General features: G+C 60.0%; 205 protein-coding genes, 15 tRNA genes and 1 pseudogene (1 of these 221 cut by a window edge). 87 read left to right on the top strand and 134 right to left on the bottom strand.

Annotation, left to right across the window (positions count from 1 at the left end):
- A protein-coding gene (locus tag E1573_RS04790) for an MATE family efflux transporter (RefSeq protein WP_133211130.1) crosses the window boundary here: on the top strand, positions 1 to 243 show its end. It extends 1,158 nt beyond the left edge of the window; 243 of the gene's 1,401 nt are visible here — the last part of the coding sequence; the start codon falls outside the window, past its left edge; the stop codon is at positions 241 to 243.
- On the opposite strand, the gene tusA is transcribed toward E1573_RS04790, so the two are convergent.
- Positions 240 to 482, bottom strand: a complete 243-nt coding sequence (tusA, locus tag E1573_RS04785; RefSeq protein ID WP_133211128.1) for a sulfurtransferase TusA — start codon at positions 480 to 482, stop codon at positions 240 to 242. The two genes, E1573_RS04790 and tusA, sit on opposite strands and share 4 nt — an antisense overlap.
- A 110-nt stretch (positions 483 to 592) precedes the next feature.
- The gene (gene rlmM, locus E1573_RS04780; RefSeq protein ID WP_133211126.1) at positions 593 to 1,657 is read right to left on the bottom strand and encodes a 23S rRNA (cytidine(2498)-2'-O)-methyltransferase RlmM; all 1,065 of its coding nucleotides are present in this window, start codon (positions 1,655 to 1,657) and stop codon (positions 593 to 595) included.
- Positions 1,658 to 1,909: 252 nt separating this feature from the next.
- On the opposite strand from rlmM, the gene acnA reads away from it, so the two are divergent.
- Positions 1,910 to 4,651 carry an aconitate hydratase AcnA gene (acnA, locus tag E1573_RS04775; RefSeq protein WP_133211124.1) on the top strand — a complete coding sequence of 914 codons (2,742 nt, stop codon included), beginning with the start codon at positions 1,910 to 1,912 and terminating at the stop codon, positions 4,649 to 4,651.
- Positions 4,652 to 4,902: 251 nt separating this feature from the next.
- Positions 4,903 to 6,468, top strand: a complete 1,566-nt coding sequence (locus E1573_RS04770) for a PAS domain-containing methyl-accepting chemotaxis protein (RefSeq protein ID WP_133211122.1) — start codon at positions 4,903 to 4,905, stop codon at positions 6,466 to 6,468.
- Between the two features lie 86 nt (positions 6,469 to 6,554).
- Here the strand turns inward: E1573_RS04770 and E1573_RS04765 are convergent, their stop codons facing one another.
- The 4 genes from E1573_RS04765 to E1573_RS04750 all read right to left on the bottom strand — a co-directional run bounded on the left by E1573_RS04765 (position 6,555) and on the right by E1573_RS04750 (position 8,653).
- On the bottom strand, positions 6,555 to 7,442 hold the full coding sequence (locus E1573_RS04765) for a pseudouridine synthase (RefSeq protein WP_133211120.1): 888 nt from the start codon (positions 7,440 to 7,442) through the stop codon (positions 6,555 to 6,557).
- A 50-nt stretch (positions 7,443 to 7,492) separates the two neighbouring features.
- A complete protein-coding gene (locus tag E1573_RS04760) occupies positions 7,493 to 7,804 on the bottom strand; it encodes a transcriptional regulator (protein WP_133211118.1) in 312 nt (103 codons plus the stop codon).
- Positions 7,805 to 7,892: 88 nt separating this feature from the next.
- Complete coding sequence (locus E1573_RS04755) at positions 7,893 to 8,324, bottom strand: D-Ala-D-Ala carboxypeptidase family metallohydrolase (RefSeq protein ID WP_133211116.1); 432 nt, start codon at positions 8,322 to 8,324, stop codon at positions 7,893 to 7,895.
- A gap of 92 nt (positions 8,325 to 8,416) precedes the next feature.
- Entirely contained in the window at positions 8,417 to 8,653 is a 237-nt protein-coding gene (locus tag E1573_RS04750; protein ID WP_133211114.1) for a glutaredoxin family protein, read from the bottom strand.
- A gap of 176 nt (positions 8,654 to 8,829) precedes the next feature.
- Here E1573_RS04750 and E1573_RS04745 point away from each other — a divergent pair, with 176 nt between their 5' ends.
- A complete protein-coding gene (locus tag E1573_RS04745; protein ID WP_133211112.1) occupies positions 8,830 to 10,788 on the top strand; it encodes a monovalent cation:proton antiporter family protein in 1,959 nt (652 codons plus the stop codon).
- On the opposite strand, the gene E1573_RS04740 is transcribed toward E1573_RS04745, so the two are convergent.
- The gene (locus tag E1573_RS04740; RefSeq protein ID WP_133211110.1) at positions 10,789 to 11,997 is read right to left on the bottom strand and encodes an ammonium transporter; all 1,209 of its coding nucleotides are present in this window, start codon (positions 11,995 to 11,997) and stop codon (positions 10,789 to 10,791) included. It abuts the gene before it with no gap.
- Positions 11,998 to 12,299: 302 nt separating this feature from the next.
- Here E1573_RS04740 and E1573_RS04735 point away from each other — a divergent pair, with 302 nt between their 5' ends.
- From E1573_RS04735 to E1573_RS04710, 6 genes are all read left to right on the top strand, one after another.
- Complete coding sequence (locus E1573_RS04735; RefSeq protein WP_133211108.1) at positions 12,300 to 12,614, top strand: YqjD family protein; 315 nt, start codon at positions 12,300 to 12,302, stop codon at positions 12,612 to 12,614.
- Between the two features lie 8 nt (positions 12,615 to 12,622).
- Entirely contained in the window at positions 12,623 to 13,000 is a 378-nt protein-coding gene (locus tag E1573_RS04730; RefSeq protein ID WP_133211106.1) for a phage holin family protein, read from the top strand.
- Positions 12,997 to 13,329, top strand: coding sequence for a hypothetical protein (locus E1573_RS04725; RefSeq protein ID WP_133211104.1), 333 nt, complete (start codon positions 12,997 to 12,999; stop codon positions 13,327 to 13,329). The genes E1573_RS04730 and E1573_RS04725 overlap by 4 nt, the downstream gene beginning before the upstream one ends.
- A gap of 156 nt (positions 13,330 to 13,485) precedes the next feature.
- Entirely contained in the window at positions 13,486 to 14,817 is a 1,332-nt protein-coding gene (locus tag E1573_RS04720; RefSeq protein WP_133211102.1) for a deoxyguanosinetriphosphate triphosphohydrolase, read from the top strand.
- A gap of 298 nt (positions 14,818 to 15,115) precedes the next feature.
- A complete protein-coding gene (locus E1573_RS04715; RefSeq protein WP_133211100.1) occupies positions 15,116 to 15,742 on the top strand; it encodes a response regulator transcription factor in 627 nt (208 codons plus the stop codon).
- Positions 15,743 to 15,750: 8 nt separating this feature from the next.
- Positions 15,751 to 19,410, top strand: a complete 3,660-nt coding sequence (locus tag E1573_RS04710; RefSeq protein ID WP_133211098.1) for a transporter substrate-binding domain-containing protein — start codon at positions 15,751 to 15,753, stop codon at positions 19,408 to 19,410.
- A gap of 39 nt (positions 19,411 to 19,449) precedes the next feature.
- On the opposite strand, the gene E1573_RS04705 is transcribed toward E1573_RS04710, so the two are convergent.
- Entirely contained in the window at positions 19,450 to 19,794 is a 345-nt protein-coding gene (locus E1573_RS04705) for a YggL family protein (RefSeq protein ID WP_133211096.1), read from the bottom strand.
- Positions 19,795 to 20,105: 311 nt separating this feature from the next.
- Here E1573_RS04705 and dacB point away from each other — a divergent pair, with 311 nt between their 5' ends.
- Entirely contained in the window at positions 20,106 to 21,569 is a 1,464-nt protein-coding gene (dacB, locus tag E1573_RS04700) for a D-alanyl-D-alanine carboxypeptidase/D-alanyl-D-alanine-endopeptidase (protein ID WP_133211094.1), read from the top strand.
- Between the two features lie 4 nt (positions 21,570 to 21,573).
- Here dacB and E1573_RS04695 read toward each other — a convergent pair whose 3' ends face one another.
- Positions 21,574 to 23,970: a diguanylate cyclase gene (locus E1573_RS04695; protein WP_133211092.1), complete on the bottom strand. Its 2,397-nt coding sequence runs from the start codon at positions 23,968 to 23,970 to the stop codon at positions 21,574 to 21,576.
- 106 nt (positions 23,971 to 24,076) lie between these two features.
- On the bottom strand, positions 24,077 to 26,278 hold the full coding sequence (gene rlmKL / locus E1573_RS04690) for a bifunctional 23S rRNA (guanine(2069)-N(7))-methyltransferase RlmK/23S rRNA (guanine(2445)-N(2))-methyltransferase RlmL (protein ID WP_133211090.1): 2,202 nt from the start codon (positions 26,276 to 26,278) through the stop codon (positions 24,077 to 24,079).
- A 542-nt stretch (positions 26,279 to 26,820) separates the two neighbouring features.
- Between rlmKL and rmf the strand changes: the two genes are divergently transcribed.
- Positions 26,821 to 27,036 (top strand): ribosome modulation factor, encoded by a 216-nt coding sequence (rmf, locus tag E1573_RS04685; RefSeq protein WP_128326123.1) that lies wholly within the window; start codon positions 26,821 to 26,823, stop codon positions 27,034 to 27,036.
- Positions 27,037 to 27,130: 94 nt separating this feature from the next.
- On the opposite strand, the gene E1573_RS04680 is transcribed toward rmf, so the two are convergent.
- Positions 27,131 to 28,153 carry a quinone-dependent dihydroorotate dehydrogenase gene (locus E1573_RS04680; RefSeq protein ID WP_133211088.1) on the bottom strand — a complete coding sequence of 341 codons (1,023 nt, stop codon included), beginning with the start codon at positions 28,151 to 28,153 and terminating at the stop codon, positions 27,131 to 27,133.
- A gap of 150 nt (positions 28,154 to 28,303) precedes the next feature.
- Between E1573_RS04680 and E1573_RS04675 the strand changes: the two genes are divergently transcribed.
- The 5 genes from E1573_RS04675 to cobA all read left to right on the top strand — a co-directional run bounded on the left by E1573_RS04675 (position 28,304) and on the right by cobA (position 34,049).
- Positions 28,304 to 29,518, top strand: coding sequence for a CmpA/NrtA family ABC transporter substrate-binding protein (locus E1573_RS04675; RefSeq protein ID WP_256659476.1), 1,215 nt, complete (start codon positions 28,304 to 28,306; stop codon positions 29,516 to 29,518).
- Between the two features lie 15 nt (positions 29,519 to 29,533).
- Entirely contained in the window at positions 29,534 to 30,109 is a 576-nt protein-coding gene (locus E1573_RS04670) for an ANTAR domain-containing response regulator (RefSeq protein WP_133211086.1), read from the top strand.
- Positions 30,110 to 30,361: 252 nt separating this feature from the next.
- Entirely contained in the window at positions 30,362 to 31,573 is a 1,212-nt protein-coding gene (locus E1573_RS04665; protein ID WP_133211084.1) for a NarK/NasA family nitrate transporter, read from the top strand.
- Positions 31,574 to 31,582: 9 nt separating this feature from the next.
- Positions 31,583 to 33,253, top strand: coding sequence for a bifunctional protein-serine/threonine kinase/phosphatase (locus E1573_RS04660; protein ID WP_133211082.1), 1,671 nt, complete (start codon positions 31,583 to 31,585; stop codon positions 33,251 to 33,253).
- Between the two features lie 28 nt (positions 33,254 to 33,281).
- Positions 33,282 to 34,049 (top strand): uroporphyrinogen-III C-methyltransferase, encoded by a 768-nt coding sequence (gene cobA, locus E1573_RS04655; protein WP_133211080.1) that lies wholly within the window; start codon positions 33,282 to 33,284, stop codon positions 34,047 to 34,049.
- A 903-nt stretch (positions 34,050 to 34,952) separates the two neighbouring features.
- On the opposite strand, the gene E1573_RS04645 is transcribed toward cobA, so the two are convergent.
- From E1573_RS04645 to ppsA, 8 genes are all read right to left on the bottom strand, one after another.
- Positions 34,953 to 35,990: an OmpA family protein gene (locus E1573_RS04645; RefSeq protein WP_133211076.1), complete on the bottom strand. Its 1,038-nt coding sequence runs from the start codon at positions 35,988 to 35,990 to the stop codon at positions 34,953 to 34,955.
- A gap of 110 nt (positions 35,991 to 36,100) precedes the next feature.
- Positions 36,101 to 36,667: an RNA polymerase sigma factor SigX gene (sigX, locus tag E1573_RS04640; RefSeq protein WP_133211138.1), complete on the bottom strand. Its 567-nt coding sequence runs from the start codon at positions 36,665 to 36,667 to the stop codon at positions 36,101 to 36,103.
- A gap of 113 nt (positions 36,668 to 36,780) precedes the next feature.
- Positions 36,781 to 37,605 (bottom strand): mechanosensitive ion channel domain-containing protein, encoded by an 825-nt coding sequence (locus tag E1573_RS04635; RefSeq protein WP_045186893.1) that lies wholly within the window; start codon positions 37,603 to 37,605, stop codon positions 36,781 to 36,783.
- Between the two features lie 2 nt (positions 37,606 to 37,607).
- Positions 37,608 to 37,862, bottom strand: coding sequence for a CrfX protein (locus tag E1573_RS04630; protein ID WP_371128640.1), 255 nt, complete (start codon positions 37,860 to 37,862; stop codon positions 37,608 to 37,610).
- Between the two features lie 95 nt (positions 37,863 to 37,957).
- Positions 37,958 to 38,953, bottom strand: a complete 996-nt coding sequence (locus tag E1573_RS04625) for a zinc transporter ZntB (RefSeq protein WP_133211074.1) — start codon at positions 38,951 to 38,953, stop codon at positions 37,958 to 37,960.
- Positions 38,954 to 38,980: 27 nt separating this feature from the next.
- The gene (gene rraA, locus E1573_RS04620) at positions 38,981 to 39,469 is read right to left on the bottom strand and encodes a ribonuclease E activity regulator RraA (protein ID WP_133211072.1); all 489 of its coding nucleotides are present in this window, start codon (positions 39,467 to 39,469) and stop codon (positions 38,981 to 38,983) included.
- A gap of 89 nt (positions 39,470 to 39,558) precedes the next feature.
- Positions 39,559 to 40,557 (bottom strand): alpha/beta fold hydrolase, encoded by a 999-nt coding sequence (locus E1573_RS04615; RefSeq protein WP_133211070.1) that lies wholly within the window; start codon positions 40,555 to 40,557, stop codon positions 39,559 to 39,561.
- Between the two features lie 106 nt (positions 40,558 to 40,663).
- Entirely contained in the window at positions 40,664 to 43,039 is a 2,376-nt protein-coding gene (gene ppsA, locus E1573_RS04610; protein ID WP_133211068.1) for a phosphoenolpyruvate synthase, read from the bottom strand.
- A 176-nt stretch (positions 43,040 to 43,215) separates the two neighbouring features.
- Here ppsA and E1573_RS04605 point away from each other — a divergent pair, with 176 nt between their 5' ends.
- Entirely contained in the window at positions 43,216 to 44,034 is an 819-nt protein-coding gene (locus tag E1573_RS04605; protein WP_133211066.1) for a pyruvate, water dikinase regulatory protein, read from the top strand.
- Positions 44,035 to 44,167: 133 nt separating this feature from the next.
- Here the strand turns inward: E1573_RS04605 and E1573_RS04600 are convergent, their stop codons facing one another.
- Positions 44,168 to 49,033 carry an NAD-glutamate dehydrogenase gene (locus tag E1573_RS04600; RefSeq protein WP_133211064.1) on the bottom strand — a complete coding sequence of 1,622 codons (4,866 nt, stop codon included), beginning with the start codon at positions 49,031 to 49,033 and terminating at the stop codon, positions 44,168 to 44,170.
- A gap of 903 nt (positions 49,034 to 49,936) precedes the next feature.
- On the opposite strand from E1573_RS04600, the gene E1573_RS04595 reads away from it, so the two are divergent.
- The 19 genes from E1573_RS04595 to E1573_RS04505 all read left to right on the top strand — a co-directional run bounded on the left by E1573_RS04595 (position 49,937) and on the right by E1573_RS04505 (position 72,267).
- Positions 49,937 to 50,290 (top strand): hypothetical protein, encoded by a 354-nt coding sequence (locus E1573_RS04595; RefSeq protein ID WP_133211062.1) that lies wholly within the window; start codon positions 49,937 to 49,939, stop codon positions 50,288 to 50,290.
- A gap of 74 nt (positions 50,291 to 50,364) precedes the next feature.
- Entirely contained in the window at positions 50,365 to 51,075 is a 711-nt protein-coding gene (locus E1573_RS04590) for a FadR/GntR family transcriptional regulator (protein WP_133211060.1), read from the top strand.
- A gap of 117 nt (positions 51,076 to 51,192) precedes the next feature.
- Positions 51,193 to 52,386, top strand: a complete 1,194-nt coding sequence (gene lhgO / locus E1573_RS04585) for an L-2-hydroxyglutarate oxidase (protein ID WP_133211058.1) — start codon at positions 51,193 to 51,195, stop codon at positions 52,384 to 52,386.
- Positions 52,387 to 52,431: 45 nt separating this feature from the next.
- Positions 52,432 to 53,760 carry an MFS transporter gene (locus tag E1573_RS04580; RefSeq protein ID WP_133211056.1) on the top strand — a complete coding sequence of 443 codons (1,329 nt, stop codon included), beginning with the start codon at positions 52,432 to 52,434 and terminating at the stop codon, positions 53,758 to 53,760.
- 198 nt (positions 53,761 to 53,958) lie between these two features.
- Positions 53,959 to 54,582 carry a CDP-alcohol phosphatidyltransferase family protein gene (locus E1573_RS04575; protein WP_133211054.1) on the top strand — a complete coding sequence of 208 codons (624 nt, stop codon included), beginning with the start codon at positions 53,959 to 53,961 and terminating at the stop codon, positions 54,580 to 54,582.
- 10 nt (positions 54,583 to 54,592) lie between these two features.
- Complete coding sequence (locus E1573_RS04570; protein ID WP_133211052.1) at positions 54,593 to 56,350, top strand: bifunctional alpha/beta hydrolase/class I SAM-dependent methyltransferase; 1,758 nt, start codon at positions 54,593 to 54,595, stop codon at positions 56,348 to 56,350.
- Positions 56,350 to 57,696, top strand: coding sequence for a phosphatase PAP2/dual specificity phosphatase family protein (locus E1573_RS04565; RefSeq protein WP_371925126.1), 1,347 nt, complete (start codon positions 56,350 to 56,352; stop codon positions 57,694 to 57,696). Before E1573_RS04570 ends, E1573_RS04565 begins: the two co-directional genes overlap by 1 nt.
- Positions 57,693 to 58,142 (top strand): hypothetical protein, encoded by a 450-nt coding sequence (locus tag E1573_RS04560; RefSeq protein WP_133211048.1) that lies wholly within the window; start codon positions 57,693 to 57,695, stop codon positions 58,140 to 58,142. Before E1573_RS04565 ends, E1573_RS04560 begins: the two co-directional genes overlap by 4 nt.
- A gap of 15 nt (positions 58,143 to 58,157) precedes the next feature.
- Positions 58,158 to 58,778, top strand: coding sequence for a 1-acyl-sn-glycerol-3-phosphate acyltransferase (locus E1573_RS04555; protein ID WP_133211046.1), 621 nt, complete (start codon positions 58,158 to 58,160; stop codon positions 58,776 to 58,778).
- Positions 58,779 to 58,780: 2 nt separating this feature from the next.
- The gene (locus tag E1573_RS04550; RefSeq protein ID WP_133211044.1) at positions 58,781 to 59,713 is read left to right on the top strand and encodes a phosphatidate cytidylyltransferase; all 933 of its coding nucleotides are present in this window, start codon (positions 58,781 to 58,783) and stop codon (positions 59,711 to 59,713) included.
- Between the two features lie 218 nt (positions 59,714 to 59,931).
- A complete protein-coding gene (locus tag E1573_RS04545) occupies positions 59,932 to 60,891 on the top strand; it encodes a MoxR family ATPase (protein ID WP_133211042.1) in 960 nt (319 codons plus the stop codon).
- 4 nt (positions 60,892 to 60,895) lie between these two features.
- A complete protein-coding gene (locus tag E1573_RS04540; RefSeq protein ID WP_133211041.1) occupies positions 60,896 to 61,840 on the top strand; it encodes a DUF58 domain-containing protein in 945 nt (314 codons plus the stop codon).
- A complete protein-coding gene (locus tag E1573_RS04535; protein WP_133211039.1) occupies positions 61,837 to 62,331 on the top strand; it encodes a DUF4381 domain-containing protein in 495 nt (164 codons plus the stop codon). The genes E1573_RS04540 and E1573_RS04535 overlap by 4 nt, the downstream gene beginning before the upstream one ends.
- Positions 62,324 to 63,400 (top strand): VWA domain-containing protein, encoded by a 1,077-nt coding sequence (locus E1573_RS04530; RefSeq protein WP_133211037.1) that lies wholly within the window; start codon positions 62,324 to 62,326, stop codon positions 63,398 to 63,400. Before E1573_RS04535 ends, E1573_RS04530 begins: the two co-directional genes overlap by 8 nt.
- Positions 63,397 to 65,112 (top strand): tetratricopeptide repeat protein, encoded by a 1,716-nt coding sequence (locus E1573_RS04525; protein WP_133211035.1) that lies wholly within the window; start codon positions 63,397 to 63,399, stop codon positions 65,110 to 65,112. Before E1573_RS04530 ends, E1573_RS04525 begins: the two co-directional genes overlap by 4 nt.
- Positions 65,112 to 66,740: a BatD family protein gene (locus E1573_RS04520; protein ID WP_133211033.1), complete on the top strand. Its 1,629-nt coding sequence runs from the start codon at positions 65,112 to 65,114 to the stop codon at positions 66,738 to 66,740. The genes E1573_RS04525 and E1573_RS04520 overlap by 1 nt, the downstream gene beginning before the upstream one ends.
- A 51-nt stretch (positions 66,741 to 66,791) precedes the next feature.
- Positions 66,792 to 68,033, top strand: a complete 1,242-nt coding sequence (locus E1573_RS04515; RefSeq protein ID WP_133211031.1) for an exonuclease SbcCD subunit D C-terminal domain-containing protein — start codon at positions 66,792 to 66,794, stop codon at positions 68,031 to 68,033.
- Positions 68,030 to 71,677 carry an AAA family ATPase gene (locus E1573_RS04510; RefSeq protein WP_133211029.1) on the top strand — a complete coding sequence of 1,216 codons (3,648 nt, stop codon included), beginning with the start codon at positions 68,030 to 68,032 and terminating at the stop codon, positions 71,675 to 71,677. The genes E1573_RS04515 and E1573_RS04510 overlap by 4 nt, the downstream gene beginning before the upstream one ends.
- Positions 71,674 to 72,267: a glutathione S-transferase gene (locus tag E1573_RS04505; protein ID WP_133211027.1), complete on the top strand. Its 594-nt coding sequence runs from the start codon at positions 71,674 to 71,676 to the stop codon at positions 72,265 to 72,267. Before E1573_RS04510 ends, E1573_RS04505 begins: the two co-directional genes overlap by 4 nt.
- A gap of 232 nt (positions 72,268 to 72,499) precedes the next feature.
- Here the strand turns inward: E1573_RS04505 and E1573_RS04500 are convergent, their stop codons facing one another.
- The 10 genes from E1573_RS04500 to E1573_RS04455 form a co-directional block, all read right to left on the bottom strand.
- Entirely contained in the window at positions 72,500 to 73,651 is a 1,152-nt protein-coding gene (locus E1573_RS04500) for a lactonase family protein (protein WP_371925125.1), read from the bottom strand.
- A complete protein-coding gene (locus E1573_RS04495) occupies positions 73,605 to 73,895 on the bottom strand; it encodes a DUF5629 family protein (protein ID WP_133211025.1) in 291 nt (96 codons plus the stop codon). The genes E1573_RS04500 and E1573_RS04495 overlap by 47 nt, the downstream gene beginning before the upstream one ends.
- A gap of 109 nt (positions 73,896 to 74,004) precedes the next feature.
- Positions 74,005 to 76,383, bottom strand: a complete 2,379-nt coding sequence (locus E1573_RS04490; protein ID WP_371925128.1) for an RND family transporter — start codon at positions 76,381 to 76,383, stop codon at positions 74,005 to 74,007.
- Between the two features lie 20 nt (positions 76,384 to 76,403).
- Positions 76,404 to 77,450 carry a YCF48-related protein gene (locus E1573_RS04485; RefSeq protein ID WP_133211021.1) on the bottom strand — a complete coding sequence of 349 codons (1,047 nt, stop codon included), beginning with the start codon at positions 77,448 to 77,450 and terminating at the stop codon, positions 76,404 to 76,406.
- A 214-nt stretch (positions 77,451 to 77,664) separates the two neighbouring features.
- Positions 77,665 to 80,322 (bottom strand): aminopeptidase N, encoded by a 2,658-nt coding sequence (pepN, locus tag E1573_RS04480; protein ID WP_133211019.1) that lies wholly within the window; start codon positions 80,320 to 80,322, stop codon positions 77,665 to 77,667.
- A 12-nt stretch (positions 80,323 to 80,334) separates the two neighbouring features.
- Positions 80,335 to 81,165 (bottom strand): DUF2797 domain-containing protein, encoded by an 831-nt coding sequence (locus E1573_RS04475; RefSeq protein ID WP_133211017.1) that lies wholly within the window; start codon positions 81,163 to 81,165, stop codon positions 80,335 to 80,337.
- Positions 81,162 to 81,422, bottom strand: coding sequence for a YeaC family protein (locus E1573_RS04470; protein ID WP_133211015.1), 261 nt, complete (start codon positions 81,420 to 81,422; stop codon positions 81,162 to 81,164). The genes E1573_RS04475 and E1573_RS04470 overlap by 4 nt, the downstream gene beginning before the upstream one ends.
- A gap of 13 nt (positions 81,423 to 81,435) precedes the next feature.
- Entirely contained in the window at positions 81,436 to 82,308 is an 873-nt protein-coding gene (locus tag E1573_RS04465; protein WP_133211013.1) for a rhomboid family intramembrane serine protease, read from the bottom strand.
- Positions 82,305 to 83,276 carry a metallophosphoesterase gene (locus E1573_RS04460; protein ID WP_133211011.1) on the bottom strand — a complete coding sequence of 324 codons (972 nt, stop codon included), beginning with the start codon at positions 83,274 to 83,276 and terminating at the stop codon, positions 82,305 to 82,307. The genes E1573_RS04465 and E1573_RS04460 overlap by 4 nt, the downstream gene beginning before the upstream one ends.
- On the bottom strand, positions 83,276 to 84,166 hold the full coding sequence (locus E1573_RS04455; protein ID WP_107022970.1) for an NAD(+) kinase: 891 nt from the start codon (positions 84,164 to 84,166) through the stop codon (positions 83,276 to 83,278). Before E1573_RS04455 ends, E1573_RS04460 begins: the two co-directional genes overlap by 1 nt.
- Positions 84,167 to 84,301: 135 nt before the next feature.
- Between E1573_RS04455 and E1573_RS04450 the strand changes: the two genes are divergently transcribed.
- Positions 84,302 to 85,246: a DUF1853 family protein gene (locus E1573_RS04450; protein ID WP_133211009.1), complete on the top strand. Its 945-nt coding sequence runs from the start codon at positions 84,302 to 84,304 to the stop codon at positions 85,244 to 85,246.
- A 115-nt stretch (positions 85,247 to 85,361) separates the two neighbouring features.
- Here E1573_RS04450 and E1573_RS04445 read toward each other — a convergent pair whose 3' ends face one another.
- On the bottom strand, positions 85,362 to 86,642 hold the full coding sequence (locus E1573_RS04445; RefSeq protein WP_133211007.1) for an arsenic transporter: 1,281 nt from the start codon (positions 86,640 to 86,642) through the stop codon (positions 85,362 to 85,364).
- A gap of 169 nt (positions 86,643 to 86,811) precedes the next feature.
- On the opposite strand from E1573_RS04445, the gene E1573_RS04440 reads away from it, so the two are divergent.
- Positions 86,812 to 87,360, top strand: a complete 549-nt coding sequence (locus tag E1573_RS04440) for a cytochrome b (RefSeq protein ID WP_133211005.1) — start codon at positions 86,812 to 86,814, stop codon at positions 87,358 to 87,360.
- Here E1573_RS04440 and E1573_RS04435 read toward each other — a convergent pair.
- Positions 87,357 to 88,253, bottom strand: a complete 897-nt coding sequence (locus E1573_RS04435; RefSeq protein ID WP_133211003.1) for a 1-aminocyclopropane-1-carboxylate deaminase/D-cysteine desulfhydrase — start codon at positions 88,251 to 88,253, stop codon at positions 87,357 to 87,359. The two genes, E1573_RS04440 and E1573_RS04435, sit on opposite strands and share 4 nt — an antisense overlap.
- A gap of 73 nt (positions 88,254 to 88,326) precedes the next feature.
- A complete protein-coding gene (locus E1573_RS04430; RefSeq protein ID WP_133211001.1) occupies positions 88,327 to 90,363 on the bottom strand; it encodes an NADPH-dependent 2,4-dienoyl-CoA reductase in 2,037 nt (678 codons plus the stop codon).
- 193 nt (positions 90,364 to 90,556) lie between these two features.
- On the opposite strand from E1573_RS04430, the gene E1573_RS04425 reads away from it, so the two are divergent.
- Both E1573_RS04425 and E1573_RS04420 read left to right on the top strand, forming a co-directional pair.
- Positions 90,557 to 91,678, top strand: a complete 1,122-nt coding sequence (locus E1573_RS04425) for a nitrilase-related carbon-nitrogen hydrolase (RefSeq protein WP_133210999.1) — start codon at positions 90,557 to 90,559, stop codon at positions 91,676 to 91,678.
- Between the two features lie 8 nt (positions 91,679 to 91,686).
- Entirely contained in the window at positions 91,687 to 92,727 is a 1,041-nt protein-coding gene (locus E1573_RS04420; RefSeq protein ID WP_133210997.1) for an AraC family transcriptional regulator, read from the top strand.
- 215 nt (positions 92,728 to 92,942) lie between these two features.
- Here the strand turns inward: E1573_RS04420 and E1573_RS04415 are convergent, their stop codons facing one another.
- The 20 genes from E1573_RS04415 to leuC all read right to left on the bottom strand — a co-directional run bounded on the left by E1573_RS04415 (position 92,943) and on the right by leuC (position 112,295).
- Complete coding sequence (locus tag E1573_RS04415; RefSeq protein WP_133210995.1) at positions 92,943 to 93,827, bottom strand: DUF2242 domain-containing protein; 885 nt, start codon at positions 93,825 to 93,827, stop codon at positions 92,943 to 92,945.
- A 210-nt stretch (positions 93,828 to 94,037) separates the two neighbouring features.
- A tRNA-Asp gene (locus E1573_RS04410) sits at positions 94,038 to 94,114 on the bottom strand.
- Positions 94,115 to 94,226: 112 nt separating this feature from the next.
- A tRNA-Asp gene (locus E1573_RS04405) sits at positions 94,227 to 94,303 on the bottom strand.
- Between the two features lie 98 nt (positions 94,304 to 94,401).
- Positions 94,402 to 94,478 (bottom strand) — tRNA-Asp (locus E1573_RS04400).
- Positions 94,479 to 94,555: 77 nt separating this feature from the next.
- Positions 94,556 to 94,631: transfer RNA gene (locus E1573_RS04395), tRNA-Val, on the bottom strand.
- Between the two features lie 180 nt (positions 94,632 to 94,811).
- A complete protein-coding gene (locus E1573_RS04390; RefSeq protein ID WP_371925127.1) occupies positions 94,812 to 95,570 on the bottom strand; it encodes an SDR family oxidoreductase in 759 nt (252 codons plus the stop codon).
- A gap of 11 nt (positions 95,571 to 95,581) precedes the next feature.
- Complete coding sequence (locus E1573_RS04385) at positions 95,582 to 96,793, bottom strand: O-succinylhomoserine sulfhydrylase (protein ID WP_133210991.1); 1,212 nt, start codon at positions 96,791 to 96,793, stop codon at positions 95,582 to 95,584.
- A gap of 15 nt (positions 96,794 to 96,808) precedes the next feature.
- On the bottom strand, positions 96,809 to 98,314 hold the full coding sequence (gene purF, locus E1573_RS04380) for an amidophosphoribosyltransferase (protein ID WP_133210989.1): 1,506 nt from the start codon (positions 98,312 to 98,314) through the stop codon (positions 96,809 to 96,811).
- Between the two features lie 41 nt (positions 98,315 to 98,355).
- Positions 98,356 to 98,910 carry a CvpA family protein gene (locus E1573_RS04375; protein WP_133210987.1) on the bottom strand — a complete coding sequence of 185 codons (555 nt, stop codon included), beginning with the start codon at positions 98,908 to 98,910 and terminating at the stop codon, positions 98,356 to 98,358.
- A gap of 99 nt (positions 98,911 to 99,009) precedes the next feature.
- Positions 99,010 to 99,699 carry an SPOR domain-containing protein gene (locus E1573_RS04370; protein WP_133210985.1) on the bottom strand — a complete coding sequence of 230 codons (690 nt, stop codon included), beginning with the start codon at positions 99,697 to 99,699 and terminating at the stop codon, positions 99,010 to 99,012.
- Positions 99,683 to 100,990, bottom strand: a complete 1,308-nt coding sequence (gene folC / locus E1573_RS04365) for a bifunctional tetrahydrofolate synthase/dihydrofolate synthase (protein WP_133210983.1) — start codon at positions 100,988 to 100,990, stop codon at positions 99,683 to 99,685. Before folC ends, E1573_RS04370 begins: the two co-directional genes overlap by 17 nt.
- Positions 100,987 to 101,907: an acetyl-CoA carboxylase, carboxyltransferase subunit beta gene (gene accD, locus E1573_RS04360; protein ID WP_133210981.1), complete on the bottom strand. Its 921-nt coding sequence runs from the start codon at positions 101,905 to 101,907 to the stop codon at positions 100,987 to 100,989. Before accD ends, folC begins: the two co-directional genes overlap by 4 nt.
- A gap of 281 nt (positions 101,908 to 102,188) precedes the next feature.
- A complete protein-coding gene (locus E1573_RS04355) occupies positions 102,189 to 102,809 on the bottom strand; it encodes a phosphoribosylanthranilate isomerase (RefSeq protein ID WP_133210979.1) in 621 nt (206 codons plus the stop codon).
- A 38-nt stretch (positions 102,810 to 102,847) separates the two neighbouring features.
- On the bottom strand, positions 102,848 to 103,723 hold the full coding sequence (gene truA, locus E1573_RS04350) for a tRNA pseudouridine(38-40) synthase TruA (RefSeq protein ID WP_133210977.1): 876 nt from the start codon (positions 103,721 to 103,723) through the stop codon (positions 102,848 to 102,850).
- Positions 103,724 to 103,813: 90 nt separating this feature from the next.
- Positions 103,814 to 106,537 (bottom strand): FimV/HubP family polar landmark protein, encoded by a 2,724-nt coding sequence (locus E1573_RS04345; RefSeq protein WP_133210975.1) that lies wholly within the window; start codon positions 106,535 to 106,537, stop codon positions 103,814 to 103,816.
- A gap of 72 nt (positions 106,538 to 106,609) precedes the next feature.
- Positions 106,610 to 107,620, bottom strand: coding sequence for an aspartate-semialdehyde dehydrogenase (locus E1573_RS04340; protein ID WP_133210973.1), 1,011 nt, complete (start codon positions 107,618 to 107,620; stop codon positions 106,610 to 106,612).
- 223 nt (positions 107,621 to 107,843) lie between these two features.
- A complete protein-coding gene (gene asd / locus E1573_RS04335; protein WP_133210971.1) occupies positions 107,844 to 108,956 on the bottom strand; it encodes an aspartate-semialdehyde dehydrogenase in 1,113 nt (370 codons plus the stop codon).
- A gap of 68 nt (positions 108,957 to 109,024) precedes the next feature.
- Positions 109,025 to 110,107, bottom strand: coding sequence for a 3-isopropylmalate dehydrogenase (gene leuB, locus E1573_RS04330; protein WP_133210969.1), 1,083 nt, complete (start codon positions 110,105 to 110,107; stop codon positions 109,025 to 109,027).
- Positions 110,108 to 110,220: 113 nt separating this feature from the next.
- Positions 110,221 to 110,865 carry a 3-isopropylmalate dehydratase small subunit gene (gene leuD / locus E1573_RS04325; RefSeq protein WP_133210967.1) on the bottom strand — a complete coding sequence of 215 codons (645 nt, stop codon included), beginning with the start codon at positions 110,863 to 110,865 and terminating at the stop codon, positions 110,221 to 110,223.
- Positions 110,862 to 112,295, bottom strand: coding sequence for a 3-isopropylmalate dehydratase large subunit (gene leuC / locus E1573_RS04320; RefSeq protein WP_133210965.1), 1,434 nt, complete (start codon positions 112,293 to 112,295; stop codon positions 110,862 to 110,864). Before leuC ends, leuD begins: the two co-directional genes overlap by 4 nt.
- A 131-nt stretch (positions 112,296 to 112,426) precedes the next feature.
- On the opposite strand from leuC, the gene E1573_RS04315 reads away from it, so the two are divergent.
- Both E1573_RS04315 and E1573_RS04310 read left to right on the top strand, forming a co-directional pair.
- A complete protein-coding gene (locus E1573_RS04315; RefSeq protein ID WP_133210963.1) occupies positions 112,427 to 113,317 on the top strand; it encodes a LysR family transcriptional regulator in 891 nt (296 codons plus the stop codon).
- 54 nt (positions 113,318 to 113,371) lie between these two features.
- The gene (locus E1573_RS04310; protein ID WP_133210961.1) at positions 113,372 to 116,665 is read left to right on the top strand and encodes a PAS domain S-box protein; all 3,294 of its coding nucleotides are present in this window, start codon (positions 113,372 to 113,374) and stop codon (positions 116,663 to 116,665) included.
- Between the two features lie 942 nt (positions 116,666 to 117,607).
- On the opposite strand, the gene E1573_RS04300 is transcribed toward E1573_RS04310, so the two are convergent.
- The 10 genes from E1573_RS04300 to gltX form a co-directional block, all read right to left on the bottom strand.
- Positions 117,608 to 118,054 carry an Hsp20 family protein gene (locus E1573_RS04300; protein ID WP_133210957.1) on the bottom strand — a complete coding sequence of 149 codons (447 nt, stop codon included), beginning with the start codon at positions 118,052 to 118,054 and terminating at the stop codon, positions 117,608 to 117,610.
- A 120-nt stretch (positions 118,055 to 118,174) separates the two neighbouring features.
- Complete coding sequence (locus tag E1573_RS04295; RefSeq protein ID WP_133210955.1) at positions 118,175 to 119,134, bottom strand: tRNA-dihydrouridine synthase; 960 nt, start codon at positions 119,132 to 119,134, stop codon at positions 118,175 to 118,177.
- A gap of 49 nt (positions 119,135 to 119,183) precedes the next feature.
- Entirely contained in the window at positions 119,184 to 119,624 is a 441-nt protein-coding gene (locus E1573_RS04290) for a thioesterase family protein (RefSeq protein WP_133210953.1), read from the bottom strand.
- Positions 119,625 to 119,668: 44 nt separating this feature from the next.
- Positions 119,669 to 120,502, bottom strand: a complete 834-nt coding sequence (locus E1573_RS04285) for an alpha/beta fold hydrolase (RefSeq protein WP_133210951.1) — start codon at positions 120,500 to 120,502, stop codon at positions 119,669 to 119,671.
- Between the two features lie 26 nt (positions 120,503 to 120,528).
- Complete coding sequence (locus tag E1573_RS04280) at positions 120,529 to 121,068, bottom strand: TetR/AcrR family transcriptional regulator (RefSeq protein WP_133210949.1); 540 nt, start codon at positions 121,066 to 121,068, stop codon at positions 120,529 to 120,531.
- A 182-nt stretch (positions 121,069 to 121,250) separates the two neighbouring features.
- Positions 121,251 to 121,326 (bottom strand) — tRNA-Glu (locus E1573_RS04275).
- Between the two features lie 44 nt (positions 121,327 to 121,370).
- Positions 121,371 to 121,446 (bottom strand) — tRNA-Ala (locus tag E1573_RS04270).
- A gap of 53 nt (positions 121,447 to 121,499) precedes the next feature.
- Positions 121,500 to 121,575 (bottom strand) — tRNA-Glu (locus E1573_RS04265).
- A 79-nt stretch (positions 121,576 to 121,654) separates the two neighbouring features.
- Positions 121,655 to 121,730: transfer RNA gene (locus tag E1573_RS04260), tRNA-Ala, on the bottom strand.
- A 263-nt stretch (positions 121,731 to 121,993) separates the two neighbouring features.
- Complete coding sequence (gene gltX, locus E1573_RS04255; protein WP_133210947.1) at positions 121,994 to 123,475, bottom strand: glutamate--tRNA ligase; 1,482 nt, start codon at positions 123,473 to 123,475, stop codon at positions 121,994 to 121,996.
- A gap of 144 nt (positions 123,476 to 123,619) precedes the next feature.
- On the opposite strand from gltX, the gene E1573_RS04250 reads away from it, so the two are divergent.
- Entirely contained in the window at positions 123,620 to 124,669 is a 1,050-nt protein-coding gene (locus E1573_RS04250; RefSeq protein WP_133210945.1) for an HlyD family secretion protein, read from the top strand.
- The gene (locus tag E1573_RS04245; protein WP_133210943.1) at positions 124,659 to 126,209 is read left to right on the top strand and encodes a DHA2 family efflux MFS transporter permease subunit; all 1,551 of its coding nucleotides are present in this window, start codon (positions 124,659 to 124,661) and stop codon (positions 126,207 to 126,209) included. Before E1573_RS04250 ends, E1573_RS04245 begins: the two co-directional genes overlap by 11 nt.
- An 84-nt stretch (positions 126,210 to 126,293) precedes the next feature.
- Here E1573_RS04245 and uvrB read toward each other — a convergent pair whose 3' ends face one another.
- Positions 126,294 to 128,309, bottom strand: a complete 2,016-nt coding sequence (uvrB, locus tag E1573_RS04240; protein ID WP_133210941.1) for an excinuclease ABC subunit UvrB — start codon at positions 128,307 to 128,309, stop codon at positions 126,294 to 126,296.
- 308 nt (positions 128,310 to 128,617) lie between these two features.
- Here uvrB and E1573_RS04235 point away from each other — a divergent pair, with 308 nt between their 5' ends.
- Together E1573_RS04235 and E1573_RS04230 are read left to right on the top strand one after the other, a co-directional pair.
- Positions 128,618 to 129,814 (top strand): amino acid aminotransferase, encoded by a 1,197-nt coding sequence (locus tag E1573_RS04235; RefSeq protein ID WP_133210939.1) that lies wholly within the window; start codon positions 128,618 to 128,620, stop codon positions 129,812 to 129,814.
- A gap of 62 nt (positions 129,815 to 129,876) precedes the next feature.
- A tRNA-Asn gene (locus tag E1573_RS04230) sits at positions 129,877 to 129,952 on the top strand.
- Positions 129,953 to 130,061: 109 nt separating this feature from the next.
- Here the strand turns inward: E1573_RS04230 and E1573_RS04225 are convergent.
- The 4 genes from E1573_RS04225 to E1573_RS04210 form a co-directional block, all read right to left on the bottom strand.
- Positions 130,062 to 130,622 (bottom strand): DUF1285 domain-containing protein, encoded by a 561-nt coding sequence (locus E1573_RS04225; RefSeq protein WP_133210937.1) that lies wholly within the window; start codon positions 130,620 to 130,622, stop codon positions 130,062 to 130,064.
- A 10-nt stretch (positions 130,623 to 130,632) separates the two neighbouring features.
- Positions 130,633 to 131,238 carry a DUF4823 domain-containing protein gene (locus E1573_RS04220; RefSeq protein ID WP_133210935.1) on the bottom strand — a complete coding sequence of 202 codons (606 nt, stop codon included), beginning with the start codon at positions 131,236 to 131,238 and terminating at the stop codon, positions 130,633 to 130,635.
- A 66-nt stretch (positions 131,239 to 131,304) separates the two neighbouring features.
- Entirely contained in the window at positions 131,305 to 132,273 is a 969-nt protein-coding gene (locus E1573_RS04215; protein WP_133210933.1) for a GTP 3',8-cyclase MoaA, read from the bottom strand.
- A gap of 126 nt (positions 132,274 to 132,399) precedes the next feature.
- The gene (locus tag E1573_RS04210; RefSeq protein WP_133210931.1) at positions 132,400 to 133,038 is read right to left on the bottom strand and encodes a TetR/AcrR family transcriptional regulator; all 639 of its coding nucleotides are present in this window, start codon (positions 133,036 to 133,038) and stop codon (positions 132,400 to 132,402) included.
- 72 nt (positions 133,039 to 133,110) lie between these two features.
- Here E1573_RS04210 and E1573_RS04205 point away from each other — a divergent pair, with 72 nt between their 5' ends.
- Entirely contained in the window at positions 133,111 to 134,244 is a 1,134-nt protein-coding gene (locus E1573_RS04205; RefSeq protein ID WP_133210929.1) for an aminotransferase class V-fold PLP-dependent enzyme, read from the top strand.
- Between the two features lie 302 nt (positions 134,245 to 134,546).
- On the opposite strand, the gene E1573_RS04200 is transcribed toward E1573_RS04205, so the two are convergent.
- From E1573_RS04200 to E1573_RS04145, 12 genes are all read right to left on the bottom strand, one after another.
- Positions 134,547 to 135,326 (bottom strand): TatD family hydrolase, encoded by a 780-nt coding sequence (locus E1573_RS04200; RefSeq protein WP_133210927.1) that lies wholly within the window; start codon positions 135,324 to 135,326, stop codon positions 134,547 to 134,549.
- 43 nt (positions 135,327 to 135,369) lie between these two features.
- Positions 135,370 to 136,356 (bottom strand): DNA polymerase III subunit delta', encoded by a 987-nt coding sequence (locus E1573_RS04195; RefSeq protein ID WP_133210925.1) that lies wholly within the window; start codon positions 136,354 to 136,356, stop codon positions 135,370 to 135,372.
- Positions 136,349 to 136,981, bottom strand: a complete 633-nt coding sequence (gene tmk, locus E1573_RS04190) for a dTMP kinase (protein WP_133210923.1) — start codon at positions 136,979 to 136,981, stop codon at positions 136,349 to 136,351. Before tmk ends, E1573_RS04195 begins: the two co-directional genes overlap by 8 nt.
- 19 nt (positions 136,982 to 137,000) lie before the next feature.
- A complete protein-coding gene (gene mltG / locus E1573_RS04185; protein ID WP_133210921.1) occupies positions 137,001 to 138,149 on the bottom strand; it encodes an endolytic transglycosylase MltG in 1,149 nt (382 codons plus the stop codon).
- Between the two features lie 3 nt (positions 138,150 to 138,152).
- Positions 138,153 to 138,968 carry an aminodeoxychorismate lyase gene (gene pabC / locus E1573_RS04180; RefSeq protein ID WP_133210919.1) on the bottom strand — a complete coding sequence of 272 codons (816 nt, stop codon included), beginning with the start codon at positions 138,966 to 138,968 and terminating at the stop codon, positions 138,153 to 138,155.
- Positions 138,968 to 140,212 carry a beta-ketoacyl-ACP synthase II gene (gene fabF / locus E1573_RS04175; protein ID WP_133210917.1) on the bottom strand — a complete coding sequence of 415 codons (1,245 nt, stop codon included), beginning with the start codon at positions 140,210 to 140,212 and terminating at the stop codon, positions 138,968 to 138,970. Before fabF ends, pabC begins: the two co-directional genes overlap by 1 nt.
- 105 nt (positions 140,213 to 140,317) lie before the next feature.
- Positions 140,318 to 140,554, bottom strand: coding sequence for an acyl carrier protein (gene acpP / locus E1573_RS04170; RefSeq protein WP_133210915.1), 237 nt, complete (start codon positions 140,552 to 140,554; stop codon positions 140,318 to 140,320).
- Between the two features lie 195 nt (positions 140,555 to 140,749).
- Positions 140,750 to 141,490 (bottom strand): 3-oxoacyl-ACP reductase FabG, encoded by a 741-nt coding sequence (gene fabG, locus E1573_RS04165; RefSeq protein ID WP_133210913.1) that lies wholly within the window; start codon positions 141,488 to 141,490, stop codon positions 140,750 to 140,752.
- A gap of 16 nt (positions 141,491 to 141,506) precedes the next feature.
- The gene (gene fabD, locus E1573_RS04160) at positions 141,507 to 142,445 is read right to left on the bottom strand and encodes an ACP S-malonyltransferase (protein ID WP_133210911.1); all 939 of its coding nucleotides are present in this window, start codon (positions 142,443 to 142,445) and stop codon (positions 141,507 to 141,509) included.
- A gap of 130 nt (positions 142,446 to 142,575) precedes the next feature.
- On the bottom strand, positions 142,576 to 143,586 hold the full coding sequence (plsX, locus tag E1573_RS04155; protein WP_133210909.1) for a phosphate acyltransferase PlsX: 1,011 nt from the start codon (positions 143,584 to 143,586) through the stop codon (positions 142,576 to 142,578).
- 3 nt (positions 143,587 to 143,589) lie between these two features.
- Complete coding sequence (rpmF, locus tag E1573_RS04150) at positions 143,590 to 143,772, bottom strand: 50S ribosomal protein L32 (protein WP_010223221.1); 183 nt, start codon at positions 143,770 to 143,772, stop codon at positions 143,590 to 143,592.
- Between the two features lie 13 nt (positions 143,773 to 143,785).
- Positions 143,786 to 144,313 carry a YceD family protein gene (locus E1573_RS04145; protein ID WP_045187160.1) on the bottom strand — a complete coding sequence of 176 codons (528 nt, stop codon included), beginning with the start codon at positions 144,311 to 144,313 and terminating at the stop codon, positions 143,786 to 143,788.
- Between the two features lie 95 nt (positions 144,314 to 144,408).
- Here E1573_RS04145 and E1573_RS04140 point away from each other — a divergent pair, with 95 nt between their 5' ends.
- Complete coding sequence (locus E1573_RS04140; protein ID WP_133210907.1) at positions 144,409 to 144,987, top strand: nucleoside triphosphate pyrophosphatase; 579 nt, start codon at positions 144,409 to 144,411, stop codon at positions 144,985 to 144,987.
- Positions 144,988 to 145,117: 130 nt separating this feature from the next.
- On the opposite strand, the gene E1573_RS04135 is transcribed toward E1573_RS04140, so the two are convergent.
- Genes E1573_RS04135 through rluC form a run of 3 tightly spaced genes read right to left on the bottom strand, consistent with a single transcriptional unit; the run spans position 145,118 to position 147,731 of the window.
- Positions 145,118 to 146,101 carry a S49 family peptidase gene (locus E1573_RS04135; protein ID WP_133210905.1) on the bottom strand — a complete coding sequence of 328 codons (984 nt, stop codon included), beginning with the start codon at positions 146,099 to 146,101 and terminating at the stop codon, positions 145,118 to 145,120.
- A gap of 6 nt (positions 146,102 to 146,107) precedes the next feature.
- The gene (locus tag E1573_RS04130; RefSeq protein WP_133210903.1) at positions 146,108 to 146,785 is read right to left on the bottom strand and encodes an HAD family hydrolase; all 678 of its coding nucleotides are present in this window, start codon (positions 146,783 to 146,785) and stop codon (positions 146,108 to 146,110) included.
- Positions 146,775 to 147,731, bottom strand: coding sequence for a 23S rRNA pseudouridine(955/2504/2580) synthase RluC (gene rluC / locus E1573_RS04125; protein ID WP_133210901.1), 957 nt, complete (start codon positions 147,729 to 147,731; stop codon positions 146,775 to 146,777). The genes E1573_RS04130 and rluC overlap by 11 nt, the downstream gene beginning before the upstream one ends.
- A gap of 748 nt (positions 147,732 to 148,479) precedes the next feature.
- Here rluC and rne point away from each other — a divergent pair.
- A complete protein-coding gene (gene rne, locus E1573_RS04115) occupies positions 148,480 to 151,596 on the top strand; it encodes a ribonuclease E (protein WP_133210899.1) in 3,117 nt (1,038 codons plus the stop codon).
- Between the two features lie 135 nt (positions 151,597 to 151,731).
- Here the strand turns inward: rne and murB are convergent, their stop codons facing one another.
- From murB to E1573_RS04075, 8 genes are all read right to left on the bottom strand, one after another.
- The gene (gene murB, locus E1573_RS04110) at positions 151,732 to 152,751 is read right to left on the bottom strand and encodes a UDP-N-acetylmuramate dehydrogenase (protein ID WP_133210897.1); all 1,020 of its coding nucleotides are present in this window, start codon (positions 152,749 to 152,751) and stop codon (positions 151,732 to 151,734) included.
- The gene (locus E1573_RS04105) at positions 152,748 to 153,212 is read right to left on the bottom strand and encodes a low molecular weight protein-tyrosine-phosphatase (RefSeq protein WP_133210895.1); all 465 of its coding nucleotides are present in this window, start codon (positions 153,210 to 153,212) and stop codon (positions 152,748 to 152,750) included. Before E1573_RS04105 ends, murB begins: the two co-directional genes overlap by 4 nt.
- Entirely contained in the window at positions 153,212 to 153,976 is a 765-nt protein-coding gene (gene kdsB / locus E1573_RS04100; protein WP_133210893.1) for a 3-deoxy-manno-octulosonate cytidylyltransferase, read from the bottom strand. Before kdsB ends, E1573_RS04105 begins: the two co-directional genes overlap by 1 nt.
- Positions 153,973 to 154,158 carry a Trm112 family protein gene (locus tag E1573_RS04095; protein ID WP_133210891.1) on the bottom strand — a complete coding sequence of 62 codons (186 nt, stop codon included), beginning with the start codon at positions 154,156 to 154,158 and terminating at the stop codon, positions 153,973 to 153,975. Before E1573_RS04095 ends, kdsB begins: the two co-directional genes overlap by 4 nt.
- 38 nt (positions 154,159 to 154,196) lie before the next feature.
- Positions 154,197 to 155,207 (bottom strand): tetraacyldisaccharide 4'-kinase, encoded by a 1,011-nt coding sequence (lpxK, locus tag E1573_RS04090; RefSeq protein WP_133210889.1) that lies wholly within the window; start codon positions 155,205 to 155,207, stop codon positions 154,197 to 154,199.
- On the bottom strand, positions 155,207 to 155,638 hold the full coding sequence (locus E1573_RS04085; protein ID WP_133210887.1) for a biopolymer transporter ExbD: 432 nt from the start codon (positions 155,636 to 155,638) through the stop codon (positions 155,207 to 155,209). The genes lpxK and E1573_RS04085 overlap by 1 nt, the downstream gene beginning before the upstream one ends.
- Positions 155,635 to 156,270, bottom strand: coding sequence for a MotA/TolQ/ExbB proton channel family protein (locus E1573_RS04080; protein WP_165957292.1), 636 nt, complete (start codon positions 156,268 to 156,270; stop codon positions 155,635 to 155,637). The genes E1573_RS04085 and E1573_RS04080 overlap by 4 nt, the downstream gene beginning before the upstream one ends.
- 70 nt (positions 156,271 to 156,340) lie before the next feature.
- Positions 156,341 to 158,563 (bottom strand): DNA internalization-related competence protein ComEC/Rec2, encoded by a 2,223-nt coding sequence (locus E1573_RS04075; protein WP_133210885.1) that lies wholly within the window; start codon positions 158,561 to 158,563, stop codon positions 156,341 to 156,343.
- A gap of 143 nt (positions 158,564 to 158,706) precedes the next feature.
- On the opposite strand from E1573_RS04075, the gene E1573_RS04070 reads away from it, so the two are divergent.
- On the top strand, positions 158,707 to 159,249 hold the full coding sequence (locus tag E1573_RS04070; protein ID WP_133210883.1) for a DUF2062 domain-containing protein: 543 nt from the start codon (positions 158,707 to 158,709) through the stop codon (positions 159,247 to 159,249).
- Here E1573_RS04070 and E1573_RS04065 read toward each other — a convergent pair.
- The 3 genes from E1573_RS04065 to E1573_RS04055 all read right to left on the bottom strand — a co-directional run bounded on the left by E1573_RS04065 (position 159,217) and on the right by E1573_RS04055 (position 161,699).
- Positions 159,217 to 159,996, bottom strand: a complete 780-nt coding sequence (locus E1573_RS04065) for an ABC transporter permease (RefSeq protein ID WP_133210881.1) — start codon at positions 159,994 to 159,996, stop codon at positions 159,217 to 159,219. The two genes, E1573_RS04070 and E1573_RS04065, sit on opposite strands and share 33 nt — an antisense overlap.
- Positions 159,993 to 160,937: an ABC transporter ATP-binding protein gene (locus E1573_RS04060; RefSeq protein WP_133210879.1), complete on the bottom strand. Its 945-nt coding sequence runs from the start codon at positions 160,935 to 160,937 to the stop codon at positions 159,993 to 159,995. The genes E1573_RS04065 and E1573_RS04060 overlap by 4 nt, the downstream gene beginning before the upstream one ends.
- A 138-nt stretch (positions 160,938 to 161,075) precedes the next feature.
- Positions 161,076 to 161,699 carry a glutathione S-transferase family protein gene (locus E1573_RS04055; RefSeq protein WP_133210877.1) on the bottom strand — a complete coding sequence of 208 codons (624 nt, stop codon included), beginning with the start codon at positions 161,697 to 161,699 and terminating at the stop codon, positions 161,076 to 161,078.
- 183 nt (positions 161,700 to 161,882) lie between these two features.
- Between E1573_RS04055 and E1573_RS04050 the strand changes: the two genes are divergently transcribed.
- Together E1573_RS04050 and E1573_RS04045 are read left to right on the top strand one after the other, a co-directional pair.
- Positions 161,883 to 164,330: an acyl-CoA dehydrogenase gene (locus tag E1573_RS04050; RefSeq protein WP_133210875.1), complete on the top strand. Its 2,448-nt coding sequence runs from the start codon at positions 161,883 to 161,885 to the stop codon at positions 164,328 to 164,330.
- A gap of 67 nt (positions 164,331 to 164,397) precedes the next feature.
- Positions 164,398 to 164,808, top strand: coding sequence for a PA2817 family protein (locus E1573_RS04045; RefSeq protein WP_133210873.1), 411 nt, complete (start codon positions 164,398 to 164,400; stop codon positions 164,806 to 164,808).
- 103 nt (positions 164,809 to 164,911) lie between these two features.
- Here E1573_RS04045 and E1573_RS04040 read toward each other — a convergent pair.
- The 5 genes from E1573_RS04040 to E1573_RS04020 form a co-directional block, all read right to left on the bottom strand.
- Positions 164,912 to 164,987, bottom strand: a tRNA-Gly gene (locus E1573_RS04040).
- An 83-nt stretch (positions 164,988 to 165,070) separates the two neighbouring features.
- Positions 165,071 to 165,146: transfer RNA gene (locus tag E1573_RS04035), tRNA-Gly, on the bottom strand.
- Positions 165,147 to 165,148: 2 nt separating this feature from the next.
- Positions 165,149 to 165,224: transfer RNA gene (locus E1573_RS04030), tRNA-Glu, on the bottom strand.
- A gap of 472 nt (positions 165,225 to 165,696) precedes the next feature.
- Positions 165,697 to 165,772, bottom strand: a tRNA-Gly gene (locus E1573_RS04025).
- 2 nt (positions 165,773 to 165,774) lie between these two features.
- Positions 165,775 to 165,850, bottom strand: a tRNA-Glu gene (locus E1573_RS04020).
- Positions 165,851 to 166,184: 334 nt separating this feature from the next.
- Here E1573_RS04020 and E1573_RS04015 point away from each other — a divergent pair.
- Positions 166,185 to 166,952, top strand: a complete 768-nt coding sequence (locus E1573_RS04015; protein ID WP_133210871.1) for a hypothetical protein — start codon at positions 166,185 to 166,187, stop codon at positions 166,950 to 166,952.
- 84 nt (positions 166,953 to 167,036) lie between these two features.
- Here E1573_RS04015 and E1573_RS04010 read toward each other — a convergent pair whose 3' ends face one another.
- Both E1573_RS04010 and E1573_RS04005 read right to left on the bottom strand, forming a co-directional pair.
- Positions 167,037 to 167,519: a GAF domain-containing protein gene (locus tag E1573_RS04010; protein WP_133210869.1), complete on the bottom strand. Its 483-nt coding sequence runs from the start codon at positions 167,517 to 167,519 to the stop codon at positions 167,037 to 167,039.
- On the bottom strand, positions 167,516 to 168,406 hold the full coding sequence (locus E1573_RS04005) for an ATP-binding protein (protein ID WP_133210867.1): 891 nt from the start codon (positions 168,404 to 168,406) through the stop codon (positions 167,516 to 167,518). Before E1573_RS04005 ends, E1573_RS04010 begins: the two co-directional genes overlap by 4 nt.
- Before the next feature lie 82 nt (positions 168,407 to 168,488).
- Here E1573_RS04005 and E1573_RS04000 point away from each other — a divergent pair, with 82 nt between their 5' ends.
- Positions 168,489 to 170,849 carry a response regulator gene (locus tag E1573_RS04000; RefSeq protein ID WP_133210865.1) on the top strand — a complete coding sequence of 787 codons (2,361 nt, stop codon included), beginning with the start codon at positions 168,489 to 168,491 and terminating at the stop codon, positions 170,847 to 170,849.
- Here E1573_RS04000 and E1573_RS03995 read toward each other — a convergent pair.
- Together E1573_RS03995 and msrB are read right to left on the bottom strand one after the other, a co-directional pair.
- Positions 170,842 to 171,327: a glutathione peroxidase gene (locus E1573_RS03995; RefSeq protein WP_133210863.1), complete on the bottom strand. Its 486-nt coding sequence runs from the start codon at positions 171,325 to 171,327 to the stop codon at positions 170,842 to 170,844. The two genes, E1573_RS04000 and E1573_RS03995, sit on opposite strands and share 8 nt — an antisense overlap.
- Before the next feature lie 16 nt (positions 171,328 to 171,343).
- Complete coding sequence (msrB, locus tag E1573_RS03990) at positions 171,344 to 171,736, bottom strand: peptide-methionine (R)-S-oxide reductase MsrB (protein WP_133210861.1); 393 nt, start codon at positions 171,734 to 171,736, stop codon at positions 171,344 to 171,346.
- Between the two features lie 167 nt (positions 171,737 to 171,903).
- Between msrB and E1573_RS03985 the strand changes: the two genes are divergently transcribed.
- Positions 171,904 to 173,115 carry a pyridoxal phosphate-dependent aminotransferase gene (locus tag E1573_RS03985; RefSeq protein ID WP_133210859.1) on the top strand — a complete coding sequence of 404 codons (1,212 nt, stop codon included), beginning with the start codon at positions 171,904 to 171,906 and terminating at the stop codon, positions 173,113 to 173,115.
- A gap of 224 nt (positions 173,116 to 173,339) precedes the next feature.
- Complete coding sequence (htpX, locus tag E1573_RS03980; RefSeq protein WP_130265684.1) at positions 173,340 to 174,227, top strand: protease HtpX; 888 nt, start codon at positions 173,340 to 173,342, stop codon at positions 174,225 to 174,227.
- 94 nt (positions 174,228 to 174,321) lie between these two features.
- On the opposite strand, the gene E1573_RS03975 is transcribed toward htpX, so the two are convergent.
- Positions 174,322 to 175,020 (bottom strand): thiopurine S-methyltransferase, encoded by a 699-nt coding sequence (locus tag E1573_RS03975; RefSeq protein WP_133210857.1) that lies wholly within the window; start codon positions 175,018 to 175,020, stop codon positions 174,322 to 174,324.
- Positions 175,021 to 175,123: 103 nt separating this feature from the next.
- Between E1573_RS03975 and E1573_RS03970 the strand changes: the two genes are divergently transcribed.
- Positions 175,124 to 175,891, top strand: a complete 768-nt coding sequence (locus E1573_RS03970; RefSeq protein WP_133210855.1) for a class III extradiol ring-cleavage dioxygenase — start codon at positions 175,124 to 175,126, stop codon at positions 175,889 to 175,891.
- Between the two features lie 356 nt (positions 175,892 to 176,247).
- On the opposite strand, the pseudogene E1573_RS03965 reads toward E1573_RS03970, so the two are convergent.
- Positions 176,248 to 177,946 (bottom strand): annotated as a pseudogene (locus E1573_RS03965) (DEAD/DEAH box helicase).
- 321 nt (positions 177,947 to 178,267) lie between these two features.
- The gene (locus E1573_RS03960; RefSeq protein WP_133210851.1) at positions 178,268 to 179,023 is read right to left on the bottom strand and encodes a spermidine synthase; all 756 of its coding nucleotides are present in this window, start codon (positions 179,021 to 179,023) and stop codon (positions 178,268 to 178,270) included.
- Positions 179,024 to 179,152: 129 nt separating this feature from the next.
- On the opposite strand from E1573_RS03960, the gene E1573_RS03955 reads away from it, so the two are divergent.
- Positions 179,153 to 180,499: a class II 3-deoxy-7-phosphoheptulonate synthase gene (locus E1573_RS03955; protein WP_133210849.1), complete on the top strand. Its 1,347-nt coding sequence runs from the start codon at positions 179,153 to 179,155 to the stop codon at positions 180,497 to 180,499.
- Here E1573_RS03955 and E1573_RS03950 read toward each other — a convergent pair.
- Both E1573_RS03950 and E1573_RS03945 read right to left on the bottom strand, forming a co-directional pair.
- On the bottom strand, positions 180,480 to 181,721 hold the full coding sequence (locus tag E1573_RS03950) for a winged helix-turn-helix domain-containing protein (protein WP_133210847.1): 1,242 nt from the start codon (positions 181,719 to 181,721) through the stop codon (positions 180,480 to 180,482). The genes E1573_RS03955 and E1573_RS03950 overlap by 20 nt on opposite strands.
- A 58-nt stretch (positions 181,722 to 181,779) precedes the next feature.
- On the bottom strand, positions 181,780 to 182,010 hold the full coding sequence (locus tag E1573_RS03945; RefSeq protein ID WP_371925124.1) for a DUF1127 domain-containing protein: 231 nt from the start codon (positions 182,008 to 182,010) through the stop codon (positions 181,780 to 181,782).
- A gap of 97 nt (positions 182,011 to 182,107) precedes the next feature.
- On the opposite strand from E1573_RS03945, the gene E1573_RS03940 reads away from it, so the two are divergent.
- Positions 182,108 to 182,962 carry a LysR family transcriptional regulator gene (locus tag E1573_RS03940; RefSeq protein WP_133210843.1) on the top strand — a complete coding sequence of 285 codons (855 nt, stop codon included), beginning with the start codon at positions 182,108 to 182,110 and terminating at the stop codon, positions 182,960 to 182,962.
- On the opposite strand, the gene E1573_RS03935 is transcribed toward E1573_RS03940, so the two are convergent.
- Complete coding sequence (locus tag E1573_RS03935; RefSeq protein WP_133210841.1) at positions 182,952 to 183,701, bottom strand: sulfite exporter TauE/SafE family protein; 750 nt, start codon at positions 183,699 to 183,701, stop codon at positions 182,952 to 182,954. The two genes, E1573_RS03940 and E1573_RS03935, sit on opposite strands and share 11 nt — an antisense overlap.
- Positions 183,702 to 183,813: 112 nt before the next feature.
- Between E1573_RS03935 and E1573_RS03930 the strand changes: the two genes are divergently transcribed.
- The 3 genes from E1573_RS03930 to E1573_RS03920 all read left to right on the top strand — a co-directional run bounded on the left by E1573_RS03930 (position 183,814) and on the right by E1573_RS03920 (position 185,824).
- Positions 183,814 to 184,779, top strand: coding sequence for a LysR family transcriptional regulator (locus tag E1573_RS03930; protein WP_133210839.1), 966 nt, complete (start codon positions 183,814 to 183,816; stop codon positions 184,777 to 184,779).
- A gap of 32 nt (positions 184,780 to 184,811) precedes the next feature.
- The gene (locus E1573_RS03925) at positions 184,812 to 185,270 is read left to right on the top strand and encodes a MarR family winged helix-turn-helix transcriptional regulator (protein WP_133210837.1); all 459 of its coding nucleotides are present in this window, start codon (positions 184,812 to 184,814) and stop codon (positions 185,268 to 185,270) included.
- 125 nt (positions 185,271 to 185,395) lie between these two features.
- Positions 185,396 to 185,824, top strand: coding sequence for an organic hydroperoxide resistance protein (locus E1573_RS03920; protein WP_133210835.1), 429 nt, complete (start codon positions 185,396 to 185,398; stop codon positions 185,822 to 185,824).
- A gap of 60 nt (positions 185,825 to 185,884) precedes the next feature.
- On the opposite strand, the gene efp is transcribed toward E1573_RS03920, so the two are convergent.
- Both efp and earP read right to left on the bottom strand, forming a co-directional pair.
- Positions 185,885 to 186,454, bottom strand: coding sequence for an elongation factor P (efp, locus tag E1573_RS03915; protein ID WP_133210833.1), 570 nt, complete (start codon positions 186,452 to 186,454; stop codon positions 185,885 to 185,887).
- A gap of 48 nt (positions 186,455 to 186,502) precedes the next feature.
- Complete coding sequence (gene earP / locus E1573_RS03910) at positions 186,503 to 187,636, bottom strand: elongation factor P maturation arginine rhamnosyltransferase EarP (RefSeq protein ID WP_133210831.1); 1,134 nt, start codon at positions 187,634 to 187,636, stop codon at positions 186,503 to 186,505.
- A gap of 122 nt (positions 187,637 to 187,758) precedes the next feature.
- On the opposite strand from earP, the gene E1573_RS03905 reads away from it, so the two are divergent.
- Both E1573_RS03905 and E1573_RS03900 read left to right on the top strand, forming a co-directional pair.
- Positions 187,759 to 188,139: a hypothetical protein gene (locus E1573_RS03905; RefSeq protein ID WP_133210829.1), complete on the top strand. Its 381-nt coding sequence runs from the start codon at positions 187,759 to 187,761 to the stop codon at positions 188,137 to 188,139.
- A gap of 4 nt (positions 188,140 to 188,143) precedes the next feature.
- Positions 188,144 to 188,626: a transcription elongation factor GreAB gene (locus E1573_RS03900; RefSeq protein WP_133210827.1), complete on the top strand. Its 483-nt coding sequence runs from the start codon at positions 188,144 to 188,146 to the stop codon at positions 188,624 to 188,626.
- A gap of 81 nt (positions 188,627 to 188,707) precedes the next feature.
- Here the strand turns inward: E1573_RS03900 and E1573_RS03895 are convergent, their stop codons facing one another.
- Positions 188,708 to 189,643: a LysR family transcriptional regulator gene (locus E1573_RS03895; RefSeq protein ID WP_133210825.1), complete on the bottom strand. Its 936-nt coding sequence runs from the start codon at positions 189,641 to 189,643 to the stop codon at positions 188,708 to 188,710.
- 117 nt (positions 189,644 to 189,760) lie between these two features.
- Between E1573_RS03895 and E1573_RS03890 the strand changes: the two genes are divergently transcribed.
- From E1573_RS03890 to E1573_RS03875, 4 genes are all read left to right on the top strand, one after another.
- Positions 189,761 to 190,510 carry a 3-oxoacyl-ACP reductase family protein gene (locus E1573_RS03890; RefSeq protein ID WP_133210823.1) on the top strand — a complete coding sequence of 250 codons (750 nt, stop codon included), beginning with the start codon at positions 189,761 to 189,763 and terminating at the stop codon, positions 190,508 to 190,510.
- A 144-nt stretch (positions 190,511 to 190,654) separates the two neighbouring features.
- Positions 190,655 to 191,848, top strand: a complete 1,194-nt coding sequence (locus tag E1573_RS03885; RefSeq protein ID WP_133210821.1) for an MFS transporter — start codon at positions 190,655 to 190,657, stop codon at positions 191,846 to 191,848.
- 100 nt (positions 191,849 to 191,948) lie between these two features.
- Entirely contained in the window at positions 191,949 to 192,329 is a 381-nt protein-coding gene (locus E1573_RS03880) for a hypothetical protein (RefSeq protein WP_133210819.1), read from the top strand.
- Between the two features lie 205 nt (positions 192,330 to 192,534).
- Positions 192,535 to 194,664 carry a TonB-dependent siderophore receptor gene (locus E1573_RS03875; RefSeq protein WP_133210817.1) on the top strand — a complete coding sequence of 710 codons (2,130 nt, stop codon included), beginning with the start codon at positions 192,535 to 192,537 and terminating at the stop codon, positions 194,662 to 194,664.
- Positions 194,665 to 194,733: 69 nt separating this feature from the next.
- Here the strand turns inward: E1573_RS03875 and E1573_RS03870 are convergent, their stop codons facing one another.
- Both E1573_RS03870 and E1573_RS03865 read right to left on the bottom strand, forming a co-directional pair.
- Entirely contained in the window at positions 194,734 to 195,717 is a 984-nt protein-coding gene (locus E1573_RS03870; protein WP_133210815.1) for a hypothetical protein, read from the bottom strand.
- A gap of 64 nt (positions 195,718 to 195,781) precedes the next feature.
- Positions 195,782 to 195,871, bottom strand: a tRNA-Ser gene (locus E1573_RS03865).
- A gap of 291 nt (positions 195,872 to 196,162) precedes the next feature.
- Here E1573_RS03865 and E1573_RS03860 point away from each other — a divergent pair.
- The 3 genes from E1573_RS03860 to E1573_RS03850 all read left to right on the top strand — a co-directional run bounded on the left by E1573_RS03860 (position 196,163) and on the right by E1573_RS03850 (position 198,733).
- Positions 196,163 to 196,852 carry a crotonase/enoyl-CoA hydratase family protein gene (locus tag E1573_RS03860; protein WP_133210813.1) on the top strand — a complete coding sequence of 230 codons (690 nt, stop codon included), beginning with the start codon at positions 196,163 to 196,165 and terminating at the stop codon, positions 196,850 to 196,852.
- Between the two features lie 121 nt (positions 196,853 to 196,973).
- The gene (locus E1573_RS03855; RefSeq protein ID WP_133210811.1) at positions 196,974 to 197,696 is read left to right on the top strand and encodes a 1-acyl-sn-glycerol-3-phosphate acyltransferase; all 723 of its coding nucleotides are present in this window, start codon (positions 196,974 to 196,976) and stop codon (positions 197,694 to 197,696) included.
- A gap of 65 nt (positions 197,697 to 197,761) precedes the next feature.
- Complete coding sequence (locus E1573_RS03850) at positions 197,762 to 198,733, top strand: magnesium and cobalt transport protein CorA (RefSeq protein ID WP_133210809.1); 972 nt, start codon at positions 197,762 to 197,764, stop codon at positions 198,731 to 198,733.
- Here the strand turns inward: E1573_RS03850 and E1573_RS03845 are convergent.
- A complete protein-coding gene (locus tag E1573_RS03845) occupies positions 198,711 to 199,448 on the bottom strand; it encodes an amidotransferase (RefSeq protein WP_133210807.1) in 738 nt (245 codons plus the stop codon). The genes E1573_RS03850 and E1573_RS03845 overlap by 23 nt on opposite strands.
- A 524-nt stretch (positions 199,449 to 199,972) precedes the next feature.
- On the opposite strand from E1573_RS03845, the gene E1573_RS03840 reads away from it, so the two are divergent.
- A complete protein-coding gene (locus tag E1573_RS03840; protein ID WP_133210805.1) occupies positions 199,973 to 200,776 on the top strand; it encodes a cytochrome c in 804 nt (267 codons plus the stop codon).
- Between the two features lie 19 nt (positions 200,777 to 200,795).
- Here E1573_RS03840 and E1573_RS03835 read toward each other — a convergent pair whose 3' ends face one another.
- The 6 genes from E1573_RS03835 to E1573_RS03810 all read right to left on the bottom strand — a co-directional run bounded on the left by E1573_RS03835 (position 200,796) and on the right by E1573_RS03810 (position 207,110).
- Complete coding sequence (locus E1573_RS03835; protein ID WP_133210803.1) at positions 200,796 to 201,593, bottom strand: transglutaminase family protein; 798 nt, start codon at positions 201,591 to 201,593, stop codon at positions 200,796 to 200,798.
- Entirely contained in the window at positions 201,590 to 202,540 is a 951-nt protein-coding gene (locus E1573_RS03830) for an alpha-E domain-containing protein (RefSeq protein WP_133210801.1), read from the bottom strand. Before E1573_RS03830 ends, E1573_RS03835 begins: the two co-directional genes overlap by 4 nt.
- Positions 202,541 to 202,543: 3 nt before the next feature.
- Positions 202,544 to 203,953, bottom strand: coding sequence for a circularly permuted type 2 ATP-grasp protein (locus E1573_RS03825; protein ID WP_133210799.1), 1,410 nt, complete (start codon positions 203,951 to 203,953; stop codon positions 202,544 to 202,546).
- 165 nt (positions 203,954 to 204,118) lie between these two features.
- Entirely contained in the window at positions 204,119 to 204,451 is a 333-nt protein-coding gene (locus tag E1573_RS03820) for a ribonuclease E inhibitor RraB (protein WP_133210797.1), read from the bottom strand.
- A gap of 188 nt (positions 204,452 to 204,639) precedes the next feature.
- Positions 204,640 to 204,876 carry a hypothetical protein gene (locus E1573_RS03815; protein ID WP_133210795.1) on the bottom strand — a complete coding sequence of 79 codons (237 nt, stop codon included), beginning with the start codon at positions 204,874 to 204,876 and terminating at the stop codon, positions 204,640 to 204,642.
- Between the two features lie 149 nt (positions 204,877 to 205,025).
- Entirely contained in the window at positions 205,026 to 207,110 is a 2,085-nt protein-coding gene (locus E1573_RS03810) for an LTA synthase family protein (RefSeq protein WP_133210793.1), read from the bottom strand.
- A 210-nt stretch (positions 207,111 to 207,320) separates the two neighbouring features.
- Here E1573_RS03810 and E1573_RS03805 point away from each other — a divergent pair, with 210 nt between their 5' ends.
- Entirely contained in the window at positions 207,321 to 207,794 is a 474-nt protein-coding gene (locus E1573_RS03805; protein ID WP_133210791.1) for a methylated-DNA--[protein]-cysteine S-methyltransferase, read from the top strand.
- A 110-nt stretch (positions 207,795 to 207,904) separates the two neighbouring features.
- On the opposite strand, the gene E1573_RS03800 is transcribed toward E1573_RS03805, so the two are convergent.
- Entirely contained in the window at positions 207,905 to 208,099 is a 195-nt protein-coding gene (locus E1573_RS03800) for a PLDc N-terminal domain-containing protein (protein ID WP_133210790.1), read from the bottom strand.
- Positions 208,100 to 208,228: 129 nt separating this feature from the next.
- Between E1573_RS03800 and E1573_RS03795 the strand changes: the two genes are divergently transcribed.
- Complete coding sequence (locus tag E1573_RS03795; protein ID WP_133210788.1) at positions 208,229 to 209,170, top strand: ZIP family metal transporter; 942 nt, start codon at positions 208,229 to 208,231, stop codon at positions 209,168 to 209,170.
- Here the strand turns inward: E1573_RS03795 and E1573_RS03790 are convergent.
- Positions 209,167 to 209,697: a hypothetical protein gene (locus E1573_RS03790; RefSeq protein ID WP_133210786.1), complete on the bottom strand. Its 531-nt coding sequence runs from the start codon at positions 209,695 to 209,697 to the stop codon at positions 209,167 to 209,169. The two genes, E1573_RS03795 and E1573_RS03790, sit on opposite strands and share 4 nt — an antisense overlap.
- Positions 209,698 to 209,757: 60 nt before the next feature.
- Positions 209,758 to 210,282, bottom strand: coding sequence for an ankyrin repeat domain-containing protein (locus tag E1573_RS03785; RefSeq protein ID WP_256659472.1), 525 nt, complete (start codon positions 210,280 to 210,282; stop codon positions 209,758 to 209,760).
- Between the two features lie 273 nt (positions 210,283 to 210,555).
- Between E1573_RS03785 and E1573_RS03780 the strand changes: the two genes are divergently transcribed.
- Positions 210,556 to 210,828, top strand: a complete 273-nt coding sequence (locus E1573_RS03780) for a DUF3509 domain-containing protein (protein ID WP_133210784.1) — start codon at positions 210,556 to 210,558, stop codon at positions 210,826 to 210,828.
- 60 nt (positions 210,829 to 210,888) lie between these two features.
- Here E1573_RS03780 and E1573_RS03775 read toward each other — a convergent pair whose 3' ends face one another.
- From E1573_RS03775 to aroC, 3 genes are read right to left on the bottom strand one after another with little or no spacing between them, the layout of a single operon-like run.
- On the bottom strand, positions 210,889 to 211,407 hold the full coding sequence (locus E1573_RS03775; RefSeq protein WP_133210782.1) for an acireductone dioxygenase: 519 nt from the start codon (positions 211,405 to 211,407) through the stop codon (positions 210,889 to 210,891).
- Between the two features lie 12 nt (positions 211,408 to 211,419).
- Complete coding sequence (locus E1573_RS03770; protein WP_133210780.1) at positions 211,420 to 212,565, bottom strand: MFS transporter; 1,146 nt, start codon at positions 212,563 to 212,565, stop codon at positions 211,420 to 211,422.
- A gap of 38 nt (positions 212,566 to 212,603) precedes the next feature.
- Positions 212,604 to 213,695, bottom strand: a complete 1,092-nt coding sequence (gene aroC / locus E1573_RS03765) for a chorismate synthase (RefSeq protein WP_133210778.1) — start codon at positions 213,693 to 213,695, stop codon at positions 212,604 to 212,606.
- Positions 213,696 to 213,828: 133 nt separating this feature from the next.
- Here aroC and E1573_RS03760 point away from each other — a divergent pair, with 133 nt between their 5' ends.
- Both E1573_RS03760 and E1573_RS03755 read left to right on the top strand, forming a co-directional pair.
- Positions 213,829 to 214,791: an alpha/beta hydrolase gene (locus E1573_RS03760; RefSeq protein ID WP_133210776.1), complete on the top strand. Its 963-nt coding sequence runs from the start codon at positions 213,829 to 213,831 to the stop codon at positions 214,789 to 214,791.
- Positions 214,792 to 214,897: 106 nt separating this feature from the next.
- Entirely contained in the window at positions 214,898 to 215,686 is a 789-nt protein-coding gene (locus tag E1573_RS03755; RefSeq protein ID WP_133210774.1) for a hypothetical protein, read from the top strand.
- A gap of 57 nt (positions 215,687 to 215,743) precedes the next feature.
- Here the strand turns inward: E1573_RS03755 and prmB are convergent, their stop codons facing one another.
- On the bottom strand, positions 215,744 to 216,652 hold the full coding sequence (gene prmB / locus E1573_RS03750; RefSeq protein WP_133210772.1) for a 50S ribosomal protein L3 N(5)-glutamine methyltransferase: 909 nt from the start codon (positions 216,650 to 216,652) through the stop codon (positions 215,744 to 215,746).
- Positions 216,653 to 216,841: 189 nt separating this feature from the next.
- On the opposite strand from prmB, the gene E1573_RS03745 reads away from it, so the two are divergent.
- The 5 genes from E1573_RS03745 (at position 216,842) to E1573_RS03725 (ending at position 219,484) form a co-directional block, all read left to right on the top strand.
- A complete protein-coding gene (locus E1573_RS03745; RefSeq protein WP_133210770.1) occupies positions 216,842 to 217,432 on the top strand; it encodes a cysteine hydrolase family protein in 591 nt (196 codons plus the stop codon).
- A gap of 76 nt (positions 217,433 to 217,508) precedes the next feature.
- A complete protein-coding gene (locus tag E1573_RS03740; protein ID WP_133210768.1) occupies positions 217,509 to 217,829 on the top strand; it encodes a hypothetical protein in 321 nt (106 codons plus the stop codon).
- 52 nt (positions 217,830 to 217,881) lie between these two features.
- Positions 217,882 to 218,439: a Smr/MutS family protein gene (locus tag E1573_RS03735; protein WP_133210766.1), complete on the top strand. Its 558-nt coding sequence runs from the start codon at positions 217,882 to 217,884 to the stop codon at positions 218,437 to 218,439.
- A gap of 69 nt (positions 218,440 to 218,508) precedes the next feature.
- The gene (gene folE / locus E1573_RS03730) at positions 218,509 to 219,054 is read left to right on the top strand and encodes a GTP cyclohydrolase I FolE (RefSeq protein ID WP_128325933.1); all 546 of its coding nucleotides are present in this window, start codon (positions 218,509 to 218,511) and stop codon (positions 219,052 to 219,054) included.
- A 58-nt stretch (positions 219,055 to 219,112) separates the two neighbouring features.
- Complete coding sequence (locus tag E1573_RS03725; protein WP_133210764.1) at positions 219,113 to 219,484, top strand: glutathione S-transferase N-terminal domain-containing protein; 372 nt, start codon at positions 219,113 to 219,115, stop codon at positions 219,482 to 219,484.
- 85 nt (positions 219,485 to 219,569) lie between these two features.
- Here the strand turns inward: E1573_RS03725 and E1573_RS03720 are convergent, their stop codons facing one another.
- Positions 219,570 to 220,172 carry a glutathione S-transferase family protein gene (locus E1573_RS03720; protein WP_133210762.1) on the bottom strand — a complete coding sequence of 201 codons (603 nt, stop codon included), beginning with the start codon at positions 220,170 to 220,172 and terminating at the stop codon, positions 219,570 to 219,572.
- Positions 220,173 to 220,317: 145 nt separating this feature from the next.
- Between E1573_RS03720 and E1573_RS03715 the strand changes: the two genes are divergently transcribed.
- Positions 220,318 to 221,511, top strand: coding sequence for a benzoate/H(+) symporter BenE family transporter (locus tag E1573_RS03715; protein ID WP_133210760.1), 1,194 nt, complete (start codon positions 220,318 to 220,320; stop codon positions 221,509 to 221,511).
- A 76-nt stretch (positions 221,512 to 221,587) separates the two neighbouring features.
- On the opposite strand, the gene E1573_RS03710 is transcribed toward E1573_RS03715, so the two are convergent.
- A complete protein-coding gene (locus E1573_RS03710; RefSeq protein ID WP_133210758.1) occupies positions 221,588 to 222,970 on the bottom strand; it encodes a PLP-dependent aminotransferase family protein in 1,383 nt (460 codons plus the stop codon).
- Between the two features lie 113 nt (positions 222,971 to 223,083).
- Here E1573_RS03710 and E1573_RS03705 point away from each other — a divergent pair, with 113 nt between their 5' ends.
- Entirely contained in the window at positions 223,084 to 224,253 is a 1,170-nt protein-coding gene (locus E1573_RS03705; protein ID WP_133210756.1) for an MFS transporter, read from the top strand.
- On the opposite strand, the gene E1573_RS03700 is transcribed toward E1573_RS03705, so the two are convergent.
- The gene (locus tag E1573_RS03700) at positions 224,246 to 225,007 is read right to left on the bottom strand and encodes an SDR family oxidoreductase (RefSeq protein ID WP_133210754.1); all 762 of its coding nucleotides are present in this window, start codon (positions 225,005 to 225,007) and stop codon (positions 224,246 to 224,248) included. The two genes, E1573_RS03705 and E1573_RS03700, sit on opposite strands and share 8 nt — an antisense overlap.
- Before the next feature lie 229 nt (positions 225,008 to 225,236).
- Between E1573_RS03700 and E1573_RS03695 the strand changes: the two genes are divergently transcribed.
- The gene (locus E1573_RS03695) at positions 225,237 to 226,241 is read left to right on the top strand and encodes an NADP-dependent oxidoreductase (RefSeq protein WP_133210752.1); all 1,005 of its coding nucleotides are present in this window, start codon (positions 225,237 to 225,239) and stop codon (positions 226,239 to 226,241) included.
- A gap of 92 nt (positions 226,242 to 226,333) precedes the next feature.
- On the opposite strand, the gene pyrF is transcribed toward E1573_RS03695, so the two are convergent.
- Complete coding sequence (pyrF, locus tag E1573_RS03690) at positions 226,334 to 227,035, bottom strand: orotidine-5'-phosphate decarboxylase (RefSeq protein WP_133210750.1); 702 nt, start codon at positions 227,033 to 227,035, stop codon at positions 226,334 to 226,336.
- Between the two features lie 178 nt (positions 227,036 to 227,213).
- On the opposite strand from pyrF, the gene E1573_RS03685 reads away from it, so the two are divergent.
- Positions 227,214 to 227,381, top strand: coding sequence for a DUF2897 family protein (locus E1573_RS03685; protein ID WP_133210748.1), 168 nt, complete (start codon positions 227,214 to 227,216; stop codon positions 227,379 to 227,381).
- Positions 227,382 to 227,409: 28 nt separating this feature from the next.
- On the opposite strand, the gene E1573_RS03680 is transcribed toward E1573_RS03685, so the two are convergent.
- The gene (locus E1573_RS03680; protein ID WP_133210746.1) at positions 227,410 to 228,204 is read right to left on the bottom strand and encodes an SDR family oxidoreductase; all 795 of its coding nucleotides are present in this window, start codon (positions 228,202 to 228,204) and stop codon (positions 227,410 to 227,412) included.
- A 143-nt stretch (positions 228,205 to 228,347) separates the two neighbouring features.
- Positions 228,348 to 228,638, bottom strand: coding sequence for a helix-hairpin-helix domain-containing protein (locus tag E1573_RS03675; RefSeq protein ID WP_256659471.1), 291 nt, complete (start codon positions 228,636 to 228,638; stop codon positions 228,348 to 228,350).
- Between the last annotated feature and the right edge of the window lie 2 nt (positions 228,639 to 228,640).

The raw sequence follows: 228,640 nt of genomic DNA, 5'->3' as shown, positions 1-228,640 counted from the left end.
GCAGGCGCGCTGCGCGGCTACCAGGACACCCGGATGACCATGATCCTGACCCTGTTCGCCTACTGGGGCATCGGCCTGCCGGTGGGCTATGTGCTTGGCCTGACGGATTACTTCGGCCCGGCCAGCGGCCCCAACGGTTTGTGGGAAGGCCTGATCGCCGGCTTGACCTGCGCGGCGTTGATGCTGGCGATTCGCCTGGCCCGTACCAGCGCCAAGCAGATTCGCCGCGCACAGCGCGCTTAGTCGAGTTTCTTGCGGATCCAGTACAGGTAGGTGCCCGCATCTTCCTGTTGCTGGACCAGTTCATGGCCCAGAAACACGCAGAACTTAGGGATATCGCGACGCGTCGAAGGGTCGGTGGCAATCACCTTGAGCAAACCACCGGCGGCCAGATCGCGCACATGCTGGTGCAGCATCATCACAGGTTCTGGGCAGTTGAGGCCGGTGGCATCGAGGACGGCGTCTGGGGTGAAGTCAGTCATGTAAAACTCCGGAAACAATCAGCTATTGTCGCTCAAATCGCTCTGTAGGAGCGGGCTTGCCCCGCGATGGCGGACGATCAGTCACACCGCATCGCGGGGCAAGCCCGCTGCTACCGTGGCTTTAGATCCAGGCGGCGCAGGTGGCAGGTCACTTCTTCACGGTCGTGATACAGCTGTTTGCAACCAATCGAGACCTTGACCTTGCGCGCCTTGAAGCCTTCTTCGATGCGGTCCAGCAAACGCCGCACTTCGGCGTAACGCTGCTTCATCGGCAACTTGAGATTGACCACCGCTTCCCGGCACAACCCCTCGCCCAACCAGGTTTCCAGCAAAGCGGCGCTACGCGCCGGCTTCTCGACAATGTCGCAAACCATCCAGTCCACGGTCTGCTTGGGTTTGTAGGTAAAACCGTCGGCCATCAGGTGCTGAACCAAACCGGTATCCATCAGGCTCTCGGCCATCGGGCCGTTATCGATGGCGGTCACCAGCATGCCGCGCCGCACCAGTTGATAGGTCCAGCCGCCAGGCGCCGCACCCAGATCAACACCGGTCATGTCATCAGACAGCCGTGCATCCCACTGGTCTTTGGGAATGAAATGATGCCAGGCTTCTTCCAGCTTCAGGGTCGAGCGGCTTGGGGCCTCACGCGGAAACTTCAGGCGTGGGATGCCCATCGGCCACATGGCTGAATTGTCGGCAGCAGCGAGCCCTACAAAAACCCGACGGCCGCTGATGAAGGTCAACAGCAAGCGCGGCTTGCTCGGGTCGTCCAGTAAGCGCCCGGCCTTGCTCAAGGCCTTGCGTAGCGGCACCTCGAACTTGCGGCAAAAGGTCGAAAGCTCTTTGCCATCATTGGTGTCCATTACCTCCAGCCACAGGCTGCCACACACCGGATACCCCGCCATCGCCTCAAGCAGCACACCGATACGGTCGGTTTCCGGCAAATCGACGAAACAGCCACGCGCCCACTGCCGGGGGAAAATCAACTGAGAAAAGCGCAGCTCACGCATCAGGCGCTCGGCACCTTCATCATCGCTACAGATGAATTCAGCACAGGCCGTTTGCGGCTTGGCTTTAGCGTAACCAGCAACGCCCAGCCGTGCGGCGTGCTCGGCGATTTCGGCACAGACTTCGCTCTCGAAGCCAGGCCGGCAATGCAAAAACAGGGTATTCATGTTCACTCCAGGACGGTTGGCAGCCGATCGCTGCAACCATGACCGGGCGCAATGCACAGCGCCGGCAAATGCGCGAATGATAAAGGAAGATCGGAACCTGTGACATGCCCCGCCGGTCCAGTACATGGTCAGGTTCGCCAAACGGGACTAACCTGACCGTTCAGCCAGGTCCGTGCCGTGCGGACCCCACAGAGGCGGTGTATCGGCGACAGCAAGGAAGATTGCCGAGCACCTGCGCAGAAGGAGTTGGTAATGCCCTCGCTCGATAGCCTGAAAACCCTCAAGACCCTCAGGGTCGCCGACCGTCCCTATCACTACTTCAGCCTGACCGAGGCAGCAAAAAGCCTTGGCGACTTGCAGCGCTTGCCGATGTCGCTGAAAGTGCTGCTAGAGAACCTGCTGCGCTGGGAAGACAACAAAACCGTCACTCGCGCCGACCTCACCGCTCTGGCCGAATGGCTCACGGCGCGCCGCTCCGACCGCGAGATCCAGTACCGCCCGGCACGGGTGCTGATGCAGGATTTCACCGGCGTTCCGGCAGTGGTCGACCTGGCCGCCATGCGCGCCGCCATGGCCAAAGCCGGTGGTGACCCGCAACGGATCAACCCGCTGTCACCGGTAGACCTGGTGATTGACCACTCGGTGATGGTCGACCGTTACGCCAGTCAACAAGCATTTGCCGAGAACGTTGACATCGAAATGCAGCGTAACGGTGAACGCTATGCGTTCCTGCGTTGGGGCCAGAACGCCTTCGATAACTTCAGCGTGGTACCTCCGGGCACCGGCATTTGCCACCAGGTGAACCTGGAGTACCTGGGACGCACGGTCTGGACCCGCGAAGAAGATGGCCACACTTACGCGTTTCCCGACACCCTGGTCGGCACCGACTCGCACACCACCATGATCAACGGCCTGGGCGTGTTGGGCTGGGGTGTCGGCGGTATCGAAGCCGAAGCGGCCATGCTCGGCCAACCGGTGTCGATGCTGATTCCGGAAGTTATCGGCTTCAAGCTGACCGGCAAGTTGCGTGAAGGCATCACCGCCACCGACCTGGTGCTGACCGTCACGCAAATGCTGCGTAAAAAAGGTGTGGTGGGTAAATTCGTCGAATTCTACGGCGACGGCCTCGCGGACCTGCCGCTGGCCGACCGTGCCACCATCGCCAACATGGCCCCCGAGTACGGCGCCACCTGCGGCTTTTTCCCGGTCGACCAGGTGACTCTGGACTACCTGCGCCTGTCAGGGCGCCCTGAAGCAACGGTGCAACTGGTTGAGGCGTACTGCAAGGAACAGGGCCTGTGGCGCTTGCCCGGCCAGGAACCCTTGTTCACTGACACACTGGCCCTGGACATGCACGATGTGGAAGCCAGCCTGGCCGGCCCCAAACGCCCGCAAGACCGCGTGGCGCTGTCGCAGGTGAACCAGGCCTTTGACAGTTTTCTCGGCCTGCAACTGCGCGCCTCGGCTAAAGATGTGGGGCGCCTGGAAAGCGAAGGCGGCGGCGGTGTGGCGGTGGGTAATGCCGATCAGGCAGGCGAAGTCAGCTTTGAGCATCAGGGCCAGAGCCACGTGCTGCGCGATGGCGCCGTGGTGATCGCCGCCATCACCTCTTGCACCAACACCTCCAACCCCAGCGTGATGATGGCGGCGGGCCTGGTAGCGAAAAAAGCAGTGGAAAAAGGCCTGAAGCGCAAGCCATGGGTCAAGAGTTCGCTGGCACCCGGTTCGAAAGTCGTCACCGACTACTACAAAGCTGCGGGCCTGACGCCCTATCTGGATGAACTGGGCTTCGACTTGGTCGGCTACGGCTGCACCACCTGTATCGGCAACTCAGGGCCGCTGGACGAAGCGATCGAGAAAGCCATTACCACGGCCGACCTCACCGTTGCCTCTGTGCTGTCGGGCAATCGTAACTTCGAAGGCCGGGTTCACCCGCTGGTGAAAACCAACTGGCTAGCGTCTCCGCCTCTGGTAGTGGCCTACGCCCTGGCGGGCAGTGTGCGCTTGGATTTGAGCAGCGAAGCCCTGGGCATCGGCAAAGATGGCCAGCCGGTGTACCTGCGTGACATCTGGCCAAGCCAGCAGGAAATCGCTGCTGCGGTATCCCGTGTCGATACCGCTATGTTCCACAAGGAATACGCTGAGGTGTTCGCCGGCGACGCCCAATGGCAAGCCATCGAAGTTCCGCAGGCAGCCACCTATGTGTGGCAAGACGACTCCACGTACATCCAGCACCCACCGTTTTTCGATGACATCACGGGCCCCTTGCCAGTCATTGAGGACATACACGGCGCGCGCGTCCTGGCCCTGCTGGGGGATTCAGTGACCACCGACCACATCTCCCCTGCTGGCAACATCAAGGCCGACAGCCCGGCCGGACGCTACCTGCGCGACAAAGGCGTGGAGCCGCGCGACTTCAACTCCTACGGCTCACGCCGTGGCAACCATGAAGTGATGATGCGCGGCACCTTCGCCAATATCCGTATCCGCAACGAGATGCTTGGCGGCGAAGAAGGTGGCAACACCTTGTATGTGCCGACGGGCGAGAAAATGGCGATCTACGATGCGGCCATGCGCTACCAAGCCGAGCGCACGCCACTGGTGGTGATTGCAGGCCAGGAATACGGCACTGGCTCGAGCCGTGACTGGGCTGCCAAAGGCACCAACCTGCTGGGCATCAAAGCCGTGCTGGCGGAAAGCTTCGAACGCATCCACCGCTCCAACCTGGTGGGCATGGGTGTGCTGCCGCTGCAGTTCAACGCTGGCCAGACCCGCAAGACCCTGGCCCTCGACGGCAGTGAACGCATCGACATCCTCGGTTTGAGCCATGCCCGGATTCAACCCCACATGACCCTCACGCTGAACATCACTTACAACGATGGGCGCCAGCAACAGATCGAGGTGCTGTGCCGCATCGATACCCTCAATGAAGTGGAATACTTCAAAGCCGGTGGCATCTTGCACTATGTGCTGCGGCAATTGATCGCAGGCTGAAGCCGAGGCCCGGCCGCCACGGCCGGGCCCTTTAGCTTTGCGCTCTGAAAGTGTCACAGAACCCAACAGTCACCAGCTGACTTTTGTGTCAAACGTATGAAAGAATGCCGCGAAATTGCTGAACTTTGCGGGCATTGCATAGCGTAAGCCCCGCTCTGAATCCTTGAGCCAGATCAAGGATTGAAAATAATCATTCAACAAAACCTTCACACTGCCGATACACCACGAAAGCCTTGCGGATTGAACAGCTTATGCGTAACAACCAGCCAATAACCCAGCGCGAACGGACTTTCCCAGCTCAACAACGCTTGATCTCGACCACCGATACCAAGGGTGTCATCACCTATTGCAACGATGCCTTCGTCGAGATCAGCGGGTTTTCCCGCGAGGAACTGCTGCGCGCGCCGCACAACCTGGTGCGTCATCCAGATGTCCCGTCTGCGGTGTTTGCGCACATGTGGAGTACGCTCAAGCAAGGCTTGCCATGGATGGGCATCGTCAAGAACCGCTGCAAAAGCGGCGACCACTACTGGGTCAACGCTTACGTCACTCCAGTGTTCGAAAACAACCAGGTGGTTGGCTACGAATCGGTTCGGGTCAAGCCCACCAGCGAGCAGGTTCGCCGCGCCGAAGCCCTGTACCAGCGCATCAATCAAGGCCGCTCGGCAATCCCGCGCCGCGACAAATGGCTGCCCGTAGCGCAAGACTGGCTGCCATTTATTCTGATCAGCCAGATTGGCTTCCTGATTGGTAACTGGCTTGGCCATTCCTGGGGCTTCGCCCTGGCAGCGGCGCTCTCCGTACCATTGGGCCTGCTGGGCCTGAGCTGGCAGCAACGCGGCCTCAAGCGTCTGTTGCGCCTGGCCGAGCAGTCCACTTCTGACCCGCTGATCGCCCAAATGTACACCGACAGCCGCGGCGTCCAGGCCCGCCTGGAAATGGCCATGCTCAGCCAGGACGCACGGATGAAAACCTGTCTGACGCGCCTGCAGGACACGGCAGAGCACTTGAACGAGCAAGCCCGCCAGTCCGACACCCTGGCCCACAACAGCTCTTCGGGCCTGGAGCGTCAACGAGTCGAAACCGAACAGGTTGCCGCCGCCGTCAACCAGATGGCTGCGACCACCCAGGAAGTGGCCAATCACGTTCAGCGCACCGCTGACGCTACCCAGGAAGCCAACCGCCTGACTGGCCGTGGCCGCGATATCGCTGGCGAAACCCGCGACGCCATCCAGCGCCTGTCGGAAGCGGTTGGCGAAACCGGCCTGACCGTGACCCAACTGGCGCGAGACAGCGATGAGATCGGTGGTGTCGTCGATGTGATCAAGGGCATTGCCGACCAGACCAACCTGCTGGCACTCAACGCCGCCATCGAAGCTGCGCGTGCCGGGGAAATGGGCCGCGGCTTTGCCGTGGTGGCTGACGAAGTTCGCCAACTGGCACAACGCACCAGCGAATCGACCGGGCAGATCCACGGCCTGATCGCCAAGTTGCAGCAAACCGCAACGAATGCGGTGCAAACCATGGAAGCGGGGCATCGCCAGGCTGAGGAAGGTGTAGCACGGGTCATGGAGGCCGATCAGGCATTGGTCGGTATCAGCGAGGCGGTCGCCAATATCACCGACATGACCACACAGATCGCCGCTGCCACCGAAGAACAGACCGCTGTGGCTGATGAAATCAGCCGTAACATCAGCACCATTGCCGACCTGGCCGACCAGACCTCCGAGCAGGCTCAGCACTCGGCACTGCTTAGCGAAGAACTGACCCGCACTGCAACTACGCAATACTCACTGGTCGAGCGCTTCAACCGCTGAATCAGCACCCTTGGTAGGAGCGGGCTTGCCCCGCGATAGCGGTTTATCAGGTACATCGCTATCGCGGGGCAAGCCCGCTCCTACTGTTACCAGTCGAGTGTCAGGCGGCTTTCGAAATAGCGCTCTTCGCCACTCAGCGGATCCTTGAAACGCAGGCTGTGCGCCAACAATTTCAGTGGTTTGCTGTAGTCATCCTGATCCTGTACCACCTGCGGGTAAAAAGGATCGTTGCAGATGCTCGCACCCAAGGCGTTCATGTGCACACGTAGCTGGTGTGTTTTTCCAGTGATCGGCGACAACCCGTAGCGCCACAATTCACCGTTCTTTTCCAGCACCTGGGCCAGGGTTTCGCTGTTGCTCGGCCCTTCGACTTCCTGCATACGGAAAAACGGCTCGCCGCTGACCATCCGACTCTTGTGCGTCAACGGAAACTCAAGGTTCGGCAAAGCACGGGCAATGGCCTGGTAGTGCTTGTCGATCTGCCGATTAGGAAACAGCGCCTGATAAGCAGAGCGGCTCTGAGGATTAGCAGAAAACAACACCAGCCCTGCTGTATGACGGTCGATCCGATGCAGCGGGACCAAATTCGGGTTATCCAGGCGACGAATCAGCCGCCGCAACAAGGTGTGTTCGACATATTCGCCTGTGGGCGTCACTGGCAGAAAATGCGGCTTGTCGGCCACCACCAGATGCTCGTCTACATGCAGGATCTGCTCGTGAAACGGGATGGGTTTCTCGTTAGGAACTTCACGGAAATAGTGGATGCGCAGGCCCTGCTTGTAGGCCAGTGCAGCGCTGATCGGCTGCCCTTGGGCATCAAGCACGCGCCCGCGTGCAATGCGGTCAAGCCACTGCTCGCGGCCAATGGCCTTGAAATGCTCGCTCAGGCAGTCAAGCACGGTTGCCCAATTGCCAGGCGGCAGGCAAACAGTACTGGCTTGGTGCTTAGCCGGGTCGAAAGGGACAGTGGCCATGGGAATGCTCGTGAAAAATAGACCGCACATTATCCCGCATGCCCGACGCCTCAGCCAGCCTGGGTTGCCGCAGCCTCGGTGAACTCCTTGAGCCAGCGCAGTACGTCAACAGCGTCCCAGCGCCCAGGGTCGTAGAGTGCATACAACAACCCCTGGTAGCCGACTACATCCAGCGGCCGATGATAGCCGGCGCGCTGGAACAGGGCTTCGATCTCAGCGAAACAGGTGTTGAAGTGCAATTTGTTGAATGGCGTCTTGCCCTCCAGCACCAGGCCATCGAGGCGCAACTCGAGCACCGCCTCGCTGACCATGGTGACCGGCATGCGATTGACGGTGTATTTCAGTTGTTCGACATTAACCATGCTGTGCATCCTTGAGGCAAGCGCCACCCCAATACTGTATTTATATACAGCATATGCGGAGTATTCCGACGCGTCAATCAGGCTGTCGCTACACCAACCCGGGAAGGTAGCTGGTGCCCTTGCGAATCGTCAGCACTTGGCGCCGCTCCGACGCAGTGGACAGGCCTATATGCACCCAGCTGTCGTACTCGAGAATCAACTGGTCAAACATCAACGCGCTGTCGGCTATACGCCGCGCCAACGCTGCGGGCAGCAATCCCGGTACATTGATGTCGGCAGCCAGCCCTTGCATGTGTGCGCTATGCGGTGAGCCGCCGATGACGCGGTTCAGCTCCACTGAACGATAACCACTGCTGACCAGCACTGGCCTGCCGACCAACAGGCGAATCTGCTCAAGAAAGGTACACAGTCGACGGAGGTTTTCGAGGCTATTAGCGTCCGGCGTATTGCTGATATCTCTACGCGCGGCGCTCTCCGAGACCGTCATTTCGGCCAGGGTAAAGTGTTCACTGAGGTTCATATCCGATCCTTGGTAGGCGTGTAAACGTCCAAGGATTGTCCACAACTCCCTCCCGCCGCGCACGACAGGAAACGCTCCCCCTGATGCCGGCTTCAACGCAAAAAGGCTACCACCTGCTCGGCATCGAATGGCCAGTTCAACTGCGCGCCATTGTCACAACGGCGCAGTACCGGTATCAGCAGGCCATAGCGCTCCACCATGGACTCGTCCTCGGCAATGTCCACCAGTTCAACCAGCAGACCATGCTCGACAAATGGCATCAGCAGCGCCTCAGCCACTTCACACAGGTGGCAACCCAGGGTACCGAACAGTTGGCATTCAGGAAGCATTTGTGGGTACCGCCAAGAATAAGAAAGGACCATTATTCTAGGTCTGCCGTCGGAGGCCGTCGAGCGTGAGAGATCCGCGCTCAAATGCTGACTAAAGTGTGATTGAGATCAGCGCCTGATCATCAGCCATGGTTCATGCTGGGTAGTTTTTGCTGTCTTCTTACTTGGGGTCTGTTGTGTTCGCCAACCTATTGATCATCCTGGCTTCATCACTGGTCGTCATCGCCTTCTTCCGGCGCCTGAAACTACCACCGGTGCTGGGCTACTTATGCGTCGGCCTGTTTGTCGGGCCCACGGCCCTTAACTGGGTCAATGAAAGTGAAGAACTGCCAGACCTTGCCGAAATGGGCGTGGTCTTTCTGCTGTTCTCGCTGGGCCTGGAATTTTCCCTGTCGAAAATGCTCGCCCTGCGTAAAGTAGTGTTTGGCCTAGGCAGCCTGCAGGTGGTGTGCTCGGCAATACTGCTGGCCGGGCTATTGGCGCTACTGGGCATGCCCACCAACGCTGCCCTGTTACTGGGCGCCGGGCTAGCTCTTTCGTCTACCGCGATCGTCAGCAAAGAGCTGACCAGCCTGGGTGAGATTTTCAGCAGCCATGGCCAGAACGCGATTGGCGTGTTGCTGTTCCAGGACGTGGTTGCAGTTCTGCTGCTGACGCTGGTCCCGGTGTTTGCCGGCGAAGGCGGCCAGGCCTGGTATTGGGCACTGCCGCTGACCTTGGGCAAAACCGTGATCCTCTTTGTTGGCCTGCTGCTGGCCAGTCGCTGGCTGCTGCCACGTCTGTTTCACGAAGTGGCTAGCTCGCATTCGGCCGAACTGTTCGTTTTGCTGGCCTTGGTGATCGTTCTGCTCACCGCTTGGCTGACCCACTTGCTCGGTTTGTCACCGGCACTGGGCGCGTTCCTGGCCGGCATGCTGCTGGGCGAGAGCAATTACCGTCATCAGATCGAAGCCGATATCCGCCCGTTCCGCGACATTCTGCTGGGCTTGTTTTTCGTCAGTATCGGCATGCTCATCGACCTGCAACTGTTCGCCAGCCACGGCCTGGAAATCCTCGCCCTGACCCTGGGCTTGTTGCTGGTCAAAGGGTGTGTGGTCGCCGCCCTGGTTCGTGTTCAAGGCAGTGACACTGAAACAGCCTGGCGCAGTGGCCTGGCCCTGGCCCAGGGCGGTGAATTCTGTTTCGCCCTGATGGCCCAAATGCAACAGACCCAGCTGCTGCCTGAAGCTATCGGTAATCTGCTGCTGGCCGCCACCTTCTGCTCAATGCTGGTCACCCCGCTGATGTTGCGCGCGGCGCCCGGCATCGCTGCGCGTTTGCACCGCAAATGCAACGAAGAGGTACAGCTGGAAGCCATCGAAGCGCAAAGTGCAAACATGACCGGTCACGTGCTGATTTGCGGCTATGGCCGGGTCGGGCAATCAATCGGGCGCTTTCTGCGCCGGGAAAATATCCCCTACATTGCCTTGGATGATGACCCGGTACGGGTTCAGGAAGCCGCTGCCGGCGAGAGCAGCGTGCACTACGGCGACTCGCGCCGCGGTGACCTGCTCAGCGCCATCGGCCTTGAGCGCGCGCGGTTGCTAGTGATCGCCGTAGACAAGACCGATATCGCCATGAGCATTCTCAAAGAGGCACGTGCACGTCACGCCGACGTACAGATTCTGGTCCGCACCCGCGACGACAGCCTGCGCGAAGAGCTGCGCAGCGCCGGCGCCACCGCTGTGGTCCCGGAGCTGCTGGAGTCGAGCCTGATGCTCGCCTCCCACGCTCTGGTCATGCTTGGCCTGCCAATGGAGCACGTGCAAGCGCGCATCGATGAAGTACGTCAGACCCGCTACCGCATGCTGCAAGCGTTTTATCAAGGCGCCGAAACCAGCCCGGTCGACAGCGAAGGCCTGCCCAAGACCATGATGCATGCCGTTAACCTTCAACCCGAGGCCTACGCCTGTGGTCGTCCATTGTCCGGCCTGGACCTCGAGCAACTGGGTGTCGAAGTCCAGGCCGTGCAGCGCAATGGCGAAGAACTGGCTGTGGATGCCGATACCCGCCTGCGCGCCGGTGATGCGGTGCTACTCAGCGGCCCGGTGTCCGCCCTGACGGCCTGTGAGGCCCGATTGGTCGCCGGACGCTGATCAATCCTGGCTGGTGGCGCCGATCTTGTGAATCGACAGATCGGCGCCGTAGTACTCCTGCTCCTGACTCAAGCGCAAGCCCAACAGCAGCTTGATCGCACCGTACACGGCAAAGCCGCCGAGCAATGCCACCAGCACTCCGGCAAAGCTGCCAATCAACTGGCTGATCAGGCTGACGCCACCCAAGCCACCCAGCGCGGTCTGGCCGAAAATTCCGCAGGCAATGCCACCCCACACACCGCATAAGCCATGCAGCGGCCAGACACCCAGCACGTCGTCGATCTTCCAGGTGTTCTGTGCTGCGGTAAAACACCAGACAAACAAGGCGCCGGCAATTGCACCGGTGGCCAGCGCCCCAACCGGGTGCATCAAATCCGAGCCCGCACAGACCGCCACCAACCCGGCCAATGGCCCGTTGTGCAGGAAGCCTGGGTCATTGCGCCCGACCAGCAACGCCGCCACCGTTCCTCCGACCATGGCCATCAGCGAATTGACCGCGACCAACCCGCTGACCCCCTGCAAGGTCTGAGCGCTCATGACATTGAAGCCAAACCAGCCGACGATCAGGATCCACGAGCCCAGGGCCAGAAAAGGAATGTTCGAAGGCGCGAACGCTACCAGCTTGCCGTCGCGATAGCGGCCATTACGCGGGCCGAGCAGCAACACGGCCGCCAACGCCAACCAACCGCCCATGGCATGCACCACCACAGAACCGGCAAAGTCATGGAAACTGGCGCCAAAGCGCGCCTGCAACCAGGCCTGCAGGCCCAGATTGCCATTCCAGACAATGCCTTCGAAGAAGGGGTAAACAAACGCCACAATCAGCACGGTGGCGCACAATTGCGGGGCGAAACGGGCACGCTCGGCAATCCCGCCGGAAATGATGGCTGGAATAGCAGCGGCGAAGGTCAGCAGGAAAAAGAACTTCACCAGGCTGTAACCATGCTCGTGGCTCAGCACCGCCGCAGGTTGCAAGAAGCTGACGCCGTAGGAAATCCAGTAGCCGACAAAAAAATACGCCAGGGTCGATACGGCAAAATCGCTGAGGATCTTGGACAGTGCATTGACCTGGTTCTTGTGCCGCACAGTGCCTACTTCGAGGAAGGCGAAACCGGCGTGCATGGCCAGGACCATAACAGCACCGAGCAGAATGAACAGGGTGTTGGAGCCGTGGACCAGACTGTCCACCGCACTTTGCAGGTTTTCCATGGATTGGGCAGGCCTTCAGAAAAAGCACCAAGACAGCGCGGGGTGACTCCTTTTTGCACCAGACTGGGCCGCCTGATTACCACTTCATTGACCTGCCCTACTGATGTTCGGAGTTTTTCCTTGGGTTTGTCGTGGATTGGGTTAAGGTTTACAGGCCCGGCAGCCATTCGCTGCGCGGATTTGGCGCAAGCACCGGACCTGAGTGCACCCTGGAACAGCAAAACCTGTACCAGTACTTTTTTCACTGAACCTTCGCGCGCGCGCGCAACTCAAAATAGCCACACACCCTTAGGGAGAGCCCCATGACCAGCAAATCGGCAAAGACTGCTCAAGATGTACTGATGGCTGACTTCCAGGCCCTGGTTCGTGACACCGAAAAACTGCTGGAACACACCGCCACGCTAGCCGGCGATCAGGCTGACGAGCTGCGCAGCCAGATCCATGACAGCTTGCTGCGCGCGCGGGAAACCCTGCAGCACACCCAGGACTCTGTGCGTGAACGCGGCGAGGCAGCCCTGAGCGCGACTGAAGACTACGTACAAAGCAACCCATGGCAATCGATCGGCATCGCTGCCGGGGTCGGCTTCCTGATTGGTCTGCTCGCCAATCGGCGCTGAGGATGGTTATGGAAAGCGAATCGAACGGCACCAGTGCTGCCTCGAGCAAACGCCTTGGCGCTGCGGTATTAGGCCTGCTGCACGGCCATGTCGAGCTGTTCGGCATCGAGCTGCAGGAGCAGAAGGCCCGCACCCTGAGCCTGCTGCTGTTTGCCGGGTTGGCGCTGGTATTCACCCTGTTATTGCTGGTCGCACTGTCAGCGCTGGTGCTGGTGTTGCTGTGGGACACTTACCGTCTCGCCGGAGTCATCGGCCTGTGCGTGTTCTACGGCCTGGCAGCAGTGTTCTGTGGCTTGCGCCTCAAAGCTGCGGTGTACGATGAGTCGTCGCCCTTCAGCGCAACGCTTGAAGAGCTCGCCAAAGATCGGGAGCGTCTGTTGCCATGAGCCTGCCTGAGTTGCCCAAAACCACCAACCGGCGTGAGCTGCGCAAGGCCTTGGTGCGTTTGCGTCTGGAAATGCACCGTCAGGAAATCCGCCATGAATCCGCCCAGATGCTTGCCCCCCTCAGCCGTTTACGTGCCGTGGGCGACAGTCTGCACAGCGGGCTGGGCATCAAGCACGCCCCCTTGTGGGGAATCGGTGCGGTGGTAGTACTGGGATTCCTGACTGGCAAAGGCACCCGAAGCGGTAGCCTGAGCCGGATGATACGCGTCGGCACCAGCTTGCTACCGCTGCTCAAACTGGTAATGCAGGGCGCTGCACACAAACGCTGAAAAACCGCCGGTAGGAGCGGGCTTGCCTCGCGATGGTGGTGTGTCCGTGAAATCGTTTCGCGGGGCAAGCCCGCTCCTACCAGCGTGTTCAGGCACTTGCAGCTGCTGCGCCGAAACGGGAAGCTAGACGCCTGCCCCTGTATCGGAGAATTGGCCTTGGACTGGCACACCCTGCTTACCCGTGAGCGTCTCGGCAAGACCCTGCACAGCCCTGAAGAACTTGGCCGCAGCCCTTTTCACAAAGACCACGATCGGATCATCTTCTCCGGCGCTTTTCGCCGCCTGGGACGCAAGACCCAGGTCCACCCGGTGTCGAGCAACGATCATATCCACACACGCCTGACTCACTCGCTGGAAGTCAGTTGCGTGGGCCGCTCGCTGGGCATGCGGGTCGGTGAAACCCTGCGCGACCGGTTGCCGCAATGGTGTGAGCCCAGCGATCTTGGCATGGTCGTACAGTCGGCGTGCCTGGCCCACGACATCGGCAACCCGCCCTTTGGCCACTCCGGTGAAGACGCCATCCGCCACTGGTTCCAGCAGGCTGCCGGACGCGGCTGGCTCGACGCGATGAGCGAAGCAGAACGTGCCGACTTCCTCAACTTCGAAGGCAACGCCCAGGGTTTTCGTGTACTGACCCAACTGGAGTATCACCAGTTCGACGGTGGCACCCGCCTGACCTACGCCACCCTGGGCACTTACCTCAAATACCCCTGGACCGCCCGCCATGCCGACGCGTTGGGCTACAAGAAGCACAAATTCGGCTGCTACCAGAGCGAACTGCCGCTGCTGGAACAGATTGCCCGCAAGCTGGGCTTGCCTCAACTTGAGGAGCAGCGTTGGGCACGCCACCCGCTGGTGTACTTGATGGAAGCGGCCGACGATATTTGCTATGCCCTGATCGACCTGGAAGACGGCCTGGAAATGGAGCTGCTCGACTACCCGGAAGTGGAGTCGGTGCTGCTGAGCCTGGTGGGTGACGACCTGCCCGAAACCTATCGGCAACTGGGGCCGGGCGACTCGCGTCGGCGCAAGCTGGCCATCCTGCGCGGCAAAGCCATCGAGCACCTGACCAATGCTGCCGCGCGGGCGTTTGTCGAGCAACAGGATGCCTTGCTCTCAGGGCAGCTTCAGGGTGACCTGGTCGAACACATGCACGGGCCGGCCAAACGCTGCGTGCTGCAGGCCAAAGACATGGCGCGCAAAAAAATCTTTCAGGACAAGCGCAAGACACTGCATGAAATTGGCGCCTATACCACCCTTGAAATCCTGCTAAACGCCTTCTGCGGTGCGGCACTGGAACAACACGGCGGGCGTACACCCTCGTTCAAAAGCCGGCGTATCCTCGACCTGCTGGGCAACAGTGCCCCCAACCCGAACGCACCGTTGCATACCTCATTCCTGCGGATGATCGACTTCATTGCCGGTATGACAGACAGCTATGCCAGTGAAATGGCGCGGGAAATGACCGGACGATCAAGCCCGACCTGAGTGGTTCGTACACCTGGCGGGTGCATGAGCGAGTGACAGTAATCCTGCTCATGCATCTGCCTGAAGGACAAGTACTACAAATCAGTTATAAATTAAACAAACCTCTCAACAAGAAACACAAAGTTACTATCAGCGACACCAACAGCAATAATATGAAATAACACTTGTAGTCCTTTCCTGCATTTAGAGTCAGACATTTCCGATATAGCATCAACCTCCCTTTGAGTTCATGTGCGATCAGTTCCAACTGCGTTAAGGTGCCCACCTACTCTTTGGCACTTCATCTGGAATTTTCAACATGCACTCTGTATTTATCATCGACGACCATCCAGTCATCCGCCTGGCGGTACGCATGCTCCTGGAGAATGAGGGCTATAACGTCGTTGGCGAGTCGGACAACGGCGTGGATGCCATGCAAATGGTCCGCGAATGCGTGCCAGACCTGATCATTCTCGATATCAGTATTCCCCGGCTCGACGGCCTGGAAGTGCTGTCGCGCTTTCACAGCATGTCAATTCCTCTGAAAATCCTCGTGCTGACCGCTCAATCACCGGCGCTGTTTGCAGTTCGTTGCATGCATTCCGGTGCCGCTGGCTACGTGTGCAAACAGGAAGACTTGAGCGAGCTACTCAGCGCAATCAAAGCCGTTATGTCCGGCTACAACTACTTCCCCAGCCAGGCCATCAATAGCCAACGCTACAACGCCGACGAACAATCTGAACTGGAGTTGTTCAAGCAAGTCAACGACCGGGAATTAATGGTGCTGCAGCTATTTGCCCAAGGCAGAAGCAATAAAGAAATCGCCCAAGGCATGTTTCTCAGCAACAAGACTGTCAGCACTTACAAAAAGCGTTTGATGCAAAAGCTCAAAGCCAATTCGCTGGTCGATCTGATTGAAATGGCAAAACGTAATGCCCTGGTCTAAGTCAGCTCATGCCTAGCCGCATTCTCCACTGTGTCCTGATTGGCGTTCTGGCCTGTCTATGCCTGATCGTGCCTGCTCATGCCGAAGATGTTCCAGCCAGTAGCTACCAGTTGCTCAGTCGTTCGCAACCGCAGCACATCAACCTTTCACTGAACTCGGTGCAACGACGCTGGCTACAAAAAAAAGGGCAATTGCTGCTGGGCACCTCGGCACCGGACTACCCGCCCTTCGACATGACCGCCAGCGGGCGCGACTATGAAGGGCTGACCGCCGACGTTGCGGGCATTGTGGAAGCGGCCCTGGGCATCCCCGTCAAGGTACGGCGCTTTGCTAGCCGCCAGGACGCCGTAAAAGCCCTGACCCTGGGGCAGATCGATCTGCTCGGCAGTGCCAATGGTTACGAAGCCGCTACCGCCGGAGTGGTACTTTCCAGGCCTTACGCGGTAGATCAGCCAGTGCTGGTCACCCGCGAGGACGAAAGCCGACCCCTTGATACTGGCCTTGCGGGCTTGCGCCTGAGCATGGTGTATCACTACCTGCCCCTTGCCGAAGTCCGCGCCAACTACCCTGGAGCCACGATCAAGGCCTACCCGTCCTACCAGAATGCCCTCAATGCCGTTGCCTTCGATCAGGCCGACGTGTTTCTCGGCGACACCATTTCCACCCATTACCTGATCAACCAGGGCCACTTGAAAAACATCAAGATGGCCAACTTCGGCAAGCATGAGCCGGTTGGCTTCAGTTTTGCGGTACAGAAAAACAACCACATCCTGCTGCAACTGATCAATGCCACTCTCGACAACCTCCCCCGCACCACGCGAGACACCCTCTTCAAGCGTTGGAGCGCTGGCAGCGATGTGCTGCTGACCGATCGCAAACTGCAGCTCTCCCAGCGCGAAGAACGCTGGCTGAGCCAGCACCCGGTAGTACGCGTCGTGGTGAATGAAACCGACGCCCCCCTGACGTTCTTCGATAATGCTGGCAGTTTTCGCGGCATTGCCGCCGACCTGCTTGAATTGATTCGCCTGCGCACCGGGCTGCGCTTCGACATTCAACGCGCCAGCGGTATCAGCGACATGATTGATCGGGTGAACCATGGCCAGGCCGACGTGATTGCAGCCATCTCCCCCAGCAAACGACGGGAAATCACCCTGAGCATCAGCCGTCCTTACCTGGAAAATTCCTTTGTCTTGATGACACGCAAAGGACCAGAACAACCTGCTTCGCTGGAACAATTACGGGGTCGGCGTTTGGCCCTGATGCGTGATAGCCCGCTGGTTGAGAGCCTGAGTAAACGTGAGCCAGGCATTCAGTTGGTACCGACCGAGAGCAGTGAGCAGTCCACAGATTTGCTCGCCAGCGGTCACGTTGATGGCGCAATCACAGCGCTGGTCCACGCTAACTTCAGCCTTGCCACCCAACATGGGCTGGTCATTCGTGCCTCGGTTGGCGCCGACCCTGCAACCTTTTCGATGGCCACAGCCCGACAGGCTCAGGAGCTTGCCTCAATACTGGACAAAGCATTGCTGAGCATTGCCCCTGAAGAGCTGGGTGTGATCAACAGCCGCTGGCGCGGGTACAGCACCGACAATGACGCGTACTGGAGCACCTACCAACAGCTGATCCTGCAAATTGTACTGGGCATCAGCCTGCTACTGCTGTTGTCACTGGCGTGGAACGCCTGGATGCGTCGCCAGATCAAGCAACGCGAGGCCGCCGAACGTGCGCTTGGCGATCAACTCGAGTTCATGCGCACACTCCTCAATGGCACACCTCACCCCATCTATGTACGTGATCGCCAAGGTATCCTGCAAAGTTGCAACGACAGCTACCTGCAAGCACTGCAGTTGCAGCACGATGAAGTGCTGGGCAAGCGCCTGGAAGACGGTGCATTGGGCGACACCTGCTATGCCAGCCAAATGCAGGCCGACTACCGGCAAGTGATGCATGAGGGTAAACCGCTGATCGTCGACCGCCCGCTGTTGCTCAATGACCGAGCCGTGACGATTTACCACTGGATCCTGCCCTACCGAGACTCGCTGGGTGAAGTCCAAGGCATCATCGGTGGCTGGATCGACATCAGTGAACGTCGCCAGCTGATTCAGGACCTGAGCCTGGCCAAACAGCAGGCCGATGATGCCAACCGCGCCAAGAGCACTTTTCTGGCCACCATCAGCCATGAAATCCGCACGCCGATGAACGCCATTCTGGGCATGCTTGAGTTGACCCTGGAGAAAGCCAACCAGGGCCAGCTGGATCGTCCGGCCGTCGAAGTCGCCTACAACTCGGCCAAAGACCTGCTGGCGCTGATTGGCGACATCCTCGACATTGCCCGCATCGAATCCGGGCATCTGACCCTGGCGCCGGAGCGCGTATGCCTGGCAGAACTGGTGGAGTCTGTTGGTCGGGTGTTCGATGGCCTGGCCCGGCAAAAAAGCCTGCAATTGACGATGGCTATCGACCCTAGCGCCCGCGTCTATGCCCTGCTCGACCCGCTGCGAGTCAAACAAATCCTCTCGAACCTGGTCAGCAACGCAATCAAATTCACCGAACAGGGGCGGATTGCCATTGAACTGACGCTCAGGACCGGCGAAGAGCCCGGCCATGCTGCACTGGACATGACTGTGCAAGACAGCGGCATCGGCATTCGCGAAGAGGACCAGCAACGTCTGTTCGTGCCCTTCGTTCAGGCCAACCCCGACAGCCTGCTGGCACGCAACGGTACAGGCCTGGGCCTGGCCATCTGCCGTGATCTGTGCAACCTCATGGGCGGTACGCTGACCTTGCACAGTGAGTTCGGCCTGGGCACCCGCGCGCATGTCTGCCTGCCGGTGACGCTGATCTCCAGCCACTCCACAGAACCCGCCGCCAACCCCGAGCCGTGCATTAGCGTTGCTGCATTGAATGTGCTGGTGGTCGATGACCATCCCGCCAACCTGTTGCTACTGACGCAGCAGCTCAACTACCTGGGATTGACACATTGCAGCGTCGACAATGGCCAGGAAGGGCTGGAGCTGTGGCGGCGCGGAACGTTCGATGTACTGATCCTCGATTGCAACATGCCGGGCATCAGCGGTTATCAATTTGCCCAGACCGTACGCGCCGAAGAAGGCGAACGCCGATGGCCGCGCTGCACCATCTTGGGATACACCGCCAACGCTCAACCGGAAGTACGCAATCAGTGCCAGCAAGCCGGCATGGACGACTGCCTGCTCAAGCCGATCAGCCTCAGGGCACTGGGACACCGCCTGGCCAACATACAGCCACTGCCCTACCGTGCACCCACCACCCCGCCTGCGCTGTTCGACCTTCAGGGCCTGCAGCCGGTAGTCGGCAGCAGCGCAACCGATCTGCACGCGCTGCTCAAGCAACTTCAACACAGCTTCAGCAAAGACCGTCTCACCTTGGCCGAACTTGACCCGAGTCTTCAGTCAGAACAATTGAAAAACGAAGCACATCGTGTGCTTGGTGCGGCACGTATCATTCAAGCCAGCACGTTGATTGATGCCTGCGAACGCTTGGAGTCGGATTGCCGGGCAAACGCGCCAACCGCCACGCTTGAGTTTCACCAGCAACAGATAACAGCGGCCATTGCAGCCGTGGAACAGGCACTTCGCCTGCACTTGCAGCACACCGATATTGACGGCACAGCCACACAGGCAAGCTAAAAAAAACGGCGGCCTCAAGGGCCGCCGCTTCAACAGGCATCAGGCAACCGGATTGATCGGGTTTTCCGGATACCAGGCGTCCAGCAGCGGGCTGACTTCAATCTTGGTCAGTTCGCTGCGCGCTTTGAGCCAGGCTTCAACGGTAGCACGCTGCTCTTCGGTAACCGAGCCGCGCTTGGCCGAGCAAACCAGGCCGAAGTCATCGCCGCCAACATAGTCCAGGCCGTTGGCATCCATAGCGTCGTCGAGGAACGCGTCGAGGAAGGCATCGATGGCTTCGTCGGACAGATCTTCCTTGAACTCCAGGTTCAGCTCAAAACCCAGCTCCTGGAATTCACCCACGCAGAGCTTTTTGCGCAAACGGCGGGAACGGTTAGTGGCCATGAAACAATCCTCTTAAGTAATAACGCCGCGCACTTTACCAGTTTCGCCACGAAGCTGCCGGAATAAAAGGTTCCCCCGGTAGGAGCGGGCTTGCCCCGCGATCGCGATTTACCTGATACACCGCGATCGCGGGGCAAGCCCGCTCCTACCGGATGAGGCAGAAGAACCGAACAAAAGCCGATAAGGCGCCCTTTCTCACTCCCCCACCGCCACGCTCCTTGGGGCATAATGCGCACTATATTTTCATTCCGGGGCCTTCACCTTTTTTCGCTCCGTTTTTTTCACCCCTCGTTGGTAGGGTTTTATTGCACATGATCAAATCTCTTCGCCCGCTTCTGCTTGCCGGCCTACTGTTACCCATTGCGCTGCCTTCCCAGGCTGCGGCCGTCAACACCACGTTGCCCGCCAAAGTTCAGCAAGCGCTGAAAACCAATAAGCTGCAAGACTCCGCGCTGTCGCTGGTCATGCTGCCGCTCAACGGCCCGGGCACGCCCACCGTGTTCAACGCTGACGTCTCGGTGAACCCAGCCTCTACCATGAAGCTGGTGACAACTTATGCCGCCCTGGAATTGCTCGGCCCCACGCACCAATGGAAAACCGAGTTCTACAGCGATGGCCCGTTGCGTAACGGCACCCTGCAGGGCAACCTCTACCTCAAGGGTGGCGGTGACCCGAAACTGAACATGGAAAAGCTCTGGCTGTTGATGCGTGACTTGCGCGCCAACGGCGTGCAAACCATCACCGGCGACCTGGTGCTCGACCGCAGCCATTTCGTCCAGCCGGTATTGCCGCAGTTCAACGATGATGGCGGCGACGAAAACAAGCCATTCCTGGTCAAACCCGACTCGCTGCTGATCAACCTCAAGGCCCTGCGTTTTGTCGCCCGCAATGACGGTGGCAAGGTACTGGTCTCGGTCGAACCACCCATTGCCAGCATCCGTATCGATAATCAAGTCAAAGCCGTCAACAGCAAGCAATGCACCGGCGACGTCCGCTACAACCCGATCACTCAGGCCGATGGCGTGACCGTCGTGGTCAGCGGTCAACTGGGCGATGGCTGCAACTCACAGACTTACCTGTCGCTGCTCGACCACCCGACCTATGCCGCAGGCGCAGTCAGGGCCATCTGGAACGAGCTGGGCGGCACGATCCAGGGTCAGAACCGGGTCGACAACGTACCCAAAGGCGCTCGCCTGCTGGCGCGTGCGTTCTCGCCTGATCTGGTCGAGATCATCCGCGACATCAACAAATACAGTAACAACACCATGGCGCAGCAGCTGTTCCTGAGCCTCGGCGCACAGTTCCGCACCGACGCCGATGGAGACGACGCCCGCGCCGCACAACGTGTGGTTCGCCAGTGGCTGGCGAAAAAGGGCATCACCGCCCCACACCTGATCATGGAAAACGGTTCTGGCTTGTCCCGTGCCGAGCGGGTCAGCACCCGGGAAATGGCGGCCCTGCTGCAAGCGGCGTGGAAAAGCCCGTATGCCGCCGAGTTCATCAGTTCGATGCCGCTGGTCGGTATGGATGGCACCATGCGTAAGCGTCTGAAACGCACGGCCATGACCGGCGAAGCCCACATCAAGACCGGCACCCTGAACACCGTGCGGGCTATTGCAGGCTACAGCCGAGACAGCAACGGCAACACTTGGGCAGTCGCCGCGATCCTCAACGATCCGAAACCTTGGGGCGCCTCAGCGGTACTCGACCAAGTGCTGCTGGACCTGTATCGCCAGCCAAAACTGGTCAACAGCACCGCTGCGATTCAGCCCTGATCGCTCACGAAAGCTCTGCCACCACTCTATCGCGGCCAGCCTGTTTGGCCGCGTAAACCCCGGAGTCGGCACGCAGCAGCAAGGCATCGGCGCCCTCTCCGGGGCGCCACCCCGCCACGCCAAAGCTGGCGGTGACCTGGCCCACACCCTCCACCTCCACACTGCGCACGCCCTGCCACAGCTCCAGCGCCAGTGAATGGGCCTGTTCGGCATTACTGCCCGGGCACAGCACCATGAACTCCTCACCACCCAATCGACAGAACACATCGGTACGCCGCAAGCGGTGACTGATGCGCTGGCACAGGTTGCGCAACACATGGTCGCCCACGGCATGCCCGAACTGGTCATTGATCCGCTTGAAGTGATCGATATCCAGCATGATCACTGCCAGATCCAACTGGTCGCGCTGAGCGCGCTCCAGCTCACTCTTCAAACGCTCCTGGAAGTAACGCCGGTTGTGGATGCCCGTCAGCGAATCGGTCACCGACAGCGCGCGCAGCTCTTCTTCAACACGCTTCAGGTCTGAGATGTCGGTCAGGTAACCGTGCCATAGCGTACTGCCATCTTCCTCGGGCTCTGGTGTGGCCTCCCCTCGCACCCAACGCTGGCCGGCCTCCGGTAGCAATACCCGGTACTCTTCACGCCAGGGTGTCATGTGATCGGCTGAATAGCGGATTGAAGTGCGCACTTGCAGCAGATCATCCGGATGAATGCGCTCAAACACTGCAGTAGCATCCTGGCGCAACTGTTCAGGCTCCAGCCCGTAGATATCGCGCAAGCCTTCACTGGCGTAGGTGAAACAAGAACTGCCGTCGGTGCGCAGGCGAAACTGGTAGATACCGCCCGGCACCTCGGCACTGAGCTTGTCCAGCAAGCGGTCACGGGCCGCCAGTGCATCATGTACTCGCTTGCGCTCGGTGACATCGATGCAGATCGCCAGATGGCCGACCCACAGGCCGTGCTCATCCAGCACTGCGGTCACTAACATGTTGGCCAGCAGTTGGCCGCCATCTTTGCGTTGCAGTGTCCATTCACCGGCTTCATTGCCGCCCTCCTGGACGGTTTGCGCGAAAATGGCTTGGGCCGGGGTAATTTCACGACCGTAGCGGTGGCTCAAGTCCCGCGCCCGATGCTGCAGCTCCTGAGGTGAAATCAAGGCTTCGAGGGTGAGGTTACCCACCGCTTCAGCACTGCTGTAGCCCAACATGCGCTCAGCACCGGCGTTGAACGTGCTGACCACACCGCGCAAGTTGGTAGCGACGATCGCCACTTGGGTCGCCGCGTCCAACACACTGCGCAACTGGTTGTGGGTGTTGCGCAAGGACTGCTCACTGATGCGCAGTTCACCCGTGCGCTGCTCAACCAAGGTCAGCGCACGCTGACGCTGACTGAACAGGCTGAACAGCAAGGCACTGAGCATCACACTGAGCAGGCCGCCAAGTAGCACCACGACGGTGACAGCCGATGACCGGTTGGCCTGCATGAAGGCCAGGCTTGGGCGGATGTCGAGCTGATAGTTGTGATCAGCCAGGTGCAACAGGTGCGAGGCGGCCAGCGGCGAAGACGTGCCCTTGTTGCCCGACTGGAACAACACTTCATGCTGGCTGTCCGGCCCGGACAGGTCGCGAATCCGTACCACCAGATTATCCTGAGCCGCATTCGGCAGGCCCTCGGCCATCAGCTGGCGAACGCTGATGACCGCCATGACATAACCCTGTGGTTCAGGGGCTGGATTACGCGGCGCGAACACCGGCGCCACCATCAACACGCCCCGGGCATAGGCGGGTTCGACGTCGGCGAGGTTCAGCGGCGCCGACACGGCCATACTGCCGGGCCTGGAGGCGCGCTGCAGGGTGTCCTCGCGTAACGGCTGCGACAGTAAATCCAGGCCGAACGGCTGGCGCAGCGGCCCTAGCGATTGGGTGAACAGCACCGGGTAATACAACGGACGGGAGGGAGATACGAGCAAACGACCGTCATCGGTCAGTTGCCGGATGGAGTAGGAAATCCCCAGGACCTGGCTCGCGTGCCGCTCGAACTCCTCACGCGTCGCGTCCGGTACTCGTGGCGCCCAGGAATAAGCCTGGGTGCGGTGCAGCAACGGACGCGCATAGCCATTGAACTCGTCGAGGGTAATTTCGTTGGCAAAGACGAAGAAGCGGCGCAAGCCATCCAGGCGCTGCACCTGATCCTCGAAGCGCTCTTCGATACGACTGTAACGCTCACTGGCCAGCAACTCGAAGCGTTGACGCAATTGTTGTCGGTACAACTCGTAAGTTGCCAACGCCAGAAACGCGGTCAACAGTCCGCCGACGGCCAATGCCACAAGGGCGACCAGCCAGGCGGACACTTCTTCGCTGACGAAGCCGAGCATTTTTGGACGAACGCCAAGCATCGACATAGTAGATAGCACTCATAACGCCAGCATTGAGCGTTTCCCAAATCCTCCCTCAGTTATAGCTATTCGCCACTAATCAAGCAATCTGTAGCCTTGTTCAGGCGCGCACTCAACGCGCCTGAATACGCCATGCCCGGTGAATCTTGCTGTTACGGGCAAAGTCCGGGTCCAGGGTCTGGGCACTGATTTCTTCTACCGCGTAACGTTCAGCCAAACGCTCGTCGAGCTGGAATTTGCGGAAGTTGTTGGAGAAATACAGCACTCCACCCGGCGCCAGGCGAGCGATTGCCAGGTCAAGCAGTTCGACGTGGTCACGCTGAACGTCGAACACCCCTTCCATACGCTTGGAGTTGGAGAAGGTCGGCGGGTCGATGAAGATCAGGTCGTACTCTTCGCGGCACGCTTGCAGCCAAGCCATCACATCGCCCTGCTCCAGACGGTTCTTGTCAGAGAACCCATTGAGCGACAGGTTACGCCGGGCCCAATCCAGGTAGGTGCGCGACAGGTCGACACTGGTGGTGCTGCGCGCGCCGCCCTTGGCAGCATGGACACTGGCCGTTGCGGTGTAGCAGAACAGGTTGAGGAAACGCTTGCCCGCTGCTTCACGCTGGATGCGCATGCGCATCGGTCGGTGGTCGAGGAACAGACCGGTGTCGAGGTAATCGGTCAGGTTGACCAGCAGTTTGACACCGCCTTCGCTGACTTCCAGGAATTGCCCCTGCGTGCTCTGACGCTCGTACTGGCGAGTGCCGCTCTGACGCTCGCGGCGCTTGACCACTACCCGGCTCTGATCAATGCCCAATGCTTGGGGAATGGCGGCCAGGGCATCGAACAAACGAGCCTGGGCCTTCTCCGGGTCCACCGAACGAGGTGCCGCATACTCTTGAACGTGGACCCAGTCCTGATACAGGTCGATCGCCAGGGCGTACTCAGGCATGTCGGCGTCATACAGCCGGTAGCAACTGACATGCTCGCGCTTGGCCCATTTGCTCAGTTGCTTGAGGTTCTTCTGCAGGCGATTGGCAAACATCTGCCCGCCTTCGCTCAGGCGCGCCGGTTCGCTGGCCACTGCTGCAGCCGTGCGCTGTGTGTCATTGCCCTGAGCATCACGCTCAGGCTGACGCCGCTCACCGGTAACGAACTGGTCAGGCTGGACCTTGATCAACAGCAATTTACACGGCAGCGCACCGTTCCAGAACGCGTACTGCTTGTGGCTGCGAATGCCCATGCGCTTGCCCAGATCCGGGGCACCGGTGAATACCGCCGCCTCCCAGTTCAAGCACGACTGACGCAGGCGCTCACCGAGGTTCTGGTAGAGGTACAGCAAGCTGGCTTCATCACCCAGACGCTCACCGTAAGGTGGGTTGCAGATCACCAGCCCCTTCTGATTCTGGTCCGGGCGTGGCTCGAAACTGCCCACTTCACCCTGATAAATCTTGACCCAGTCGCTGAGGCCGGCACGCTCGACGTTGTTACGACCTGGCTGGATCAACCGTGGATCGGCCTCGTAGCCACGAATCCACAAGGGTGGGCGGGCAAGGCCGGCTTGCGCCCGCGCCTGTGCTTCGTCGTGCAGCTTGCGCCACAGCGCAGGTACGTGGCCCAGCCAGGCACTGAAGCCCCAGCGCTCACGCTTGAGGTTCGGGGCGATGTCGGCGGCGATCATTGCCGCTTCCACCAGGAAGGTACCGACACCACACATCGGGTCAGCCAGGGCGCCGCCTTCAGCGGCAATACGCGGCCAGCCCGCACGGATCAGCACGGCGGCAGCAAGGTTTTCCTTGAGCGGCGCAGCACCTTGCTGCAGGCGGTAACCGCGCTGATGCAAGCTATGACCAGATAAGTCCAGGGACAGAATGGCTTCACCGCGATCCAGGCGCAGGTGCACACGCAAGTCCGGGTTGAGCTTGTCGACGGTCGGGCGTTCACCTTCGCGGGTGCGCAACTTGTCGACGATGGCGTCCTTGACTTTCAAGGCGCCGAAATGAGTGTTGTCGATCCCCGAGCCGTGGCCGCTGAATTCGACAGCCAGCGAACCACTGGCTTCCAGGTGGTCTTGCCACTCCACCTCGTGAACACCGTCGTACAGGTCGTCAGCGTTCTTCATGGTGAAGCGCTTGAGCACCAACAACACGCGGTTGCCCAAGCGTGACCAGAGGCACAGCCGGTAGGCGGTTTCCATGTCGGCCGAGCCGCGAATGGCCGAGGTGTGTTCACGCACCTCTTCAAGGCCCAGGCCGCGAGCTTCTTCGGCGAGCAGGCTTTCAAGGCCTTTGGGGCAGGTTAGGTAGAGTTCGAAACGGTCCGACATGAGGTATCCAGTGCCTTTAGCAATAAGTGGAAGGCAAGCGCATTGCCTCCCCGTGTTTAATCGAGCGCCTTTCCAGCGAGCACTCGAATGGCACTGCAATGAGTGCCGGGCCACCCGGGCAACCAGACCTTTTGCCAGGGGCAGAAATGTCTTTGATTGCCGGGCAGAATGAAAATTTCATGACGCGCCGGGTGAAAAATGACCCTTCGTCGTATTGACAGCTTTGTTACAAATTACCACCGAGCACTGGCCAAGTGATTTCAACTGCGATCAAACCCTGATCATAGCGGGGTTTTCATCTGTTCCTGAGTTGAAGCATTTATTTACTTATCCTTTGGCCCTAAGAAACGTTACGTCCTTATGACAAAACGATCATTCACACTGTGTCGTGCATTGGTTAGAACTCATCTCAGGTTGTCACCGCAACGGGACAACACTTCTGCTCGCCACGCCGGCAGCGAGCGCACACCGGCAGAAAGACTCTGCCCGGCCTCAGACGAGGCCGACGGGACATTACAGTCAACAAGTGAGGGCAACACCCTATGAGAAGACTTAAGCGTGATCCGTTGGAAAAAGCATTTACACGAGGCTACCACTATGGGGTTGCCGGCAAATCCCGCGAGCTTTGCCCTTTTACTCTACCGTCAGTACGCCAAGCCTGGATTAACGGCTGGCGCGAAGGACGTGGCGACAACTGGGACGGTATGACCGGCACTGCGGGTATACACAGACTCAACGAACTTCACGCCGTTGGCTGAACGAGGATCTGAATTCATTCACCATGCGCGCCCCATCCGGGCGGCGGGCTAAGGCCCAGGGGCCCCTTCAAGGGGCCCTTTTTTATGCCTGCATTCAGCGCTTCATGGCCGCGATAGCGTCCACCGCCTCGCGAATCAGCGCAGGCCCCTTATAGATGAAGCCCGAGTAGATCTGCACCAGGCTTGCGCCCGCTGCGATTTTCTCGGCCGCATGCTTGCCCTCGGTAATGCCACCGGCAGCGATGATTGGCAATTTGCCGCCCAATTCTTGCGCCAGCACCTTGACGATATGGGTGCTCTTTTCCAGCACCGGCGCACCGGATAAACCACCGGCTTCATCGCCATGCGGCAGACCTTCGACGCCCTCGCGGCCCAGCGTGGTGTTGGTGGCAATCACCGCATCCATGCCTGACTCGACCAGCGCGGCCGCCACCAGGGCAGTTTCTTCGTCGCTCATGTCGGGGGCAATCTTGATGGCCAGCGGGACGTGCTTGCCCTGTTGTGCAGCCAGTTGCCCGCGCCGCTCGGCCAAGGCGTCCAGCAATTGCTTGAGCGAATCACCGAACTGCAGGCTGCGCAGGCCTGGGGTGTTGGGCGAGCTGACGTTGACGGTGATGTAGCTGGCGTGGTTGTAGACCTTGTCCAGGCAGATCAGGTAGTCGTCCACGGCGCGCTCGACCGGAGTGTCGAAGTTCTTGCCGATGTTGATCCCCAACACGCCACGGTATTTGGCCGCCTGAACCCGGTTGATCAGGTTATCCACACCCAGGTTGTTGAAGCCCATGCGGTTGATGATCGCCTCTGCCTCAGGCAGACGGAACAGGCGCGGCTTTGGATTGCCAGGCTGCGGACGGGGGGTGACCGTGCCGATTTCGACAAAACCAAAACCCAGCTGGGCAAAACCGTCGATGGCCGCTCCGTTTTTGTCCAGACCAGCAGCCAGCCCGACCGGGTTAGCGAACTCCAGGCCCATAACAGTGACCGGCAACGAAGCCGGAGCCTTGGTCAGCAGCCCGTTCAAACCCAGACGGCCACCGGCGCCGATCAGGTCTAGGGACAGGTCATGGGAGGTCTCCGGAGAGAGCTTGAACAGCAGCTGGCGGGCCAGGGTATACATGGGCGGGCTTAGCTCGACGTGAGTGAGGGGGCGATTATATAGGCGGCGCCGTCCGGGGGACAGCGTCGCCTTGGCATATGGGTTGCTTTGTTGACGTGAAACACCGGCCCGCCAGCGGCCCGGCCTGACTTCCGATACAGGCGCGACACTGTGAACAACGATACCCTCACTCCCCCATTGGCCTGGGTCAACGGCAGCGATGCGCCGGAAAAGCACAGCCTGAACATCGGTTTCATGGCATTAAGCGACTGCGCCTCAGTGGTAGTTGCGGCCACTCAGGGGTTTGCCCAACCCTACGGCCTGAGCCTGAACCTCAAGCGTCAGAGCTCCTGGGCCGGTCTGCGCGACAAACTGGTCAGCGGCGAGCTGGATGCCGCCCACTGCCTGTATGGCCTGGTGTATGCCGTGCATCTGGGCATTGGCGGTACCAGTGCGACCGCCATGTCGGTATTGATGGGCCTGAACCAGAACGCCCAGGGCATCAATCTCTCGTCGGCGCTACAACGCCAAGGCGTGACCCGCCCCGAGGCACTGGAGCGCTTTGTGCACCAAAGCGGCACAAAACTTACCTTTGCCCAGACATTTCCAACCGGCACCCATGCGATGTGGCTGTATTACTGGCTCGCCAGCCAGGGCATCCACCCGCTTGACGACGTCAACAGTGTGGTAGTGCCACCTGCGCAAATGTTGGCTCACCTGCAGGCTGGCCGCATCGATGGTTTTTGCGTGGGCGAGCCCTGGTCGGCCGATGCAATTGAACAGGGCCAGGGGTTCACCCTGGCCACCAGCCAGTCGATCTGGCCCGATCACCCGGAAAAGGTCCTGGCCGGCACGCGTGCCTTTGTCGAACAGTACCCCAACACCGCCAGAGCATTGATCCAATCCGTGCTGGCGGCCAGCCGGTTCATCGAGCAAAGCCTGGAAAATCGCCGCAGCACTGCGCAGTTGCTCAGCGGCAAGGCTTACCTGGACAGCCCGCTGAACAGTATCGAACCGCGCCTGCTCGGCCATTACCACGATGGCTTGGGTAATCACTGGCACGACCCCCACGCCTTGCGCCTGCACGCTCATGGCCGGGCCAATTTTCCCTTTCTGTCCGACGGCATGTGGTTCATGACCCAGTTTCGCCGCTGGGGCCTGCTGCGCGAAGACCCCGACTATCTGGACGTGGCGAGCCAGGTACAACAATTGGCGCTGTACCGCGACGCGGCCACTGACCTTGGCGTGCCCTGCCCTGAACAGAACATGCGTCGCAGCCAACTGATCGATGGCACCTACTGGGACGGTAGCGACCCCGCCGGCTATGCCCGCAGCTTCGCCTTTCACGCACTGGCCGAAACGCCCGCTGCCCCTGCCTGTCGCTGAGAGGGAAACGCCCAAATGCTGCGAATCCTGTTGATAGATGACACTGAGAAAAAGGTTGGGCGCCTGAAGGCAGCACTGGTTGAAGCCGGCTTTGAAGTAATCGAAGCGTCAGGTTTGACCATCGACCTGCCGGCTCGCGTTGAGTTGGTGCATCCGGATGTCGTGCTGATCGATACCGAGTCACCTGGCCGGGACGTGATGGAGCAAGTGATCCTGGTCAGCCGCGACCAACCGCGGCCGATTGTGATGTTTACCGACGAGCATGACCCCGGCGTGATGCGCCAGGCAATCAAGGCCGGGGTCAGCGCCTACATCGTTGAAGGCATTCAGGCGACAAGGCTGCAGCCAATCCTTGATGTGGCAATGGCGCGTTTCGAGAGTGACCAGGCACTCAAGGCTCAGCTACAGGCCCGTGATCAGCAATTGGCCGAGCGCAAACGCATCGAACTGGCCAAAGGCTTGCTGATGAACATGAAAGACTGCACAGAAGAGCAGGCTTACACCTTGATGCGGCGCCAGGCCATGAGCAAGCAGCAGAAACTGATCCAGGTGGCTGAGCAGATCATCGCCATGAGTGATCTGCTCGGCTAACACCACAGTAGGAGCGGGCTTGCCCCGCGATTCGATGTGATTGATACACCGCTATCGCGGGGCAAGCCCGCTCCCACAGTTGCCCCCCGCAGTGATAACTGGCCCGGCTTTTGCTGAGTAGTTTGTACTGGTAGCCAACGGCGGTTGCCCCCTTCACGACAAAGACGTCGCATTCCCCTCGCTTCAGCGGGCCGGAAGGCGGCGTCTTTTTCGTTTCTGCCCTTTGGGGTGTAGCGCTTAACGAGGTGTTCGATGAATACGAGTTTCTGGAAGTCCGGGCATATCCCTACGCTGTTCGCCGCCTTTCTGTATTTCGACCTCAGCTTCATGGTCTGGTACCTGCTTGGCCCCCTGGCGGTGCAAATCGCTACCGACTTGCAACTGACCACCCAGCAACGCGGCCTGATGGTTGCCACACCGATTCTGGCGGGCGCGATCCTGCGCTTTGTCATGGGCATACTGGTGGACCGCCTGTCGCCGAAAACCGCCGGCCTGATTGGCCAGGTGATCGTCATCATCGCCCTGTTCTGTGCCTGGCACCTGGGGATTCACAGCTATGAGCAGGCCTTGCTGCTCGGGGTGTTCCTCGGCGTTGCCGGTGCATCCTTTGCCGTCTCGCTGCCACTGGCCTCGCAGTGGTACCCCGCCCAACACCAAGGCAAGGCCATGGGCATCGCTGGCGCTGGCAACTCTGGCACCGTATTCGCCGCTCTGCTGGCGCCGGTGCTGGCCGCCAGCTTTGGCTGGAACAACGTGTTCGGCTTTGCCGTCATCCCGCTGCTGTTGACCCTGGTGCTGTTCGCCCTGCTCGCACGCAATGCCCCGCAGCGTCCGAAACCCAAAGCCACGGCCGATTACCTCAAAGCCCTGGGCGACCGCGACAGTTGGTGGTTCATGTTTTTCTACAGTGTCACCTTTGGTGGTTTCATCGGCCTGGCCAGTGCCCTGCCCGGCTACTTCAACGATCAGTACGGTTTGAGTCCGGTCACCGCTGGCTACTACACAGCCGCGTGCGTCTTCGCCGGCAGCCTGATGCGGCCATTGGGCGGCGCCCTGGCAGACCGCTTCGGAGGCATCCGCACCTTGCTGGCGATGTACACCGTAGCCGCGCTGTGCATCGCTGCAGTCGGCTTCAACCTGCCCAGCTCGATCGCAGCACTGGCCTTGTTCGTAAGCGCCATGCTCGGCCTTGGTGCAGGCAATGGCGCGGTGTTCCAACTGGTGCCACAACGCTTCCGCCAGGAAATCGGAGTAATGACCGGCCTGATCGGCATGGCTGGCGGTATCGGTGGCTTCCTGCTCGCCGCCGGTCTTGGCGCCATCAAACAACACAGCGGCGACTACCAACTGGGGCTGTGGCTGTTCGCAAGCCTGGGGGTACTGGCATGGTTCGGGCTGTATGGCGTCAAACAACGCTGGCGCACCACCTGGGGCTCGGCCGCAGTGACGGCTGCGCGGGTCTGAGGCACGACCATGAGCTTGCAACTGAGCTTTGCCCAAGCCAGCGCCACCGGCCCGCGGGAAGAGAACCAGGATGCCCTGCGCCTGGTAACGCCGAACCCGGAACTGGCCGCCAGCAAAGGCTACCTGTTTGCCCTTGCTGACGGTGTCAGCCAATGTGCCGACGGTGGCCTGGCTGCACGGGCAAGCCTGCAATCGCTGGCATTGGACTACTATGCCACCCCTCCGACCTGGGGCGTGGCCCAGGCCCTTGACCGCCTGCTGTTGGCGCAGAACCGCTGGCTGCGCGCCAATGGCGGCGGCCAGCCGCTACTGACCACCCTCAGCGCTCTGGTGGTACGCGGACGACGCTTCACCCTGGCGCATGTCGGCGACTGTCGTATCTATCGTTGGTGTGCCGGGCAGTTGCAGCGCATCAGTGAAGATCACGTCTGGGACCAACCGGGTATGCAGCATGTGCTCAAACGCGCCCTGGGCCTTGATCAACACCTGCAGGTGGATTACCTGGAAGGCGATCTGCACGCTGGTGAGTGTTTCGTGCTGCTTAGCGACGGCGTCTGGGCCAGCCTCAGCGAGTCGCAGATACGCGCGGTGTTACGCGAACAGATCGACCTGCAGGACGCCGCGCAAACGCTGGTCAGCTCAGCTCACCACAGCGGCAGCCAGGACAACGCCAGCGCCTTGCTGGTACGCATCGACCAACTGGGCGAGAGCAACCTCGGCGACTCCCTGGCACAACTGCAACAGTGGCCGTTACCACCGACCTTGCGCGACGGCCAGTCGATTGACGGCTGGACGGTTGAGCAACTGCTCGGCCATAGCCGGCAATCACTGCTTTACCGTGTTCATGATCGTGAGCAAAACGCCTGGCTGTTGAAAACACTGCCGACACAACGCGAGGGTGAACCGGGGGCCGTGCAAAGCCTGCTACTCGAGGAATGGTTCTTGCGCCGGGTTGCCGGGCGCTACTTCCCCGAAGTACACCCTGCCAGCCAGCGCCAGCACCTGTACTACCTGATGCGCGAGTACCCGGGCCAGACATTGGCACAACTGTTCGAGCGCAACGGCCCATTGCCGCTAGCGCAATGGCAATCGCTCGCTCAGCAGTTGTTACAGGCCGTGGGCTTGCTGCATCGGCGCAACATCCTGCATTGCGACATCAAACCCGAGAATCTGCACCTTGGCGAGGACGGCCAGTTGCGCGTGCTGGATTTTGGCCTGGCCTTCTGCCCCGGACTCTCCGAGGAGCGCAACCATGAGCTGCCAGGTACCCCCTCGTTCATTGCCCCGGAAGCATTTGACGGCGCACTACCCAGCGCCCAACAGGATCTGTATAGCGTTGGCGTAACCCTGTTCTACCTGCTGACCGGCCATTACCCCTATGGCGAAATTGAAGCGTTTCAACGCCCACGCTTCACTCAGCCGGCCAGTGCTGCGCGCTACCGCCCAGACCTGCCCGAGTGGCTGGAGCACAACCTGATGCAGGCCCTGCATGCCGACCCGCAACAACGCTTTGAAACCGCAGAACAGTGGCTTTTATTGCTTGAGCAAGGTGAACGCCAGCACCTGAGTGTCCGCCCGCGCCCGCTGCTTGAACGCGAACCACTGAAAGTCTGGCGCAGCCTGGGAATGCTGTCCTTGTTACTTAACCTGATCTTGCTGATCTGCCTGCTAAAAGGCTGACAGCGCCCTTTGCCGATGAGGAAAACCGATGAATGCGAAAGTCTGGTTGATAGGTGCGGGCCCCGGCGACCCGGAGCTGCTGACCCTTAAAGCCGTACGCGCCTTGAGCGAAGCCGAGGTGGTGTTGATCGATGATCTGGTCAACCCACTGATTCTCACGCACTGCCCCCAGGCGCGAGTGGTTGCCGTCGGTAAGCGCGGCGGCTGCCGCTCCACGCCGCAGGCCTTCATTCAACGCCTGATGCTGCGCTATGCCCGCCAGGGCCGCTGCGTCGCCCGCCTCAAAGGTGGCGACCCCTGCATTTTCGGACGCGGCGGTGAAGAGGCTGCCTGGTTGCAAGCGCGCGGGATTGAAACCGAGCTAGTCAATGGCATTACCGCAGGCTTGGCTGGAGCCACTCAATGCGGCATTTCCTTGACCTTGCGTGGAGTAAGCCGCGGCGTGACCCTGGTCACAGCGCACACCCAGGATGACAGCCCGTTGAACTGGCAGGCGCTGGCACAGGGCAAGACTACCCTGGTGGTGTACATGGGGGTCAGCAAGCTCGACGAAGTACAGCAAGGTCTGCTTGCAGGTGGCTTGGCAGCCGATACTCCGGTTGCGATGATCGAAAACGCTTCCCTACCCCAGCAACGCGAGCAACACAGTACGCTGTTGCGCCTGTGTGAGGACGCCACGCGCTTTCAGCTGCGCAGCCCGGCGATCCTGGTCATCGGAGACGTGGTTGCCGAGCAGACACCTGCCAGCACACTGCTGCAGGCTTTTCCCAGTAGGCGCGGGCTTGCCCCGCGATAACGAGCATTCAGCTACATCGCATCGCGGGGCAAGCCCGCTCCTACCAAAAGGCACCCGAGGCCAAAGACAAACCAAAAAAAAGGTTCTTCACGGATTATCGGGGAGTATTGGATTTGGATTTGAGCGCTGTGAGCTTATCCGTTTGGCGTGGTGGCACCACTGACCCCTTCCGCCTTTACGGCGGCCTACTTTGCTCTTGGGCAAAGTAGGCAAAACCGCTCGCTCCTGCATCCGGCCCTACGCTGCGCTCCGGGTTCCCTCCTTCCGGTATTGCTCCCGTGAGGACCGCGCTAACGGGCCATCCATGGCCCGAAGCGCTTGACGGGCTCCTGCCCGTCACCTCACTACGCAATACCTCCACTCGGCCTCCTGAAGTCGCAGACCGCAGCGTCTGAACCATCGTGTACACAAGAGCTAAAAGCTAAAAGCTAAAAGCTAAAAGCTAAAAGCTAAGAGCTAAGAGCTAAGAGCTAAGAGCTAAGAGCTAAAAACTTGCAGCTATCGAAGATAACGCCAGCGCAGGCGCTGCCCGTAACTTTGCGACTTCAGGAGGCTGAGTGGAGGTGCCTGGAGGGCCAGGTGCGTAAGCACCCTTCGGCTGTGCCGAAGGCGCGAGATGTAGGCTTGCGTAGCAAGTCGTAGGCCGCGCGGGCCTGGAGGGCGCCGGAGCGAAGGAACCCGAAGCGCAGCGTAGGGCCGGATGCAGGAGCCAGCGGTTTTGCTGACTTTTTCCAAGAAAAAAGTCAGCCGCCGTAAAGGCGGAAGGGGCCTGAGGAGCCACCACACCGAACGGATAAACCCGCAGCGCTCAAAGCCAAAGCCAAAGCCAATTACTCCCCGACAATTCGTGAACCAAAAAAAAAGCCCGGCCTAAGCCGGGCTTTTTTGTAGGGCGCTTACCAATTACTTGGCTTGAGCTTCTACTTGTGCTTCTACGCGACGGTTAACAGCACGACCAGCGTCGGTAGCGTTGTCAGCAACCGGACGGGTTTCACCGTAGCCAACCGACTCAACACGGCTCGATTCTACGCCGTATTCGTTGGTCAGAACCTGCTTAACGGCGTTTGCACGACGCTCAGACAGCTTCTGGTTGTAAGCGTCAGGACCGACGGAGTCAGTGTGACCTTCAACAGTGGTGGTGGTTTGTGGGTACTGCTTCATGAAGTCAGCCAGGTTTTTGATATCACCGTAGCTGTTCTGCTTGACGACCGACTTGTCGAAGTCGAACTTGACGTCCAGCTCAACACGTACGACTTCGGCAACAGCCGGGCAGCCGTCAGCGTCAACGGTAACGTTGGCTGGGGTGTCTGGGCACTTGTCGACGTTGTCGCAAACGCCGTCGTTGTCGCTGTCGGAGCAGACTTCAGCAACTGGAGCTGGAGCAGGAGCAACTTTGCCACCGCTACCACCGAAGTTCAGACCCAGACCAACGGTCGGACCCCACTCGGTGTTGCCGTTGTCGATGTTGTACATGGCTTCAACGCCAGCACGGGCGAAGAACATGTCAGTGATGTACCACTTGGCGCCAGCGCCCAGGTTGGCGAAGGTGGAGTGGTCACGACCGTTGTTGGTCGCCTGGCCCAGGCTCTCGTGCGCGAAACCAGCGGAAACGTAAGGACGCACTGCGTCGCCTACGGTACCCAGGTGGTAGGTAGCGTCGAGCTTGGCTTTGGAACCTTTGATGTCTTTGTTGAAGACTTCGCCACGGGCGTTATGGGTTTCGTTGTAACCCAGGTCCAGCGACAGGTCGTCGGTCAGGAAGTAACCGAGGCGAACACCAGGGTTGGTGCCGTCGTTCTTGAAATTGCGCTCGCTATCGTAGTACTGCTTGGTAACGTTACCTTCGATCTCAACCGCGCCTTGGCCTTGTGCCAGAGCGCCGAGCGAAGTGACGGCTACCAGAGAACCAATGGCCAAGCCCAAGGTGTTTTTCAATTTCATCCGTTAAATCCCCATCTGGTGATAGTTAAGCAGTCCCACCAACATCCGGGGGACAACTCGACGGCAAGTTTAGCAGAACTTGCCGGTACGTTAGAGATATTTGCGCGCGACTAAGTTTCAGCCAGGCCCGCAAATTTCTCACGTAGCTTGTCTAGCGCACGTTTGTACCGCATTTTCGTTGCGCTAAGGCCCATATGCATGATATCGGCGATTTCCTGGAATTCCAGTTCTGCGACAAAACGTAGCACCAGAATTTCACGGTCAATCGGATTAACATGCACTAGCCACTTATCCAGCCCACCCTTCTCTTCAGGTTTCGGCGCCTTCTCTTCCGAGGCTTCCTCAAGTGGATCAAGACTCAAGGCATCCATCAGTCGTCGCTTGCGCCGCTCCTTGCGATACTGGGTGATGCATTCGTTATAGGTGATGCTGTAGAGCCAGGTCTTGAACTTTGATTTACCCTCAAAGTTCTTCAAACCATAGAGCACCTTGAGCATCACCTCCTGACAGACATCATCAGCGTCCCGATCGTTCCCTAGATAACGCGAACACACGTTAAAAAGCGTCCGCTGATAGCGCCGCATGAGCTCCTCATACGCGCGAGTAACATGAAACAGCTCCTCATGCGAACGCGCCACCAACTCCTCATCAGTGAGCTCGCGGGGGTCGTAACGCATGGGCAGCGAGTGAACTTTATTCAAAACGAATCTGGCCGACAGTCAGGTCAATGTCGCCGCTTACCCCTGCCTGGGGTAATTTTGCGGCGGCATACATTAGCAGGATTACCCGGTTAACGGCTATTGACTCGCTGCTCGAGTAGGATCCGATTGGACAAAGAGACCAATTCGCCATCATCGGTCAGCAGCGTCGTTTTGACTGTGCCGATTTCCTCGATTTGCCCTTCGACCTCTCCAACCTGCACGTATTGGCCCACCTGATAAAGCTCACGTACGTAGATTCCAGCCAGAATCTGCCCGGCAATTTCGCGGCTGCCAAGGCCCATCGCCAGGGCAACAGCCAGACCAACGGTAATCAAACCGATGACGATGACATGGTTGAGCAGGTCGGTTTTGACCTCAAGCTGGCTGATTGCCACTGAAATACTGATGATAATGACCAGGCCCTGAGCAATACGCCCAACACCGGCGGCATACTCCAGGCCGATACCTTCGGCAGCACCACGCACCAGACCATTGACCAACTGCGCCAGCAATACACCGGCCAGCAACACCAGGGCCGCACCGAACACCTTCGGCAAGTACAGTGCAAGCATGTCGAGAGTAGCCGACACGCGCTCAAGGCCCAGCGATTCCGCGGCCGAGACGAGGAAGATCAACAACACGAACCAGTAGACGATCTTGCCGATCAGGGTCGAGATCGGTACCTGAATGCCAACGCGGTCGAGCATTTTGGTCAGGCCGGTACCGCCCATCAGGCGGTCCAGGCCAAGCTTGGCCAGCAACTTCGAGAGCAAGGTGTCGAGCAGCTTGGCAACGACAAAGCCCAGCAGCACCACAACCAGGGCGCCGAACAGATTAGGGATGAAGTTCGCCACTTTGGTCCACAACGCGGTCATCGCGGTGAGCAAGCTCTGGGTCCAGAGATTAAGTTCCATAGTCAATCGGCCTTATCAGCTTTACGAGCGGTAGCGTTACGGCGGACCGGCGCAACATGCGCCGAACCATTGTTCACGGCGATCATCAGCGCCTGGCTCCAGCGGCCAAGCAAGCTGAACAGATCGCCCGCACCGACCTGACGGTTGGCGGTTTTCAGGACACGCCCAAGGCAGGCGTCATCGTCACGGTCCTGGCCGGACGGGGATGCCTTGAGCAGGTCTCGCAGGGATTCTTCAAACGGATCGTGCATGGGCACCTCGCGCAATATCTGTCAAAGACGAGGTGGTCTCGGCGCAGGTCACATGAACTCGGCGGACAGTTAGTGACTGTACGTTCACACGATACACGGCACTACACCCAACGCAGACGGCGGAACAACCACCACTGCCCCAGCGCCAGGGCCAGCACCAACAGGCTGGCAAACAGGAAGCCATAGGGGCTTTCTGCACCGGGAATACCGCCGACGTTGATGCCCAACAAGCCGGTGACAAAACTCATGGGCAGGAAAATGCAGGTGATGATACCGAAGCGGTACATCGTCCGATTCATCCGCTCTGCACGCCGCCGGTCTTCACTCTCCAGCACCAGGGCCGCCCGTTCGCGAGTCAGCTCCAGCTCTTCGAGGTAGCGGATCAGGCTGTTGTTCAGCTCGTTCCAGTAGTCGGCATCGTCGGTGGCGAACCAGCTCCATTTACCGCGCGCCATCTGTGCATACAGTTCGCGTTGCGGGGCGAGGAAGCGGCGCAGGCCGGCGGCGCGACGGCGGATCTGCTGCAAGGAGCCCTGTTCCGGGGCATAGCGTGGATCGGCTTCAAGCTTTTCCTCTTCCAGATCGACCACTTCGGAAAGGTCGCTTACCAGCGCCTGAACCTTTTCGGTCAACAATTGCGCCATGCTCAACAACAGCTCGGAGGCGGTCTTCGGGCCACGGCCTTCGGCCAGTTGCTGGAGCAACTCGTCACTGGCGCGCAAGGGCCGCAGGCGCAGCGAGATTACCCGTTGCGCCTGGGCGAAGATGCGCACCGAAACCATGTCTTCAGGCTCGGCCCCCGGATTGAGGTTGACCCCACGCAGAAACAGCAGCATTTGCTCGTCTGGCAAGGTCAGCAAGCGTGGGCGGGTATTTTCTTCGAGGAGCAGGTCGCAGGCGAACTCGCTCAGGCCACTGTCGTGGCGCAGCCAGGTCCGGGTCTGGGGATGACTGCGGTCCCAGTGCAGCCAGAGGCTTTGCTCAGGCTGCAGTTGCAAGTCATCCAGTTCAGTTCGAGCAATCGAACGCGCACCGCCTTTACCGTCGAGCAGCAGGGCATGCACCAGGCCCCACTGCGCGTTCTCTTCCTCGAACATTCCTGCTCCACTTCGCGGTTTGTAGGCTTATTCCGGCATTTTCAGCGGGCTTGGCGAGACAATCACACCATTGTTGTCGGCATAGATGTACTCACCCGGGCGGAAGGTGACCCCGGCAAATGTCACCGCCACATTGAGGTCGCCAATACCGCGTTTGTCGGTTTTCATCGGGTGGCTGGCCAGGGCCTGCACGCCGACGTCGGTCTGGGCAATGACATCCACATCGCGGATGCAACCGTAGATCACCAGGCCTTCCCAACCATTTTTGGCCGCTTTTTCGGCAAGCATGTCACCCAGCAGCGCCCGGCGTAGCGAACCGCCACCGTCCACCACCAGCACTTTACCCTTACCATCGAGGTCAACCTGCTCCTTGACCAGGGAGTTGTCCTCAAAGCACTTGATGGTGACGATTTGCCCTCCGAAGGAATCGCGACCACCGAAGTTGCTGAACATCGGCTCCAGTACCTGTACCAGGTCCGGATAGGCGTCGCACAAATCGGGCGTGAGGTAATGCATGGGTAACTCCTGTCGAGTGCCAAGACAATGGATGTGAATGTCGCAGTGTCATTGATGAGACGAGGTACAGCGCTACAGCTTTAGCCATCTTAGCGATAACCGGGCTGCGGCGAAACGCTTGGCGCGGCTTCTTCCAGCAGTGGCATCAATGGATTGTGCAGCCAGCGCTCGACCAGCGGCCAGACCTGAGCCTGCGCCGGTTTACTGACCAGCATGTCGACATGCCCGAAATTGTCGAAGCCCGTATCACTGCCCAGGCGCACAAACTGCTTGTGCTCACTGCCCAACTGCTCAAACAGTTTGCGACAGGCCCACACCGGGTCTTGATGATCATTGGCGGCAGCAACGGCTAGCACTGGCACATCGACCTCGGCCAGGCCGGCCCACCAGTCGCGCTCTTTGTCGCCAAAGCGACCGAACAAGCCAAACCAGCGCATGCTTTCCAAAGCCAGGCCAATGGGTTCGTCCTCCGGGCCACGCTTGAGCCGCGAACCGGACAACTGTGCAAAGCGCTTGAGCAGCAAACGCCCACCCCACTCCACTGGCGGAAACTTCAAAGGCCAATAGGTACGACTGACTTGCGTGCCAAAAAAGGCCGCACTGGCCACCTGCTCGGTGCCCAGGTACTGACCACCAAGGGCCGCTGCCAGCGTGGTGCCCCCCAAGGAGTGGCCAATCCAGTGCGCCGCGCGGCCACATTGCTCTGTGACAAAGGCGGCAATGACCGGCAAATCGTATTGGGCGTAATCGGCGACGCGGTTGTGCCGATACGCGTGGTTGCGCGGCGACAGGCCGTGACCGCGCATTTCCGGAATCCATACATCGAATCCGGCGCGTGCCAGGTAGGCACCCAGGCCAACACCCTTGGGCGAATACCAGAAACGTCGATTGGAAAAGCTGCCATGCAGCAAAATCACCGGGGCGCCGCGCACCTGGGCCTGATCGGCCATACCGAGACGGGTGACGGCCAGCTCAACGGTGCGATCCGGGCTGTTACCGGCCTTGATCCGGTAAACGTCTTCGCTCAGATCACCGCGACGCTCAGCGCTGAGCAAGGCCACGGGAAATAGAGAACTGCTGCTTTGCATAGGTTTCTTGCACGAAAAAGGGCGGGAACCATCACTGGAACACGCCCTGGAATACGGTCGAAACCTTCACCCACCTGAGGGGCGGTGAAGGTTTCGGTTCAACACATCAATTGTCTGCCTGACCTTCAGCCAGGAAGAACCAGGTTTCGAGTACCGAATCCGGGTTCAGCGAGACGCTTTCGATGCCCTGTTCCATCAGCCACTTGGCCAGGTCCGGGTGGTCGGATGGGCCTTGGCCGCAGATACCAATGTACTTACCAGCCTTGTTACAGGCCTGGATGGCATTGGCCAGCAGCTTCTTGACCGCAGGGTTACGCTCATCGAACAGGTGGGCAATGATCCCCGAGTCACGGTCCAGGCCCAAGGTCAGCTGGGTCAGGTCGTTGGAACCGATGGAGAAACCATCGAAGTACTCAAGGAACTCTTCCGCCAGAATCGCGTTGGACGGCAGCTCGCACATCATGATCACGCGCAGGCCGTTGTCGCCACGTGCCAGGCCGTTTTCGGCCAGCAGGTCGACCACTTGGCTGGCTTCACCCAGCGTACGCACGAATGGCACCATGATCTCGACGTTGGTCAGGCCCATTTCATTGCGCACGCGCTTGAGTGCGCGGCATTCGAGTTCGAAGCAGTCACGGAAGGTTTCGCTGATGTAACGCGAAGCACCGCGGAAGCCCAGCATCGGGTTTTCTTCTTCCGGCTCGTACAGCTTGCCGCCGATCAGGTTGGCATATTCGTTGGACTTGAAGTCCGACAGACGCACGATGACCTTCTTCGGCCAGAACGCCGCCGCCAGGGTGCTGATACCTTCAACCAGCTTCTCGACGTAGAAGCCAACCGGGTCGTTGTAACCGGCGATACGCTTGTCAACGCTCTCTTTGAGCTCTGCAGGCAGGCCTGCATAGTTCAGCAGGGCCTTGGGGTGCACGCCGATCATGCGGTTGATGATGAATTCCAGACGTGCCAGGCCGACACCGGCGTTAGGCAGCTGGGCAAAGTCAAAGGCGCGGTCCGGGTTACCGACGTTCATCATGATCTTGAACGGCAGCTCTGGCATGGCATCCACCGAGTTCTGACGTACGTCAAAGCCCAGCTCGCCTTCGAAGATGAAACCCGTATCGCCTTCGGCGCAGGAAACGGTGACACCCTGGCCGTCTTTGAGCAGTTGGGTCGCATTGCCGCAACCGACAACAGCCGGAATGCCCAGCTCACGGGCGATGATCGCCGCGTGGCAAGTACGGCCGCCACGGTTGGTGACGATAGCGCTGGCGCGCTTCATGACCGGTTCCCAGTCCGGGTCGGTCATGTCCGATACCAGTACGTCGCCGGCCTGGACTTTGTCCATTTCCGAGACGTCTTTGATGATCCGCACCTTGCCGGCGCCGATACGCTGACCAATGGCACGGCCTTCAACCAGCACGGTACCGGTTTCTTTGAGCAGGTAACGCTCCATGACATTGGCTTGGGCACGGCTCTTCACGGTTTCAGGACGCGCCTGAACGATGTACAGCTTGCCGTCGTCGCCATCTTTGGCCCATTCGATGTCCATCGGGCACTTGTAGTGCTTCTCGATGATCATGGCTTGCTTGGCCAGCTCGCTGACTTCTGCATCGCTCAGGCAGAAACGGGTGCGGTCGGCCTTGTCGACATCGACAGTCTTGACCGAGCGACCGGCCTTGGCTTCTTCGCCGTAGACCATCTTGATGGCCTTGCTGCCCAGGTTGCGACGCAGGATGGCCGGGCGGCCCGCTTCCAGCGTGCCCTTGTGGACATAGAACTCGTCTGGGTTGACCGCGCCTTGTACAACGGTTTCGCCCAGGCCGTAAGCACCAGTGATGAACACGACATCACGGAAGCCCGACTCGGTGTCGAGGGTGAACATTACACCGGCAGTACCGGTTTCCGAACGCACCATGCGCTGCACGCCGGCAGACAAGGCGACCAGCTTGTGGTCAAAGCCCTGGTGTACGCGGTAGGAAATGGCGCGGTCGTTGAACAGGGAAGCGAATACTTCCTTGGCCGCACGAATGACGTTGTCGACGCCGCGAATGTTCAGGAAGGTTTCCTGCTGACCGGCGAACGACGCGTCAGGCAAGTCTTCGGCGGTAGCCGACGAGCGCACGGCAACGGCCATGTTCGGGTTGCCCTGGGACATGTGCTCGAAGGCGGCGCGGATTTCGGTGTTCAGACGCTCGGGGAATTCGGCTTCCATGATCCACTGACGGATCTGTGCGCCAGTTCGGGCCAAGGCATTAACGTCATCAACATCCAGCGCGTCGAGCGCGGCATGGATCTGGGCGTTCAGCCCACTCTGCTCGAGAAAATCACGGTACGCCTGAGCCGTAGTGGCAAAGCCGCCGGGAACCGATACACCGGCACCCGCGAGGTTACTGATCATCTCGCCGAGGGATGCGTTCTTGCCCCCCACATGCTCCACATCATGGACGCCGAGCTTATCGAGGGAAACTACGTACTCTACCAAGGTGATCTCTCCACTAACTGTGTTGGAAAAGCTCAGGTCGCCCGCCTGCCTACTCTGGCTTGGCCGGGCGCTTGTGGCCTGGACCTGGAAAATAAGTGAGAATGCCGAACGCCGTGTTCGGTAAACCGAACCTATCATATCCAAGATTCGTCATCAGCTTAAGGCCCAAGGCGCAAATGAAACGATCTGCTTTCTTTATCTCCGATGGCACCGGCATCACAGCCGAGACGCTGGGACAAAGTCTTCTAGCGCAGTTCGATACCATTCCGTTCAATAAATTCACACGCCCGTACATCGACAGCGTGGAAAAAGCCCGGGTTATGGTACAGCAAATCAATAGCGCCGCTGAAAAGGATGGCGTCCGTCCGATCATCTTCGACACCATCGTCAATCAGGATATCCGAGAGGTGCTAGCCACCTCCAATGGTTTCATGATCGACATTTTTTCGACCTTCCTGGCACCACTGGAGCAGGAACTGACGGCACACTCGTCGTATTCGGTGGGCAAATCCCACTCGATCGGTGGTAATTCCAACTACATGGAGCGCATCGAGGCGGTCAACTTTGCCCTGGACAACGACGACGGCGCACGCACCCACTACTACGACAAGGCCGATCTGATCCTGGTGGGCGTGTCGCGTTGCGGCAAAACCCCAACCTGTCTGTACATGGCCATGCAATTCGGCATCCGCGCGGCCAACTATCCGTTGACCGAAGACGACATGGAACGCCTGCAGCTGCCCAACGCCCTGAAGAACCACCAGCACAAACTGTTCGGCCTGACCATCGACCCAGACCGTTTGACTGCCATTCGTCACGAACGCAAGCCCAACAGCCGCTATTCCAGCTTCGCCCAATGCGAATTTGAAGTGCGCGAGGTGGAAAGCCTGTTCCGTCGCGAGAACATCCCCCACATCAACTCCACGCATTTCTCGGTGGAAGAGATTGCGGCGAAAATTCTCGTGGAAAAAGGCGTAGAGCGGCGCTTCAAGTAACAGCTGTAGGAGCGGGCTTGCCCCGCGATAGCGGTGTGTCAGGCAAACAGCGTCGCGGGGCAAGCCCGCTCCCACAAGTACAGCGCCAACAAAAAGCCCCGGCAATGCCGGGGCTTTTTGTTTCAGCTCAGACTCAGGACGGCACCACTGCCGCCTGTCCGCTCATGGCCAGATCGACCAGTTCGCGGTTGGCCACCGCGTACATGGCGTAATCGGTGCCAGTTGCGGCACGCAGCTCATCGAGCATGGCACGCCAGCGCTCAACCATGACACGGTGCTGCTCCAGCCACAGCGCCACGCGGGCGTCCATGTCATCCGGCGCACCGGCCATCTGCAGTACCGAGATGGTGATTGCCCGCTGTTGCAGGTCAATGTCATCACGGAACGACTCGCGGGCTAGGGCCTGCCAGTTGTTTTCCACCGACAGGTTGCTGATTTCCTGCAAGTACCAGGTCAGGTCCAGGGCACTGCCGACGGCGAAGAAGGCCTTGGCCACTTCGGCTGGGTCCTGGCCAGTGACGTCAGACGCTTCGATGATTGGCAACAGGGTGTACAGGTGCGTGGTACCGGCCACCATACGCGCCAACAACTCCGGCACGCCGGCGTCGACGAAGCCCTGGTAACGGGTCATCCAGCGCTCACGGGTCGGCCCTTCGAGCAACTCGTCAAGCTTCAGACCCAAGGCTGCAATTTTCGGCCCGAAATGCGCCACGTCACGCCCGGCATCCTGCTCGTTGCGGCGGCTGCGCAGGAACCAGCGGGTGGCACGGCGACCCAGACGCATCAGCTCATCCATCAGGGTCAGCTGAATTTCCGCCGGCACCTGATAATCCAGTGCCTCGATCTGACGGAACCAGTGCGGCAAGTGGAAGATGTCACGCACGATCACATAGGCGCCAGCGACGTTCGCCGGGCTCATGCCGGTGGACTCTTTCAGACGCTGTACGAAAGTGATGCCCATGTTGTTGACCAGATCGTTCGCGATCTGGGTGCTGACAATCTCACGCTTCAGGCGATGGCGGCGCATGGCCTCGGCGAACTTGCTCACCAGCGACGGCGGGAACGCGGTTTCCATGTCGCGGGTCAGGTAATCGTCATCCGGCACCAGCGACTTGAGCAAGGCTTCCTTGAGGTCGATCTTGCTGTAGGAGATCAGCACCGACAGCTCAGCACGGGTCAGCCCCTGATTGGCTGCCAGACGCTCGGCCAATTGCTCTTCGGTCGGCAGGAACTCGATGGCGCGGTCCAGCTTGCCACGGCTTTCCAGGTCGGCCATCAAGCGCTTGTACTCGGCAATCCGCTCACGGGCCCGACGGGCCGCCAGCGACAGCGCCTGGGTCTGCTTGTAGTTGTTGCCCAGCACCAGTCCGGAGACTTCTTCAGTCATGCTGCCCAGCAGCTGGTTACGCTGCTTCTCGGTCATATCGCCGGCCTGCACCACTTCGTTGAGCAGGATTTTGATGTTGACCTCGTGGTCAGAGCAGTCGACGCCACCGGCGTTGTCGATGAAGTCGGTGTTGGTGGCGCCACCATTGAGGCCGAACTCGACACGACCCAATTGGGTCATGCCCAGGTTACCGCCCTCGCCCACCACTTTGCAGCGCAGCTCGTTACCGTCAACGCGCAGGGCATCGTTGGCCTTGTCACCGACATCGGCGTGGCTTTCTTCGCTGGACTTGACGTAGGTGCCGATACCGCCGTTCCACAGCAGGTCCACAGGCGCCTTGAGCAAGGCATTGAGCAGCTCGGTCGGGGTCAGCTTGTCGGCTTCGATGGCGAAGCGTTCTTTCATCTGCGAGGTGATCGCAATGCTTTTCGCGCTGCGAGGGAAGATCCCACCGCCTTCGGACATGATGCTGGTGTCGTAATCACTCCAGGCCGAACGCGGCAGCTCAAACAGGCGCTTACGCTCGGCAAAGCTGCTGGCAGGCTCCGGATTCGGGTCGATGAAGATGTGCAGGTGGTTGAATGCTGCCACCAACTGCAACTTATCGGACATCAACAAGCCGTTACCGAACACGTCACCGGCCATGTCACCAACGCCCACCACAGTGATCGGGTCTTCCTGAACGTTGATGCCACGCTCACGGAAGTGGCGCTGCACACCTACCCAGGCACCCCGGGCGGTAATCCCCATTTTCTTGTGGTCGTAACCGGCCGAACCACCGGAGGCAAAGGCATCGCCCAGCCAGAAGCCGTATTCGATGGCAATGCTGTTGGCGATGTCGGAGAACGTCGCGGTGCCTTTGTCGGCAGCCACCACCAAGTACGGGTCGTCATCGTCGTGACGCACGACGTTGGCAGGCGGTACCAGCGCGCCGTCCTTGAGGTTGTCGGTGATGTCCAGCAGGCCGGAAATGAAGATCCGGTAACAGGCAATGCCCTCAGCCTGGATATCGTCACGGCTGCCACCCAGTGGCAAGCGACGCGGCAGGAAGCCGCCTTTGGCACCGACTGGCACGATAACCGAGTTCTTCACCTGCTGGGCCTTTACCAGGCCCAGCACTTCGGTACGGAAGTCTTCTTCACGGTCCGACCAGCGCAGGCCGCCACGGGCGACATTGCCAAAACGCAGGTGCACGCCTTCAACCCGCGGCGAGTAGACGAAGATTTCAAATTTGGGTACCGGCTTGGGCAGCTCGGGAATCAGCTTGGGGTTGAACTTGAAGCTGAAGTACGACTTGTTCTGCCCCTGGGCGTCGGTTTGGTAGAAGTTGGTCCGCAGGGTGGCTTTGATCAGGTCCAGGTAGCGACGCAGGATGCGGTCTTCGTTGAGCACCTGAACATCGTCCAGCGCCGTCAGGATGGCCTGTTCCAGGCGTTGTTGCTTGTCGTCCAGATCTTCACTGGTGAGCTTGCGCGCCAGGTAGAAACGGGTTTTGAACAACCGGGTCAGCTCGCGGGCGATGTCAGTGTGGTTGTTCAGGGTACTGGCTATGTAACCCAGGTCGAAGCCCAGGCGAATCTGCTTGAGGTAACGGGCGTAGGCACGCAGCAGCGCCACGTCGCGCCATGGCAGGCCGGCAGTCAGCACCAGGCGGTTGAAGGCGTCGTTTTCCGCATCGCCCTTGACGATGTGAACAAACGCATCCTGCAGGGTGTCGTTGAGTTGCTGGATATCCAGGCTCAGGCCTTCGCTGTAGGTGAAGGCAAAATCGTGAATCCAGAACTCACGACCGTTGGCGTGACGCAAGCGGTAGGGGAACTCACCCAGTACGCGCAAGCCGAGGTTTTCCAGAATCGGCAGCACGTCCGACAGCGCCAGCGGCGTATCGGCGTGGTACAGCTTGCAGTGCAACTGTTGTTTACCAACCTGGGTCAGCGGCTGGTAGAAGCTCATCACCAGCGGCTTGCGCTCAGACAAGGTCAACAGGTGCTGCATGTCCACCACCGCCGAATGCGCGGCAAAGCGCTCGCGGTAGCCGGCTGGGAAACCTTTCGGGAAATCGGCCAGGATGTTGGTGCCCTGAGCTTCGCCAAAGCTTTCAACCGTCAGGCTGGCGTAATCGTCCTGCCACGAACGGCAGGCCTGGATTACCTCGTTTTCCAGCTGTTGCGGGTCGATATCGATACGGTTCTTCGGATCAACGCGCAGAATCAGTTGCACACGCGCCAACACCGACTCAGAGAAGAAGGTCCAGAACTCGCAGTCACTGGCCTTCAGGCGCTCCATCAGCACCTGCTGAATTTTCTGCCGTACTTCGGTGGAGTAGATGTCACGCGGCACATAGGCCAGGCAGTAGCAGAAACGACCGTACGGGTCTTTGCGCAGGAACACACGAATCTTGTTGCGCTCCTGGATCTGCACAATCGACATCACCGTGCTGAACAGCTCGTCGACCGGGGTCTGGAACAGGTCGTCACGCGGCAACACTTCCAGTACCTGGGCCAATTCCTTGCCCAGGTGCGCCTTGGGATCGAAATGCGAGCGGCGCTCGACTTCGGCCACCTTGTCACGGATATAAGGGATTGAACGTACGCTCTCGCCATACACCGAAGAGGTGTACAAGCCCATGAAACGGCATTCCTTGATGACCTTGCCGTCGGCGTCCAACTGGCGGATCGACACGTAGTCAGGGTACGCCGGGCGGTGCACGCGGCTTGGGTGCGCAGCCTTGGCAAACGACAGCAGCAACGGCTCATGCAGATAGCTGACGGCGTAATCTTCGATACGCAGCTCGTCAGCCGTCAGACCCGCGCGCAGCAGGCGGGTCAGGCCGAGGAAGGACTGTTCGTCATACACCAGTTGGCCACCCTGGGCATCACCGTGGACGACAAATTCTTCGTATCCGAGGAAGGTGAAGTGGTTACCCACCAGCCACTCGAGGAACGCCTTGACCTCAGCTTTTTCACCTTGAACCGCAGGATAAGGCGTCTGCTCGACCAGCTCGACGATCTGCCGCAGCTTGGCCTTCATTGGCTCGAAATCGGCGACCGCGACGCGCACCTCAGCCAGTACCTGCTCCAACTCGCGGGTCAGCAGATTGAGCTCGGCGTTATTGGCGCAGCGGTCGATTTCCAGGTACATCAGCGATTCTTGCGAAACACCTTCACCCTGGGTGCCCTTAGGCAGAATTTCCAACAGCTCACCCTTGTCGCCACGGCGCACGCTGAGCACGGTGGTCTGCAGGGTGTGGATGCTGTAACCACGGCGGTTCAGCTCGGTTCGGACCGAGTCGACCAGAAACGGCAAGTCATGGTGCAACACCTCAACCGCAGTGTGGGTCGACTGCCAGCCATGACGTTCGTAATCGGGGTTGTAGACGCGAACCTGAGGGTGAGCGGGATCGAAGCGCTCGATGATGCGCCAGGCTGACAAGGTGCAACCGGCCAGGTCCGACAGGCGGCGCTGGGTCAATTCGTCAAGAGAGATGATGCCGAAGAACTGTTCGGCGAACAGCGCCACTTGTGGCAGTGCCTGTTCGCTGATGTGCTGCGCCAGGGCCGCTTGCAGTTGATGCTGGAAGTCGGCTTTGCTGGCTGCGGTGAAAAACGCCATCTGTGGTACTCCGCTTGGGCTTTGTTATTGAGTGAAGCGTCGCGCACGTCCGCCATATACGGATCAACGATAGCCAACCCGTAGCAGGAGGACGGTAAAACCATACAGAACAGGCGCAAAACACGACTCATTGGTCACTTTTACCCATTCCACGGATGGGCATCTGCAAAAACGACTGCTCCGGGTGGAACTGTGTCTTTACGGGTGACCATCAACAGCGCAGCTTAACGAGTGCCCGCCCGCCCCTGCTTGCGGTGCTGCGACATATTCGGTCATTGAGGTGAAGGTTAAGCTCTAAGCTCTAAGCTCTAAGCTCTAAGCTCTAAGCTCTAAGCTCTAAGCTCTAAGCTTGAAGCTCTAAGCTCTAAGCTTGAAGCTTGAAGCTTGAAGCTTGAAGCTTGAAGCTTGAAGCTATCGCCCAGACGCCACCCGTAACTTTGCGACTTCAGGAGGCCGAGTGGAGGTGCCTGGAGGGCCAGGTGCGATAGCACCCTTCGGCGTAGCCGAAGGCGCGAGATGTAGACTTGCGTAGCAAGTCGTAGGCCGCGCGGGCCTGGAAGGTGCCGGAGCCGAGGGGACCCGGAGCGCAGCGTAGGGCCGGATGCAGGAGCCAGCGGCTTTGCCTACTTTCCCCAAGAGGAAAGTAGGCCGCCGTAAAGGCGGAAGGGGCCGGGATTGCCGCCACAACGAATGGATAAGCCCCCAATACCAACACCAACACCAACACCAACACCACGACTAGGCAAACAACCGGATACTGCTCACCCAACGGACCTCGCACCTCAAAACCCGGTCACTTACCGATCAAAACCAGCACACCCGCACAAGCACCACGAACACATTGATTTATCGCCAGGCCGAACACTGGCAGAATCACGTTTCAACTCATTGATCGAGCCACCCATGCAACTGACCACCGCCCTGCTCTTCGCCACCCCTTGCGATGAAGAAGAAGACAACATGGCCACTCTGTGCTGCCACAGCGACAAGGGCCGGATGTTTCTGATGACCCGCTACCCAGACGAAGACCGCGTGGACATTACCCTCGACGACCATTACTCCCCCGTCGAAGGCTTGAAGGTCACCCTTAGCGCCACCCGCCTGCTGATTGAGGTTGCGCCCCTGGATGCTGACGCCCTCGGCGGTGACGACCACCTGGAAATCACCTTGAGCAGCGATGGTACTGACCTGGCCGAGGTCGAAGAGACCCTGCAAAACATCCTCAAGGGCACGGGCACCTACGTCAGCGAGCTGTAAGCGCGCCTGCCGATTCTTGACAAGATTCGGCGGCAAAGGCATTGTCTGACAACCTGATTAATGAGCAATACCCCATGCTTGAGCTTCAGCGCCCCGATACGCTGGTCGAACGCGTCGTCGGTGCCATCCGTGCAGAAATCGATTCCGGGCGCCTGGCGGCCGAATCGCGCCTGCCCACCGAACAGCAACTGGCCGAACAGCTGAATGTCAGCCGTTCGGTGGTGCGTGAAGCGGTAGCCCAGCTCAAGGCCGATGGTGTATTGATCGCCCGTCGCGGCTTGGGCTCGTACATTTCCCAGACCCCGACCGGTACGGTGTTTCGCTTCCCTTCTGGCCAGGGCCGTCGGCCTGACCTGGTGCAAATGTTCGAAGTACGCCTGTGGATCGAAACCCAGGCCGCCTCGATTGCCGCGCAACGCCGCGACGCCGCCGATCTTGCCCGCATGAACAAAGCCCTGCAGGACATGCTCGACAAGCGCAGCGACTTTGCCGCTGCGGCAGCTGCCGACGTCGAATTTCATCGCGCAATCGCCGACGCCAGCAAGAATGATTACTTCGTGGCCTTCCACGACTTTCTCCGTGGCCAATTGGCCGCCGCCCGCAAGACCGCCTGGGAAAACTCGGCGGCGCACTCGGTGGGCGGCTCGGCCGATGCCAACCGCGAGCACCAGGCACTGTACCAGGCAATCGTCGATGGCGACTGCCAGGCGGCCGCCGCCTGTGCTGAAGCCCACCTGCGCGCTTCGGCCAAACGCCTGAAACTGGAATTGCCAAGCATCAACTGAACCCTGAATTGCCGTAATTAACGGGCGCTGACGCACAGCGCCCTTTTGTTTGACCGACTTAGTCTGACAACCTGATAAGCAGACTCTCTGACAAGAACAAACCAAGGTGACACCTGCATGATTTACGACTACTGCATCATCGGCGGCGGCATCGTTGGCCTCGCCACCGCCATGGCGCTCCTCGAACGCCAGCCCGGCGCCTCGCTGCTGATCCTGGAAAAGGAAGCGAGCCTGGCCAAGCACCAAACCGGGCACAACAGTGGTGTCATCCATGCGGGCATCTACTACGCCCCCGGCAGCCTCAAGGCTGATCTGTGCAAACGCGGCGCAGAAGCGACTAAAGCCTTTTGCACCGAGCACAAGATCAAGTTCGATGTCTGCGGCAAGTTGCTGGTGGCCTCTACCCCGCTGGAAGTGCAGCGCATGCAGGCGCTGTACGAGCGCTCGCAGCAAAACGGCCTTAAGGTCGAGCGCCTTGACGCCGCCGAACTGCAGCGCCGTGAGCCGAACATCGTCGGCCTCGGCGGGCTGTTCCTCGATGCCACCGGTATCGTCGATTACAAGCAGGTGTGCCAGGCCATGGCTCGGGTGATTCAGGCAGCTGGTGGCGAGGTGCACTTGTCGACCACCGTGCGCGCCATCGTTGAAAGCGCCGATGCGGTCACCATCAGCAGCGACGACAAGGTTTGGCAAGCCCGCCAACTGGTGGCCTGTGCTGGCCTGCAATCAGACCGACTGGCCGCGCTCGCCGGGGTCAAGATTGACCATCAGATCATTCCGTTCCGTGGCGAATACTTCCGCCTGCCGGCCAGCAAGAACGACATCGTCAATCACTTGATTTACCCGATCCCCGACCCCGAGTTGCCGTTTCTCGGCGTACACCTGACACGGATGATCGACGGCAGCGTCACCGTCGGACCCAACGCCGTGCTGGGCCTGGGCCGGGAGAACTACAAGAAATTTTCGGTGAACTGGCGCGATGTGGCCGAGTACGCACGCTTTCCCGGCTTCTGGAAAACCATCTGGGCCAACCTCGGCTCCGGCACCACCGAAATGAAGAATTCGCTGTTCAAGGGCGGCTATCTGGAGCAATGCCGCAAGTACTGCCCGTCGTTGAACATCGAAGACCTGCTGCCCTACGAAGCGGGTATCCGCGCCCAGGCGGTGATGCGCGACGGCACCCTGGTGCACGACTTCCTGTTCGCCGAAACGCCGCGCATGGTGCATGTCTGCAACGCCCCTTCGCCAGCGGCCACCTCGGCGATCCCGATCGGCCAGATGATCGCTGATCGCATCTTCAAAGCCCGCTGATCACTGCTGAACACGATAACTACAAAGACAAAAAGGAAACCTCCGATGTCGGTACATGAGGCGGCTGTGGCCGCGACAGAAACCCCGGAACAGAACAAGAAACGCCTGCGCAAGGTTGCGGCTGCCACCATCTTCGGCTCGATGCTGGAGTGGTACGACTTCTACTTGTACGCGACCATGGCGGCGATCGTTTTCTCGAAAGTGTTCTTCGACCCGAGCAACCCGGCCGTGGCCTCGTTGCTGGCGTTTTCCACCTTTGCCATCGGCTTCATCGCCCGCCCGTTCGGCGGCATCCTGTTCGGTTACCTGGGCGACCGCTTTGGCCGCAAGCAGGTACTGGTCATCACCTTCTGCCTGATGGGGGTGTGCACCGCACTGATCGGCCTGATCCCAAGCTACGCCTCGATTGGTATCTGGGCGCCGATCATCCTTGTGTTTATACGGATCATTCAAGGCCTGGGCGCTGGCGCAGAGCTCTCGGCAGCGGCAGTGACCTCTTACGAGCACGCCAGCGAAGGCAAGCGCGGTAGCCAGGGCGCCTGGCCGGCACTGGGGCTTAACCTGGGCCTGCTGCTGTCGTCGTTGACCGTGTACGTACTGACCATGAACGGCAACGAATTCCTGCTCTCCGGCGGCTGGCGTATTCCATTCATCTGCAGCATCGTGCTGGTGGCCGTGGGCTTCTGGGTACGCAGAAGCATCCCGGAAACTCCGGACTACAAAAAACTCGACGAAGCCCCGAACAAACCGAAGGTTTCACCCCTCAAGCTGCTGTTCAAGAACGACCTCAAAGGTCTGGCCGTGGTGTTCTTCGTGGCCATTGGTTACAACGCCCTGAGCTACATCTTCAAGACCTTCTCCCTGGCCTACCTGACCCAGTACAAAGGCGTTGAAGCGCATGTCACCTCGTTGTCGGTGACCATCGCCAGCCTGGTAGCGATCGTTGCCGTGCCATTCTTTGGCTGGCTGTGCGACAAGTGGAGCAGCAAGACCGTGCTGATGCTCGGCGGGGTGTTCTCGGTGTTGTTCGCCTACCCGTTCCTGGCCCTGCTCAATACCGGCGAGCCGATGATGATCTACCTGGCTATCGCCATCGGTACCGGCATCCTCGCGCCGATGATGTTCGCGCCACAGGGCTCGTTCCTCAGCCGTCAGTTCCCGACCGAAACACGCTCCTCGGGCTTTGGTACCGGGCGTGAAATCGGCACTGCCGTGGCTGGTGGCCTGGCACCTCTGGGTGGCTTGGCACTGGTTGCCAGCTCTGCCACCCACTCCACCGACGGTGTGGCGATCATCCTGGCTGTCGCCGCCGTGCTGGTGGTGGTGTTTGCCCTGTGTGACCAGGGGCGCAAGCACTCCAAATTCAAAAACTGAGGCGCACACTGCCGGTAGAAGCGGGCTTGCCCCGCGATGCGATGTGACTGACAGATCGCTATCGCGGGGCAAGCCCGCCCCCACAGCGAGCCAGCTCTCACCAGGGGCCGCCGTATACCAAAAACTTTCACTACCACGGCTATTGGTTACACTGCTCCGGGCCTACCTCCCTTCTCTGACCGGTCGAGACCTGCGCCGATGGTGTCCATCTACCAACTCAAACCTGCCTTCCAGAACCTCTTGCGACCGTTGGTCAAACGCCTTTATGACCGCGGTATCACCGCCAACCAGATCACCTTGCTCGCCGGCGTTGTTTCGGTACTGCTGGGTGGGTTGATTGCGCTGTTTGCTCAGCACACCTGGCTGTTCATCCTGATCCCGCTGTGGATGCTGCTGCGCATGGCGCTCAACGCCATCGACGGCATGCTCGCCCGGGAATTCGGCCAACAATCGCACCTGGGCGCCTACCTCAACGAGCTGTGCGATATCGTCGCCGACAGTGCGTTGATCCTGCCGTTCGCCTTGATTCCCGAGGTCAGCACCTCAGCAGTGGTTGTGGTTGCACTGTTAGCGGTGTTCAGCGAGTACACTGGCGTGCTCGGGCCAATGGTCGGCGCATCCCGCCGCTATGACGGCCCCATGGGCAAAAGCGACCGCGCCTTCGTGCTCGGCGCCTTGGCTGCGACAATCGCCCTGGGTTGGCTCAACGCCGCCTGGATCAATGGCGTGTTCGCTGCGGTCGCCCTGTTATTGGTGCTCACGCTGATCAACCGGGTGCGCCAAGGCTTGAAAGAAATCAAGGAAAACGCTCCATCAGCATAAGGAAGCTGCAATGCGCCCATCCCAGGCTCGGACATTCACCACCCACGACGGCGTCGAGCTGTTTTATCGCCACTGGCCGGCAACCACAGCCAACCCGAACGAGCCTCGCAAGGCAGTGCTGCTGTTCCATCGCGGCCATGAACACTCCGGGCGCATAGCCCACTTGGTGGATGAACTGGACCTGGCCGACACCGATTTCTTTGCCTGGGATGCTCGCGGCCACGGCCAGTCGCCGGGCGAGCGCGGCGACAGCCCAAGCTTTGCCACCAGCGCGCGGGATGTGCAGACCTTTTGCGAGCACCTGGCTGACACCCACGACATCCACGAAGAACACATCGCCGTTGTCGCGCAAAGCGTCGGTGCGGTGATTGCCGCAACCTGGGTGCACGACTATGCCCCGCGTATCCGTTCGCTGGTGCTCGCCTCCCCGGCATTCAAGGTCAAGCTGTATGTGCCCTTTGCCCGCCCAGGCCTGGCCTTGCTGCGCAAGCTGCGTGGCAATTTTTTTGTCGACAGTTACGTCAAGGCACGCTTCCTCACCCACGATCCATTACGTGCGGCGTCTTATGACCAAGACCCGCTGATCACCAAAAGCATCTCGGTCAATGTGCTGCTGGGCCTCTATGAAGCCGCTGAACGTGTGGTGGCTGATGCCCAGGCGATTCAGGTGCCGACCCAGCTGCTGATCTCAGGTTCCGACTTCGTTGTACACCGCAAACCGCAGGAGCAATTCTTTGAACGCTTGGGCAGCGTGCACAAGGAAAAGCACATTCTGCCGGGCTTTTTCCATGACACTCTGGGTGAAAAAGACCGCGCACCGGCGGTGGCGAGCATACGCCGCTTCATCCTGCACACCTTCGCTACGCCGTTGAATCGCCCATCGCTTTTGGATGCCGACCGCCTGGGCGCCACGTGTGCCGAAGCCGAGTCGCTGGCCAACCCACTGCCGCGCAACTCCCTGCGTGACCTGTACTGGCGCATGACGCGTGCCAGCCTCGGCTTTGGCAGTAAGCTGTCCGCTGGTTTGAAACTGGGTGTCGACACAGGATTCGACTCAGGCAGCACCCTCGATTACGTGTACCGCAATCGCGCCACCGGGCTCTCCCCGGTCGGTCGATTGATTGACCGCAATTACCTGAATTCCATTGGCTGGCGCGGTATTCGTCAACGCAAACTGCACGTTGAAGAGCTGCTGCGCCTGGCCATCGCGCAGCTACGAGAGCAACAGCAACCCGTGCGCGTCGTCGACATCGCTGCTGGCCATGGCCGTTACATTCTCGAAGCCGTACAAGGCATGGACCCGCTGCCGGAGTCGATTCTGCTGCGTGACTACAGCGACATCAACGTACGCGACGGCAGCGCCTTGATTGCGGAAAAAGGCCTGGGCGACATCGCCCGCTTCGTCAAAGGCGATGCCTTCGAGCGCCAGAGCCTCGCCGAGCTGGACCCCAAGCCGACCCTGGCGGTGGTTTCCGGACTGTATGAACTGTTCGCCGACAACCAGATGGTCGGCAACTCCCTGGCTGGTCTGGCGGACGCCGTACCGCCGGGCGGTTACCTGGTGTACACCGGGCAACCCTGGCATCCACAGCTGGAATTGATCGCCCGCGCCCTGACCAGCCACCGCGCCGGCCAGGCTTGGGTCATGCGTCGGCGCACCCAGGCCGAGATGGACCAATTGATAGAGGCGGCAGGCTTTCGTAAGGTGACCCAGCGCATCGATGAATGGGGGATCTTCAGCGTCTCGCTGGCTCAGCGGGTGCAATGATGAGCGTCAGTGCCGTCGCCCCTTTGCCCGCACGCGAACCCGGCTTGCTGAAACCGGCTGTGCTCTGGCTGTTGTTGCTCGCACCTTTGTTTTTCAGCACCTACGGCTTTGCAACGTGGGTTACCAGCCAGCGCGATGATGTCGGCAGCCTGGTTTTCGCCTGGGAACAGCACATGCCGTTCTGGCCCTGGACCATCGTGCCGTACTGGTCCATCGACCTGTTGTACGGCTTCTCGCTGTTGCTGCCGCGCAGCCGCCTGGCACTGAAGCGCCACGCCTTGCGCTTGCTCACGGCGCAGGTGATTGCCGTCAGTTGCTTCTTGCTCTGGCCCTTGCGCTTCACCTTCGAGCGCCCGGAGCTGGACGGTGTGTTCGGCTGGCTATTCGCGGTATTGGCAGGCTTCGACAAACCGTTCAACCAGGCCCCTTCACTGCATATCGCCCTGCTGGTGGTGCTGTGGGTGTGCTACGCCCAACACACTCAGGGCCTGTGGCGCTGGCTGGTGCATGGCTGGTTCGCCTTGATCGGCGTGTCGGTGCTGACCACCTACCAGCATCACTTTATCGATGTGCCTACTGGCGCCCTGGCCGGTTGGCTGTGTGTCTGGCTGTGGCCCCTGGACCGCCCGGGTATGCTGCAACGCCTGCAATTGACACACGATCGCCAGCGCTGGCAGTTGGCGCTGCGTTATGCGCTCGGGGCCGGGCTGTTTGCCCTGGCGGCCGTCGGGCTGGGTGGCAGCGGGTTATGGTTGTTCTGGCCAGCGGCGGCATTGCTGCTGGTGGCGTTGAACTATGCACTGTTTGATGCCGCCGGCTTTCAGAAAGCCGCAGACGGCCAGTTGAGCAGCGCTGCGCGTTGGTTGCTGGCACCGTACCTGGCGGCGGCCTGGCTTAACTCACGGCTGTGGACGCGCAAACATCCCCAACCCGACCAGATCGTCGACGGTGTCTGGCTTGGGCGCATCCCCACAGGCGCAGAGCTGCGACACAGTTCATTCAAGGCGGTGCTCGATGTCTGCGCAGAATTGCCGCTGTCCCCTGGCGCGCAGGCCTATCACAGCGTGCCGGTGCTCGACCTGATCGCGCCAACCACCGCACAGTGCGTTGAACTGGCCCAGGTACTGGAGCGCCTGCAGCAACACGGCCCGGTACTGGTGTGCTGCGCTCTGGGGTATTCGCGCAGTGCCACCGCCGTTGCCGCATGGCTTTTACACAGTGGCCGCGCCACCAGCGTTGAGGCGGCCATCACAATGATTCAACAGGCACGCCCGCGCATCGTTCTGCACGCCACGCACCGTCAGGCCCTGGCACCACTGAGCAAAAAACCTGAGGGAGCTGAATGAGCACTGATATGCAACTCTACTGCGTGGCCAGCCTGCTGCGCCGCGGGCGTAGCCTGGATCAATTCTCTACCGGCCTGACATTGCTGGGCGTGGCGCTCGGCCTCGCCCCGTGGTGGCAGGGCCTCTACAACCCCTGGGTGTTGAGCATGGGCTGCGCGCTGTTGGTACTGGGCGCGCTGCAAAAATATTGGGCATTCAGGGTGGCCTTCGATGCCGATTTGTTTCAACGCATGGCCGACAGCCCGTCCACACTGCACGACCGCACCCAAGCGCTGGATCAGGCCCTGGCTGCACTGCGTCTGCAAGCTGACAACCGCGGCGACCGGTCGTGGCCGGAACGCAGTCGCGGTGCATTAACCCTGCTGCGCCGCCAGGCAATGGTGCTCGCCCTACAAATTCTTCTGACCCTGACCGGGCTGCTGGCTAGCCCATGGTGGACCATTTAAGGATAAGGAATCCACATGCTCGAACCTTTGGTCGCGCACCTTATTACCTCTGTCGCCCGTTCCATCACCGGCGCGCGCAGCCTGTGGCTGGGCTGCGGGCCAGAGCCGGTGCAGCGCATCTACTTTGCCAATCACAGCAGCCATGGCGACTTTGTGCTGCTGTGGGCGTCGTTGCCTCCGGCCTTGCGTAAAGCCACGCGGCCGGTGGCGGGGGCTGATTACTGGCAAACCGGCGCCCTGCGCAGCTATGTGATCAACCGGGTGTTCAACGGCGTACTGATCGATCGTGAGCGCCACGATCCACAGGCCAACCCCTTGCAACCGATGCTCGACGCCCTCGAGGGTGGCGACTCCCTGATCATTTTCCCGGAAGGCACGCGCAATCAGGAAGACGGCTTGCTGCCGTTCAAAAGCGGGATCTACCACTTGGCTGCGGCACACCCACAGGTGCAGTTGATACCGGTGTGGATCGCCAACCTCAATCGGGTCATGCCCAAGGGCCGTGTCCTGCCGTTACCGTTGCTGTGCACCCTCAGTTTCGGTGCACCCCTGCAACTGGAAGACGGTGAAAGCAAAACACAATTTCTTCAACGCAGCCGCGCCGCGTTGCTCGAACTGGCCCCGGAGCAGTGCTGAACATGGATAACCAGACCCTGATGTTATTTGCCGGGATTGGCGCGATTCTGGTGCTGGCATCCTTGATCGCCCAGCTCCTGAAGTGGCGTATCCGTGCTACGCCCAACGCCGTGATCGACAACCTCAATGCGCGGATCAACGCCTGGTGGGTGATGGTGCTGGTCATCGGCGTCGCCTTCTGGCTGGGCAATGGCGCGGTGATTTTGCTGTTCTACGCTGTCTCGTTCTATGCGCTGCGTGAGTTCCTCACCCTGACCCCGACCCGACGCAGCGATTACCCGGCCCTGGTGGCGGCCTTCTATCTGGCACTGCCGCTGCAGTACCTGCTGATCTACGCCGACTGGTACGGACTGTTCTCGATTCTTATCCCGGTCTACGTGTTCCTGCTCCTGCCGATCCTCGCCTCGCTGGGCGGCGACAGCGCGCACTTTCTGGAGCGCGCATCGAAGGTGCAGTGGGGGCTGATGATCGCGGTGTACTGCATCTCTTTCGTACCAGCCCTGCTGACCCTGGACATCGCCGGCTACGAAGGCCGCAACCTGCTGTTGATCGCTTATCTGGTGATCGTTGTGCAGCTTTCCGATGTGCTGCAGTACGTGTGCGGCAAGCTCTTGGGCAAACACAAGATCGCCCCCAACCTGTCGCCTTCGAAAACCGTGGAAGGCTTCGTCGGCGGTTTGTTGCTGGCTTCACTGATCGGTGGCGCACTGTGGTGGATCACCCCGTTCAACATCTGGCAGTCGTTCCTGATTGCCCTGCTGATCAACCTGTTGGGCTTCGCCGGTGGCATCGTCATGTCCGCAATCAAGCGCGACCGGGGGGTTAAGGATTGGGGACACATGATCGAAGGTCACGGCGGCATGCTCGACCGTCTGGACTCGGTGTGCTTTGCCGCGCCGATCTTCTTCCACCTGGTGCGCTACTGGTGGACCTGAGATCGCCAACCACGGTAGGAGCGGGCTTGCCCCGCGATACGATATGGCTGATACACCGCTTTCGCGGGGCAAGCCCGCTCCCACAGCGATCCAGATCGGATTTGCACAAAATTACCTGCCGCCATTAGTAGCCTGAGGCCCGGATGCATTAAAGTATGAGCCCCTGCCCGGGCCCCCTTACGGAGATTGCCCTGGCGTTTTTCCAGGAACCGTCAACGATGGAACACCGTGAGGCGCTGATCGCGCTGCGCACCTTTCTTTCAACCCAGATTCTGGGCCAGGAAAAGCTCGTCGAGCGTTTGCTGATTGTGCTGCTGGCCGACGGCCACATGCTGGTCGAAGGCGCCCCTGGCCTGGCCAAGACCAAGGCCATCAAAGAGCTGGCCGAAGGCGTCGAAGCCGAGTTCCATCGTATCCAGTTCACCCCCGACCTGCTCCCGGCCGACATCACCGGCACCGAGATCTACCGCCCGGAAACCGGCAGCTTCGTGTTCCAGCAAGGTCCGATTTTCCACAACCTGGTACTGGCCGACGAAATCAACCGGGCACCGGCCAAGGTCCAGTCGGCCTTGCTTGAAGCCATGGCCGAACGCCAGGTTTCGGTTGGGCGCAGCACCTACGAGCTGTCTCCCTTGTTCCTGGTCATGGCCACGCAAAACCCGATCGAGCAGGAGGGCACTTACCCGCTACCCGAAGCCCAGCTCGACCGTTTTCTCATGCATGTGAAAATCGGCTTCCCGGACGCTTCCGTGGAGCGACGCATTCTCCAGCAAGCCCGTGGCGAAGCGCTCAATGGCGAAGCCAAGCCTGAGCGCCGGGTCAGCCAGCAGGCAATCTTTGCCGCGCGCAAGGAGATCCTCGGCCTGTACATGGCCGACGCGGTAGAGGAATACCTGGTGCAACTGGTCATGGCCACCCGCACCCCGGCCAAGTTCGACCCCGAGCTGGCCGACTGGATCGCCTACGGCGCCAGCCCACGTGGCTCGATTTCCCTGGACCGCTGCGCACGAGCGCATGCGTGGCTGGCTGGCCGCGATTTCGTCAGCCCCGAAGACATTCAAGCAGTGCTGTTCGATGTGCTGCGCCACCGCATCATTCTTTCCTTTGAGGCCGAGGCCGCCGGGATCGACCAGGACCGGGTGATCCAGCGCATCCTCGACGTCGTCGCCGTCGCCTGACGCCATGCCTGAACGCTTGCTGGCCGCGCCCGGAATCCGTATCAGCCTCGCCGAGCTGATCGAGATGCGCCATCGCGTGCGCGAAGTGCAACTGTTTTCCCGGCCCGGCCAGCGTAGTCCGCTGGTGGGGCTGCACCACTCGAAACTGCGCGGACGCGGTGTCGATTTTGACCAGGTGCGGGTGTATCAGGCCGGCGACGATGTGCGCAACATCGATTGGCGCGTCACGGCACGGACCCAGGAGCCGCATACCAAACTCTTCCATGAGGAGCGTGAACGGCCGATTTTCATTCTGGTCGAACAGAGCCAACGCCTGTTTTTCGGCTCGGGCCTGATATTCAAATCGGTGCTCGCCGCCCAAGCGGCAGCCTTGATTGGCTGGGCAGCCCTGGGCCACAACGACCGCATCGGCGGGCTGGTGTTCGGCGACAACGAACACTATGAAATCAAGCCTCGGCGCAGCAAGCAGAGCTTGCTGCAACTGCTCAACCGCCTGGCGCGGGTCAATCAGTCGCTGCACACCGAAGCCAAACCCCAAGCCGACAGCCTCGGCCTGGCCTTGCGTCGTGCACGTGAAGTACTGCGCCCAGGCAGCCTGGCAATCATTATTTGCGACGAGCGCGCGCTGAGCCCGGCAGTCGAACAGCAGCTGAGCCTGCTGTCACGCCACTGCGACCTGCTCTTGCTGCCCTTGTCCGATCCACTCGACCACGCCCTGCCCGCCGCCGGCTTGCTGCGCTTTGCCCAGCACGGCGCACAACTGGAGCTCGATACGCTCGACCCGACCCTACGCCGCAGCTACCGTCAACAAAGCGAAGCGCGTATCGAGCGCTGGGAACTGCTGGCACAAAAGCTGCGGGTGGTGCTGATGCCGTTGAGTACGCAAAGCGAAATGATCGAGCAACTGCGCGAGTACCTGAACGCGCAACGTCCGGGGAAAGGCCCGTGAACCCGTTGGAGCAATTACAACCGCTGATCACCCCGCCACCAGTGAGCTGGTGGCCGTTGGCGCCTGGGTGGTGGGCGTTGCTGGTGTTGCTGCCGCTGCTGGGCTGGGGGGCATGGCGCCTGCGTCACTGGCGCCCTGGCAAGCAACCAGTCGTACGCGCCGAACTGCCGCTGGACCCGATCCGCGTCGAGGCCCTGGCCGAACTGGCGCGCCTGCCCAAGCCCTATAACGGCGAACCGGCCGGGGCCTGGCTGCAGAGCATCAATGCCCTGCTCAAACGCCTGTGCCGCAATCACTACCCCGGCAGTCACAGTCACACCCTGAACGGCCGGCAGTGGCTGGCGTTTCTCGACAACCGCTGTCCGGCCGCCGGACTGACGCGTTGGATGGTGCTGGTCGAAGGCGCCTACAAGCCTGAGTGCAAGCTTGATGACAAGGCTATCGCCGGGCTCAATCAGGCCGTCGAAACCTGGATACGCAAACATGTTTGAACTGGCCTGGCCGTGGGTGTTTGTGCTGTTGCCGCTGCCTTGGCTGGCTCGCTTGCTGCTGCCGGCGGCCGACAGCGGCGAGCCGGTGCTGAAAGTCAGCTTTCTCAATGAACTGGAAGGCCTGGCCGGGCGGCGTGCCCGCCTGAATCTGCCGACCTGGCGCCAGCAGGCGCCCTTCGTACTGATCTGGCTGTTGCTACTGTTCGCTGCGGCCCGTCCGCAGTGGCTGGGCGAGCCGGTGCCGGTGTCGGCCAGTGGCCGCGACCTGCTGGTGGCAGTGGATGTCTCGGGCTCCATGGATTTTCCCGACATGCACTGGCAAGACGAAGAAGTCAGTCGCCTGGCCTTGGTCAAAGCGCTGCTGGGCGACTTTCTCGAAGCACGCCAGGGCGACCGCGTCGGCCTGATCCTGTTCGGCAGCCAGGCCTACCTGCAAGCACCACTGACTTTCGACCGGCACACCGTCCGTACTTTCCTCGACGAAGCGCAGGTCGGTATTGCCGGCAAAAACACCGCCATTGGCGACGCCATTGGCCTGGCGCTCAAACGCCTGCGCCAACGCCCGGCGCAAAGTCGGGTGCTGGTGCTGGTGACCGACGGAGCCAACAATGGTGGGCAGATCCACCCTCTCACCGCAGCGCGCCTGGCAGCGCAGGAAAACGTGCGGATCTATACCATCGGTATCGGTGCCGACCCGGAAGCTACCGGTACCACGGGTTTGCTCGGGATCAACCCCAGCCTCGACCTGGACGAAGCCTCGCTCAAGGAAATCGCCGAGTTGACCGGTGGCAGCTATTTCCGTGCTCGTGATGGCGAGGAGCTGCAGGCCATCGACGAGGCGCTGGACCGTCTCGAACCGGTTGCCCAGCAACCCACCCAAACCCGTACGGCCCATGCTTTGTACAGCTGGCCGCTGGCCTTGGCATTGCTCTTGAGTGTATTGCTGGTGCTGCACGAACAATGGCCAGACAACCCCCTGCAACGCCTGCTGCGCCGACCGAATTTTCTGGTGCCGCATCCGCAATGGCGCGAGCGCCTCAAGCGCCTGCGCCTGAGGAGACGCCGATGATTGAGCTTTGGCCGCAATGGTTGCGCCCGGCGTGGCTGCTAGTCTTGCCGCTGCTCGCCTGGTTGCTGTTCAAACTCTGGCACCGGCAGAAACGCGCGGGGCGCTGGCAAATGATTCTGCCCCCGGCTTTTCATGCTGTGCTGCTTGGTGGTGGCAATGGCCGGAACAGCAAATTGCCGTGGATTGCCCTGGGCCTGGCCTGGCTGATCAGCACGCTGGCGCTGGTTGGCCCCAGCTGGCAGCGCCTGGAAGAAACCCATCAGCGCCCCGCCGACCCACTGGTGATCCTCCTTGAGCTGACTCCGCAGATGCTCGCCGAAGACGTCACACCCAACCGCCTGGAAAGCGCACGCCGGAAAATTTTCGACCTGCTAGAGCACCGCCGCGACAGCCAGACTGCGATCATCGTCTACGCCGGCAGTGCCCATACCCTGGTGCCGCTGTCGAACGACATGACGACCAGCCGCAACCTGCTTGAGGCCCTCGACCCGTCGATCATGCCGCAGCCCGGCCAACGCGCCGACCTCGCCGTTCGCAAAGGCCTGGCATTGCTGGCCCAGGCCGACCTGGGTCAGGGCCGCTTGCTGCTGATTGGTTCATCGTTGAGCCCCGAAGAACGCCAAGGCATCAAGCAAGCACTGGGGCGCCAAGGCCCGAGCCTGCTGATGCTGGGGGTCGGTTCTGCCGAGGGTGTGCCGGTCAAACAAGCCAACGGCGAGTTCCTCAAGGATGACCAGGGCGGCATCTTGATGCCACGCCTGGACAGCGCCAGCCTCAAGGCCTTTATCGCCAGCACCGGTGGACGCTACCGCAACGCCCGCATCGATGATCTTGATCTGCGCGGGCTGCGCCTGTTCGATAACCCGAAAAGCTTGCGCGATGACGGCCAGACGCTGCAACTGGACAGCTGGGCCGACCAGGGCCACTGGCTGTTATTGCCTTTGCTGCTGTTGGCCGCCTGCGCCGGCCGGCGGGGCTGGCTGTTCTGCCTGCCGCTGTTGCTGATGGTGCCGCAACCGAGCTACGCCTTCGACTTCAACGACCTGTGGTTGCGGCCCGACCAGCAAGGCCAGCGCTTGCTTGAACAACAGCGTCCTAAGGACGCTGCCGCCCACTTTGAAGACCGTCAATGGAAAGGTCTGGCCCTCTACGAAGCCGGTGACTACGATGGCGCCGCACGCCTGTTCGCCCAAGGCAACAGCGCGGCCGACCATTACAATCGTGGTAACGCCCTGGCCCGCAGTGGGGAACTTGAAGCAGCGCTCGATGCCTATGAGCAGGCACTGGAGCGCCAACCGGAATTACAACCTGCGCTGAGCAACAAAGCCTTGGTCGAACAGGCCCTGCAACAGCGTCAGGCCGAGCAGCCCGAGCAACCGCCGGAGGACAACCCTCAGAGCGATGCCAACACTCAGTCCGACACCAGCAGCAGTGCTCAGCACAACCAGGATCCGGCCAGCGAACAAAACACGCAGCAGCCCAGCGACCCGAATAAAGATGACAGCGACAGCAACGAGCAGGCACAACAGCTGGCCAGCAACGGTGATGACGAAGAAACCACCCGGCCACCCCAGCGCCCGCTCGACAGCACCCTGGACGCCGAACAGCGCCAGGCGCTGGAGCAATGGCTACGGCAGATCCCGGACAACCCGGCCGAGCTGTTGCGGCGTAAATTCTGGTATGAACAGCAACAACATCAGGAACCCCGTTGATGAGTCGCCTTTGCGTCTTGGTACTTGGCCTATTTCTCAGCGTGCAGGTGCAAGCTGCAGCGCTGCTCGCCAGCGTCGACCGCACCCGTCTGAATGCCGGCGAAACCCTTGAGCTGACACTGCAGACCCAGGACGTGACCCAGTTCGGCAAACCGGACCTGAGCCCGCTGCAAACCCATTTCGAAGTACGCGACACCCGTCAGGTCAACAGCTTGAACAGCCTCGGCGAGCAGAACGTGGCCGGCACCCGCTGGATCATCACCCTGCTGCCCCGTCAAAGCGGCACAGTAGAAATTCCGGCCTTGCAAGTGGGTGAGTTGCGCAGCGAGCCCATCAGCCTGCAAGTGTTGGCCGAACAGGCCAGCAATGAAAACCACGGCCCGGTGTTCATTGATGCCAGCCTCGATCAACCCGAGGTTTATGTTCAGGCCCAGGCAGTGCTGACCCTGAGCATCTACCACTCGGTGCCGCTGTACGATGACAGCAGCTTGAGCCCACTGCAGATCAGCAATGCCAAGGTCGAGCCACTGGGCGAGTCGCGCACCTTCGAAAAAGATATCGACGGCGTTCGCCACGGTGTGATCGAGATGCGCTACGCGATCTACCCGCAACAAAGCGGCGATCTCACCGTCCCGGCCCTGGTGTTCAGCGCCACCGCAGCCCAGAATGATGTCGAGCAGGAACTCAATGCCCCCAGAGCCGGCAAGCAGGTACAGGTCACCTCTACCCCGCTGGTGCTGACGGTCAACCCAATCCCTGCGGATTACCCGGCCAGCGCCCCCTGGCTACCCACCAGTAACCTGAGCCTGGAAGAGCGCTGGAGCCCGGACCCGGCCCAGCAGCAAATCCAGATCGGCGACTCGCTGACCCGTACCGTCACGGTGCAGGCCGAAGGCCTGTCCAGCGCCCAACTGCCACCGTTGCCCGCCACCGAAGTCACCGGCCTGCGCCGCTACCCGGACCAACCGCAGCTGCGCAATCAGGTCAACGACCGTGGTTTGCTCGGCATCCGCGAAGAACGTGAAGCATTGGTGCCAACCCACAGCGGCACACTGGAGCTGCCGGCGCAGGAGGTGTACTGGTGGAACACCCGCGAAGATCATCTCGAACATAGCAGCCTGCCGGCCCGCAGCCTGCAGATTCAGGACAACCCGGCGCTGAGCGCCGACAAGCCCGCGAACATCGACCCGGTGACGGTCACTACCCGGCCACTATGGCCCTGGCAACTGAGCACCGCGTTGCTGGCACTGACCACCCTGCTCGGCTTCGCCCTGTGGTGGCGTGCCCGCTCGCAGCCGGCGGTGCTGCGCGCCGCGCAGACCGGGCCAAGCCCACGGACCTTGCTCGATGATCTCAAACGCGCCTGCCAGGCCAACGACCCGCAAGCAACCCGCCAGGCCCTCGATGCCTGGGCCCGCCAACAACCGGAAACCCTGGCCGAAATGGCTGCCCGCTTCGTGCCGCTGTCCGATGCTCTGGACGGCCTCAACGGTGCCCTCTACAGCGAAAGCGGGCAGTATTGGCAAGGTGACGAACTGTGGCGTGCCATTGGCACTATTCCGGCGGCAGAACAGGTTCAGCCGACCGCCAGCGAAAACGGCAGCCTGCCGCCGTTGTACCCCAAATAACCCCCAGGCGTGACGCCCGATGCGTTGCGCCAGCAATCTGCGGAACCCTTCATGCGTCTGTTTCACACCTCTGATTGGCACCTGGGACAAACCCTGCATGGCCAGGAACGCGACTTCGAACACGCCTGCTTTCTCGACTGGCTGCTTGGCCAGCTCAAGCTGCGTCAACCTGATGCACTGCTGATCGCTGGCGACATCTTCGACACGGTCAATCCACCGGTCAAAGCCCAAGAGCGCCTTTACGACTTCATCGTTCAGGCCCATGAGCAACAACCGAAACTGAACATCGTGATGATTGCCGGTAACCACGACTCCGGCTCACGTATCGAACTACCGGCGCCTTTGATGCGCCGCCTGCGCACCCACGCCCTGGGCCGGGTGCAGTGGCTGGACGACGGCGAACTGGACAGCGACCGCCTGCTGATTCCGCTGACCAACGCCCGTGGCAAGGTCGCCGCCTGGTGCCTGGCCCTGCCGTTCCTGCGGCCCGCCGAAGTCACCGGCGCACACTTGGGCGATGACTACCTGAGCGGCATTCGCCAGGTGCACGAGCGCCTGATCGCGTCTGCGCTTGAACGGCGTAAGCCAGGCCAGGCGCTGATCGCCATCAGCCATGCGCACATGGCCGGTGGATCGGTGTCGGAAGACTCCGAACGCAGCCTGATCATCGGTAACGCTGAAGCCCTGCCCGCCAGCCTGTTCAGCAAGGACATCAGCTACGTGGCCCTGGGCCACCTGCACAAGCCGCAACGGGTCAACCGCGAGGCGCGCATCCGCTACAGCGGCTCGCCCATCCCGCTGTCATTTTCCGAGATCGGCTATCAGCATCAGATCCTCGAAGTCGAGCTTGATGGCAGTACGCTGAGCGGCGTCGAATCACGCCTGATTCCTCGCGCTGTGCACCTGCAACGCCTCGGCCCGGCACCGCTGGCCGAGATTCTTGAGCAACTGGCCGAGTTGCCGGTCGTCGACCTGCTCGACGACCCACAGCGTCAACCCTGGCTGGAAGTGCGAGTACGTCTGGACGAACCGCAACCCGACCTGCGCCAGCAATTGGAAACCGCCCTGCAAGGCAAAGCTGTGCGCCTGGTGCGGATTGCCGCCGAATACGCGGGTAACCGCGACGGCGACGCGCTCGATGACGCCACGCTGATGGAGCTTGGCCAAATGACGCCCGAAGAGTTGTTCAGCCGCGCCTGGAGCCAAGCCTACGGCAACGCTGTGGATGAACAGACCCTGGCCGACTTCGCCCTGTTGCTTCAGGACGTTCAACAGCAAGAGGAACAGCCATGAAAATTCTCGCCATCCGCCTGAAGAACCTGGCGTCCCTGGCGGGCCCGTTCGACATCGACTTTACCGCCGAGCCGCTGGCCAGCGCGGGCCTGTTCGCCATCACCGGCCCGACCGGCGCTGGCAAGAGCACCCTGCTTGATGCTCTGTGCCTGGCCCTGTTCGGGGCGGTTCCACGGCTGAGCAATATCGGCCGTGAAACCAAACTGCCAGAAATCGACAGCGACATCCTCACCAGCGATCCACGCACCTTGCTGCGTCGCGGCACCGGCAGCGGCTTTGCCGAAGTCGATTTCGTCGGCATCGATGGTCGTCGCTACCGCGCGCGCTGGGAGGCCAACCGCGCCCGTGACAAAGCCAACGGTAAGCTGCAAGGCAGCCGCCAGAGCCTGCACGACCTGGACAGCGACCAACTGCTGAGCAACCAGAGCAAAGGCGAATACAAGCAACTGATCGAAGCACGCCTGGGTTTGAACTTCGAGCAGTTCACCCGCGCCGTGATGCTGGCCCAAAGCGAGTTCAGCGCCTTCCTCAAGGCCGACGACAAAGACCGCAGCGAGTTGCTGGAAAAACTCACCAACACGGCGATCTACAGCCAACTGGGGCGGCGTGCCTACAGCAAGAGCAAAGAAGCCGAAGAGGCGCATAAAGCGCTGCAAGATCAGGCCGCCGGGGTGATGCCGATGGCCCCTGAGGAACGTGCCGACCTCGACCAGCGTTACAGCCAGGCCCTGGAGCGGCTCAAGGGTGAACAAGCCCAACTGCGCCAGCTGGAACTGCAACAGGCTTGGCTGACCGAGCTTTTGCAGTTGCAGGGCCAGGTGCAGCGCAGCAACGAACAATTGCTCAGCGCCCAACAGCTCAGCGACAGCTTGCAGGGCGAACGCCTGAACCTGGCGCGCCTGGAGCAACTGGCGCCGCAACGCCACCAGTTCGCCCGCCAACAGGCGCTGAACAGCCAACGCTCGCCATTGGCCGACAGTATCAACACGCTGGTCCAGCAGCACAGCGAGCTGCAAGCGCGACAGCTGCAAGCGCAAGAAGAACAGCAAAACGCTCAACAGGCCTTGAGTCAGGCCTTGAGTCGCCAGAGTGAAAGCGCGCCGCTGCTACGCCAGGCGTTTGCCGAGCAAAACACGCTGGCCCGCTTGTCGCAGGAGCTGAACAACTGCTTGGCGCTGAAACAACAGGCCGAGCAGGCCTGCAGCGATGGACAACAGCAGGTGCTGCAACTGACTGCGCAACAGCAGCGGACGCAAGAGCAGATTGCGCAGATCAGCGCACAGCTGTTGCAGAGTGAGTCCCTCGCGGGTCTGAGCGAGGCCTGGAATGCTTATCGCGATCGCCTGCAACAACTGGTGCAGTTGGGCAACCGACTGAATCAGGGGCGTGCCGAGTTGCCCGGGTTGCAAGAGCGGGTCTCGCAGAAAGCCGCTGAACTTGAACAGCAGCAAGCTGCCATCGCCCTGCTCTATCAGGAAGCCCAGGCCGAGCCCGAGACCATGGCCGAACAAATCGGCCTGCTGGGCGAGCTGTTGCATCAAAATCGTCAGCAACAACGCCAGGTAGAAGACTTCAGCCGCCTGTGGAGTCAACATCAGGAACTGGAACAGCGGCTGGCAGCCCTGCAACAACGCCAACAGGCAGCCCTTAAGCAGCGCGAACATCTGATCAGCGAAGGCATGAGCGGCAAGAGCCAGCTGACTGCCGCCGAGCAAGCGCTGACCGTCACCCGGCAGTTGCTGGAACGCCAGCGTCTGGCCCGCAGCCAGACCGTAGAAACACTACGCGCCCAGCTTGAAGACGATCAGCCTTGCCCAGTGTGTGGCAGTCAAGAGCACCCTTACCATCAGCCAGAAGCCCTGCTGCAGCAATTGGGTCAACATGATCAGGATGAAGAGCGCAACGCCCAGCAAGTAGTTGATGCGCTGAAGCTGCAACTGGATGAGCTGCGCACGCAGTTGGGTGGCGTCAACGCCCAGATCAAGGAATACCTGACCCAGCAAGAACAGCTGGGTGAACAACTGCAAAACCTGGCAACCGGACTGCAGGCACACCCACTGTACCCTGCCCTCTGCGAACAGCAGGCCAGCCAGCAAGCTAACTGGCTGCAATTGCAGTTGCGCCGACTGAGCGATGACATCAGCCGCGATGAGCAGCGCCAAGCCGCCCTGCTGAGCGTGCAAAAAGACGCCGCCCGCCTGCAGCAGCAGGTGCAGGCCGCCACCAACGCCAGTCAGCAGGCCAACCAACATCTACAGCAACAGCAGCAGGCTATCGCCGCAGATGAGGAGCGCCTGGAGCAAGACCTCGCCCGCTTCGCCACACTGCTGCCTGCTGAAACACTCGAAGAACTGCGCCGTGAACCGGCCGCTACCTTCCTGCGCCTCGATCAACAACTGTCCGAGCGCCTGGACCTGCAGCAACGGTTCAAGGATGAGCAACACGAGCACAGCGAACGCCAGCAGACGCTGGAAAAAGTTCAGCTCCAGCAACAAGTGCGGGAGCACAAGCTACAAGAACTCACGGCGCAATTTGCCGCGCTTGAGCTGCAACAGCAACAGAGCCAAGCCAGCCTTAGCGAAGTGCTTGGTGAGCAGCCTGGCGCAGAGCAGTGGCAGCAACACCTGGAGCAATCGGTAGCGCACGCGCGCCAGCAGGACGCCGAAACGGGTCAGCAATTGCAGGATGTCCAGGCTCGTCTGATTGAGCTGGCGGCTGAACTCAAAGCCAAAGGCGAGCGGTTGAGTGCACTCGAGCAAGAACTCACGGAGGCCAGCCGTCACATCGAGCAATGGCGCCAGCAGCATCCTGAACTGGATGACAGTGGCCTGGAACAATTGCTGGCCCTGGACGATAACGACGTCAATCAGCTGCGCCAGCGCTTGCTCGACAGCGAAAAAGCGCTGGAGCAAGCGCAGGTGCTACTCAAGGAACGTCAGGAGCGTCTGGAGCAACATCAAGCCTTGGGCACGCTGGAGCTGACGGCTGAAGCACTGGAGCACGCCGTGAAAGAAGTGCAGGCACAGTTGCTGGCCAGCGAACAGACGTGCGCCGAGCTTCGCGCACAACAAGCTGATGATCAGCGCCGCCAACAGGCCAATCAGGCCCTGGCCGAACAGATTGCACACGCGTACGCGCAGTGGCAGCGCTGGGCGCGGCTCAGTGCCTTGATCGGCTCGGCCACCGGCGACACCTTCCGCAAGATCGCCCAGGGTTACAACCTCGATTTGCTGGTGCATCACGCCAACGCCCAACTACGGCAACTGGCGCGTCGCTACCGCCTCAAACGTGGAGGCAGCTTGCTCGGCCTGTTGGTGCTGGATACCGAAATGGGCGACGAACTGCGCTCGGTGCATTCGTTGTCGGGGGGTGAGACCTTCCTGGTGTCGCTGGCCCTGGCCTTGGGCCTGGCGTCGATGGCATCGAGCACCTTGCGCATCGAATCGCTGTTCATTGACGAGGGCTTCGGCAGCCTCGATCCGCAGTCGCTGCAACTGGCCATGGATGCCCTCGACGGCTTGCAAGCCCAAGGACGCAAGGTTGCAGTGATTTCCCATGTACAGGAAATGCACGAACGCATCCCGGTGCAGATTCAGGTACGGCGTCAGGGCAATGGTTTGAGTTCAATCGAGGTCAATGGATGATTCTGTTCTCGTTCCGTCGTTGCCCGTGGGCCATGCGCGCGCGCCTGGCCCTGCGTTACAGCGAATGCCCGGTGGAAATCCGCGAAGTCAGCCTCAAAGCCAAACCCGCGGAGCTGCTTGCGCTGTCGCCCAAAGGCACGGTACCGGTACTGGACACTGGCGCACAGGTGCTCGATGAAAGCCTGGATATCATGCGTTGGGCCCTGGCCCAGCATGACCCACAAGACTGGTTGCTACGCGCCGACCCGCAGGCGGCGCAGGCAGCCGATGCATTGATCCTGTGCAATGACCGCGACTTCAAGGTTCAGGTCAACCTGTACAAATACGCCGAGCGCTATCCTGAGCAGTCACGCGAGCACTATCGTCAGCAGGCTGAACCCTGGCTGGCCGACCTTGAAACCCGGCTGACACAGCACACCTATCTGTTCGCCGAACACCCGAGCCTGGCCGATGCCGCCTTGCTGCCGCTGATGCGCCAGTTTGCCGGTGTTGAGCCCGACTGGTTCGCCAATGCCCCCTACCCGCACCTGCGAACCTGGTTGCAGGGTTGGCTGGACTCGGCGCTGTTCAAGGCAATTATGGCGAAGTAATTGCCTGTGGGAGCGGGCTTGCCCCGCGATGCGATGTGCCAGGTAGCCCTGGATCGCGGGGCAAGCCCGCTCCTACACGAAAACCTATAACGCCAAAATCGGCGACGAATAAAGAAACAGCAATACCGCCACGATGCGCCAGATCATGCTTCTTTCCCTGCGTGAGAAGAGTCAAAAATTTAGCGTCAAATTCAAGCACATGGCGATAGGCTATTACCAGAATCTTTACATCCTACTCAACGAACTTCAGATCCGACGGAGCATCCTGTGGCAGCTTCTGCACCGTGTCACCGAGCATGCCACTGCGCGGATCGCGGCGAATCACCACAATTTCGTTGCTCTTTTGGTTGGCCACCAGCAGAAACTTGCCAGACGGATCGATAGTGAATTCACGTGGATGATCTCCCTCGACGCTACGGCGCTGTACCTGCATCAACTTGCCGCTGTCGTCATCCACGGCGAAGACCAGCAGTTCGTTGGCGCTGCCCCGGTTGCTGACATACAGAAAACGCCCATCCGCCGACAGGTGCAAGGCGCCGGCCGCCTTGGCTGAGGCGTCGTTCTGCTCGGTCAGCGGCAAACGTTGCAGTTCCACCAGCTTGCCGTCTTCATGGGCGAAGACCACCACCTGCGCGCTCATCTCCAGGGTCAGGTAGGCCTGCTTGCCGTCGCTGCTGAACAGCAGATGGCGCGGCCCGCTGCCCGGTGGCAGGTCAACGAATGCTGGCGTAGCCGGGCTCAGAGGATGCTTGGGGCTGGCACCGTCGTAGCGGTAGATGAACACCTTGTCGGCACCCAGATCACTGGCAAATACGTAGTGCCCATCCGCTGACGACACCACCGAATGCACATGCGGCCCAGCCTGACGCTGAGGGTTTGCGCCACTGGCTTTGTGCTGGTCCTGCTGCACCGAAGTGCCCAGTTTGCCGTCTTTGGCCACTGGCAACACACTCAGACTGCCTCCGGGGGTCGGCTGCACACCGTAGTTGGCCACGAACAGGTAGCGCTGGTCATGGCTGAGGCTGGCATGGGTGGGTTCATCGCCCGCACTGCTGACCTGATTGAGCGGCTTGAGGCTGCCGTCTTTGCTGCTGATGGAAAAACTGCTGGCCTGGCCTTTACCGGCTCCATTCTCGTTGACCGCAAACAGCAGGCGGTTATCCACCGACAGGGTCAGCCAGGAGGGGTTTTCACTCTTGAGCACTTGCAACGGCTTGGGGTCGATCTGGCCATTGTCGCTGTTGAACGCGTAACGATAGAGCCCTTCGCTGGTACCGTCGGTGTAACTGCCCACCAGCAATTGTGCGCCGTGGGCGGTGGCAAACACACTCATGGCACTAGCGATCAGCAGCGTCTTCAGTTGGCGTTTCATCGTCATCCTCATCCGGGGCGCGAAAGGCACTCATACAGACTAGTCGATGCTCGCTCGTCTCGGTTGCGATGAGCCACTCCTCACCTTCCTGGCGGGCGGCGGCAATTTGCTCGGGAGAAAAAGACCACTTCTTCAGTGCCCGGCCGTCCATGCTTTCTATGCGCAGGCCCGTGCCGTCGAAGGTGAAGTCAAAAGCGTGCAGGCCGTCGACCAGAAGCATGTCGCAGGACTGCAGAACGTCAGAGAGGGTTGTCATGGGGGCGGGTATCGTCAGCTAAAGAACTGCATGATACCTGAAAGCATCGCGGGGCAAGCCCGCTCCCACCGAGACTGTGGGAGCGGGCTTGCCCCGCGATAAGGCACTATCAGTGAGCGAAAATCGAATTGCTCGCCTTGCCGGCCATTTTTTCCGGTTTGATCAGGAAACGTGCCAGTGCTGGCAGCAGCCACAACGCACCGAACATGTTCCACAACAGCATGAAGGTCAGCATCAGGCCCATATCCGCCTGGAACTTGATCGCCGAGAAGATCCAGGTGCACACACCAATGGCCAGGCACAGGCCGGTGAACAGCACCGCTTTACCCGTAGACTTCAGCGTCTGGTAATAGGCTTCCTGCAACGGCAGCCCGGCACGCAGGAAACTTTCCAGTCGGCTGTAGATGTAGATGCCGTAGTCCACGCCAATGCCCACACCCAACGCTACCACCGGCAAGGTCGCTACCTTGACACCGATCCCCATGAACGCCATCAGTGCGTTACCCAGTACGGAGGTCAGTACCAGCGGCAACACGATACACAGGGTCGCGGCAAAGGAGCGGAAGGTGATCATGCACATCACCGCCACACAGATGTACACCAGAATCAGGATGGTCAGCTCGGCCGACTTGATGACCTCGTTGGTGGCTGCCTCGATACCGGCGTTACCAGCTGCCAGGAGGAACTCCAGGCCGTCCTTGTTATGGGTGTCGGCAAATTCCTGCACTGCCTTGACCGCACGGTCCAGGGTCTCGGCCTTGTGGTCGTTGAGGTAAATCAGCACCGGTGCCAGCGAACAATCGGAGTTGTACAGGCCGTCGGCACGGGCAATGGAGCTGTTGAGCACGTCAGGGTTACGCGACAGGCTTTCCCATTTCAGGTTGCCTTCGTTCATGCCCTTGATCATCTGCTTGGACACTGTGACCAACGAGATCGCCGACTGCACCCCCGGGGTGTTCTCCATCTTCCACATCAGCTCATCGATCGGCGCCATGGTCGAGTGGATCGAGCAACCCTCGGTCGGGGTCTTGACCATCACCACCAGCACATCGGAACTGGTCGAATAGTTGTCGATGATGAAGCTGTTGTCTTTGTTGTAGCGCGAGTCCGGACGCAGCTCTGGCGCGCCTTGATCGAGGTCACCGATCTTCAGGTTCTGGCTGTACCAGAGGCCGCCAGCGAAGGCCATCAGGGCCAGCACGATAGACACCGGTGCGACTTTGGCGCTGGCAAAATTCGACAGCAAACGCCAGAACGGATGCTCACGGGTGGCGTCTTTTTTACTGCGCGCGATGGCCTTCTTGCTGATGCCGACATAAGAAATCGCCACCGGCAGCAGGATCAGGTTGGTGAAGACGATCACCGCCACACCGATCGAAGCGCCGATCGCCAGCTCGCGGATCACACCGATGTCGATGATCAGCAGGGTGATAAAGCCCACGGCGTCGGCAAGAATTGCAATCATCCCCGGCAGGAACAATTGCCGGAACGTGCGCCGAGCCGCCGTCAGTGCGTTATCTGCCTCCCCCGATTGCAGGGCGATACCGTTGATCTTCTGCACGCCGTGGGAAATACCGATGGCGAAAATCAGGAAGGGCACCAGCATCGAGTACGGGTCAAGCCCGAAGCCCACTGCGTGCATCAACCCCAGCTGCCAGACCACCGCCACCAGGGTGGTGATCAGCACGGCAATGGTGCTGCGCAGGCACCAGGTGAACCAGTACAACAGGACCCAAGTAATCACCAGGGCAATGCCGAAGAACATCGCCACCATCACCAGCCCATCAATCAGGTCACCGACCTTCTTGGCAAAGCCAACAATGTGGATTTTGACGTTCGGGTTCTGCGCCTGGAACTTGTCGCGGATCTTCTCTTCCAGCTGATGGGAGAACTGCTGATAGTCGAGTTTAACCAGCTTGCTCTGGTCTTTAGGGTCCGGGTAGGACTCCAGCAGCGGCACGTCAATAATGCTCGACTTGAAGTTGTTGCCCACCAGGCGCCCTACCTGCCCGGACTTGAGCACGTTGTTGCGCAGCAGTTCGAGGCTGTCGGCTGAACCGTCATAGGTGTTGGGGATAACCTCTCCGCCGGCAAAACCGTCTTCGGTCACCTCGGTCCAGCGAACGCTGGGGCTCCACAGCGACTTCAGGCCGGAACGATCGACGCCGGGAATGTAGAAGACTTCGTCGTGAATCTGACGCAAGGTCTCCATGTAATCCTTGCTGAAGATATCGCCATCGGTGGCTTCCACCGAAATACGCACAGTGTTGCCGAGGTTGGCCAGGTCGTTGCGGTGCTCAAGCATCTTCTCGATGAAAGGGTGCTCAAGCGGAATCATCTTCTCGAAGCTGGTCGAAGGCCGGATCTGCGTGGCTTGCCAGAACAGGAACACACTGACCAACAGGCAGATGAAAATCACCGCCGGGCGGTTGTTGAAGATCAGCCGTTCCAGCAGCGTCGCCTTATCCTGATGGTGCACCTGATTCATATTGAACTGCTCCTGATGAGTCATGGCTGCTCTCCTTCGCCGTTTTGGGCCGAAGCCAGATGCACACCACCCTGGCCAACCAGCACCAGGCCTCCGCCGTTCTTGCCGCTGACACCCGCCAGGGCAACGCGATCCGCGCGGTTGAACACACTGAAGCTTTGGCCGTCGTCGCTGCTGCGCAGCACACTGCCGCCATTACCGACTAATACCAGGCTGCCATCATCGAGAAGCGTAGCGCTTGCCAGGCCAAATTCGAGCGCACCGCGCGCGGCTTTCAGCTCGATCTGCTGCCAGCTGTCACCGAAGTCTGTGGAACGATAGAGGTTACCGCGCAGCCCGTAGGCCAGCAGTGTGCGCGGCTGGGCAGTGCCGATAACGCCAAACAGCGAGCCCTGGTAAGGGCCTTCGAGCTTCTGCCAGGTCTGGCCGTCGTCGCTGGAGCGGAACATGCTGCCCTGCTCACCTACGATGAACAGGCCGGCCTCTTTGACCTTGGCAATGCCGTTGAGGTGAAACTGGTCTTCGTTGTCGAGGCGATCAGCAACGTCGTTCCATTGCTTGCCACCGTCAGTGGTTTCCAGCAAGGCACCGTAGGCACCCACGGCAAAGCCGTGCTGGGTGTCGTTGAACCAGACATCCAGCAACGGCGCTTCACGCTGCAGGTCTTCGAATTGCTTGGTCCAGGTCACACCACCGTCGGCGCTGACCAGCACCTGTGCGTCGTGGCCAACAGCCCAACCGTGTTTGTCATCGACAAAATACACGGCCGTGAGCAATTGCCGCGTCGGCACTTTGGATTGGGTCCAGGATTTGCCCTGGTCATCGGAGAACAGAATGTGGCCGCGGTCACCAACGGCAATCAGTCGGTTACCTGCACGGGTCACGTCCAGCAACAGGCTTTTTTCGGCCTTGGCCGACTCTGTGGAGTAGACCTGCGTCTCAGCCGTGGCTGCCTCCGCCGTGTTGGCCCACAGGCCGATCGCCAGCACCAGCAATCCGCTGGCGGCCAATGTCCATGGACGAGCGCGCGCTGCGCCGCCGACACCTGCCGTATAAGGCACGGTCATAGATCTGTCCCCCGATTATTGTTATTTGGGTCAATCTATTTACAGGTGCTGCCAAAACCGTGTTCCAGAGCCCCGCAATAGCTGAGATCAATCCTATCGGGGTTTGTGAAGAGCTGACAACGAACAGGACGTTATGTTTTGTTAAGCGGAAAAAACATCGCGGGGCAAGCCCGCTCCCACAAAGTAGGAGCGGGCTTGCCCCGCGAGCAGAGGGTCAGGCCAGGCTCTTGCTGACTACTTCATAAACATCACTGGACAACGCACCAGACGCCAGGATGCGCTCAAGCTCACCCTTCATCAGCGCCTGACGAGCCGAATCATACTTGCGCCAGCGGGTCAGCGGCGCCAGTTGACGCGAAGCGATCTGCGGATTGAGGGCGTTGAGTTCGATCACCAGGTCTGCCAGGAAGCGATAGCCAGAGCCATCGGCCGCATGGAAGTTGACCAGGTTCTGCCCGGCGAAGGCACCGATCAAGGCACGCACCTTGTTCGGGTTCTTCAGCGTGAACGCCGGGTGCTGCATCAGCGCCTTGACCCGTGCCAGGCCGCCCGGCAGGGTGCTGGCCGCTTGCACGCTGAACCATTGGTCCATGACCAGCGGGTTGTCCTTGAAGTTTTCGGCAAACACCTCCAGCGCCTTGGCACGCTCGGCTTCGAACGGCGAATTCACCAGCACGGCCAGCGCAGTCAGGCGCTCGGTCATGTTGTCTGCGGCGTCGAACTGCTCCAGGGTTGCTTGCACCACTTCAGGCTTGGCGCTCTGCATCAGGTACGACAACGCGATGTTCTGCAGGCTGCGACGTGCAAAGTGCTCAGCCTCGGCAACGTACTCGGTTGTGCGAGAGACGTCACGGTTAGCCTTGTAGCGTGCGAGCAAGGCATCGAACAGCTGATCGGCGATCTGCTGGCGAGCAAATTCGCGCGCGGCGTGAATGGCATCGACATCGGCCACTTCGCTGATTTCGGTGAGGTAGGCCTCACCTGGCAGCGACAGCATCTCGGCAACCATGGCCTGGTCCAGTTGCTCATCGGCCAACACCGTGCCCAAGGCTTTGACCAAGCGCTGATCCAGCTCCAGCGTACGGCCCTGTTGGTGCTGGGCAATCAGTTCCTGCAATACCTGCACCGACAATTGCTGGCCCGCTTCCCAACGGTTGAAGCCATCGCTGTCGTGCTGCATGAGGAACATCAGCTGGTCTCGGTCATACGGGAAGCTCAGCTTCACCGGTGCGCTGAAACCACGCAGCAGCGAGGGTAGCGGCTTGGCAGCAACGTCGACAAAGGTGAAGGTCTGCTCAGCTTCGGTGACCGACAACACCCGCGAGGTGCCGACAGCGGCGGCTTCACCGTGTAGACGCAAGGCAATGTCGTTGCCTTGGGCATCCAGCAGGCCCAGTTCGACCGGAATCACGAACGGCTGCTTCTCGACTTTGTCTGGCGTCGCCGGGCAGCTTTGACGGAAGGTCAAGCTGTAGGTCTGCGCGGCACTGTCGTAAGACTCACTCACCGCCAAGCGCGGAGTACCGGCTTGGCTGTACCAACGCTTGAACTGGGTCAGGTCAACGCCGTTGGCATCTTCCATGGCCTTGATGAAGTCGTCGCAGGTCACGGCCTGGCCGTCGTGGCGTTCGAAATACAGGTCGCTGCCTTTACGGAAGCCTTCAGCACCGAGCAAGGTACGTACCATGCGCACCACTTCCGAGCCCTTCTCGTAAACGGTCAGGGTGTAGAAGTTGGAGATTTCGATAAAGCTGTCCGGGCGCACGGCGTGGGCCATCGGGCCGGCATCTTCAGCGAACTGGTGGGTGCGCAGGTAGGCGACATCCTCGATACGCTTGACCGTGCGCGAGTTCATGTCGGCACTGAATTCCGAGTCACGGAACACGGTGAAACCTTCCTTGAGCGACAGCTGGAACCAGTCGCGGCAGGTCACACGGTTACCCGACCAGTTGTGGAAGTATTCGTGGGCCACCACCGCTTCAACCCGCTGGTGTGCGGCATCGGTTGCGGTTTCGGCACGGGCCAGTACGCAACTGGAGTTGAAGATGTTCAGACCCTTGTTTTCCATGGCGCCCATGTTGAAGTCGTTGACCGCAACGATCATGAAGATGTCCAGATCATACTCGCGGCCATACACCTCTTCGTCCCAGCGCATGGACTTCTTCAGGCTGGTCATGGCGTGCTGGCATTTGTCGATGTTTTCCGGCTCGACATAAATGCGCAGGGTGACGTCACGGCCCGACTGACGGGTGAATTTATCTTCAACGCACCACAAGTCACCGGCCACCAACGCAAACAGGTAGGCCGGTTTCATGAACGGGTCTTCCCAGGTCGCCCAGTGCCGGCCGTCCTCTTGCGGGCCACTGCCCACCGGGTTGCCGTTGGACAGCAACACCGGATAACGGTGCTGTTCGGCGATCACCGTGGTGGTGAACTTGCTCATCACGTCCGGGCGGTCGAGGTAGTAGGTGATCTTGCGAAAACCTTCTGCTTCGCACTGGGTGCAGAACATGCTGCCGGACTTGTACAGGCCTTCCAGCGCGGTGTTACTTTCCGGGTGGATTTTCACACTGGTGTCGAGGGTGAAAGTGGCCGCCTTCGGTTGCACAGTCAGGTGGCTGTCATCGAGCTGGTAGTCACCGGCATTCAGCGCCTGATCGTCCAGCGCAACGCTGAGCAGCTCCAGTTGCTGGCCATTGAGCACCAGCGGAGGCAGGCCGGCACCACGGGCCGGGTTGCGGCGCATGACCAGCTGCGCGTGGACCAGGCTGTGGTCCTCGAACAGTTCGAAGGTCAGGTGCGTCTCGTCGATCAGGTACTCGGGTGCCTGATAGTCCTTGAGGTAGATCACTTGCGGCTGTTCGGTACGCATGTGGCGGTCCTTTTACTGATGCACGGCGAGCTGGTACGCCGTGTACTTGCGAATATTGATCACACCGGTATCGAAGATCAGGTACTGGCCCTTGATGCCCAGCAGCGTGCCTTCAGCCACGGGGTTCTTGTCCAGGTTGAAGCTGACGATCTTGCTTGGGTAGGCCTCGACCGGGTAGCGAATTTCCAGCACTTGCGCGTCGGTCAACGGCTGTATGGCCTGTAGGCCAAAGCGCGCTTGCAAGGCACTGAAGCCCTCAGCACAGCTGTCGAACAATTGCTTGCGCACAGCGATCAGATCCACCGCCTCGGCATCGCCCTTGAGCAAGGCGCGCCAGTTGGTGCGGTCGGCTACCTGGCTGCGGAACAGGTCTTCGACCAGCCCCGATTGTTGACGCGTGGCCACCCGCACGATCGGCAATGCCTGGCTTGCGCCCTGGTCGAGCCAGCGAGTGGGCAACTGGCTGGCACGGGTGATACCAACCTTGATGCCTGAAGAGTTGGCCAGGTAGACCACATGGTCGGTCATGCAGAACTGCTCGCCCCAGCTCGGTTCGCGGCAGGTGCCCTGATCGTAATGGCATTTTTCCGGCGCCATGATGCACGTATCACATTGCGCCAGCTTGGTCATGCACGGGTAGCAGTACCCTTGGCTGAAGCTGGTCTTGGTTTTGCGACCACAATGCGTGCAATGAATAGCACCGAGGTATTCCAGGCGCACGGTCTTGCCGATCAATGGATTGACCGGCACTTCCTGCTCACCCAGACGAAAAGCGTACTGCACCACAGGCGCGTCGAGACGCGCCGACATTTTACTGATGGAGCCGCGGCCAAGTTCGATCAATGGATCGCATCCGACTTGAACAGGATGTTCGGCACCGGTGCCGACTTCGAGCTGCACTCTTGCGGGCCCATGTAGCCGGTGCGCTGCTCTTCAGGCAGGTTCTGGATTTCCCAGGCAATCACCGCCTGCAGCGACAATTCTTTTTGCTCGGTGGTGAGCTTGCGCCCATCCGCCCATTTGCCCAGCTCCACGGCCAGTTTCAGGCTCTCGTAGATTTCCGGGGTGATGTTTTCGATCATTTGCGCAAAAGTGGACATAGCGTCTCCCAAATCAAGCCGTCAGTTTACGCCGGGCCAGCGCCCCGCCCAAGAGGCCGCTGAGGCAACCGACCAACAACCCGCCGACATGCGCGGCGTTGGCAATCTGGCCGAAACCCAGCAGGCTGACCAACCCGGACAGGCACAGCAGCAGCCACACCAGCATCATTACCAGCACCCCGCGCGGCATGCGATACACCGGGTTGGGTGCCAGCCACTGATACAGCCAGACGTGGCCAAGCAGGCCGTACAGCACGCCCGAAAGGCCGCCAAACAGGCTGGGGCCACCGAACAGGTATTGCGCGGCATTGGACACCAGGCTGAACAGCAGGGTCAGGCTCAGCAGCGACCAGGGCCCCTGGCGCAGTTCAATGCGGCGGCCCAGCTCCCAGTACCACAGGGCGTTCATGGCCAGGTGAAGGATGCCGAAGTGCACCAGCATCGGCGTAAACAAGCGCCACCATTGGCCATCGGCAAGGCTCGCAGCCAGCGGAGTGAAGTACAGGTAGTCGCCCTGTACCCGAAAATCGAGGAATGTCAGCCAGCTCAGGGTTGCATAGTTGTCACCCAGGCCGGTCAGCCCAGCGACGATCAAGCACAGCAGCAACACTGCTGCCGTGGCCTTGCTGGCTTGAATCTGTTGCGCGAAACCCGGCCGTGGCGCTGGCGCCAAAGCGCTCTGTTCGGGCAACTGGAAGTCGGCATCACCCTCGGGAAAGCGCTGGTACAGCTCGCGCACATCATCAGCCAGGTTTTCGGCTACCCACAGCACTTGCTCACCGGCCTCTTCGCTGACCCGGTGGGGCACCTGCAAGCGCCGCAGCAGGCCGACAAAGCCACTCAAGTCGATGCTCAAGGGCATGCGTAACACCACCACTGCACTCATTGGCTGGCCTCCGGCCGGTCCACATCGACCCAAACGAACTTGCGCGGGTCAATTCGGGTTTCATCATCGAGTCGGTAAGCGACCAGTTTGCCGTACAGCACTGCACTGTAGTCCAGGCAGGCCAGGTTGGAACGGATCGGCGCCGGTTTGCCACTGCGCCAGTAATGGCCGACGAACAGCATCGGTTCGTCTTCGCCATAGCGCAGCAAGGCATTCTTCTGGCTGTGGCTCAACGGTGTGCTGGCGACTTTTTCGGGTAAGGCATCCGGCTGGAAGACAATGTCACCGTAGGTCTGCGGGTCTTCTTCCCAGAACTTGGTTCGGAAGAAGGCACGCGTCAGGCCATCGCCGCCCGTCAAGGTCAAACCGTCAGGCAGGCGCATGTCAGTACCACGCAACAAGCGGTTGCAGACTGTCGCGGCAAAGCTGTCAGACACTCCTGAGGCCTGGATGAAGTGTTCATCGATGCAGCCATCCGGGTGCTGCTGGCGCAACGGCTCGATCAACCGCGGGTCCCAGCAGGCGTGAACCAAACGGAAGCGCCCGGCATCAAGAAACAGCGGCAGTTCGTAGAACCACTCAAGAAAATCATGCCAGTCGCCTGGGTGCTTCTCGAACTGGGTCAGGGTTTCGTAGATCAACCGCCCGTGGCGCGGGTTGTGCTCACGTACGAACTGCTTGCCGGTTTCCGGCAAGGCCGGGGTGTTCCAGCCCAAGGCGTTGTATTCATGGTTGCCCATGATGCAGTGCGCCTGACCGGCATCGACCATGTCGTGGACGATATGCAGCGCCTCACGGATGCGCGGGCCACGGTCGATGATATCGCCGAGGAACAACGCCTGACGCTGGGCATGGCGCCATACCCCGCCCTGACGCTTGTATCCCATCGCATCGAGCAGACGTTCCAGGGTGTGCGCGCAGCCGTGCACGTCACCGATCAGGTCGTAACTACGGGCTGGATCGAGCATCACTCGCCTCCACCACCCAGGCGGCTGCCCCAACCGAGTTTGGTCCGGCAGACCTCGTAGTAGTTGTGATCCAGTGGATGGATCAGGCGCAGTTTCTGCGGTTTCTTGTTCACCGTGATGGTATCGCCCGGCGCACAGGTGAAGTGGTTCTGACCGTCACAGGAAATCTGCGGGTAGATCTGCAAATCTTTGGACACCACGATCTTCAGTTCACTGTTGCCATCGACCACGATCGGCCGCCCCGACAGGGTGTGCGGGTACATCGGCACAATAACGATGGCATCGAGTTTCGGGTGCATGATCGGGCCTCCGGCCGACAGCGCGTAGGCCGTGGAGCCGGTCGGCGTGGCGACGATCAGGCCGTCAGCCTTCTGGCTGCAGACAAACTGGCCATCGATGTAAATCTCGAATTCAATCATCCGCGTGGATTTGCCAGGGTGAAGCACCACATCGTTGAGCGCGTCGCCCTGGCCAATGGCTTCGGCGTGGCGGCGTACTTCGGCCTGAAGCAGAAAGCGGTTTTCCACCAGGTAGTGACCGTCGAGCACTTCGGCGACTTTCACTTCCAGCTCGTCTGGGCGGATGTCGGTGAGAAAGCCCAGACTGCCACGGTTGATACCTAGCACCGGAGTGTTGTGCTTGGCCAGGGCGCGGGCGGCCCCCAACAGGCTGCCATCGCCACCGACGACGATGACCAGGTCACAGACTTCACCCAACAGCTTGCGTGAGGACGTCTGCAAACCGTGACCGGGTAGAACCTCGGCGATGGTGTCCTCAAGGATGACGTGCAGGTGTCGCTCCAGCAGGAATTTTTTCAGTCGGCGAATAGTATCGAGCACCTGGGAGCTGCCGAGGCGGCCGATGATACCGATATTGCGAAATTGCTCCATGGGGCTCCTGCTAGGCGCTACGGCGGTAAAAAGGCGAGGTACGCCAAAGAGTTCGATTATGGGCGAAAGCGCCGGGTGGCAGCAAACGCTGGAGAAAATCACCAGGCCTGCAGGCTTAGGGGCTATGCTCGCTGGATGAACCCTTTTCCCGGCCTGACCGACCTGCCCCGCCACCTGCGCCAGCCTCAGGTGCGCGACCTGGCGTGGGTCATCCTCGCGCCGCCAATGCTGCAGCAAACGCCCTGGCCACAACGCCATCCGCTGGCCGCCAGTGACTGGGTTGCACACCCCGAGCGCCTGCAGCAGTGGCTATACGCCCTGGACCGCGACAGCAGTGCATTGCAGCACTGGCTCGCGCAGGCCACCACGCGGCGCTTGGGGCTGTACTACGAACGGCTATGGCAGTTTGCTTTGCAACAGGCGCCAGGCGTTGAGTTGCTCGCAGCCAACTTACCGATTCGCAGCGCAGGCCATACCTTGGGTGAACTGGATATCCTGTTGCGAGACGCCGAAGGCGTGCACCATCAAGAACTGGCCATCAAGCTCTACCTGGGGCCGCCGGCTGGCGATGGGCGCAACCCTGCGCACTGGCTGGGCCCAGGCTGCCACGACCGCCTGGACCGCAAGCTAGCGCACCTAACCGATCACCAGTTGCCCATCTCCACCCGAACCGAAAGCCGCGAAGCCCTGGCAGCGCTGAATATCGGACATTTGCGTGCCGAACTGTGGCTGGCGGGCTACCTGTTCTACCCATGGCCCGGCCATACCGACGCCCCGGGCGGCGCACACCCGCAACACTTGCGCGGGCAGTGGCTGCGTCAACGTGACTGGCCGGCCTTTATCGAGTGCAGCCAATCGGGATGCTGGCAGCCATTGCCACGGGAGGCCTGGTTGGCACCGGCACGCTGCACCCAGGGGGCTAACTGGAGCCAGGAGCGCATGAGTGACTGGCTACGGACACTTGACCCACAGGCGCCCGCGCAACTGTTGGTGCGATTGGTACAAGGCGCAGGCGGGGATTGGGAGGAAGCTGAGCGGGTGTTTTTGGTGTCGGATTTGTGGCCGAATCTGCCGGGTTGAGGCACTCCACAGTGGGAGCGGGCTTGCCCCGCGAAGCGATGTGTCTGACAGGCCGCAATCGCGGGGCAAGCCCGCTCCCACAGCAAGCCCGCTCCCACCGGGGCCGCGATCGGGCTTATCCCAACCGCACCGCCAATGCCGCCAACGTCACCAACAACACCGGCACGGTCAGCACAATGCCGACCTTGAAGTAGTACCCCCAGCCAATGGTCACGCCTTTGCGCTCCAGAACATGCAACCACAACAAGGTGGCCAGGCTGCCAATCGGGGTGATTTTCGGCCCCAGATCGCTGCCGATCACGTTGGCATAGATCATCGCTTCCTTGACCACGCCTGTGGCTGAGCTGGCATCGATCGACAACGCGCCGATCAGCACCGTCGGCAGGTTGTTCATGATCGATGAGAGCAATGCTGCCAGAAGCCCTGTACCCATGGCGGCGCCCCATACACCGCCCGCGGCAAAGCCATCGAGCCAGCCGGCCAGGTAATCGGTCAGCCCGGCGTTGCGCAAGCCGTAAACCACCAGGTACATGCCCAGGGAAAACACCACGATGTGCCAAGGTGCTTCCTTGAGCACCTTGCGCGTGGAAATTTTGTGCCCTCGCGCCGCAACCAGCAGTAACACCAGGGCGCAGACGGCTGAGATGGCACTGATCGGTATGCCTAGGGGTTCGAGAGCAAAACAGCCGACCAGCAGAATCACCAATACCAGCCAACCGGCAACGAAGGTCGCCGGGTCCTGTACTACGCTACGCGGTCGATCCAGTTGCAGCGGGTCGTAGTCGCTGGGTATGTCGCGGCGGAAATACCACAGCAAAACTGCAAGTGTCGCCAGCACGCTGACCAGGTTCACCGGCAGCATCACCGCGGCATAGCGGTTGAATCCGATGCCGAAGAAGTCTGCCGAAACGATGTTGACCAGGTTCGACACCACCAGTGGCAAGCTGGCGGTATCGGCAATGAAGCCTGCAGCCATGACAAACGCCAGGGTGGCCGCCGGGCTGAAGCGCAGGGCCAGCAACATCGCCACCACAATCGGCGTGAGGATCAGCGCCGCACCATCGTTGGCGAACAAAGCCGAGACCAACGCTCCGAGCAGCACGATAAAGCAGAACAGGCGCCGCCCACTGCCGCGCCCCCAACGCGCTACATGCAGGGCTGCCCAGGCGAAAAAACCCGCAGCATCGAGCAACAGGCTGATGATGATCAGAGCAATAAAGGTACCGGTAGCGTTCCAGATAATCTGCCAGACCACCGGAATGTCGCTCCACTGCACCACACCGCTGAGCAGTGCCAGTAGCGCACCGCCCGTGGCACTCCAGCCAACGCCCAGGCCGCGGGGCTGCCAGATCACCAAGGTAATGGTCAGCAGGAAAATCAGCGATGCCATCAGCATTACAAACGCCTTGAAAACGAATTCGATGAAGCGGCGAATTCTAGCGACAGATCAATGTGGGGTTGGCAATTTTTTGTTGCAATAAGCAAGCAATCGCCCCTCCAGCGATTACAGTGACGATAACTGCGCCAACAGAGCGTGGATCCAGACCTGACCACGAGGAAAGACCATGACCTTGAAAACGCCTCCGGCCCGCTATAGCGGCCTGTCGATTACTTTGCATTGGTTAATGCTAGTGCTACTGGCGGCGGTATACGCCCTGATCGAACTGCGCGGACTGTTTCCCAAAGACAGCGTCGAACGCAACCTGATGAAAGACCTGCACTTTATGCTCGGTCTGACCGTATTCGTATTGGTTTGGTTGCGCCTGGCCCTGCGCCTGAGCCGCCCAACGCCACCCATCATCCCTGCCCCACCCGCCTGGCAGACCGGCCTGGCCCACCTGATGCACTTAGCTTTGTACCTGTTGATGATTGGCCTGCCGATTGCCGGCTGGTTGATTCTCAGCGCTGCCAACAAGCCGATTCCTTTTTATGGTTTCGAACTGCCGGCACTGATTGCGCCAGACCCGGACCTGGCCAAGGTCATCAAAGGCTGGCATGAGCGCATTGGTAGCTGGGGATACTGGCTGATCGGCCTGCATGCAGTGGCCGGGCTGTTCCATCACTATGTGCAGCGCGATAACACCCTGGTGCGCATGTTGCCACGCGGCAACTAAGTAAATCCGCGGCGGCCCTGCAAACCGCCCGTGTGCAGAAAAATCAGGCGCGTGCCGAAGGTAAACGCGCCGCTTTCCACCTGCTCACGCAACGCTAGCAGGGCCTTGCCGGTGTACAACGGCTCAAGCGGTATGTCCGACTCAGCCTCGCAGGCTGTCATGAACCCGCGCAACGTCTCATCGACCTTGGCAAAGCCACCACGACAAGCCTGATACAACTGGTACCCGGTGTCCCCGGCCAATGCTTGCACCTGAGCCGGTACGCCATGATCCAGCGGCACCGCCAAGGCCCCATGAACCTCGCGCGCCCCAGCTTCTGCCAACACTAAGCCCGCCAGGGTGGTACCGGTTCCGACCGCCAGCCACCAGCCGTCATAGTCCGACCAGCCCAGCGCAGCCAACTGACTGCGGGCCTGTTCGACGATCAGCGCGCAGCCGTTGGCACCCAAGGGGCCGCCACCGCCTTCGGGCACACAGTGCCAACCCGGATAGTGAGCCTGCCAGGGCTGCCAGAAATCGGCCTGATGACGCGCGCGATAACCGGCGTAACCCAACCAGTGCAAGTGCATGCCAAACGCTTCTAGGTCGCGCACGGTAGCAGTATCTTGAGGATGGCCGCGCAACAGCCCTGCCGTGGCAAAACCGAAGCGTTTGCCGGCCGCTGCCAGGGCATGCAGGTGGTTGGAATGCGCACCGCCCAGGCTGATCACGCCGGGCGCTTGCAGGTGCTGGGCCACACGCAAGTGCTCAAGCAGTTTGAACCATTTGTTGCCGCTGATCAGCGGGTCGATCAGGTCCAGACGCAGCACCGCCAGCTCGACGCCGAACGGGCGCAACCAGCTCAGGTCAAGGCGCTGCAAAGGGGCATTGGGAAGGGTGTCAAAACCGGTCATTTACAGTTCACTGCCGCAGGGGTAGCGGCAGTTTACCAGTGCGGCGGGATGGGCACCCCGCCGCACACCGCACTCAGAGCTCAGCAGCCAGACGTGAACCCTGGTTGATAGCCCGCTTGGCATCCAGCTCGGCCGCCACATCCGCGCCGCCGATCAGGTGTACCGACTGGCCCGCCGCGAGCAGCCCCTCCTGCAGTTCGCGTAACGGGTCCTGACCCGCACAGATCACCACGTTGTCGACCGGCAGCACCTGCGGCTCACCTTCGCCGATGCGAATGTGCAAGCCTGCGTCATCGATGCTCAGGTACTCGACGCTATTGAGCATTTGCACCTGCTTGTTCTTCAAGCCCGTACGGTGAATCCAGCCGGTGGTCTTGCCCAGGCCGTCGCCGACCTTGGACTTCTTGCGCTGCAACAGGAACACCTGACGCGCCGGGGCATGCGGTTCAGCCTTGATGCCGGCTACACCACCGCGCGCCTGCAACGTGGTATCGATGCCCCACTCCTTCCAGAACGCTTCACGGTCCAGGCTGGTGGCCTGGCCTTGGTGTACGAGGAACTCGGAAACATCGAAACCGATACCACCGGCACCGATTACCGCCACTTTCTGGCCTACGGGCTTACGCTCAAGCAGCACATCCAGATAGCTCAGCACCTTGCTGTGCTCGATGCCCGGAATCGCAGGCACACGTGGGGCGATGCCAGTAGCGAGAATGATCTCGTCATAGCCGCCCGCCGCCAGTTGCTCAGCCGTCACGCGAGTATTGAGGCACAGCTCGACACCGGTGGTTTGCAGCTTGCGCTTGAAGTAGCGCAGGGTCTCGTAGAACTCTTCTTTACCCGGCACGCGCTTGGCCACGTTGAACTGGCCGCCAATCTCGCTGGCCGAGTCGAACAGGGTAACCTGATGGCCGCGCTCTGCCGCCACAGTAGCGGCCGCCAGCCCGGCAGGGCCAGCGCCGACCACGGCGATTTGCTTGACCTGAGTGACCGGCAGGTAGTTCAGCTCGGTTTCGTGGCAGGCCCGCGGGTTGACCAGGCAACTGGTCAGCTTGCCGCCGAAGGTGTGATCCAGGCAGGCCTGGTTGCAGCCAATGCAGGTGTTGATCTCGTCACTACGACCAGCAGCCGCTTTGTTGACGAATTCAGGGTCGGCCAGGAACGGACGCGCCATCGACACCATGTCGGCATCGCCTTCGGCGAGAATCTGCTCGGCCACTTCCGGGGTATTGATGCGGTTAGTGGTGATCAATGGAATCTGCACTGCACCACGCAGTTTGGCCGTGACCTTACTGAAAGCTGCACGCGGCACCTTGGTAGCGATGGTCGGAATCCGCGCTTCATGCCAGCCGATACCGGTATTGATTATCGTCGCCCCGGCTTTTTCGATGGCCTGGGCCAGTTGCACGATCTCCTCCCAGTTGCTGCCACCCTCGATCAGGTCGAGCATCGACAGGCGGAAAATGATGATGAAGTTCGGGCCAACGGCTTCACGCACACGGCTGACGATTTCCACAGCCAGGCGCATGCGGTTCTCGTAACTACCACCCCAGCGGTCGGTGCGGTGGTTGGTGTGAGCAGCAAGGAACTGGTTGATGAAGTAACCTTCCGAACCCATGATTTCGACACCGTCATACTCGGCCTGCTGTGCCAGCACCGAACATGTGACGAAGTCCTGGATCTGCTTTTCGATGCCCTCTTCATCCAGCTCATGGGGCTTGAACGGGTTGATCGGTGCCTGGATTGCACTCGGTGCCACCGACTTGGGGCTGTAGGCATAGCGGCCCGCATGGAGGATCTGCATGCAGATTTTGCCACCGGCTTCATGAACAGCCTGGGTGACGATACGGTGCTTTTCGGCTTCTTCCGGCGTGCTCAGTTTGGCAGCGCCCGAATACACACCGCCTTCCACATTCGGCCCGATGCCGCCAGTCACCATCAGGCCGACGCCACCTCGGGCACGTTCGGCGAAGTACGCTGCCATACGTTCGAAACCACCGGGCTTCTCTTCAAGGCCGGTGTGCATCGAGCCCATCAAGGTGCGGTTGCGCAAGGTGGTAAAGCCCAGATCCAACGGGGCGAGCAAGTGCGGGTAACGAGCGGCGGTCATAGCGAACTCCACAACAGGCCTAATCACGGGATGCAGGCACCTCACCAAGGCTGGCGGGGCCCGTCAGTTATCTGAGGCCGACATTAAAGAGCCGTGCCACAACGCTCAATGACCGAAAGTGACAAGTTATTGATCCTAATGCACCCGAGGTCTACCCTAAGGGCCGAATCCCTTGTTGGTGCTGTGCTGGTTCATGCGAAAACTTCTGTTCGGCGCTCTGGCGCTGGTTGTCATTGCTGCGCTCTGCGGCTACGGGTTCTGGACCGAGCAGCGGCCGACAGGCCATTACCTGTCAGACCTGCGCATCGAACTGGCCATGAGCGAAGGCGTTCCCGGCGATCACGGCAATTTGCTGGGGGTCGAGCCGCAGCTATTTCCCAGTGACTACCAGAACCTGCAACGCTTGCACCGCAAGCTGGCGGCCTACCTGGAGCAAGCGCGGGCCAAAGGCCTGATCAACGCCCGCACCATTGTCATCCTGCCCGAGCATATCGGCACCTGGCTGTGGGCCCGGGGCGAGAAAAACGAGCTGTATCAAGTCACCCAGCGCCGTGACGCCTGGCAGTGGCTGGAAGTGAGCAATCCTCTGCGTTATGGCCTGGCCATGCTCGGCGCCCAGGGCGATGACCGCCGCGCCGATGCGCATCTGCGCATGAAGGCACAGCAAATGGCCACTGATTACCAGCAGTTGTTCGGCGGTCTGGCCAAAGAGTTCGGCGTGACCCTGGTGGCCGGGTCGATCGTTTTGCCGTCACCGCGTGTCGAACACGGTAAGCTCACCGTCGGCTCCGGGCCGCTGTACAACAGCAGCCTGGTGTTCGCTGGCGACGGCTCAGTGCTGGGCCAACCGCAACTGCAGCAACACCCGGATGGCGACGTACGACGCTTTATCGACAGCGGTACCGATCAGCCCCCACACGTCGTGCAAACCCCGGCCGGGCGCCTGGGCGTACTGATCGGTAGCGACAGCTGGTACCCGAGCAATCAGCAGCAGTTGGCCAACCAATCGGCTCAGCTCATCGCCAACCCCGCCTTCCTGGGCGGTAAAGACAGCTGGAACGGCCCCTGGCGTGGCAACCGCCATCAGCCGTTGGCGACCAGACTGGCGTTCAAGCCCGGTGAAGTCAGCGAGGCACTCGCCTGGCAACAGCTGACCTTGAACGCCAACCCGTCGGACATGATCAGCATGAGCGTGTTCCAGCGCGGACGTTTCTGGGATGTAGTTGCCGACGGCCACGGTTTTGCCAACCGCGCCGGTCTTACCCTGAACGGCAACAGCAGCTCCGGTGCACGCCTGCTGAACCTGTGGCTGTAGGTGGGATCATGAACCGCCCACGAATGCGCCTGGGAGACCTCTCAGTCGGTTTTATCCAAAGCCTGAGTGAAACCCTGCACCAGCGCGGCATCGACCCCACAGCGTTGTTGCAGCGCTACGGCCTGGACAACGCGCGCCTGGCCGAAGCGGGTGCACGCTTGTCTATTCCGCGCTACATGCACCTGGGCCATGCGGCCATCGAACTGACCGGCGATCCGGCGCTGGGCCTGCACATGGGCAGCCTGAACCGCCTCAGCCATGCCGGTTTGGCCGGCGTCACAGCGGCCCAGGCCCCAAGCATTGGTGAAGCAGCACGCACTTTGCTGCGCTTCGAGCCGCTGTATGCGGCCAACTATCGTGGCCGCTCAAGCTTTCATGAAGACAACAGCGGCGCCTGGCTGCGCTTTTACTCCATCAGCCCTTACAACGCTTACAACCGTTTTGTCGTGGACTCGCTGCTGTCGGGCTGGCTGGCGCAGTTATCCGAGTTGGCGGGGGTAAACATCATCGCCGAACGGCTGGAGATCGAATTTGAAGCACCGGCGTACGCTGCTGCTTATCAAGCGCTGTGCAATAACCCAGTGCAATTTGGCGCCCAGACCAACCAACTGCGCCTGAACCGGGCCAGCCTCGCTTTGCGCAATCCGGCCCATTGCCCCAGCACCTGGCAGCACCTGCTGAACCTGTGTGAAGCGGAACTTGAGCAACGCACACGCATCCGTAGCCTGAGTGAACGCATCGCCCATTTGCTCGGGCCATTGCTCAACGGCGGACGTGAACCGGATCTGGAAGAAGTGGCGCGCCACCTGCAACTACCCACCTGGACGTTACGGCGCAAGCTGGCTGAGGAAGGCACGCAGTTTCGCGCCATCCTCAATGACACACGACACGATCTGGCCATGACCTACATCCGTGACACGGAACTGGCCTTTGGCGAAATCGCTTACTTGTTGGGGTTTGCTTCAGCCGAAGCATTCCAGCGCGCGTTCAAGCGCTGGAACAGCATGACTCCGGGAGAGTTTCGCCGCAGTCAGCGACGTACCGGCTGAACCTACAGTTCGGTGGCGTCTTCGGCGGGCTCGAGCGGGTCGAGTTCAAAGGCGCTGTATTCGAGAAGTTCTTCTTGATAATCGTCCATCGTCTGCTCCGTCGTTTCTCATTCAGTTCATAGATTCGTCATCGAGCCTAAAGTGCCGTGATGACAGAAAAATGACAATGACGCTTATCAAAACAACGTAGCAGCTTATGGAAAAATTACCCGCCCTTACTGCGCGGGGGCCTGTTCAGGGCTACTGGCGGGCGTTACCGGTGCAGTGCTCGAAACTGGCTCAGACGCTACAGGCGCAGGCTGCTCGGCACTGACAGGCGCTGGTTCGGCAGGTGGGGCCACAGGCTTGGAACCGGCACTGTCGTCGACCACAGGGGACGCAGGTGCTTCAACGACGGGTACCGACTGGGTTGCCGGTGCAGGCGTCGGCTCAACGATGGCTGGCGCCGCTGCAGATGCTGGCGGCTCAACCGGTGCCAGAGCCGCAGGTGCCGGCTCCGTGGCGCTTTCAGGCACACCCAGCGCTGGCGCAGGTTGCTCTTGCGGCTTTTTCAACGACAGTTTCTTTTTCTGCTCTTTCGGCAGGAAGCTCTCGACCAGCGCGAAATAGCGCTCGTAGAACTTGGCCGAGGTAACGGTTTCACTGGCGACCTTGACCATGGAGTCGTCAGTGGAGCCGATCGGCATCGACAACGAGCCCAGCACCCCTACCCCGACACTGGCCGACGTGTTGGATTTTTTCAGCGCATAGCGGTCTTGCAGGGCGTTGGCGAACATGGTCGAGCGCAGCTCGTCGCCGCTGTCGCGGGCACAGACCACGTTGAAGCTGATTTGCAGATGCGATTCACCGGTTTGCTGAAAGCTCTTGTTACCAACCACCTGCCCGGCATCGCTGCTGGTGATGATATAGCCCTGGCTCAGCAACGCCCGCCGCGCGGCTTCACAGCTACCGGCTTCGCTGACCGGGAAACTGCGCGAATAAGTACCCGAGTCGTCGAAATTCTCGTGTTCGTAAATGGCAGCTTTCTTCGAAGAACAGCCAGCAACACCCGCCAGCACCAGGGCCAGCCCCAGCGCACTGAAGACGGTAGACTTTGACATTGCTAATCCTGAGTAAAACGATCAGGGCCTATTGTGCACCACATCGGCGGCTCACCGAAACCGCAGCCAGGCAAATTCCCCGGTAGGAGCGGGCTTGCCCCGCGATAGCGGTGTGCCAGTCACAGGGCATCGCGGGGCATCGCGGGGCAAGCCCGCTCCTACAGGCACAAAAAAAGCGACCCGTAGGTCGCTTTCTTTGTTACATCAATATGGCGCAGCGGACGGGACTCGAACCCGCGACCCCCGGCGTGACAGGCCGGTATTCTAACCGACTGAACTACCGCTGCGTGTCGTGCAAGCCTGGATCGCGAAACAACCGCTTATCTCAGGCACAAAAAAAGCGAACCTTAGATCGCTCTTTTTGAAGCTTCGAGGAGTTCAAGGGCCTCGAGGCGAAGATGGCGCAGCGGACGGGACTCGAACCCGCGACCCCCGGCGTGACAGGCCGGTATTCTAACCGACTGAACTACCGCTGCGTATCGTACAAGCTTTCGCTTGCTTGAAACTGGGATCTGGCCTGAAGGCTTTTCTACCTTCTGACCTCAAACCGGTCATAAACCGATCTGGAGAAAAATGGCGCGGCGGACGGGACTCGAACCCGCGACCCCCGGCGTGACAGGCCGGTATTCTAACCGACTGAACTACCGCCGCGCAGTGTGGACTCTCGTCCGGTTCCTCTCAGGTAACGCCTTCTTGCGAAAGTGTCGAACCAGGAACATCTCAGGAAGTGGTGGGTGATGACGGGATCGAACCGCCGACCCTCTGCTTGTAAGGCAGATGCTCTCCCGGCTGAGCTAATCACCCGTGTGCTTCGCTGAGGTGGCGAAATTTACGCAGGTATCGAACCTAAGTCAATACCCCTGTTGAAGTTTTTTTCACGGGAGTGAAAAAAACAGCTGCAAGGGATGAGCTTCAAGCGGCAAGTAAAAGCAAAATCCAAAGCACACCGCGAACCACTTGAAGCTTGCAGCTTACAACTTGAAGCTACCGATAAATCATCTTCTTGGTCATGCCGCCGTCGACCACGAACTCCTGCCCGGTGACAAAGCCGGCATTGCGCGACAGCAGCCAGGCAACCATGGACGCTACGTCTTCCACGGTCCCTACCCTGCCCGCTGGATGCTGGGCATGGTCGGCTTCACTCAGTGGCTCGGCACGGCGCTGCGACGGGTCCCGTGCATCGATCCAGCCCGGGCTCACCGCATTGACGCGAATCTCCGGCCCAAGGCTCACCGCCAAAGCATGGGTCAGGGCCAACAGGCCGCCCTTGCTGGCTGCATAGGCCTCTGAGTCGGGTTCTGATTGGGTCGCACGGGTAGACGCCAGGTTGACGATGGCGCCACCGTGGGCGCGCAGATACGGCGCACAGTGCTTGGCCAGCAACATCGGCCCACTGAGGTTGACCGCCAGCACCCGGTTCCAATGGGCAAGGCTCAAGGACTCAAGGGTCGAGTTGTGCGGATCAGCCACAGCAGCATTGCACACCAGCGCATCGAGGCGACCGAATTGCCCCAGCACTTCGGCCACTCCGGTCTTGACCTGAGCTTCATCGGCAACGTCCATGGCGATGAACCAGGCATTGTCACCCAGCACTTTGGCCGCCTTGGCGCCGCGCGCGCGGTCCAGATCGGTGAGCACCACTTGCCAGCCCTCGGCGATCAGCCAGCCAGCTATGCCCAGGCCGATCCCGCGGGCTGCACCGGTCACCAGGGCGACGCGGCCATTATGGCTGTTGTCGCCCACCGACCAGTCGATCACAGCGCCGCCAGGCCGCGGGCCAGGTCGGCCTTGAGGTCAGCGACGTCTTCCAGGCCTACTGCCACCCGGATGAGGCTGTCGCGAATACCGGCAGCCTCACGCTCTTGCGGCGACAGACGGCCGTGCGAGGTGGTGCCCGGATGAGTGATGGTGGTTTTGCTGTCGCCCAGGTTGGCGGTGATCGAGATCAGGCGCGTGGCATCGATGAAGCGCCAGGCGCCCTCTTTACCGCCCTTGACCTCAAAGCTCACCACAGCACCGAAGCCGCTCATCTGGCTTTTCGCCAAGGCGTGCTGCGGGTGGCTCGGCAGCCCCGCGTAATGCACCTTCTCGATGCCCTCTTGCTGCTCCAGCCACTCAGCCAGGGCCTGCGCATTGGCGCAATGGGCGCGCATACGCAAGTTGAGCGTCTCCAGACCTTTAAGGAAGATCCAGGCGTTGAAGGGGCTCAGCGACGGCCCGGCAGTGCGCAAGAAGCCCACCACCTCTTTCATTTGCTCGCTGCGCCCGGCAACCACCCCGCCCATGCAACGGCCTTGACCGTCAATGAACTTGGTGGCGGAGTGCACAACGATATCGGCACCCAGCTTCAGCGGTTGCTGCAGGGCCGGGGTGCTGAAGCAGTTGTCGACCACCAACTGGGCGCCCTTGGCGTGGGCAATCTCGGCCAGCGCCGCAATGTCCACCAATTCAGCCAGCGGGTTGGACGGCGACTCGACGAACAGCAGCTTGGTGTTGACCTTGATCGCCTGCTGCCAGCCGGCCAAATCAGCCAGGGGCACGTAGTCGACCTGCACACCGAAGCGCTTGAAGTACTTCTCGAACAAGCTGATGGTCGAGCCAAACACGCTCTGGGAGACCAGGACATGGTCGCCAGCGCTGCACAGGGCCATCACGGTGGACAGAATTGCCGACATACCCGTGGACGTCGCCACGGCCTGCTCAGCGCCTTCCAGGGCGGCGATGCGCTCTTCGAAAGCACGTACGGTCGGGTTGGTGTAACGCGAATAGACGTTGCCTGGAACTTCACCGGCGAACCGTGCAGCGGCATCAGCCGCTGTACGGAACACATAGCTGGAGGTGAAGAACAGCGGATCGCTGTGCTCACCTTCCGGCGTGCGGTGTTGGCCGGCGCGTACCGCCAGCGTATCGAAAGCGACCCCGTCGAGGTCGCTGTCCAGGCGCCCGGCATCCCATTCCTGTGTCATGCCGCTGCTCCTAAATCAATTGTTGTAGAGGTCGATAATCGCGCTGACCGCCTGATTCTTGACCTTGGAGGCGTCGTTACGCGCCTGCTCGATCTTGTTCAGGTAGGCCTCGTCGATGTCACCGGTCACGTAGTTGCCGTCGAACACTGCGCAGTCGAATTGCTCGATCTTGATCTTGCCGCCACCAACAGCCTCGATCAGGTCCGGCAGGTCCTGATAGACCAGCCAGTCGGCGCCGATCAGCTCGGCGACATCTTCGGTGCTGCGGTTGTGGGCGATCAGTTCATGAGCGCTCGGCATGTCGATGCCGTAGACGTTAGGGAAGCGCACCGCCGGGGCCGCGGAGCAGAAGTAGACGTTCTTGGCCCCAGCTTCGCGGGCCATTTGGATGATCTGCTTGCAGGTGGTGCCACGGACGATGGAGTCATCGACCAGCATCACGTTCTTGCCACGGAATTCCAGCTCGATGGCGTTGAGCTTCTGGCGCACCGACTTCTTGCGAGCCGCCTGGCCGGGCATGATGAAGGTACGGCCGATGTAACGGTTCTTGACGAAGCCTTCACGGAACTTGACGCCCAGGTGGTTGGCCAGTTCCAGCGCCGCGGTGCGGCTGGTGTCAGGAATCGGGATAACCACGTCAATGTCGTGATCCGGACGCTCGCGCTGGATCTTCTCAGCCAGTTTCTCGCCCATGCGCAGACGCGCCTTGTACACCGAAACGCCGTCGATGATCGAGTCAGGACGCGCCAGGTAAACGTGCTCGAAGATGCACGGCGACAGTTGCGGGTTGGTCGCGCACTGACGGGTATGCAGCTTGCCTTCTTCGGTGATGTACACCGCTTCACCCGGTGCCAGGTCGCGGATCAGGGTGAAACCGAGCACGTCCAGGGAAACGCTTTCGGAGGCGATCATGTACTCGACGCCTTCGTCGGTGTGACGCTGGCCGAACACGATCGGGCGGATGCCGTGCGGGTCGCGGAAACCGACGATGCCGTAGCCGGTGATCATGGCCACGACCGCGTAGCCACCGACGCAACGGTTGTGCACATCGGTGACTGCAGCGAACACGTCTTCTTCGGTAGGTTGCAGCTTGCCGCGTACGGCCAGCTCGTGAGCGAAGACGTTCAGCAGCACTTCGGAGTCGGAGCTGGTGTTGACGTGGCGCAGGTCGGACTCGTAGATCTCCTTGGCCAACTGCTCAACGTTGGTCAGGTTGCCGTTGTGAGCCAAGGTAATGCCATACGGCGAGTTGACGTAGAACGGCTGAGCCTCGGCCGAGGTCGAGCTGCCCGCAGTCGGGTAACGCACATGGCCAATGCCCATGTGCCCTACCAGGCGCTGCATATGGCGCTGCTGGAACACATCACGCACCAGGCCGTTGTCCTTGCGCAGGAATAACCGGCCATCATGGCTGGTCACAATACCGGCAGCGTCCTGGCCGCGGTGCTGGAGGACGGTTAGCGCGTCATACAGCGCCTGATTGACGTTCGACTTACCGACGATACCGACGATGCCACACATGCGACGCAACCCCTACTTAATGAAACTGGACTGAGCAGCTTTCAAGGCGTTTTTGGCCCCAGAAGCTGATCCTTGAACGGGAGATCAGCCGGTGCGCTGATTCCGCTGGCTAGCCACTGACTGGTGAACCCCAGAATGAGGTTTTTCGACCAATCAGCCACCAATAGAAATTGTGGTATCAGGCGCGATTCCTGCCACCACTGATCTTGTTGTACCGGCCCCAGGCTCAGCAGCCCGACAGCCACTACCACCAGCAAGGCCCCGCGCGCGGCACCGAAGGCCATGCCCAGGAAGCGGTCGGTCCCGGAAAGCCCGGTCACGCGAATCAGCTCGCCGATGAGAAAGTTGATCATGGCCCCCACCAGCAGGGTGGCGACGAAAAGAATGGCGCATCCCGCGATGACCCGGGCCGAAGGCGTCTGGATATAGGACTCCAGGTACTGCGACAGCGAACCACCGAACATCCAGGCCACCGCACCGGCAATGATCCAGGTAAGCAGCGACAAGGCCTCTTTGACAAAGCCGCGCTTGAGACTGATCAGCGAAGAAACGGCGACGATTGCGAAAATCGCCCAGTCGACCCAGGTAAATGCCACAGTGTTGCCTGCAAACGGATAAGGCGGCGCATTTTACCAGAGCATCGGGCTGTCGGTAAGCAGTGATTTGTCGCCCGACGCTGGCCGGGCGACGATCCCTCAACTGCGCTCGGGCTGGAAGCGCACGATAATGCCGTTCAGCTTCTGCTGGCGGCTGATCACATCACGAAGGCGCTCGGCTTCGGCCCGCTCGATCAACGGCCCGACATACACCCGATTCATCCCCCCGGCGGAGCGGATATAGGCGTTGTAGCCCTGACTGCGCAGGGTTTTCTGCAGATTCTCGGCACCAGCCCGGTTGGACAGACTGGCCAATTGCACCGACCAGCTGACCGGCAGGCCATTGGCATCGATCTTACCCGCCGCTGGTTTAGCTGCACTGGCCACCGCAGGTGCAGGCTTGACCTCTGGTTTAGCCTCTGGCTTGGCTGCTGGAGGCGGCGTGACAGGCTTGGCTGCAACCGTAGGTGCAGGTGTCGGGGATGGCACAGGAACCGGCAGCGCAGCAGGTGCGGGGGCGATCGGCGTACTCGGCGCCTGGACCGGGGCCGTGGATTCATCGACGATCACCGGATTTTCCTCCGGCAATACCTGTGGCTCAGGCACCGCTACAGGCTCAACCTGCACTTGCGGCATCACTGGCGCAGCCGGGGCTTCGGGAGCCTCGACGCGCACCTGACGCATCTCGTCTTCACGCGAAAACAGCATTGGCAAGAAGATCACGGCCAGCGCCACCAGCACCAGCGCCCCGACCATGCGTTGCTTGACCACTTTATCCAGCAATGCCATTTGCCCTTTCCTCCATGGCTTGCCGATCCAGCCACTGCAGGGCTTCGCCGACACAGAAAAACGATCCGAACAGCAGGATTTCATCATCCGCCGTTGCCAGCGCACATTGCCCATCCAGGGCCTCAGCGACACTGGCATAAGACGTCACGGCAGCGCCGAGGTTAGCCAGGGCTACCTCAAGTTCACCTGCAGGGCGACTGCGCGCCGTATCCAGCGGTGCAACCGCCCAGCCTTGGACGGCACCCAACAACGGCTGTACGACCCCTGCCAGGTCTTTATCAGCCAACAGGCCAAACACGGCCAGACGCCTGCCCGCTACCGGCCGAGCAGCCAAGCGCTGCGCCAGATACTCGGCAGCGTGCGGGTTGTGGCCGACATCCATGAGGATAGTCAACGCCTTGCCCTGCCAGCGAAACGTCCGACGATCCAGGCGACCGACCATACGCGTGCTGCGCAAGACGCCAGCAATCTGCTCGGCGTCCCACGGCAAATCCATCAACAGGTAGGCCTGTAGCGCCAGGGCGGCGTTTTCCATCGGCAAATCGAGCAGCGGCAGGTTATGCAGCTCGACCTGCTGGCCACGGCTGTCCACGCCCCGCCACTGCCAGAATTGCTCAGTGCTGGCCAGGTCGAAATCTCGGCCGCGCAGCAGGAATGGGCAGTTCAGCTCTCGCGCCTTGTCCAGCAGCGGTTGCGGCGGATTCAGGTCACCGCACAACGCCGGTTTGCCCTGACGAAAGATCCCGGCTTTTTCGAAGGCTACCGATTCACGGGTATCACCCAGATAGTCGGCGTGATCTACGCCGATACTGGTCACCAGCGCCATATCGGCATCGACGATATTGACCGTATCCAGGCGCCCACCCAAGCCGACCTCAAGCACTACGGCATCCAGCGCCGAGCGCTTGAACAGCCAGAAGGCGGCCAGGGTACCGGCCTCGAAGTACGTCAGGGAAATGTCGCCACGGGCAGCTTCAACAGCGGCAAACGCCTCGCACAACTGCTGGTCGTCGGCCTCTTTGCCGTTGATTTGCACCCGTTCGTTGTAACGCAGCAGGTGCGGCGAGCTGTAGACCCCGACTTTGAGCCCCTGGGCACGCAGCAGCGCAGCCACAAAGGCGCAGGTAGAGCCTTTGCCATTGGTGCCAGTCACGGTAATTACCCGTGGCGCTGGCTTGTCCAGCCCGAGCCTGGCCGCAACCTGTTGCGAACGCGCCAAGCCCATGTCGATGGCCGAGGGATGCAACTGCTCGAGATAGGCGAGCCAGTCGCCAAGGGTACGTTGGGTCATACGGTAGCAGGCGCCGGCGGAACGACGATCGGCTCAACGACAGGGGCGACGAACTTCGGCGTCGGCAGGCCCATCATTTGTGCCAGCAGGCTGCCCAGGCGTTGACGCAACTCCTGACGCGGGATGATCAAGTCGATCGCGCCGTGCTCAAGGAGGAACTCGCTGCGCTGGAAGCCTTCCGGCAGTTTTTCACGCACGGTCTGCTCGATCACGCGTGGACCGGCGAAGCCGATCAAGGCCTTTGGCTCACCGACGATAACGTCGCCCAGCATCGCCAGACTCGCCGAAACACCGCCGTAGACCGGGTCGGTCAGCACCGAAATGAACGGGATGCCTTCTTCGCGCAGACGCGCCAGCACCGCCGAGGTCTTGGCCATCTGCATCAGCGAAATCAGCGCTTCCTGCATACGGGCGCCGCCGGAGGCCGAGAAGCAGACCATTGGGCAACGGTTTTCCAGGGCATAGTTGGCAGCACGAACGAAGCGCTCACCAACGATGGCTCCCATCGAACCACCCATGAACGAGAATTCGAAGGCACTGACCACGATCGGCATGCCCAACAGGGTACCGCTCATGGAAACCAGGGCGTCTTTTTCGCCGGTCTGCTTCTGCGCGCCGGCCAGGCGGTCCTTGTACTTCTTGCCATCACGGAACTTCAGGCGATCGACCGGTTCCAGGTCAGCGCCCAGTTCGGCACGGCCGTCAGCATCGAGGAACATGTCGATGCGCGCACGCGCACCGATACGCATGTGATGGTTGCACTTAGGGCAGACATCCAGGGTCTTTTCCAGCTCCGGACGATACAGTACGGCTTCGCAGGACGGGCACTTGTGCCACAGCCCTTCAGGTACCGAACTCTTCTTCACCTCGGAACGCATGATCGAAGGGATCAGTTTGTCTACTAACCAGTTGCTCATGCTTTCTTTCTCCAGTAACGGCGACCGGCAGGCTTTGGCTGCCAGGTTCGCACGTATGCCCTTGAGCTCAATTCATGTATGTCGCGATGATGGACCGGCTCCGGCGCCCCACGTACTGCGAGGTGCCCCGATACCGCTCCATCGTCAACCTGTACAGGCAACGCCCAGGGCGTCACCCGGTAATTTCGACCGGCCCACAGGCGCGATCCGGCAGCAACGGGCTGCGAAAGCTATGGACGATGGCGCGCGGCCAGCCGTCACATCGACAACCACAGACGGTCTCACGCGAGCTTGACCGCTTGGATAAAGGCTTCGATCCGCGCGGCATCCTTGATACCCTTGGCTTGCTCAACACCGCCGCTGACGTCTACGGCATATGGCCGCACCTGAGCAATCGCCGCTGCCACGTTATCCGCAGACAGCCCCCCCGCCAGAATGATCGGTTTGCTCAGCTTTTCGGGCACCAGTGACCAGTCGAAAGCCTCACCGGTACCACCTGGCACGCCGGCCACATAGGTATCCAGGAGAATTCCGCTGGCCCCGCTGTACAGTTTGCAAGCGGCCTCCAGATCATCACCAGGACGCACCCGCAATGCCTTGATCCACGGCCTGTTATGACCGGCACAATCAGCCGGGGTTTCATCGCCGTGGAATTGCAGCAGGTCCAACGGTACCGCTTCAAGGATCTCAGTGAGCTCGCAGCGACTGGCATTGACGAACAACCCTACCGTAGTCACAAACGGCGGCAACGCACCAATGATTGCCCGCGCCTGCTGCACATCAACCGCCCGCGGGCTCTTGGCATAGAACACCAGGCCAATGGCGTCGGCGCCCGCCTCAGCCGCCGCCAGCGCGTCTTCAATGCGGGTAATACCACAGATTTTGCTGCGAACGGCGCTCATGAAGCGTGAACCTCGGCTGATCCGGAAAGTTTCGGATGTTAGCAAATGACGTCTGGGCCGTCAGCCGCCAGCGACTCGTAACCGGTGAGAAAGTGCGGGCCGATATAACGCTCAGGCAAGGCGAACTCGTCGTGGTACTCCACCTGCACCAGGTACAGGCCGAAAGGATGGGCAGTGACGCCGCCAGTGCGCCGCTCACGGCTTTCCAGCACTTCCCTGGCCCACTCTACCGGGCGCTCGCCTGCGCCAATGGTCATCAATACCCCGGCAATGTTGCGCACCATATGGTGCAGGAAGGCACTGGCGCGGATATCCAGTACGATCATCTTGCCGTGACGGGTGACGCGCAGATGATGAATGTTCTTGATCGGTGATTTGGCCTGGCATTGACCCGCGCGAAAGGCGCTGAAGTCATGAGTACCGACCAGGTACTCGGCGGCCAGGGCCATGCGCTCGACATCCAGCGGGCGATGATTCCAGGTCACTTCCTGGCCCAGATGCGCAGGACGGATCTGGTCGTTGTAGATCACGTAGCGATAACGCCGGGCAATGGCCTTGAAGCGGGCATGAAAATGCGCCGGCATCTCTTTGGCCCAAGCGACGCTGATGTCGTGCGGCAGATTGATATTGGCGCCCATGGTCCAGGCTTTCATGCTGCGCACTGCCTGGGTGTCGAAATGCACCACTTGACCGCACGCATGCACCCCGGCGTCAGTACGCCCGGCGCACAGTAGCGACACCGGTGAATCGGCGACTTTGGACAGCGCCTCTTCGAGGGTTTGCTGAACACTCAACACGCCATCGGCCTGACGCTGCCAACCACGGTAACGCGAACCTTTGTATTCGACGCCCAAGGCGATGCGGAAGAAGCCGTCGGCTGCCGACTCGGCCGCCGTGTTATCAATGATTTCCAAGAAAATACAGCCTGTAGATTAAGCAGATGGCGGGAATTATAACGACAACGGCAGCCACCAGGGCTGCCGTTGGACGTACTGGGGCAGGCTTCAGACCAGTCGCGAAAGCATCTCTTCAGCTTCCTGCTTCTGGGCATCACTGCCCTCTTTGCGCACTTCATCGAGAATGTCGCGGGCACCGTCGTGGTCGCCCATGTCGATGTAGGCACGAGCCAGGTCAAGCTTGGTCGCCGATTCGTCAGCACCGCCCAGGTAGTCAAACTCCAGGTCGTCGCCCAAATCGTCGCGCATAGCATCTTCGGCTGTGAAATGTGGCTCGATCGAAGGCTGCTCCAGGCTTTGCGACAACTTGTCGAGCTCGGCATTGACGTCATCCAGCTCGGAGGCGAAGCTCTTGGCCGCATCGGAATCGTCTTCAAGCGACAACGACAGGTCGAAGTCTTCAGGCAAGTCCAGTTCGCTCAACGGGTCGAATTCCGGCATCGTCTCATCGAAAGCAGCCAGTTCGGCAGCGATATCCACCGGTTCGAGTGTTGGCAACTCGGCGGTTTGATCACTGGCAACATCCAGGTCGAAATCAGACAAGTCGTCGAGCGTGACCGGTGCAGGCTCATCCAATGGCGCCTGAGGTGCGTCGAGCTCCAGTTCAGTGACCGAAACCTCAGGTTCGGGCTCAGGGGCAGCCTCGACCTGAATTTCCGGCGCAGACTCACCGAGTTGCAATGGCTCATTCAGATCCAGCCCCTGCAGGTCATCTTCCAGGCTGAGGTCGAAGGCGCTGTCCAGATCGTCCTCGACCACAGGCTCCAGCTTGGCGAGTGGTTCGGGTTCTGCTGGTGCCTCCAAAACCGGCTCTGGCGTCAGCTCTGGTTCAGGTGTCGGTTCTGGCGCTGGCTCCGGCTCGGCTGCCGGCGCGTCCTGCAACAATGCCTGTACATACTGTGCATCGAGCTCAGCAGCCAGGGCTGCTGCGCCGATACCGCCCGCAGCAGCCAGTGCCACCATCGCCGGGAAACGGCTTTTCAGAGCTTCAACATCAGCGTGGTTCTTGCCGGTCGCAATCAACTGTCGTTCGTGGCCGACAAACGCGTCTCGGTCCCCTTGGCGCGCATAGACCTCCATCAACTTCAAACGCAGGTCACTACGCCCCGGCGCAGCCGCCACGGCAGGCTCCAGCAATTCGGCAGCGTGGTTAAGGCGGCCACGGGCGATGCTCAGCTCCACCTCATCAAGCAGTGCATCACCGCTCGGTGCTGGTGCTGCATCGGCAGCTGGCGCCACCAACGGCGCAGCCATTGGTTGCGGCTTGGCAGGTGCCGGCTCAGCAGGCTTTTGCGCGGCCTGAGCGTTTTCCACGGCAGCGCTGGCAGCAGCGGCAGAAGCGGCGACCACCGCCGGCGCCAGGGTCACGCTTGGTGCGGATACTTCCAGACCGTCGAAGCTGCTTGGCGGCAGGTCCAGATCCGGACCACGCTCCCCTTCTTCGGCCAGGGCACGCGCCATGCGCAGGTGTTTCTCCGCTTCCTGATCAGCCTTGCGCTTGCGTGCCAGCAACAACAGCAGCAACAAGAGCACCAACAAGGCCGACGCACCGATCAGTGCCAACAGCACGGGGTTGCCCATCAGGTCATCGAGCAGCTTGCCGGAATCGCCAGGTGCCGCCTCTTCAACTGCAGGTGGCGCGGCGTCCAGCGGTGCTGTATCGACCGCTGCCGGAGCTGGAGTAGCGCTTGGCTCCACCGGTGCCGATTGCAACTCGGCGGAAATCGCCGGTGGCTCAGACGCGGGTGCCGCAGCGTCTGGCCCGGCAGCACCCTGGGCCTCAAGCTTGGCAAGCTGATCATTTTTCAACGCGATCAAGCGCTCCAGCTTGTCCAGCTGGCTCTGCAGATCGGTCATGCGGCTTTTCAGCTCAGCGTTATCACGTCGGGTGGTATCCAGGCTTTCCTGAGCCACGGCGAGTTTATCGCTGACCGCCTTGGCGCTTCCGGCAGCTGCTTTGCTGCTCGGTGCGACAAGGCGCAGGTTATCTTGATTGGCAATCCGTGCCGGCGCCGCCTCGGCGTCGGTGCGGCGAGTGGCGTCCAGCTGACGAGCACGCGGGCCCAGGCGTCGACCTTCGCGCCAGGCCGCATATTGCTCGGCCACTTCAGCAACTGCTTCGCGCTGAGGAATGCTCATGACCTGCTGTTGATCAGGCAGACGTAACACCTGCCCGGTTTTCAGCAGGTTGATATTGCCGTTGATGAAGGCATCGGGGTTCAAGGCCTGAATGGCCAACATGGCCTGCTGCACCGAACCGCCCTGGCGTGACCGCGAGGCGATCTCCCACAGGGTGTCGCGGCGTACCGTGGTGTAGCTGGCCGGTGCACTGACCGCCGGACTGATCGCCGACTCAGGCTTGGCACCCGGCAATGCGGCCTCATTGACCAGCACACTGTAATCACGCAGCAGGCGCCCGCTTGGCCACATGACCTGAACCAGGAATTTGACCATCGGTGCCGGCAACGCCTGGCTGGAAGTCACGCGCAACACGCTCTTGCCGTTGGGATTGATCACCGGGGTGAAGGTCAAGTCATTGAGATACGACGGGCGCTCGATCCCCGCCTTGGCAAATTCTTCAGGCGGCGCCAGGCTCGGGGCCATTTCCGCAGCGGTGAGATCGCGCACATCGAGCAGCTCGATTTCAGCATCCAGCGGCTGGTTTTGTGCCGACTTGAGAGTCAGCTCGCCCAAGCCAAGAGCATGCGCCATACCGGACGACAGCGCCGACGCCGCGGCTATTGCTAAGACCAGTTTGCGAATTCGAAGCATGACCTCATCCTTTGAAAGAACCGCCCCCGGCAAGCGAGCAATATCTCGGTAAAAATTAGCTGCAAGTATCTTTTACACCACATGTTTTATCAACAATTGCGCCAGTTGCACGGCGTTCAAAGCCGCGCCCTTGCGCACGTTGTCGGTGGTCAGCCAGAGGTTCAGCTGCTCGGCCTCGTCGATTCCACCGCGCACCCGTCCAACATAGACCACGTCCTGCCCGACTGCGTCACCGACCGGTGTCGGATAATCATCCGCCTCGACCAACTCGATGCTCGGAGCGGTTTCCAGCGCAGCATTGACTGCAGCCAGGTCGATCGGTTCACGACTTTGCACCGATACACTGTAGCTATCGCCGAAAAACACCGGGACTTGAATACAGGTGACGGAAATCTTCAGCGTCGGCGCGTCGAGCACTTCGCGTAACTCGCCGACCAGACGGCGCTCCAGCGCACCATGCCCTTCGGCATCATTGCTGCCCACCTGAGCGAGCAGGTTGAAAGCCATCTGCCGATCAAAGAAACGCGGCTCCAGCGGGCGCGCGTTGAGCAGCTCGGCAGTCTGGCGAGCCAGCTCGTTGACCGCCTCACGGCCTTGTGCTGAAACCGCCAGACAGGCCGTGACATTGATGCGTTCAATGTCGAGCAGACCTTTGAGCGGTGCTAGTGCAACGGCCAGCGCCACGGCCGCAGCGCTCGGGCTGCTCACTTGCAGCGGTTTGCTCAAGCTTTGCAGGCGCTCAGCGTTGGCTTCGGGCACCAGCGCTGGTGCCTGCTCGGCAGACAAGCCGCCCGCCAGATCGATCACCGCACATCCGGCCGCTTGGGCACGGGGTGCAAAACTACGGGTGACGGCTGGGCCGGCCGCGAAAAAAGCTAATTTGACGGAACTGAAGTCGAAGTTGTCGACCTCACGTACACGCAGGCTTTTGCTGCGGAACATTACTCCGCTGCCAGCCGACTCATTACTGGCCAGCAGATGCAGCGTACCCACTGGAAAATCCAGCTCTTCAAGAATCTGCACAAGGGTTTCACCGACAGTACCGGTGGCGCCGATCACGGCAATATCAATAGGCTGACTCATGGGGAAAATCTCTGCGGCAACGGCGGGAGCGGCACTTTACACCACAATCGCGACCAAGATTACACAGACTCTGTGGGAGCGGGCTTGCCCCGCGATACAACCTCACTGGCACACCGCAATCGCGGGGCAAGCCTGCTCCCACCGGGGTGGGTCAAGTCAATCAAAGTCCCACAAAAAAGCCCGTGCTGTTTCCAGCACGGGCTTGGATGTAGCAAGCGTCAGATCAACGCTCCAGCAGAATCCGCAGCATGCGGCGCAGCGGCTCAGCCGCGCCCCACAGCAGTTGGTCGCCCACGGTAAAGGCGCCCAGGTACTGCGAACCCATGTTCAGCTTGCGCAGACGACCCACCGGAATGTTCAGGGTACCGGTGACGTTGGTCGGGCTCAGCTCCTGCATGCTGATCTCGCGCTGGTTCGGTACCAGTTTCACCCATGGGTTGTGCTGGCTGATCATGCCTTCGATATCGGCGATGGGTACATCTTTGTTCAGCTTGATGGTCAGCGCCTGGCTGTGGCAACGCATGGCGCCGATGCGCACGCAGATGCCGTCAACCGGGATCGGGTTCTTGAAGCGACCGAGGATTTTGTTGGTTTCGGCCTGGGCCTTCCACTCTTCACGGCTCTGGCCGTTCGGCAGTTCCTTGTCGATCCATGGAATCAGGCTACCAGCCAGCGGCACACCGAAGTTCTCGGTTGGGTAGGCTTCGCTGCGCATGGCTTCGGCGACCTTGCGGTCGATGTCGAGGATCGCGCTGGCCGGATTGGCCAGGTCATCGGCCACAGCGGCGTTTGTGGCACCCATCTGACGGATCAGTTCACGCATGTTCTGCGCACCGGCACCGGATGCCGCCTGATAGGTCATAGCGCTCATCCACTCAACCAGGCCAGCCTCGAACAGGCCACCCAAGCCCATCAGCATCAGGCTGACGGTGCAGTTACCACCGATGTAGTTCTTGGTACCGGCATCGAGCTGCTGGTCGATCACCTTGCGGTTGACCGGGTCGAGGATGATCACCGCATCATCTTGCATACGCAGACTGGAGGCAGCATCGATCCAGTAGCCCTGCCAGCCCGCTTCACGCAGCTTGGGGAATACTTCGTTGGTGTAGTCGCCACCCTGACAGGTCAGAATCACATCGAGGGTCTTGAGTTCTTCAATGCTGTAAGCATCCTTGAGTGGAGCAATATCTTTGCCCACCGCTGGACCCTGGCCACCTACGTTAGAGGTGGTGAAGAACACCGGCTCAATAAGATCGAAATCTTGCTCTTCCAGCATCCGCTGCATGAGCACGGAACCGACCATACCGCGCCAACCGATCAGACCTACACGTTTCATCGCAACTGCACCTTTGCTAAAAAGTGGGCCGCTGCTTCACAAGGAAAAACAGCAGCGGGCCCGAGAGATTACAGATTCCGCAGCGCTGCGACTACTGCGTCGCCCATTTCCTGCGTACCTACCTTGCTGCAACCGGCTGACCAGATGTCACCCGTACGCAGCCCCTTATCCAGCACCAGGCTGACGGCCTTTTCAATTGCTTCGGCTGCCGCCTGTTGGTTGAAGCTGTAACGCAACATCATCGACACCGACAAAATGGTTGCCAGCGGGTTGGCAATGCCCTGCCCTGCGATGTCCGGCGCAGAGCCGTGGCATGGCTCGTACATACCCTTGTTGTTGGCATCCAGGGACGCTGAGGGCAGCATGCCAATGGAGCCGGTGAGCATGGAAGCTTCATCCGACAAAATGTCACCAAACATGTTGTCAGTGACCATCACGTCGAATTGCTTGGGTGCACGTACCAGCTGCATGGCGGCGTTGTCGACGTACATGTGGCTGAGTTCGACGTCCGGATAGTCCTGGGCAACCTGCTCGACGATCTCGCGCCACAGCTGGCTGGAAGCCAGAACGTTGGCTTTGTCCACCGAGCACAGTTTCTTGCCGCGCACGCGGGCCATGTCGAAACCGACACGCGCAATACGACGGATTTCGCTTTCGCTGTATGGCAGGGTGTCGTAGGCCTGACGCTCGCCGCCTTCCAGCTCACGGGTACCCCGTGGGGCGCCAAAGTAGATGCCGCCAGTCAATTCACGAACGATGAGGATGTCCAGGCCAGCAACGATCTCCGGCTTGAGCGAGGAAGCATCAGCCAGTTGTGGGTAAAGAATCGCCGGACGCAGGTTGGCGAACAGGCCCAGTTGCGAACGGATCTTCAGCAGGCCGCGCTCTGGGCGAATGTCACGCTCGATCTTGTCCCACTTCGGCCCACCCACAGCACCCAGCAATACTGCGTCAGCCTGACGTGCACGCTCCAGGGTTTCATCAGCCAGTGGCACGCCGTGTTTGTCGATGGCAGCACCACCGATGACGTCGTGAGTCAGGCTGAAGCCGAGCTGAAACTTATCGTTGGCCAGCTCCAGCACCTTGACCGCTTCGGCCATGATTTCCGGGCCAATACCATCACCAGGGAGAATCAGAATCTGCTTGCTCATGGGTTCCTCTTGTTCGAATCAAGCGACAGGCCGTGTTGGCCTGCCGGAAAAATACTTGGCGCCGGTATCGCGGGGCAAGCTGTGGGAGCGGGCTTGCCCCGCGATGACTTCAATCAAACATCGCGGAACAACCAGGGCTGGCTTGCCCGGTGCTTGCCTTCGAATGCTTCTATGGCGTCGCGGTCTTGCAAGGTCAGGCCGATATCGTCCAAGCCATTGAGCAAGCAGTGCTTGCGGAAGGCGTCGATTTCGAAGCTCAGCACCTTGCCATCAGGACGGGTCACGGTCTGCGCCTGCAGATCGATTGTCAATTGATAGCCTGGGTCGGCTTCTACCTGCTTGAACAACTCGTCGACTTCCTCATCGCTGAGGATGATCGGCAGTAAACCGTTCTTGAAGCTGTTGTTAAAGAAAATGTCGGCATAGCTCGGCGCGATGATGCTGCGAAAGCCGTATTCCTCAAGGGCCCACGGTGCATGCTCACGGCTGGAGCCACAACCAAAGTTTTCACGGGCCAGCAACACGCTGGCGCCCTGATAACGGTCATGGTTGAGGACGAAGTCCGGGTTCTTCGGGCGTTTGCTGTTGTCCTGGTACGGCTGGCCGACATCCAGGTAACGCCACTCATCGAACAGGTTCGGACCAAAACCGGTGCGTTTGATCGATTTCAGAAATTGCTTGGGAATGATCTGGTCGGTATCGACGTTGGCACGGTCCAAAGGCGCTACGAGGCCAGTGTGCTGGGTAAAGGCTTTCATGCTGCACTCCCTTGAATCAACTCACGAACATCGACAAAGCGACCGGTTACCGCGGCGGCAGCGGCCATCGCCGGGCTCACCAGGTGGGTACGACCGCCAGCACCCTGACGGCCCTCAAAGTTACGGTTGGAGGTCGAAGCGCAGTGCTCGCCACTCTCCAGGCGATCCGGGTTCATCGCCAGGCACATCGAGCAACCCGGCTCGCGCCATTCGAAACCAGCTTCGAGGAAGATCTTGTCCAGGCCTTCTTGCTCAGCCTGAGCTTTGACCAGCCCCGAACCTGGCACAACGATCGCTTGCTTGATGGTCGCAGCCACCTTGCGGCCTTTGGCGATCTCGGCAGCAGCGCGCAAATCTTCAATCCGCGAGTTGGTGCACGAACCGATGAACACGCGGTCGAGCTGGATATCGGTGATCGCTTGGTTAGCGCTCAAGCCCATGTACTTCAAGGCGCGTTCGATGGAGCCACGCTTGACCAGGTCGGCCTCGGCAGCCGGATCCGGAACGCGCTGGTCAACCGCCAGAACCATTTCCGGCGAGGTACCCCAACTGACCTGCGGCTTGATTTGCGCAGCGTCCAACTCAACCACGGTGTCGAACACCGCGTCAGCATCAGACACCAAGTCTTTCCAGGCCTCTACTGCTTGCTGCCATTGCTCACCTTTCGGCGCGTACGGACGACCCTTGACGTAGGCGATGGTCTTTTCATCGGTCGCCACCAGGCCTACACGCGCACCGGCTTCGATCGACATGTTGCAAATGGTCATGCGGCCTTCAACGGAAAGGTCGCGAATCGCGCTGCCAGCGAACTCCATCGCATGGCCGTTACCACCGGCGGTGCCGATCTTGCCGATCACTGCCAGGACGATGTCCTTGGCGGTCACGCCAAACGGCAACTGGCCTTCGACGCGCACCAGCATGTTTTTCATTTTCTTGGCCACCAGGCATTGTGTGGCGAGCACGTGCTCGACCTCCGAGGTACCGATGCCATGAGCCAGGGCGCCGAAGGCACCGTGGGTTGAGGTGTGCGAGTCACCGCAGACCACGGTCATGCCCGGCAAGGTTGCGCCCTGCTCCGGGCCGATGACGTGGACGATGCCCTGGCGCACATCGTTCATCTTGAACTCAGTGATGCCGTACTCGTCGCAGTTTTCATCGAGGGTCTGCACCTGCAAGCGCGACACCTGATCGACAATGGCGTCGATACCGCCCTTGCGCTCAGGGGTGGTCGGCACGTTGTGATCCGGCGTGGCGATGTTGGCATCGATGCGCCAGGGTTTGCGGTTGGCCAGGCGCAGGCCTTCGAAGGCTTGCGGCGACGTCACTTCGTGAATGATGTGACGGTCGATGTAGATCAGCGCCGAACCATCGTCGCGCTGTTTGACCAAATGCGAATCCCAGAGCTTGTCGTAGAGCGTTTTGCCGGCCATCAGACTGTTCCTCATCAGCGTCTTTCTATGCCAATAACCACTTGGCTTGTACGGACGATGCTATGACGGTAGATTGAATAACTCAAATTCATAATTTTTATGCTTTGGATAACCAAGAGGAATGCAAAGCAGTGGACGTCGCCAACCTTAATGCCTTTATTGCCGTGGCTGAATCCGGCAGCTTTTCCGGCGCAGGCGAGCGCCTGCACCTCACCCAACCGGCCATCAGCAAACGTATTGCCGGGCTTGAGCAGCAACTGGATGTACGCTTGTTCGACCGGCTTGGCCGCGAAGTGAACCTGACCGAAGCCGGTCGCGCGCTGTTACCGCGCGCCTACCAGATCATCAACGTGCTGGATGATACTCGCCGCGCGCTGAGCAATCTCACCGGCGAAGTGACAGGTCGCCTGACCCTGGCAACCAGCCACCATATTGGTCTGCACCGGCTGCCCCCGGTTTTGCGGGCTTTCACCCGCCAATACCCGGCCGTCGCACTTGATATCGAGTTTCTGGATTCAGAAGCTGCCTACGACGAAGTGCTCCATGGCCGCGCCGAAATTGCCGTGATTACCCTCGCCCCCGAGCCCCACGCGCTGGTTAAGGCCGTGCCGGTGTGGGATGACTTGCTGGACTTCGTCGCCGCCCCTGAGCACCCACTGGCATGCAAAGGCGCAGTGAGTCTGGCCGACGTTGCCCATCACCCGGCGGTATTTCCCGGCGGCAACACCTTTACGCACCATATTGTTCAACGCCTGTTCGAAGCCCAAGGGCTGACCCCGAACATCGCCATGAGCACCAACTACCTGGAAACCATCAAGATGATGGTTTCCATCGGCCTGGCCTGGAGCGTACTGCCGCGAACCATGCTCGACGAGCAAGTTGCGCCTATCGCTTTGCCAGGCGTACAGCTTTCGCGGCAGCTAGGCTACATTCTGCACACCGAGCGAACATTATCGAACGCAGCCAAAGCCTTTATGGCACTGCTCGACAGCCACGCAAGCAACCCTGAGCCACAGAGGTAAAACCCGGTCTGTACGACCATCAAGGACGTGTCATCTGCCAAAGGTCTGGTATCGATGCCCAAATCAGCAAATCGCTTTCCGCGTCTGCCGCGTATCCACTCGGCAGACCCCCAGGTGTTGGAGCAAACCTGGGAAAATGCACCGCAACTCCTGGCGGCGTTGAATGGCGCGCATCTGGGCGCCTGGTTCTGGGACGTTGAAACCGGGCACATCAGCTGGTCGCGGGGAACCCAGGCGTTGTTCGGCTTCGACCCGCAACTGCCGCTGCCAAATGACGTGGACTACCTTGACCTGCTGCCGGTTGAAGACCGTGCCCGCACCTTGCAAGCGTTTCATGCAGTGCTCAACGGTGAGCCGGTGGAACAGGCCCTGCGCCACCGTATCCGCTGGCCCGACGGTAGCCTGCACTGGCTGGAAATCAACGGCAGCATGGCCAAGGATAAACACGGACGCCCACAGATGATCGGCGTTATCCGCGAAATCACCCGCCAGCGCGAACGCGAAACCGCACTGATCAACTCGGAAAAGCGCTTCGCCACACTGTTTCACCTCAGCCCCAATGTCGTGTTGTTGACCCGCCGAGCCGATGGCTTGATTTACGAAGTCAATCAACACTTCGAGCAAACCCTGGGCTGGCCCGGCCACCAGGTGATCAACAAGACCACCATCGAGCTCGGCCTGTGGGCCAACCCCAACCAACGCCAATTGGTCCTTGATGCCACACGCAGCACCAGCGGCCCGGTGACGCTGGAGGTGCAGTTCTGTGCCAGTAACGGCAAGGTGCACGACGGCATTCTCAGTACCCAGAACATCGAGCTCGAAGGCACGGTTTACCTGCTCAGCACCTTCGTCGACACCAGCGAGCGCAAACGCGCTGACCAAGCCCTGCGCGACAGCCAGGAACGCCTCGACCTGGCCCTGGACTCTGCCCAGCTCGGCACCTGGGATTGGCATATACCCAGCGGCATGCTTTACGGCTCGGCTCGCGCAGCCGAACTGCACGGGATGAAAGCCGAGCCATTTCATGAGTCGTTCGACGCGTTTTTCGAAGGAGTGCCCGAACAAGAACGCAGCAGCATGCGCAAGGCCTACCGCAGCCTGCGCGAAGGCCCGGCCGACAATTACCAGATCACCTATCAGGTGCAACTGGAAAACGGCACTTCACGCTACATCGAAAGCCGCGCGCGCCTGTACCGCGACGAACAGGGCAACCCGTTGCGCATGGCGGGCACCCTGCTCGACATCACCGACCAAGTCGAACGCGAGCAGCGCCTGACCAGTTCAGAAGAAAAATTCGCCAGTTTGTTTCAGGCCAGCCCGGACCCGATCTGTGTGACGCGTCAGGACAACGGTCAGTTCATCGAAATCAATCCGGCCTTCACCCAAACCTTCGGTTGGGACGCCTCTCAGGTCATCGGTCGTAGCGCCGAAGAAGTCGGGCTGTGGGGCGAGTCCGCCGGGCGCGCCCGACGTATCGAACAGGTGATCCGCGACGAAGCCCTGAACAACGTCGCGGTGGTGGTCAACCACAAGGACGGGCAACCACTGACCTGCGTGATTTCCAGTCGCCTGATCAAAGTCGACGACCAGGCCTGCAGCGTCACCACCCTGCGCGACATAACCCAGCAACAACGCGCCGAAGCGGCACTCAAGGCCAGCGAAGAAAAGTTCGCCAAGGCATTCCACTCCAGCCCCGACGCCATCACCATCACCGAGTTGGTCAGCGGCCGCTACCTGGAGATCAATGACGGCTTCTGTCGCCTCACCGGTTACAGCGCCAGCGAGGTAATCGGCCGCACCGTGTACGAGATCGGTATCTGGGCGGATGACAAACAGCGCTCCATGCTGATCGCCGAGTTACAGGACCGGGGCCGCGTACACCACCGGGAAATGCTCGGGCGCAACAAGCGCGGCGATATCCTCACCGTTGAGGTGTCGATCGAGCCGATTACGCTCAATGAAACCCACTGCCTGCTGCTTACCGCCCGTGACGTCAGCCAGTTGAAAAACGCCCAGGCGCAGATCCGTCACCTGGCCTACCACGACCCGCTGACCAACCTGCCCAACCGCGCCCTGCTGATGGACCGCCTGAGCCAGCAGATTGCCCTGCTCAAACGCCACAATCTGCGTGGTGCGCTGTTGTTTCTCGATCTCGACCACTTCAAGCACATCAATGACTCCCTCGGCCACCCCGTAGGCGACACCGTGCTGAAGATCATCACCGCGCGCCTGGAAGCCAGCGTACGCATGGAAGATACCGTGGCGCGCCTGGGTGGTGATGAGTTCGTGGTGTTGCTTAGCGGCCTGGACGGCAGCCGCGACGAAGTTACAGAGAAAGTCCGCGAGCTGGCCGATACCCTGCGCGAACTGCTGGCTGAACCGATGTTCCTTGATGGTCAGCGCCTGCAAGTGACGCCCAGCATCGGCGTAGCACTGATACCCGATCATGGCTCGACCCCGGCCGACCTGCTCAAGCGGGCCGACATTGCCCTGTACCGGGCCAAGGATTCTGGGCGCAACACCACTCAACTGTTTCACACCACCATGCAAAAAGCCGCCAGCGAGCGCCTGCGCATGGAGAGCGACTTGCGCATGGCCCTGGCCCGAGGCGAACTGGCCCTGCACTTCCAGCCGCAGGTCGATGCCCGCGACAACCACATTGTCGGCGCCGAGGTATTGTTGCGCTGGCACCACCCGCAGTTGGGCCAGCAGCCGCCTTCACAGTTCATCCAGGTGTTGGAAGAGAGCGGCCTGATCCTGGAGGTTGGCAGTTGGATACTCGACGAAGCCTGCGATGCCTGCGCCGGCATGTTGCGCGACCACCTGATCGAGGCTGACGACTTCAGCCTGTGCGTTAACATCAGCCCGCGGCAGTTTCGCCAGAATGACTTTGTCGAACGGGTACTGCGCAGCCTGGACGACTTTGGCCTGCCGTACCACATGCTCAAACTGGAAATCACCGAAGGCATCGTTATCCAGAACCTGGAAGACACCATCAACAAAATGCGTGAACTCAAGCGCTATGGGGTGAGCTTCGCCATGGACGATTTTGGCACTGGGTATTCGTCGCTGACCTACCTCAAACGCCTGCCGGTGGATGCCTTGAAAATCGACCAGTCGTTCGTGCGCGACGCGCCAGTGGACCCCAACGACGCCGAAATTGTGCGTGCCATCGTCGCCATGGCACGCAGCCTGGAACTGGCGGTGATTGCTGAAGGGGTGGAATTGACCGAGCAGTTGGCGTTTCTGGAACGACTGGGGTGCCATTTGTACCAAGGCTATCTACACAGCCGACCGCTGCCGCTGGTTGAGTTCCGGCGGTTGCTGCTGGAAGCCCCAGCGATGTAAGAGTACAGCTTATCTCGGTAGGAGCGGGCTTGCCCCGCGATTGGGTTTTGCATGCCAAATCGCTTCGCGGGGCAAGCCCGCTCCTACTGGTAGGGCCGGCGGCTTAAAGGCCGCCACACCACCCAAGGCCCCGACAATCCGAGAAGAACCCAAAAAAAGATTCTTCACGGATTATCGGGGAGTATTGGATTTGGATTTGAACGCTGTGAGCTTATCCGTTTGGCGTGCTGGCACCACTGGCCCCTTCCGCCTTTACGGCGTCTGACTTTTTTCTTGGAAAAAGTCAGCAAAACCGCTGGCTCCTGCATCCGGCCCTACGCTGCGCTCCGGGTTCCCTCCTTCCGGTGTTGCTCCCGTGAGGACCGCGCTAACGGGCCATCCATGGCCCGAAGCGCTTGACGGGCTCCTGCCCGTCACCTCACTACGCAATACCTCCACTAGGCCTCCTGAAGTCGCAGACCGCAGCGTCTGGATTATCGAGTCCACAAAAGCTTCAAGCTTCAAGCTTGGAGCTTCAAGCTTGCCGCTATCGAAGATACCGCCAGTGCAGGCGCTGCCCGTAACTTTGCGACTTCAGGAGGCTGAGTGGAGGTGCCTGGAGGGCCAGGTGCGTAAGCACCCTTCGGCTGTGCCGAAGGCGCGAGATGTAGACTTGCGTAGCAAGTCGTAGGCCGCGCGGGCCTGGAGGGCGCCGGAGCGAAGGGACCCGAAGCGCAGCGTAGGGCCGGATGCAGGAGCCGGCGGTTTTGCTGACTTTTTCCAAGAAAAAAGTCAGCCGCCGTAAAGGCGGAAGGGGCCTGAGGAGCCACCACACCGAACGGATAAGCCCACAGCGCTCAAAGCCAAAGCCAAAGCCAAAGCCAAAGCCAATTACTCCCCGACAATTCGTGAAGAACCAAAAAAAGGGCACCCGAAGGTGCCCTCTTTTTCACATCACCGCACTCAGTTCAACGCAGGCTTGCTATCCCCATTGATCGGGATACGTTTGGCCTTGGCTTCTTCCGGCACGATGCGCAGCAGGTCGATGCTGAGCAGGCCGTTGGCCAGCGCTGCGGCCTTGACCTCGATATGGTCGGCCAGGCGGAACGACAGTTTGAACGCCCGCTGGGCAATGCCCTGATGCAAGTAGGTGACGCTTTCGCCGTTGCCTTCACGCTTACCGCCAGTAACGGTCAAGACGCCTTTTTCCACTTGCAGGTCCAGATCCTGCTCTTGGAAACCAGCTGCAGCAACGACAATTCGATAGTGGTCATCGCCATGTTTTTCAACGTTGTAGGGTGGGTAGCTGCTACCCGCCTCGTTACGTGCCGCAGATTCGAACAGGTCGTTGAAACGGTCGAAGCCTACGGAATGACGGAACAGTGGAGCCAGAGAAAAAGCAGTAGTCATGGTACATCTCCTGAAAATCAGCGAGTTTGTGTAGTAGCGCGACCCGACTTCGGCATCGCGTACTACCTAGATAAGGACCCTCGTCTGCTTTTCAAGCGACTCAATACAAATTTTTGTTTTTCAGGCCGCCTCACTAACCGGGATACCGATGAGTTGCCCAACACGATCACAGTCGGTTTCCCGGCGCAACTCGGTAAACAACGCCACCGCCTCCGGGTAGGTACGAGTGAGCATTGCCACCCACTGCTTCAGGCGACCGGGCGCCTGACGTGGAGTCATCTGCGCCCGTGCCTGAGCCCAGAAGTCCTGGATCAGCGGCAGCAAGCTCTGCCAGTCCATAGGCACGAACTCAACGCCATCGCGCTCAGCTGCAATCTGCCGGGCCAAGTCCGGGCGCGACACCAGGCCACGACCGAGCATGATGTCTTCGACACCACTGACTTCGCGGCAACGCCGCCAATCGTCGAGGGTCCAGACCTCACCGTTGGCGTAGACCGGCACCTTGACCACATCCTGCACCTTAGCAACCCATTCCCAATGTGCAGGCGGTTTGTAGCCGTCAACCTTGGTCCGCGCATGCACCACCAACTGCTCGGCACCGCCCTCGGCCAAGGCCCGCGCGCAATCCAAGGCGCCATCCGGGCTGTCGAAGCCCAGGCGCATCTTAGCGGTCACAGGGATATGGGCAGGCACGGCACGGCGTACTTCGCGAAGAATGGCGTGCAGCAGTTCCGGCTCTTTAAGCAGCACGGCTCCGCCACGGGATTTATTCACAGTCTTGGCCGGGCAGCCGAAGTTCAGGTCGATCACCGGTGCGCCCAACTCGCAGGCCAGCACGGCATTTTCTGCCAGGCAAACTGGGTCAGATCCGAGCAACTGCACCCGCAAAGGTACCCCGGCCGCCGTTTGTGCGCCGTGGCGCAACTCCGGCGCCAACTTATCGAAGGTGGCAGCGGGCAACAGCCGGTCGCAGACGCGAATGAACTCGGTCACACACCAGTCAATACCGCCAACCTGAGTCAGTACGTCGCGAAGGATGTCGTCGACCAGCCCCTCCATCGGGGCCAGGGCAATTTGCATGGGATGCATCTCGGGTGAAAAAGGCGCGCAGTCTAGCAAAATCCGTGAACTACAGCGCTCCGACCATCAGGGCTTGCCCGTAGCCGTCGACAAACTCGCTGGGCATGCGCTTGGGCCGCCCTGTGGATAACTCGATGCAGACGAAAGTGGTTTGCGCACGCAGCAAAGTGGTGCCGTCGCTGGGGCGTACCAACTGAAAGCGGCGGGTCATCTTCAAGCGCTGGTCCCAGTCAACGATCCAGGTGGCCAGCTGTAGCTCGTCGTCTTCGTAGGCCGCCGCCAGGTAGTCAATCTCATGGCGTACCACTGCCATTGCCCGATCCAGGCGCCGATATTCAGCCAGGTCCAGCCCCAGACGCTGTGAGTGGCGCCAGGCACAACGCTCCAGCCAAGTAACGTAAACCGCATTATTGGCGTGGCCGAGGCCATCAATATCGTCGGCTGCGACACGCAGATCGATGACGAACGGTGTTGCCAGATCCCAACTCATGCCCGCTCCAAGTCTGTGATGAACGGGCAGAGTGTAACGGATGCTCAGGCTGATTGGCGCGCCGTTGAGTGACGGCGCAACAACAGTGCCATGACGCCTTCAATCAGTTGCGGGTCGGACAGGACGCGCTGGTGCCCACCTTCCGGCAGCAACAACAAGCGGCTGTCGAACCAGGACTGGTGAATGGTCAAGGCCTCGCTGGCAGGCACAATACGGTCGTCCTCTGCGTGCGCGATCAGCGCGGGGATTTCCAGCTGGTAGCGGCTGACGTCCAGCCGCGAAATGGGGATGCCGACATCACGCTCGACCTGACGCACAAACGCTGCCCGCGCTCGGCTTGGCATGCCCAGTCGGTGAGCGAAGTTGCGCAGCACACCCAACAGTTGTGCAGGTGCGGCAACACTCACCGCCATTTCCGCACGCAGCCCCCACTGCAGCGCCAGCATGACGCTGGCACCGCCCATGGAGTGGCCGATCACGGCACGCAGTGGTGGCAACTCGGCAGCCGCTTCCAGCAGGGAGCGGGCAAACAGGGCAACATGCGCCTGATTGCCCGGCGAATGACCATGAGCCGGCCCCTCCAGCGCAACAGCGGTGTAACCGGCTTGCACCAGGGTGGTGATCAGATGCGCGAACTGGGTCGGCCGCCCTTCCCAACCGTGCATCAACAGTACAGTCGGCCCCTGCCCCCAGCGTAATGCCGACAACCCGAACCGCAGCGTAATGCGCTCGCCACTCGCCAACAGCGGTAGCTCCCAGTCACGCGGGGGCAAGTTGCGCGGGGTCATGAAGGCGTGACGCATTTTGCCGGCGATGTGCTCCGGCGCCAGACGCCCCAGGGTACCGTTTACGCTACGAATCCAGCTCAAGGTATTCATCGCTTCGCTCCGATGGATAACGCGGCTCAGACAACCGCCGACTTGGCGGCACGCAAGATACGGTCGGACAATTCGTCAGTGCCCAAGGCGCGAGCCAGGGCCAGCCCACCAATCATCAAAGCCATGTCAGCCAGGACCTTGTCGGCTTCTTCAGGGGAATCGGCGAGATTGACCATCATCTGTTCAAGGTGATCAGCCAGAACCTGGCGAAAAGAGTCGGGAAGACGCCCCATCTCACTCAGGGCAGTGGGCAGCGGGCAACCACGCTCGGTGGCATCACGGTGTTTGCGCGACAGGTAAAATGCGGCGACCAGCGCACGGCGTTCTTCGCCCTTCATGGTCGGGTCTACTTCGGCCAACAAGGCGCGGCGCTCAGCCAGTAGCTGACTGAACGCTTCAAGCATCAGCGCATCTTTGCTGTCGAAGTGCGCGTAGAAGCCGCCGACGGTAAGCCCGGCAGCCCCCATGACCTGGTTGACACTAGGCTCAGCCGGGCCGTGCTGGATCAGGGCGCTGCAGGCGGCATCGAGAATCCGTTCGCGTGTTTTTGCTTTCTTGTCGTTCATGACTCGCCTCCGAATATTATGATCGAAATATTATTCTCATCATATTTTTCTGCAAGGGCTTTCTTGCGCCGCTCGTCGCGAAGCACTGACTTGAAGGGGGGAGGAAAAACTTTTTCCGAGGCAAAAACAAAAGGCTCATTCAATAATCGAATGAGCCTTGAAATCCCACAAAGTGGGTAAAATGGCGTCCCCTAGGGGACTCGAACCCCTGTTACCGCCGTGAAAGGGCGGTGTCCTAGGCCACTAGACGAAGGGGACTTGTAACCTTCGTGCAGATCCGTTTTCACGAATCCTGGCAAAATTGGTGGAGCTAAGCGGGATCGAACCGCTGACCTCCTGCATGCCATGCAGGCGCTCTCCCAGCTGAGCTATAGCCCCAGATTTTTAGCCTCGCGGCCCAGCGATCTCTTTCGATATCGCTTGTGTAAAACTGGCGTCCCCTAGGGGACTCGAACCCCTGTTACCGCCGTGAAAGGGCGGTGTCCTAGGCCACTAGACGAAGGGGACGAACCTTCTTACCTTAACAACCCGGTCGCTGTAACCCGGTTGACTCCGCAGTCAGTGTAGCTGACTACGGATCGGAATTTGGTGGAGCTAAGCGGGATCGAACCGCTGACCTCCTGCATGCCATGCAGGCGCTCTCCCAGCTGAGCTATAGCCCCACAATGTCGCTTTGAACTGAATCGCTTGGCTGGGTGCTTCGCGCTTCGTTTCGTTCATCGCTGTGGACGGGGCGCATATTAAGATCGGATTGCACACCTGTCAAATTTATTTTCGACTTTTTTTGAATTTTTTTTCCGAGATAACAAACACTTACCTTCCGATGCCCGGTTTTGTTGGCCGGCGGGCCCAAAAGCATCGCGGGGCAAGCCCGCTCCTACAGGTTGTAGGAGCGGGCTTGCCCCGCGAAAAGGGTGAAAGGCGATCAGGCGATGGTGCCCAACAGCTTCTCCCACTCTTTGTTTTCTTTCTTCGAGACACCACCGAGCAGATCCAGCGCTTGGCGCAGACGGTAGCGGGTCAGGTCCGGGCCAAGGATCTCCATGGCGTCGAGCACCGAGACCGAGCTCGCCTGGCCGGTAATGGCAGCGAACATCAACGGCATGGCGTCACGCAGCTTCAGTTCCAGCGCCTCGACAACGGCCTGGATGCAGCCGGTAATACGCTCTTTTTCCCACTGACGCAGGCTTTCCAGCTTCCACAGAATCAGTTGGATAACCTGACGAACCTGATCGCCGGACAGCTTCTTGCTCTCGAACAGCTTGGCATCGAGTTTCAACGCACCTTCGAAGAAGAACCCGCCCAACGGTGCAACCTGGCTGAAGGTCTCTACCCTGCCCTGCACATGCGGCGCGATTTTCATCATGTAATCGCTGTTGAAGGCCCACTTCTGCAGGCGTGCAGCAAACTCTTCCACCGGCAGGTCGCGCAACCACTGGCCGTTGAGCCAGGACAATTTCTCAATGTCGAAGATCGGCCCGCCCAGGGATACCCGCGACAGGTCGAAGTGCTCGACCATCTCGGCCAGGGAGAACTTCTCGCGCTCATCCGGCATCGACCAGCCCATACGGCCCAGGTAGTTGAGCATCGCTTCAGGCATGAAGCCCATACGCTCGTAGAAGGTTACCGAGGTCGGGTTCTTGCGCTTGGACAGCTTGCTCTTGTCCGGGTTACGCAGCAGCGGCATGTAGCACAGGGTTGGTTGTTCCCAACCGAAGTACTCGTACAGCTTGATCAGTTTGGGCGCCGATGGCAGCCACTCTTCGCCACGCAGCACGTGAGTGATGCCCATCAAGTGGTCATCGACAACGTTGGCCAGGAAGTAGGTTGGCAGGCCGTCGGTCTTCATCAGTACCTGCATGTCCATGCGGTCCCACGGGATCTCGACATCGCCACGCAACATGTCCGGCACCACGCAAACGCCTTCAGTCGGCACTTTCATGCGGATGACGTGCGGCTCGCCAGCGGCCAGGCGGCGCTGAACCTCTTCTTCCGACAGCAGCAAGGCGCGGCCGTCGTAACGCGGGGTTTCACCACGCGCCATTTGCTCGGCACGCATCTGGTCGAGCTCTTCGGCGGTGCAGAAGCACGGGAAGGCATGACCCAAATCGACCAATTGCTGAGCGTACTGTTTGTAGATGTCACCACGCTCACTCTGCCGGTACGGACCATGCGGGCCGCCGACATCCGGACCTTCGCTCCACTCGATACCCAACCAGCGCAGGGCGTCGAAAATCTGCTGTTCGGACTCGCGGGTCGAACGCAACTGGTCGGTATCTTCGATACGCAAGATGAATTCGCCGCCGTGCTGCTTGGCAAAGCAGTAGTTGAACAGGGCGATATAGGCAGTGCCGACGTGGGGATCGCCAGTAGGCGAAGGCGCGATACGCGTGCGAACGGTGGTCATGGAGAGTCTCGGACTAGAGATGAATCAAAGGCTGAATGTTAACAGGGAGCGGGCACCAGGCTCCAGCAATGGGCGCGATCACCCCTTGTGGTAGTGGATCCAAACACGGTTAAATTTGCTTACATTTTTGGAACGATAGTACTCATGCCCGCTCAACTTAAACGCCGCCTGATGGTTTTCCTGACCTCGGTTGTGCTGATTGCCCTCGCCTTTCTCGCTCACTGGTACTTCAAAGGACGCTTCTACGAGAGCACCGACAACGCCTATGTTCAAGGCGAGATCACCCGCGTTTCCAGCCAACTGAGCGCACGCATCGATGAAGTGTTGGTACAGGACAACCAACATGTGGCCAAAGGCGATCTGTTGGTGCGCCTGGAGCCGGACGATTTTCACCTGGCCGTGGAACGTGCCCGTGCCGCCCTCGACACCCGCCAGGCCGAACGCCTGCAAGCTGAAAGCCGCCTGACCCAACAAGCCAGCCTGATTGCTGCAGGACAAGCTCAGGTCGCTGCCAATCAGGCCACCCTGGGCCGCGCCGAACTCGACCTGAACCGCGCCCAGGCCCTGCGCAAGCCCGGCTTCGTCTCCGAAGAACGGGTCACTACTTTGTCGGCAGAGAACAACGTCGCCCGCTCCCAGGTGAGCAAGGCGCAGGCTGACCTTCAGGGTCAGCGCCAGCAGGTCAATGCCTTGAGCGCAGAGATCAAGCGTCTGGATGCCCAGATCGTCAATGCCCGCGCAGACCTGGCCCAGGCCGAGCTGAACCTGACCCGCAGCGAAATCCGCGCACCGATCAGCGGTATGATTGGCCAACGCGCAGCGCGCAATGGCCAAGTGGTGCAAGCCGGTGCCTACCTGCTGTCAATCGTTCCTGACCAGGACATCTGGATCCAGGCCAACTTCAAAGAAACCCAGATTGGCCACATGCTGCCTGGACAACAGGCCAAGCTGACTTTCGACAGCTACCCCGATACCCCGATCACAGCCCGCGTCGACAGCTTGTTTGCCGCCTCTGGCGCCCAGTTCAGCCTGCTGCCGCCGGACAATGCTACCGGCAACTTCACCAAGGTGGTGCAACGTATTCCGGTCAAGCTGACCTTCGCCACCGACAACCCGCTGCAAGGCAGAATCCGGCCGGGCATGTCCGTCACCGCCACCGTGGATATCCGGAACACTGCCGACAATGGCCGGTGATGCATTGATTCGCCCCATCGGCGAGCCGAGCCGACGCGACTGGATTGCAGTCATGAGTGCAATGCTTGGCGCATTCATGGCTGTGCTGGACATCCAGATCACCAACTCCTCGCTCAAAGATATCCAGGGCGCGCTATCGGCCACCCTGGAGGAAGGCTCATGGATCTCGACCTCCTACCTGGTGGCCGAAATCATCATGATTCCGCTCACTGCCTGGCTGGTGCAGCTGCTGTCTGCACGACGCCTGGCGGTGTGGGTATCATTGGGTTTTCTCGTCTCTTCGCTGCTGTGCTCCATGGCCTGGAACCTGGAGAGCATGATCGTTTTCCGCGCCTTGCAGGGCTTTACCGGCGGCGCACTGATCCCACTGGCGTTTACTCTGACGCTGATCAAGCTACCTGAACACCACCGCGCCAAAGGCATGGCCATGTTTGCCATGACCGCTACTTTCGCGCCCTCCATAGGCCCCACATTGGGCGGATGGCTGACTGAGAACTGGGGCTGGGAATACATCTTCTACATCAACATTCCACCCGGCCTGATCATGATCGGCGGCCTACTGTATGGCCTGGAAAAGAAAGAGGCGCACTGGGAGCTGCTGAAAAGCACGGATTACGCCGGCATCGTCACCCTCGGCGTCGGCCTGGGCTGCCTGCAGGTATTCCTTGAGGAAGGCCACCGCAAAGACTGGCTGGAGTCCGGCCTGATTGTCAGTCTCGGCAGCATCGCCCTGCTCAGCTTGATCACCTTTGTGATCGTGCAGTTTTCCAAACCCAACCCGTTGATCAACCTGCGCATCCTGGGCAACCGTAATTTCGGCTTGTCGAGTATCGCCAGCCTGGGGATGGGGGTTGGCTTGTATGGATCGATCTACCTGCTGCCGCTGTACCTGGCACAGATCCAGAACTACAACGCCCTGCAAATTGGCGAAGTGATCATGTGGATGGGGGTGCCCCAGCTGTTTCTGATTCCGCTGGTACCGCAACTGATGAAGGTGATTTCGCCGAAGATTCTCTGCACCCTGGGTTTTGGCCTGTTCGGCCTGGCCAGCTTTGGCTCCGGCGTGCTGAACCCTGACTTTGCCGGTGAACAGTTCAACCATATCCAGATCGTGCGGGCGCTGGGGCAGCCGATGATCATGGTCACCATTTCATTGATCGCCACCAGTTACATCCTGCCGCAGGATGCGGGGTCGGCGTCGAGCCTGTTCAACATCTTGCGTAACCTGGGCGGCGCCATCGGTATTGCCCTGCTGGCGACTTTGCTGGATGAGCGCGCCAAGGTGTATTTCGATTACCTGCGCGAGTCTGTGGTACCAACCAACCCGCAAGTAGCGGAACGTTTGGCGCAACTGGCGGAACGCCTGGGCAGTGACAGTGCCGCGTTGGGCAAACTCAGTGAAATCACCCACCAACAGGCGATGATCATGGCCTACAACGATGCCTTCCATTTTGTGGGCATCGGCCTGGCGATCAGCATGGTGGCGGTGATGATGACGCGCAAATTGCCGCAAGGCTTGAAAGCCGGCGAAGCCCACTGAAGATCTGTTGCTGTGGGAGCGGGCTTGCCCCGCGATGCGATCTGACGGATAGATCGCATCGCGGGACAAGCCCGCTCCCACAGGTCAGGCAGTGATCATGCGTTCGCGCAAGGCGGTAATTTCGTCGCGCAGTTGCGCTGCGGCTTCGAACTCAAGGTCTCGCGCCAGCTGGTACATCTTCTCTTCCAGCAGTTTGATGCGCTTGGCAATCTCACCTGGGGAACGCAGTTCGGCTTCGTAACGGGCGCTTTCTTCCGCCGCTTTGGCCATGCCTTTGCGTTTCTTGCTGCGCGAGCCGGGCACGTTGGCCCCTTCCATGATGTCGGTGATGTCCTTGACCACGCCCTTGGGCACGATGCCGTTGGCCTGGTTGAAGGCGATCTGCTTGTCGCGACGGCGTTCGGTTTCGCCAATAGCTCGTTCCATCGAGCCGGTCATGTTGTCGGCATAGAGAATCGCCCGGCCATTGAGGTTACGGGCTGCACGGCCGATGGTCTGGATCAGTGAGCGCTCGGAACGCAGGAAGCCTTCCTTGTCAGCGTCGAGAATGGCCACCAGTGACACTTCGGGCATGTCCAGGCCCTCACGCAGCAGGTTGATCCCCACCAGCACATCAAAGGTGCCCAGACGCAGGTCGCGAATGATCTCGACGCGCTCCACGGTATCGATGTCCGAGTGCAGGTAACGCACTCGCACGTCATGGTCGGCCAGGTAGTCGGTGAGGTCTTCGGCCATGCGTTTGGTCAGGGTGGTGACCAATACACGCTCCTCCATTGCCACGCGCTTGCGAATTTCCGAGAGCAGGTCATCGACCTGCGTCGTGGCCGGGCGCACTTCAACCTGAGGGTCGACCAGACCGGTCGGACGTACCACCTGCTCCACTACCCGCCCGGCATGCTCAGCCTCATAGGGCCCGGGCGTGGCCGAAACGAAGATGGTCTGCGGGCTGACGCTCTCCCATTCATCGAAACGCATGGGTCGGTTGTCCAGTGCCGACGGCAGACGGAAACCGTACTCCACCAGGGTTTCTTTGCGCGAACGGTCGCCTTTGTACATTGCGCCCACTTGAGGGACGCTGACGTGGGATTCGTCGATGACCAGCAGCGCATCAGCCGGCAAGTAGTCGTAAAGGGTCGGTGGCGGTGCCCCTGCTGGTCGGCCGGAGAGGTAACGCGAGTAGTTTTCGATGCCGTTGCAATACCCCAACTCGAGGATCATCTCCAGATCGAAACGGGTACGCTGCTCCAGCCGCTGGGCTTCGACCAGCTTGTTGGCTTTGTGCAGGTATTCCAGACGCTGCTGCAGCTCTTCCTTGATGCCCTCCACCGCTTCGAGCAGTGTTTCACGTGGTGTTACGTAGTGGCTCTTGGGGTAGAAAGTGAAGCGCGGCAGCTTGCGGATCACTTCGCCGGTCAACGGATCGAAGGCGGCGATGTTCTCGACTTCATCGTCGAACAACTCAATGCGGATCGCTTCCAGGTCCGATTCAGCGGGGAATACATCGATTACATCACCGCGCACCCGGAAGGTCGCACGGGCGAAGTCCATTTCGTTTCGGGTGTATTGCAGGTCTGCCAGGCGACGTAACAAGGCGCGTTGGTCGAGTTTGTCGCCACGGTCCACATGCAGGACCATCTTCAAGTAAGTTTCCGGGCTGCCCAAGCCATAAATGCACGACACCGTGGTAACGATGATCGCATCCCGACGCTCCAGCAGCGCCTTGGTCGCGGACAGGCGCATCTGCTCAATGTGGTCGTTGATCGAGGCATCCTTCTCAATGAAGGTGTCAGACGATGGCACATAGGCTTCAGGCTGGTAGTAGTCGTAGTAAGAGACGAAGTACTCCACGGCATTGTTGGGGAAAAAAGCCTTGAACTCACCGTACAGCTGCGCAGCCAGGGTTTTGTTCGGGGCCAACACCAGGGTTGGCCGCTGTACCTGAGCAATCACGTTGGCGATGCTAAAGGTCTTGCCCGAACCGGTCACTCCGAGCAGGGTCTGGTGCGCCAAGCCCGCCTCGATCCCTTCGACCATCAGGCGAATGGCCTCGGGCTGGTCGCCGGCCGGCTGGAAACGGGTGACGAGCTGGAAGTCGGACATGACAAACCTCTGTGTTATCGCGACGCGTTTGTCGCAGATGCGGGCAACTGTATTTATAGACAGTAGTTATACCGAAATAGTGGTCTGCAGCGCCACTTTCAACTCAGTGTTGTGGCCAATTTTGCCTAACGACCGGTCAATTAGACTAACGGTCGAAAAATATTCGGTGAAACAGCAGGAAAAGCTGCTTCTGACTGTCGCCGTGACCGATGGGTATCACTATACTGACTCCCCGTTTGTGCACCGCTCTAGTGCATCCGACTGGAGCGTGCGACCCCTATCACTCTCCATTCAGAGCCAAGGTAATAATGAGCCTGTTTTCCGCTGTCGAGCTGGCACCACGCGATCCCATTCTGGGCCTCAACGAAGCTTTCAACGCCGATACCCGTAGCAACAAGGTCAACTTGGGTGTAGGTGTTTACTGCAACGAAGAAGGGCGTATCCCACTGCTGCGTGCAGTGATCGAAGCCGAAACCCAGCGTGCTGCCCAGCACGCTTCCCGCGGCTACCTGCCGATTGATGGCATCGCTGCCTACGACCAGGCTGTACAGAAGCTGCTGTTCGGTGCCGAGTCGCCACTGCTGGCTGCTGGCCGAGTCATCACCACCCAGGCCGTTGGCGGCACGGGCGCCCTGAAGATCGGTGCCGACTTCCTCAAGCAGGTTTCGCCAAACGCCGTAGTGGCCATCAGCGACCCGAGCTGGGAAAACCATCGCGCCCTGTTTGAAACCGCCGGTTTCCCGGTACAAAACTACCGCTACTACGACGCCGCGACCCATGACGTCAACCGCAGCGGCATGCTCGAAGACCTCAACGCTCTGCCAAACGGCTCGATCATTGTGCTGCACGCCTGCTGCCACAACCCGACCGGTGTCGACCTGAGCCTGGACGACTGGAAAAACGTACTGGAAGTGGTCAAGGCCAAAGGCCACGTACCATTCCTCGACATGGCTTACCAGGGCTTTGGCGACGGCATCTATGAAGACGCCTTCGCTGTACGCCTGTTCGCCGAGTCGGGCCTGAACTTCTTCGTCTCCAGCTCGTTCTCCAAATCCTTCTCGCTGTACGGCGAGCGCGTTGGTGCCCTGTCGATCATCACCGAATCGAAGGAAGAAAGCGCGCGCGTGCTGTCCCAGGTCAAGCGTGTTATCCGCACCAACTACTCCAACCCGCCAACCCACGGCGCCAGCATCGTTGCTGCCGTGCTTAACAGCCCAGAGCTGCGTGCGATGTGGGAAGAGGAACTGGGTGAGATGCGCCAGCGCATCCACGGCATGCGCAAGCAGATGGTCGAGCAGCTGGCAGCCCTGGCACCTGAGCATGACTTCAGCTTCGTTGCACGTCAGCGCGGCATGTTCTCCTACTCTGGCCTGAGCGTTGAGCAAGTAGCACGCCTGAAAAGCGAGTTTGGTATCTACGCCCTGGATACCGGCCGTATCTGCGTAGCCACCTTGAACCAAAGCAACATCGATGTGGTGACCAAGGCAATCGTCGAGGTCCTGTAACTGACTTTTTGCCAAGGGGAGGCTTGACTTCCCCTTAGCAATCAGTAAGATACGCCACAGATTCCGCGATAGCTCAGTCGGTAGAGCAAATGACTGTTAATCATTGGGTCCCAGGTTCGAGTCCTGGTCGCGGAGCCAAATACCTGAAAAACCTCCAGTTGCGCTGAGCACTGGAGGTTTTTTCGTTTCAGCCCCCTTGCAACTTTCCCCTGCCCCGCAACGGAACAGGGAAAAGCCTTGCGACCGATCAGCTACGACCGATGGGGTAGAACGTACCGCCGCTCCACACCCCGAGCCATTGCTCGCCCTCGATGTCCTGCGGCACGGCCAGTTCTACCAACTGGTAAAACACGTTGCGATGAATCAGCGCTTCAAGGTTGTCACGCACATGCACGTAGGGCGAAGGCTCTTGGGTCTGCGGATCAATCTCGAAACGCAACGGATGCTCAGGGCCTGCCTCGAACTGCTCTTCGACGTTGCTGGTAAAGCACAGCACCTGCTGCTCACCTTCGCCTTGAACCTCCAGCGTCACCGCCACGAACGGCGCGTCATCGACTTTGATGCCAACTTTCTCGACAGGCGTTACCAGAAAATAGTCATCACCGTCGCGGCGTATGATGGTGGAGAACAGCCGGACCATCGGCTTGCGCCCGATCGGCGTGCCTAGGTAGTACCAGGTGCCGTCACGGGCGATACGCATGTCGATATCGCCACAGAAGTCCGGGTTCCACAGATGCACCGGTGGCAGCCCCTTTTCAGACTTGGGAATCTGCCCCAGCAGATCAATGGCCTTACCGGTGTCTGTCATCACCCTCTCCTCAACGACTCATGCCCAAAAGGCTACGAGCGTAATCCTCAAGCGGTGGGCCAAGCAAATCTTCCGGCTTGTTATCGTGGAACGTCAGTAATCCGCCGCGGCTGTTGATTCGCGTGGTATCGATCAGGTAGCGGGTATTGGTTTCAATGAGCATCAACTGGACGACACCGGTATCAACCCCCAGACGATCGACCGCTTGCTCGTCGTACCATTCATCACCATTGCCAATCCGGTCATCGGTACGCGCAAAGCGGGCATACAGCAGGTAGTGAGCCCCTACCCCACGCGCCTCGACCAACGCCTGTTCAAGGCCCAACGGCCCCTGCGCGCGGCGCACCATTGGGAAATACTCGATGAAGCCTTTGAACGCCTCTTCGGCCACCACGTTAGGGCGCGGATAAGGCCCGTTGCCTGGCGGTACAAAGGGACCCTGGCCGATATAGATGAATGAATCAGGCTGCAGGCGCACCGACAGCGACCGACGGGTATCGCTGTGATCGAGCAGGCCGGCATCACTCATGTGATAGCGGACGCCCTCGCCCATATCGCTGACATTCATACAGCCACCCAGCGCCGTCAGCGCCAGCAGCAAAACCAGGCTACGCATCTATCCTCCAATGGCCGGTGACGGAAAACCGGCGAACGGCTGACAGATGCAGCTTTTGCGCCAGTCTTACCCGCCGATGATCTTCATCACCGTGGCGCCACCAGAAAACGCCACGGGCTGCTTGTCGCCCAAGGCTTTGACCAGCAACCCCTGCAAGGCGGGTAACGCCTGGTGACGGGGCTTGTCGAGCAGATCGCCGATATAGTGACGGTTACTCGACGACAGACAGCCATGCAGCCAGCCGGTCGACGACAGGCGTAAGCGCGAGCAGGTACGGCAGAAGGGTACGCTTTCGTTGGCAATCACGCCGAAGTAGCCCTGGCCGGGAATCTGATAGCGCAGCGCAGTTGCATCCACCGGTGCATTGGCTTGCAGGTACTCATAGCGCTCTGCGATCAGCTGCAGCAAATGCTCAAGGCTGACGAACTGCTGCAAAAAGGCATTACTGTCGCGCGCCAGATGCCCCATGCGCATCAGCTCGATGAAGCGCAACTCAAAACCACGGGAAAGGCAGTACTCCAGCAACGGCAGCACCTGATCGAAGTTCTGCCCACGCAAGGGCACCATGTTGACTTTGATCTTCATTCCGGCCGCACTGGCCTGCTCCATGCCGTCGAGCACAGTAGCCAGATCGCCTCCCCGAGCAATACGGCGGAAGGCATCAGGGTCGAGCGTATCGAGAGAGACATTGAGCCGGCGAATACCCGCCGCGCGCAGCAGTGGCAGCTTGCGTGCCAGCAACTGGCCGTTTGTGGTCAGACTGATTTCGTCCAGGCCCAAGCCGGCAACTGAGGTTAAAAACGACTCAAGCTTGGGGCTGACCAGCGGCTCACCGCCGGTCACCCGTAAACGCTCAATACCCGCCGCCTCGATCAGGTAGGCCACGCCACGGGCCATGGCCTCGGCGGAAAGCTCATCCTGGGCCGCCACCAGACGCTTGCCGTCCGGTACGCAATAGGTGCAGGCGTAATTGCAGGCAGCGGTAAGGCTGACACGCAAGTTGCGAAAACGCCTGCCTTGGCGGTCGACGATCATGGGTGGCTCCAGGATAGATGAATCGGGCCTGCAAAACCTGACTCAAAAATCAGGTTTTTGCAAGCCTCTTCAATCAGTATAGGCCTCAGGCCTTATCGCAGGAGTGTTGGCACCCGGCCGCGCCGCTCAGTTACCCGCTACATCCGGGTCGCGTTTACGCTTGTTACCCATGCGCACGCCAATGTCCATCAGGAACTGGAAGAAGCCCTCCTGATCTTCCAGCACGTTGCTCCAGAACGGCGAGTGATAGAGCGCCACAGCACCGTGCACCAGCGCCCAGGCCGCGCAGTAGTGGAAGTACGGCGGTACGTCTTCAAGCTTGCCTTCGCTGATGCGACCTTTGATCAGCAAGGTCAAGCGATCGAAGTTGGAGGCACGGATCTTGTGCAACTCCTCAACCATCTCCGGCACCTGATTGCCCTTTACCACCTTTTCTTCAAGGCGGTCGAACAACCGGTAGCGCTGCGGATCGCGCATGCGGAATTCAAAGTAAGCACGCGACAGGGCTTCCTTGTCGCGATCAACATCGGCAGAGTGCAACAGTTCGTTCAAATCGCGCTCGTAGTCGAGCATCAGGCGCAGGTAGATCTCCGCCTTGGATTTGAAATGCTTGTAGATCGTGCCTTTGCCGATACCCACTGCATCAGCGATCATCTCGACGGTGACGCTGTCTTCACCCTGTTCGAGAAACAGCTTGAGTGCGGTATCGAGAATTTCTTGCTCACGGCGACGAAACTCACGGACCTTACGAGGTTCTTTCTGCATAAGAAGGACTGGATCAAAATCGAAGCCGGTTATTATGCCTAACTTGCGCCAAAATGCACGGATCATCCGACCATGTCTATGTTTCTTGATGAGTTTGAACAAGCTCCAGGCCTTCGCTACCTGAACCACGCCGCCGTCGCCCCCTGGCCGAAACGGGCCAGCTTGGCGGTTGCGCGCTTTGCCAACGAAAACGTTTGGCACGGTGCAAGGGATTACCCGGACTGGATGGTCATGGAGCAGCGCCTGCGCGAGCGCCTGATGCGCCTGACCAACGCGCCCTCGAGCGACGACATCGCTTTGGTCAAAAACACCTCCGAAGCGCTGTCGTTCGTCGCCTTCGGGCTACCCTGGCAAGCAGGCGACCAGATCGTCATCAGCGATGAAGAATTCCCCTCCAACCGCATCGTCTGGGAAGCCTTGGCCGACCAGGGTGTAGAGGTCATCCAGGTGAGCCTCAAGGGCCAGGACCCGGAAGCCAGCCTGTTGGCGGCTTGCGGGCCGCGCGTGCGCCTGCTGGCCATCAGCGCCGTGCAGTTTGCCAGCGGCTTGCGCCTGGACCTGGCGCGGCTCGGCCAGGGCTGCCGCGAACGCAATGTGCTGTTCTGCATCGATGCCATTCAGCAACTGGGCGCCCTGCCTTTCGACGTTCAGGCCTACCAGTGTGACTTCGCTATGGCCGATGGCCACAAGTGGATGCTCGGCCCGGAAGGTCTCGGCGTATTCTATTGCCGCGCCGAAGTTCGCCCGCGCTTGAAGCTCAGCGAATACGGCTGGCACATGCTCGAGCATATGGGTGATTACACCCGTACTACCTGGGAGCCCGCCCACAGCGCCCGGCGCTTTGAATGCGGCAGCCCGAACATGCTCGGCGCCGCCGCGCTGGACGCCAGCCTGTCATTGCTTGAAGAGGTGGGCATAACACAAGTTGCCGAGCTGTTGGCAGAGCGCGTGGCGTGGCTCTACGACGGACTGGCTGCCATCCCCGGAGTTCGCCTGCATAGCCCGGAAGCTGCGCAGCGCCGTTCGGGCATCGTCTCGTTCAGCATTGCCGGGACGGACAATAGTCATGTCTATCAATGCTTGAAACGCGAACAGATCGTTTGCATCACCCGTGGGCCTGGCGTGCGATTTTCACCGCATTTCTACACACCCAAGCGGATAATCGACGAAACCTTGGCGGCTGTCAGACAGATTGCAGAGCGATGAGTGCTCAGCAGCCGCAGCCGTATTCCAAATCTGTTTAAAAAACGACCAGCAAGCGCTGGCAGCCCGCCAATCCTGACCAATACTTCAGGTGTTGGCGCGGCGCATCCCCCCAAGTGGCGCGCCGATAAAGGTGCTCAGGGACCGCGTACCTTTGTTTTACTCCTAATGGTCTTAACCCGGATTCACCCCCCAGAACCCGGGTTTTTTTTGCCCGTAATTCCACCCCAGTGGGAGCGGGCTTGCCCCGCGATGCTACCTGGCTGACACACCGCAATCGCGGGGCAAGCCCGCTCCCACATTGGTTACAGACGTGCCAGCGGGAACAGACGCTTGAAGTTTGCAGTGGTCTGCTCAGCCAACTGCTCATAGTGCTCACCGCGCACCATAGCGACGAACTCTGCAACTTCCCGGACATATTGCGGCAGGTTGGGCTTGCCACGGTAGGGAATCGGCGCCAGATAAGGTGAATCGGTTTCGACCAACAAGCGGTCGGCAGGCACTTGCCGTGCCACGTCGCGCAACGCATCGGCATTGCGGAAGGTAACGATGCCAGACAACGAAATGTAGTAACCCAGATCGAGCGCCGCACGGGCCATATCCCAGTCTTCAGTGAAGCAATGCAGCACCCCGGCCTGACTCAAGTCTGCTTCACGCAACAGCGCCAGGGTATCGGCCCGCGCTGCCCGGGTATGAATGATCACCGGCTTGCCGGTCTCTTGTGCAGCGTGCAGGTGCAGACGGAAGGAATCCTGCTGCACTTGCGCCGCTTCCGGTTCGTAGTGGTAGTCCAGCCCGGTTTCACCAATAGCCACCACATGGGGATGTGCAAGCTCTTTAAGCAACCAGTCCAGCGGCGGCGCACCATCAGGGGTCAGGTCCAAAGGATGGATACCCACTGAACAGTCGACATCGCTGTAACGCTCACTCAGCTCTTTGACCGCCCTGGCATTGTCGGCACTGACACCGATACACAGGAAGTGGCCAACACCACGGGCACGGGCAGCCTCCAGGGCGGCATCCAGCGAGCCCTCGTGGGCGCTGAGGTCTAGACGGTCGAGGTGGCAATGGGAATCTACAAGCATGGGTACATGACAACGCTATAAGGAAAAATAGGAACAGCTCGGCTCAACGCTGGCCAGGCAACATTGCCCAGGAGGCCAGCAGCGCTTCGAGCAGTAGCACGCGATTGAGGTTGGCCTTGCCCAGGACTTTCTGGCGCTGGGCGAGGATCCAGTCCTGAATCTCCAGCACCTTGCCCTGGGCACTTTTCTGCGCCAAGTACTGCACCACCTTGCGCATATCGCTCAAGCCTAAACCTTCCTCGTCCTCGGTCAACTGGTAACGCAGGACAAGATTGGACCAGTCACAGAACCAGTCGAACAGCTGCAGCAGCGGTATGGCACTCCAGGCTTCAGCCAGCTGGCTCGGGGACTGTTGCTGCTTGAGCAATTTTTTCACCCCATCGACCACCAGCGCCCGCTGTTCACGCACACCCTGCGCCTGCAGGCTGACAGCCGCCAGCGGCGAACCGGCGGCCAGGCTGAGCAGCTCAAGCCGCTCCTGCTCGTCGCACTCGGGTAACGCTTTGCTCAGCCACGCCAGGCTTTGCGCCGCGTCGGGCAATGGACAGGCCTGCTGCACACACCGACTCTTGATCGTCGGCAACAGCCGGCTGGGTTGATGACTGACCAGCAACAGCACGGTATCACCGGAAGGCTCCTCCAGGCTCTTGAGCAAGGCGTTGGATGCGTTGATGTTCATCGCCTCGACCGGCTCGATCAACACCACCTTGCGCCCACCCAGTTGCGCGGTCTGAACCACGAAAGAAACCAGATCACGCACCTGATCGACCTTGATTGGCTTATCTGCCTCTTCAGGCTCCAGCACGTAGTTATCCGGGTGACTACCTGCAGCCAGCAACAGACACGACTTGCACTGCCCGCAGGCCTGCAGGTCGGTCGGCCGCTGACAAAGCAGCAAGGCCATCAGGCGCTCGGCCAAGGCACGCTTCCCGATGCCTTGTGGACCGTGCAGCAGGTAAGCGTGCGCATGCTGCGTTCGCCCAGCCAGTTGCCGCCACAACGCTTGCTGCCAAGGGAAGGCCTCAGCCACGGCAACGCTCCAGAATCTGCGGCAGCAAGGCGTCCAGTGCTTGCTGTACCTGCGTCAGCGATTGCGAGGCATCGATGAGTTTGTACTGTTGCGGCGTAGCGTTGGCGCGTGCAAGGTAGGCCTGCCGCACCGCCTCGAAAAACGCTTGGCCTTCTTGCTCGAAACGGTCCAGACGGCCACGGGCCGCGGCGCGCGACAAGCCCACTTCCACCGGCAAATCGAAGACCAGGGTCAAATCAGGCCGCAGCTCGCCTTGAACGAACTGTTCAAGGGTGGCAATACGCGCCACCGACAGACCACGCCCACCACCCTGATAGGCATAGGTGGCATCGGTAAAGCGATCACACAGCACTACTGCGCCCCGGGCCAACGCCGGACGGATCACCTGCGCCAGATGCTGGGCACGCGCCGCGAACACCAGCAACAGCTCAGTGTCAGCGTCCATCAGCTCATCGCTCGGCGCCAACAACAGTTCACGGATGCGTTCGGCCAGCGGCGTGCCGCCTGGCTCTCGGGTCAGCACCACATCCACGCCCTGGGCACGCAGGTGCTCGGCAAGGTATTCACGGTTGGTGCTCTTGCCCGCGCCTTCGGGACCTTCCAGGGTGATAAACAAGCCGCTCACAGGCAGTCCTTACAGTTATTCATTGCGAAGAGGATTCCGTGGCCGGTGCTGACTCTTCAGGCACAGGCTCAGGACTCGCCTCGGTGGGCTCAGGGGTCTGGGGCTCGGCCTCAGACTCTGGCTCAGTTTCTGTCATGGGTGCCGGGCTGGAACGGTAATCGGCCCGGCGTTTGATCTGGTACTCACGGACCGCGGAATTGTGCGCATCCAGGTCGTCAGAGAAGATGTGGCTACCGTCACCACGGGCAACAAAATACAAACTGGTACCCGGTGTCGGGTTCAACGCAGCATGAATGGCTTCGCGACCAACCATGGCTATCGGCGTAGGCGGCAAGCCCGCGTTGGTGTAGGTGTTGTAGGGCGTTGGCTCACGCAGGTCGGCGCGGGTGATTTTGCCGTTGTAGCGTTCACCCATGCCGTAGATCACAGTCGGATCAGTCTGCAGCAACATGCCAATTCGCATGCGGCGCACAAATACCCCGGCGATCTGGCCGCGCTCTTGAGGCACCCCGGTCTCTTTCTCGACCAACGACGCCATGATCAGCGCCTGATACGGGTCACGGTACGGCAGATCTGCCGGGCGTTCAGCCCACTCCTTGGCCAACACCTCGTCAAGGCGCGCATACGCTTGCTGGAGGAACTCCACATCGCTCATCCCGCGCACAAAACGGTAGGTGTCCGGGAAGAAGCGCCCCTCAGGGAATACCCCGGGGTGACCGAGCTTGTCCATCACCTCGGCATCGCTGAGGCCATCAAGGGTCTGTTTGATTTTCTCGTGTTTGGCCAGCGCCGCACGTACCTGACGGAAATTCCAGCCCTCGACCAGGGTCAGGCTGTACTGCACGACGTCGCCACGGCGCCAAACCTCAAACAGTTCGCGCACGGTCATGCCAGGCGTCATGCGGTATTCACCGGTGTGCAACGGTACGCCAGTCATATTGAAACGCCAGTACAGGCGTAACCAGAAAGCGTCGGCCAACAGGCCCTGGCTCTCCATTCGGTAGAACATGCGATTAGGGTTGGTACCGGTGGGCACGTCGAGCAATTGCTCTTGGTTGACGTGCAAGGTCTGCTCAAGTGCCGAGTTCACTTTCCAGGCCGAAAATCCCAACACCAGGCCTGCCAGGATCAGTCCAGTCTCCAGCAGCACCAAGAATTTACGTCTCACAAATCAGGCATCCAGTAACGTACGGGCAATGGCCTGCAGTTTACGGGTGAGCGGGCCCGGCGACCAGTTCAGTGATGTAAATGCACGTACAGGCCACACACCATAGACGCTGTTGCAGACAAACACCTCATCCGCCTGCTCCAGGTCTTGCAGAGACAGGTCGGTAATACGCAGGGCAATGCCGGTTGCAGCGGCCTGCTCGATCAAGGCTGCCCGCATGACACCAGCCACCCCGCAACGGCTCAGGTCGGCGGTCAACAGTTCACCGTCGTGCACCAGGAACAGGTTACTGAAAACGCCTTCGACAATCCGCCCCGAGGTATCGCGCATCAAGCCTTCGGCATGCTCGGCATCTTGCCACTCAGCACGGGCCAGCACCTGCTCAAGACGGTTGAGGTGTTTGAGCCCGGCCAGCAATGGTTGCTCGGCAAGCCGGGTGCTGCAGGCAAACAGACGAATACCCTGCTCGGCATGCTGTGCCGGATAGACGGGCAAGGGGCTGCCCTGAAGAATACGCCGCGGCGGCACATCAGCAGCCGGCGCATAGCCGCGCTGGCTGTCGCCACGTACAAGAATAAGTTTGAGGACACCGTCGCCCAGAGCACTGGCGTACCGGCACAACTCGTCGCGAATCAGGTCGTGATCAACGCTGATCGCCAGGCGCTGGCAACCCAACGCCAGGCGCTCGAGATGGTAGTCGAGCATTGATGGCCGACCGGCCCGAACGGCGATGGTCTCGAATAGGCCATCGCCGTAGGCCAGTGCCCGGCTTCGCAGATTGACTGCATCCGCCGGCTGGCCATCAACCCAACTGTGCATTACTCGGCAAACCGGCGGAACACCAGCGAGCCGTTGGTACCGCCAAAGCCAAAGGAGTTGGACAGCACGACGTCGATTGGCATATTGCGCGCCTCATGCGGCACGAAATCCAGATCGCAGCCGACGTCCGGCTCATCAAGGTTGATGGTCGGCGGTGCCACCTGGCCGTTGATCGACAGCACGCTGAAAATCGCTTCTACTGCGCCAGCGGCGCCCAGCAGGTGACCGGTCATCGACTTGGTCGAGCTGACCGCCAGCTTGTAGGCATGCGCACCGAACACCGACTTGATGGCCGAGGCCTCAGCCAGGTCACCGGCCGGCGTCGAGGTGCCGTGGGCGTTGATGTAGTTGACCTGATCAGCGTTCAGACCCGCATCGCGCAGGGCATTGACCATGCAGCGTGCTGCACCGCTGCCATCTTCTGGCGGCGAGGTCATGTGATAGGCGTCGCCACTCATACCAAAACCAACCAGCTCGGCATAGATGGTCGCTCCACGCGCCTTGGCGTGCTCAAGCTCTTCCAGCACCAGCGCACCGGCACCATCAGACAGCACGAAACCATCACGCCCTTTGTCCCACGGACGGCTGGCGCGAGTCGGTTCGTCATTGCGGGTCGACAGTGCCCGAGAGGCACCAAAGCCGCCCATGCCCAGACCACACGCAGCCATTTCGGCGCCGCCGGCAATCATCACATCGGCTTCGCCGAAGGCGATGTTGCGCGCAGCCATGCCGATACAGTGGGTACCGGTAGTGCATGCCGTGGCAATAGCATAGTTAGGCCCCTGTACACCCAGATGGATCGACAGGAAGCCAGAAATCATGTTGATGATCGAACCTGGCACAAAGAATGGCGAAATGCGCCGCGGGCCTTGCTCATGCAAAGTCCGGCTGGTTTCTTCGATATTGGTCAGACCACCGATACCCGAGCCCATGGCCACGCCAATGCGCTCGCGATTGGCGTCGGTGACTTCCAGGCCGGCGTTACGCACCGCCTGAAAACCGGCCGCCAGGCCATACTGGATGAACAGATCGAGCTTGCGTGCTTCCTTGGCCGATAAGTACTGCTCAACCTCGAAGCCCTTTACCGAGCCGCCAAAACGGGTGGAGTAGGCAGACAGGTCCGTATGTTCAATCAGACCTATGCCACTGCGGCCAGCCAGAATGCCCTGCCAACTGCTCGGCACATCCGTGCCCAGTGGCGATAGCATACCCATACCGGTGACCACGACGCGTCTACGCGACACAGCACTCTCCTTATTCACATTGACTACATGTCTTGCAAAGAAAAAACCGCACGCCGATTAAGGCAGTGCGGCTTTCTCATGACAAGAAGCGACGACTACAACGTCTTAACCCTGGTGGGAGTTGACGTAGTCGATAGCAAGTTGAACAGTAGTGATCTTCTCGGCTTCTTCGTCAGGGATTTCGGTCTCGAATTCCTCTTCCAGAGCCATCACCAGCTCAACGGTGTCAAGGGAATCGGCACCCAGATCTTCAACGAAAGAAGAGTCGTTCTTGACTTCTTCTTCTTTAACGCCCAGTTGCTCGGCGACGATTTTCTTGACGCGTTCTTCGATGGTGCTCATACCTTGTTTTCACTCCTAATGGACATATGTCAGGCAGCTGGCCGGTGTGTAAGTGTATAGAAAGACGTCTGCTTTTCAAGCGTAATACGCCTCGCCAGACCACACCTGCCAACCGACTAGAATCTGGTTGCAGCTTTATAACGGATTTTAGACAGCTCGTATGACATTTTTTTGAAGCAATCCGTCACATTAGTTTTACATGTACATGCCGCCATTGACCGGAATGGTCGCGCCAGTCACATAACCTGCGCCTTCGGAGGCCAGGAATGCCACCACATTGGCAATCTCTTGTGCCTGGCCCAGACGCCCCAGAGGGATCTGGTCCTGCAGGGCTTCACGCTGAGCCTCTGGCAGTTCACGGGTCATGTCGGTGTCAATGAAGCCCGGGGTCACCGAGTTGACGGTGATTGCACGAGAGCCCACTTCACGCGCCAGGGCACGGCTGAAACCTTCCAGGCCGGCTTTGGCCGCTGCGTAGTTGACCTGACCAACGTTGCCCATGGCACCGACAACCGAACCGATGCTGATGATACGACCCCAGCGCGCCTTGGTCATGCCACGCAGCACGCCCTTGGACAGACGGTAGAGGCTGTTCAGGTTGGTATCGATGACATCAAACCACTCGTCGTCTTTCATGCGCAGCATGAGGTTGTCGCGGGTGATGCCAGCATTGTTGACCAGGATGGTCGGGGCACCGAACTGCTCCTGGATCTTGGCCAGGGTGGCGGAAACCGACTCGTCGCTGGTCACGTTCAGCTCCAGACCGGTACCGGTGATGCCGTGCTCCTTAAGAGTGGCAGCGATGCGCTCGGCACCAGAGGCGGAGGTCGCAGTACCGATCACGGTAGCGCCCAGACGGCCCAGCTCCAGGGCGATAGCCTGGCCAATACCACGGCTGGCGCCGGTTACCAGTGCAACTTTACCTTGCAGGCTCATGCAAGTTTCTCCTAATTCAGGCCAGCGCCGCACGGGCAGCGGCGAAAGCATCCGGGGTATTGAGGTTAGAGGTGTTCACGCCGTCAGCGCAGCGTTTGTTCAAGCCGGCCAGGACCTTGCCCGGACCGCACTCAACTAACTGCAGCGCGCCATTGGCGGCCAATGTCTGTACGCACTCGACCCAACGAACAGGCTTGTACAGCTGCTCCAGCAAGTCGCGCTTGAGGGTTTCAAGGTCAGCCGCAACCGCCGCACTGACGTTTTGCACCACTGGGATTTGCGGAGCTTTCCAGTCGATGGCATTGACCGACTCGGCGAAACGCTCAGCAGCAGGACGCATCAGTTCACAGTGCGAAGGCACGCTCACTGGCAGTGGCAGTGCGCGCTTGGCGCCTTTAGCCTTGCAGGCTTCCATGGCGCGCTCGACAGCGGCCTTGGCACCGGCGATCACCACCTGGCCTGGCGAGTTGAAGTTTACCGCGCTGACCACTTCGCCTTGCGCAGCTTCGGCACAGACAGCAACGACGTCAGCGTCATCCAGGCCAAGAATCGCAGCCATAGCGCCCTGCCCGGCCGGTACGGCCTCTTGCATGAGTTCGCCACGACGCTTAACCAGTTTGACCGCGTCAGCCAGGCTGAGACTGCCAGCGGCAACCAGCGCACTGTATTCGCCCAGGCTGTGACCGGAGACAAAAGCTGGACGCGCACCACCTTCAGCCAGCCACAGGCGCCACAGGGCGACCGAGGCGGTGAGAATGGCTGGCTGGGTTTTGTCGGTTTGATTGAGTTGCTCTTCCGGACCGTTCTGGGTCAGCGCCCAAAGGTCATAGCCCAGAGCCTCGGAGGCCTCACGGAAGGTATCGATAATCAGTGGATACTGAGCGCCCAGCTCGGCGAGCATGCCGAGGGACTGCGAACCTTGACCGGGAAAGACGAATGCGAGGGATGCAGACATTGAACAAGCCCCTAATGATCTTGTCGTCGGAAAATGAAGTACCCAGCACCAGGCTGAGCACCAGAAACTGAAAACTTGGATGGCAATGAAGACCAAGCGGTCACATTTAACCACTTCCTGAGGCAGATGCCTAAAGCAACAGATCTTCCAAGCGCCCATGCAGACGCTGCGGCAAGTTCTCCTGAATCTCGATCAAGGCACGCTGAATGGCGCTCTGAAAGCCCTGCACACCTGCCGAGCCGTGACTTTTGATGACGATACCCTGCAACCCCAGGAAACTTGCGCCATTATGTCGCGCTGGCGCCAGATCAGCTTGCAGGCGCTTGAGCAACGGCATAGCCACCGCCCCGGCCAGACGCGAAGCAAGTCCACCTCGGAAAAGCGCTTCAATGCGCGAACCGATCATGGTCGCCAAGCCTTCACTGGACTTGAGCAGAATATTGCCGACAAAACCGTCGCACACCACCACATCCGCTTCGCCACGGTACAGGCCATCGCCTTCGACGAAACCAATGTAGTTAAGCCCACGCGCGTTTTGCAGCAGACTGGCCGCCAGCTTGACCTGCTGATTGCCCTTGATGTCTTCGGTGCCGACATTCAGCAGCGCCACCCGCGGCCGGGAAATCCCCAGCGCCTGAGCCGCCACGGAGCCCATCACCGCAAACTGAAACAAATTTTCCGCGCTGCAATCGACGTTGGCGCCCAGGTCGAGCAACTGGCAATAACCGGTTTGGGTTGGAATGGCCGCCACCATGGCCGGACGATCAATGCCCGGCAGGGTTTTCAGCACATAGCGCGACAACGCCATAAGTGCACCGGTATTTCCGGCACTCACACAGGCCTGAACCTTGCCATCACGCAATAATTCCAGCGCTATTCGCATGGATGAATCCGGCTTGCCGCGCAGCGCCTGGGACGGGCGCTCATCCATGCCGATCACCTCACTGGCCGCAACAATCTGCAGACGCGCGCGATCCGCTGCCGACTGGCCAGCGATAAGCTCTTCAAGGAGGGAGGGTTGACCGACGAGGGCCAGGTGCAACGAGGGAGTAGCCGAAAGGCAAGCAATACTTGCCTGAACAATGCTGCGGGGACCGAAGTCCCCGCCCATTGCGTCAATCGCGATGATCTGAGCGGACAAGGATTACTCGTCAGCGCCCTTGTCGATCACTTTGCGACCACGGTATACGCCTTCTGGCGATACGTGGTGACGCAGGTGTACTTCACCGGTGGTTTTCTCTACGGACAGAGCGTTTTCCGAGAGGGCGTCGTGCGAACGGCGCATGTCACGGGCAGAGCGGGATTTTTTGTTCTGCTGAACAGCCATAATTGATTAACTCCTAAACGTTTGGGTCACGCTTTAACTGCGCCAATACACTGAACGGGTTGGACCGTGTTACCTCGTCCTTGCTCGGTTCGGGCTCATCGGCGCCCGCCGGCTGCTGGCATTCTTCCGGATGATGAGCAGGCACGATGGGCAAGGCGAGCAGAAGCTCTTCCTCGACCAAGGCCTGCAGATCCAAAGGATCTTCGCCCAGTTCCAGCACGTCATAACCTTTCGGCAACGACTGGGTATTCGCACCCTCCTTCACCACGGCGTAAGTACATTCGCTGTGGATCGGCAGGGTGACCAGCTCAAGACAACGCTGGCAAACCATCTTGACCTCGACGCTCAGGTCGGTGTGGATAACCACAGCCTTCTGCTCATCTCGCTCAAAATCGAATTTAGCCTGCACCGTACCGACATTGTCGGAAAGCGGGTCGCAGAGTCTCTCCAAATCGGCGAGCTGCAGTGTTCCTTCGAGAGAAACGCCACGGTCGGCCAATTTGCGCGGGTCAACGTGAGGTGGAATCGGGTCATTCAACATAGGCGCAGCATTCTAGGGATGACCCCCGCCCCTGTCAAAGGAAATTCGGCTCCGTTCAGCATGTTAGAATCGTTTCACTTGCCCAGGAGTCTACCATGCTGCCTTTATTACTGGCTTCCAGCTCACCTTATCGGCGCGAATTGCTTGAGCGCCTGCGCCTACCATTCAACTGGGCGTCCCCCGATATCGATGAACAACGCCTGCCCGAAGAACCGGCGGCCGACCTGGTCAAGCGCCTGGCGCGGGAAAAAGCCCAGGCCCTGGCTGCCAGCCACCCCGACCACTTGATCATCGGCTCCGACCAAGTGGCCGTACTGGGCGAGCAGATTCTCGGCAAGCCGCACACCTTCGACCGCGCCTGCGAGCAACTGCTCGCTGCCAGCGGCAACCACGTGACCTTTCTAACCGGCCTTGCCCTGCTCAACAGTCAGACCGGCCACTGCCAGGTCGACTGCGTGCCGTTCACGGTGTACATGCGCGAGCTGGAACTGGCGCGCATCGAACGCTACCTGCACGCAGAAGAGCCCTACGACTGCGCTGGCAGCTTCAAAGCCGAAGGCCTTGGCGTCAGCCTGTTTCAGAGCACCCACGGCGTCGATGCCACCAGCCTGGTTGGCCTGCCACTAATTCGCCTGGTGGACATGCTGCTGAACGAAGGCGTCGACCTACCCTGAAACCCTCTGTAGGAGCGGGCTTGCCCCGCGAGGCGATGTGCCAGACGAATCGCTATCGCGGGGCAAGCCCGCTCCTACGCAGAAAGCAAAAAGCCGACCCTTAAGGTCGGCTTTTTCATCCAACTTGGAATCAGCGCAACTGCGGCCCCTGAAAGCCCATCCACAGCGCGAGACGCTCGGCAATGCTGGTACCCAGACGCTTGGAAAAGCGATCAAACGGTGACTCTTCAACAGTGAAGTCGACCAACTCTTTTTCACCAACCACTTCACGCGCCACATAACCCGCGCTACCCAGGCCGTCGACCAAGCCCAGCGCCAACGCCTGCTCACCAGACCAGATCAAGCCGCTGAACAACTCAGGATGCTCTTTATCTTTGAGGCGATCGCCACGCCCCTGCTTGACGCTGGCAATGAACTGCTTGTGCGTGGTTTCCAACACGCCCTGCCAGAATGCAGTCTCCTCTGGTTTTTGCGGCTGGAACGGATCAAGGAAGGCCTTGTGCTCGCCCGCCGTATAAGTTCGGCGCTCGACACCCAGCTTTTCCATCGTCCCAACAAAACCGTAGCCGGCAGCCGTCACACCAATGGAGCCCACCAGACTGGCCTTGTCGGCATAAATCTCGTCTGCTGCACTGGCAATGTAATAAGCACCGGAAGCACCCAGATCACTGATCACCGCATACAGCTTGATTTGCGGATACTCGGCCCGCAGGCGGCGAATCTCGTCGTAGATGTAGCCCGATTGCACCGGGCTTCCACCCGGGCTGTTGATACGCAGGATGACAGCCTTGGTCTTCGAATCCTTGAACGCCTCGCGCAGCCCACCGACGATATTATCGGCACTGGCAGGCTCCTGATCGGCAATCATTCCGCGCACCTCAACCAGCGCGGTGTGACTGACACTTCGGGAAGCAGCCTTATCCACATTCATCAATGGCGTGAACAGCGCGAGCATGCCAAACAGATAAGCAAACGTCAGCAGCTTGAAAAAAATGCCCCAACGCCGCGCACGACGCTGCTCTTGCACACCAGCCAGGAGGGTTTTTTCGAGCAGTTTCCAGCTCTTTTGCTCTTCGTTGTCTTCGGCGCGCGGCGCCTTCCATTCATCAGCCATGTTTACCTACCCTGGAATGCCTGCCACAGGCGACCGGCTCAGCCAGGCCTGCAGTTGTGAGAAGTGCTCGATACAGACCTGCGGCCCGAAGGCAGCCAGTGCCTCCAGCGACATCGCCCCATAGCCGACAGCCACTGAATGCATGCCTGCATGGCTGGCCATCAGCAAATCAAACGATGAATCCCCCACCATCAGCGCACGCGCTGGCTCAACCTGACAATGGGCGAGAATTTCTTCCAGCATCTGCGGATGAGGCTTACCGCGGCTTTCGTCCGCAGCCCGGGTGATATCGAAGTAATCCTGCCAGCCATTGGCCCGTAATACGCGATCCAGACCACGACGCGCCTTACCCGTGGCCACAGCTAAACGATACCCCTGAGCACGAAACGCCTCCAGCGATTCCACTACGCCCTCGAACAACGGCGACGGCTGCTCATCCAGAGCCATATACACATCAGCATAATGCTGACGAAACACCGCCACCTGCTCGGCTTCGAGGTGCGGATAGAGCGTGCTGATAGCCTCGCTCAGCGCCAAACCGATGATGCCTTTGACCGCTTCGTCATCGCAGGTCGGCTGACCAGCACGCCCGGCAGCCAGATGCATGGACTCGACGATACGCCCGATCGAATCTGCCAGGGTACCGTCCCAATCAAATATCAGCAGGTCGTAATCACGCCGCACTCAAGCGCTCCACAGTTTTTGCCCACATATCGTCGACGGGCGCCTCAAGCTTCAGCTCTCCCCCATCCGGCAGCGGCACAGTCAAGGCGTAAGCGTGCAGGAACAAACGCTTACCACCCAGCTCACGAATCTCGCGGGTGAAATCTTCATCGCCATACTTGCTGTCGCCGGCTATGCAATGCCCGGCGTGCAAGGCATGCACCCGAATCTGATGGGTGCGACCAGTGATCGGACGCGCCTCGACAATAGTGGCGAACTCACCAAAGCGACGCAGCACTCGGAAGAGGGTCAACGCTTCCTTGCCTTCGTCATTTACTTCAACCATCCGCTCGCCAGAACGCAAATTGCTCTTGAGCAACGGTGCATTGATTTGCTTCTTCGCCGTCGCCCAATGGCCACGGACCAGCGCCATATAGCGCTTATCAACGCCATCGCCGCGCAACGCGGCGTGCAGGTGACGCAACATACTGCGCTTTTTGGCGATCATCAGCAGGCCGGAAGTGTCACGGTCCAGGCGGTGGACCAGCTCCAGCTCCTTGGCGTCCGGACGCATCTGACGAAAGGCTTCGATCACGCCGAAGTTCAAGCCGCTGCCGCCATGCACGGCGATACCGGCCGGTTTATTCAGCACGATCAAGGCTTTGTCTTCGTAGACAATCGCAGCCTCCAGGCGCTCAAGCAAACCCTGGGCCACGGGCACAGGCTCGTCGCGTTCCGGCAGACGAACGGGCGGTACACGCACGATGTCACCGGCCTGCAGCTTGTACTCGGGCTTGATCCGCCCCTTGTTCACCCGCACTTCGCCTTTGCGCAAAATGCGGTAAATCAAGGTCTTGGGAACACCCTTGAGCGCTGTGATGAGAAAATTATCGATTCGTTGGCCGGCAAGTTCCGGCGCGACCTCGATCAGCTGGACGCCGGAGGTCGGAGGGGCATTAGTCGTCATTTGCCAATCATAACAATTTTTTATGGATTTGAAGCACTTAATGATTGCTGCTATAGTCGCGAACGCCGCCAAAAGCGGCTGGCCAGCGGACTCACGGCTTCTAGCCGGCCCTGACCGACGCAAAATCTCGAGGACGCGAGGCCGTCCGACGGGGTTTTCGCCAGTTTACAGAACTGCCTGGAATCGCCACCAGCGCCGTGCAGAGAAGACCGATAAAAACGACAAGAGCGGTGTTTTGCCCTCCCCCGAAGTTTTTTTCGATGCCACTCTGTCAGTGCCGTCAATTTCACGCAGCCACGGCGAAGGCTTCGGAAATACCAGCCTTGGACATACAAAGGCGCGGGCTCCCGTATCGGAGCTGGCGATAAATGCAACCCGTTGCGGATTCAGCGCGCGGCAGCACCCGAATTATCAGGGATACGTGTAGGGTGGAGATGCACAACCGTCGGACCGTGTAGTACTGCGTCCAGTCCACAGGCCTTTTGGCCAGGCGACCGGACCCGGTCTTGATCAAGATGCCCTTGGGGTGTCCACGGCCGAAGGCTGATTCCTCCTCCTGACTGAGTGCATTTGACACCACAGCAAGCAGGACGCGTTGTCGCGACTTCGGCAGTACTGGATTTCCAGTCTGGCTCGACAGTCGCTGGACACGGGGGTGGCCCGCCACCCCTTGCGCACCTGACACCGACCGTGAGAAGTCGTGTGTGCCGAACGCCGTTTCCGGCAGCCCGGAAACCGACGGTATTACATGAAAAGAATGCTGATTAACGCGACTCAACCCGAAGAGTTGCGTGTAGCTCTGGTGGACGGCCAACGTCTCTACGACCTGGACATCGAGTCCGGTGCTCGTGAGCAGAAAAAGGCCAACATCTACAAAGGCCGGATTACCCGGATCGAACCCAGCCTGGAAGCCGCATTCGTCGACTTCGGCTCCGAACGTCACGGCTTTCTGCCGCTGAAAGAAATTTCCCGCGAATACTTCAAGAAGTCCCCGGAAGGCCGGGTGAACATCAAGGAAGTGCTCAGCGAAGGCCAGGAAGTCATCGTCCAGGTCGAGAAAGAAGAGCGCGGCAACAAGGGCGCAGCCCTGACCACCTTCATCAGCCTGGCTGGCCGCTACCTGGTGCTGATGCCGAACAATCCGCGTGCCGGCGGTATTTCCCGTCGCATCGAAGGCGAAGAGCGCAACGAATTGCGCGAAGCCCTGAACGGCCTGGTTGCCCCTGCCGACATGGGCCTGATCGTACGTACTGCTGGCCTTGGCCGTAGCAGCGAAGAAATGCAATGGGACCTCGACTACCTGCTGCAGCTCTGGACCGCGATCAAAGAAGCCTCCCAGGACCGCGCCGCCCCTTTCCTGATCTATCAGGAAAGCAATGTCATCATCCGCGCCATCCGCGACTACCTGCGCCAGGACATCGGCGAAGTACTGATCGACAGCATCGACGCTCAGGAAGAAGCCCTGACCTTCATCCGCCAGGTGATGCCGCAGTACGCCAGCAAGATCAAGCTGTATGAAGACAGCGTTCCGCTGTTCAACCGCTTCCAGATCGAAAGCCAGATCGAAACCGCCTTCCAGCGCGTGGTCGACCTGCCGTCCGGCGGCTCGATCGTCATCGACCCGACCGAAGCCCTGGTGTCTATCGACATCAACTCGGCACGCGCCACCAAAGGCAGCGACATCGAAGAAACCGCCCTGCAGACCAACCTGGAAGCGGCTGAAGAAATCGCCCGCCAGTTGCGCCTGCGTGACATCGGCGGCCTGATCGTCATCGACTTCATCGACATGACGCCGGCCAAGAACCAGCGTGCCGTCGAAGAGAAAGTCCGCGAATGCCTGGAAGCCGACCGCGCCCGCGTACAGGTCGGTCGTATCTCGCGCTTCGGCCTGCTGGAAATGTCCCGTCAGCGCCTGCGTCCATCCCTGGGCGAAAGCAGCGGTATCGTCTGCCCACGCTGCAGCGGCACCGGCATCATCCGTGATGTCGAATCCCTGTCGCTGGCCATCCTGCGCCTGATCGAAGAAGAAGCCCTGAAAGACCGCACCGCTGAAGTGCGTGCTCAAGTGCCAATTCCGGTTGCAGCTTTCCTGCTCAACGAGAAACGCAACTCGATCACCAAGATCGAACTGCGTACTCGCGCACGTATCGTCATTCTGCCGAACGACCACCTGGAAACCCCGCATTTCGAAGTCCAGCGCCTGCGCGACGACAGCCCGGAAGCCCTGAGCAGCCAGTCGAGCTACGAAATTGCTGCCACCGAGGCCGAAGAAGCCCAACCAGCTGCAGCCACCCGCACCCTGGTTCGCCAGGAAGCAGCGGTCAAGACCGCACCGGCTCGCGCCAATGCTCCGGTCCCTACCGCTCCGGAGCAGCCTGCTGCACCGGTGCACGCTGCGCCAGAGCCAAGCCTGTTCAAAGGTCTGGTGAAGTCGCTGGTCAGCCTGTTCGCCGGCAAGGAAGAGCCTGCTGCCGCCCCAGTGGTCGCCGAAAAAGCGGCTACCGAACGCCCGCAGCGTAACGAAGAGCGCCGTAACGGTCGCCAGCAGAGCCGCAACCGCAACGGTCGTCGAGACGAAGACCGCAAGCCTCGCGAAGAGCGCGCACCGCGTGAAGAGCGTCAACCACGCGAAGCCCGTGAAGAAACCCAGGCCCGCGAAGAGCGTGCCCCGCGCCAGCCTCGTGAAGAGCGTCAGCCACGCGCACCGCGTGAAGAACGCCGCTCTCGCGAAGAGCGCCCGGTCCGTGAACTGCGTGAACCGCTGGATGCGACTCCGGCGGTGCGTGAAGAGCGCCCTGAACGCGCTCCACGTGAAGAGCGTCAGCCTCGTGAAGAGCGCGTTGCCCGTGAAGAACGTGCACCACGCGAAGAACGTGCGCCACGTGAAGAACGCGCGCCACGCGAAGAACGTGCACCACGCGAAGAACGCGCCCCACGTGAAGAGCGTCAACCTCGCCCTCCACGCGAAGAGCGTCAGCCTCGCCCGGCCGAAGCTGAAGCTGAAGCTGCTGACGAGCAACTGCCAAACGAAGAACTGCTGCAGGACGAGAACCAGGAAGGCACCGAAGGCGAACGCCCACGTCGCCGCTCCCGCGGTCAACGTCGTCGCAGCAACCGCCGTGAGCGTCAGCGTGATGCCAATGGCAATGTTGTTGAAGGCACCGAAGACGCCGCAGAAGAAGGCAACGAGCCATCGGCTGCTGAATTGGCCGCAGGCCTGGCCGTGACAGCCGCTGTTGCCACCAGCAACATCAGCGCTGAAGCCGAAGCCCAAGCTAACGTCCAGGCCGAACGCGCCACTGCAACCGTTGAGCAGGCTGCCCCAGTAGCTGCTCAAGCCCCTGCTGACGTCGTTGTAGCCGACGCTGTTGAAGCCGTTGCAGAAGCCCAGCCTGTTGCAACCGAGCCTGCCGCAGTTGAAGTACAGCAGCCTGTAATCGCTGAAGAAGTGGCCATCGCCCCTGTGGTCGAGCAGCCGGTCAGCGAACCTGTGGCTGTGGTTGAGGCGAGCATCGAGCCGGTTGTCGAAGTCGCCCCTCAGCCAGCCATTGAAGCGCCGGTTGAAGTTGCCGTGGTTGCCGAGCCAGTAGTTGAAGCCCCACGCGAGCCTGAAGTTGTTCAGGCGCCAGTGGTTGAAGCTGAAGCTGCCCCGGTTGTTGTCGAGCCAGCACCTGTTGTCGCGGCGCCAACCCCGGCAGCCGAGCCTGTTGCGGCCGAAGCCCCGGTAGTCATGCTGCCGAACGGTCGTGCACCTAACGATCCTCGTGAAGTGCGCCGCCGCAAGCGTGAAGCTGAAGCCGCTGCTGCCGCAGCTGCAGCCGCTGAAGCTTCGGAAACGGCAGAAGAGCAAAAGCCGCTCGTCTGACGCCCAGGCAATAAAAAGCCCCGCCAGGTAACTGGCGGGGCTTTTTTTATGGCCACCTGTAGGAGCGGGCTTGCCCCGCGATTGCAACCTGACAGGCACATCGCAGTCGCGGGGCAAGCCCGCTCCTACAGACGCTTAATACAGGTTTGGTTCCATCTCCAGACGGACGCCAAAGCGCTCAAGAATATCGCTTTGGATTTTTTGCGCCAGCTGATGCAACTGCAGACCACTGGCCTGGCCATAGTTGACCAACACCAACGACTGAAGGCGATGCACCCCGGCGTCTCCTTCACGGTAGCCCTTCCACCCCGCCTGCTCAATCAGCCAGCCCGCAGCCAGCTTCACCAACCCGTCAGCCTGTGGATAAGCGACCAGCCCCGGATGCTGCGCACGAATTTGCTCGGCCTGTTCGCTGGCAACCACCGGGTTCTTGAAGAAGCTCCCAGCGTTGCCCAGCTCCGCCGGGTCTGGAAGTTTCTCCCGACGAATACTGCAAATCGCGTCACTGACATTCTGCGCTGTCGGCTGACTAATACCTTGTTCGCTCAGGCGTTGGCGCACGGGGCCGTAATCCAGGTGCGCGTGCATCACGCGACTCAAGGCAAAACGCACCCGCAGAATCAGCCAACGCCCTGGATGCTGTTTGAATACGCTGTCGCGGTAGGCAAACTGGCACTCGTCCAGATCGAAGTCACGCAACTCACCCGTTTGCCGGTCCAGCGCGGTGAGCCCCGCAAATACATCTTTGATCTCGACCCCATAGGCACCAATGTTCTGCATCGGCGCGGCACCAACGGTACCGGGAATCAGGCTGAGGTTCTCCAGCCCCGATAACCCCTGAGCCAGGCTCCACTGAACGAATGGATGCCAGGGCTCCCCAGCCTCGCCTTCGACGATCACCCGCTGGCCATCATCGGCCAGAATGCGTAGGCCACGGCTGGCCATGCGCATCACCAACGCCTGCACATCGCCCGTCAGCAGCAGGTTGCTGCCACCGCCGATGACCAACACCGGTACGTCCTGAGCCTTCGCCTGTGCCAGCGCCTGGCGAACATCGTCATCAGTGTGCGCTTCGGTGAAATACCGTGCCCTGACATCGATACCAAAGGTGTTGTACGGCTTGAGCGATACCTGCTCCTGCCACTGCCCGCTCATAAACGTCCCTTGAGTTCGATGACCAATCGCTGACAAGCGGCTTCGATCAGGTCAAGCACCTGCTCAAAACCTTGCTCGCCGCCGTAGTAAGGGTCCGGGACTTCATCCAGCACTCCTTCATAGCGGCGCAGGAACAAATCCAGCTCGGCTTTAGCACCGGTCGGCTGCATAGCGCGCAAATGACCAAGATTGCTCTTGTCCATTGCCAGGATCAGGTCATAGTCGTTGAAGTGCCCGGCATTTACCTGTTGGGCGCGCTGCTGCGACAGATCGTAGCCGCGCAATTGCGCGGCGCGACGAGTACGGCTGTCAGGCTGCTTGCCGACATGCCAGTCACCGGTACCGGCCGAAGCCACATCGATCAAGGCATCCAGGCCTTCAGCCCGGAGTTGGTGACGCAGCACGCCTTCAGCGGTGGGCGAGCGGCAGATGTTGCCCAGGCACACAAACAGAACCCGCATCAGGCCTCCAGAATGCGCCGTACGCGCTCCAGGTCTTCAGGGGTATCGACCCCCACCGGCGGCGCCTCAATGGCATCGGCGACATGAATACGCACGCCGTGCCAGAGCGCACGCAGTTGCTCCAACGACTCGGTTTGCTCCAACCAGCACGGGCCCCAGCCGACAAAATCCTGGAGAAAGCCGGCACGGTAGGCGTACATGCCGATATGCCGACGGTACGGCACCCCTGCAGGCAGTGTGTCACGCCCCTGCGCGAAGGCATCCCGCGCCCAGGGCAATGGCGCACGGCTGAAGGTCAAGGCCAAGCCATTGCAGTCGCTGACCACTTTGACAGCATTGGGATTGAAAACCGCCGTCACGTCACTGATCGGCTCGGCCAGCGTGGCGATCCCGGCTTCAGGATGTGCCGCCAGGTTGGCTGCCACCTGGTCAATGATAACCGGTGGAATCAGCGGCTCATCACCCTGGACATTGACGACGATGGCATCCGCCGCCAGCCCGAGCTTGGTGGCCACTTCAGCCAGGCGGTCAGTGCCAGAATCATGGTCCTTACGGGTCATCAGCACTTCAGCGCCGAACGCCTCGCATACCTGATGAATACCGGCATCATCGGTCGCAATGACTACCCGACTAGCGCTGCTCTTGCACGCCTGCTCCCAGACATGCTGAATCATTGGCTTGCCAGCGATCGGCAGCAGCGGTTTGCCCGGCAGGCGGGTGGATGCCAACCGTGCAGGAATCACCACAGTGAAAATCAGGCTCATTTTTCCAGGCGCTCTTCATCGCTCAGGGTGCGCGCTTCGCTTTCGAGCATCACCGGAATACCGTCGCGGATCGGATAAGCCAGGCCAGCGCCCTTGCTGATCAGCTCGGTCTTGTCGGCACTGAGTTTGAGCGGGCCTTTGGTAATCGGGCAGGCGAGGATGTCGAGCAATTTGGTGTCCATGAATATTCCTCAGGCCAGGGGCCGGAAAAAGTAAAGAATCAGGGCTTCGATGGCCTCTGCAACAGCCGTTCAAGCTGGCCGTCCAACCAGGCCACAAAAGCCGGTGAAGGCACAGCATCGACTGCCAGGTACCACCAGTCATCCGCTGCAAAGGCACGGCATTTGACGGCGTCCTTTTCGGTCATGATTAGCGGCAGTGCCGGGCTGAAGCTCAGGGCTCGCGCACTGTACTCGGCATGATCGGCAAAAGGATGCGGCACAGGCCGCCATTTTAGCTCCAGCAGGGTGTTGAAGAAACGTTGTGGGTTACCGATGCCGGCCACGGCATGCACCGACTGGTCGGCAGGGAAATGCTCCAGGCTTACACGCTCAGCACTGCGCAGGTTGACCAGTGCGGTAGGTTTGAGGGTAAACGCATAACCGTCGTCACGGTCAGCCACGGCGCCGTTGTACAGCAGCGCATCGACCGCCTGTAAGCGCTCCACCGGCTCACGCAGCGGCCCGGCTGGCAGGCAACGGCGATTACCCAAGCCGCGAGCAGCATCGATCAAGACCAGCTCAAGATCGCGTGCCAGACGATAATGCTGCATACCGTCATCACAGAGAATCAGATCGAGCGTTTCAGAGGCCAACAATGCCTGAACCGCACGAGAGCGGTCGGGGTCAATCATCAATGGCACACCGCTGCGCTGCACGATCAACAGAGGTTCATCACCAGCCTCGGCTGCACTCTGATCAGCGCGAACCCGCCAGGGCAAATGTGGCGGCTTGGCGCCGTAACCACGACTGACCACACCAACACGCAGGCCTTGCTGACGGCAATGCTCGATCAGCCAGAGGATCATCGGCGTCTTGCCAGTCCCCCCCACCGTGATGTTGCCAACCACGATCACCGGCACCGGTGCGCGGTAACTGGCGCTCTCCCCGCTCAGAAAACGCGCGCGCTTGCGCAGCACTACCCGGCGATAGAGGGCTTCGAGCGGGCGTAACAGCGCCAGTGCCGGATGCCCGGTGTACCAGGCCTTGAGCAAACGATCAGCCAAGGCCATCAAGGTGTCCCCTGAGCCGCCTCGACCGTGGTCATGCGCAACTGGCTGAAACCGAGCTTACCGGCCGCATCCATGGCAGTGACCACCGCCTGGTGCGGGGTTTTGCCGTCGGCGCTGATCGACAACGGCAGTTTGGTATCTCCGGCAGATTCTTTCTGCAGGGCTTCGATCAAGGTGGCCAGATCGCTCTTGGGCAACAGGTTGTTGTTCAACGAATAAACGCCATCGGCGCTGATGGTGATTTCCAGTTGCTTGACTTCGCTGTCAGGGGCTGGCGCACCGCTGACCGACTCTGGCAACTCGACCCGCAACTGAGTTTCCCGGGTAAACGTGGTGGTCACCACGAAAAACAGCAGCAGAATGAATACCACGTCGATCAGTGACGCCAGGTTGATGTCCACGGTCTCCCGTGGCTTGCGCCGGAATTTCACGCCTTGCCCTCGGCCAGGTCAACATCACGGTCGCCCTGTACCACTTCAACCAGTTTGATCGCCTCTTGCTCCATACCAACGACCAGCTCGTCGATGCGGCGTTGCAAGAAGCGGTGGAAGAACACCGACGGGATGCCCACCATCAAGCCAGCGGCGGTGGTGATCAGCGCTTTGGAAATACCACCGGCCAATACGGCAGCGTTGGCCGACATGCCGGTGCCCATGAAAGCACTGAAGATATCGATCATACCCAGCACGGTACCGAGCAAACCAAGCAATGGCGCCATCGCCGCGATGGTGCCCAGCGCATTGATATAACGCTCCAGCTCATGAATGACCCGAGCCGCAGCCTCTTCAATGCACTCTTTCATGATCTCGCGGCCATGGCGCGAGTTAGCCAGGCCGGCTGCCAGGATCTCGCCCAGCGGCGAATCGGCGCGCAAGGCCTTGAGCTTGTCACTGGTCAGTTGTTTGTCCTTGATCCACAGCCACACCTGCCCCAGCAGATGCGGTGGGGTGACCCGGCTGGCGCGCAAGGTCCAGAGACGCTCGGCGACGATAGCCATGGCAGCGATGGAGCTCAGAATGATCGGCAGCATCATCCAACCACCGGACTTGACCAATTCCCACACAGTTAGCATCCCCTTGAAAAAGTCCGCCACTCTACCATAGGACCCTTGGGCACTCATCTGCCGAAGGTCGTCAACTGGGGTCACGCCAGAAGCGCTGCAGGCTACGCTGGCCCTGCGGCTCGCCGAAAGCCCCCAGGCGCAGACGCAACGCACCCTGCTCAGCGCTGTCGAACACCTCGATACCATTAGTCCGGTAACGCTCCAGCACCTCGGCGTGCGGATGCCCGAAGGCGTTGTAGCGGCCACGTGAGAGCAGCACACCACGGGGAGCCGTCGCCGTCAGCAACGCCTGGCTGGATGAGGTACGGCTGCCATGGTGCGGGGCTTGTAGCCAGTCCACTTGAGTGGCCTGCCAGTCCTTGAGCCATGCCCGTTCGCCTCTGGCATCCAGGTCACCGGTGAGCAGCAAGCGCTCGCCCGCAGCCTCCACCAGCAACACACAAGAGCCCTGGTTGCTATCGCCAGCCCCCTGCCACTGCCAGACAGAAAAGCCAACGCCATCCCAGTGCCAACGCTCGCCACTGACACACGGTTGCGCTTGCAACGCGGACGCCAGCTTCCCAGCTTCGCCACCACGCACCTGACGCACCGACAAACCACGTTTGAGTGCTAATGCACCGCCTGCGTGGTCGGCGTCCGCATGGCTCAAAAGCATCAGATCGACCTCTTTGACGCCCAGTTTGTGCAAGGTCGGCAGCACCACCCGCTCTCCCAGGTCATGGTCGCCAAGCGCAGGTCCGGTGTCATACAACAGGGTGTGCTGGCGGGTCTGCAACACAAACGCCAGCCCCTGCCCCACATCCAGTTGCCACACCTCCACCTGGCCGTGAGGGATCCGCTCTCGAGGGGCGAATACCGCCAACAGCAACACCGGCCAGCCCAGTGCACGCATCGGCAATCCCGCAGGCAGCAACAGCAAGAAAACCCCCAGGCACAGCATCAGCCAGACGAGCCAGGGCAGCGACGCCGGCGTCCAAGCAGGCTGCCACTGCGCCAGGTACGCCAGCAGGCTGAACAAACCTTCAAGCATCCCGCCCGCCAGCCAGAGTCCCCCTTGTCCGAGCATCGGCACTGGCAGCAACAGCGTGCCCAGCAATGCCAGCGGCAATATCGCCAGGCTCAACCACGGCACTGCAATGAGGTTGGCCAGCGGCGCACTGAGGCTGACAGGCAAACCCAGCGCCATCAGCACCGGTAACAATCCCACGGCAATCAATCCCTGCGCCCGCCCCCACGCCCGCAAGGGGTGCCAGCCACCCAAGCGACCGCTAAAGGCGAACAACAACACCGCAACCGCGCTGAATGACAACCAGAAGCCCGGCAGCAGACTGGCCAACGGCTCCCATACCAGCACCGCAATGAGCGCAAACAGCAAGGGGACCCCTACCCCTAGGTGGCGATAGCGCAAGCGCCACAGCAACACCACCGCCAACATCACGCACGCCCGTTGTACAGGCACCTGAAATCCGGCCAACATGCCGTAAGCCAAGGCAGCCAGGAAGGCTGCTGCGCACGCCCAAGGCAGCCAAGGCAAGGCCTGAGGCCAAACACCCAAGCGTGCCAGGCCTGCAATCAACCCGTACACCAGGCCGGCCAACAGACCGATGTGCTGCCCGGAGATGACCAGCAAATGCACCGTGCCGGTCGCCTGCAGCGCTTGCCAGCTGTCGCGGCTCAGCCCGCCACCATCGCCCAGCACCAGCGCGACCAGCTCGGCCTCCCGCCCCTGCGCATCCACACTCAACACACGTTGACGCACAGCATCGCGCCAGGCGCCCTGAGCAGGCGCTTGCAGCGTGCCGGCCTTGACGCTGCCGGTAGCGCCAATTCGGCGAGCCAGCAAGGCCGCCTCACGGTCCGGGCCATGCGGGTTGAGCAGACCATGCGGACGTTTGAGGGTCACCGCCAGCCGCCAGCGTTCACCGCTGTTAACCGCAGGCCCGCCGAACCAACTGAGCTGCATGCGTTGCGGCAGCTCGGCGCGGCGCGACTGCGGCGCATCGAGTTCAAACTGCACGGATCGGCCATTGTGCCGGGGCAAACCGACCACCCGCCCTTCCAACCACAGGGTGCGCCCATCGAGCGCAGGTGCCAGGCGATCTTCCAGCGCTTGCTGCGCCGACAGGCTCGCCCAGCTCAAACCCAATAGAAACAGACCCAGCACACGGCTGCGCCACAGCAGGCTAATCAACCCGGCAAGGGCCAACAACACGATCATCCCGACCGATGGCAGTACCGGTAAAACACGCAGGCTCAGCAAGCCCAGTGCCAGCGCCAACATCCCTGTGCGCATGGTTTACAGCTCCAGAAGCTTTTCACTCCCTGAGGCTTAGATCAGGACGGGCAGCCCCTCTCTCAATAATTGTCACAAAGTCTGTAATGGGGGCTTTTTAGATTCAGTGCATACTTGCCCCCTTCACCCAGTCGAGAGCCTACATGCCGCGTCGTCTCTTTAAACGCTACATGCCCGATCCGACCAGCATCAGGGAACACAAATCCTTACGCTTTCTCGGCCGGCTGCTGCACGACCCGAACCTCTGGCACCTGAATCGACATTCGGTGGCGCGAGCAATGGCCGTCGGCCTGTTCGCTGCCTTCATTCCGGTGCCGATGCAAATGCTGTTGGCCGCCAGCCTGGCGATCCTGGTGCGCGGCAATATGCCGATTGCCGTCAGCCTGGTGTGGCTGACCAACCCCTTCACCATGCCCCCGGTGTTCTACTGCACGTACCAGATGGGCGCCTGGCTGATGCAAGTCCCACCCAGAACCCTGCCAGAAGAACTGACCTTCGAATGGATCACCGGCGAGCTGGCAACACTGTGGCAGCCCTTTCTGCTCGGCTCGGTGGTGTGCGGCTTGCTGCTCGGTGCCCTGGCCTACTGCCTGACCATGCTCTACTGGCGCTGGTGGGTAGGCCGGCAATGGCACCGGCGCAAGCAAAAGCTGTCAGCTACGCATTCCTCGCCCACTGACCAGTAGGCGCACGCAACCGAAGTACAGCACCGCCGTGGCCACCAGCATGAAGGTGATGGCTACGCCGATGCGAATGTCCGACACGCCCAGAATGCCGTAGCGGAACGAGTTGACCATGTGCAGCACGGGGTTGGCCAACGACACCGTCTGCCAGAACGGCGGCAACAGGGTGATGGAATAGAACACCCCACCCAGGTAGGTCAGCGGCGTCAGGACGAAAGTCGGAATGATCGAAATATCGTCAAAGTTGCGCGCAAACACCGCGTTGATGAAACCCAGCAGCGAGAAGATCGTTGCCGTCAGCAACACCACAAGAACGGTCACCCCCAGGTGATGGACCTGCAAGTGGGTAAAGAACAGTGACAGGATGGTAACGATCACCCCCACTGCCAGCCCGCGCAATACGCCACCCAAGGTGTAGCCAATCAAAATGGTGTGAGGCGAAACCGGCGAAACCATCAATTCTTCGATCGAGCGCTGGAACTTGCTGCCGAAGAAACTCGACACCACGTTGCCGTAGGAGTTGGTGATCACCGACATCATGATCAACCCCGGCACGATGTACTCCATGTAGGTGAACCCGCCCATGTCGCCAATCTGCCGACCGATCAGGTTTCCGAAGATCACGAAATACAGCACCATGGTGATCGCCGGCGGCAGCAAGGTTTGTGGCCAGATCCGGGTGAAACGACGAACTTCGCGATAAACAATGGTATTGAGGGCAACCAGGTTGGCGCTCAGTTCCGAACTCATACCGCCACCTTCGCCAGGTTTTTCTCAACCAATGACACGAACAACTCCTCAAGGCGGTTGGTTTTATTCCGCAGGCTTTGTACTTCGATGTTCTGCAGCGCCAGCTGACTAAACAGCCCGGTGATGCCAGCCTCATTGTCCACGCCTTTATCCACTTGCACTTCCAGCGTATTTGGTGTGATCAAGCGGCACGGATAGCCGATCAGCTGCGGCGCCTGAGCCAGGTCGGCCTTGAGGTCGAGCAGGAAAGTTTCTACATGCAGCTTACCCAGCAATTCACGCATGCTGGTGTTTTCCACAATGGTGCCGTGGTCGATGATGCCGATGTGTCGGCACAACTGTTCGGCTTCTTCCAGGTAGTGGGTGGTCAGGATAATCGTGATGCCCTGCTGGTTCAGCTCAGTGAGAAAGCTCCACATCGAGCGGCGCAGTTCGATATCCACACCGGCAGTCGGCTCATCGAGAATCAGCAAACGTGGCTCGTGGATCAGCGCCCGGGCAATCATCAAGCGGCGCTTCATGCCGCCCGACAGCGAGCGCGACGGCACATCGCGCTTGTCCCACAAGCCCAGCTGAGTCAGGTATTTCTCGGCGCGCTCCTTGGCCACCTTGGCCGGGATACCGTAGTAACCGGCCTGGGTCACGACAATATCGAAGGTCTTTTCAAACTGGTTGAAGTTGAACTCCTGCGGCACCACGCCAATGCTGCGTTTAAGCGCAGCAGGCTGACGATCCAGGTCGTTGCCGAAAATACTCACGGTGCCGCTGGTCTTGTTGACCAGGGTTGAAAGAATGCCAATGGTGGTGGATTTACCGGCGCCATTGGGGCCGAGCAAGGCAAAGAAATCACCCTCGGCTACATCCAGATCAATGCCCTTGAGGGCCTGGAAACCGTTGCCGTAGGTTTTGGTTAGCTGCCTTATGGACAGAGCAGAACTCATAGCGGGTCGCGTACCAGTGTGTGGGGTTCAAGACGCGACCGGGCAGGCCGGTCGCAGTGAATATGTCCATGGTGCTTGCCCAGGCCATACAAGTACAGTCATGTGTATCGATAATAACTATCAGGCTGACCGCAATGATCAAGTCAACGCGGTCATCACCGCTGTCTGATAGGCCGGGCGCTCCTGCAGGCGCTCGTACCAGGCGCGCAGATGACGCATCTGCGGGCGTTCGATGGGCATCTCAAACCAGGCATACGCAAAGCAGCCCAGGGGGATATCGCCCATGCCAAGGGCGTCGCCCGACAGATAAGGTCGTTCAGCCAAGGCCTGATCGGCGATAGACAACAACTGCGCGCAAGTCTTGTGCGCGGCGTTGATCGCGACCCAATCCTGCTGTTCAGCCGGGGTGCGCAGAATGCCCCAGAACAGCGGCCGGAAAGGTGCGGCTAGCGACGATGTCACCCAATCCATCCACTTGTCCGCCTCTGCGCGTTGGCGCGCATCGCTGACATACCAACCCGAGTCGACCCCGTATTTGGCCGACAGGTAGCGCACAATGGCATTGGACTCCCAGAGCACCAGACCGTCGTCCTCGATCATCGGCACCAGGCCATTGGGGTTCAACGCCCGGTACTGCGCTTCGTTGACCAGACCGAAAGCACCACCGGCATTAATTGACTCATACTCAAGCCCCAACTCCTCAGCGCACCACAGTACTTTCCTGACATTGGTCGAATTCTTCCGTCCCCAGATCTTGAGCATAACGTCGTCCTGATGAATGAGCGGCCGCTCAGTCTACCCCAGACACCCGCCCTGACAATCGCCCACAGCCTGCAGCGAACTCCTGCTGCCACAGCCTGTCACTGTTCTGACAGGCCGAATACCGGAGGCCGTCTAAGCTCTGATGGATTGCAAAATGTCCTGAAGTTTCACGGAGGAATGAACATGTTGCTGTTGTGGTTAGTGGTTCTGGTGATTGGTGCAGCCTACCTCGCCCACCGACGCATCGCCGCCATCCCCGCATTGGCCCTGATTGCGGTTTACCTGGTGCTGATGGGAATTTTCAGCCATGCGCCTGGCTGGCTTCTGACACTTTTCTGGTTGGTACTGGCGGCCAAGGCCGCACTGGTCCTGCTGCCAGAACTACGCCGCAAGGTGTTCAGCGCGCCACTGTTCAGTTGGTTTAAACGCACCCTGCCGCCCATGTCACAAACCGAACGCGAAGCAATCGATGCCGGCACCGTCTGGTGGGATGGCGAGCTGTTCAGCGGGCGCCCGAACTGGAACACCTTACTGGGTTATTCCAAAGCTGAACTGACGGAGGAAGAGCAAGCCTTTATCGACGGCCCCACCGAGTCCCTCTGCGCGATGGTCAGTGACTGGCAGATTGGCCAGACACTGGACTTGCCGCCCGCGGCGTGGGAACACATCAAATCCAATGGTTTCTTTGCCCTGATCATTCCCAAGGAATACGGGGGCAAAGGCTTTTCCGCCTACGCCCACTCGCAAGTAGCGATGAAACTGGCCACCCGCAGCGGCGACCTGGCCTCCACGGTCATGGTGCCCAACTCGCTGGGCCCGGCAGAACTGCTGCTGCACTACGGTACGGACGAACAACGCCAGCACTACTTGCCACGCCTGGCGCGCGGTGAAGACATACCGTGCTTCGCCCTCACCGGCCCGCTGGCCGGCTCCGATGCAGGTGCCATGCCCGACACCGGTGTGATCTGCAAAGGCCAATGGCAAGGTGAAGAAGTGATCGGCCTGCGCCTGAACTGGGAAAAACGCTACATCACCCTCGGGCCTGTGGCGACGCTGCTGGGCCTGGCGTTCAAAGCTTACGACCCGGAGCATTTACTGGGTGAAGAAGAGGACTTGGGGATCAGCCTGGCGTTGGTCCCCACCGACACTCCTGGCGTAGACATCGGCAAGCGCCACCTGCCTATGGGCGCGGCTTTCATGAACGGCCCCAACAGCGGTAAAGACGTTTTCATCCCGCTGGACTACCTGATCGGTGGCCAGCCAATGCTGGGTAAAGGCTGGATGATGCTGATGAATTGCCTGTCGGTGGGCCGCTCGATCTCGCTGCCGGCGGTGGGCACCGGCGCAGCCAAATACACCAGCCTCGTCACCGGTCAATATGCGCGGATTCGCGAACAGTTCAACGTGCCCCTGGCCGCGTTCGAAGGTATTCAGGAGGCGCTGGCACGCATGGGCGGCAATGCCTTCCTGATGGACAGCGCGCGCCTGCTCACGACCAAAGCCGTAGACCTGGGGGAAAAGCCTTCGGTGCTTTCGGCGATCCTCAAATACCACCTCACCGAACGTGGCCGCGAATGCATCCAGCACGCCATGGATGTCCACGGCGGCAAGGCAATCATCATGGGCCCGAGCAACTATCTGGGTCGCAACTGGCAAGGTGCGCCGATTTTCATCACGGTTGAGGGCGCCAACATCCTTTCACGCAACCTGATGATCTTCGGTCAGGGCGCGATCCGCTGCCACCCTTTCGTCCTCAAGGAAATGGCCCTGGCCGCGCGCGACGATCATCACCAGGCGCTCAAGGAGTTTGACCAACTGTTGATGCAACACATTGGCTTTGCCGTAGGTAACGCCGCCAGCACATTGATCCTCGGATTGGGCCTGGGGCACTTTGAAAAAGTGCCAGGTGACGCCCTCAGCCAGGGCTACTTCCGCGCGCTCAATCGTCAGGCCGCCGCCTTCGCTCTGCTTGCGGACCTGTGCATGTTGCTACTCGGCGGTGAACTCAAACGCCGCGAACGCCTGTCAGCCCGCCTGGGGGATGCCCTGAGCCATCTCTACCTCAGCTCAGCAGCCCTCAAGCGCTATTACGACCTGAACTCGCCAGAGCACCTGCAACCACTGCTGCGCTGGGCCATGGAAGAAAGCCTGGGGCAGACTGAAAAGGCCCTGGACCGCCTGCTCGACAACTTCCCCAATCGCTTCCTGGGTTGCGCATTGCGCGTAGTGGTGTTTCCGTTCGGCCGCCGGCATACCGGCCCGAGCGACGCACTGGACGCCGAGGTAGCAGCGCTTATCGGGCGCGCCAAAGGCGACCCTGCGCTCGAAGAACTGCTTGCCGGCTGCTATCGCCCACAGGACGCTGATGACCCGGTGGGCGCCCTGCAGCATGCCTGCACCTTGCTCGACGAATGCGCGCCGCTGCATAAAAAACTGCATCAGGCACTCAAGGATGGCAAGGTCAACCCGGCACCAGGCCAATCGAGCATCGATGCGGCGCTGCAAGCAGGCGTGCTTGAGGCTACCGAAGCACAAAACCTGCACGCCGCCGAGGCGGCTCGGCGCAAAGTCATCGATGTCGATGCCTTCAGCAAGGAAGAACTGCTGGCCACCCCCGGCAAAATTCGTTAACGGTCGGGACATCGGGCGCTGGGAGCCGTATACTCCCGCGCCCGTTTTAGCCCAAGAGGATCGCCCCATGGCCACCCCACATCTGGAGTATCACCTCCTTCTGCTCGATCACCTGCGCAGCATTCTGGTTGCCTTGGGCGAAGCCGAGCAGGTTCCAGAAGAGAGCCATGCCTTGTTTCTGGAGCGATTCGACGAACTGCGGGCAGAACTGCCGATCGACCCGCTGCAAAGCCAGTACCTGGGCCAAGACCTGATGTGCCAGGTGATCCAGCGCTACCCACAGATTGCCCACCTGGTGCCACGCGACCTGTTGTGGTTCTTCGGTGGCGACTGCCTGCACTTCATGCCGGACGAGGAACTGGATATGTATCAGGCGCTGGAAGAGCGCCGCTATGAGGCCGAGCAGAACGACGAACCGTTCGACTGGAACCAGGAAAAACAACTGTTGAGCATGTCGGACGACGACAGCAAGCATTGAGCGACCAGATAGAACGGCGGGGCTGAGCGCAGCCCCTCCGGTCTTATCAGCATAAAGTGCAGACGAAAAAAAACGCCGTTCAATTGAACGGCGTTTTTTAATTTGGAGCGGGAAACGAGACTCGAACTCGCGACCCCGACCTTGGCAAGGTCGTGCTCTACCAACTGAGCTATTCCCGCAATGTGAAGCAAACCGCTGTGGTGTGAACTGCCTTGGAGCGATTCACTACCCCTGTACCGTCATGAACGCCACAGTATAAAACTGGAGCGGGAAACGAGACTCGAACTCGCGACCCCGACCTTGGCAAGGTCGTGCTCTACCAACTGAGCTATTCCCGCAATGGCGTCCCCTAGGGGACTCGAACCCCTGTTACCGCCGTGAAAGGGCGGTGTCCTAGGCCACTAGACGAAGGGGACACACTACAACTTCACTGCCTGCTGCGTTTCGCTGTGAGCTTTACGCTGCAAGTGGCGCGCATTCTATGGATGCTGAGGAAGCTCGTCAATACCTTTGTATAAATTTATTTAAATCAATGACTTCCACCGCAGAAAAACGCACAACCCAAGCTTGGTATCCGCATTAAACGGTACCCCCCAATCCGCATACACGGATATGGGGGCCCCACTTACATCTGCAAGCTGAGCCATCTCGCCACTGGGCACATATAGGTTATGAATTTCCCGCAGTTGATGGCCAGTGCATCTGCGCCCCCCTTCACGATGCTTAAGCGCGGGCATAGCTTGGCAGCCGACGGCTACCATTGATTTCGCATCGGAAACAGTTGAAAACTGCACTAAGGCCAGTAGACATGGCCGTATGGAGAGGAATTTCAGGCACAAAAAAAGAGGCGCTAGGCCTCTTTTTTGATCGGCTTGCACCGATAGAATTTGGAGCGGGAAACGAGACTCGAACTCGCGACCCCGACCTTGGCAAGGTCGTGCTCTACCAACTGAGCTATTCCCGCATTGGCGTCCCCTAGGGGACTCGAACCCCTGTTACCGCCGTGAAAGGGCGGTGTCCTAGGCCACTAGACGAAGGGGACACACTACAACATTCACTCCCTGCCGCGTTTCGCTGTGTGCTTTACGCTGCAAGTGGCGCGCATTCTAGGGGGGCTTTTCCAACCCGTCAACCCCTCTCGATAATTTTATTTAAATCAATGACTTCCCGATGCTTTGTGTGGCTCAAGAACATGACCGGCGCCTGGTCCTTGACGTTTATTTTTTGGCACTCGCCCGTGCTGAAACCCAATGACTACGGTGCGATACCAGCAAAAGGCCACCTAACGCCTTCTGGTAACCGCTAAACAGCTCTATCCGGCAAAAAGCTAAGCCACTACACTCAAACGGTAAATCATCCTGTATGAGGCGTTAACGGTGACACCACTAATGATCACCCTGCTTATCGTGGCGGGGATCGCGTTGTTGATTGTGATCGGCTACCTGAACAATGTGGTCGAAAACAACAAGCTCGAGCGTGCCCGGCTGAAGATCGAATTGGCCGACCGCTTGCGTCGCTGTGGCGAGATCACCGAAACCTTCCCCGGCCAATTGATGACCCCAGCCTTGAAGCTGCTGTTAACCCGCCTCGAACTCAACCTCAACCAGCGTCAACTGGCGCTGGATAAGAACAACCGTGATATCCGTGCACGCATTGCCGAGCTTGAAGGCCTGATTGCCCAGGGTGAAGCGCTGCCGGTGAACAACCCGCCTGCACCGATCCAGACCGAAGCCCGGGCCAAGGATGTACGCTTCCTGCTTGAAGGTATGCACAACCAGATCACCCGCGCGGCCCATGAGGGCTTTCTGCCCACTAATGAAGCCAAACACTGGGTCAAAGAGATCCGCCATATTCTGGTACTGCTGCACATCGAGTTTTTCAACAACCTCGGCCAGCAAGCCCTACAGCAAAACCAGCCTGGGCATGCGCGCCTGGCCTTTGAGCGTGGTGTTCAGTACTTGCGCAAACAACAGGACCCAACGGTATACCGCGAGCAGCTTGAGTACCTGGAAAAGCTGCTGGCCCGGGCCAACGCTCAAGTGCTGAGCCAGTTGGAGCCTGCCGAAGACGAGGTCAATGAGCTGACCGAAGGCCTGAAGACCGATGGCAGTGAAGACTGGAAGAAAAAAGTCATTTATGACTGAGGCTGTTTGAGAGTATCGCGGGGCAAGCCCGCTCCCACAGGATTACATCAAACCGGTGGGAGCGGGCTGGCCCCGCGATCGATTTCAGCAGTCAGTCAAACGCAAAAAGATCGCTGCCAAACGTTCCAGGCCTTCCTGATCCGCCTCACTGAAGCGCGCCAGTTTCGGGCTGTCCAAGTCCAGCACACCAATCAATCGCCCCTCCTTGATCAACGGAATTACCAACTCACTGTTCGAGGCGCTGTCGCAAGCAATGTGCCCTGGGAACGCATGCACATCCTCAACACGCTGAGTTTCCCGGCTCGCCGCCGCCGCACCGCACACCCCGCGCCCGAAGGCGATCCGCACACAGGCAACCTGGCCCTGGAACGGGCCCAGCACCAACTCTTCATTGCGGTTCAAGTAAAAGCCCGCCCAGTTCAGGTCTTCGACCTGACTGTAGAGAAACGCCGAAAACTGTGCCGCATTGGCAATGAAATCGCGCTCATCGGCGAACAAAGCTTCCAGCTGTGCCGCCAGCAGGCCGTAGCCCTCAAGGCCTGCGCCAGAAGCGTTAAGGTCGATCATCTTTTTTGCTCCAACAGTTGCAGTCCAACCCAATAGCGGGCGAACTGATAGGCACAACGGCCATTACGGTTGCCGCGACCAGTAGCCCAGCGCACCGCGAGAATATCCAGCGCTTCATCCCGCTGCCAGGCCAGCCCGGCAGTGGCGGCCAACTGACCAATCCAGTGTTCCACGACATTGAGGAAGTGGTCCTGAGTAAAGGGATAAAACGACAGCCACAGGCCGAAACGATCAGACAGGGCAATCTTGTCTTCTACTGCTTCATTGGGGTGCAGTTCACCGTCCACCATTTTCCAGTTTTCGTTGTCGCTCTGTTTTTCCGGCACCAGGTGCCGACGGTTCGAAGTGGCGTATAGCAGTACGTTGTCTGGCGCTTGCTCAAGCGAGCCATCGAGCACACTCTTGAGCACCCGGTAGTCGCCCTCCCCGGCCTCGAACGACAGGTCATCACAAAACAGCACAAAGCGCTGCGGGAGTTTGCTCAGTTGCTCCACCACCCGCGGCAGGTCGGCCAAGTGGTCGCGCTCAATCTCGATCAAACGCAGGCCCGCTGCGGCATGTTCAGCCAGCAACGCGCGCACCAGCGACGACTTGCCGGTACCCCGCGAGCCCCACAGCAGCGCGTGGTTGGCCGGCATGCCATCGAGGAACTGGCGTGTGTTGCGCCCCAGTTGTTCACGCTGCTGGTCAACCCCGATCAGGTCCGACAGGCGCATGTCGAGGCTGACCTCCAGCGGCAACAGAAAGCCACTGCGGCCATCACGTTGCCAGCGCGCAGCAAGGCAGTGGCTCCAGTCGATCTGCGGGCGTGGTGCGGGCAACAGTGGTTCAAGACGAGCGAGCACGGTTTCGGCACGCTCAAGAAAAGCATTCAAACGAGAGTCCACAACGATTCCTCAAGGCAGTTTCAAGGACAACGGCAGTGCTGAATGTGTGACAGGGCGTGCCAGTAGCGGGGCCTGATCGGCTATGCTTGCGCAGCGCACGGAATGTGAAACTGGCTCGGGACTCATGGATATCAAGTTCACCAATCGCCTGTCCTACAAGCAAGCCCGGCTGACGGTCCTGGTCGGCTTCATCCTGGGTACATTGCTCAGTCTCATCCAGATCGGTATCGATTATGCCAGCGAAGACGCCTCTATCAACCGCGAGATGCAGGCCCTGCTGCAAATCAGCCACAATCCGGCGTCGCGCATTGCCTACAACATCGACGCCGAACTGGCCCAGGAACTGACCGGCGGCCTGTTGCAGTCGCCAGCGATCACCCGCGCACGCCTGATCGACAATAACGACACGGTGCTGGCCGATGTTCAACGCCCTCGCAGCGAGAGCAGCTACCGCCTGTTCAGCGATTTTCTGTTCGGTGAAAGCCGGCAGTTTGAGGACTCGTTGTTTCTCAGCCACATGCCCGACGAGTACCTGGGCACCTTGAATCTGGAAGTCGATACCTTTGCCTTTGGCAGCCGATTTCTCAAACGCGCCGAGATCACCCTGCTCAACGGTTTTTTCCGCAGCCTGATCCTGACTGGCATTCTGCTGACGCTGTTCTATTTCATGCTGACCAAGCCCTTGGTACGGGTGATAAGCGCATTAGCCAACCGCGACTCACGCCAACCTGAGCAATCGAAACTGGCGTTCCCGCCCGGCCATGAGCACGATGAAATTGGCGTACTGGTCAAAGTCGCCAATCAGCAGTTCGTCAGCATGGCTACCGAAATTCAACAGCGACGCAACGCCGAGAATCGCCTGACCGAATACCTCAGCGAGCTGGAAAACATCGTTTCGGCACGCACCAATGAACTCAAGACCAGTAACAGCCGCCTGAGCCAATCCAACGAAGAGCTGGAGGTGGCACGCCGAAGGGCACTGGACATGGCCCAGGCACGCGCCGCCTTCCTGGCCAACATGAGCCATGAGATCCGCACCCCGCTCAATGGGCTGCTGGGCATGATTGCACTGTCTCTGGACAGCCCACTTGGCACTGAACAACGCCAACAGTTATCGATCGCCCATGATTCGGGCAAGGTGCTGGTGGAACTGCTCAACGACATCCTCGATCTGTCCAAATTCGACGCAGGTCAACTGGAGCTTGAACGTATTCCCTTCGACCTCGGTGCGCTGGTTGAAGATACGGCCAACCTGCTGTCACAAAACGCCGGCCCCAGTGTCGAGCTGACTTGCCTGATCGACCCGGCATTTCCCGCCATGGTGCTGGGCGACCCCACCCGCGTTCGACAGATTGTCAGCAACCTGCTGTCCAACGCGCTGAAGTTCACGCGTTTTGGTCGCGTCGATGTGCGGCTCAGTGCCACCAACGGCGGCGTCCGCCTGGATGTCTGCGACACCGGCATCGGTATTGCCCAGGACGCCCAGGTGAAAATTTTTCAGCCCTTTACCCAGGCTGGTGCCGGTATCACCCGACAATACGGCGGTACCGGCTTAGGGCTGACACTGACCAACAACCTGTGCGAGGCCATGCAGGGTCGCCTGAGTATCAGTTCTGAAGCCGGTTTCGGCAGCCAGTTCAGCGCCGAACTGCCCTTGCCCTGCCACTCCCCCGCCGTGCCTGCAGAACACCTGCAGGGGCGTGTTGCCGCCCTGACCAACGCCAACAGTGGCCTGGCCGAGCTGCTGCAAAAGCTGCTCCCGGGCTGGGGGGTAGACTACCAGCGCTACGACCTGGTCAATCAACTACACAACGCAAGCCCCGACTTGTTGATTACCGACGATCTGGCAAGCCTTTTCACGCTTCGCCCGCAGATTCAAGCTCCGATCCTGTTGGTGACCGCCTACGGTAACTTCCTCACCGGTGAACAAGCACTCAGCCTGGCTCCTCTGCAGCAGCTGGCCCGGCCACTGGCACGCAACGCCTTGTACCAAAACGTGCGCCGCGCACTGCACGGTACTCACCCAATGAACCCCAACACGCAGCACAGCACGCGTGACAGCCTGAGCCGCGCACGCATACTGTTAGTGGAAGACAATCCGGTGAATCAACTGGTCGCCAAAGGTATGTTGGCCAAGCTTGGCTGTGACGTCAGCATTGCCACTCAGGGAGCAGAGGCCCTGGAGCATTTGGAACATACGCCTTTTGACCTGGTGCTCATGGACTGCAACATGCCGGTCATGGACGGCTATGAGGCCAGCCGCAAAATTCGCCAGAGCGGGCGCTGGCCGCATTTACCCATTGTTGCCCTGACAGCCAACGCCATGCCCGAAGAACGCGAGCGCTGCCGGGTGGCGGGCATGAACGACTACCTGGCCAAGCCGTTTCGACGCGAAGAGCTATTGGCCTTGATCGATCACTGGGTACCGCTAAGCACTACTTGAGCAGCTTCTCGATCGACGCAGTCAAAGCTTCAGGCTTGGTGCTCGGCGCGTAGCGAGTGACGTTGCCACTGGCCGGATCCACCAGGAACTTGGTGAAATTCCATTTGATTTTTTGTGAACCAAACAAGCCGGGAGCGCGTTTTTTCAGTTCAACGAACAACGGGTGGGCGCCATCACCATTCACTTCGATCTTGCGAAACAGCGGAAAGCTGACCCCGAAGTTGGTCTCGCAGAACTGCGCAATTTCCCTGGCATCGCCCGGCTCCTGCTTGCCGAACTGGTTACACGGAAAGCCCACCACCACCAGACCACGCTCGCGGTAGTGCTGCCAAAGCTGCTCAAGCCCTTTGTATTGCGGGGTAAATCCGCACTGGCTGGCGGTATTGACCACCAACAGTGCCTTGCCCTGGAAATCACCCAGGACCTTCTGCTCACCGCTCAGGGTGACGCAGGGAATGCTCAGCAGTGCGTCGGCCATGACCGCTTCTCCTCTGTTAGCGTGGCACCAGGTCCAGGCAGACCGAGTTGATGCAATAGCGTAGCCCGGTCGGAGGTGGGCCGTCAGGAAACACGTGACCCAGGTGAGCGTCGCATTGCGCGCACGTCACCTCGGTACGGATCATGCCGTGAGAGGTGTCGCGAATCTCGATCATCGCGCGGTCCTCGATCGGCTCGTAAAAACTCGGCCAGCCGCAACCAGAGTCGAATTTGGCCTTCGAATCGAACAGCGGCGCCTTGCAGCAGATACAGTGATAGACACCATCAGTTCTGGTGCTGTTGTATTGGCCACTGAATGGCCGCTCGGTACCCTTCAGGCGACAGACGTGGTATTGCTCCGGGTCGAGCATGGCACGCCATTCCTCCAGGGTTTTCTCTATCTTTTGCATGTGCAGGCCTCGGCAGACTAAAAACCCCGCGCTGCGTCTTTTCCACAACGCGGTCGGCACGTATATTATTGCGCCTCATCAGACATCAGTCTGGCACCCGCGTTACACGCATTTCAAACGATTTCACAGCGCAGTGCGCGGCGATCTTTTCTAATCGGGATCACATCATGCAGGTCAGCAAATCGAACAAGCTCGCCAATGTCTGCTACGACATTCGCGGCCCGGTGCTCAAGCACGCCAAACGTCTGGAAGAGGAAGGCCACCGCATCCTCAAGCTGAACATCGGCAACCCGGCACCCTTTGGTTTCGAAGCACCGGACGAAATCCTCCAGGATGTGATCCGCAATCTGCCCACCGCGCAAGGCTACAGTGACTCCAAAGGCCTGTTCAGCGCGCGTAAAGCCGTGATGCAGTACTGCCAGCAAAAGCAGATCGAAGGTGTCGGCATCGAAGACATCTACCTGGGTAACGGCGTTTCCGAGCTGATCGTGATGTCGATGCAGGCGCTGCTCAACAACGGTGACGAGGTGCTGATCCCGGCTCCGGACTACCCACTGTGGACCGCCGCAGTGAGCCTGGCTGGCGGCAATCCGGTGCACTACCTGTGCGATGAGCAGGCCGACTGGTTCCCCGACCTCGACGACATCAAGGCCAAGATCACCCCCAACACCAAAGCGCTGGTGATCATCAACCCGAACAACCCAACTGGTGCGGTGTACTCACGCGAACTGCTGCTGGGCATGCTGGAGCTGGCACGTCAGCACAACCTGGTGGTGTTCTCCGACGAGATCTACGACAAGATCCTCTACGACGAAGCCGTGCATATCAGCACTGCGTCGCTGGCCCCGGACCTGCTCTGCCTGACCTTCAACGGCCTGTCCAAATCCTACCGGGTGGCGGGCTTCCGCTCTGGCTGGCTGATCATCTCGGGCCCCAAGCAGCACGCCCAGAGCTACATCGAAGGCATCGACATGCTGGCCAACATGCGCCTGTGCGCCAACGTACCAAGCCAGCATGCTATACAAACCGCCCTCGGCGGCTATCAGAGCATCAATGACCTGGTACTGCCCAACGGTCGGCTGCTCGAACAGCGCAATCGCACCTGGGAACTGCTCAACAGCATTCCCGGCGTCAGCTGCGTCAAACCCATGGGTGCGCTTTACGCCTTCCCACGGATCGACCCAAAGGTTTGCCCGATCCACAACGACGAGAAGTTCGTCCTTGACCTGCTGCTGTCGGAAAAACTGTTGATCGTTCAAGGCACCGCCTTCAACTGGCCTTGGCCAGATCACTTCCGCGTGGTCACCCTGCCGCGCGTCGACGACCTCGAGCAGGCCATTGGCCGCATCGGGAACTTCCTGAAGACCTATCAGCAGTAACTTACAAACTGTAGAGAATTCCTGCGCCGTTTCCGGCGCAGGTCCTTCAGATCATTTACCTCCTCTGTAAGACCTCGCCTACCTGACGTGCGAGTTGGCGGAATTCGGCTGTAATACAGAGAAGTACACAGTTTGAAATAGTCGCCCGGTTGAATCACTGAAGCCCGCGCCTTATATACCCCCGCATACGTGACATTTTTATCCGTCAGGAGACCGTAACAACCATGATGCGCATCTTACTGTTTGTAGCCACCAACCTTGCGGTTGTGCTGATTGCCAGCATTACCTTGAGCCTGTTCGGCTTCAATGGGTTCATGGCGGCAAACGGGGTTGACCTCAAACTCGACCAGTTGCTGATTTTCTGCGCCGTGTTCGGCTTTGCCGGCTCGCTGATCTCGCTGTTCATCTCCAAGTGGATGGCGAAAATGAGCACCGGTACGCAGATCATCAGCCAGCCGCGCACACGCCACGAGCAGTGGCTGCTGCAAACGGTCGAAGAGCTCTCCCGTGAAGCTGGCATCAAAATGCCCGAAGTGGGCATCTTCCCGGCTTACGAGGCCAACGCCTTTGCCACCGGCTGGAACCGCAACGACGCCCTGGTTGCCGTCAGCCAAGGCCTGCTGGAGCGCTTCTCGCCCGATGAAGTTCGCGCCGTACTGGCCCACGAAATCGGCCACGTCGCCAACGGCGACATGGTCACCCTGGCGCTGGTTCAGGGCGTGGTCAACACCTTCGTGATGTTCTTCGCCCGCATCATCGGCAACTTCGTCGACAAGGTGATTTTCAAGAACGAAGAAGGCCAAGGCATCGCCTACTACATCGCGACCATCGTCGCCGAGTTGGTACTGGGCATTCTGGCCAGCATCATCGTCATGTGGTTCTCGCGTAAACGCGAATACCGTGCCGACGAAGCTGGTGCCCGCCTGGCTGGCACCAATGCCATGATCGGCGCTCTGCAGCGCCTGCGCTCGGAGCAAGGCGTGCCTGTGCATATGCCCGACACGCTGAACGCCTTCGGCATCAACGGTGGCCTCAAGCAGGGCCTGGCTGGCCTGCTGATGAGCCACCCGCCGCTGGAAGACCGCATCGAAGCACTGCGCCGCCGCGGTTAAGCATCACAGCAATGAAAAAGGCGACCTGCGGGTCGCCTTTTTTTTGCGCAACACCCGGTAGGAGCGGGCTTGCCCCGCGATAGCGGTCTTTCAGTCACATCGCATCGCGGGGCAAGCCCGTTCCCACAGCAAGCCCGCTCCCATCGGAGGCCAGGCAGTAGGCCCGCTCAAAAAGATGTGTTGCACCGGCCTGCTGAAACTTTGGGCTCGCCTCCAACACATCGTGCGCCGCGCGCTCAACAGGATGCCAGGCAGCGAGCAGCGCCTGAACTTCCGCATCAGTGACCGCAAAGGGTGGCCCGTCGATTTGCGATTGATCGTAATCCAGTGTGATCAACAGGCCTTTGGCCGATGTGGGCAAAAGTGCCTGCAGGTGTGCAGCATAGCGCTTGCGCATATCCGCCGGCAGTGCAATCAACGCTGCGCGGTCATACAAGGCCGTACAACCACGGACGTCCTCGGTGCTCAACGCGAAAAAATCACCGCAATAGATTTCAATAGCCTCGCAACGAAAGACCTTGAAGGCTCCCTCTTGCGTCACCAGAGGCTGCAATTGATGCTCACTGAAGAAGTCTTCTACCGCCTTCTCGGAGAGCTCCACGCCCATCACCTGAAGGCCCTGCCCTGCCAACCAGAGCATGTCGAGGCTTTTTCCACACAGCGGCACCAGTACCCGCTCGCCCGCCACCACGCCTAACGCTGGCCAGTACTGCTGCAGGTACGCATTGACCTGAGGCTGATGAAAGCCGATCTGATTACTGTTCCAGCGTGAATGCCAAAATTCCGCCTGCATGCCTCACCTCAATAAATTCGATCAAATGCTGCGAAAACTTATATTAGATTTAGATCAATGTTGTGCCTGAAGATAGCCTCATCTTAACGTCAGGAACGCCGCTATGCTGCCCAGTCTGTTTATTTCCCATGGCTCTCCCATGCTCGCGCTGCAGCCAGGCGCCAGCGGCCCAGCCCTGAAACGTCTGGCCGCAACGCTGGAGCGTCCGAAAGCAATCGTTGTCGTTTCAGCGCACTGGGAAAGCCGCGAACTGCTGGTGTCCAGCAGCCCGCAGCCACAAACCTGGCACGACTTCGGTGGCTTCCCGGCAGCACTGTACGCCGTGCAATACCCGGCGCCAGGCGAGCCTGCCCTGGCGCAGCGCGTCAGTGAACTGCTCTGCGCTGCCGGTATGCCAGCCCGCCTCGACCCGCAGCGCCCGTTTGACCATGGCACTTGGGTGCCGCTGTCACTGATGTACCCCAAGGCCGATATTCCCGTGGTGCAGGTTTCCTTGCCTACCCAGCTCGGCCCGCAACTGCAAGAACTGGTGGGCCGTGCGCTGGTCGGCTTGCGTGAGCAAGGTGTTCTGCTGATCGGCTCTGGCAGCATTACCCACAACCTCGGCGAACTGGACTGGCACGCCGGCCCGGAGAGTATCGAGCCTTGGGCATTGGCATTTCGCGATTGGATGATCGAGAAATTAGAGGCAGGCGACACCGCCGCCCTGCATGATTACCGGCATCAGGCACCGTTTGCCGTGCGCAGCCATCCGAGCGATGAGCATTTGCTGCCCCTGTACTTTGCCCGCGGCGCTGGCGAACGATTCGGGATCGTCCACCAAGGCTTCACGATGGGGGCGTTGGGGATGGATATTTATCGCTTTGATTGACATTTCGCGGGGCAAGCCCGCTTGTGTCTCAAGAGCAGCTGGCTTGAATGTGCTTCGCTAGCAGCAGGGTAGGCCCGGTGGGAGCGGGCCTTGCCCCGCGACCGGCTGCGCAGCGGCCGTAAACACAGCTGCTTGCAAGGCAGCTGACATACCGAGGCGACTGAATTGCTACCGCTTCGCGCCAGATCGCAGGGCAAGCCAGCTCCCACCGGGTGCTGGCTTCATGGTCAATGGTCACTTCGGGCAAAGCCCTGCAAGACGGTATCTCCCACCGGAGATGTGCAAGCCCCGCGATTGCAGCCTGTCAGGCAAAAAAAATCCCCGACTCAGTCGGGGATTTTTTTAGCGCTCGCGGATCAGTCTTCGCGGTAGCGGCGCAGCTTCAGCTGCTTACCGGCAACACGGGTATCCTTGAGCTTGGCCAGCAGACGCTCCAGACCTTCTTCCGGCAGCTCGACCAGGCTGAAGCTGTCGCGCACCTGGATGCGACCGATGGCTTCGCGGGCCAGGCCACCTTCGTTGAGGATGGCGCCGAGCAGGTTCTTGGCCGCGATGCCATCACGCGCACCCAGCGCGGTACGGCAGCGGGCACGGCCTTCAGCCAGCGGCATTGGCGCACGACGCTCACGCTCACCACGCTCTGGACGGTCACCGCCAGTGCGCTCACGCGGGGTGTAGGTCGGAACCAGCGGCTGCTCTTTCTCGACCGCTTCCAGGGTCAGGGCTTGACCGTTGGTAGCCTTGCGCAGCAGTGCTGCGGCCAGCGCACGCGGGCTGCAGCCGATGTCGGCAGTCAGACGATCCAGCAGATCACCGTGGGTGGACTCAGCTTCGGCCACCAGCGGCGCCAGGCTGTTGGTCAGCTTCTTGATACGTGCATCAAGAACGGCCTGGGCATTTGGCAGACGAACTTCGGCAACCTTCTGGCCAGTAACACGCTCGATCACTTGCAGCATGCGGCGCTCACGCGGGGTGACCAGCAGCAGTGCACGACCTTCACGACCGGCACGACCGGTACGGCCGATACGGTGAACGTAGGACTCCGGGTCGTACGGCATGTCAACGTTGAACACGTGAGTGATGCGCGGTACGTCCAGACCACGGGCAGCAACGTCGGTAGCGACGACGATGTCCAGACGGCCATCCTTGAGCGAGTCGATGACGCGCTCACGCTGGTTCTGGGCAATGTCACCGTTCAGCGCAGCAGCTTTGTAGCCTTTGGCTTCCAGGGCGCTGGCCAGATCCAGGGTGGCTTGCTTGGTACGCACGAAGGCGATCAGGGCATCGAACTCTTCCACTTCCAGCAGGCGCAGGACGGCAGAAACCTTCTGGTCGGCGTGGACCATCAGGTGAGCTTGTTCGATAGCGGTTACGGTCTGGGTCTTGCTTTGGATCTTGACGTGCTTCGGCTCACGCAGGTGACGCTCGGCAATTGCGCGGATCGAGGCTGGCAGGGTGGCCGAGAACAGTACAGTCTGACGGCTTTCCGGCATGGCCTTGAAGATCACTTCCAGGTCGTCCATGAAACCCAGCTTGAGCATTTCGTCGGCTTCGTCGAGTACCAGATGGTTGACGGTAGCCAGGACCTTTTCGTCGCGACGCAGGTGGTCGCACAGACGGCCCGGGGTTGCCACGACGATTTGCGCGCCGTTGCGGATTGCTTTCAGTTGTGGGCCCATCGGGGCACCACCGTATACGGCCACCACGGTTACGCCCGGCATTTGCTTGGCGTAGGTTTCAAAAGCGGTGGCTACTTGCAGCGCCAACTCACGGGTTGGCGCCAGGATCAGGGCTTGCGGCTCGCGCTTGCTCGGGTCGATGCGGTTCAGGATAGGCAGTGCGAAGGCAGCGGTTTTACCGGTACCTGTCTGCGCCTGACCGATCATGTCGTGACCGGCGAGAATAATCGGGATCGATTGCTGCTGAATGGCGGACGGCTCTTCGTAGCCGGTAGCCAGTACAGCAGCAACAATGCTCGGATGAAGATCGAGAGCGGCGAAGCCGCCGGTTTCCTGGGTCATGGGTCTGCCTCTAAGTGCATCCGCAAAGACCCATGCTCCAAAGCTGCGCATGCCTTGTAAGACCCGAAGGTCACCCTGGCAGCTTTGTCGGCGGGGATTTGCGAAAACGATTGAAGAAAAAAAGGAACGTCAAGGAGAGCCCGCAGAGCGGACGCGCAGCCGAAGCTGGCTTCGGAGAATTGCACTACCTAAACGAGGTCCGGTAAAAGACCGGCGCGTACTATACCTGAATTCGCAAATCACGGGAGATTTTTTTATCGCAACACGCCAGCGTCAGGCCGCGTTGCCACGGGCCTGGGTGGTTGAGGTTGCAGGCGGCTGAATCGATTTTCTTTCGCCTGCTCTAGGATGCGGCTCAGGTGGCCGGGCGAATCTCGCTGATCAGCGGTTGCAACGAGTAGCCCAAGCGCGGCGCCAAGGCTTCTGCCCGCGCTTTGAGCCCGTCCAGATCAAGCGTTTGATCAAGCTCAGCCGGCACCAACAGGATCACATTGCCCTCTTTGACCGGCAGCTCCCAGTAATGATGGTGATAAAGACCGCGCAACAAGGCGGCGCCCAACGGCTTGCCATCATCACCAGCCCATTGGTTGATGATCAGCCATCCGCCGGGCTGCAAGCGCTTCTGGCAGTCTTCCAGGAAACGCCATGCCAGGTGGGCTGCGTTGGGACCATGATCGGTGTACAAGTCGACGAAGATCAGATCGGCCGGTTCCGCCGTGTTAAGCAGTTCCATGGCATCGCCAATGCGGATGTAAAGACGCGGGTCATCGTCCAGGCCCAGGTACTCGATGGCCAGGCGCGGTACATCGGGGCGTAGCTCAATGGCCTCGACGTCTTCGAGCGGCAGGAACTTCAGGCACGCCTGGGTCAGGGTGCCAGCACCCAAGCCAAGGAACAGCGCACTTTCAGGTGCCTCATGGCACAGCGCACCAATCAACATGGCGCGGGTATAGTCATACTCCAGCCAACTGGGGTCGGCAGTAAATACGCAGCTCTGCTCGATCGCGTCGCCGAACTCGAGAAACCGATAGTCCTCGACTTCCAGCACGCTGATGGTGCCGTATTGGTCTTGCACCCGGGCCAGCACCCGCTCCACCCGTTCCACTGTCATGCTGTCTCCCGGCTCGCGCCGCTGCCTCAAGCAAAAGCCGCCATTGTCCGTCAATGGCGCCAGTGCAACAAGGCGCACTGCAACTGGTAACATGGCAGACAGCCCATTTACGATCAGATCGAGCCTGTGATGAACCAACCCTGGAGCCCTGACAGCTGGCGCGCCTTGCCGATCCAGCAACAACCGACCTACCCCGACGCGGCCCATTTGCTGCGGGTCGAACAGACCCTGGCCAGCTATCCGCCGCTGGTCTTCGCCGGCGAAGCCCGCGAGCTGCGCCGACAGTTTGCCGAAGTCACTCAGGGCCGGGCGTTTCTTCTGCAAGGCGGCGACTGCGCGGAAAGCTTTGCCGAGTTTTCCGCAGCGAAAATTCGCGACACATTCAAAGTACTGCTGCAGATGGCCATTGTGATGACGTTTGCTGCGGGTTGCCCGGTGGTCAAAGTCGGGCGCATGGCCGGGCAATTTGCCAAGCCACGTTCAGCAGGTGATGAAACCATTGCCGGGGTAACACTGCCCGCCTACCGCGGCGATATCGTCAATGGTATCGGCTTTGACGAAAAGAGCCGCGTCCCAGACCCTGAGCGCCTGTTGCAGGCCTATCACCAGTCCACCGCCAGTTTGAACCTGCTGCGCGCCTTCGCCCAGGGCGGCTTTGCCGACCTGCACCAGGTGCACAAATGGAACCTGGACTTCATCGCCAACTCGGCCCTGGCAGAGAAATACAGCCAACTGGCCGACCGTATCGACGAGACGCTGGCCTTCATGCGTGCCTGCGGTATGGACAGCTCGCCACAACTGCGCGAAACCAGTTTCTTTACTGCCCACGAAGCACTGCTGCTGAATTACGAAGAAGCCTTTGTACGCCGCGACAGCCTGACCAACGACTACTACGACTGCTCGGCGCACATGCTCTGGATCGGAGACCGCACCCGTCAGCTCGACGGTGCACACGTGGAATTCCTGCGCGGTGTGAACAATCCGATCGGGGTCAAGGTTGGCCCGAGCATGAACACCGAGGAGCTGATTCGCCTGATCGATGTGCTCAATCCGAGCAACGACCCCGGCCGCCTCAACCTGATTGTGCGCATGGGTGCTGACAAGGTGGGCGAGCATCTGCCTGCACTGATTCAGAGCGTCGAGCGTGAAGGCCGCAAGGTGCTGTGGAGCTCGGACCCGATGCACGGCAACACCATCAAGGCCAGCAGCGGCTACAAAACCCGCGATTTCGCCCAGATCCTCAGCGAGGTCAAGCAGTTCTTCCAGGTGCATCAGGCCGAAGGCAGCCACGCCGGCGGTATTCATATCGAGATGACCGGGCAGAATGTCACCGAATGCATTGGTGGCGCGCGGCCAATCACCGAAGACGCCCTGTCGGACCGCTACCACACCCATTGTGACCCGCGGATGAATGCCGATCAGTCGTTGGAGCTGGCCTTCCTGATCGCCGAGACCCTCAAGCAAGTTCGCCGCTGAACGCACTGTGTGCCAGCGCCAGGCGCAATCGCGCGGCGCTGGCACGCGGGCAGTTGAGCTGCACTCGACTCAGGCCAAGCCACGCAGCCATCCGCCACAGGCTGTCGGCCAAGGCCTGCATCCCGACGTCATCAAGCCCGTATTCTTCCTCATGCAAGGCATAAATGGCCAAGCATTCATTGGCCCGCTCCGCGCGTAGGTCAACTCGCGCCACAATCCGCTCGTTGTGCAGAAACGGCAAAACGTAATAGCCGTATACGCGCTTATGGGCCGGTGTATAAATTTCCAGGCGGTAGTGAAAATCGAATAAGCGCTCGGTGCGCTCGCGCTGCCATACCAACGAATCGAATGGTGACAGCAATGCGCTGCAGGCCACCTTGCGCGGCAATCGCACATCATTCAGGCAGTAGGCCGGTTGCGCCCAGCCTTGTACGGAGCACACCTGCAACTGCCCCGCCTCGACCAGCTCAGCCACCCGTGCCTGGCTGTCTGCCGGGCTCAAGCGATAGTAATCGCGCAGGTCCTTTTCCGTGGCTACCCCCAGCGCCTTGGCGGCCTGCAAGAGCAACCCGCGCTGCGCCTGGGCCTCATCCAGCAGCGGCTGTTGCAGTAACGTTGCCGGCAAGACGCGTTCCGGCAAGTCATACAAGCGCTCAAAACCACGGCGCCCGGCAACCGTCACCAGCCCGGCAGCAAACAGCCACTCCAGCGCATGCTTTTCTGCGCTCCAGTCCCACCAGGGGCCAGCGCGCTCCGCCCGGGTCGACAAGCTGCCCGCTCCCAGCGCGCCTTGACGGGTCACTGCGCCAAGCACGCGTTCGATAGTCGGTTGCTGCTCTCGCCCGAAGCGCGCCAACTGTTGATAGATCCCCTGCCCCTGACGCGCACGCTCCATACGCCAGCGCAGCAAGGGATACAGCTGCAAGGGCAACAACGATGCTTCATGCCCCCAGTATTCAAAGAGTTTGCGCTGGCGCTTATGCCCCCAGGCGATCTGATCCAGCAAGGCCTGTGGATAACTGCCCAACCGGGAAAACAGTGGCAGATAGTGCGAACGCACCAAAGCGTTGACCGAATCGATCTGAACCACGCCAAGGCGCTCGAACAATCGCTGCAGGTGAGCGCCACTTACGCTGGCGCGAGGCCCGGCGCCTGACAGCCCCTGAGCCACCAACGCCAACCGGCGTGCCTGTAACAGGGAAAAGGATTGTGTGGTGGGCATGCCCGACTCCTTCAGAACAAGCCCACTCAAGGTAGTCGCGACACCGGTTGGGCGCGACTCATTTTTTCAGCGGGTCATCCCAGAATGGCCGCTCCACCTCCTGCAAGATATCTACACGGCTCATACCGATATCGTGCAGCGCAGCGTCACTCAAGCGTGCCAGCTCCAAGCGTTGCTGGTGCAACTGCCACCAGCGCGCCAACTGCCGAATAGCGCCCTGGAACAGCTGGGAAAAGCCGCCCTGATGCGGCTGAGGGTACAGCAGGACCAGCGATTTCTGACCTTTCATCGTCTTGCCCTCCGTGTGGGATGACGACAGTGTCAGGTCAGGCCTAAGATCAATCCAACGAATGTTTCTTATGTCATACATCTAGGGGATTGATGCATTGTCCCAGTACCAGAGTATCGACTCCGAAGTCTTGCGTACCTTCGTCGCCATTGCCGAGCACGGCGGTTTTACCCGTGCCGGTGAAGTGGTCAACCGCACCCAGTCGGCGGTGAGCATGCAGATGAAGCGCCTCGAAGAGGACATCATTCAACGCCAGCTGTTTGAACGTGACGGGCGCCAAGTGCGCCTGACCGCCGAAGGCCAGGTATTGCTCAGCTACGCACGGCGCATCCTCAAGTTACACGGCGAGGTGTTCAACACGCTGCGCATGCCGCACATGGTGGGCATGGTGCGAATCGGTACACCGGACGACTACGCCATGCGCTTTCTGCCTGGCATTCTCTCCAGCTTCGCGCAGGCCTATCCCCTGATCCAGGTTGAAGTGCACTGCGAAAGCTCGCGGCAGTTGATGCAGCGTCAGGATCTGGACATGACCATTGTCACCTGCGAACCCGGCCATGAAGTCGGCCAATTGTTACGCCGCGAGCGTGCGGTTTGGGTCCAGGCCCAGGGGTTTTGCCCGCACGAACACAGCCCTTTGCCATTGGCTGTGTTCAACACCGACTGCTGCTGCCGTACCTGGGCCTGCAATGCCCTGGATACGATCGGCAAGGAATACCGCATTGCCTATACCAGCGCCAGCACACCGGCAATCATGGCGGTGGTCAGTGCCGGCCTGGCCGTGACGGCTCAATTGCAGAGCCTGATCACCAGCGATTTGCGCATCATCGGTGAAGCCGAAGGCCTGCCTGAACTGCCAACGGCGAGCATCATGTTGCTGCGCAACCCCAGCACACAATCACCGATGACCGACTGCATGGCAGATTACATTGCCGAAGGCTTCAAATCTTGAACGCCAGCATCACCGCACAGAGCACGAGAAAGCCGCAGAACAGCGAGCGCAGAACTTTTTCCGGCATGGCATGAGCCAGTTTCACCCCCCAACTGATGCTCAGCAGGCCACCAATCGCCAAGGGGATCCCCATACTCCACTGCACATGCTGATGAATGCCATAAGTCAGCAGTGTCACGGCGGTGCTCGGCGCAGCCAGGGCCAGCGAGAGCCCTTGGGCAACCACCTGCGTGGTGCCGAAGACACTGGTCAGAACAGGCGTTGCCACCACCGCCCCACCCACGCCAAACAGACCACCCAGAACGCCGGCACCGCCACCCAACACCCCAAGCCACGGCCAGGGATGACGCAACGTGCTGCTCGGTTGAGCCTTGCGCATGAACATACGCGCCAGGTTCCAGGCGGCCAGCGCTACCAGAAACAACACAAATCCGAAACGCATGGCCTGCGCATCAAGGCCGACAGCCCAGATCGAGCCAAGCCAGGCAAAGACAAAACTGGCAGCCGCCAGGGGCAACGCATGCTGCAACTCGATGCGGTTACGTTGGTGATAGCGCCACAGCGCCAGCAAGACGTTTGGCACCACCATTACCAGCGCCGTGCCCTGCGCCAGTTGCTGGTCGAGGCCGAACAACACGCCAAGGGCTGGAATGGCGATCAACCCGCCGCCAATCCCAAACAAACCACCCACGGTGCCCAGCGCCGCGCCCAGTGCGATGTAGATTACCCACTCAATCATTGCTGCCTCTCACCGAAAACCAATGGCTGCATGCTACCGAGACGGTGCTGGCAGGGAAACGCACAGCAACGCACAATGGCTTTGCCATTTACGCATAAGCAGACCACGCGAAATGAACCCTGACACCCTCACCGAACAACTCAGTCTGTTCCTCGATGTGCTGGAGACCGGCAGCTTTTCTGCGACCGCCCGGCGCCATCCGCTCACGCCTTCCGCCGTGGCCCGGCGCATTGACGCCCTGGAAAGCGCAGTCGGTAGCCGCCTGTTCGTGCGCAGCACCCATGCCGTACGCCCCACTCCAGCCGGCAATGCCTTTGCGGAACGGGCCCGACGCATCGTAGAAGAACTGCGCCTGGCCCGCGCTGAAGCGGTATCGCTGAGCAATGCCCCGGAAGGCTTGATCCGGATTGATGCCCCTGCCGCATTCGGTCGTCGCCATCTGGCCCCGGCGATTGCCGACTTTCTGGTGGCCTACCCAGGGCTTGATGTGCAACTGCGCCTGATCGACAGCTTTGTCGACCTGCATGGCTCACACCTGGGAGAAGTCGACCTGGTGCTACGCGCCGGGCCGTTGGCCGATACCCGCCTGGTGGCCACACCACTGGCCTACATGGTGCGGATTGCCTGTGCCAGCCCTGCCTATCTGGCCGCACGTGGTGTGCCCACCTGCCCCAGCGAACTACCCGAGCATGACGGCCTGGACTGGGACGGCCTGGCACCACCGTTTGCCTGGCGCTTTGCCGTCGACGGTCAGTTACGCCTGTACCGCCCTACGCGAATGCGCATGAGCGCCAACAATGCCGAGACTTTGTTGTTCGGTGCTCTGGCTGGCCTGGGCATCGCCCACCTGCCCACCTGGCTGATAAGCGACTACTTGTTGCGCGGCGAACTGCTGCCGCTGTTTTGCGACAATGGCCTGCCTGCTGCCGAGTCCAGCGGTATTTATGCCTTACGCCTGGAACACGAAACGAACTCTCGCAGCCGTTTGCTACTCGAATTCCTCAAAAGCCGATTCAGTCCCGTGCCGCCTTGGGACCTGGCCCTGCAAAGCGAGCTGCGCTGGTCATCAGCGTGCTAAATTCCAAGGACTCAACGAATGAAAGGATGTGCATGAACGCCCCGAAATCACCTGCTCCCTGCGATGAACTGTTGCTCGATAACCAAGTGTGCTTCGCGCTGTACTCAACGTCGCTGCTGATGACCAAAGTCTACAAGCCCCTGCTGCAACAACTGGGGCTGACTTATCCACAGTACCTGGCGATGCTGGTGCTGTGGGAGCAGGATGGCTTGACCGTCGGTGAGATCAGCCAGCGCCTACTGACGGATCCGGGCTCGCTCACCCCGCTTCTCAAGCGCCTGGAAGCCGAAGGCCTGCTCAAGCGCACCCGCAGCCGTGAAGATGAACGGGTCGTACAGGTGCACCTGAGCGAACAGGGACGTGCCCTGCAAAGCCGCGCCGAGGCCATTCCACAGTGCATTCTGGCCGCCAGCGGCGAAAGCCTTGAGCGCCTGCAACAGCTGCAGGCCGAGTTGCTGGAACTACGCGCCAACCTGCAAAAAAACCTCTGACAGCTATGCTGTGAATGACCGTTTGTAAGCTGGTCGAAATTTATCTTGTGCGCTAAATAATTGCGTACTAAGTTAATGCCCGTACCCACTCAGCGCTGCGGCGCAACACACACGCGAGGCTCAAGATGCAAAAGGTCACTCCGCTGTACATTGCTGAAGCCAAGTCCACCGGCGGTCGCGACGGCAGTTCGCGCTCAAGCGACGGTAAACTTGAAGTCAAATTGAGCACCCCCAAGGAACTGGGCGGCGCTGGGGGTGAAGGTACCAACCCCGAACAATTGTTCGCCGCTGGCTACTCGGCCTGTTTTATCGGTGCCCTGAAGTTTGTTGCCGGCCAGCAGAAAAAAGCCTTGCCTGCCGACAGCTCGATCACTGCCAAAGTCGGCATCGGTCAAATCCCGGGTGGATTTGGTCTGGACATTGATCTGCACATTGCCCTGCCGGGTCTGCAACAGGCTGACGCACAGGCACTGGTGGACGCAGCCCACCAAGTCTGCCCTTACTCCAACGCCACCCGCGGCAATGTCGACGTCCGCCTGCACGTGACGGTCTGAGGGTAAATCCCGGACATAAAAAAACCCGGCCAAGGCCGGGTTTTTTGTAGGCGCCAGGAATTACTTCTTGGAACGGCCTTTGAAGCTGTTGTCGCGAGTGTCGATGTCGATCCACTCGTCGATCTGGATGAAGTCAGCAACGCTGATTTCAGTGCCGTTTTTCAGCTTGGCAGGTTTCATGACCTTGCCCGAGGTGTCGCCGCGAGCAGCGTTCTCGGTGTAGACAACCTGACGGCTGATGGTGGTCGGCAGTTCTACCGATACCAGACGGCCTTCGAAGAAGACTGCTTCGCAGACGTCTTCCATGCCTTCTTCGATGTACGGCAGAACGGCTTCGATGTCTTCAGCGTTCAGTTCGTACATGGTGTAGTCGGTGGTGTCCATGAAGGTGTAGGAGTCACCGCTGATGAACGACAGGGTCGCTTCTTTGCGATCCAGGATCACGTCGTCCAGCTTGTCGTCCGCACCGTAAACGGTTTCGGTCTTGTAGCCAGTCAGCAGGTTCTTCAGCTTGGTCTTCATGATCGCGCTGTTACGGCCCGACTTGGTGAATTCAGCTTTCTGAACCAGCCACGGGTCGTTGTCGATCCGCAGTACGGTACCGGGTTTCAGTTCTTTACCAGTTTTCATCGCGAGATATCCGAATTTGGATGGATTTACAAAAATCGAGGCCGCGTATCATAGCGAATTTCGGTAAAACTGTACCAGCGCCGTGGCGAGGTCCGGCTGAGCGGCCTGTGTAGCGCTCCAACGGCGGGCGTGCTGGTCGAGTTCAGCCCAGTGCTCAAGCACCTGTTGCCAGGCCTGCCCCATGTCGCGATCCATGTTCCAGGCCCGCCACAAATCGACCAGCGCTGCTTTGGCCAACGGCGAAAGCCCGACGACGTAGTGATCGAGGAACGCCTCGAGCTTTTCCCAATGGGCGTATTCCTCCTGCACATAGATGTGCCAGAGCAGCGGCCGCCCCGCCCATTGCGCCCGGACGAACGAATCTTCACCCCGCACTGCGTTGAAATCGCAGCTCCAGAGCAATTGGTCGTAGTCGTCCTGACTGACGAAAGGCAGGATCTGTACCGTCAAGGCGCCCCGCTCGAGTACACGACCCGCATGCAGGTCACTGTCGCCCAGCCACGCTTGCACGTCGCCCAGAATCCGCCCCTCAGGTACCAGCAGATGGTTGCCACGGCTGTCGGCGGCCAAGGCATCGAGCCAACTGGCCAGGCTGGCATTTTCGTAGGCAAACAGGGAAATCAGGCGGGCACCATCGGCTGGGGTGACACCCAAGCGCTGAAGAAAGGCCTGACGCGCTGCTGGGTCTTGCTCGAACGCTTCACGACGTGCCAATAGCGTGGCTTCGCGCAGCAATCCCCCGGTTTTGGCGGTAAAGCCGGGAAAGAAAAACACTTTGCGCAGGCCGTTAGGTTGAGGTGAAGGCAAACCATGACAGCCTTCAACCCAGTGTTCAGCGCTCAGGTACTCCAGGTTCAGCCATAAGGGGCGACGCGGGCAATCGAGCATTGCTTGCACATAAGCGGCCGGCAACTGACAGGCAAACGCGCCGATGACTACGTCAGCTACTGACGTTTCTTGCCAATCCGGCAGCCAACGGCACACCTCCACGCCCTGTTGCCATTGGCGAGGTGCCTGAGCATCAGCGTCCGGGCAGATACGCGCGAAGGCGCTGAGGTCATCCACCCACAGGCGCACTGCCAGCCCGTGCTCGGCTACCAATTGCCGTGCCAGACGCCAAGTCACGCCAATGTCGCCGTAGTTATCAACGACACAACAGAAGATGTCCCAGTCAGCTTTCATCACTGGCCCCTTGGAAAAAGCACCAATTGTCCGGGTAAATCATCGCAGACAAAAGCATGCAGCGAAAAAAACCACCAAGGCCATGCCACAATAAGCACCCGTGCCCTGGCCAGGAGGCCATCATGCCCCGCCCTCGCGAACTGAAGATCACCCTCAAACCCGTACAGCTGGTTTTGTGCATTGCCCTGGGCCTGTGGCTCGGCGCCCTTGCGATTGCCTTGAGCCTTTGGCTGGCCGGGCGCCTGCTGCCTGAAGCGGTCCAACCCTTGAGCCAGGTGATAGTCCCGCCCGCGGCCACCTCAACTCCCGAGACCGCGCAGCAGAGCCAGATGTTCGAGCAGTACAAACAGATCCTGCGCAACCAGGAACTGCAACAGGCCGAGGAGCAGGCTGAAAGCAGCGTGCGTAATCTGTCCAACCCTAAATGCCAGTTCTGGTTGCAACAGAACCGCACAGCGCCGACCGAAAAGAGCCGCGCCCTTGTCCTTGAATTCTGTAAATAGCGCCATGAACAAAGCCGACCTGCTGCAACGCATCATCGACACCTTGAGCGCCGACCTGGACGTAGCCCAGCGCGCCGCGCAGACCGCCTATGAAGCGGCTACAGCCGAAGAAAACATCGCCGAAAACAAGTACGACACGCTGGGCCTGGAAGCGTCGTACCTGGCGACCGGCCAAGCCCGACGCATGGAAGAAATCCGTCAGGCACGCGCGGCTTATCAACAATTGGTGCTGCGTGACTACGATGCTGTCCACGGCATTCAGCTGAGCAATCTGGTGACACTGGAGGCCGAAAACGGTAGTTGCCAGCACCTGTTTCTCGGGCCTGAAGGCGCGGGCCTGAAGATTGGCCAAGGCGATCAACTGGTGACGGTCATTACACCGCGCTCGCCGTTGGGGCAGTGCTTGCTGGGCAAGGTCGAGGATGAAGACGTCAGCCTGGTGTTGGGCGGGGTGCGTCAGAACTACGTGGTAGTGCACGTTCGGTAACCTGTAGGAGCGGGCTTGCCCCGCGATGCAATGTGCCTGACAGAACGCTAGCGCGGGGCAAGCCCGCTCCTACAGGGTTCATCAACCAGCCAAGGCGTTGAACCGCTGCGCCAAGCCCTGAGCGGCAAATTGCTCAATGATGTAGTCGACAAACGCCCGCGTCTTGCCCGGCAACAGCTTGTGTTCGGCGTAATACAAGCAAATGTTGCCATCATCCACATACCAGTCCGGCAACACGCGCACCAGGCTGCCGGCCTGTAGGTAAGGCACAGCAAACGGCATGCTCACCAAGGCCACCCCCAGCCCTTGCTGGGCCACTGCGCAAGCGGCTTCAGAATCGCTCATGGTCATGCGCAGGCGAATGTTCAGCGGGCTTTGCTCCTGCTGGCGGCTGGTCAGCGGCCAGGTGCGCACACGCCCGGTTTGCGGCGAGCGGATCAAAATGCCATCGAGCGCCTGCAAGTCGGCTGGCTGCTGTACCGGTGGGTGCTGAGCCAGGAACGCAGGGGCGGCAACCAGAATCCGGTGCGCCGGGGTCAGTTTGCGCGCAACAACACCCAGGGGCAGGTCAAAACCACCGCCAATCGCTGCATCAAACCCCTGACCGATCAAATCGACCTGCCGGTTATCGAAATGCCAGTCGGGACTGATCGCCGGGTAACGGCTGAGAAACTCAGCCAGCAGCGGCACGATGTACAAACGCCCGAACACCGTGCCCATACTGACTTTCAAGGTCCCGGCTGGCTGCCCTTCGGCGCTGGCGAGGTTGGCCACGGCGTGCTGGATGGTCTGGAAGCTGCTGGCCACTTCGCCGAGAAAGCGCTGCCCGGCCTCGGTCAGGGTCAGGCGCCGGGTACTGCGCTGAAACAAGCGCACCCCCAGGCGCACCTCCAGCCGGGCAACGTTTTTCCCCACCGCCGCTGGCGTCAGGCTCAGGCGCCGTGCCGCTTCAGCAAAACTGCCACCTTCAGCGCTACGCACAAAGCACTCGATACTACTGAACGATTCCACAGCCACGATTCCATACTTTTGGTTTACACAGACTATAGCGATTACCGGCTTATCAGAAGGTAATCCGCCGCCGATACTGATCACCATCCAAGGCATCGGGCCTTGTTCTTTCTGGAGCACAGCATGTCACATCAAGCCCGCCTCATCGGCAAAGTGGCCCTGGTTCAGGGTGGATCACGCGGTATCGGCGCCGCTATCGTCAAACGCCTGGCGGCTGAGGGCGCCCATGTCGCCTTCACCTACGCCAACGCCACCGAGCAGGCTCAAGCCTTGCAACACAGCATCATTGCCGAGGGTGGCAAAGCTCTGGCGATCAAAGCTGACAGCGCTGATGCCAAGGCTGTGCAACAAGCCGTAGAGAGCACCGTGGAAGCGTTTGGCGGTCTCGACATTCTGGTCAACAACGCCGGTGTACTGGCCGTTGCCCCGCTGCTGGAATTCAATCTCGACGACTTCGACCGTACCTTGGCTGTGAATGTGCGCAGCGTGTTCATCGCCAGCCAAGCTGCGGCACGACACATGGGCCAAGGTGGGCGCATTATCAACATCGGTAGCACCAATGCCGAGCGTATGCCCTTCGCCGGCGGTGGCCCGTATGCCATGAGCAAGTCTGCTCTGGTTGGCCTGACCCGTGGCCTGGCCCGCGACCTCGGGCCATTGGGCATCACCATCAATAACGTACAGCCAGGCCCGGTTGATACCGAGATGAACCCCGCGCATGGCGATTTTGCCGAAAGCCTGATGGGCTACATGGCGGTAGGGCGCTACGGCGAAGTCGAGGAAATCGCCAGCTTCGTCGCGTATCTGGCCAGCCCTGAGGCGGCCTACATTACGGGCGCCAGCCTGACCATCGATGGCGGCTTTGCTGCCTGATGTAACGTCCCGGCTGCCCCGTACGTGTTCGATCAGATCGACAGACACAGCGCCGGACAGCCGGGACGGGCATTGATAGATTGGCGTCATGCCCGCGCATTTCCGATACTGTTACGCCTTAACTGCCACTGATCGAGACGGTCCATGACCTCCTCCAGCACTTCTCTGAGCCGCGGCCTGATCCTGCTGATGGCCACCGCCACCGGCCTTGCGGTCGCCAGCAACTACTACGCCCAACCGCTGCTGCACAGCATCGCCGAGCAGTTCGGCCTGAGCACCTCCAGTGCCGGGGCCATCGTCATTGCCGCGCAACTGAGCTATGGCGCCGGTCTTCTGCTGCTGGCACCGTTGGGCGATCTATTCGAACAGCGTCGACTGATTGTTAGCATGATCGCCATCAGTACCTTGGGGCTGTTGATCAGTGCCTTTTCGCCGAGCCTTGTGTGGTTGCTGCTGGGCACTACATTGACCGGCTTGTTTTCCGTTGTGGCTCAGGTGCTGGTGCCGATGGCCGCCGGCTTGAGCGAACCCGGCGAACGAGGCCGGGCGGTCGGGACCTTGATGAGCGGTTTACTGCTGGGCATCTTGCTGGCGCGCACTGCTGCCGGCTTCATGGCCGAATTGGGCGGCTGGCGCAGCATCTATTTGCTGGCCGCCGGGTTGATGGCTGTGTGCGCCGTTGCGTTGTTCCGCGCCCTGCCAGAACGCCACCAGCACGCAGGGCTGCGGTACCCCGCATTGATTGGCTCGGTGTTTCGTCTGTTCGTCGACGAGCCGGTGTTACGCCTGCGTTCATTGCTAGGGCTGCTGTCCTTCAGCCTGTTCGCACTGTTCTGGACGCCACTGGCCTTTCTCCTGGCCGCTGAGCCTTACCATTATTCAGATGCCATTATCGGGCTGTTCGGCCTTGCAGGTGCGGCCGGTGCGCTGTCGGCCAACTGGGCGGGCCGCCTGGCCGATCGTGGCAAGGGATCACTGGGTACCACCGTTGGCTTGCTGGCCCTGCTGCTGTCGTGGATTCCGTTGGGCTTCGCCCAATCGTCGCTGGCCGCCCTGTTGATCGGCGTACTGCTATTGGATCTGGCCGTGCAATTGGTGCATGTGAGTAATCAGAACGCGGTCATTGCCTTGCGCCCGGAAGCGCGCAATCGCCTGAATGCCGGTTACATCACCTGCTACTTCATTGGTGGCGCGCTGGGCTCGCTGCTGGGCACTCAATTGTTCCAGCACTACGGCTGGCACGGCATCGTCATTGCCGGCCTTTCGATCGGCAGCCTGGCCTTGCTGGTCTGGGCCTTGGCTGAACGCCAGCGCAGCGTGCGGATGCGTACGGCCTGACGCCGCCTCAGGCGACCCTCCGTCGCCTGAGGATTGACTTGTGCCAGCCGCTGGCGCTGAGTAGCGATTGCTCAGCAGCCCCTTCTATCTGGATGCCACGATGACAAGACTCACGGTTCAGTCCGGCGATTTCTTGCAAGGTGAAGGCGAGTACCGCAATGGATCGCTCACACTCAAGACCTGCCGCAGCCCTTCTCCCGGGGAAAAAATCGCCCTTTCGCGTATCAGTGAATTGATCGTTGCCAATCAGGAGTCCAGCCGCAGCCTGGGCAGTGCCTTAGGCTGGGGGATGGCCGGCGCCCTGGTTGCAGGGCCGGTTGGCCTGATTGCCGGCCTGTGGCTGGGTGGCAAGGAAGAAGAAATCACCTTCCTCGCCACCTTCAAAGATGGCCGCAAACTGATGGCGATCACCGACCGCAAGACCTGGTCGAAGCTCAATGGCCACTGGCGTCGCCATACCCAACCGGCCGCCAATCGCTGAGTCGATGCGCGTCAGGCTCCTTCCTTGATAAGCCTGCAATAAACAAGGGCACCCGTAGCCGGGTGCCCCTGCTAAGATGCGCGCCCGCTTGCCCGGTGCAATGCCGACAGGCCCGTATTCTTTGCATTTTATTGGACTTACGCCCCCGCCGGCCGTGACGAACCTCTACGGCACGCCTGCTGTACGCCCTCAAGGAGCTTTTTGCATGACCCTGCCTTACCCTCGCCTGCCCTTGAGCCTGGTCGGCTTGAGCCTGGCGCTGCCTGCCTGTCACAGCCTCGCCCAAGACAGCATCACCCTGGCTCCGGTCAACGTGTCGGAGGTTTATAGCGAGGGCTATCGGGTACAAGACGCGTCTGTCGCAGGCTTTGCCCCGGCGCCTTTGCTCGATACCCCGGCATCGGTGGCGGTGTTCAGCGAACAACTACTGGCAGACCGGCAGGTACGCAAGCTCAGTGAGGTGCTGCAAAGCGATGCATCGGTGGGCGAAAGCTATGCGCCGATCGGTTACTACGAAAACTTCAACGTGCGCGGCTTCGAACTCAATGCCGCCAGCAGCTACAAGATCAATGGCCAGACCATCGCGGGCGAACAGAACGTGGCGCTGGAAAACAAGCAGCAAGTTGAATTGCTCAAGGGCTTGTCCGGGTTGCAAAGTGGGGTGGCCGAACCTGGTGGGCTGATCAATTACGTCACTAAGCGTCCGGAGGATGTACGCTCGGTGACCGTGTCGAGCAACGAACAGGGCGAGCGCTACATCGCCACCGACCTGGGCGGCTGGTTCGGCAGTGAACGTCAGTTCGGTGTGCGTGCCAACCTGGCGCATGAAGACATCCGTTCTTATGTTGACCATGCCGATGGCACACGGGACTTTGCCGCGCTGGCCTTCGACTGGCAGATCAACCCCGACGCCCTGTTGCAACTGGATGCTGAATATCAACAGCGTGAACAACGCTCCGTCCCCGGCTACCAACTGCTCGGCGGCAGCCAACTGCCCCATGATATAGACCCGCACGACCGCCTGGCTTACCAACACTGGGCCAACCCGGTGAGCATTGACTCGTTGAACCTTGGTGGGCGCTTCGAGTACCGCTTCAACGATAGCTGGACGGGCACGCTCAGTGCTTCTCGCAGCAAAGTGGTGATCGACGACTACAGCTCATTCGCCTGGGGCTCGAGCGAAGGCGCCTTTTTCAGCAGCGCTGGCGACTACGACATCTACGACTACCGCAGCCCCGACGACACTCGGCGCACCGACGAAGCACAAGCGGCACTGAATGGTCGTTTCGATGCTATGGGCCTGGGCCACGAGTTGACAGTAGGCGCCAGCGCCCAACGCCGCACGCTCGACCAACGCCCCTACTTCAACGAATGGATTGGCACCGGCAACATTTATCAACCGACACCTGCCTTGCCGCCCTCCGATAAAACCGTGGGCCCCAGCACGCGGCGCCTGGACAGTCGCCAATACGGCCTGTTTGCCAGCGACCGCATCAGCTTCAATGAACATTGGCAAACGGTGCTGGGCGCGCGCCTGGTGCGCCTCGACGAGAAGACCTACGACGAAAACGGCGAGCCCGGGCGCCATACCCGCGACTATCAGTTGCTGCCCAACGCCGCCCTGATCTACAAACCGCGTCCGGACATCTCGCTGTATACCAGTTACAGCAAAGGCATCTCCTCCGGTGGCACGGCCCCCTGGTTTGCCACCAACAGCGCTGAAATCCTTGCGCCGACCCTGTCGCACCAATTGGAGGTCGGTATCAAACGCGACTGGCAACGCATGAGTTTGAGCGCGGCGGTGTTTCAGCTGCGTCAGGCCTACCAGTACTCCCGACCAGACGGCACGGGCAACTTCACATACGTGCAGCAAGGTCAGCAAAAGAACATCGGCCTGGAACTAGGCGCCAGCGGCTGGGTGACCGAACGCCTGCAGATCAACGCCAGCGCTGCAGCCATTCGCGCACGGGTGAAAAACAGCGGGACGGCGGACTATGAAGGCCATCAAGCGTTGAACGTACCCAACCTGCGCGCCGCCGTGCAGGCCGATTACAGCCTGCCGATCAGCGGCCTGGCGTTACTCGGCGGGGCTCGCTACAGCGCCAGCAAATACGCCAACCAAGCCGGCAGCGTGGAAGTTGGCAGCTACGCTGTGTTCGACTTGGGGAGCCGCTACAGCACAAAAATCGGCGGTTACGACACGACCCTGCGGCTGGTGGTGGACAACGTTTTCGACAAACGTTACTGGCGTGACGCCGGGGAATACCTGGGGGATGGCTACCTGTTCCAGGGCGCGCCGAGGACGGCGCGGGTGTCGGCTTCTGTGAGTTTTTGAAGGTCTGATCGCGGGGCAAGCCCGCTCCCACTGAGGATCTTCTGTGGGAGCGGGCTTGCCCCGCGATGGTCAGATCACACCACACTTGAGGGTCAGCCGATCCGGGTTTTGCCCCGGCTGCCAACGCACCTTGCCGGAGACCTCATCGGAAACCCGGTAGACCACGCGCACTTTCTGAGCAATCAGTGGATTGATCGGCCCATCTGGAACGCCCATCGGGTCACCCAATACCGGCTCAATGACGTTGTATGTATACGACTTTCCGGCATGGTTCATTAACAAGACGCCCGGAACAATAAACTGCCCGGTGTTGCTGCGATTTTTGAATGTAGCTTGGAGTATCAGAAACCTTGAGCCTGGCTGTGCGCTCACGGACGTTACGCCAAAGTCCGCATTCACGCTGGTTGTGCAACTGTCCACTGTAACGACGAACGGGCCGATTTCAGCGGAGCTTGAAGTCGGGTTCTGACGACGCTGTTCCAGCAGATTTTGCGCTTGGCGTTCGCGATCTTTTCTGGCTGCTTCACTGGCCAGGTACTCAGATTCACGCCGTTGCGCCTGAACCTGAGTTTGCCTTTCCTGTGCTTTGAAACTGACGAGGGTATAGGTTTCATCCAGGGCTTTGCGAGCATCGATGTACGCGTCGGACGTGGGGTCGGCGACACTGTCCAGATAACATTCTGCATACAGGTCGTATTGCGCTTTCTTCTTACCGTCCAACCCTTGATAAGCGGCCTTGTACGCGTCCTGAGCCCGCGCAAGGCGCAGTGCAATGGCCCCATCGAGGAATTCGCTGTATTCAGGACGAGCCAATGCTTTGATGTTGTCACGCAACAGTGGCGGAATCTTTTCATCGGTCTGGTTGGCTGGATCCTTTACGCCTTTTACAACAGCGTACTGAACAATCGCCGTGCGCATGCTATCGAACGGAATGCTATAGGTCGGAACATCCCCCTCCACCGCTTTACACTTGCGCTCCATATTTTCGTTCGCACCGGCAACAGCCTGCACTGACACCAGCACTAACAAACTGCAAAGAATTTTTATTTTCATGGCGCTGACAGACCCAAAATGCAAAAAGCCCCGCAAACCGAAATTTGCGGGGCTTTTCTAAATGTGGCGGTGAAGAAGGGATTCGAACCCTTGATACAGTTTCCTGTATACACACTTTCCAGGCGTGCTCCTTCAGCCACTCGGACACTTCACCGTTTCTCTTCAAGCTGTTCAGCCTGTCGAGGCGCGCTAATGTAGTCGAAACAGGTGCTGATGGCAAAGGTTTTTTTCAGAATTTTCATGCGCTTAAGCCAATCCCCTGAAAAAACCACGGCGCACAGGGCAAAGTCGCCAATCTCTGGTGTGCTTCGGTAGCCCTTTGGCCTTTACCCCCGACTTGCAAGGCAAAGCGGTTAAAGCCTGACTGGCCGGTCAGTCACAGCGCTTTACCTGGTTGCCCAGCCTGAGTAACGTCTGCCTCACTCTCCCTGTAAGGAACTCTGTCATGAGTGAGCTGATTACCTACCACCTCGAAGACGGCATCGCGACCCTGACCCTGAACAACGGCAAGGTCAACGCCATCTCGCCCGATGTCATCGCAGCCTTTAACGCGGCCCTCGACCAGGCCACGCAGGATCGTGCAGTGGTAATCATCACCGGCCAGCCGGGCATTCTTTCCGGCGGCTATGACCTCAAGGTAATGACCTCCGGCCCAAAAGAAGCCGTCAGCCTGGTCACCGCCGGCTCGACCCTCGCCCGCCGCATGCTTGCGCACCCGTTCCCGATCATTGTTGCTTGCCCGGGCCATGCGGTGGCCAAAGGCGCGTTCCTGCTGCTGTCGGCCGATTACCGTATTGGCGTTGAAGGCCCCTTCAGCATCGGCCTGAATGAAGTGCAGATCGGCATGACCATGCACCACGCTGGCATCGAGCTGGCCCGTGATCGCCTGCGCCGCTCCGCCTTCCACCGCTCAGTGATCAACGCCGAGATGTTCGACCCGATCAGCGCTGTCGATGCCGGCTTCCTCGACAAGGTCGTAGCCGCCGACCAACTGCAGGAAACCGCGCTGGCCGCCGCGCGGCAGTTGAAGAAAATCAACATGAATGCGCACAAACACACCAAACTCAAGGTCCGCAAAGCGCTGCTCGACAGTCTCGATGACGCGATCATCCGCGATCAGGAACACCTGGGCTGACCCCTACCAAGGCCTGATTGCGTTTATTTGCGCAATCGGGCCACTACGACCGCATTGAGCGTTTGCCCGCGCCTGTGCACATCCGTACACTGCGCCGCGTTTGCCTGGTGTGAGTCGTACGATGCTTTTCCTTATCCGCATGCTCTTGTTGGGGCTGCACTTTGTTGTTATCGGTGTTGTCGGTGTTCTGATCGGCCTGTGTCGCCCCTTCAACCCGGACAACAGCCGCATATATGCGCGCCTGTATGGGCTGCCCGCTACCTGGCTGATGCGCCTTGACGTCAAAGCCGAAGTGGGCCCGCTGTTCGACCAGCCGCCAGGCTGTGTGATCGTCGCCAACCACCAATCCAACCATGACCTGTTCGTGCTCGGCCATGTGGTGCCACCGCGTACTGTCTGCATCGGCAAGAAGAGCCTGAAATGGGTTCCGTTGTTCGGCCAGCTGTTCTGGCTGGGCGGCAACGTGCTGATTGACCGCGGCAACGCCTACCAGGCACGCCGGGCCATGCAGACCACCACCCGCACCTTGAGCGAAGACGACACGTCGATCTGGGTATTTCCCGAAGGCACACGCAATGCTGGCGAACGCCTGGTACCGTTCAAGAAAGGCGCCTTCCATATGGCGGTCGAGGCCGGCGTGCCGATCGTACCTGTATGTGTCAGCCGCTACGCCCAGCGCCTGCGCCTGAACAGCTGGCGCCGTAGCAAAGTGATCATTCGCTCCCTGCCGCCGATCCCGACCAGCGGCCTGACCCAGCAAGACGTCCCCGCCCTGGCCGAGCAGATCCAGCTGCAGATGCAGCGCTGCATTGACCTGATGGAAGCTGAATTGCCGCACGCTTGAGTGGTTGCTCAATTCTGCGTGTCAGACCAAGCTACTGGCACGGTCATCAGAAGAAGCGAACCACCATGGGACGAGTCGTTGCGGCAGCGGTGTACAGCGCCGGCAGAAAAGTTACCAACATCAGTATCGATGAAGGCAGCCAATGGGCCAGTAAACCCGGACACTTCGTCTGGATTGGCCTTGAAGAGCCCAACGCCGAAGAGCTGGCCAACCTGCAACGCCAGTTCAACCTGCATGAACTGGCCATTGAAGATGCCCTGGAAAAACACAGCCGGCCGAAGCTGGAAACCTTCGGCGACGCGCTGTTTATCGTCACTTACTCGCCGGTGCGCCATGAAGGCAAGTTGGAGTTCATCGAAACCCACATCTTTGCTGGCAATGGCTACATCATCACCTGCCGCAACGGCCAATCGAAATCCTACGCTTTAGTGCGCCAGCGCTGCGAGGCGCGGCCCTTGCTACTGGAGCATGGTGAAGATTTCGTGCTGTACGCCCTGCTCGACTTCGTCACCGAAAACTACCAGCCAATCAGCGAAGCCATCCACGGCGAAATCGAAGAACTGGAACAGAGCGTGCTCAGCAACTCACTCCAGGAAGAAGATATCCAGCGTCTGCACAGCCTGCGCCGCGACATTCTGCGTTTGCGCCGCTATGTGGCACCGATGGTGGAGATCAGCGAAGAACTGCAGCGTCTGACCTTCCCATTCATCGACAAAAACATGCGCCCGTACTTTCGCGACGTCCAGATTCACGTCACCCGGCAGATGGAAGACCTGGCCGGGATCCGCGACATTGCCAGTCAGACCATCGAAATCGGCATGCTGCTGGAGTCTTCACGCCAGAGCATCGTGCAACGCAAGTTCGCCGCCTGGGCGGCGATCCTGGCATTCCCCACTGCGGTGGCGGGCATCTACGGGATGAACTTTCAGAACATGCCGGAGTTGAGCTGGCATTACGGTTACTTCGCCGTGCTCGGTGCGATCACCGTAGGCTGCACGGCGTTGTTTGCCAGCTTCAAGCGCTCAGGCTGGCTTTAGCCACCTGCTGCTGGGCCACGAAGCGCAGCATCCACTCACCGACCATGCCGCCCTGGTGCTCTTCGACCAGGCTGGCAACGGCCTTCTGGTAAACCTCCTGACCGAGGCTGTGCTGGCGCAGGTCCAGCAGCGCACGCGAGTAGTCGCGAACGAATTCCGGGTGCCCCTGGAAGCACAACACCTGATCGGCAATGTGGTAAGCGGCGTAGGGGCAGAAATCGCTGGAGGCAATCACCGTAGCATTTGCCGGCAGTTCGGTGACCTGATCCTGGTGACTGATCAGCAAGGTCAGCTCCGACACGGTCGGGTCCATCCACGGCGCCTTACCGGCCAGTTGGTAGCGATGCACGCCCACACCCCAGCCCTGGGTGGCACGTTCGGTCTTGCCGCCCAGCACCAATGCCAGCACCTGATGGCCAAAACACACGCCCAACAATTTGTCGCCACGGTTGTAACGCTCAAGCAAATAGGCCTTGAGCGTTTCGATCCACGGATCGGTGCCGAACGAGTCGGCTTTGCTACCGGTCACAAGGTAAGCGTCAAACACCTGATCATCGGCGGGGTAGTCGCCATTCATCACGTTGTACACGTCAAACTCGGCGGCGATCGGTTGACTGGCGAACAGCTGCTCGAACATCCGTCCGTAGCCCTGATACTGCTCGACCAGCTCAGGTCGCAGGACGTCGGTTTCCAGGATGCAGATGCGTAACGGCATAAAAATAGTCCTGAACGACAAAGGCGGGATTGCCCCCTAGAGCCTGCCCCGAATAAGGCTTGCAAGCAAGTACGATGCACTGACGAACGGTCACTTTCAGTGGACCCTGCTACAGAACCATTGCAAGCGTCTAGCAAGGGGAATAGTTGCCAGATGGCATAAGGCCTCATAACCATAAATTACAGTTTCGCGCATGCAAATACGAAAGCGTTCTAAAACACCGCTGACGTTAACCCTACTGTTAGTTGTATATCCCTTAGCAAAGGTTCGCGTCTGGACGTCAAACCGCGTTACCCATGTTTGCCAGATCGACGACAAGGAAGCCATTGGGCACTCAGGAATAACAACAAGAAGGCGGTCAGCCATGTTCAAACAACACAAAATACGCCAAGCCGGGCTCATTCTCTTCGCCACGACATTACTGTTGATCTTGCCGAACCTGTCTCGCTTGTTCGGGTAACCCCTATGGCCCTCTACGGCCCTGCGCAGGTACTCTGCCAGCCCTGACTTGCTGGAGATTGCCCATGCGCTACTGCCTCGCCCTGCTGCTGCCCCTGCTCTGCCTGCCCGCGCAGGCAGCACAGCTGACCCTGGAACTGGGCAACGGTAGCCGGCACTGGCAAAGCGCCGAACTGCTGACCCATCCGCAGGCTCAGGAGATTCGAATCGACAACGATGTCTCCTACAAACGCACCATGCATTACCGTGCCGTGCCGCTGGCGGTGTTGCTCGAGGGCATTGCACCTGGCGATCACCTGCAAGCCGTAGCCGATGACGGCTTCGCTGCCGAGATGCCGGCAGCGCCACTGCTCAAGAACGGCCCAGCCAGGGCCTGGTTGGCCATTGAAGACCCGGCCAGCCCCTGGCCACCGCTCGGCACGGGTAAACCCAGCGCCGGCCCGTTCTATTTGGTGTGGACCAACCCCCAGGCCGGACACATCAGCCCGGAGCAATGGCCATTTCAAGTCGCCAGCATTCGCCGTCTTGAGCCGGTTGCTACGCGCTTTCCCGCGCTGCTGCCGGCAGCGCAGCTGGCCAGTGACGACCCCATCAACCTGGGCTTCACCCTGTTCCAGAAAAACTGCCTGGCCTGCCATCGCCTCAATGGCACAGGCGACGCGCAATTCGGCCCGGACCTGAACGTACCGTATAACCCCACCGAGTATTTCCAGCCGGCCTTTCTGCGCCGCTACATTCGCGACCCGCAAAGCCTGCGCCAGTGGCCACAGGCGAAAATGCCCGGATTCAGCCCTGACGTGCTCAGCGATGCAGAACTCGACGCGCTACTCGCTTACCTGGCCCACATGGCTACGCGAAAACAACCTTGAGGCCTGATGCTGGTGATCCTCACTGCTGCTGAGCGCTAACGCTCGGCAACACTACAACCTTGGCATGCATCTGCTCGTAGCCACCACCGCGGCGCATGCCGCGCACCGGGCAGGCGTCCAGATAATCCAGACCGACAGCGAGCTTCAGGTGCCGCTCAGGTCTGGCCAGTTGATTGGTGACGTCAAAACTGTACCAGGCATCGTCCAGCCAGGCTTCGGCCCAGGCATGGCTGGCCATCTGCTGGCTTTGACTGTCGAACAGGTAACCCGACACATACCGCGACGGCACCCCAAGGCTGCGGGCACACGCCAGGAAGGCATGAGTATGGTCTTGGCAGACTCCGGTGCCACCGGCAAAGGCTTGGGCGGCGCTGGTCTCTACCGCGGTGCTGCCGGGTTGATAGGTCATACGCTGATTCAGCGCATTCATCAGGTCGATCAACGCCGAACGATCACGACGCTTACGGCATTGCTGCAAGGCAAAGGCGCGTAAGGCCTCGTCGGCTTCGGTCAGGCGCGTGAAACGCAAAAAAGGCAGCGGAGATTGTGCTTCATGCTCGGCATCACGGCTTTCGTCGATCTCCACCAAGCCACGCGCCGCGATGATCAGATCTGAATGCGGCTCCTCCAGGCTCAATACGTGGAGAATGTTGCCGAACGGGTCGAGCTGCGCCCGCACAGGTCGCGGCAAATCCAGCTGCCAGGCCAGCACCTGCTGGCGCTCGCTGTCATGGGGTGTCAGGCGCAGGTACTGGATGCTGGCACGCACCTGGTCTTCGTAGTGATAGGCCGTTTCATGGCTGATGGTCAGTCTCATATAGCCTCCAGATAGGCCGTGTGGATGGCGTTACCCAACTGGCGCACCAGCGGGATGTAATGGGTTAACCAGGGGTGCAGGCCTTCGGCGAGAATTTCGTCGATGCCGGTGTAGCGCAGCCTTGCGTCGACTTCTGCGGCCAGGCGCTGTGCAGCCCGGCCGTTGCTGCCTGGCAGGCTGGCGAGAATCTGGTCGATCTCTTCGGTACAGGCACGCAGTGAACGTGGCACGTCAGCACGCAGCAGCAACAGTTCGGCAACATGGCGGGCGGCTGGCGCGTCGCGATAGATCTCGGTGTAGGCCTCGAACGACGACAACGCCCGCAACAAGGCACTCCATTGGTAATAACCACGGGCAGAACTGTCACTGACCGCCTCGGCTTCCTCGCCGAGCATTTCGTAGCGCGCATCGAGCAGGCGCAGGGTGTTGTCTGCACGCTCAATGAACGTCCCCAGGCGAATGAAGCGAAACGCATCATTGCGCATGATGGTGCCGTAGGTGGCGCCGCGGAACAGGTGCGAACGCTCCTTGATCCATTCACAGAAGCGGCTCAGGCCATAGCGACTGAGGCCCTGCTCGGCAATGCCGCGGATCTCCAGCCAGGTGGCGTTGATGTTTTCCCACATGTCAGCGGTGATGCGCCCGCGCACGGCGTGCGCGCAGGCACGTGCCGCGCCGAGGCAGCTGTAGATGCTTGCCGGGTTGTCGGGGTCGAGCGCGAAGAAGTGCAACAGGCGCTCGGCATGCAATTGGCCATGACGCTCCAGATAGTCATCCAGCGTGCCGGTAATCAGTAACGGCATGGCCACTTCATCGAGGCCGTCACCACGACCGTCCTGAGGCATCAGCGATAGTGAATAACTGACGTCGAGCATCCGTGCGAGGTTTTCTGCACGCTCCAGATAGCGCGACATCCAGTACAAATCAGAGGCAGTTCTACTCAACATGACTTAATCCTCGACCACCCAGGTGTCCTTGGTACCGCCGCCCTGGGACGAGTTGACCACCAGTGAGCCCTCGCGCAGCGCCACCCGGGTCAGGCCACCGGGCACCACCCGGGTTTCCCGCCCAGAGAGCACAAACGGCCGCAAATCGATGTGTCGCGGGGCAATGCCGTTCTCCACAAAGGTCGGGCAGGTCGATAGTGACAGCGTCGGCTGGGCAATGTACGCCGCCGGACGCGCCTTGATGCGAGCGGCAAAGGCGTCAATTTCAGCACGGGTGGCAGCAGGCCCTACCAACATGCCGTAGCCCCCCGAACCCTGGGTTTCCTTGACCACCAACTCAGGCAGGTGTGCCAGCACATGGGACAGTTCCTCAGGTTTGCGGCACTGCCAGGTGGGTACGTTCTTGAGGATCGGCTCTTCGTCCAGATAGAAACGAATCATGTCGGTGACATAGGGGTAAATCGACTTGTCGTCGGCCACACCGGTGCCGATGGCATTAGCCAGCACCACATTGCCACAGCGATAGGCTGACAGCAGGCCAGGTACGCCCAGCATCGATTCGGGGTTGAATGCCAAAGGGTCGAGGAAGGCGTCGTCCAGGCGCCGGTAGATCACATCCACCGCCTTGGGCCCGTCGGTGGTGCGCATGAATACGCGCTCATCACGTACGAACAAGTCAGCCCCTTCGACCAGCTCAACCCCCATTTCCCTAGCCAGAAAGGCATGCTCGAAGAAAGCACTGTTGAACCGCCCCGGGGTTAACACCACAACACTGGGGTCATCCAGAGGGCTGGCACTTTTCAACGTGTCGAGCAGCAGGCTGGGATAGTGGTCGATCGGCGCGATGCGCTGGGCAGCGAACAGCTCGGGGAACAGGCGCATCATCATCTTGCGGTCTTCAAGCATGTAGCTGACGCCGCTGGGGGTGCGCAAATTGTCTTCGAGCACGTAATAGCTGCCGTCACCGTCACGCACCAGGTCAACCCCGGAGATGTGCGAATAGATGTCGCGGTGCAGGTCCAGGCCCTGCATCGCCAGCTGATACTGCTCGTTGGCCAGCACCTGCTCTGCCGGGATGATCCCGGCGCGAATGATGCGTTGACCATGGTAAAGGTCAGCCAAAAACAGATTCAGGGCCTTGACCCGCTGGATGCAGCCGCGCTCCACCACACGCCACTCGCTGGCCGGAATGCTTCGTGGAATGGTATCGAAAGGAATCAGGCGCTCGGTGCCCTGTTCGTCGCCATACAGGGTGAAGGTAATACCGGCGCGATGGAACAGCAGGTCGGCTTCACGCCGGCGTTGCGCCAGCAATTCTGCCGGGGTGTCAGCCAACCAGCGGGCGAACTCCCGGTAATGCGGACGGACCTGGCCGTCGGCACTGTACATCTCATCGTAAAAAGTGCGGATCATGCCGAACTCCTTGTCACCCGTGCACCAGAGCCATCGCAAGCCCCGTGCCAGCGGCACAATTCCTTTGGTTTCAATAGGTTGTAAATTCAAAGACGAGCAGCTGCACCAGATGTGTGCAACTGCTACGGCTGCTTTGCGCGCTAACGCTTCATTGCGAAGCGTGTTTCAAGCCAGTGGGCGCTCCTGTTTCACGCCCCAGCCCTCTATTTCACCGCCTAACGGTGCGATAACCGCTTCGAAATCCTGCTCGAATTCGCCAATGCCGCCATAGGTGGCATACATCACCTTGCTCAATTCCAGGTTCCAGGCGCCATCATCGCGCTCATGCACCTGAGCGCTGAGCGATTCCCCGCGAAAATGTCCCGCGGCCCTTCTGGCTCGTGCCTCATCAGGAAAAACGGCATAGAACTCGATGGGATGAATCTGGGCAAAGTTAAAACCACCCTCTTTCATCTGCCGTAACACGGTGCTGCTGATGTCCTCGTATTGGCTGCTCATGAATCGTCCTCCTAACTACCGATGGATAGACTTTCAGTGCAAAACGCACCTGCCCGTCACACAGAACGTGCGGGGGCAATTCGAGCTGATGCATGACGTGGATCGGCAAGCCCGGGCAATCACAAAAGAATCGGCCCGACCTTGATTGCAGCGTAGCGCCAAGTTGCCAAGTGCGCCAATTAGAGCACTCAGGGCGCTTCTGTGATGGCGGTAATCTCGACACCGCTGTGTTCTTTCAGCCACTTGGCCGTGGGCATCAACGCACGGTCCTCGTAGTCGGTGAGATCCAGCTCATCCATAACGGGAAAAAGGTGTGCACGTATCCGGCGCGCAGCCTCCTCGACAGTGGGCTCATGCTCGCCAATGTAGGGCAGCGAGGTACGCTCGCCTTTTTGATCAACAAAGGTAATGACCCACGCTTTCATTGGATTCTCCTCTGTAGGGGTATTTCAGGTGGCGCTGGGTTCTCTCTGTTGACCACGTGGTCGTATGGATTGTTCTACCGGACATTGGAAGCCAGAAAAAAAAAGAGGCCCGAAGGCCTCTTTCTATTCACCGCAACGCAAGCAATGCGTTACTCCGGCGTACCGTGAACAACCCCAGCGGTGTTGTCCAGCAGGCTCTTGGTCGCGGTCTGGATGAACGACTCAAGCTTGTGGGTCAGGTCTTTCTGGTCCGGGCTTTCGATCAGCTCGGCCTTGAAATTGGCACCCAGCTCGTAACGGTACATGCGCGGTGCCATGTCTTTGGACTCGATCAGGATGCGATCGCCCTTCACCAGGCCGACGATCTGCTCGCTGCCCGACGGCTTGATCATGCCGAAGCCAGGGTCACCCGCCGGCAGGTTGAGCAAGTCACGGCCCCAGCACTGATGGCGGGTTTCGCCGCCCAGGCGGCCCATGATGGTCGGCACGATGTCAATCTGGGTACCCACGGTATGGTTCACCGCACCGAATTTCTCCTGAATGCCTGGGGCAATCAGCAGCAGCGGTACGTTGAAACGGCCGAGGTCCAGCTCGGTTACCTGCTGGTGGTTACCGAAACCGTGGTCACCGACGATGACGAACAGGGTTTCCTTGAAGTAAGGCTCTTTACGTGCCTTCTCAAAGAACTGGCCCAGCGCCCAGTCGGAGTAACGCATAGCGGTCAGGTGCTGATCGAGGCGGCCCTGGCCGGTGACAGGCTCTACCGGCAACTGGGCTGGCAGGGCGTACGGCGTGTGGTTGGACAAGGTCTGCAGCAAGGCATAGAACGGTTTCTTGCCATAGTTCTTGGCCAGTTCTTCAGCACCACGGTCGAACATGTCCTGGTCAGACACACCCCACGTAGGGTCGGAGAACACCGGATTGACGAAGTCGTTACGGCCAATGAAGGTGGTCATACCCTGGTTGCCGAAGAAGCCCGACTGGTTGTCCCAGGCAAAGTCACCGTTGTAGACATACACATCGTCGTAGTCACGAGCACTGAGCAAGGCCGGCAGGCCGGACAGCTTGTGACCACCTTCCGGGGTCTGCATCAGGTACTCGAAACCTGGCAGGTTCGGGTAGCAGGCCATGGTCGCGAACATACCCTGGTGGGTATGGGTACCATTGGAGAAGAAACGGTCAAACAGCAGGCCTTCTTTGGCCAGCTTGTCGAAGTACGGGGTGATGTTGTTCGGGCTGCCCAGTGCACCTACCGAGTGACCGGCGAAACTCTCCATGAGAATCACCACGACATTCTTGATCGGCAGGGTATTGTCGGCCGGTGGCGTAAAGTCGCGGCGTACCGCAGCTGTATCGGCATCGACCAGCTTGTCGTTCTGCGTCAACAGCATGTCACGCACGGTCTGAGTGGCCAGCGATTGTTCGATGGTCGACTTCCAGATGTTGGCGCGGTCTTCACCGAAACGGCTCTGGGCCGCATCGATCAAGGTCAAGGTGCCATTGAGGCCCAGCTGGTTGACGAAATTCGAGTCGGTAGTGAAAGCATCGCCCCAACGCATAGGTGGCCCCTGGCGCAAGGTGCCACGGGCGGCAGCGACGGCCACCAGCAAAACCATGAAAAACACCACGCCACGCACATACCAAGGCGCAACCGCACGGCTAGCAGAGGTCTGGTCCTGATAGGCGGTACGTGGGCGGGTCAGGCGGTCGATGCCTTTGAACACCAGGCTCAGCAACCAGGTACCGACAATCCACGCCACCAGGTAGCGCACCACCGGGAAACCGTACCAGAGCATGCTCAAGACGGTTTTGGGGTCTTCTTTGATGTACTGGAACACCAGGCCATTGAGGCGTTGGTGAAACTCGCGGTAGAAGTCCAGCTCCATCAAGCCGAGGAACATCACGGTGCTCGAGGCCAGGGTCAGCCACACGCGAAACAGGCCGCGGGCAGCCATGGCTCGGGCGCTGAGGGTAGCCAGCAGCAAAGGAATGCTCAGGTAGACAACAACGCGCAAGTCGAAGCGCAGGCCATTGAGGAAGCCCTCGGCCACGGTCGACATAGGCGTATCGCCAATCATGTCGCTGTTGTAGATCAGCAATGCCAGGCGAACCAGGCTGAGCATCAGCATGATCACCAGACCACACAACAGCGTGTAGGCCAGGTGCGATTTTAGCGTCGGTTGCAGCGGGCGCGACGCAGCCCGCTGATCACTCAAGGCGTCCGTGTTAGCCATGGATTGGAAGATCCCTAGGATTCAGATTCAAGAAGGCGAAAAGCAGTCGGCAAATGTGCACTAAACCCGAGGGCAATGCACGGCCATTCGGCGAACGGATAATTGCGCGCGCGGATTTTCCATAATCGAATGTGAAAATTTCGTTGAGAAACACCCTTGGCAACAGGTTGCGCTATTGTGCTCAGGTAATCATTGCCCAGGCGTTTATCCATGCATTACCGCTATCTACCCAGCCCGCTTGGCCCTCTGCTGCTGGCGGGTGACCAGCAAGGGCTGCACTTGGTCCATATGGACGCCGCACAGCCTTGGGAACTGCCAGCGCACTGGCAGCCTGCGCAGAATCAACTGGATACGGTGGCCCGCCAGTTGGACGAGTATTTTGCGGGGAAACGCGAGGTGTTCGACCTCAGGCTGGCGCCGTTGGGCACGCCGTTTCAGCAGGAAGTCTGGCAGGCCCTGCAGCGCATTCCTTATGGCACGACCTGCAGCTACCGTGATCTGGCGGAAAACATTGGCCGTCCGCGTGCGGTGCGCGCCGTCGGTACCGCCAACGGCGCCAACCCGATCTCGATCATTGTCCCCTGCCATCGAGTGATCGGCAGCAATGGCACCCTGACCGGATATGCCGGTGGTGTAGAGCGCAAGCAGATGCTGCTGGAGCTTGAAGGCGCTTGGCTGATCTGACTCCCTGAGGGAGCGGGCTTGCCCCGCGATTGCGGTGTGTCAGCCAGATAGCATCGCGGGGCAAGCCCGCTCCCACAGCAAGCCCGCTCCCACCTGATAATTGCCATAAGCTAAATACGGCTGGCACCGCCGCGTGGCCCGGCAATCGCCCAGATGATCAAACCAAGCACCGGTAGCAACACAATCAACAGGATCCAGAGAATTTTCGGGCCCATCCCTACCCCGCTTTTGAGCACGTTGATGATCGCCCAGATGTCCAGAACGAGGATAATCAGGCCTACCAGACCATTGAATGTCGAACCCATGCTGTCGCTCCCTTGAAACACGCCTGCTCAAAGGATAGCTGGCTATGACGCTCATAGAAGCGATTGCTTGGCGACAGCCCTGGCGCACTGGTTACACTCGGCGTGTTGATCAGATTCTGTGAGGTACCTATGCCCCCCGCCCAAAGCTCCAGCAGCGTAACGCAAACGTCACTCTGGAACGCCTGGCTACAACAGGCGCAGACCACACCGTGGCTGAGTGCCGGGCTGGGCTTGAGCCTGGTGGTGGTGCTTGGCCTGTTGAGTGCCAGCGCCTGGAACGCCGTGCACGGTGACCATCAGGAAAACCTGCATATGGCCATGCTCGGTGGCTTGGCCGGGTTTGCAGCCACCGCATTAGGGGCGGTGCTGGCGGTGGTGCTACGCGAAGTCAGCGCGCGCAGTCAGGATGTCATGCTCGGCTTTGCTGCCGGGATGATGCTCGCCGCCAGCTCATTCTCACTGATTTTGCCGGGCCTGGAAGCCGCCCGCGAGATCACCGGCAACGGCCCCTATGCGGCGCTGACCGTAGTGGTTGGCATGGGCCTTGGGGTGTTGTTGATGCTCGGGCTGGACCGCTTCACTCCACACGAACACGAAAGCACCGGCCCCTGTGGACCACAGGCCGAACGCATCAACCGGGTGTGGTTGTTCGTTCTGGCGATTACCTTGCATAACCTTCCAGAAGGTATGGCCATTGGTGTCAGCTTTGCCAATGGAGACCTGAATGTCGGCCTGCCGCTGACCAGCGCGATCGCCATTCAAGACATTCCAGAGGGCCTGGCCGTGGCGCTGGCCTTGCGCGCCACCGGGCTTTCAAATGTGAAGGCGGCGCTGGTAGCGATCGGCTCTGGACTGATGGAGCCGATCGGTGCGGTCATTGGCCTGGGCATTTCTACCGGCTTTGCGATTGCCTACCCGGTCAGCATGGGTCTGGCGGCCGGAGCCATGATCTTCGTGGTGTCTCACGAAGTGATTCCGGAAACCCACCGCAACGGCCATCAGACGTCAGCGACACTGGGCCTGATGGGCGGTTTCGCAGTAATGATGTTCCTCGATACTGCTTTGGGTTAAACGTGAACCGCTACCCGCAGCGCTTCCAGTGCCGGCGCTGCGGCAATCCCCACCTCGGCGCACAGCTCCAGCACGCGCTCCAGGTCGTTGTTGCCGACCATGACCATCTGTAGCTCGTCATCGAGCAACTGACTGAAATTAACCAGCACATAGCCGCCGGCCTCTTTGTTCAAGGCGCCCATCTGCACCTGAATGCGATTGAGCGCAGTCAACGGCTCGACCTTGGCCAGTTGCTTGGGCTTGAGGTTGAATGCCACCGACTTGTCGAACGAGTCGGAAATCTGCGCGAACAGGTCCTGATAGGTGTCAGCCTGGAACAGCACGGTGTCGGGCAAGCTGCCCACCACCACCCACTCACCCAAGGGGATCGGGAAGCTGTCGTCGTAGTTGATATCGGCGTTGGCCGCCAGGAAGGCTTGCGGGTCGGCATAGGCCTGGGCGGCCTCGTCGGCGATGCGCTCGATGTCTTCTTCGCGCATGCAGCCGGCGCTGATTTTGCCGATGAGTTCGACCAGTTGGGGTTTCATGAAGGGGCCCTGCGACGCTGAAAAAAGTCGCCAAGGATAGCCGCAAATGGCCCCTGGGGGTTAGCCGATCAGCGCCTGCAATTGCGCGGCGGTATCAGCAGCGCCCATGGCTTGGGCGGCACCCAGTGCCGTCACGCCCTTGGCATCCTGACGTTTGGCATCCGCGCCTTGGGTGAGCAGGTACTCGACCATCGCCGTACGGTTGAACATCGCCGCCATCATCAATGCAGTGCGACCGTCGGCTGACGCCGAGTCAACCGCTACACCTTGCTCTACCAGCAAGCGGACCATCGCCAGATCCCCTTTGAAGGCCGCGCCGGCCATCGGTAGCTGGCCGTTGTCGTTGGCAATCAGCGGATCGGCGCCGTGCTGCAACAGCACCTTAACGGCATCAACATGGCCGTGATAGCTGGCAAGCATCAGCAAGGTGTCGCCTTTATGATTGCGCAGATTGGCGGGTAGGCCTTTCTCCAGCAAGCGCGCCAGCATCGCCGCGTCACCCTGGCGCGCCCGGTCAAAAACCTGTTCAGCGAACGCAGCCGCTTCATCGTCATTCATGGGCGTAGCGTTACGTTGATCGGACATAGGGAACCTCCTGGCATGCGAGAAAGCCCAAGTATTGGTCAGCTACACACTGGGGTCCATTGTGGATAACCGATGGCGCCAACAGAGCAATTCTATTGGCCAGCACACCTTGCAAAATGCACGGCGCAGTACACGCGACCTTGCACAATGCACGGTCAAACGGTTTATTGAACGATCTATCTATTTGATTTTAATAGTGTTTTTAAAAAATATTACCTGGCACAGTCGCTGCAACTATCACGCTATGTCTGCCACAAACAGTCAGGAGCTGATATGGACCTCATCCAGGAAAAATTTGCCTCGGTATTCTCCGCCTACACCGTTACCACACAGGCACGGCCTGATGGTGGGATTCTGCTGACGTTGCGTGCAGCCGATGGCAAACAGGTCAAACGCTCGATTTCTTACGCACAACTGCATAGCGCCGAACAACTGACCTGGGCGATCAGTGCGATACGCCGTGACCTGGCTGAACAAGCCAGTGAGTTGCCGGTGATTTCCCGACTGCAGAGCCAGCAGCGCTTTGCGTTGCCGACATACAGTTGAATTGATCGCGGGGCAAGCCCGCTCCCACGGTAGGAGCGGGCTTGCCCCGCGATCAATAAATCAATCGTCAAGACGCGCAAACACCTCGGCGATCTTCTCACCCGTAAAGTGCGCCACCAGCCCTTCTGGCTTGTTGTACACGCGGATAGCCACAAAGCGTGGATCCTCGCCCATATCCACCCACTGCCGAGTACCCGCCGGAATCCCGATCAGATCCCCTTTCTCACACAGTACGGCGTACAAATAGCCGCCGATGTTCAGGTTGAACAGTCCGCGCCCAGCCGCAAAAAAGCGCAGCTGATCTTCTTCACAGGTGTGTTCGTCCAGCAGTCGGGGATCGGCTTCACGCACCACATCGACATGACTGCAGGCCTTCTCGGCCATCAGTTTGTCGATACTCTGCTGGTAAGCCCCGATTACCTCGTGCTCGGCAGCGCCCGGCTGGATCGGCGCACTGGCCTGCCAGCGCTCAAAACGTACACCCTGCTCAGCCAGCGTCGCAGCGATGTCCTCAAGGTGGGTCAGCACCTTGTTAGGCGTATCCGGGGTGGAGTGGTGATAGACGGTCAGGCTGCTCATCAGCACAAATTCCTATTTTTCGGCTTCGTTCAATCGAGTCGCAATGATAACGGCTGCAGCCAAGGCTGCGACGCTGGCAATACTAAAGGTGGTAGCCGCACCCAGCAGATTCCAGCTGTAACCGGAATACAGGGCACCCAACGCTCCACCGGTTCCGGCCAACGCCGCATACAGCGCTTGGCCCTGACCTTGCTGGCGTGCTGCAAAGCTTCGCTGCACAAAGGCTATGGACGCAGCATGAAAGCTGCCGAATGTAGCGGCGTGCAGTAATTGGGCAAGCAACAATACCAACAGATGTTCGGCAAAATTACCCAGGAGCAACCAACGCAGGGCCGCGAGGATGAAACTGATCATCAACACGCGGCGCAATGAAACCCGCGTCAGAATCCAGCGCATGGCCAGGAACATCACGACTTCGGCAACCACGCCCAATGCCCAGAGCATACCGATCACACCCCGGCTGTAGCCGAGCTGCTCCAGGTGCAGGGTAAGAAAGGTGTAGTAAGGGCCGTGGCTGAGTTGCATCAATGCCACGCAGGCATAAAACGCCACTACTCCTGGGCGGGTCAGCTGCTTGAGGAAACCGCCTTGGCTGCGTTCATGCTGTTCCGGCGGTTGCGCATTGGGCACCCACAGGCTGGCAACGGCAATGCCGGCCATGACCATCACCACCGCCAGTGGGTAGACGTCCAGGCTCAGTGCATCGAACAGGCGACCGAGGCCGACCACCGTGAGGATGAAGCCGATCGAGCCCCACAGGCGAATCTGGCTGTAGCGCGCGGTCTGCCCCTGCAAGTGCGCCAGGGTGATGACCTCGAATTGCGGTAGCACCGCATGCCAGAAGAAGGCGTGCAAGGCCATCACCAGCGCCAGCCAGGCATAGCTCTTGTCGAAGAAAATCAGTGAAAAACTGGCCAGGGTCGCGAGTGCACCCAGGCGCACGATCAGCAAGCGCTGGCCACTGCGATCACCAAGCCAGCCCCACAAATTGGGCGCTACACAACGCATCAGCATGGGAATGGCCACCAGCTCGCCAATCCGTGCACTGGAAAAACCCAGGTGATGAAAATACAGCGCCAGAAAGGGCGCTGTAGCCCCGAGCAAGGCGAAGTAGAACAGGTAGAAGCTGGACAGCCGCCAGTAAGGGATCGGCGCCACGGCTCAGCAGGCCGCGGCGCGTGCGCCGGATGACGCCATTACAGTTGGCCCAGTACCGGCGTGGTGACACGTACGTCAGCGTTTTGCCCGCGATGACGCAGCAAGTGGTCCATCAGCACGATCGCCATCATTGCCTCAGCAATTGGTGTGGCACGGATGCCAACGCACGGGTCATGACGGCCTTTGGTGATCACTTCAACCGGGTTGCCATGAATATCGATGGAACGGCCCGGCGTGGTGATGCTCGAGGTCGGCTTCAACGCCAGGTGCGCGACAATCGGCTGGCCGGAAGAAATCCCGCCGAGAATGCCGCCGGCGTTGTTGCTGAGGAAACCTTCCGGGGTCATCTCGTCACGGTGTTCAGTGCCACGTTGCGCCACGCTGGCGAAACCGGCGCCGATCTCCACACCTTTGACGGCGTTGATGCTCATCAGCGCGTGGGCCAGTTCGGCATCCAGACGATCAAAGATCGGCTCGCCCAGGCCCGGCATGACGCCTTCGGCTACCACGGTGATTTTGGCACCAACCGAGTCCTGGTCACGGCGCAGTTGGTCCATGTACGCCTCGAGTTCCGGGACCTTGTCCGGATCGGGGCTGAAGAATGCGTTTTGCTCCACTGAGTCCCAGGTTTTGAACGGGATCTCGATCGGCCCCAACTGGCTCATGTAGCCGCGAATGCGAATGCCCTGGCTGGCCAGGTATTTCTTGGCAATGGCACCGGCTGCCACACGCATGGCGGTTTCCCGCGCCGAACTGCGGCCACCGCCACGGTAGTCACGCTCGCCGTACTTGTGGTGGTAGGTGTAATCGGCGTGCGCCGGGCGGAACAGGTCTTTGATGGCCGAGTAGTCCTTGGACTTCTGGTCGGTGTTGCGAATCAACAGCCCGATCGAGCACCCAGTGGTGCGCCCCTCGAAAACCCCCGAGAGGATTTCAACTTCATCGGCTTCCTGACGCTGAGTGGTGTGCCGACTGGTGCCGGGTTTACGCCGGTCGAGGTCATGCTGCAGGTCGGCCAGAGAAATTTCCACGCCCGGTGGACAGCCATCGACAATGGCGACCAACGCCGGCCCATGGCTTTCGCCAGCGGTGGTGACAGTGAACAGCTTGCCGTAGGTATTGCCGGACATGCAGGACGCTCCGCGAATCAGCCTGATTTGAACAAGGGCGCCAGTATACGCAGGCTAACCATTCAGTTCATCCCTGACAGCGAACCTTCTGTTCACGACCCGGTCCAACGCCCATCTCGTCAATAGTGGCCTCATGATGTTGCGTGTATTCGCGGTACTCGCCCTGCTCTTCAGCAGTCTCGTGCAAGCGGCTGCCCCCACTGTGCTTCAGCGCCCGATCAGCCTGGATACGGGCAACGGCACACTGTATGGCAGCTTGCTGTTACCGCGTACCGAGCAACCGCCTCCGGTGGTGTTGATCCTTCCCGGCTCCGGGCCGACTGACCGCAACGGCAACAGCCCGGACGGTGCTCATACCGACAACCTCAGGCAACTGGCGCTGGTGCTGGCGAAAAACCGCATTGCCAGCGTGCGCTATGACAAGCGTGGCGTGGCCGCCAGCCGAGCGGCGACACCTGATGAGCGTGACTTGAGTGTTGAAGCCTACGTGGCCGATGCCGTGGCCTGGAGCCACAAACTCAAGGCCGACCCGCGTTTCGGGCCGCTGATCTTGCTGGGGCATAGCGAAGGCGCGCTGATCGCCAGCCTGGCTGCAGCCCCCGCTGGTGCCAGCGCGGTGATCAGCGTGGCCGGCAGCGGTCGGCCTGTCGATGAAGTATTTCGTACGCAATTGGCCGAGCAGATCCCGGCGCGCTACAACGCGCGCGCCATACAGATTCTGGATAACCTCAAGGCCGGCCGTACGTCGACAGACATTCCCCGGCCTTTACAGAATGTCCTGCGCCCAAGCGTGCAGCCCTATCTGATTTCGTTGTTTCGCCAGGACCCTGCCGCCGCATTCGGCAAGCTCCAGGTGCCTGCACTGATCCTTCAGGGCACCCACGACATTCAGGTCGATGTCAGCAACGCCCAACGCCTCAAAGCCGCCAAGCCCGATGCCGAGCTGGTTCTGATCCAAGGCATGAATCACATGTTGCGCATCGCCCCGCAGGCGGCAAGCCAGCAGCGAGACAGTTACGTGAACCCGCAATTGCCACAGGCCAGTGAATTAGGTACGCGTATCGTCGACTTTATCCACAGGCTGCCCGCCGCTTGAACGAACTTCACCGATATTTCGCCTCCAGTCCCGGACGATTCTGCCGATAAGCCGATGCTGGCATCGAGATTGTGTCCAGCTTGCTGTGCACAAGAGGATTGCCGTGATGACTGAAGCTGCCCCCCAGGACGCCCCCGACATCCAGGAGGTTGTACCAGAACCCGCCCCGCTGCCGTGGGCAGAAGTGAGCGCCGAACATTTCCAGATGCTGCGCCTGGCGCCCCTGCCCACCGACCGCAACAGCGGTGCCCGACCGCTACGCTTCGTTCAGTACGGTTATGCCGAGCGCCACAATAAAGACCTCAGCCTGCTGCGCCTGACCATTCAGTTGCCTGGGCAAAAGGTGCGCAAGGAACAGAACCACCTGGACATCTGGGTTGATCATCAGGAAAAACACGTTCGTATTGGCCCGGACAGCGGCTTACAGGTTGAACCCTTGAACCGCGGCCTGGGGCGTTTCCTGCTGGCTCAAGCAATAAGCTGGGCCCAGCGCAAATGGTCGCACTACCGGGTCGAAGGCGCAGCCCTGGCAAGCAAAGACGCCCTTAACGAAGACTCCCGCCTACGCCGCGACCAACTGCTGCGCAGCCATGGCCTGGAAGTCGAATACGCCGATGCCCAGCACCTCAAGGGTCGCTACGTCGACGTGCAGGTCGGGGAACTCAAAGGCGGCTGGAATACTGAAAAGGTGCAGCGCGTCGAAATCCTTGAAGCGGCGCAGATGCTTCAGCAGGCCGAGCAGAACCTGCAGGAAAAAGAAGCACAACTGCGTGAACGCGACGAACGGGTCAGCAAGTACCGCCGCGAAGACAGCGGTTTGCGTTTCACCATTACCTGCCTGGTGGCGTTTGCCGTGTTCCAGGCTGGGTTGTTGATCTGGATTGCGACCCACTGAAAGCATCGCGGGGCAAGCCCGCTCCTACCGTAGGAGCGGGCTTGCCCCGCGATTGATTTACACCTTCGAAGCAAAAAGCGCCTGATGCTGCCGGCACTGCTCGGCCGTCAACATGAACACCCCGTGCCCACCCCGCTCGAAATCGAGCCAGGCGAAGTCTACTTCCGGGTACAGTGCCTCAACGTGCACCTGGCTGTTGCCGACTTCAACGATCAACAAACCCTTCTCGGTCAGGTGATCCGCCGCTTCGGCCAGCATGCGCCGCACCAGGTCCAGACCGTCGTTGCCACAGGCCAGGCCCAGCTCCGGCTCGTGGTGATATTCCTCCGGCATATCGGCGAAGTCTTCGGCATCGACATACGGCGGGTTGGACAGGATCAGGTCGAAACGCTGCCCCGGCAAGCCCTCAAAACCATCACCCTGAACGGTGTAGACACGCTCTTCAAGGCCATGACGCTCGATGTTCTGATTGGCCACTTCCAGCGCTTCGAACGACAGATCGGCCAACACCACTTCGGCGTCAGGAAACACTTCGGCACTGACGATACCAATGCAACCGGAACCGGTGCACAGGTCGAGAATGCGCGCCGGCTCGTTGGCCAGCCACGGTTCGAAGCGTTTTTCAATCAGTTCACCGATGGGCGAACGCGGGATCAGCACGCGCTCATCAACGATGAAGGACAGGCCGCAGAACCACGCCTCGCCCAACAGGTAGGCAGTGGGTACGCGGTCTTCGATACGGCGCTTGAGCAAACGCTGCAGGTGTACCAGCTCGTCATCTTCCAGCTGGCAGTCCAGGTAGCTGTCGGCAACTTCCCAGGGCAAATGCACAGAACCCAGCACCAACAACCGAGCTTCGTCCCAGGCGTTATCGGCGCCATGCCCGAAAAACAGACCATGCTCATGGAAACGGCTGACCGCCCAACGGATATGATCGCGCAGGGTGCGCAGGCGAGAAGTGATCACAACAGACTCCTTGAAAGACGACCTGCGATTCTAACAGCCCGCTCACAGAAAAGGTTCGCCAAAACGGCGTGTAAGTGTTTCGCCGACATGGCTGCAGGCCACTAACGACGCTGCTTGTACGCGAAGCGATTCACATAAACGCTCAGGCAGGGGACAATAGGTGAAAAGCCCTATCCAAAGGAGCCCTTGATGTCTGTTCCAACGACGATGTTCCACCTCAGCGGCCGTGGCTATCCACCCGCCAAGCTGAACAACGCCAGCCTGATCATTATCGACGCACAGAAGGAGTACCTCAGCGGTCCTCTGGCACTGTCGGGCATGGACGAAGCTGTGAAGAACATCGCTAAAATGCTCGAGGCTGCCCGCAAGGCCGGACGCCCGATCATCCACGTGCGCCACCTCGGCACCGTCGGCGGTATGTTCGATCCTCAGGGACCACGCGGTGAATTCATCCCAGGCCTTGAGCCACAGGGCGATGAAGTGATCATTGAAAAGCGCATGCCGAACGCCTTCAAGAACACCACCCTGCATGAAACCCTGCAGAAATACGGCCACCTGGACCTGATCGTCTGCGGTTTCATGAGTCATTCCAGCGTCAGCACCACCGTACGCCGGGCCAAGGACTATGGTTACCGTTGCACCCTGATCGAGGATGCCTGCGCCACCCGTGACCTGCCCTTCCAGGGCGGAGTCATTCCCGCGGCACAGATCCAGCAAAGTGAATTGGCGATCATGGCCGACAACTTCGCTTGTGTGGCTCCAACCAGCAGCCTGATCTGATCGGCAATCTGACGGGCTCGCGGAACCACCTTGCGGTCATTCGGTCATACGCCGGATATCCAGAGAGGGAATCGGCATGAAATTGTCCGACGGTTTCGATGCCAAGCGCTTGCGTCAGCGTGAGCCACGTAATTGGGGCGCACGCCTGGCAGCGGCTTTTTCAGCGCTGCTGGCTACCTTGGGCGTGTTGCTGGCTATGGCTGGCACCGCCAGCCTGCTTGGTAACCTTGAAGCATTGGCCGAACTCAATGCCAACCGGGCGGGTGCCGTAGTGGTACTCGCGGGTGGCCTGTTGTTGCTGTACCTGGGCGTCTGGTTCTGGCGCCGCAGCCGTATACGTCTGCGCCGCAGCCGCGAGCTGAACCTGTCACCGCACCTGATGAAAAAGCACGATTGACTGCAACCTGCGGGGGAGTCGCGTAAACTACGCCGCCCAGGCGGAGGCTTACATGCAAGACGACGATTTTTCCCTGTTCAAAAGCGAAATGCGCGGTGTCAAACCGATCAAGCATGATCGCGCCGATGTCGGTAAACCCAAGGCCGACCGCAAGCAATTGGCCGGCCTGCGCCAAGCGGCAACCGTGCGTAGTGACCAAAGTGTCGTCGACGGCTTGTCGGACCAGTTTGTGATCGACGTGGGCCCTGAAGACGACCTGCACTGGCGCCGTGACGGTGTTCAGGAAAGCCAGATGCGCAAGCTCAAGCTCGGCCAGATCGCTTTTGAAGGCAGCCTTGACCTGCATGGCATGAATGTGGAAAAAGCCCGTGAAACGCTTTGGGCCTTCCTCGCCGAAGCCACTCGCTTTGAAGTACGGTGCGTACGCGTCACCCATGGCAAGGCAGTGCGCCTGGATGGCAAGAAGCCGATGATCAAAAGTCACGTCAACACCTGGCTGCGCCAACACCCGCAGGTACTGGGTTTTACCTCGTGCCAGGCGCGTCACGGCGGCACCGGTGCGGTGTACGTGATGCTTAAAAGAACCATGCTCGAAGGCCGTGACGAGTAACGCCGTGCTTGCAGCGCCGCCACAGCCGCCGTACCCTTCGCGTTTGCGATAAATCCCACAGGTAGATCCATGTCCCTGGAACAGAACTACACCGCTATCCTCGGCCAGATTGGCGAGGACGTCTCCCGCGAGGGCCTGCTCGACACGCCTAAACGGGCTGCGAAGGCCATGCAGTACCTTTGCCGCGGTTATGAACAAACCCTGGAAGAAGTGACCAACGGCGCGCTGTTCAGCTCCGATAACAGTGAAATGGTCCTGGTCAAGGACATCGAGCTGTACTCGCTGTGCGAACACCATATGCTGCCATTCATCGGCAAGGCGCATGTTGCCTACATTCCCGATGGCAAGGTCCTGGGCCTGTCCAAGGTCGCGCGGATCGTTGACATGTATGCCCGTCGCCTGCAGATCCAGGAGAACCTGAGCCGTCAGGTGGCCGAAGCGATTCAGAAGGTCACCGGCGCCCTGGGCGTGGCGGTGGTCATTGAAGCCAAGCACATGTGCATGATGATGCGCGGTGTGGAAAAGCAGAACTCGACCATGATCACTTCGGTAATGCTCGGCGAATTCCGCGAAAATGCCGCGACACGCAGCGAGTTCCTCAGCCTGATCAAGTAATCAGGTACGCCTGCAAGCCGACCATCCGTGGTCGGCTTTTTTATTCTTAGGAGTTGCCATGATCGTCAAAGCACTGCGTGTGGGCTTGGGTCAGTTGATTGTGTTCGGTGACTGGGTCAGCCGCCCGGCCAAACTCAAGCGCGACCCGGCAGCCCAGGCGCTGGTCGAGCAACAGGCCAAAGGCCTGAGCCTGTACCAGTTCCACGCCTGCCCGTTCTGCGTGAAAACCCGCCGCACCCTGCACCGCCTGAACGTGCCGGTGGCCCTGCAGGATGCCAAGAATAACGAGCAGGCACGTCAGGCGTTGCTCAACGAAGGCGGCAAGATCAAAGTGCCGTGCCTGCGCATCGAAGAAGATGGCAAGACCACCTGGATGTATGAATCCAAGGTGATCATCGACTATCTCAACAAGCGCTTTGCTCCGCTCTGACATCCCGTAGGAGCGGGCTTGCCCCGCGATGGCGATCTTTCAATCACATCGCATCGCATCGCGGGGCAAGCCCGCTCCTACCGATTCATCCGAGCATGGTCACGTGGCGAGGATGCTCGGCTACACGTTTCAACCATTCCTGAATCCCCGGATAGGCGTCCAGATCAAAGCCCCCCTGATGGGCGACATGGGTGTAGGCATACAACGCCACATCAGCAATCGAGTAGCGATCGCCAACCATGTACGGCGTCAACTGCAGCTGCTTCTCCATCACACGCAAGGCTTTGTAACCGCCTTTGTGCAAGGTTTTGTATTCCTCGAGGCGCTCTTGCGGCAAGCCCAGGTAAAACTGAATGAAGCGTGCCACGGCAATATAGGGCTCATGGCTGTACTGCTCGAAAAACTGCCATTGCAGCACTTGGGTGCGCAAGCGCGGTTCGCTTGGCAGGTATTCGGTACCATCGGCAAGAAAGTTGAGAATCGCGTTGGATTCCCACAGGTACGTGCCATCTTCCAGCACCAGTACCGGTACTTTGCCGTTGGGGTTCATCTCCAGAAACTCCGGGGTTTCCGTTTCACCCTTGAGGATATCCACTGAGTGCCACTCGTACGGCAGATCAAGCAAGTGCAGCATCAGCTTGACCTTGTAGCAGTTGCCCGACTGGTAATCACCGTAGACCTTGTACATCACTCCCCCCATTCGATAGCTCATCCTGACCGCCGCCCATAGTTGGCGACTGTACGGCTAAATGCAATGCCTGCTGTATGACAAAGCTCAGCGGCCTGCGCGGTAGTCTGCAAAATCTGCTTACACCTAGTACAAGGATTGCCCCATGCCCGATGCCACTTCCGCGCAACTGCGCCCGTTGGCTGACTCCTCCCCTTCGGCTGTCGTCGCAGGCTTTATTGCCATGCTGACCGGCTATACCAGCTCGCTGGTCCTGATGTTCCAGGCAGGCCAAGCTGCGGGGTTGACCAGCGCGCAAATTTCTTCATGGATCTGGGCGCTGTCCATTGGTATGGCAGTGTGCAGTATTGGCCTGTCACTGCGCTACCGCACACCAGTGACGGTAGCCTGGTCAACCCCAGGTGCCGCCCTACTGATTACCAGCCTGGGCGGCGTCAGCTACGGTGAGGCCATCGGCGCCTATATCACCTGCGCTGTGCTGGTGGTGGTCTGCGGCTTGACCGGCAGTTTCGAACGCCTGGTCAAACGCATCCCCGCCTCTTTGGCCTCGGCACTGCTGGCCGGTATTTTGTTCAAGATCGGCAGCGAAATCTTTATTGCCGCCCAGCACCGTACTGCACTGGTGCTGGGGATGTTCTTCAGCTACTTGATCATCAAACGTCTGTCACCGCGTTACGCCGTACTGGCTGCATTGCTGGTGGGCACGGCGCTGTCTGGCGCGATGGGTTTGTTGGATTTCAGTGGTTTCAGCCTGGAAGTGGCAACACCCGTGTGGACGACGCCGAGCTTCTCTCTGGCGGCCACGATCAGTATCGGCATTCCGCTGTTCGTGGTCGCTATGACCTCGCAAAATATGCCTGGCGTTGCGGTATTGCGTGCTGACGGGTATCAAGTGCCCGCCTCACCGCTGATCTCGGTAACCGGGCTGGCCTCGTTGGTGCTGGCACCTTTCGGTTCCCACGGTATCAACCTGGCCGCAATCAGTGCCGCTATCTGCACAGGCCCTCATGCCCATGAAGACCCGAACAAGCGCTATACCGCTGCAGTGTGGTGCGGGATTTTTTATGGCATTGCCGGCGTATTCGGCGCCACCCTTGCCGCCCTGTTCGCCGCCCTGCCCAAAGAACTGGTGCTGTCGATTGCGGCCCTGGCCTTGTTCGGCTCGATCATGAACGGCCTGACCGTGGCCATGAATGAAGCCAAGGAGCGCGAGGCTGCGTTGATCACCTTCATGGTGACAGCTTCGGGCTTCACCCTGTTCTCGATTGGTTCGGCATTCTGGGGAATTGTCGCGGGCGTGCTGACGCTGATGATCCTCAACTGGCGCAAAAGCGCTTGATGCTGCTCGGTAGGAGCGGGCTTGCCCCGCGATAGTGGCTGTATCAGGCACATCGCATCGCGGGGCAAGCCCGCTCCTACCGAGTGCGTTTGAAGAACGCTTGGGCGCGTTGGTCCTGGACATAGGCTACGTTGATCCGTAGCCACTCACTGGCAGCCCCTTGTGGATCGAAGGCGCTACCCGGCGCCAGCAGCACCGAACAGGCCATCGCTTCCCGATTGAGCGCCGCAAAATCCCAACCAGGGCGTCGCGCCCAGACAAACATGCCGCCATACGGTTCGGTAAATACCTCCCAGCCGCTGGCCTCCAACTGGCCTAGCGTCTTGGCCATGTGCTGCGCCAGACGCGGCCGCAGCCGGGCCACACTTTTGCGGTAACTGCCATTGGCGAGCATCTGCGCCACCACCTGCTCGGTGAATCGGCTGGTACCCAGCCCGGCGACCATTTTCAACTCCGCCAGACGGGCGACCAGCTCAGGCTCAGCTACCAGATAACCGCAGCGCAACGAACTGCTGAGGGTCTTGGAAAAACTGGCGAGGTAAATCACTCGCTGCTCCCCGTCCAGCGTGGCCAGCCGCGTCACTGCACCGTCCTGGAAATCGGCGTAAATATCGTCTTCGATGATTTGCACATCATGTTCGCGAGCAAGTTCCAACAGGCGGTAAGCCACTTTGGGTGCCAGGCTGCTGCCAGTAGGGTTGTGGTAGAGGCTGTTGATATACAGGCAACGCGGCTTGTGCTGTTTGAGTAAGCCTTCCAGCACCTGCAGATCCGGACCGGTGCAGGTGCGCGGCATGTACAGCATTTCAATCTGGTGGTGGCGCAGCAAGTTGTAGAGGTTGTAATACCCCGGGCTCTCAACCAGCACTTTGTCGCCGGGTTTGAGTAATGTGCGTACCAACAAGTCGAGCCCATCGCTGGCCCCTTGAGTGGTGAGAATCTGCTGGGGGCTGACCTGTATGCCAATCTGCTCCAGGCGCTTGTGTAACTGGCTGCGTAAGCTGGTTAGCCCCAAGGGTGGGCAGTAGTCCAGCAGGTCTTCCACCGGGCCGCGGCTCACTTGCCGCACGGCTTGGGCAATCGCCTCGCTCGCACGCCAACTGGAAGGCAACCAGCCACAACACAGGTTCAGCAGGTCCGTCTGCTGATCATTGAACTGCTGCCAGCGATTGTCGAAACTCTCATCGCGAAACGGTTGGTCGACTACAGGCGGCCCTTGTCGTTGCTCGGCGACGAAGAAGCCGGCACCGTGCCTGGCCTCCAACAATCCCGTGGCCACCAATCGGTCATACGCCTCGATCACGCAGGACTGGCTGACGTTCAATTCGCGGGCGAGTTGGCGGATCGAAGGCAATCGACTCCCTGGGCGTAAACGCTGCTGTGTGATCCAGCCCTGTAACTGCGCCACCACTTGTTGGGTCAGGGGCGTGGACGATTGGCGATCAAGTGTGAGGTTCATGGGCAAAGTGTTCGGCGATTTTGTTCAAACAGTTAATCACAAATCCTTGTGCAGTGTGCCTTGTGAGCCCCAAGGCACCGCTCGATAGTGACCCCATCAACAAGGAGCCCCCGATGCCTAACCCACGCGCCCCCGCCCAACTGGCCTTTGCCCTGTGCATGATTACCTTCGCGGTGAATCTGCAGGCACCGCTTTACACCGCCTATGCCGAGCTGTCCGGAAAAGGCACAACCGCCACGGCGGTGGCCTTTTCTGCGTATGTACTCGGCGTCATACCCGTGCTGTTGCTACTGGGCGGGCTGGCGGACCGCGTTGGGCGCCGACCGATTGTGCTGGTTGCATTGGGTTTATCGATGCTAGCCACCGTGCTGATGCTGCTGGCACCTGGGCTGGAAACCCTGGGGCTTGCGCGCCTGACGCTGGGAATCGGCACGGCGCTGGCGTCTGCTACCGGTGTTGCGTATATGAGTGAACTGATGCAGCCCGGCGATACCGCTCGCGCCACCACCTGGGTAACTGCCAGCACGTCACTGGGCTTTGGTCTCGGCGCTGCCATGACCAGCCTATGCCTGCTGCGAGCCCCAACCCTGGCACCTGAAAGTTTCTATCTGCAGTTGGTACTGGCCGGGGTCGGGTTATTGCTGGTTTGGCGTCTGCCTGACCAACGCCAAGACAGCCAAAGCACATGGCTGCGCTTGCCCTACTACCCCTCCGGCAGCTTGCCTTATGGCATGGCGATTCTGCTGGCCTGGGCCTGTGTCGGGCTGGTGGGGGCGCTGCTGCCTGCGATGCTCAAAGAACATGGCTTGAGCCGTTGGTCTGGATTTGCAACGTTCTGCGTGATCAGCTGTGGCGTGTTGTTTCAGCCCCTGGCCCGGCGCATAGCACCCGCCAAGGCCACCCTGCTCGGCCTGACAATATTGCCTGCCAGCTACGCAATACTGGCCTGGGGCGCCGACAACGGGCAGCTTCTGGCCGTTTTGATCGGCACGATCGTCGCCAGCAGTGCCTGTTATGGCTTTGTTTACCTGGGCGGTTTGTCGGCAGTGACTCAGCTGGCAGGTGAGCAAAAGAGCCGTGCTAACGCAGGCTTCTTCTTGTTGGCCTATGTCGGCTTCAGCCTGCCGGTTATCCTCACCGGCTTGCTGATCGAGCGACTCGGGACCCGCACGTCATTACTGCTGTTTGGCCTGACACTGCTGGCGGGTTGCCTGATGACCGGCCTGGCGCTGCTGCGCAGCAACCGAACCGTGTCAATAACGGCATTGGCGTCACTCAAATAGCAGTAGCCCCACCATCAACCGCCAATGCATGACCGGTCGTGAATGCCGCACCGTCACTGCACAAGTACAACACTGCACTGGCAATCTCCTCCACCTTGCCGATACGTCCCACCGGGTGCATGGCAGCAGCAAACTCGGCTTTGCGCGGGTCGGCTTCATAAGCGCGTCGGAACATGTCGGTATCGATCACCGCCGGGCATACCGCATTAACCCGGACGTTCTTCTTTGCGTACTCGATAGCGGCCGATTTGGTCAGACCGATCACTGCATGCTTGGACGCACTGTAGATACTCATCTTCGGCGCGGCTCCGAGCCCCGCTACCGAGGCGGTGTTAACAATCGCACCGCCACCTTGAGCCAACAGCAACGGTAACTGGTACTTCATACACAACCACACGCCTTTGACATTGACGCCCATGATCGCGTCGAACTCCGCCTCGCTGCCTTCGGCCAGTCGACCCTGTTCTATTTCAATGCCAGCATTGTTGAACGCATAGTCGAGACGGCCATAGGCCTCGACCGTACGAGCCAGCAAACGCTGCACGTCGGCCTCGCGAGTGACATTGCAAGCAACAAACAACGCCTCGCCTCCCGCTGCCCGGATCAGCTCAACCGTTCCTTCACCACCAGCAGCGTCCAGATCGGCCACTACAACCTTCAAACCCTCGGCGGCAAACGCCAACGCCGTCGCTCGACCGATACCTGCCGCGCCGCCGGTGACCAGGGCTACCTGGCCGGAAAAAGTCATCGTCATCGCTAGCTCCTGCAACGTAGTGAAATCAATGGTCCGCAGTCTATGCAGCTATCGCATTGAAGAGGCAGCATCATCAGACTGCCTGTTGAAAGGTTATGACCGTGAGTGATTATCTGATCACCTCTAAATCACGCTCACGGATTGCGCTGTATTCGCCAAGCGGGTAAACCTTGCCGGAATTCAGTTGAAGGTCTATCAACAACCTTTGACCTTCACCCGAGAGCCCATCATGACCGCCCAGACCAACCGCCGTTTCTTGCTCGCCAAACGCCCGTTCGGGGCGGTAAGCCGTGAGGATTTCAACTTCGAGCATGTGCCCCTCAGCGAACCCGGTGAAGGCCAGGTGCAAGTAAAAAACCTGTACCTGTCGCTGGACCCTGCCATGCGCGGCTGGATGAATGAAGGTAAATCCTACATCCCTCCCGTCGGCCTCGGTCAGGTCATGCGCGCCCTGGGCGTAGGTGAAGTGATTGCCTCGAAACACCCAGGCTTTGCCATAGGCGACTACGTCAACGGCGCACTTGGCGTGCAGGATTACTTCGTGGGCGAACCACAGGGCTTCTACAAAATCGACCCGAAACTGGCACCGCTGCCGCGCTACCTGTCTGCCCTGGGCATGACCGGCATGACCGCCTACTTCGCCCTGCTGGAAGTTGGAGCACCGAAAGCGGGTGAAACCGTCGTGCTCTCGGGGGCTGCCGGCGCAGTGGGCAGCATTGCCGGGCAGATTGCCAAGCTCAAAGGTTGCCGGGTGGTGGGTATCGCAGGTGGTGCAGAAAAATGCAGCTACCTGGTCAACGAACTGGGCTTTGACGGCGGCATCGATTACAAAACCGAAGACGTGCTTGAAGGCCTCAAACGCGAATGCCCGAAAGGCGTGGACGTATTCTTCGACAATGTCGGTGGGGACATTTTGGACGCGGTACTGAGCCGCTTGAACTTCAAGGCAAGGGTGGTGATTTGCGGTGCCATTAGCCAGTACAACAACAAGCAAGCCGTCAAAGGCCCAGCCAATTACCTGTCACTGTTGGTCAATCGTGCACGGATGGAGGGTTTCGTGGTGATGGACCATGCCGCCAACTACAGCAAAGCGGCGCAAGAAATCGCCGGCTGGCTCGCAATGGGCAAGCTGAAGAGCAAAGAGGACGTGGTCGAAGGACTAGAAGCCTTCCCCGAAACGCTGTTGAAGCTATTCAGCGGAGAAAACTTCGGCAAGCTGGTGCTGAAGGTTTAACGGTAGGAGCGGGCTTGCCCCGCGATTGCGATTTATCAGCTACATCGCAATCGCGGGGCAAGCCCGCTCCTACCAAACCCGCGCCTACCGGGTTACGCGCGGATTTGCGCGACCACTGCTGCCAACGCCTGAGCAGGATCAGCCGCCTGACTGATCGGGCGGCCGATCACCAGGTAATCGGAACCAGCATCCAGTGCCTGACGCGGGGTAAGGATACGGCGCTGGTCGTCTTGAGCACTGCCAGCCGGGCGAATACCCGGTGTAACCAGTTGCAGCGACGGGTGCGCAGCCTTCAGCGCCGGTGCTTCCAGCGCCGAACAGACCAAACCGTCCATACCGGCCTTCTCTGCCAGTGCAGCCAAGCGCAGCACCTGCTCTTGCGGCTCAATATCCAGACCGATACCGGCCAGATCTTCGCGCTCCATACTGGTCAGCACGGTGACACCGATCAGCAACGGCTGCGGGCCGCTGCGCTTGGCCAGCACATCACGGCAGGCCGACATCATGCGCAGACCGCCGGAGCAGTGAACGTTCACCATCCACACGCCCATTTCAGCAGCGGCCTGAACAGCCATTGCCGTGGTGTTGGGGATATCGTGGAATTTCAGATCGAGGAACACCTCGAAGCCCTTCTCGACCAGCGTCTCGACAATGCCCGACGCGCTGCTGGTGAACAGCTCTTTACCGACTTTGACCCGGCACAGGGTTGGATCGAGTTGATCCGCCAGTTTCAGGGCGGCGTCACGGGTAGGGAAATCCAGGGCGACGATGATGGGCGTCTGGCAGGCGGACATGGGCTGGTCTCTTGGCAAGTCTTGAACGGCGCGCATTGTAAACGAAGCCGCGGCCTCTGGGGGGCCGATGATCGCGAATTGGCCCATCAGAAGGCGCGCCCCTATAATTGAACCAATAAATGACGCATTCGCTCCAATTTATAGACGCAGCGCCCTACGCCGCGCAAAGGAGGACTCCATGCCTTGGTATGCCTGGTTGATTCTGGTGCTTGCGATAGGCTCCATCGTCGGTGGCCTGATGCTGCTGCGCGATACTGCGAAAAAGCTGCCCCTAACCGAGGAACAGCTCAAACGCATACATGAGCGCAATGCGGAGATGGATGCTAAAGATGCGCAGGACCGTTAAGTCCTGCAGCTTGGTATGAGGTACAGCATCACTTGTAGCGTGACGCTGCGGAATTGCGCGAAAGATTCGGTCCCAAAGCATCGCGCGCCTTGATATAGACCTGCCAATCTGCCGCATCGGGCAACGACGGGATGGTTACCAACTCTTGGCTGTCCAGGCCACTGAGCGCCGCATCCACCATCTCCCCTACGTCCATGACCATCTGCGGATCGATTTGGGCGACATCCAGCCCTGAACGCTCCCAGATCTCCGTGCGCGTCACGCCGGGTAGCACCGCCTGGACCTGCACGCCTTTGTTCTTCAATTCACCTTGAAGGGTTTGGGTCAAACTCAGCACGTAGGCCTTACTGGCGCTGTACACCGCATTGAACATCTCCGGTGCCAGTGCCACCACAGAGGCCAAGTTAATGATGGTCCCGCGACCCGCCGCACCAAACTGCGCGGCCGCCGCAGCGGCCAGGCGCGTTACCGCCACAATGTTGAGCGCCACTAATGAGTCGATTTGCGCTGCAGTCGCCTCCGCCAGAGTGCCATGCATGGCGATACCGGCGTTATTGACCAGCACACTGATTCGTTGATCGTCGCGCAAGCGTTGTTCGACTCGGGTCAGGTCTGCGGCTTGCGCAAGATCTGCCGACAGAACCTCGACATTGACCCCATGACGCGCCTGCAAATCCGCCGCCAAGGCCTCAAGGCGCTGACGGTCACGTGCTACCAGGATCAAGTCGTGACCACGGCCGGCCAGGCGTTCTGCGTACACCGCACCGATTCCAGAAGAAGCGCCAGTGACGAGCGCGGTAGAAGTTTGCGTGGAGCCTGACATAGCGGTGATCTCCGAGGGATTGCCGAGATAGTAATGCTTGGCTCAAGAAAAATATTACTAGCATAATATTTTCACAATACCCTACCGACCAAAGGTATCCCCAAACAAAAAGGCCGGTCAGATGACCGGCCTATACGCGAGGGCTAGTTAACGGTGAGCTTGTCGCGGTTGCGATCCAGCAACGCGTTGCCGATACCCTTGATTTCAAGCAGCTCGTCCACTGAAGCGAAGGCGCCGTGTTCTTCACGGTAGGCAACGATTGCTTCGGCTTTGGTTTTACCGATACCGCTGAGGGTTGATTGCAAGGTGAGCGCGTCGGCGGTGTTGAGGTTTAGCTGGGGGATGGTTTGTTGCGTCGCGACGACTGGAGCAGGGGGGGTGACTGGGGTTGTGGCGGGTGCTGCGCTTAGGGAGAAGGAGATGCTGGTGAACAGGG

The organism is Pseudomonas sp. H9, from assembly GCF_004353925.1.
In the GTDB taxonomy this organism is placed as follows: domain Bacteria; phylum Pseudomonadota; class Gammaproteobacteria; order Pseudomonadales; family Pseudomonadaceae; genus Aquipseudomonas.
This window is presented reverse-complemented; position numbering and strand designations above follow the sequence as displayed.

Excerpts from the sequence above, each read along its gene's own strand:
- fabG (WP_133210913.1), bottom strand. The coding sequence starts at position 141,490 with ATGAGCCTGCAAGGTAAAGTTGCACTGGTAACCGGCGCCAGCCGTGGT.
- E1573_RS04095 (WP_133210891.1), bottom strand. The coding sequence starts at position 154,158 with ATGGACACCAAATTGCTCGACATCCTCGCCTGCCCGATTACCAAAGGC.
- E1573_RS03710 (WP_133210758.1), bottom strand. The coding sequence starts at position 222,970 with ATGAACCTCACACTTGATCGCCAATCGTCCACGCCCCTGACCCAACAA.
- E1573_RS04605 (WP_133211066.1), top strand. The coding sequence starts at position 43,216 with ATGAAACGATCTGCTTTCTTTATCTCCGATGGCACCGGCATCACAGCC.
- E1573_RS03845 (WP_133210807.1), bottom strand. The coding sequence starts at position 199,448 with ATGCCGTTACGCATCTGCATCCTGGAAACCGACGTCCTGCGACCTGAG.
- E1573_RS04560 (WP_133211048.1), top strand. The coding sequence starts at position 57,693 with ATGAGCACTGATATGCAACTCTACTGCGTGGCCAGCCTGCTGCGCCGC.
- E1573_RS04200 (WP_133210927.1), bottom strand. The coding sequence starts at position 135,326 with ATGCTTGTAGATTCCCATTGCCACCTCGACCGTCTAGACCTCAGCGCC.
- E1573_RS03785 (WP_256659472.1), bottom strand. The coding sequence starts at position 210,282 with ATGTCCGATCAACGTAACGCTACGCCCATGAATGACGATGAAGCGGCT.
- E1573_RS04105 (WP_133210895.1), bottom strand. The coding sequence starts at position 153,212 with ATGCGGGTTCTGTTTGTGTGCCTGGGCAACATCTGCCGCTCGCCCACC.
- E1573_RS03900 (WP_133210827.1), top strand. The coding sequence starts at position 188,144 with ATGAACAAAGCCGACCTGCTGCAACGCATCATCGACACCTTGAGCGCC.
- E1573_RS04060 (WP_133210879.1), bottom strand. The coding sequence starts at position 160,937 with ATGAGTTCTGCTCTGTCCATAAGGCAGCTAACCAAAACCTACGGCAAC.
- E1573_RS04750 (WP_133211114.1), bottom strand. The coding sequence starts at position 8,653 with ATGCTTCCTGAATGCCAACTGTTCGGTACCCTGGGTTGCCACCTGTGT.
- E1573_RS04310 (WP_133210961.1), top strand. The coding sequence starts at position 113,372 with ATGCCCAAATCAGCAAATCGCTTTCCGCGTCTGCCGCGTATCCACTCG.
- pepN (WP_133211019.1), bottom strand. The coding sequence starts at position 80,322 with ATGCGTACCGAACAGCCGCAAGTGATCTACCTCAAGGACTATCAGGCA.
- E1573_RS03695 (WP_133210752.1), top strand. The coding sequence starts at position 225,237 with ATGACCGCCCAGACCAACCGCCGTTTCTTGCTCGCCAAACGCCCGTTC.
- E1573_RS04460 (WP_133211011.1), bottom strand. The coding sequence starts at position 83,276 with ATGCTCGATCCAGCCCGTAGTTACGACCTGATCGGTGACGTGCACGGC.
- E1573_RS03840 (WP_133210805.1), top strand. The coding sequence starts at position 199,973 with ATGCGCTACTGCCTCGCCCTGCTGCTGCCCCTGCTCTGCCTGCCCGCG.
- E1573_RS03790 (WP_133210786.1), bottom strand. The coding sequence starts at position 209,697 with ATGAAACCCCAACTGGTCGAACTCATCGGCAAAATCAGCGCCGGCTGC.
- E1573_RS04570 (WP_133211052.1), top strand. The coding sequence starts at position 54,593 with ATGCGCCCATCCCAGGCTCGGACATTCACCACCCACGACGGCGTCGAG.
- E1573_RS04000 (WP_133210865.1), top strand. The coding sequence starts at position 168,489 with ATGCTTGCGCAGCGCACGGAATGTGAAACTGGCTCGGGACTCATGGAT.
- E1573_RS04045 (WP_133210873.1), top strand. The coding sequence starts at position 164,398 with ATGGCCACCCCACATCTGGAGTATCACCTCCTTCTGCTCGATCACCTG.
- E1573_RS03920 (WP_133210835.1), top strand. The coding sequence starts at position 185,396 with ATGCAAAAGGTCACTCCGCTGTACATTGCTGAAGCCAAGTCCACCGGC.
- E1573_RS04055 (WP_133210877.1), bottom strand. The coding sequence starts at position 161,699 with ATGCTCAAGATCTGGGGACGGAAGAATTCGACCAATGTCAGGAAAGTA.
- E1573_RS04715 (WP_133211100.1), top strand. The coding sequence starts at position 15,116 with ATGCACTCTGTATTTATCATCGACGACCATCCAGTCATCCGCCTGGCG.
- rlmM (WP_133211126.1), bottom strand. The coding sequence starts at position 1,657 with ATGAATACCCTGTTTTTGCATTGCCGGCCTGGCTTCGAGAGCGAAGTC.
- aroC (WP_133210778.1), bottom strand. The coding sequence starts at position 213,695 with ATGTCCGGCAATACCTACGGCAAGCTGTTCACTGTCACCACCGCTGGC.
- E1573_RS04225 (WP_133210937.1), bottom strand. The coding sequence starts at position 130,622 with ATGACAGACACCGGTAAGGCCATTGATCTGCTGGGGCAGATTCCCAAG.
- E1573_RS04520 (WP_133211033.1), top strand. The coding sequence starts at position 65,112 with ATGAGTCGCCTTTGCGTCTTGGTACTTGGCCTATTTCTCAGCGTGCAG.
- earP (WP_133210831.1), bottom strand. The coding sequence starts at position 187,636 with ATGAAAGCTGACTGGGACATCTTCTGTTGTGTCGTTGATAACTACGGC.
- E1573_RS04065 (WP_133210881.1), bottom strand. The coding sequence starts at position 159,996 with ATGAGTTCGGAACTGAGCGCCAACCTGGTTGCCCTCAATACCATTGTT.
- E1573_RS03760 (WP_133210776.1), top strand. The coding sequence starts at position 213,829 with ATGATGTTGCGTGTATTCGCGGTACTCGCCCTGCTCTTCAGCAGTCTC.
- E1573_RS04550 (WP_133211044.1), top strand. The coding sequence starts at position 58,781 with ATGGATAACCAGACCCTGATGTTATTTGCCGGGATTGGCGCGATTCTG.
- E1573_RS03725 (WP_133210764.1), top strand. The coding sequence starts at position 219,113 with ATGATCGTCAAAGCACTGCGTGTGGGCTTGGGTCAGTTGATTGTGTTC.
- rlmKL (WP_133211090.1), bottom strand. The coding sequence starts at position 26,278 with ATGTCGGACCGTTTCGAACTCTACCTAACCTGCCCCAAAGGCCTTGAA.
- htpX (WP_130265684.1), top strand. The coding sequence starts at position 173,340 with ATGATGCGCATCTTACTGTTTGTAGCCACCAACCTTGCGGTTGTGCTG.
- E1573_RS04345 (WP_133210975.1), bottom strand. The coding sequence starts at position 106,537 with ATGCTTCGAATTCGCAAACTGGTCTTAGCAATAGCCGCGGCGTCGGCG.
- E1573_RS04285 (WP_133210951.1), bottom strand. The coding sequence starts at position 120,502 with ATGAATACCTTGAGCTGGATTCGTAGCGTAAACGGTACCCTGGGGCGT.
- E1573_RS03935 (WP_133210841.1), bottom strand. The coding sequence starts at position 183,701 with ATGATTGAGTGGGTAATCTACATCGCACTGGGCGCGGCGCTGGGCACC.
- E1573_RS04765 (WP_133211120.1), bottom strand. The coding sequence starts at position 7,442 with ATGGCCACTGTCCCTTTCGACCCGGCTAAGCACCAAGCCAGTACTGTT.
- E1573_RS04340 (WP_133210973.1), bottom strand. The coding sequence starts at position 107,620 with ATGAGTCAGCCTATTGATATTGCCGTGATCGGCGCCACCGGTACTGTC.
- rluC (WP_133210901.1), bottom strand. The coding sequence starts at position 147,731 with ATGACGACTAATGCCCCTCCGACCTCCGGCGTCCAGCTGATCGAGGTC.
- E1573_RS03945 (WP_371925124.1), bottom strand. The coding sequence starts at position 182,010 with ATGAAAGGTCAGAAATCGCTGGTCCTGCTGTACCCTCAGCCGCATCAG.
- E1573_RS04515 (WP_133211031.1), top strand. The coding sequence starts at position 66,792 with ATGCGTCTGTTTCACACCTCTGATTGGCACCTGGGACAAACCCTGCAT.
- E1573_RS04420 (WP_133210997.1), top strand. The coding sequence starts at position 91,687 with ATGAACCGCCCACGAATGCGCCTGGGAGACCTCTCAGTCGGTTTTATC.
- E1573_RS04580 (WP_133211056.1), top strand. The coding sequence starts at position 52,432 with ATGTCGGTACATGAGGCGGCTGTGGCCGCGACAGAAACCCCGGAACAG.
- E1573_RS03875 (WP_133210817.1), top strand. The coding sequence starts at position 192,535 with ATGACCCTGCCTTACCCTCGCCTGCCCTTGAGCCTGGTCGGCTTGAGC.
- E1573_RS04670 (WP_133211086.1), top strand. The coding sequence starts at position 29,534 with ATGCTGCGAATCCTGTTGATAGATGACACTGAGAAAAAGGTTGGGCGC.
- E1573_RS03815 (WP_133210795.1), bottom strand. The coding sequence starts at position 204,876 with ATGAAAGCGTGGGTCATTACCTTTGTTGATCAAAAAGGCGAGCGTACC.
- E1573_RS03970 (WP_133210855.1), top strand. The coding sequence starts at position 175,124 with ATGCTGCCCAGTCTGTTTATTTCCCATGGCTCTCCCATGCTCGCGCTG.
- E1573_RS04070 (WP_133210883.1), top strand. The coding sequence starts at position 158,707 with ATGCCGCGTCGTCTCTTTAAACGCTACATGCCCGATCCGACCAGCATC.
- folC (WP_133210983.1), bottom strand. The coding sequence starts at position 100,990 with ATGACCCAACGTACCCTTGGCGACTGGCTCGCCTATCTCGAGCAGTTG.
- E1573_RS04385 (WP_133210991.1), bottom strand. The coding sequence starts at position 96,793 with ATGACACAGGAATGGGATGCCGGGCGCCTGGACAGCGACCTCGACGGG.
- E1573_RS04370 (WP_133210985.1), bottom strand. The coding sequence starts at position 99,699 with ATGGCATTGCTGGATAAAGTGGTCAAGCAACGCATGGTCGGGGCGCTG.
- E1573_RS04645 (WP_133211076.1), bottom strand. The coding sequence starts at position 35,990 with ATGAAATTGAAAAACACCTTGGGCTTGGCCATTGGTTCTCTGGTAGCC.
- E1573_RS03975 (WP_133210857.1), bottom strand. The coding sequence starts at position 175,020 with ATGCAGGCGGAATTTTGGCATTCACGCTGGAACAGTAATCAGATCGGC.
- asd (WP_133210971.1), bottom strand. The coding sequence starts at position 108,956 with ATGAAACGTGTAGGTCTGATCGGTTGGCGCGGTATGGTCGGTTCCGTG.
- E1573_RS03955 (WP_133210849.1), top strand. The coding sequence starts at position 179,153 with ATGAACCAACCCTGGAGCCCTGACAGCTGGCGCGCCTTGCCGATCCAG.
- E1573_RS04145 (WP_045187160.1), bottom strand. The coding sequence starts at position 144,313 with ATGTTGAATGACCCGATTCCACCTCACGTTGACCCGCGCAAATTGGCC.
- E1573_RS03700 (WP_133210754.1), bottom strand. The coding sequence starts at position 225,007 with ATGACGATGACTTTTTCCGGCCAGGTAGCCCTGGTCACCGGCGGCGCG.
- E1573_RS04235 (WP_133210939.1), top strand. The coding sequence starts at position 128,618 with ATGAGCCTGTTTTCCGCTGTCGAGCTGGCACCACGCGATCCCATTCTG.
- E1573_RS04565 (WP_371925126.1), top strand. The coding sequence starts at position 56,350 with ATGAGCGTCAGTGCCGTCGCCCCTTTGCCCGCACGCGAACCCGGCTTG.
- E1573_RS04135 (WP_133210905.1), bottom strand. The coding sequence starts at position 146,101 with ATGGCTGATGAATGGAAGGCGCCGCGCGCCGAAGACAACGAAGAGCAA.
- E1573_RS04450 (WP_133211009.1), top strand. The coding sequence starts at position 84,302 with ATGAACCCTTTTCCCGGCCTGACCGACCTGCCCCGCCACCTGCGCCAG.
- E1573_RS03830 (WP_133210801.1), bottom strand. The coding sequence starts at position 202,540 with ATGTTGAGTAGAACTGCCTCTGATTTGTACTGGATGTCGCGCTATCTG.
- gltX (WP_133210947.1), bottom strand. The coding sequence starts at position 123,475 with ATGACCACCGTTCGCACGCGTATCGCGCCTTCGCCTACTGGCGATCCC.
- pyrF (WP_133210750.1), bottom strand. The coding sequence starts at position 227,035 with ATGTCCGCCTGCCAGACGCCCATCATCGTCGCCCTGGATTTCCCTACC.
- E1573_RS03775 (WP_133210782.1), bottom strand. The coding sequence starts at position 211,407 with ATGAGCAGCCTGACCGTCTATCACCACTCCACCCCGGATACGCCTAAC.
- lpxK (WP_133210889.1), bottom strand. The coding sequence starts at position 155,207 with ATGGCCTTGGCTGATCGTTTGCTCAAGGCCTGGTACACCGGGCATCCG.
- E1573_RS04755 (WP_133211116.1), bottom strand. The coding sequence starts at position 8,324 with ATGAACCTCAGTGAACACTTTACCCTGGCCGAAATGACGGTCTCGGAG.
- E1573_RS03740 (WP_133210768.1), top strand. The coding sequence starts at position 217,509 with ATGAAATTGTCCGACGGTTTCGATGCCAAGCGCTTGCGTCAGCGTGAG.
- pabC (WP_133210919.1), bottom strand. The coding sequence starts at position 138,968 with ATGCACAGTTGGGTTGATGGCCAGCCGGCGGATGCAGTCAATCTGCGA.
- E1573_RS04295 (WP_133210955.1), bottom strand. The coding sequence starts at position 119,134 with ATGCAAATTGCCCTGGCCCCGATGGAGGGGCTGGTCGACGACATCCTT.
- E1573_RS04245 (WP_133210943.1), top strand. The coding sequence starts at position 124,659 with ATGGCCGGTGATGCATTGATTCGCCCCATCGGCGAGCCGAGCCGACGC.
- E1573_RS04595 (WP_133211062.1), top strand. The coding sequence starts at position 49,937 with ATGCAACTGACCACCGCCCTGCTCTTCGCCACCCCTTGCGATGAAGAA.
- E1573_RS04505 (WP_133211027.1), top strand. The coding sequence starts at position 71,674 with ATGATTCTGTTCTCGTTCCGTCGTTGCCCGTGGGCCATGCGCGCGCGC.
- E1573_RS03885 (WP_133210821.1), top strand. The coding sequence starts at position 190,655 with ATGACCTCCTCCAGCACTTCTCTGAGCCGCGGCCTGATCCTGCTGATG.
- E1573_RS04540 (WP_133211041.1), top strand. The coding sequence starts at position 60,896 with ATGCCTGAACGCTTGCTGGCCGCGCCCGGAATCCGTATCAGCCTCGCC.
- E1573_RS04615 (WP_133211070.1), bottom strand. The coding sequence starts at position 40,557 with ATGCAAAGCAGCAGTTCTCTATTTCCCGTGGCCTTGCTCAGCGCTGAG.
- E1573_RS03950 (WP_133210847.1), bottom strand. The coding sequence starts at position 181,721 with ATGCCCACCACACAATCCTTTTCCCTGTTACAGGCACGCCGGTTGGCG.
- E1573_RS04205 (WP_133210929.1), top strand. The coding sequence starts at position 133,111 with ATGTCTATGTTTCTTGATGAGTTTGAACAAGCTCCAGGCCTTCGCTAC.
- E1573_RS03860 (WP_133210813.1), top strand. The coding sequence starts at position 196,163 with ATGAGTGAGCTGATTACCTACCACCTCGAAGACGGCATCGCGACCCTG.
- E1573_RS04425 (WP_133210999.1), top strand. The coding sequence starts at position 90,557 with ATGCGAAAACTTCTGTTCGGCGCTCTGGCGCTGGTTGTCATTGCTGCG.
- E1573_RS04760 (WP_133211118.1), bottom strand. The coding sequence starts at position 7,804 with ATGGTTAATGTCGAACAACTGAAATACACCGTCAATCGCATGCCGGTC.
- E1573_RS04490 (WP_371925128.1), bottom strand. The coding sequence starts at position 76,383 with ATGAATCAGGTGCACCATCAGGATAAGGCGACGCTGCTGGAACGGCTG.
- acpP (WP_133210915.1), bottom strand. The coding sequence starts at position 140,554 with ATGAGCACCATCGAAGAACGCGTCAAGAAAATCGTCGCCGAGCAACTG.
- E1573_RS03800 (WP_133210790.1), bottom strand. The coding sequence starts at position 208,099 with ATGGGTTCGACATTCAATGGTCTGGTAGGCCTGATTATCCTCGTTCTG.
- E1573_RS04140 (WP_133210907.1), top strand. The coding sequence starts at position 144,409 with ATGCTGCCTTTATTACTGGCTTCCAGCTCACCTTATCGGCGCGAATTG.
- E1573_RS04445 (WP_133211007.1), bottom strand. The coding sequence starts at position 86,642 with ATGCTGATGGCATCGCTGATTTTCCTGCTGACCATTACCTTGGTGATC.
- rmf (WP_128326123.1), top strand. The coding sequence starts at position 26,821 with ATGAGAAGACTTAAGCGTGATCCGTTGGAAAAAGCATTTACACGAGGC.
- folE (WP_128325933.1), top strand. The coding sequence starts at position 218,509 with ATGTCCCTGGAACAGAACTACACCGCTATCCTCGGCCAGATTGGCGAG.
- E1573_RS03780 (WP_133210784.1), top strand. The coding sequence starts at position 210,556 with ATGGACCTCATCCAGGAAAAATTTGCCTCGGTATTCTCCGCCTACACC.
- E1573_RS04600 (WP_133211064.1), bottom strand. The coding sequence starts at position 49,033 with ATGGCGTTTTTCACCGCAGCCAGCAAAGCCGACTTCCAGCATCAACTG.
- E1573_RS04290 (WP_133210953.1), bottom strand. The coding sequence starts at position 119,624 with ATGAGTTGGGATCTGGCAACACCGTTCGTCATCGATCTGCGTGTCGCA.
- accD (WP_133210981.1), bottom strand. The coding sequence starts at position 101,907 with ATGAGCAACTGGTTAGTAGACAAACTGATCCCTTCGATCATGCGTTCC.
- E1573_RS03960 (WP_133210851.1), bottom strand. The coding sequence starts at position 179,023 with ATGACAGTGGAACGGGTGGAGCGGGTGCTGGCCCGGGTGCAAGACCAA.
- E1573_RS04250 (WP_133210945.1), top strand. The coding sequence starts at position 123,620 with ATGCCCGCTCAACTTAAACGCCGCCTGATGGTTTTCCTGACCTCGGTT.
- E1573_RS04555 (WP_133211046.1), top strand. The coding sequence starts at position 58,158 with ATGCTCGAACCTTTGGTCGCGCACCTTATTACCTCTGTCGCCCGTTCC.
- E1573_RS04735 (WP_133211108.1), top strand. The coding sequence starts at position 12,300 with ATGACCAGCAAATCGGCAAAGACTGCTCAAGATGTACTGATGGCTGAC.
- E1573_RS04625 (WP_133211074.1), bottom strand. The coding sequence starts at position 38,953 with ATGTTCGAGGAAGAGAACGCGCAGTGGGGCCTGGTGCATGCCCTGCTG.
- E1573_RS03680 (WP_133210746.1), bottom strand. The coding sequence starts at position 228,204 with ATGTCAGGCTCCACGCAAACTTCTACCGCGCTCGTCACTGGCGCTTCT.
- E1573_RS03795 (WP_133210788.1), top strand. The coding sequence starts at position 208,229 with ATGCCCCCCGCCCAAAGCTCCAGCAGCGTAACGCAAACGTCACTCTGG.
- E1573_RS04575 (WP_133211054.1), top strand. The coding sequence starts at position 53,959 with ATGGTGTCCATCTACCAACTCAAACCTGCCTTCCAGAACCTCTTGCGA.
- E1573_RS04660 (WP_133211082.1), top strand. The coding sequence starts at position 31,583 with ATGAGCTTGCAACTGAGCTTTGCCCAAGCCAGCGCCACCGGCCCGCGG.
- E1573_RS04075 (WP_133210885.1), bottom strand. The coding sequence starts at position 158,563 with ATGCGCACAGGGATGTTGGCGCTGGCACTGGGCTTGCTGAGCCTGCGT.
- E1573_RS03805 (WP_133210791.1), top strand. The coding sequence starts at position 207,321 with ATGCATTACCGCTATCTACCCAGCCCGCTTGGCCCTCTGCTGCTGGCG.
- E1573_RS03925 (WP_133210837.1), top strand. The coding sequence starts at position 184,812 with ATGAACGCCCCGAAATCACCTGCTCCCTGCGATGAACTGTTGCTCGAT.
- E1573_RS03715 (WP_133210760.1), top strand. The coding sequence starts at position 220,318 with ATGCCCGATGCCACTTCCGCGCAACTGCGCCCGTTGGCTGACTCCTCC.
- cobA (WP_133211080.1), top strand. The coding sequence starts at position 33,282 with ATGAATGCGAAAGTCTGGTTGATAGGTGCGGGCCCCGGCGACCCGGAG.
- E1573_RS04430 (WP_133211001.1), bottom strand. The coding sequence starts at position 90,363 with ATGACCGCCGCTCGTTACCCGCACTTGCTCGCCCCGTTGGATCTGGGC.
- tusA (WP_133211128.1), bottom strand. The coding sequence starts at position 482 with ATGACTGACTTCACCCCAGACGCCGTCCTCGATGCCACCGGCCTCAAC.
- msrB (WP_133210861.1), bottom strand. The coding sequence starts at position 171,736 with ATGCAAAAGATAGAGAAAACCCTGGAGGAATGGCGTGCCATGCTCGAC.
- E1573_RS04665 (WP_133211084.1), top strand. The coding sequence starts at position 30,362 with ATGAATACGAGTTTCTGGAAGTCCGGGCATATCCCTACGCTGTTCGCC.
- E1573_RS04510 (WP_133211029.1), top strand. The coding sequence starts at position 68,030 with ATGAAAATTCTCGCCATCCGCCTGAAGAACCTGGCGTCCCTGGCGGGC.
- E1573_RS03905 (WP_133210829.1), top strand. The coding sequence starts at position 187,759 with ATGCCCCGCCCTCGCGAACTGAAGATCACCCTCAAACCCGTACAGCTG.
- E1573_RS04495 (WP_133211025.1), bottom strand. The coding sequence starts at position 73,895 with ATGACAACCCTCTCTGACGTTCTGCAGTCCTGCGACATGCTTCTGGTC.
- E1573_RS03930 (WP_133210839.1), top strand. The coding sequence starts at position 183,814 with ATGAACCCTGACACCCTCACCGAACAACTCAGTCTGTTCCTCGATGTG.
- purF (WP_133210989.1), bottom strand. The coding sequence starts at position 98,314 with ATGTGTGGCATCGTCGGTATCGTCGGTAAGTCGAACGTCAATCAGGCG.
- E1573_RS04280 (WP_133210949.1), bottom strand. The coding sequence starts at position 121,068 with ATGAACGACAAGAAAGCAAAAACACGCGAACGGATTCTCGATGCCGCC.
- E1573_RS04300 (WP_133210957.1), bottom strand. The coding sequence starts at position 118,054 with ATGACTACTGCTTTTTCTCTGGCTCCACTGTTCCGTCATTCCGTAGGC.
- E1573_RS04695 (WP_133211092.1), bottom strand. The coding sequence starts at position 23,970 with ATGTCGATGCTTGGCGTTCGTCCAAAAATGCTCGGCTTCGTCAGCGAA.
- E1573_RS04355 (WP_133210979.1), bottom strand. The coding sequence starts at position 102,809 with ATGAGCGCCGTTCGCAGCAAAATCTGTGGTATTACCCGCATTGAAGAC.
- E1573_RS04485 (WP_133211021.1), bottom strand. The coding sequence starts at position 77,450 with ATGACCGTGCCTTATACGGCAGGTGTCGGCGGCGCAGCGCGCGCTCGT.
- E1573_RS03890 (WP_133210823.1), top strand. The coding sequence starts at position 189,761 with ATGTCACATCAAGCCCGCCTCATCGGCAAAGTGGCCCTGGTTCAGGGT.
- E1573_RS03880 (WP_133210819.1), top strand. The coding sequence starts at position 191,949 with ATGACAAGACTCACGGTTCAGTCCGGCGATTTCTTGCAAGGTGAAGGC.
- lhgO (WP_133211058.1), top strand. The coding sequence starts at position 51,193 with ATGATTTACGACTACTGCATCATCGGCGGCGGCATCGTTGGCCTCGCC.
- E1573_RS03705 (WP_133210756.1), top strand. The coding sequence starts at position 223,084 with ATGCCTAACCCACGCGCCCCCGCCCAACTGGCCTTTGCCCTGTGCATG.
- E1573_RS03985 (WP_133210859.1), top strand. The coding sequence starts at position 171,904 with ATGCAGGTCAGCAAATCGAACAAGCTCGCCAATGTCTGCTACGACATT.
- E1573_RS03835 (WP_133210803.1), bottom strand. The coding sequence starts at position 201,593 with ATGAGACTGACCATCAGCCATGAAACGGCCTATCACTACGAAGACCAG.
- efp (WP_133210833.1), bottom strand. The coding sequence starts at position 186,454 with ATGAAAACTGGTAAAGAACTGAAACCCGGTACCGTACTGCGGATCGAC.
- E1573_RS04455 (WP_107022970.1), bottom strand. The coding sequence starts at position 84,166 with ATGGAGCAATTTCGCAATATCGGTATCATCGGCCGCCTCGGCAGCTCC.
- leuB (WP_133210969.1), bottom strand. The coding sequence starts at position 110,107 with ATGAGCAAGCAGATTCTGATTCTCCCTGGTGATGGTATTGGCCCGGAA.
- rraA (WP_133211072.1), bottom strand. The coding sequence starts at position 39,469 with ATGCATTACCTCACGCCCGATTTGTGCGACGCCTATCCGGACCTGGTA.
- E1573_RS04740 (WP_133211110.1), bottom strand. The coding sequence starts at position 11,997 with ATGGAAAACCTGCAAAGTGCGGTGGACAGTCTGGTCCACGGCTCCAAC.
- E1573_RS04435 (WP_133211003.1), bottom strand. The coding sequence starts at position 88,253 with ATGACCGGTTTTGACACCCTTCCCAATGCCCCTTTGCAGCGCCTTGAC.
- E1573_RS03810 (WP_133210793.1), bottom strand. The coding sequence starts at position 207,110 with ATGGCTAACACGGACGCCTTGAGTGATCAGCGGGCTGCGTCGCGCCCG.
- E1573_RS04635 (WP_045186893.1), bottom strand. The coding sequence starts at position 37,605 with ATGGAACTTAATCTCTGGACCCAGAGCTTGCTCACCGCGATGACCGCG.
- E1573_RS03685 (WP_133210748.1), top strand. The coding sequence starts at position 227,214 with ATGCCTTGGTATGCCTGGTTGATTCTGGTGCTTGCGATAGGCTCCATC.
- leuD (WP_133210967.1), bottom strand. The coding sequence starts at position 110,865 with ATGAAAGCCTTTACCCAGCACACTGGCCTCGTAGCGCCTTTGGACCGT.
- E1573_RS04215 (WP_133210933.1), bottom strand. The coding sequence starts at position 132,273 with ATGATCGTCGACCGCCAAGGCAGGCGTTTTCGCAACTTGCGTGTCAGC.
- rne (WP_133210899.1), top strand. The coding sequence starts at position 148,480 with ATGAAAAGAATGCTGATTAACGCGACTCAACCCGAAGAGTTGCGTGTA.
- murB (WP_133210897.1), bottom strand. The coding sequence starts at position 152,751 with ATGAGCGGGCAGTGGCAGGAGCAGGTATCGCTCAAGCCGTACAACACC.
- E1573_RS03755 (WP_133210774.1), top strand. The coding sequence starts at position 214,898 with ATGACTGAAGCTGCCCCCCAGGACGCCCCCGACATCCAGGAGGTTGTA.
- E1573_RS04770 (WP_133211122.1), top strand. The coding sequence starts at position 4,903 with ATGCGTAACAACCAGCCAATAACCCAGCGCGAACGGACTTTCCCAGCT.
- leuC (WP_133210965.1), bottom strand. The coding sequence starts at position 112,295 with ATGGCCGGCAAAACGCTCTACGACAAGCTCTGGGATTCGCATTTGGTC.
- E1573_RS03720 (WP_133210762.1), bottom strand. The coding sequence starts at position 220,172 with ATGTACAAGGTCTACGGTGATTACCAGTCGGGCAACTGCTACAAGGTC.
- E1573_RS04500 (WP_371925125.1), bottom strand. The coding sequence starts at position 73,651 with ATGAGGATGACGATGAAACGCCAACTGAAGACGCTGCTGATCGCTAGT.
- E1573_RS03745 (WP_133210770.1), top strand. The coding sequence starts at position 216,842 with ATGTCTGTTCCAACGACGATGTTCCACCTCAGCGGCCGTGGCTATCCA.
- E1573_RS04415 (WP_133210995.1), bottom strand. The coding sequence starts at position 93,827 with ATGTCAAAGTCTACCGTCTTCAGTGCGCTGGGGCTGGCCCTGGTGCTG.
- E1573_RS03870 (WP_133210815.1), bottom strand. The coding sequence starts at position 195,717 with ATGAAAATAAAAATTCTTTGCAGTTTGTTAGTGCTGGTGTCAGTGCAG.
- fabD (WP_133210911.1), bottom strand. The coding sequence starts at position 142,445 with ATGTCTGCATCCCTCGCATTCGTCTTTCCCGGTCAAGGTTCGCAGTCC.
- E1573_RS04725 (WP_133211104.1), top strand. The coding sequence starts at position 12,997 with ATGAGCCTGCCTGAGTTGCCCAAAACCACCAACCGGCGTGAGCTGCGC.
- E1573_RS03855 (WP_133210811.1), top strand. The coding sequence starts at position 196,974 with ATGCTTTTCCTTATCCGCATGCTCTTGTTGGGGCTGCACTTTGTTGTT.
- E1573_RS04530 (WP_133211037.1), top strand. The coding sequence starts at position 62,324 with ATGTTTGAACTGGCCTGGCCGTGGGTGTTTGTGCTGTTGCCGCTGCCT.
- E1573_RS04525 (WP_133211035.1), top strand. The coding sequence starts at position 63,397 with ATGATTGAGCTTTGGCCGCAATGGTTGCGCCCGGCGTGGCTGCTAGTC.
- E1573_RS03850 (WP_133210809.1), top strand. The coding sequence starts at position 197,762 with ATGGGACGAGTCGTTGCGGCAGCGGTGTACAGCGCCGGCAGAAAAGTT.
- E1573_RS04710 (WP_133211098.1), top strand. The coding sequence starts at position 15,751 with ATGCCTAGCCGCATTCTCCACTGTGTCCTGATTGGCGTTCTGGCCTGT.
- E1573_RS04010 (WP_133210869.1), bottom strand. The coding sequence starts at position 167,519 with ATGATCGACCTTAACGCTTCTGGCGCAGGCCTTGAGGGCTACGGCCTG.
- uvrB (WP_133210941.1), bottom strand. The coding sequence starts at position 128,309 with ATGTCCGACTTCCAGCTCGTCACCCGTTTCCAGCCGGCCGGCGACCAG.
- acnA (WP_133211124.1), top strand. The coding sequence starts at position 1,910 with ATGCCCTCGCTCGATAGCCTGAAAACCCTCAAGACCCTCAGGGTCGCC.
- dacB (WP_133211094.1), top strand. The coding sequence starts at position 20,106 with ATGATCAAATCTCTTCGCCCGCTTCTGCTTGCCGGCCTACTGTTACCC.
- E1573_RS03995 (WP_133210863.1), bottom strand. The coding sequence starts at position 171,327 with ATGGCCGACGCACTGCTGAGCATTCCCTGCGTCACCCTGAGCGGTGAG.
- E1573_RS04210 (WP_133210931.1), bottom strand. The coding sequence starts at position 133,038 with ATGCAGAAAGAACCTCGTAAGGTCCGTGAGTTTCGTCGCCGTGAGCAA.
- E1573_RS04050 (WP_133210875.1), top strand. The coding sequence starts at position 161,883 with ATGTTGCTGTTGTGGTTAGTGGTTCTGGTGATTGGTGCAGCCTACCTC.
- E1573_RS04730 (WP_133211106.1), top strand. The coding sequence starts at position 12,623 with ATGGAAAGCGAATCGAACGGCACCAGTGCTGCCTCGAGCAAACGCCTT.
- E1573_RS04220 (WP_133210935.1), bottom strand. The coding sequence starts at position 131,238 with ATGCGTAGCCTGGTTTTGCTGCTGGCGCTGACGGCGCTGGGTGGCTGT.
- E1573_RS04680 (WP_133211088.1), bottom strand. The coding sequence starts at position 28,153 with ATGTATACCCTGGCCCGCCAGCTGCTGTTCAAGCTCTCTCCGGAGACC.
- sigX (WP_133211138.1), bottom strand. The coding sequence starts at position 36,667 with ATGCGTTACGACCCCCGCGAGCTCACTGATGAGGAGTTGGTGGCGCGT.
- E1573_RS04545 (WP_133211042.1), top strand. The coding sequence starts at position 59,932 with ATGGAACACCGTGAGGCGCTGATCGCGCTGCGCACCTTTCTTTCAACC.
- E1573_RS03820 (WP_133210797.1), bottom strand. The coding sequence starts at position 204,451 with ATGAGCAGCCAATACGAGGACATCAGCAGCACCGTGTTACGGCAGATG.
- rpmF (WP_010223221.1), bottom strand. The coding sequence starts at position 143,772 with ATGGCTGTTCAGCAGAACAAAAAATCCCGCTCTGCCCGTGACATGCGC.
- E1573_RS04590 (WP_133211060.1), top strand. The coding sequence starts at position 50,365 with ATGCTTGAGCTTCAGCGCCCCGATACGCTGGTCGAACGCGTCGTCGGT.
- E1573_RS04705 (WP_133211096.1), bottom strand. The coding sequence starts at position 19,794 with ATGGCCACTAACCGTTCCCGCCGTTTGCGCAAAAAGCTCTGCGTGGGT.
- kdsB (WP_133210893.1), bottom strand. The coding sequence starts at position 153,976 with ATGAGCCTGATTTTCACTGTGGTGATTCCTGCACGGTTGGCATCCACC.
- E1573_RS04465 (WP_133211013.1), bottom strand. The coding sequence starts at position 82,308 with ATGAGTGCAGTGGTGGTGTTACGCATGCCCTTGAGCATCGACTTGAGT.
- E1573_RS04440 (WP_133211005.1), top strand. The coding sequence starts at position 86,812 with ATGACCTTGAAAACGCCTCCGGCCCGCTATAGCGGCCTGTCGATTACT.
- E1573_RS03735 (WP_133210766.1), top strand. The coding sequence starts at position 217,882 with ATGCAAGACGACGATTTTTCCCTGTTCAAAAGCGAAATGCGCGGTGTC.
- E1573_RS03825 (WP_133210799.1), bottom strand. The coding sequence starts at position 203,953 with ATGATCCGCACTTTTTACGATGAGATGTACAGTGCCGACGGCCAGGTC.
- E1573_RS04470 (WP_133211015.1), bottom strand. The coding sequence starts at position 81,422 with ATGTCCACTTTTGCGCAAATGATCGAAAACATCACCCCGGAAATCTAC.